Source organism: Antiquaquibacter oligotrophicus (genome assembly GCF_020535405.1).
Taxonomy (GTDB): domain Bacteria; phylum Actinomycetota; class Actinomycetes; order Actinomycetales; family Microbacteriaceae; genus Rhodoglobus; species Rhodoglobus oligotrophicus.
Map to the genome: position 1 here is coordinate 2,108,325 of NZ_CP085036.1, position 229,390 is coordinate 2,337,714.

A 229,390-nucleotide genomic window follows, 5' to 3' on the forward strand; every position below is an offset into this window, starting at 1 on the left:
GACCAATGTTGATCTCTCGGCCTCGAAGACGTTCACCACCCCGGCGCTCGCCGCGGGCCTGACGACCTACACCGTCACCAATACCGTCGACTGCCGCAGCGAGCTCACGCTCGTCAAGCACGTCACCAACAACGACGGCGGCACGGCGACCTCAGCGGCGTGGAGCCTCAGCTACGGCGGCACGTCCGTCGCGAGCGGCACCACCAGCACGGTGGCGGCGGGAAGTTACGCGCTCGCCGAGTCCTCCGTCGCCGGGTACGCACCGCGTGCCAGCAACCCCATCGTGTGCAGCGAAGGACTCTCGGGCAGCACGGTGACCGTGCCGATCGCGGCATCCGTCACGTGCACCTTCTACAACGACGACATCGCCCCGACCCTGAAGCTCGTGAAGGTCGTCGAGGGTGCGGCCGGAGTGGCGCCGACGAACTGGACGCTGTCGGCCAAGCAGGGACTCACCACGGTGGTCACCGGTAACGGTTCGACCGCAGTGACCCCCGTCAAGGCGAACACCGACTACGTGCTGTCGGAGTCGCCCAATAACTTCCCGTCGGCCGCGGACTTCGAAGCGAGCGACTGGAGCTGTGTCATCAACGGTGGCTCGCCCGTGACCCTCCAGGGCGGAGCGTTGCCGAGGCTCGCTCTCGACGATGACGCGGTGTGCACGATCGTGAACTCGCCGATCGCGGCCACGCCCGAGATCGTGAAGTCGGTTGCGCCGCTTCAGCAGAACGCCGACGGAACATGGACGATCACGTACACGGTCGCCGTGACCAACCCGAGCCTCTACGGCCCCATCACGTACGACCTCGCGGACACCCTCGCCTTCGGCGGCACCATCACGACAACAGCGAGCGCGACCGGTCCCTCGCCGCAGGCGGCGACCTGGAACGGCGTCGACAACGTCGTCCTCGGTGATGACGTGACCCTCGCTGCGAATTCCACTCACACGTACACGGTGGTGGCCCAGGCGTCCGTGCCGAACGGTGCACCGACCTCGGTCACCGCGTGCCCGACGGGTGAGGGCAACGGCGGCTTCCTCAACCGCGCAACGCTCACGGTGGATGGTGTCGACTACACCGACGACGCCTGTGCGACCCCGGTCACCCCCACCTTCTCGAAGAACGCGGGAACGGCAACCAGCAACGGTGACGGCACCTGGACGCTCACGTACACGCTCACAGCGACAAACGGTTCGAGCATCCCGCTGTACTACGACCTCGTTGATGACCCCGCCGCGACCCTCCCCGCTGGTGTCACCATTGTCAGCGGAAGCGCGTCGAACGGAAGCGAGTGGAACCCGCTCACCTCCACCACCGTCGCGGACGACGAGCCGCTTGCGGCAAACAGCTCGACCGCGTACACGATCACGCTCGTTGTCGACATCGCGCCCACGGTGACCTCGAGCGCCCTCGACTGCACGGTCGACGGGCAGGGACTGCTCAACAGCGCGTCGCTGACCTCGGGCAACCAGGTCCTGACGGATGACGCGTGCCTCACCATCCCCGTTCCGACGATCGTTCACGACAAGACCGTGACCTCCACGAGCCAGAACTCCGACGGCACCTGGACGATCGTCTACGACGTCCTCGTGAAAAACACGGGCACCGTACCCGGTCGGTACGACCTCGCAGACGAACTACATGTCGCGGTTCCCGACACGATCACCGTGGTGAGCGCATCGGCCGATGGTGTGCCGACCTGGAACGGCGACACCGAAACCACCCTCACGACCGGGCGCCTCATCGCGCCGGGCGAGAGCAATTGGCAGCACTACACGATCACGGTTGTCGCCTCGGTGGCCGCCGGGGCGACCGGAACGCCGGCAACGCTGTGCGAGTCGCAGGGCGGCAGCAACGGCTTCCTCAACACCGCGAGCCTCACCGTTGCGGGAGTCACCACCGACGACAGCGCGTGCTCCTCGCCGAGCGCTCCCGCCTTCACGAAGGTCATCGTCGGTTCGGAGTCCACGGGAGCCGGTACGTGGGATGTCACCTACCTGCTGACCGTCGACAACACGGCACCCGCGGCCAAGACGGCGTACTACACGCTCACCGACGTGCCCGGCTTCTCCAGCGAACTCGCGATCAACGGTTACACGGTGACCGAAACATCGGCAGACCCGACCGTCGATCACGCCTGGAACGGCGGCAACATCATCTCGACACCTCGCGCGATCGCTTCGGGGTCAACGGACACCTTCCGTGTTGTGATCTCGGTGACGGTGCCGGCAGGACTCGGTGACGACGTTCTCACGTGCGCCGAGGACGGCGCTCTGGGCCACGGTTTCCAGAACACCGCATCGATTGTGGTCGGAAACGACACGATCACCGCGGAAGACTGCGGAGACATCACCGAGAGCGCGGTGCCCTCGATCGCCAAGTCGATCGTCGACGGGTGGCCGAAGCAGCTCGCGAACGGCACGTGGGAGATCGCCTACGACGTGACGGTGAGCTCCGACAGCGACCTCGACGCGACGTACGACCTCACGGACGAACTCGGGTTCGGTTCCGGCATCACCGTGAACTCGGCGACGATCGAGAGCTCGGATGTGACGCCGTCGGCTTCGTGGAACGGCAGCACCGCGACATCCGTCGTGACGGGCCAGACCATCGAGGCGGGGGACACCCACGTCTATCGTGTGACGGTCAACGCGAGTGTGGCGGCCGCAGCGTACGCCGACCGCACCGAGGTGTGCGACCCGGCTCTCGTGGACGACGGCGGGTTCCTGAACACCGCAACGCTCACCTCGGGCAAGGCTGACCCGCGTACGGCCGCCGACTGCGACAGCCCGGCACTCCCGACCATCGACAAGACGGTGGACCCGCAAACGCCTCCGGCGCATCAGGCCGACGGCAGTTGGGTGGTCACCTACCTCGTGACGGTGACCAACGACTCGGCGCTGCAGCTCAGTTACGACCTGGACGACACTCTCGGCTTCCCGGAGACGCTCACAATCACGGATGCCACGGCCACGGGCCCATCGGGTGCGACGATCGACGGCTGGGACGGTCGTGTCGACACCGAACTCGCATCGGGTGTGTCGATCCCCGCCGGTGAGGACCACGTGTACACGATCGCGGTCACCGCCACCCCGTCGTCGACTTTCGACCTCGAGGATGCGACGTGCACGGGGGAGCCCGGCCGCGGATTCTTCAACGGCGCGGTACTCGTCTCCGGCGGCATCCCGCAGTCCGACGAGGACTGTGCGACTATTCCGCTCGCTCGTCTCACGCTCGTCAAGGAGGTCGACAACTCGGCGTTCGTCGAACTCGACGTGCCGACCGACGAACTCGGAACCACGTCGGACTGGGTGTTGTCCGCTGACGGCAACGTCGACATCGCCGGAGTATCGGGTGCCGACACCGTGACGAGTGTGCTCGTGCCGGCCGGCGGTTACCTGCTCGAGGAGGGGCGCGACCTCGCCTCCGACAACGAGCTGCTCACGTCGTACCTGCCGAGCGAGTGGACGTGTGATGACGGGACCATCACCGGTGCGACGGTCACCATCGCGGCGGGTGATGACGCGACGTGCACGATCGTCAACACCGCGACACCCGTCGATCTGGCGATCACAAAAACGCACGATGGAGCGGTCCCAACCGACGAGGATGCCACCTACGGTTACACGTTTGTTGTCACCAACCAGGGCGCGATCGCGGCAACCGGCGTGACGGTGAAGGACGAGATCCCCGCAACGCTGAGCGTCGACGTCGACTCGGTGGTGAAGCCCGCGGGCTGGACCGTTCAGCTCACGAGCGCCGTCGACGGCTTCGGTGGCGTACTGACCTTCAGCACGGATGACGCGTTCCCCGTCGACGCGATCGCGACGTTCCAGTTCGATGTCAGGACGGCAGCGCAACTGCCACGTGTCGGCGACGACCCCACGGCGGCCATCCTCGACATCGTGAACACGGCGATCGTCGGTAGCGACGGAGTCGAGGCGACACCGGAGGACAACACCTCGACCGAGGAAACCCCCGTCAAGTCGATTGTGGTCGCGCTCGAGGCGACGTGTGCGAAGGATGCACCGTACGCCACGTGGTCCGTCACGCCGACGAACACGGGGGAGAACACAGTGGGCCCCGTCGCCCTCATCTGGTGGACCGAGGCCGCGTACGCGGCGCGTGATGCGAGCATCCCGGCATCCGACACTGACGCCATCCTCGCCGACGGCGCATCGCAGGTCGACGTGCTCCCGGCGCCCGTAGACGGTTGGGTGAACGGCGTGACGGTATCGGGTACGCAGCTCTGGCCGGGCGCGGCCGTCGATCCGGACACGGGTGAGGGCATCGCGTGGCCGGGTTGGAAGAAGTCAGCGGACGGCACCTGGGTCGCCGACCCGACGGGCCCGTTTGCTGAAATCGCTGCCAAGGCCGTGCTCGAGGTTCGGATGAACCCGTCAACGGCGTCGGTCGAGGCCTACCCGGCGACAACCGCCGAGTGCAACCCTGGCCCGCCCTTCGAGCCTCCGACACTGCCGGAGCCGCCGGAGAAGCCGACCCCGCCCACGACCCCCTCGGTTCCGCCAGTGGCACCGCTGCTGGCGAGCACGGGAATGAACCTCCTGGGTGGCGTCGTCGTTGGTGCTGTTCTCCTCATCGGTGGAGCTGTGGCCCGCCGCGAGAGGAGCTGACGAAACTCACGCCAGAAGTCGCGTCATAGTCGAGACGAAACCACGTCTAGTGACATGAGGACGCGTCGGGTGTCCTCACCCCCACGAGGCCACTGAGGGGCCGGGGAACTTCGGGGATGGGGCGCTGCCTTCGGGGGCAGCGCCCCGTTTCGTTGTCCGGCGGACGTCATTCGCGCATGAAACCGGTCACATACGACAGTTTCACGCCAAAAGTTGACAGAACCATGATTTGTTGCCTTAATCGGCATATTAGGTCGACCATGGCGCCGAACCCATTGCTCCCGGTCGATCACCCGCGACACGACTCAAAGGAGAGCAATGTCCTCGTCCACCCCCGCCGCTGCGGGATCCCGGCGATTGGCCATCGGGGCCATCACGGGAGCTGCAGCGCTCGTCTTTTCGCTCATACCCATGGCCCCGGCCATGGCTGCAGACCCGCCCGTCCTCGACGTGGTCGCGGTGACGCCGAGCAACCCCGTTCTCGGGTACAACGGCGCGAACAACACCGCCTACACGCCAACCAACTCGACGGGTAACCAGGGATGGTGGCTCGAAAACACCATCACCCTGAACCTGTCGGCCACGGATGACGTGGGCGTCGCGTTCTTCCGTGTGCAGGTCGGCACGGGTCAGACCGCGGTCACCACCGACGTCCCGGCGACGTTCAACGCCGAGCTCGGCAAGTACGTGGCCACCTACGACCTCGTCGGCAACCGTACGGCTACAACCATCACGTACACGGCCTACGACACGGAGGAGCCAGCGCAGGCCTCCGCCGCGCGTACCATCTCGCTTCGTCAGGACAGCGTCGCGCCCGTCGCGACCTGGCCGACCGTCGAGGCGAACTCGTGGAAGGTGCCCCGCAGCTGGGCCGCCACCGCGCTCGCCCCGACCCGCACCGACCCGAGCCCCGGCTCGGGAGGCCCCGCGGTTCGCGCGCTCCGTGTCGACGGCGTTGACAAGTACCTCGTCCCCGTCGAGCCCGTCGCGCTCGAGCTCGGTGCTCACACTCTCGAGGTGGACCTCGGTGACTCGGCCGGTAACGGTGCAACGTACTCGCTGACCTTCGAGGTCACGACGTCGTACGCCGACCTGCTCAACATCATCGACGACTTCGGATTCCAGGGTGCCATCACCACCGAGGCCGACGACGCGCTCACCGCGCTCGTAGGCGAGGCCCAGACCGCGGAGGCGGCGAGCGACACCGAGGGTGCCGTTGCCGCGCTCGAGGAGTTCATCACCCTCGCAACCGAGGTCGCGCCCCAGGGCTACCGCCGCGACGCTCTTGTGCAGGACGGCGAGTTCCTGCGCAACGTGCTCCTCGGTGCGACCCCGCCGGCGGTCACCGGAGGCGTTGTGGTCACTCCCGGCACGGGATCCAACCGCTACCCGCTCACGCTCCCGACGGCGGCCCCCGTGTCCCACGCGAACCCGGACTTCAAGGTTCTCGTGTTCGCGAACCGCCCGGGCGCCTTCCGCCACGAGCACATCCCGTACACCGAGGCGCTCATCATGCAGCTCGCGCAGGAGAACAACTTCGACGCCGACCTGTACGACTACCTGAGCCCGGATGACTCGGTCGCGAACCCGTTCGAGACTCTCGAGAACATGCAGCAGTACGACGCCATCATCGGTGTTTCGTCGGTGGGCACGAGCACCTTCGTGACGAACCGTCCGAGTGTTGCCGACCCCGCAGTCCTCGTCAACGAGCAGGAGAACCTCCAGAACTACATCCGCGGTGGCGGTGGATTCTTCGCGATCCACGGTGCAACCGACTCGATGAGCAACTGGGCCTGGTACGGGCAGCTGACCGGTGGTTACTTCCACAACCACGGAACCAACCAGGGTGGCATCCAGAGCACGTGTGGTGGCTGTGTCGTCACCGAGCTCATCACCGAGGACCGCACCAACCCGGCGACCGACCAGTTCGAGCGCAGTGAGCGTCTCGTTGACGAGCTCTACAACTGGAACAGCGGCCTGATGCCGGTTCCGCGTGAGCTCGTTCACGTGCTCCAGACCCTCACCGAGTCGAGCTACGACACGACGGTCTACCAGAACCCGGAGACTCGCACGCCGTACCCCCAGAACCTGTGGGGTGTGAGCAACATCGGTAACTCGAAGGAAGGCGCGGATCACCCGATCGCATGGTGCCAGAACTTCGAGGGTGGCCGCTCGTTCACGCAGGCGCTCATGCACAACTGGGAGCACAACCAGAACCCGAAGTTCATCGACCACATCCGTGAGGGCATCCTCTGGACCTCTGGTCAGACCGAGGCGAACTGTGTCTCCCACAACGAGGTCACCAAGATCCTCGCGGCGGCCAGCGGCGAGCTCTCCGGCCCGGATGCTACGGCCCTCACCGAGGCGCTGACCGCATCGTTCACCACCTACAAGGCCAAGAACTACGCCGCTGCCCTTGAGGGCGCGGAGAACTTCGCGGCTGCCGTGGCGGCATCGGGCGCGACGGGCGAGCTGCGCTCGACCCTCGAGGCGAAGGCTGGCGAACTCGTCGAGTGGATGAGCATGCTCGCCGACGAGGCGGTTCCGTTCGGCTTCGTGAGCGAGCCCGAGGACATCGAGGTCTACAGCGGCCGATCGGTGACCTTCACGTCGGAGGCGACCGGTCTCGACCTGACCTACCAGTGGCAGTCGCGTGACTCGTCGCGCGGCACCTGGGCCGACATCAGCGGCGCCACGAGTGCCGAGCTTTCGGTGGTGGCAGGTTCCGACTACGCCGATGGAGCGCAGTTCCGTGTGCGTATCGCCATCACGGGTCAGTCGCTCAACTCCGACCCTGCGACCCTCTCGGTCATCGTGCCTGAGGTTGACCGCATCGCTGGTGCCAACCGTTACGAGGCGGCGGTGAACATCTCGAAGGAGGCGTTCCCCGAGTCCGCTCCCGTTGTTTACGTCGCCACGGGTATCACCTACCCCGACGCGCTCGCAGCGGGCCCCGCGGCCGCGCACGAGGGTGGACCGGTGCTCCTGGTTCCCGGCACGACGATCCCGCCGTCGGTTTCGGCTGAGATCGCACGCCTCGACCCCGACCGTATCGTCGTGGTCGGTGGACCGGTGTCCGTCTCGCAGAGCGTGTACAACGGTCTCGCGCAGATGGCGCCGAGCATCGAGCGAATCGCTGGCGCGAACCGCTACGAGGTGTCGATCAACATCGCCACCGAGGTCTTCGGTTCCGCTGAGCGCGCCTACCTGGCGACGGGGGCAAACTTCCCCGACGCCCTCGCGGCTGGCGCCGTGGCGGGCGCTCAGAGCGCCCCGGTGGTGCTCGTGCGTGGAACGCAGTCCTCGATGGGCGACGAGACAACGGAGCTCCTCGAGAGCCTCGGTGTGACGAGCCTGCGCATCGCCGGTGGCCCGGTTTCGGTGAGCTCCGGCATCTTCGAGGAGGCCCTCAGCATCGCGCCGACGGTCCGCCTCGGCGGTGCTAACCGGTATGCAGCGGCCCGCGCGATCAACGCGGACGCGTACACGGAGGCAGACCGGGTGTTCCTGGCAACGGGTCTGAAGTTCCCGGACGCGCTCGCAGGCTCCGTGCTGGCAGCGCTCAACGATGCCCCGCTGTACGTCGTCCGAACGGACTGCGTGGACGCCGAGACCCTTCAGGCGATCGGTGATCTGAAGGCGAACCAGATCACGCTGCTCGGAGGCGAGGCAAGCCTCAGCAGCGGCGTGGCCAATCTGACCGCCTGTTCGTAGTCTGCTGACATGACCGAGAAGAGGGGTGGCATGGTTCAGTCCATGTCACCCCTCTTCCCGTATCCGAGAGGTTCTTCCGTGATCCGTTTTGCCCTTCCCAGCGTCGCGCTGGCCCTGCTCCTCGCGGGCTGTACACCCGTACCCACCGAGGTGGAGGTGACACCGGAGCCGACGACGGCCGGCGCGATCACGTGCACGGATGCCGCGGCAGAAGAAGTGGACCTCTCGGGCGCCACGTGGCAGCACCCGCGTAACTCCTTCTATGAGGGCACCGAGGAGGACATCCCGACCGAAGCCGACCTCGAGCACCTCCTCCGCGCCGACAACGCCCTAGTTGTCATCTACGACCAGGAGAACCTCCCGGCGGCGGCGATCGAGCCGCTGCGGGACTGGATCTACATGGAGACGGCCGCCGTCGCGATCCCCTCCACCGACGATCCTCGGGCGGCGATCGAGGTGCGCTACGGAGGCACCGTGAAGTTGTGCGACGGTGTCGACACCATCCAATTGGCCGAGTTCTCTGCCACTCGTCCCTTCGGTTCCGTCGAGGAGCACGACGAGTCGGGGAGCGGGCTCGAGGGAATCGAACCCGAGGTCGGTCCGACCACCGGTCCTCGCTGAGAGTTTGCTCCGTCGCCGCTGCGCGAAAGCCCCCTGAATTAGCGCGCCACCCCGTCGTGGCTTAGCCTGGAAGACGGGCACCGTCGCCCTCCCGAGGAGAACATCACATGCTACGCAAGGCACTGCCTCTCGCCCTTTTCGCCGCTCTCGCGCTGTCCGGCTGCACATCGCTCGCCGACGTCGCCGACGGTACGGTGGTGCCCGGCGCCTCGACACCGGAGGCGCAGGTCGACCCCTCGGTCACGTGCACCGACGGTGAGCCCGTCGTCATCGACATGGATCAGGCTCTGTGGCGCCACCCCACGAACGCTTTCTTCGACGGCACGGAGGAGACCCTGCCAACCCCGCAGGACCTCGAGCACATCCTCCGCAACGATGCCGCGATCATCGTGATCTACGAGAAGGACACGTTCTCCGCAGCCGAGCTGTCCCCGCTTCGCACGTGGATCGATGACGAGCTCGCGGCGGTCGCGATGCCCTCCAGCGATGAGCAGCCGGCGCTCGCGCCCATCGAGGTGCGAGTCGGTGACACCGTGAAGCTGTGCGATGGCATCGACGTCGTGCGTTTCAAGGGGTGGGCGGCCGATCGCGACCTGTCCGACCAGATCGCCCACGACCCCGCGAGCCCCGAACTCCTCGAGGACACGGAGAAGCCGGGCGACGCCCCCGAGGGTGTCGTCGAGTAAAGCTACGGCTTTCCGCGCAGGATAGCCTGCTTCACCTCGGCGATCGCCTGCGTCACCTGGATGCCACGGGGGCACGCCTCCGAGCAGTTGAAGGTTGTGCGGCAGCGCCACACACCTTCCTTGTCGTTGAGGATGTCGAGGCGGACCTGCGACCCCTCGTCACGCGAGTCGAAGATGAAGCGGTGAGCGTTGACGATCGCGGCCGGGCCGAAGTACTGGCCGTCGGTCCAGAAGACGGGGCAGCTCGACGTGCACGCGGCGCACAGGATGCACTTCGTGGTGTCGTCGAAACGCTCGCGCTCCGCGACGGACTGCACACGCTCCTTGCCCTTCTCGGGGGCCGTCGACGCCATGAGGAACGGGTTCACCGAGCGGAAGGACTCGAAGAACGGCTCCATGTCGACGATGAGGTCCTTCTCGAGGGGCAGTCCCTTGATCGCCTCGATGTAGATCGGCTGCGTGATGTCCAGGTCCTTGATGAGGGTCTTGCACGCGAGACGGTTGCGACCGTTGATGCGCATCGCGTCCGAGCCGCAAATGCCGTGGGCGCACGAGCGACGGAAGGTGAGCGTGCCATCCTGCTCCCACTTGATCTTGTGCAGGGCATCGAGGATACGGTCGGTCGCGTACACCTCGACGTCGAAGTCCTGCCAGCGGGGCTCGGCATCCGTCTCCGGGTCGAACCGGCGGATGATGAGGGTTGCAGTGAACGACTTCACGGCGCCTACCTCGGCGGCGGGCTGCTCCATAACGGTGGTCATCAGTACTTTCTTTCCATCGGCTCGTAGCGGGTGATGGTGACCGGCTTCCAGTCGAGCCGGATGTGGTCGGCGGCGTCCGCTGAGTGGGGGTCACCCGTCAGGTACGCCATGGTGTGCTTCATGTAGTTCGCATCGTCACGGTTCGGGTAGTCGTCGCGCATGTGCCCGCCGCGGCTCTCCTTGCGGTTGCGCGCGGAGAACACGACGACCTCGGCGAGGTCCAGCAGGAAGCCGAGCTCGATGGCCTCGAGCAGGTCGGTGTTGAACCGCTTGCCCTTGTCCTGGATCGCGATGTTCTTGTAGCGCTCGCGAAGGTCGTGGATGATCTTCGTGACCTCGGTGAGCGACTCCTCCGTGCGGAACACCTGCGCGCTGCGGTCCATGTGGTCCTGCAGTTCTTTGCGGATCGCGGCGATGCGCTCGGTGCCCGTCGAGCCCCGGAGCTGTTCGATGAGCTGACGGATGCCCGCAGCCGGGTCATCCGGAAGCGGCGTGAAGTCCACGGTCGCCGCATACTCGACCGCGTTGTTGCCCGCCCGCTTACCGAAGACGTTGATGTCGAGCAGCGAGTTGGTGCCGAGACGGTTGGAGCCGTGGACGGACACACACGCGCATTCGCCGGCGGCATAGAGGCCAGGAACAACCGTGTCGTTGTCGCTCAGCACCTCCGCCTTGACGTTGGTGGGGATGCCGCCCATCGCGTAGTGCGCGGTCGGCATGACGGGCACGGGCTCGACGACGGGGTCGACGCCCAGGTAGGTGCGCGCGAACTCGGTGATGTCGGGGAGCTTCGTCTCGAGGATCTCGGCGCCAAGGTGCGTGCAGTCGAGCAGCACGTAGTCCTTGTGCGGGCCCGCGCCGCGCCCCTCCGCGACCTCCTGCACCATGCAGCGGGAGACGATGTCGCGCGGTGCGAGGTCCTTGATGGTGGGGGCGTAGCGTTCCATGAACCGCTCTCCCGAGGCGTTGCGCAGGATTGCGCCCTCACCTCGAGCGCCCTCGGTCAGCAGGATGCCGAGGCCCGCGAGTCCCGTCGGGTGGAACTGGAAGAACTCCATGTCCTCGAGCGGGAGACCCTTGCGCCAGATGATGCCGACGCCGTCGCCCGTGAGGGTGTGCGCGTTGGAAGTGGTTTTGTAGATCTTGCCGAAACCACCGGTGGCAAACACAATCGCCTTCGCCTGGAAGACGTGCAGCTCGCCCGTGGAGAGCTCGTACGCAACCACCCCGGACGGCTTACCGTCGGTCATGACGAGGTCGAGAACGTAGAACTCGTTGAAGAAGTTGATGCCGAGCTTGACGCAGTTCTGGTACAGCGTCTGCAGGATCATGTGGCCGGTGCGGTCGGCGGCGTAGCAGGCGCGGCGCACGGGAGCTTTTCCGTGGTCGCGAGTGTGACCACCGAAGCGCCTCTGGTCGATCTTGCCCTCCGGCGTGCGGTTGAACGGCAGACCCATGTTCTCGAGGTCGATGACCGCGTCGATGGCTTCCTTCGCGAGGATCTCGGCGGCATCCTGGTCGACCAGGTAGTCACCGCCCTTGACGGTGTCGAAGGTGTGCCACTCCCAGTTGTCCTCTTCGACGTTGGCGAGAGCAGCGGCCATGCCGCCCTGCGCGGCACCCGTGTGGGAACGCGTCGGGTAGAGCTTGGAGATCACGGCCGTGCGTGCCTTGGGGCCCGCTTCGATCGCGGCACGCATACCGGCACCACCGGCACCAACGATCACGACGTCGAACTGGTGGTAATGCACTCCGTCGACGGTGGTGCTCTCGTTCGCGTCCGTCACTGGTTCACCGGGCAGAAGCTCGGGAGAAGGTCGGCGGGGGAGCCTGCCGGGCACGGGTCGAATGTGTAGATCACGAGGGTTCCCAGGGTGAGGAGCACGATGGTCGACACGAGGATCGCGCCGAGCAGGATGCGCCGGATGGTCGGGTTGGTGGCGTAGTCGTTGACGAGGGTGCGCATGCCGTTGGCGCCGTGGATGAGGGCGAGCCACAGCAGGAGTGTGTCCCACACCACCCAGAACGGGTCGGCGAGCTTGCCGGCGACGAAGGCGAAGTCGATGGCCTTGACGCCCTCACCGGCGACGAGGTTGACGAAGAGGTGGCCGAAGATGAGCACCACGAGCACAACACCCGAGGCGCGCATGTAGATCCAGCCCCACTTCTCCCAGTTCACACCGGGGCGACGCTCCGGTCGCTCGTTCGGCATCGGAATGGCGGTCATCACTCACCCCCGAAGACGTGCATGAGCTGACGCGGGATGAAGCCGGCGAGAAGAACGAGCCACAGACCGATGACGATCCAGAACATCAGGCGCTGGTGTTTGGTGCCGACGCTCCAGAAGTCGATGAGGATGATGCGCAGGCCGTTGAGCGCGTGCAGGCCGATGGCGGCGACGAGGCCGATTTCGCCAAGACCCATGATGGGCGTCTTGTACGTGTTGATGACCGCGTTGTACGCCTCGGGGCTCAAGCGCACGAGAGCCGTGTCGAGGATGTGCACGAGCAGGAAGAAGTAAATGGCGACACCGGTGATGCGGTGAAGCACCCACGACCACATTCCTTCACGTCCGCGATACAGGGTGCCCGCGGGGCGCCGGGGCGGCTTGATGGTGGGTGTGGCGGCCGGGTCGGTCGCCAGGGTACCCGCCGACTTCTGTGGCACGAGCAACCCTCCTTGTGGGAGTCGAGGCCGCGGTCGCTGCGGCCGACGTCGAATCTGTGGGCCAGACGCTCCCAGTCTATTCCGCGTCTGGAAGGGATGCGGCTTAGGAGGCCCTAACCGTCTCGACGTCGAGATATCCGCCTCTACACTGGCGAGGTGAGGCCTCTTCTTCTTCCTGCGATAGCCGTGCTGGCCGCGGCTGGCGTGGTCGCCGTGCCAGCAGCACTCCACCTGACGGACAGGTTCGAGGCGGAGGCGCAGTTCGACGCGGCCGTCACCTCCGCGGCAACCGCAGGGACCGAAGCACAGGCGGCGTTGGCGGCGTGGGAGACGGCCGTGGATGCGGCGAACCTGCACCTCGAGGATGCCCGCGCCGTGGCATCCGCGGGCGTCGGCTATCTCGATGCCGCGGCCCTCGAGGCTCTCGTCGCGGCCAACAGCGATGTGGACGAGGCTCTCGCAGTCGATGTGCGCGGTGGCTCACCGATGCCGAGCACCGAGAGACCGACCTCGGCGGCCGAGCTTCGTGACAGCGCGAAATCGTTAGACCTCTGGTCGACCGACAGCTCCGAGCTGAGCGCGTCGGTGCTCGCCGACGCGGCGAGCGTCGACGACCTCACGGTGTCGAGTGCGGATGCCGTCGCCGCCGCTATCGACTCGGTTACCGCTCATGCGACCTCTGCCCTCGCCGTCGCGCCCATCGCGTCCGCGGAGACGCGCTCCGCGCTCGAGGCGGCGCGGGATGCCCTCCTCGCCGCAGCGAAGGGCGACGAGCCGCGAGCGAGCTACGTCTCCGCCTATGCGGCCGCCGTGGAGGCGGCATTCGCGTCGCAGCGTGCGGAAGAAGCGGCAGCGGCGGCGCGTGAGGCCGAGGCCAATGCTGAGGCGAGGGCTGACACGAGGGCGCGTCTTGATCTCTTTTTGCATGACCTTCCGCCGTTCGATATCTGCGACCACGTCTTCTGCGTCGACGGAATCGTTGTTGGCGTGTCCTGACGCCCGACGTGAGTACTACGCGTCGTGGTCCTCAAGGAGGAACGCCTCGAGCGAGTCAGCCACCGCCACGGCGTCGTCGCCATCGACGGAGAGCACGACCTCATCGCCTTTCTCGATGCCGAGCGAGAGCACCGAGAGGATGCTCGCCGCATTCGCGGGCTTCTTGTCGCCCTTGGTGATGGTGACCTTGTGACCGGAGCCGCTCGCGGCCTCGACGAAGAGCGCCGCGGGTCGCGCGTGGAGTCCCGAGCTCGAGGCGACGGTGACGGTGCGTTCTTCGGTGGCCATGTGTACTCCTTGTGTTGTGGGTGATTGTCAGAAGGCTTTGGGGCGACCGGGCCACAGCACCTGGGTGCCCGCGGCCTCGATGTCTTGCACGAGGTCGGCGTTGACCCCGGCATCCGTGATCACGGTGTCGACTGCCGCGAGTGGTGCGATTCGCCCGAACTCCTCGCGACCGAATTTGGTGTGATCGGCGAGCACAACGGTGCGGCGTGCGGCTTTGATGAGCGCCGTTTTGACTGCGGCTTCGGCCATATTGGTTGTCGTCAGTCCGCGTTCCGGGGTCAGTCCGTTCACGCTGATGAAGGCGACGTCGACGTTGACCATGCCGAGGAGCTGATGAGTCCACGTGCCGACCGAAGCGAGGGAGGTCGTGCGTACCGCGCCGCCGAGAAGGTAGAGCTCGATGTTGGGTCGCGGGGCGACGGTCGAGGCGACCGCGAGCGAGTGGGTAACGACCGTGAGGGGGCGGTCGGCGGGGAGAAGTTCCGCGAAGCGGATGGCGGTTGTCCCGGCGTCGATGATGATCGATCCGTTCTCGGGCAGTTCGTCGAGGGCAAGGGTCGCGATCGCGAGTTTTTCGGAGGCGTGGAGGCCCTCCCGGTCGGAGACGGGACTCATGAGGGCAGCGCGTTCAACGGGGATGGCCCCTCCGTGTGCGCGGCGCACGAGACCACGGCGCTCGAGGCTCGTGAGGTCGCGGCGAATGGTCTCCGGCGTTACGGCAAGAAGCTCGGCGAGTTCGCGCACGTCGACCCTGCCCTGGGCATGGGCCTGCTCCAGGATCTTCTGGTGTCGTTCGGGGGCGTACATCGAACTCCATTGTCCTTGGGGAGTAAACCAAACACAAACAAAAGTCTGTTTAGCTAGTTTTATCTTTGAAACTGTTTGTTTGTCAACGAGTTTCGTTGTACGGTGTTCGCACACGGGCACCCGCACAGGCGATGGGAACCCAACGAGGAGTTGAGCAATGACGCAGATCCAGGGCATCGGAGTTGGCCGTGGAATCGCTACCGGACCCGTCCTGACGATGCCGGAGCCGCTCAGCGAACCCGTGGTAGCTCCGCGCACGCGCGACGCCGCCGACGAGAAGCAACTCGTTCTCGACGCACTCCACGCGGTCGCAGCCGACCTCGCCGAGCGCGCGAAGCTCGCCGGGGGAGATGCCCAGGCGGTGCTCGAGGCTCAGGCGATGATGGCGCAGGACCCCGGACTCATCGAGGGCGTCGACGAGCGTATCGATGAGGGCAGCACCGGTGAGCGTGCCGTCTTCGACGCATTCGAGGCCTACCGAGAGATGCTCGTCGGGCTCGGCGGTTACATGGCGGAGCGCGCGGCTGATCTCTCGGATGTTTCGCAGCGCATCGTCGCCCATTTGCGTGGCGTACCGGCACCCGGCGTCCCCGAATCCGACACTCCGTTCATCCTCGTGGCGCGCGATCTCGCCCCGGCGGACACCGCGCTCCTCGACCTGGAACGGGTCCTCGCTCTCGTCACGGTCGAAGGCGGACCGACGTCCCACACCGCGATCCTCGCGCGCTCGCGGTCCATTCCCGCTGTTGTCGGCGTCGAGAGCGCAGGCTCGTTGAGCGACGGCACCGTCGTGATCGTGGATGCCGCGTCAGGAACGATCACCGTCGAGCCGACCGCGGCAGACCTCGACGCCGCAGAGACACGCACGGCCGAGCTTCAGAAGATCGCCAGCGCACCGATCACCGACGGTGCCCTCGCCGACGGTCACGCGGTTCCGCTGCTGGCCAACCTCGGTAAGCCGTCCGAGGCGAAGGCCGCGGTCGAGTTGGGTGCCGAGGGTGTCGGCCTCTTCCGCACCGAGTTCCTCTTCCTCGGTTCCACGAGTGCCCCGACGGTCGCTCAGCAGCGTGAGGCCTACACGGAGTTGCTCTCGGCCTTCCCCGGCAAAAAGGTTGTGGTGCGTGCACTCGATGCCGGTTCCGACAAGCCGCTGGCCTTCCTGAACGATGCGGAGGAGGAGAATCCGGCACTCGGACTCCGCGGACTCCGCGCGTTGCGAGCCAAGGAGGACATCCTGCGCGAGCAACTCACGGCGCTCGCCGAGGCTCAGGCCGCCACATCCGCCGACCTCTGGGTCATGGCCCCCATGGTGGCCGACGCCGAGGAAGCCGAGTATTTCGTCTCGCTCGCCAAGGAACTCGGCATCCGAGTCGCCGGCGTGATGGCGGAAGTGCCGTCGCTCGCGCTTATGGCGCCGGAGGTGACGGCGGTGAGCGACTTCGTGAGCATCGGTACCAATGATCTGACCCAGTACACCCTCGCTGCGGATCGTCTGCTCGGCTCGGTCGCGAATTACCAGGATCCGTGGCATCCCGCGGTCCTGCGTCTCATCAAACTTCTGGGCGACGCCGGCCGTGCCGCGGGCAAGCCCGTCGGCGTGTGTGGTGAGGCTGCTGCCGACCCGGCCCTCGCGGTTGTACTCGTCGGCCTCGGTGTCACAACGCTGTCCATGACCCCCGCCGCTTTGGCGGATGTCCGAGCCGAACTGGCGCGGACCACCCTCGAGCAGGCGACGGCACGAGCCGCCGCCGCGCTCCGAACCTCAACGGCCGCCGCTGCGAGATCCGCCGCGGCGTCCGTCGACTGATCACTCTTCGCCATCCACCCCCACCATCCAAGGAGACCCAGACAAGATGACAACGACGTCCGCAGAACCCGTCGCCCAGCGCGGCGGGGCCCGAGTCGCGGTTCAGCGATTCGGCACCTTCCTTTCGGGCATGATCATGCCCAACATCGCCGCCTTCATCGCGTGGGGCATCATCACTGCCCTGTTCATCCCCACGGGTTGGCTGCCGAATGAGACGCTCGCCGCCCTCGTCGGGCCGATGCTCGCCTACCTCATCCCTCTGCTCATCGCGTTCACCGGTGGGCGCATGGTTTACGGCAACCGAGGTGGTGTGATCGGTGCTATTGCCGCCATGGGTGTCATCGTCGGCGGTGACGGCAACATCATGATCCTCGGAGCCATGGTCGCCGGCCCCCTCGCGGCCCTCATCCTCAAGCAGATCGAGCGCCTCTGGACCGGCAAGGTCAGGCCAGGCTTCGAAATGCTCGTCGACAACTTCTCGGCGGGAATCATCGGATTCTTCCTCGCGCTCGCGGCCTTCTTCGGGCTCACCCCGATCATCAACTGGGTCACCAACCTGTTCGGTGGCGCCGTCGGCTTCCTCATCGACAACGGCCTCCTGCCGCTGGCCTCGATCATCGTCGAGCCGGCCAAGGTGCTGTTCCTGAACAACGCCATCAACCACGGTGTGTTCACCCCGCTCGGAGTCGAGCAGGTCGCGGAGACCGGTAAGAGCATCCTGTTCCTCATCGAGGCCAACCCCGGCCCCGGCGCAGGACTCCTCCTCGCGATCAGCATTTTTGGTGTCGGTGCGGCGCGCGCCACGGCACCGGGTGCCTTCATCATTCAGTTCTTCGGTGGCATCCACGAGGTGTACTTCCCCTACGTGCTCGCCAAGCCCATCCTCATCCTCGGCCTCATCGCCGGTGGTGCCTCGGGTGTTCTGACGAACGTCATCGGCAACGGCGGTCTCATCGCACCGGCCTCCCCGGGATCGATCATCGCGATCATGGGTGGTGCCCTCGCCGCTCAGACGGCGCTCACGGTCGCACTCTCGGTGATCATCTCGGCGGCAGTGACATTCGGTGTGACGATGCTCCTGCTGCTGGCCAGCCGCAAGCGCGACCTTGCTGCTTCGGACGCCGCGTTCCAGGACGCGATCACGAAGACCGAGGAGAACAAGGGCAAGAAGTCCGACCTGCTGGGCGCCATGGCCGGTCGTACCGCGAGTGGCGGAATCCACAACGTGGTCTTCGCGTGCGACGCGGGCATGGGTTCGAGCGCCATGGGCGCTTCGGTCTTGCGCAAGAAGCTCAGTAAGGCTGGAGTAGAGGGTGTGACGGTCACCAACAAGGCGATCGCGAACCTCGACGGCACAGAGGATCTCGTGATCACCCACCAGGACCTCACCGATCGCGCTCGACAGCAGACCCCGGGGTCCATCCACGTCTCGGTCGACAACTTCATGAACTCTCCGAAGTACGACGAGGTCGTCGAGCAGGTCGCGGCGCAGTCCGAGCAGCCCGCCAAGTAACCAGACAGGAACACTCATGGCTAGTCAGGTATTGACCCAGGACCAAATCCGCATCGAGGGCACGGCGACAACCAAGCTCGAGGCGATGCGGGAGGCCAACGACATCCTCGTCGCCGCGGGAGCCGTCACGGGCGCCTACCTTCCCGCGATGCTCGAGCGCGAGGAGTCGGTCTCGACCTACATGGGCAACTACCTGGCTATCCCTCACGGCACGAACGAGAGCAAGGACGCGATCCTTGCGTCCGCGCTCTCGTTCGTTCGGTATTCCACGCCGATCGACTGGGACGGCAACCCCGTGCGCTTTGTGGTCGGCATCGCCGGTATCGGCAACGAGCACCTCGACATCCTCTCGAAGATCGCCATCGTGTTCTCCGACGAGGACGAGGTGGAGGCCCTGCTCGCCGCCAAGACGGGCGAGGAGATCCTCGACATCCTGTCGGAGGTCAACGCCTGATGAAGGCGGTCCACTTCGGTGCCGGCAACATCGGTCGCGGCTTCGTCGGCCTGATCCTGCATCGCGCAGGGTACGAGGTGGTGTTCGCGGATGTTGCGGCCCCTCTCATCGACGCCCTCGACGCTGCCGAGAGTTACGTCGTGCACGAGGTGGGGGAGGGGGCCCGCGATCACGTTGTGACCGGCTTCCGCGCCATCAACAGTGCGACCAACGAGTCAGCTCTCATCGCGGAGATCGCGTCGGCCGACATCGTGACAACCGCGGTGGGGCCCGGCATCCTGAAGTTTGTCGCCCCGGTCATCGCGCGGGCACTCGAGCAGCGTGAAACGGATGCACCGCTCGCGGTCATGGCGTGCGAGAACGCCATCAATGCCACCGACATCCTGCGCGGGCATGTCGCCGAGGCGGTCTCCGACCGTGCCGTTCTGGAACGCGCGGTTTTCGCCAACACTGCCGTCGACCGCATTGTCCCCGCCCAACCCGAGGGGGCTGGCCTGGATGTCACGGTCGAGACCTACTTCGAGTGGGCGATCGAGTCGCCGCCGTTCGCGGGCGCTGCTCCGGTCATCCCCGACGCCCACTGGGTCGAGGACCTGGCTCCCTACATCGAGCGCAAACTCTTCACGGTCAACACCGGCCACGCCACCATCGCCTATGCGGGGCACCTGGCGGGGGTCGAACTCGTCTACGACGCCCTCGCGCTGCCCGAGGTGGACTCAGCGGTGCGCGCCGTCCTCGCGGAGACCAAGGCGCTCCTCGTGGCAAAACACGGACTCGACGCCGACGAGCAGCAGGCCTATATCGAGCGCATTCTGACCCGGTTCGCGAATACCGCGTTACCCGACCGGGTGGACAGGGTGGGTCGCCAGCCGCTCCGAAAGTTGAGTCGAGACGAGCGTTTCATCTCACCGGCAGCCGAGCTCGCCGAGTCGGGCACCGAACCGAGTGCGCTGCTTTCTGCTGTCGGCACCGCGCTGCGATTCGTTTCGCCCGATGACGAGCAGAGTCTCGAACTCCAGGTGTGGTTGGGCAGCATGGAGGCCGAGCAACTCGTGACGCGCGTCACGGGTATCGAGCCGTCGCATCCGCTCTTCGGCGGTCTCGTACGTGAGGTCAAGCTGGCGCAATCGCGCACAGCGTGACCGTGCACCCGCGGCGTCCGCCGTGCACTAGCGTGGGAAAACGTGACGGATGCTACGGACCCGACCACTCGCACCCGCGTGGCGGCTTTTCTCGACTCACGCGCGGGCTTCTGGGCAACGGTCGGACTCATCGCTCTGGCCATCGCGGCGAATGTGTGGACGGTCGACCGGCTCGGGTTTACCGATGACCTCACCTTCCTGACGGCGGTTCTCGGCACGACCACTGACGGACCCGGTGTCTATGACCTGTCAGCGTGGATCGGGTGGCGCTACGAATACTGGAGCGGCCGCGTCGTCCCGGAAACGTGGACGTGGATCTTCACACCCGCGCCGCTCATCGCCTGGAGGGTCGTCAGCATCGTCGTGTGGCTCGGCACCGTGCTCCTCGCCGTTCGCTTCTTCGTCATCGCCCGGCCCACCTCACGCTTCCTCGCTCGGTCGGCTGTCGCTATCGCAGCCTTCTCGGTCATCTTCCTCATGGACCGCGAATCGCTGCTGTGGGGTGCATTCTGGGTGACAGGCGCACTGTATTACTGGTGGGCGATTCCGCTGGTGCTCGTTGCGGTGCTGGGCACGGCCGAGGTGCTGGTCGCGCGGCGCGCCCCGCATCCCGCAATCATCGTGGTGTCCTCGATCGCGGCACTCATGGCGGGGGCGTACACCGAGCAGATCTCTGCCGTGGTGGTGGCACTCGGCCTGTTCGCGACCGGGTATCGCCTCGTTCAGCTCCGCCGCGGTACCGCACCCGGCGGCGCTCGAGCCACCGCCGCGGTCATCGTGCCGACCGTGCTGTCGATCCTCGGAGCGATCGTGCTGTTCGCGGCTCCCGGCAACGCCAATCGCGCGGCGGCGGATGAGCGAACCTGGTTGCCCGGCTTTTTCGACGCTCCCCTCAGCCAGCGACTCCAGGGTGGGCTCCAGTTCACCCTCGAGGGCATCGTGAACCAGTCGGGTCTGCTCATCGCGCTCGTATGGGTGGCGATCCTCGTGATCGCCTACCGACGCGAATCGCGTGATCGTGTCACGGTGGGAGCGGGTGTCGTCTCCGTTGTCGCTCTCACGCTCGTGGTCGGTTCAGCCTTCCTTGGGCTGCCTCGTCTCGCGCAGTTCAACCCTTATTGGGGTGCCGATCCGACGGGGCCGGAGGGTGTGCTTGTTGTCGTTGTGTGGACCGCGCTGCTCATCGGAACGGCTCTCGGCCCGCTCGCACTTCAGCGTGATCTCGGCGGGGTCATCGCCTCGCTCCTCATTGCCGCTGCCATCGCCGCGACTTTTGTCACGTCGTTCTCGGCGTCGATGTATGCCAGCGGCGCACGTGTGCACTTCATCCCCAACGTTGCGCTCGCCGCGGCCTTGCTGGTCATGCTGCCGACCGTCTTCCGAGGGCGGCGTGCGCGGTATGTCGTCGCGGCGGGAGCCCCGCTTGTTGTGCTCGCGGGTCTCGCGTGTATCGCGCTCGTCGTCGAGCGCTGGAGCCTCGGCTAGATCGTCGAGAGCGGGGTCGCCATGCGGCCGCGCACGGCCTTCTCGAGCGCGGAGTTCTCGAGTACCGCTTCGTAATGCCCGACAAGCTCGTCGCACACCTGCTCCCATGTGCGACCGAGCACCGCGCGGCGCCCCGCTTCGCCCATCCGTAGACGTAGTGCCTCGTCCTCCACGAGCGATCGGACGTGCCCACGCAAGTGGGCGTCGAACCGCGGGTCGAAGAGGTACCCGTTGGTGCCGTGGTCGATGAGATCGATCGGTCCGCCAGCGTGCGGTGCGATGACCGGCAGTCCGCTCGCGTGGGCCTCCTGGATCGTCTGGCCGAAGGTCTCCTCCGCCCCGGTGTGAGCGAAGACGTCGAACGACGCGTAGGCGAGGGCGAGGTCACGGCCCGACAGCGCGCCGAGATAGGTCGTCGGGATGCCCCGCAACTGTTTCTGCACGAGTGGCAGGGACGGCCCGTCCCCGACGATGGCCAAGCGCACCCCGCGCAGTCCGCGCAGGGACTCGAAGCGCTCGAGTTGTTTCTCCGGCGCGACCCGCCCGACGTAACCGACGATGGTCTCGCCCTCCGGCGCAATCCGGTCTCGTAGCAGCGTCACGAGCGGGTCGAGGCGATTGCGGGGATGGTAGGTCTCCAGATCGACACCCCGCCCCCAGCGCGCAAGCCGGGGGACCCCGGCGCTCTCCAGGTCGTGCATCGACGCCGAGGACGGCACGAGTGTGAGTTCCGCGCCGTCGTGAATCCAGCGCACCACCCGCCACGCGAAGCGTGTCGCGGCACCCAGGCGATTGCGTTTGGCGTAGCCAGCGACATCCGTCTGGAAGATCGCTACCGCCGGGATGCCGAGCCTTGTGCCCGCAGCGATCGCCTGCGCCCCGAGAAGGAAGGGCGAGGCAGCGTGGATCACATCGGGGCGGAACTCGGCGATGATGCCCTGCAACTGCGGACTCGGCAGACCGACAGGAAACTGGCGGTAGGCGATCGCGGGAACCTCGCGCACGGGGAAGCCCGCATAACGGGACGGCGCACCGGCTGCCGGAACAACAACAAGTGCTTCATGGCCCCGGAGCGCGAGATGCTCGAGCACCTTGCGCACACTCGTGGTGACGCCGTTGGTGGTGGGAAGGAAGCTCTCGCTGACGACGAGTACTCGCATGGCCCCAGGCTGCGCCGGGCGCGTGGACGGCGGGTGAACCCGGGGCATCGTGTCGATTGCGGGGTCATGTCCGTCACGCTTGCGAAACACCCCACCCCTAGAATCGACAGCCATGAGCGCTACCGGGGGACCGATCGACGATTTTTACAGTGTGATTCCGGCGGGAGGGATCGGCTCTCGGCTGTGGCCCCTCTCTCGTGCGGATGCACCGAAGTTCTTGCACGACCTCACGGGGTCGGGTCAGACGCTCCTTAAGGACACGTGGGATCGCCTCGAGCCGCTCTCGGGCAAGAACCGCATCATGGTCGTCACGGGGCGCGCCCACCGCGCGGCGGTCGAAAATCAGCTTCCCGACCTCACCGACCCAAATGTGGTGCTCGAGAGCGAACCGAGAGACTCCTCGGCCGCCATCGGACTGGCCGCTGCCGTGCTGGTGCGTCGTGAGCCGAACGTCATCATCGGGTCGTTCGCCGCCGACCACGTGATTCGGGATACCCGTGGATTCCGCCGCGCGGTGCAGGAGGGTGTCGCGGCCGCTCGCGCCGGCTACATCGCCACCATCGGCATCACCCCGACGGAGCCGGCCATCGGATTCGGCTACATCCATTGCGCAGGACCCATCGAGATCGAGGGCGCCCCGCATGCTGTTGCGGCGAGCTCCTTCGTCGAGAAGCCCGATCTCGCGACCGCCGAGCGTTACCTCGACGCGGGGGACTACCTCTGGAACGGTGGCATGTTCATCGCGCGCGCCGATGTGCTCCTCCAGCAGCTCGGAGAATCCGACCCGAAACTCCTCGCCGGTATCAACGAACTCGCCGACGCGTGGGACACCCCGAGCCGCGGTGCCGTCGTCGACCAGGTGTGGCCAAAACTCCGCAAGATCGCCATCGACTACACGGTCGCCGAGCCCGCGGCGGCAGCGGGCCGTCTCGTTGTGGTGCCGGGCGACTTCGATTGGGATGACGTTGGGGACTTCGCATCCATCGCCAAACTCCACTCTGGCGGGCGAAAGTCCGACCTCGCGATCCTCGGTGAGAACGCGCGTGTGCTCGCGGACGCCTCGACGGGCATCGTCGTCTCGCAGAGCAAACGGATGATCTCGCTCATCGGTGTTTCGGACATCGTGGTGGTCGACACACCTGACGCCCTGCTGGTGACAACAACGGCGAACGCCCAGCGGGTGAAATCCGTTGTCGATGCACTCAGGCTCTCCGGGAGCGACGACGTTCTCTGAGCTGTCGAAATGTGCCGGTCAGACGCCAAAATGTGTCGAGCGCGTTTCGGTGCGGTCGCCACTGTGTAACCTTTCGGCCACGGCCTGCTGAGAGCCCTTTCAGCCCGCGTAACTTTGGGTAACGTTTACTCCACTGAGTCCCAGTTCTTCCGCTGGGCTGCATCTTGGAGGACATCTTGAGAATCACTCGCGGCCGCGTTATCAGCGGCATCGCCTTGGTCGGAACGAGCGCCCTCGTGCTCGCCGGCTGCGCAGCAGCACCCGAAGAGGACGGCGGAACCGATGCCGCGGTCGACTTCCTTCCCTGCATGGTGTCGGATGCCGGTGGCTTCGACGACAAGTCGTTCAACCAGCTCGGCTACGAGGGCCTCGTCGAGGCCGCTGCCGAGGTCGGCGTCGAGCCGATCACCGTTGAGTCCGCATCCGAGACCGACTACGGCCCCAACATCGAGAGCCTCCTCGGCCAGGGCTGCGACCTCATCGTGACCGTCGGCTTCGCCCTCTCGGCGGCGACGCTCGAAGCGGCCGAGGCCAACCCCGATGTCGAGTTCGCTCTCATCGACGACGCGGCCGACGCCGACTTCGATGGCACCCCGGACTTCGACAACACGAAGCCGATCATCTTCAACACGGCCCAGGCGGCGTTCCTCGTCGGCTACGCGGCCGCGAGCTACAGCAAGACGGGAACGGTCGCGACCTGGGGTGGAATGAACTTCCCCACCGTCACGATCTTCATGGACGGCTTCGCTCAGGGTGTCGACTACTACAACGAGCAGAAGGGCACCTCGGTTCAGGTTCTCGGCTGGACGGGTGACGCGGAGACCTCCACGTTCACGGGTGGCTTCGAGGCCAACGATGTCGCGAAGACGACGGCGCAGAACTTCATCGACCAGGGCGCGGACATCCTGCTCCCCGTCGGTGGACCGATCTACCAGAGTGCCGTCGCGGCGATCGCCGACTCCGGCAAGGAGATCGCGCTCCTCGGTGTCGACGCCGACCTGTACGAGACCGACCCGGCGACGCAGGACATCATCCTGACCTCGATCCTCAAGGGCATCAAGAACGCGACGCACGACGTGGTCGCGGCTGCTGCCGGAGGTGAGTTCTCCAACGAGGCCTACATCGGAACTCTCGAGAACGAGGGAGTCGGCTACGCGCCGTTCCACAACTTCGAGAGCCTCGTCTCGCCCGACCTCGTCGACGAGCTCGACGCGATCCAGGGCCAGATCATCGACGGAACCATCCCCGTCACCTCCTACCTGGACTCGTAGTCCCGGAACGGAATCCGGTCGGGGGGACCAGCGTCGCTGGTCCCCCCGACCTTCGTTAAAGGCACCGGTGCGCTGGTCGCGCCCGCAGATTAGATTGGTCAGCATGAAACTGGAGCTTCGCGGTATCACCAAGAGGTTCGGATCGCTCGTCGCCAACGATCACATCGACCTCACCGTGCAGCCGGGAGAAATCCACTGCCTTCTCGGTGAGAACGGCGCGGGCAAATCGACACTCATGAACGTGCTCTACGGCCTGTACCAGGCCGATGAGGGCGAGATCCTGCTGGACGACGTGGTTCAGCATTTCGCAGGGCCCGGCGACGCCATGAACGCCGGCATCGGCATGGTGCACCAACACTTCATGCTCATCCCCGTCTTCACTGTCGCCGAGAACGTCATGCTCGGGCACGAACAGACGAAGGCAGGCGGCATCCTCGATCTCGAGAGTGCTCGCGCAAAGGTTCGGGAGATCTCGGCACGATTCGGCTTCGACGTCGATCCGGATGCTCTCGTCGACGACTTGCCCGTCGGCGTCCAGCAGCGCGTCGAGATCATCAAAGCCCTTTCGCGCGACGCCCGTGTGCTTGTCTTCGATGAGCCGACCGCGGTGCTCACCCCGCAAGAGACCGACGAGCTCATCGCCATCATGCGTCAGTTGAAGGCCGGCGGAACCTCCATCGTGTTCATCACCCATAAGCTGCGGGAGGTCCGTGAGGTCGCCGATCGCATCACCGTCATCCGCCTCGGCAAGGTTGTCGGCGAGGCTTCGCCCACCGATTGCAACGAAGAACTCGCGTCGCTCATGGTGGGACGCGCCGTCGATCTCATGATCGACAAGGCCCCTGCGCGGCCCGGGCCCGTGGCGCTGAGCGTCGAGAATCTCTCCGTCATCGACCCGCGCAACCAGCTCGTCGTCAACAACGTGAGCTTCGACGTGCACGAGGGCGAGATCCTCGCCATTGCGGGGGTCCAGGGCAACGGTCAGACCGAGCTCACGGAGGCGATTCTCGGTCTTCAGTCGCGTGTGACGGGCAACATTCGACTCGGCGGTCACTCCCTCCAGGGGCTCGGTGTCCGCAAGGTTCTCGACGCCGGTGTCGGTTTTGTGCCGGAGGATCGCAAAGAGGACGGACTCGTCGCGGAATTCACGATCGCCGAGAACCTCATGCTCGACCGCTCCGACAGCGAACCGTTTGTCAAGGCGGGAACACTCCAGTTGCGCTATCTGTCCGAATTCGCGGAGGAGAAGGTCCGCGAGTTCGACATCCGAGCTCAGGGAATCGAGACGCACGTCGGGCGCCTCTCCGGCGGTAACCAGCAGAAGGTTGTCCTCGCGCGCGAGCTCAGCCGTGAGCTGAAACTCTTCGTCGCCGCCCAACCGACCCGCGGCCTCGACGTCGGCTCGATCGAGTTTGTCCACACCCGCATCGTCGAGGCGAGGGATGCCGGGGTTCCCGTCATCGTCGTCTCCACCGAACTCGACGAAGTCGCCGCCCTCGCTGACCGTATCGCGGTGATGTATCGCGGCGGAATCGTCGGCATCGTCCCTGGTGACACTCCACGTGAAGTCCTCGGCCTCATGATGGCTGGCGAGCACCCCGACCACACCGGAAACCCGAACCCGGGGGAGGCAGCATGACCGACCCGAAAGTGACCAACTCGGAGCCGACACCCGGCTCGCTCGACACCACTCTCGAGCCCGGGCAAAAACCCAACGAGATCGCACCGCCGTCGCGGGCCCAGCAGGTGCTGCGCGACATCCTGGGCGGTAGCGCGATGATCTCGGTGCTCGCGGTCCTTCTCGCCTTTGTCGCGGGTGGTGTGCTCATCGCCTTCACCGACTCGGACGTGCAAGAGGCGGCTGGCTACTTCTTCGCGCGGCCGGGCGATACCTTCCAGGCGATCTGGAGCTCGGTCTCGGGTGCCTACATCGCGCTCTTCCAGGGGTCGATCTACAACTTCCGTGTCGATACGTTTGTCGGGGGCATCCGGCCCCTCACCGAGACACTCAAGTTCGCGACGCCCCTCATCACCGCGGGCCTCGGTGTGGCCCTCGCGTTCCGGGTTGGGCTGTTCAATATCGGTGGGCGCGGCCAGATGCTTGTTGCCGCCGGTGCTGCCGGGTACGTCGGATTCGCGTGGCCCCTGCCGTACGGCATCCATCTCATCGTCGCTGTGCTCGTTGGTGTGCTCGCCGGCGCCATCTGGGGCGGAATCGTGGGGCTCCTCAAGGCACGCACCGGGGCACACGAGGTGATCGTGACGATCATGCTCAACTACGTCGCGTTCTACCTCATCTCCTACCTGCTCACTCAGCAGTGGGCGTTGCAGGCGCCAGGTTCGACGAACCCGAAGTCAGCGGCGATGCTGCCGACCGCGGTGTTTCCCAAGATCCTCGGTGACCAGTTCAATTTGCACTTGGGCTTCATCGTCGCCATCGCCGCGACCGTGTGGTTCTGGTACTTCATCAACCGCTCGAGCATGGGTTTCCGCTTCCGCGCGGTCGGAGAGAACCCGCATGCGGCCCGCGTTGCCGGAATTAATGTCTCGGGTGTCTACGTGTGGGCCATGGTCTTCTCCGGTGCTCTTGTCGGCCTTGCAGGTGTGAGTCAGGTGCTCGGAACGGTCACGACGGGGTTCACCGCGGGGATCGACGCGGGAATCGGCTTCGACGCCATCACCGTCGCCCTCCTGGGGCGATCCAAACCGGTCGGTGTTTTTGTCGCCGGAATCCTGTTCGGCGCCCTTAAGGCCGGTGGCTACTCGATGCAGGCGGCGCAGGGTGTTCCCATCGACATCGTGCTCGTCGTCCAGTCGCTCATTGTGCTCTTCATCGCTGCACCCCCGCTCGTGCGGGCGATCTTCCGCCTCCCGGTCCCGGGCACGGCACCCAAGGCACGCACCAAGGTGGAGGTGGCCAAGTGAGCACCACGGCAGCAGCACCCGTACCCTCCTCAGCACCCGTTGTGCTCGAGAAGGCCGTCATCCGCAACTGGAAGCCAGCCATCGGACTCGGTATCTTCGCCATCCTCGGCATCGTGCTCTTTGTCATCTTCGCGCGAGCGGGTGAGACGGGCTTCCGTTTCTCGACGGATGCCGACGCCATCCAGTTGCCCGTCCTGACCGTCGATGCGCCCCTCGCGGGCGGAATCGTTGCCGTGCTCCTTGTGCTCATGGCCGCGGCATCCGCCTACCTCGCCTGGCGCGCCCGCAAGACCCCCGTCTGGCTCATCGCCATCTTCGCGGTGTTGTTCATGTTCGGCTTCCTCACGTGGGCGGCGGCGGGGGCATCCCTCGCCGTTCAGGTCGCGAGTCTCCTCGTCGGGGCCGTCGCCCTGAGTGTTCCGCTGATCTTCGGTGCGCTCGGTGGTGTTATCTCGGAGCGTGTCGGTGTCGTCAACGTCGCGATCGAGGGCCAGCTCCTCGCGGGTGCGTTCGTGTCCGCCGTTGTCGCCTCGGCAACCGGTCAGCCGTTGCTCGGGCTCGCCGCCGCGACCGTCGCCGGTGTGCTCGTCGCGTTTGTGCTCGCGGCTTTCTCCATCAAGTACTTCGTCGACCAGGTCATCGTCGGTGTTGTGCTCAACGTGCTTGTCGTCGGACTCACGAGCTTCCTGTTCTCGACGGTGCTCGCCCCGAATGCGGCGCAGCTGAACAGCCCACCGCGATTCGAGCGCATCAACATTCCGCTTCTCAGCGAGATCCCCATCATCGGACCGGTGCTCTTCCGCCAGACGATCATCGTGTACCTCGTCTACATCGCGGTCTTTGTCGTCTGGTTCGCGATGTTCAAGACGCGCTGGGGCCTGCGACTGCGCTCGGTGGGTGAGCACCCGCAGGCTGCGGACACCGTCGGTATCAACGTCACGGGCACCCGGTTCTGGAACGTGTCGCTCGCTGGCGCGATCGCGGGCCTCGGCGGTGCCTACTTCACGCTCGGATCGGTCGGTGCCTTCAATAAGGAGATGACGGCGGGCGCAGGATTTATCGCGCTCGCGGCCGTCATCTTCGGTCGGTGGGATCCCATCAGGGCGACCCTCGCGGCGCTCCTGTTCGGTTTCGCCACCAACCTGCAGTCCGCGCTGTCTATCATCGGCTCGCCCGTTCCGAGCGAGTTCATGCTCATGCTCCCGTACCTCGTGACGATCTTCGCCGTCGCGGGTCTCGTGGGCCGGGTACGCGGCCCCGCAGCCGCGGGAAAGCCGTACGTAAAGTCATGACCCCGTTCACTCCACAGTCCGACGCCGAGTGGGATGCCCTTCGTGAGGTCGCCAAGGAGGCACTCACACACGCCTACGTTCCCTACTCGAACTTCCCCGTGGGGGTGGCCGCCATCGTCGACGACGGTCGTGTCATCTCGGGCGCGAATGTCGAGAACGCGTCCTACGGCCTCACGCTGTGCGCGGAATGTGCGCTCGTTTCATCGCTGCACATGACGGGTGGTGGCAAGCTCGTCGCCTTCACGTGTGTCGACGGCAAAGGCAACGCCCTCATGCCGTGCGGCCGCTGCCGCCAGTTGCTGTTCGAGCACTCGGCGGAGGGGATGCTGCTCGAGACCGTCTCCGGAATCAAGACCATCGATGAGGTCATCCCCGACGCTTTCGGGCCGCGCACGCTCGAGGAGTACAGGTCATGAGTGTCGAACCCTTCGACGTCGTAGACCTCATCCACACCAAGCGTGACAGGGGAACACTGTCGACAGAGCAGATCTCGTGGCTCGTCGACGCCTACACTCGCGGCTACGTTGCAGACGAGCAGATGGCGGCGATGGCGATGGCGATCTTCCTCAACGGGATGGGCCGTGATGAGGTGCGGGATCTCACTCTCGCGATGATCGCGTCGGGGGAGACGCTGTCGTTCGACGGGTTGTCCAAGCCGACGACGGACAAGCACTCCACCGGCGGTGTCGGGGACAAGATCACACTTCCGCTGGCCCCGCTCGTGGCATCCTTCGGGGTTGCCGTTCCCCAACTGTCCGGTCGCGGTCTCGGCCACACGGGCGGCACGCTCGACAAACTGGAGAGCATCCCGGGCTGGCGCGCGAAACTCACCAACGACGAGTTCTATGCCCAACTGGAGTCGATCGGCGCTGTCGTCTGTGCGGCGGGCTCCGGCCTCGCACCGGCGGACGGCAAGCTCTACGCCCTGCGTGACATCACGGGCACCGTGGAGTCGATCCCGCTCATCGCGTCATCGATCATGTCGAAAAAGATAGCCGAAGGCACCGCATCGCTCGTGCTCGACGTGAAGTTCGGTTCCGGCGCGTTCATGAAGGACCCGGAACGCAGCCGCGAACTCGCGGAGACCATGGTGCGTCTCGGTACGGATGCCGGTGTGAACACGGTCGCACTCCTCACCAACATGAACGTGCCGCTGGGGCTGGCGATCGGTAACGCCAACGAGGTGCGCGAATCCGTCGAGGTGCTCGCGGGCGGAGGACCGGCGGATGTCGTCGAGCTCACGGTGGCTCTCGCACGCGAGATGCTCGCCCTCGCGGGGCAACCGGATGCCGACGTGGAGGCCGCGCTGAAGGACGGTCGCGCCATGGACACGTGGAACGCGATGATCCGAGCGCAGGACGGCGACCCGGATGCTGCGCTCGCCGAGCCGAAGGAGTCGCACACGGTCACGGCCGAGGCAGACGGCATCCTCTCGACCCAGGAGGCGCTGCCGTTCGGTATCGCTGCGTGGCGTCTGGGTGCCGGCCGTGCGCGCAAGGAGGACCCGGTGCACCACGCGGCGGGTATCGACCTTCACGCCAAGCCTGGCGACCCCGTGACGAAGGGCCAACCGCTGTTCACGCTGCACACCGACGAGCCGGCCCGTTTCGAGCGAGCCCTCGAGGCTCTCGAGGGTGCCTACAGCATCGCGGACACGCCCCCCACTCTCACCCCCCTCATAGCGGCACGTATCGCGTAACTCGTGCGCTGAGGTAACCGATTCTGCCCCTCCCGAGCATCAAAAACGGGCAGATCGCCTTACCTCGGCGGGCACCATCCTCGGGCCAGGAGGTTTCGGCGGGCGCGGGCGATGACGTCGCGGCTGTCGGTTAGATCATCGCCGGAGAGTCTCGTGTGGTGCCATCCCGCGTCCTGCAATCGCGGAACTCGAGCGAGGTCTTTCCTCCACTGCCGTCGGTCGGTCCGGTGGTGGTCGCCCTCGTAATCGAAAGCCATCCTGAACGCCCTGAACTGCAGGTCGGGCATCGCGATGAAAGCTCCGCTGCCCGAGTAGACGCGACGATTCGGCTCCGCCCTGGGGAGGCCGGCTCTGGCGAATCGGAGGCGGAAAGCCGACTCAGGAGGCGCGTCCGCGCGATCCGAAGCGAACGCCATCATCTCAACGAGGCGCGCGCGACCGCGGCGCCCTCGATAGCGACGAAGCGTCGCGTCCAACGAATCGACAGTCGCGCGTCGGGACAATGGCCGGCGCCACCAAAGCACGTTGTCGATTGCGGCGAGGAGGGCTTCATCGTCCAGTGACCTGGAGAGATCGCAGACGGTGCGTTCGAGTGTCGTCGCGGGGAGCCCGTCCACACGGGTCAGATCGGCGCGCCCAATATGGATATGGTGACCGATGACACCCGCGCCGGTCGGCCCGCGCCGTTCGGTGACCACCGACACGTGGAGGGGGCCATGATCAGCGCCGATCGGGAGCGGGATTCCGTGGAGCACCGCAGCGGTCTGGTGGGAGAAAAACGCGCCGTCCTGCATCCGGGCCGCGAACGCCTGCGCCACCTCCTTGACCGAGGAGACCATCGAAGATCGCACGCCCCAGAACGGTGTCGACAGGTCACGCCCGCGGAGCCTCTTCTCCGTGACGCCTAGCTGCACCGCTTCGCCGGTGCTGAACGGTCGGTCTCGCAACGGTTCGGGTAGTGGTTGAGGCATCGCCTCATGGTCCGCTCCGGTGGGAGTCGGCGCTCCTTTCTTTCCACAAGGCTGTCCGAGGTAAGTCGTTTCGCCCTGATTCAGTCGCTAAAAAGGGCGGAAAGGCTTACCTCAGGACAATATTCAGGAAGGGGACGGGTCACCGATGCGCGTGAGGGCATCGGTCACGAGGTTCCAGAACTTCGGGTGGTCAAGGCTGCGGGCGACCTGGGTGGTGCAGTCGTCGGGCGCTGGGGAGCGGAAGTCGGCCACCGTCATGCCGAGAGTGAGGGTGCCAGAGAGTTCGACGTCGAGTGGCACACGCACGGTGTCCATCACGGTGGGGTCGATGACGTACGCCACGGCGCACGGGTCGTGGACGGGCGGATGCTCGAACCCTTGCTCTCGGAGGTAGGTCTGCCCAAAGAACTCCAGGAGTTCCCCCACGAATCTCGCGGGTGCCGTATCGATCGCGGCGATCTGTTCGACGACCCACGGAGTCGCGAGGGCTTCGTGTGTCGCATCCAAACCCACCATGGTGAGCGGCCACGTTTCTCCGAACACGATGTGGGCGGACTCCGGGTCGATGACGATGTTGAACTCGCTTGTGGCAGACCAGTTGCCGACGTGCACTCCGCCACCCATGAGCACAACTTCGCGCACGCGTGAGGCGATGCGCGGCTCCTTGCGCACGGCGAGGGCGATGTTGGTAAGGGCACCGGTTGGCACGAGGGTGATCTCGCCGGGCTCGTGCGCCATGACGGTATCGATGATGAAGTCGACGGCGTGCCGCGGGTCGAGTTCGAGCTGCGGTTCGGGGAGTGCCGGCCCGTCGAGGCCGCTGTCGCCGTGGATGGTTTCGGCAACTTCGACGTCGCGGACGAGGGGTCGGTGGGCTCCGCGCGCGAACGGCACTCCCGTGATCCCCGCGACGGCGGCCACGGAGAGCGCGTTGCGCGTGACTTTGTCGATCGTCTGGTTTCCCATGACGGTGGTGACCCCGACGAGGTCGATCTCGGGGCTTCCCCACGCGAGGAGGAGGGCGATCGCGTCGTCGTGCCCTGGGTCGCAATCCAGGATGATCTTCCGTGCCATCACCCGAGCATATCCGCAACGTATATGAAATCAACATTCATATGTGTATGCTCGCGACATGACAGATCTCGCAGCCCGAGGCGCAGCGCGCGTCGAATGGATCCGATCCCGGATGCCCCTCCTCGCCGCCGCACGGGAGCAGTTCGCCACGTCGCGACCCTTCGCGGGGCACCTCATCGGCATGTCACTCCACCTCGAGCCGAAGACGGCGGTGCTGCTGGAAACCCTCGCGGCGGGAGGCGCGGAGGTTGTAGCCACGGGCAACCACGGGTCCACCCAAGACGACGTTGTGGCGTTCTTGCGCGGCCAGGGGATGACCGTGCACGGGGCACGCGACGACACCCTCGCGCAGCACCACGAGAACGTTGCAGCCGTCGCGGCGGCACGCCCGAGCATCCTGCTCGACAACGGCGCCGATCTCGCCGCGCTCGCAGCCGAGTCCGCCCTCGCGGCAGACGCCCTCGCAGTCGCCGACCCGTGGAACATCCTGGGTGGCACCGAGGAGACCACGTCGGGTGGCATTCGCCTGCGTGAGGAGCTCGCGGGGCGCATCCCGTTCCCGGTCATCGTCATCAACGACAGCAAGCTCAAAGCGATCGGCGAGAACCGTCACGCGGTGGGGCAGTCGGTGGTGGAGAGTTTTATGCGCATCACCAACCTCATGGTGCCGGGGCGGCGTTTTGTCGTTGTCGGCTACGGCTGGTGCGGCAGCGGTGTTGCCCACTACCTCCGGGCGCTCGGTGGCAAGGTCGCCGTCGTCGAGACCGACGAACTGAAAGCGTTCGAGGCCGCCATGGACGGTTACCGCGTCGGCTCGCTCGAGCAGCTCACCGAGTGGGGTGAGGTGTTCATCACCGCGACGGGGCATCCGGGCATCCTCACGCAGAGTTTCTTCGAGGCGGTGCCGAGCGGCGCTATCCTCGCCAATTGCGGCCACTTCCCGTGGGAGATCGACGTTCCGGCCCTGCGCGAGTACTCCACCGGTGAGACGCATCTCGACGATGCGATCGACCGCCTCGATCTGCCGGGCGGTCGCCACGTGATCCTCCTCGCCGACGGCCGCATGATGAATCTCGCCGGGCGCGAGCCGAAGGGCAACTCCCTCGAGTCGATGGACCTCGGCTTCCTCCTCCAGTCGCTGTCTCTCGAACGTGTCGCGACGGGCGCCGACACCCTGGTGGCCGGGGCTCAACCGGTGCCCGACGACCTCGATCGTGAAATTGCGCGCCGGATGCTCGCCGCGATGCACGCCGAACGCTGATGTCGACAGAACCGACCTACGCGGCTCCGGCACTCGACAAGGGCCTCGACATTCTCGAACTGCTCGCCGACCGGCCGGGTGGGCTGGCCCAGTCGGAGATCGCTGAGGCGGCGGGGCGTAGCGTCGGGCAGATCTTTCGTGTGCTCGCGACCCTCGAGCGCCGGGGGTACATCGTGCGGGACAAGCAGTCGGGTCTGTACGTGCTGTCGATGCGGCTGTTCGACCTCGCACACCGCCAGGAGCCGCTGCGGGGTCTCATCGCCGCGGCGTCGCCGGGGATGCGCGACCTCGCCGAGCGGGTTCGGCAGTCCTGCAACCTGAGTGTTCTGGACGCGGGTCGTGTTCGTGTCATCGCTCAAGTCGAGAGTCCAGCCGACTTCGGCTATCGGGTGAGGGTTGGCGCGCTGTTCGGCGTCGACACCACCGCTACCGGGTCTGCGCTGACCTCGGGGGAGCCCGTGGTGCGGCCCGACGCTGCACAGGAGGGCATCACCGATGTGGTCGCGCCGGTGCACGGCGCGTCCGGTGTTGTCGCAGCGCTGACCGTGCCCTACGTGGCGACCACGTTCAGCGCCGTCCCCGCCGAGGATGTCATCGCCGCCGCGATGGCGTGTGCCTCAGACATTTCTCGGAATCTGGGCTGGTCGACCCCGGTAGATTAGAGGGCATGAACGCCACCCGCGACTACCTCATGCCCGGGGGTGGCGCCGATATCACGACGCTCCCCAAGGTGTCCCTCCACGATCACCTCGACGGCGGGCTGCGTCCGCAGACCATCATCGATCTCGGTGCGGAGATCGGTCTCGATGTTCCCGCCACCGACGCAGGGGATTTGGGTGAGTGGTTCGCCGAGAAGAGCGACTCCGGCTCCCTCGTGGAGTACCTGAAGACTTTCGACCTCACGACGGCGGTCATGCAGACGCGGGAGGGTCTGACCCGTGTGGCCCGCGAGTTCGTGCAGGACCTCGCCGCCGATGGTGTGGTCTACGGGGAGATCCGGTGGGCCCCCGAGCAGCACGTGGCGCGCGGCCTCAGCCTCGACGAGACCGTGGAAGCGGTTCAGGAGGGCCTGGAGGCGGGGGTGGCGGATGCTGCGGCCGGCGGTCACAGCATCCGTGTCGGGCAGCTCGTCAGCGCCATGCGCCACACCGATCGTGGTCTCGAGATCGCGAAGCTCGCCCACCGGCACCTCGGAAACGGGGTTGTCGGTTTCGACATCGCGGGGCCTGAGGCTGGCTTCCCGCCCAGTAACCTCCGTGACGCCTTCGACTATCTCGCACAGAATTTTGTGCCGCGTACCGTGCACGCGGGTGAGGCTGACGGGCTGGAGAGCATCAAGGGTGCGCTCTTCGACGGCCGCGCCCTGCGTCTCGGCCACGGGGTGCGCCTGGCGGAGGACATCCGCGCCGAGCGCGAGGATGACGAGAACACCTACGTCACCCTCGGGCCTCTCGCCCAGTGGGTCAAGGATCGTGAGATCGCACTCGAGCTCTCGCCCTCGTCCAACTTGCAGACCGGGGCGATCGAACGCTGGGGCGAGGAGCTCATCGATCATCCCTTCGACCTGCTGTACCAGCTCGGCTTCCGCGTCACGGTCAACACCGACAACCGCCTGATGAGTGCGACGTCCCTCACTCGCGAGCTCTGGCTTCTCGCCCAGACGTTCGACTACGACCTGAGCGACCTCGCCGTGTTCCAGCTCAATGCGGCTGCCGCGAGCTTCTTGCCGCTCGAGGAGCGCGAAGCGCTCGCCGAGACGATCATCGCCGGGTTCGACGAGGCCTGATAACGGATGACTCTTCCTCCCCTTCCCGAATCGGCGATCATGATCGGCGCCGACGCCCCCGACTGGCGTGGTGCCGTCAAGCTCGCGGCCGAGGCCCTCGCGGCGTCGGGAGCCGCCACACCCGCCTACGCGCGCGAGATGGTGCGCATGATCGAGGAGCACGGACCGTACGTCGTTATCGCTCCCGGTCTCGCGCTCGCCCACGCCCGGCCGGGGCCCGAGGTGCTCTCCGATGGGATCGCGGTGGTGACCCTTCGCGAACCGGTGCGGTTCGGGCATCCGCACAACGATCCGGTTCGTGTTGTTCTGGGGCTCGCGAGCGCTCCCGAGACTCACCTGGGGGCGGTTGCGGCGCTCGCCAACGTCTTCAACGACAGCACCGCGATCGACGATCTCGCCGCCGCGACAACACCGGCCGAGGTGCAGGCCATCATGGGTGCCGTGTGAAGATCGTCGCGATTTGCGGCACCGGAATCGGTAGTTCCGGCATCCTTCGTGTGAATGCGGAACGGGTGCTGCGCAAACTGCGCATCGACGCCGTGGTGGTTGCCGCGGACGTCGCGTCGATCGCGGAGGCGGCAGCTGACGCGCAGGTCATCCTCACCTCACCCGAGTTCGTGGACGTCATCGGTCGCACGTCAGCGGAGATCATCGTGATCCAGAACTACTTCGACACCGCCGAACTGACCGACAAGCTCGAGGCAGCCCTCGGCTGAGGAGCTAGCGACTACACACCCAGCAGGGCACGGATGCCCGCGTCGAGCTCACTCACGACCGCCCGGGCCGCGGCGATCCGGCTCGCGCCGTCCCCCTCGGTTGATGACGCATCGAGGTAGACCTTGAGTTTTGGTTCGGTCCCGCTCGGGCGCACGATGACACGAGCGCCGTTCGCGAGGTGGAAGCGCAGGATGTCCCCGGGCGGGAACTCCGCGAATCCGTCGAGGAAGTCGTCGATCTGCGCGACGGGGAGCGACCCGATGTGCCCGGGCGGCTGCGTGCGGAGGGCTGTCATCATCCGCCCTATCTCATCGAGTTCGGTGACCCGGATCGAGATCTGACCCGACGCGAAACCTCCGAACGTTTCGGCGAAGTCGAGGAGGTGCCGCTCGAGGGTGGAGCCGCCGGCCTTCAGCTCCGACGCGAGCGAGAGTAGGTCGACCGCGGCCGAGATGCCGTCCTTGTCGAGCACCTTTGCGGGGTCGACGAGGTACCCGAGCGCCTCCTCGTAACCGAAGGTCAGGCCCGGGACCCGCGAGATCCACTTGAAGCCCGTGAGGGTCTCCACGTGGCGCAGGCGGTGCGCGGACGCGACCTCCCCCAAGGCGGGGGAGGACACGATGGATGCGGCAAGGACGCCATCGACGCTCGCACGTTTCGCGGCGCGCCAGCCGAGCAGCCAGCCCACCTCGTTGCCGCTCAGCCTCCGCCAGCCGGACGCCGTCGGGATGCCGATTGCGAGGCGATCGGCATCCGGGTCGTTGGCCACCACAAGATCGGCGCCGACGGACTCCCCGAGCGCAAGCACGAGGTCCATGGCCCCGGGTTCTTCCGGGTTAGGGAAGGCGACCGTGGGAAACGTGGGATCCGGTTCGGCCTGCTCCGCCACGACGTCGGGCTCGCCCAATCCTGCCGCAGCGAAAACGGCGCGAGCGGTCTCCCACCCCACGCCGTGCATCGCCGTGTAAGCAAACCTGACGGGAGCGGGAACGTTCGCGATCGCGGCGGTTTGTTCGACATACGCGGTGATGACGGACTCGTCCGCCGTCACAAAATCGGTCGACCGTGGCAGTTCCGAGATCGGTGCGTGCGCGACCCGCTCGATCGCGTGCGCGATTTCGGTGTCGGACGGCGAGACGATCTGCGAGCCGTGGTCGAGACCGCCGAGGTACACCTTGTAGCCGTTGTCGCGAGCCGGGTTGTGCGAGGCCGTCACCATGACCCCGGCGCTGACCCCCAGGTGGCGCACCGCGAACGCCAGCACGGGAGTGGGGAGGTTGCGGGGCATGAGTGTCGTGCGAACTCCAGCGCCCGCCATCACAACGGCCGTGTCGCGCGCGAACACCTCGGAGTTTGTCCGCGCGTCGAAGCCGATCACGACACTCGGGCTCGGCTCACGCGAGAGGAGGAACGCGGCGAGGCCCGCCGCGGCCTGCGTGACCAGCACACGGTTCATGCGGTTGGGGCCGGGGCCGAGTTCACCGCGGAGACCGGCGGTGCCGAAGTGCAGGCGGGAGCCGAACCAGTCACGGAGTGTGGCCTCGGCCGCCGGGTCGCCCGCCTCGGCGGCGGTCACCTGAGACTCGAGTTCGGTTCGGGTCGTGGCATCCGGGTCCTGGGCGGCCCAGTCTCGAGCCGCCGCGAGAAGCACCTCGGTGCTCTGCTCGCTGCTCACAGCCGGCCCACGATCTCGGCGAGGAGGGCGCCGATGCGACCCTCGGCCTCGCGACCGGCTTCGATGACCTCGTCGTGACTGAGAGGGGTTTTCTGGATGCCCGCCGCGAGGTTCGTGATGAGTGACATGCCGAGGATTTCCATGCCTGCCTGGCGGGCAGCGATCGCCTCGAGGGCGGTGGACATACCGACGATGTGCCCGCCGATTGCCTTCGCCATCTGCACCTCGGCCGGGGTCTCGTAGTGCGGACCGCGGAACTGGCAGTACACACCGTCGTCGAGGGTCGCATCGACCTCGCGCGCGATGGCTCGCAGGCGCGAGGAGTAGAGGTCGGTGAGGTCGATGAAGGTGGCGCCCTCGAGCGGCGAATCGGCCGTGAGATTGATGTGGTCGCTGATGAGCACGGGAGTCCCCGGCTTCCAGGATTCCTTGATGCCGCCGGCACCGTTGGTGAGGATCATCGTGGTGGCTCCGGTCGCGGCAGCCGTGCGGACCGAATGCACAACCCTGCGCACACCGTGGCCCTCGTAGTAGTGCGTGCGTGCGCCGATGACGAGGGCCCGCTTGTCGTTCGGCAGGAGCACCGACCGCAGCGTGCCGACGTGACCCTCGAGGGCGGGTTTCGAGAAGCCCGTGACATCCGATGCGGGGATCGTCGCCGTCGTCTCACCGATCAGGTCGGCCGCTTTCGCCCAACCGGAACCGAGCGTGAGAGCAATGTCGTGGCGTTCGACGCCGGTGGCTTCGGCGATGTCGGATGCCGCAATGCGAGCGACCTCGAAGGGGTCGGCGGTCGGGTCATCCAGGGGGTTGGTGAAGGCTTCGTGCGACATGCGGTCAACTCTAATCTCGTCGCCTGCGCGTGATGAGGGACAGCCCGTGCCGAATCGTTATCGCGCCGGCATCGCCGGCTCGCGTCGCGCTGGCAGACTGTGAGCATGAGCCTCACTCGTCTCCTTGCGGTGGCTGCGGCAGTTCTGCTCCTGGCCGGATGCACGGCCACGGAAGCGACCCCGACCCCGTCGACCTCGGCCACCGCGCAGTCGACACCGTCGCCCACTCCCATGGCAACGCCGGAAGCACCCACAGCATCGGCGATCGTTCTCTCGCTGGCGGGTCTCGCGGTCGTCGATTCGGCGGGCGAGGCCATTCGCGAGGCAGCATTCACCGACCCCGACGGTGTGTTGTCGCTGCTCGATGAGCTCAACGACACCGAGCCGGGTGTCACCGACTTCACACCCAAGGGCTTCACGAGTTACCAGTGGCCGGACGTTGCCGTCAACGTCTGGGCTGCGGATACTTCGGTCGTCGTGACGTCGGCCACGATCGCGGGGCTTCCCGTGCGCACCGCGGATGGTGTGCACGTGGGGTCGACTCGGGCAGACGTCACGCAACTCCTCGTCTTCGACGTCGGATACGACGAGGACGGCGATGGCACGTCCGACTGGTTCGGGCTGGAGCCGGTGACCGTCGACAAGGGCACCGAGTACATCGGAGTGGGTATCACGGGCGACACCGTCACCAAGCTGCGGGCTCCCGACAGCGATTTCCGCGACATCTAGCGCCAGGTGCTCTCGGGCCTCGTGACAGAATTTACCTATGGCCTATGAGTTCGAGCGCAAGCAACGCATCGCCGTCCTCGGGGGAGGGCCGGGTGGTTACGAAGCGGCGTTGACCGGCGCGCAGCTCGGCGCCGAGGTGACCGTCATTGAGCGCTCGGGTGTCGGCGGCTCCGCCGTGCTCACCGACGTCGTGCCATCCAAGACCCTCATCGCCACGGCCGAGGCCGTCGGCAACGTCGACGAGGCCACCGACCTCGGTGTGCAGTTCTTCAGTCGCACGGATGCCGGCCGCGCCGTCAAGCCGGAGATCACCGTCAACCTCGCCGCCGTCAATGCGCGGCTCCTGCGTTTGGCGCGCCAGCAATCCGAGGACATGAAGTCGCAGCTCATCAAGGCCGGGGTTCGAGTAATCCACGGCGACGGCCGGCTCGACGGCCCCAATCGGCTCATCGCCTCGACGGGGCGGGGCAAGTCACGTGTCGATTTCGACGAGATCGAGGCCGACACGATCGTCGTTTCCGTCGGTGCAACACCACGCGTTTTGCCGACCGCCAAACCCGACGGCGAGCGGATCTTCACGTGGACGCAGCTGTACGGCCTGCAGGAGATCCCCGAGCACCTCATCGTTGTCGGTTCGGGTGTGACCGGGGCGGAGTTCGCGTCCGCGTACCGCACGCTCGGCTCGGAGGTGACCCTCATCTCCTCGCGCGACCAAGTTCTCCCCGGCGAGGACGCCGACGCCGCCCGTGTCATCGAGGACGTCTTCAAGCGCAATGGCATGACAGTGCTCTCGAAGTCGCGAGCGGAGTCCGTCGTCCGCACCGATGAGGGGGTAGTCGCCACCCTCTCCGACGGTCGCACCGTGGAGGGGTCGCACTGCCTCATGGCGGTCGGTTCGATCCCCAACACCGCGGGCATCGGGCTCGCCGAGGCTGGGGTGCAACTCACCGAGTCCGGCCACATTCGCGTCAATCGTGTTGCCCGCACCTCCGTACCGTCGATTTACGCGGCGGGAGACTGCTCGGACTTCCTACCCCTGGCATCCGTCGCCTCGATGCAGGGTCGCACGGCCGTGTTCCATGCGATGGGGGATGCCGTGAACCCGACGGAACTGCGCAACGTAACGTCGAACATCTTCACCCAGCCCGAGATTGCCACCGTCGGTTGGTCGCAGAAGCAAATCGAGGACGGCATCGCCCAGGGCGAGATCTACAAGCTGCCGCTCGCCTCGAATCCGCGAGCGAAGATGATGGGCATCCGCGACGGGTTCGTGAAACTCTTCGCACGCACGGGCTCCGGAACCGTTATCGGTGGCGTGATCGTAGCGCCCAAGGCATCCGAGCTCATCATGTCGGTTGCGCTCGCGGTCGAGCACCGCCTCACCGTCGACCAGTTGGCCCGCGCCTTCTCGGTTTACCCCTCCCTCACGGGCAGCATCACCGACGCCGCGCGCGCCATGCACATCGTGCACTAGCCCGCGCTGCCATTTCGGACGTCGCTCAGCGACGCTTCGCGCGCTGAGGTTTGGTGGTCACGCGACCGTGTGTACCTACGCGTTCGCGGCGAAGCTCAGCGTGGCCTCCCCAACAGCACGCTGTGACCCGGGTTGTCCTCAGAAGTGCCGAAATGAACTCATCGGGCGCCGGGGAGAGCGGATGCTCGGGCCATGACTTACAACAATTGGCACAACCACTTCGTCCTCGCCGCCCGTGAGCGAGAGCTCGGCCGTACCGCCGAGCTCGCTGCGGAAGTCCGGTCCGGTGCCCTCGTACGCGTGACCCGTGGGGTCTACCGGCGAGCATCCACGATCACGTCGGATCCGCAGAGGCTCGCGGATGACGCGTACCTTGCCAAGGTGCGGGCAGCCCAACTCCTTGCACTCGAGCCGTTGGTGTTCTCCGGCCTCGCAGCAGCGCGCGTGTGGGATCTGCCCATCGTCGGGTCGTGGCCGGACAGGGTGTCCGTGTCGGTGGCTCGCGAGGCGGGAGGTCGGTCGAACTCACATCTCGCCCGGTCCTACATCGGGTATCCGCCACCGAGTGTCGAGCGCGATGGTCTCGTGATCACATCGCTGGCGAGGACGGTCGCGGATGTCGCGCGTACGGAGTCGTTCGTCCGTGCCGTGGCGATGGTCGACGCTGCGCTGCGTGGCTCGAAACACCGAAAGCCGGTGTCCAAGGACACGGTGTTTCGAGTGCTCGAAGGGTTTTCCAGTGCGCCGGGTGTTCTCAAGGCTGCGGGCGCTGTTCACTTTGGGGACGCAGCATCCGGGTCACCGGGCGAATCGTGCAGCAGGGCGGGCATCCGTCAGCTCGGATTCCCTGCGCCAGTCCTGCAGCAGCCGTTCTCGGACCGCGCGGGTCTCATCGGCATCGTGGACTTCTGGTGGCCGCACTGCAAGCTCGTTGGGGAGTTCGACGGTCGAGGCAAGTACCTTCGCGAGGAGTTCACTCAGGGCCGGCCGACGGCCGAGATCGTCGTCGACGAGAAGGTTCGCGAAGACCGTCTTCGTGCGCTGGGCTTTTCGGTGACCCGCTGGGATTGGCCTGTCGCACTCTCGTTGCCACTACTGGAGGCAAAGTTGCGAGACGCCGGGCTGCGCTGAGGTTTGCGAGTCGCGCGCCGGTCCCTGCATCCGCGCGCCCACCAAACCTCAGCGCGCGAAGCGTCGCTGAGCGACGTCCCCGGGGGCTAGGAGATACTCAGCAGCACGTGACCACTGGAGACCGTGGTACCGATGTCTGCGTTGACGCCCGTGATGGTGCCGTCCTTGTGGGCGGTGATCGGTTGCTCCATCTTCATCGCCTCGAGCACGAGGATGAGGTCGCCCTTGACGACGGTGTCACCCTCCGCGACGGCGAGCTTGACGATCGTCGCCTGCATGGGTGCCGTCACCGAGTCGCCCGAGACGGTGCTCACGGATGCCGCGGCCTTGCGCCGTGGTGGTGCGGCCAGCGCGGTCCCACCCCCAGCGGCGGGAACTAACTTCGTCGGAAGGGACACCTCGACGCGCTTGCCGTCCACCTCCACAACCACGTTGTGGCGTGCCGGCGCTTCGCTGGCTTCCGGCAGCGACCCGCTCCACGGCTCGATGTCGTTGTCGAAGTCGGTCTCGATCCACCGGGTGTAGACGCTGAACGGCTCCGAGGTAAAGGCGGGGTCGCGCACGATCTTGCGGTGGAAGGGGAGCACGGTGGGCAGGCCCGCAACCTCGAACTCGTCGAGGGCTCGACGTGAACGCTCGAGGGCGTCCTCACGCGAGGTGCCCGTGACGATGAGTTTGGCGAGCAGCGAGTCGAAGGCGCCGGAGATGACGTCGCCCGTGGTGACACCGCTGTCGACGCGCACTCCCGGCCCGCCGGGGAAGCGCAGTACCTGTACCGGTCCGGGGGAGGGCAGGAAGTTCATGCCGGGGTCTTCGCCGTTGATGCGGAACTCGAAGGAGTGCCCCTGCGGCTTCGGGTCGTCGTAGTCGATGACACCGCCCTCGGCAATACGGAACTGCTCGCGCACGAGGTCGATGCCCGTGACCTCCTCAGAGACGGGATGCTCGACCTGAAGTCGCGTGTTGACCTCCAGGAACGAGATCGTGCCGTCCTTGGCGACGAGGAACTCGCACGTGCCAGCTCCGACGTAGCCGACCTCCTTCAGGATGGCCTTCGATGACTCGTAGAGAGCGCGGTTCTGCTCCTCCGTGAGGAACGGCGCCGGTGCCTCCTCGACCAGTTTCTGGTGACGCCGCTGCAGCGAGCAGTCGCGTGTGGAGATGACAACGACGTTGCCGTGGCTGTCGGCGAGGCACTGGGTCTCAACGTGGCGCGGCTGGTCGAGGTATTTCTCGACGAAGCATTCGCCGCGGCCGAAGGCGGCGACAGCTTCCCGTGTCGCCGATTCGAAGAGCTCGGGAACCTCGTCACGTGTGCGGGCGACCTTGAGTCCGCGACCGCCGCCGCCGAACGCCGCCTTGATGGCGACGGGCAGCCCGTGCTGGTCGACAAACTCGAGCACCTCGTCGGCGCCGGAAACGGGGTTGAGGGTTCCCGGGGCGAGCGGGGCGCCGACCTTTTCGGCGATGTGTCGTGCGCTGACCTTGTCGCCGAGGGCGTCGATGGCAGCGGGTGACGGGCCGATCCAGGTGATCCCGGCATCCATCACCGCCTGCGCGAATTCGGAGTTCTCGGCGAGGAAGCCGTAACCGGGGTGGATGGCGTCGGCACCGGAGCGGCGAGCGACGGAGAGGATCTTGGGGATGACGAGATAGGTCTCGGCGCTCGTGGTGCCGTCGAGCGAGTACGCCTCGTCGGCGAGCCTGACGTGCCGGGCATCCCGATCCTGGTCCGCATATACGGCGACGGTGGCGATACCGCTGTCCTTGGCGGCGCGGATGACGCGTACGGCGATCTCTCCACGGTTGGCGATCAGGACCTTAGTGATGCGAGCCATAGTTTCTCCAGCTTAGGGCGAGGGTGTCGTGCGGCACTGTCGGCAACACACAAAGAAGAGCGGGGGTCGTTGTCGCGGTCAGCGATTCCAGAATGCGGTCCAGGGGATGCCGAGATCACGCAGCAGCGAGCGCGTGAGGGAGACCGAGAGCCCTACGACGGCGTGAGGGTCACCGTCGACGGAGGTGATGAACGCCGAGCCCAAACTGTCGATCGTGAAGGCGCCAGCGACAGACAGCGGTTCGCGGGTCGAGATGTAGGCCTCGAGCTCGTCGTCGTCGATGTCGTCGGCGAATGTCACCACGGCCGACGACACTCCGCCCGCAGCGGCGTGTGACTGCCCCCCACGATGGTCGATGACCCAGTGCCCGGAGTGGAGCGTTCCACTCCTGCCGCGCATCCGCTTCCACCGTTCGAGGGCGACCTCGGGCCGGTGCGGTTTGCCGTAGACCTCGCCGTCGAACTCGAACATCGAGTCACCGCCCAGGATGACGCCATCAACTGTTGCCCCGTCTCGCGACACCACCCCTTCGGCTTTGGCTCGCGCCAGCAGTTCGACGGTGTCACGGGGCGCCAAGTTCGTTGACGAAAGGATGGCATCCTCATCGACTTCCGACGGCACAACCACGGGTTCGACGCCCGCGTTGCGGAGCGTCATGAGCCGCGCGGGAGAGGTGGAGGCGAGGTAGAACCGCACGGCACTCCTAAGCTTGTGAGGATGGCAGGCCTACTCGGACAGACGATCGACCTCGACGTTACCAACATCGCGCACGGCGGGATCTCGATCGCTCGGCACGAGGGGCGTGTCGTGTTCGTCTCGGATGCGATCCCCGGCGAACGGGTTCGCGCTCGAGTGTCGAACGACTCGAAGAAGTCCTTCCTCCGAGCCGACACCGTCGAGGTGCTCGAGCCGAGCGAGTACCGCCGTGAGCACGTGTGGGACGCCGCGAGTGTCACACGCGATCCGGCGGATCGTGCGGGCGGCGCGGAGTTCGGTCACATCGAGCTGCAGCACCAGCGCGAGTTGAAGCGTCGTGTGATCGCCGATTCGCTGCAGCGAATGGCGAAGGTCGAGACCGACGTCGAGGTCGAGGCGGTTCCCGACGAGTCGACGGATGGCACGGGCTGGCGCACGCGCGTCCGTCTCCACGTCGACGATCGCGGTCGCCCCGGTCCCTACGCCGCGCGCAGCCACCGCGTGATCCCGGTGACGTCGCTGCCGCTGGCCACCGCGGAGCTGGCGGATGCGGCACCGCTCGGCGAGACGTTCACGAGCGGCGAGAGTGTGGACATCCTCGCGCCGTCGTCCGGGGGAGTACGTCTGGTTATCGGTGCGCAGAAGCCGTCGATCATCACCGAGGTTGTGGGCGATCGTGAGTTCCGCCTGTTCGATACCGGTTTTTGGCAGGTGCACCGCGGTGCGGCCGCTCTGCTCACCGATGTCGTCGCCGGAATGGTCGACGACTCCAGGTTCGACCCCACGGCGGCCAATCTCGACCTCTACGGCGGTGTCGGGCTGCTCGCGGCCGCGGTCGCCGATCGCTTCGGCAGCACAACACGGATCACCTCGGTCGAGAGTGATTCGGCCGCGACCGACTTCGCCTCGGACAACCTCAGCGAGTGGATCGGTGCGCGGGCCGAGACCGCCCGCGTCGAACGATGGATGCCACGGCTCGCCGCCGACGCGTCCGCTCCGGAACGCGCGCGCCTGTCCCGTTCCACCATCGTTCTGGACCCGCCCCGCGCCGGCGCTGGACGCGACGTGGTCGACGCGATCGCGGCCGTCTCGCCCGCGCAAGTGGTGTACGTGGCGTGCGACCCCGTCGCCTTCGCGCGCGACGTCGAGTACTTCTCCGGTCACGGCTACACACTCGAGGCGCTGCGAGCGCTCGACCTCTTCCCGAACACCCACCACGTCGAAGCGGTCGGTCGATTGGTTCGTACCTCCTCGCGGTGATGCCCGTCGATCCCACGGTGACTCCCCGCCGTCGGTACTATGGGTTCAGACTCGAGAGGACCCGACATGCCGCCTGAGGCCGCCACCGCACCGACTGCCCAGTCGACTGTGCGCGTCGCCGTGGTCGATGACCACGAGTCGGTGCGCCTCGGCCTCAAGGCCGCGTTCCTCGATGAGGGTTACGAGTTCGTTCTCGAGGCACCAACGGTTCCCGACCTCATCGCGGGTTTGAACGGTCAATCCGTCGATGTTGTTGTGCTCGATCTCTCTCTCGGCGACGGCTCCTCCGTCACCGAGAATGTCAAGAGTGTGCAGGCGACCGGCTCGGCTGTGCTCGTCCATTCGATCGCCGACCGCGTCGCCAGTGTGCGAGAGGCGCTCGCCGCGGGAGCGGCGGGTGTCATCCCGAAGTCGTCGGCGACCAAAACGGTGCTCGCGGCCGCAGCGACCGTGGCCCGTGGTGAGGTCCTCAACAACCTCGAATGGGCGACGGCGATCGACGCCGATCGCGACTTCGCCAAGGCACAGCTCGGTCGTCGGGAACGTGAGATCCTCCACCTCTACGCCTCCGGGCTCCCGCTCAAGCTCGCTGCACAGCAGTTGGGTATCGGCTATTCGACCGCGCGGGAATACCTCGATCGCATTCGGGTGAAGTACGTCGAGGTTGGGCGCCCCGCGCCTACGAAGGTCGACCTGCTTCGTCGCGCGGTCGAGGACGGCATCCTGCCGGGGCTCGACCCGGACGGCGGCGATGCCCGATAGGGCCTCTGCGCCGCCAGAGTTGAGGGGCAAACAGCCCAGGAACCCGATCAGCAGTAAGCAGATCGAGAAGGTCATCTCTCGTTCGGTCGCTGTATTCGGCCTTGTCTTCGCAGCCCAAACCGTGCCGTGGTTGCTAGGTCAGACCGATGAGGCCTACCCGATTTGGCTGTGGACGGTGGTGCCTCTCCTCGCGGGCCTCCTCATCGTTGTCAACGTGGCCTCGTTCGCCCAAAGGTGGGTGCGGCCGGCGCATGGCACCTTCGCGATCGTTTATCTCCTCGTACTCGCCTCGTGGCCTTTCGCGGTGCTGCCGGGAGCTGCCGTCTTCACGGGTATCCACTGGTTGAACTACCTCATCACCGTGGCGACGGCGATGGCGGCGATCGCCTTCACCTGGCCGGTCGCGACCGTGTACCTCTTTGTTGCGCCCCTGCTCTACTCCATCGTGCGCGCGACACCGGTCGGCGGCGGCGCGTCATGGCAGCTCGCGGTGCTGGAGGGCATGTACGCACTCATCCTGGGTGGTGCCGTGCTCATCATCGTGCAGATGCTGAGGTACGCGGCGGCGACCGTCGATCAGGCCCAGGCGACCGCTCTCGACCGTTACGGGCACGCCGTTCGACAGCACGCCACGGAGGTTGAGCGCGTTCACGTCGACGCGATCGTTCATGACAGCGTGCTCACGACTCTCCTGTCCGCGGCTCGGGCGTACACACCGGAGGCCAAGGCGCTTGCCGCGACGATGGCGGGCAACGCCATCGGACACCTCGAGGATGCCGCGCTCGCCTCACCCGAGGACGATGCGACGGTGCGAACGTCAGCACTCGCCGGTCGCATCGTCGAATCGGCGTCGACCTTCTCGGAGCGGTGGGAGATCCGCTCGGGCAGCCTCGGCACCGGCTCGTTGCCGGCCGCGGCCGCGGAGGCCCTCCATTCGGCCTCCGTGCAGGCGATGGTCAACAGCTCGCAGCACGCCGGCGACGGTGACGTGGTGCGCTGGGTCGCCGTTCGCGGCCTGCGGCCCTCGGGCATCGAGGTTGTGGTGGCCGACACCGGTGCGGGGTTCGACCTGTCGAGCATCCCGCGGGAGCGTCTGGGTGTGCGGGTGTCGATCATCGAGCGGGTCGCCAGCGCCGGCGGCCGCGCCGTAATCCAGTCGAGCCCCGGGGAGGGGACCATCATCACGATCCGGTGGCCAGCTCAGCCCGCCGTTACACCGGTTGTTCCCGATGCGAGCGACTTCCTCGTCGCTGATGAGCGGGAGAGTGGGGCGCGCGCATGAACATCGGGGTTCCCCGCTACATCATCGTGGGTGTCGCGGCTCTCTTCTCGGCGTACCACCTCGTGCTCGCCACCTACACGATCGACATTCCCCGCAACCCCGTGCCCGTGTTCGTGGCGATGGGGCTCTACGCGGTCGCCACGATCATCAGCCTGCTTCCCCTCGGGCCGACGAGAATGCCCATCTGGATGGCCGCGTTCAATTTCGCCATTGTTGTCGCGATCACCTTGCTGGTCTCGACCGAGATCGATTTCAACCGCCCGGGTGGCACGGGGTATGCGACGTGGTACGTCGCGGCGAGCGGTACGCTCCTGACCATCACGTCGACACGCCAGCGGCACACCTTTGCCTGGCTCGGCATCGGATTTTTGGTCGCCCAATCCGCGGTACTCGTCGGCCCCGGACTATTCGCTCTCGGAATTGTCGGTTCCGCCTCGTGGGTGGCCGTCTCCCACGTGCTCAGCAGGGGACTCGCCAAAGCGTCGAAGGATGCCCATCGCTTCGCTCTCGCCGAGCGCGAGGCCACGGACTGGCAGGCCGCTCAGGAGGCTCACGTCTACGAGCGCCAGTTCCGGCTGGGTCAGACGAGCGCGATGGCACTCGGGATGCTCCGCCAGATCCAGGAAAGCGGTGGAGAGCTCACCGATGCCCAACGACAGGAATGCCTGCACCTCGAGGGCGCGATCCGCGACGAGATCCGGGGGCGCAAGCTTCTCAACGATGCCGTACGGGAGGAAGTCATGGCTGCCCGACGCCGTGGGGCGACCGTGACCCTCCTCGACGAGGGTGGAATCGACGATCTGTCGGAGGAAGACCTCGAGCGTGTGCTCGATCGACTTGCCCTCGCGATCCACGACACCAACGCCGACAAAATCATCGCGCGAACCGTGCCGGAGGGCTCGGATGTCGCCGTCACCGTTGTTGGGCTGCACACGGTTGCCGACGGGGATGCGGTCGCACTCGGGCAGGATTCCCTCGAGGAGGACGAGGTGGATCTGTGGTTGGAGATTCCCCGCACGACCGAACGGGTCGCGGTTGCCTCTGCCAACTAGCGGCGGGGCGTGTCGTAGTTCGGGGGTTAAATGATTCGGGTCAGGGCGATAACCCGAATATCGCCCTGACCCGCCCCCAAGGCATTGGCCCGCTTACCCTAGTCGGCCACTGCCTGGCGGTGCCTCGATGAAGCACCTAGTACGACCAATAGTGCACCTCGCAGAACGAGGATTCTAGTCATCACTTTGGGGGACAAGGGGTACGTACCCCGATATACCCCTCAACATCGGCGCGAATTGTGACGGTGATCCGGGTGTCACACGGCCTCGATCGGGGTACAGGCGCGTGCACGCTGCAGATGAAATCATCTGCCGAGCATCGTGCAGACGGACGAAAACGTCCGATCACACAACGGAATCCGTCGTTCCGTCACCCGTGGCGCCAGGCACCGGGACCCGGGGCGAGGGTGCCACGCAGTGCCCGACGACCGAGCATCCACTGGCTGGGAATCTCCGGCGACGCGGTTTGTGCGTCCGCGAGTTCCTCGAGAGAGGCCGTGAGCACCGCAGTGACGGCGGCGATCTCCTCGGGGGTTGCGTTTTTGGAGACGATGCGGATGTCGCTGACCGTCGTTTCGCGATCGGTCATAGCGGGATGTTGCCGTGCTTCTTGGCGGGCAGCGATGCGCGCTTGGTGCGCAGGGCGCGAAGTGCCTTGACGACGGCGACACGCGTCGCAGCGGGCTCGATCACACCGTCGAGTTCGCCACGCTCGGCGGCGAGGAACGGGGATGCGACGTTGTAGGTGTACTCGTTGGCGAGCCTCGTGCGAACCGCCGCGACATCCTCACCGGCCTCCTCGGCCGCCTTGATCTCACCGCGATAGAGGATGTTGACGGCACCCTGGCCGCCCATGACGGCGATTTCCGCCGTCGGCCACGCGTAGTTGAGGTCTGCCCCCATCTGCTTCGACCCCATCACGATGTAGGCCCCGCCGTACGCCTTGCGTGTGATGACGGTGACGAGCGGCACCGTCGCCTCCGCGTAGGCGTACAGGAGTTTCGCGCCGCGACGGATCACACCCGTCCACTCCTGATCGGTGCCAGGAAGGTAACCGGGAACGTCGACGAGAGTCAGGATCGGGATCGAGAACGCGTCGCAGAACCGGAGGAAGCGCGCCGCCTTCTCGCCGGCGTCGATGTTGAGGGTGCCCGCCATGGCTTGCGGTTGATTGGCGATGACACCCACCGTGCGTCCCTCGACGCGGCCGAAACCCACAACGATGTTGGGCGCGAAAAGCGGCTGCGTCTCGAGGAAGTCACCGTTGTCGACGATGTGCTCAATGATCGACGTCACGTCGTACGGCTGGTTCGGCGAGTCCGGAACGATCGCGTTGAGCTTGCGGTCCTCGTCGGTGATCTCGAGTTCGACATCGCTGTCGTACACGGGAGGGTCGGAGAGGTTGTTGTCGGGCAGGAAGCTGATGAGGGTGCGCGCGTACTCGAGCGCGTCATCCTCGTCGCTCGCGAGATAGTGAGCGACACCCGAGACCGTGTTGTGGGTGAGGGCACCCCCCAGCTCCTCCATGCCGACGTCCTCGCCCGTCACGGTTTTGATGACATCGGGGCCGGTCACAAACATCTGGCTGGTCTTGTCGACCATAATCACAAAATCGGTGAGGGCCGGCGAATACACGGCACCGCCCGCGGCAGGACCCATGATGATCGAGATCTGCGGGATGACACCGGAGGCCTGGGTATTACGGCGGAAGATTTCACCGTACTTACCGAGGGCGACAACACCCTCCTGGATTCGAGCGCCACCGGAATCGAGCATCCCGATGATGGGGACACCCGTCTTGATCGCGTGATCCATGACCTTGATGATCTTCTCGCCAGCAACCTCGCCGAGGGAGCCGCCGAAGATCGTGAAGTCCTGTGAGTAGACGGCGACCTGACGGCCGTGGATGGTTCCGAGACCGGTGACGACGGCGTCGCCGTACGGCCTCTTGTTCTCCATACCGAAGGCGTGGGTGCGGTGCCTGACGAACTCGTCGAGTTCGACAAACGAACCGTGATCGAGGAGCTCCTCGATGCGCTCCCTCGCGGTCTTTTTGCCTTTCGCGTGCTGCTTCTCGATGGCTGCCTCGCCACTCGCGGTGACCGCCTCGTGGTAGCGCACCTTGAGATCGGCGATGCGGCCTGCGGTCGTGGAGAGGTCGGGCGTCGGAGTCTGCTCGGTCACGCAGCCACTCTACCGACGACGCGCCGGGAGGCCTTGGTGGGCACCTACATCAGTTGGTGCCGAATATTGGTGACTACCCTGGGCGGATGCACGTGGAGTGGGTCACCTCAACGGAGTCGACCAATGCCGATCTCGTGCGCCGTGCCTCCGAGCGACCACTGGCGCCGCTCGAGGCTCTCGCGACCACGGACCAGACGGCGGGGCGAGGGCGCCAAGGCCGCAGCTGGACGGCCCCGGAGGGCACGGCGCTTGCGATCTCCCTCTTCGTTCCGCACGTATCGAGCTGGCTGCCCCTCCTCACCGGGCTCGCCATGACACGCGCCGTGCAACGCCTCGTACCCGCGCCAGCCACGGTGAGCCTCAAATGGCCGAACGACGTGCTCATCGCGGAGCGCAAGGTATCCGGCATCCTCGGCGAGGTCGTACCGGGCGGTGCCGTGATGGGGGCCGGCCTGAACTTGAGTATGTCCGAGGCGCAGCTGCCCGTTCCCACGGCGACGTCGCTCGCGCTCGAAGGCGCAGCCGGTGTGACCGCGGAGACCGCCGCGCAGGGGTACCTGGCGGAGTTCGAGGCGCTCTGGCAGGTGTTCTCGGCGAGCGGGTACAACGCTGCGCACGGCCTTCGGGATGCGGTGTCCTCAGCCTGCGGAACCCTGGGGCGACGGGTTCGAGTCGAGTTACCGGATGATGCGGTGCTTGTCGGGGTCGCGGCATCCCTCGACGCCGACGGCCGACTGGTGGTGGAGCGCGACGGCCAGAAGATCACCGTCGCTGCCGGCGATGTCACCCACGTGAGGACAACGTGACCGACAGCCCCGACTATGGGGACACCGGGGCAACCGAGGAGTGGGTGATCGCGCGGTTGCGTCCACACGCGAGGAGGCTGGTCTGGCCGGTGCTCCTGCTGCTGGCAGTGGCAGGCGGCACGGGTTTCGGATATGGGCGTCTCCCGGAGGAATGGCAGAACCTCGCCATCCTCGCGCTCGCGGCCGTTCTGGTGCTCGCGGGGTGTCTTGCACCGTTTCTGCGTTGGCTCGCGTCGACGTATGTGATCACGAGCGAGCGCACCATCATCCGCCACGGGGCACTCGTTCGCTCCAGGCAGGAGGTACCCCATTCGCGGGTTCGTGACATCGTGCTGCGGCGCGGTGCGCTCCAGGCCGCGTTTCGCAGCGGCGATGTGATCCTCGTGGTCGGCCGCGGACACGAGATCGAGTTGCGCGATGTGCCGCGGGCGAGGCTCGTTGTGGCGGTGCTCGACGATCTCATCGACGAAGACGACCCAGATGATCTGTACGAAACATCCATCGGATAGGGTTCAGCCGTGAAAATCTCAGTAATCGGATGTGGCTACCTGGGGGCAGTCCACGCCGCGTGTATGGCAGAACTGGGGCATGACGTCGTGGGGATCGACGTCGACGCCGCCAAAATTGCCAGTCTTGCGGCGGGCGCAGCCCCATTCTTCGAGCCGGGACTTCCCGAGCTCCTCTCCAGCGGTGTCGCGAGCGGCCGGCTACGGTTCTCGACCGACATCGCGGAAGCACGCGGCGCGACAGTGCACTTCGTCGCCGTTGGCACCCCTCAGAAACCCGGAAGCGATGCGGCCGACCTGAGATTCGTCGATGCATCGTTCGAGGCGCTCCTCGAGCACGTCGGCCCGGGTGACCTCGTCGTCGGCAAGTCGACGGTGCCCGTCGGTACTGCTTCTCGGCTCGCCGAAACCGTGGAGGCGGCCGGGGCCACCCTCGCGTGGAACCCCGAGTTCCTGCGAGAAGGCTTCGCCGTGCAGGACACCATCAGCCCGGATCGCCTCGTGTACGGCGTCCGTGATGGGGATGACACGTCCGTGGCGACACTCGACGCCGTGTACGCCTCGGCGATCGCCGCCGAAACACCGCGCCTGGTCACCGACTACGCGACCGCCGAACTCGTGAAGGTCGCCGCGAACGCGTTCCTCGCCACCAAGATCTCCTTCATCAACGCCATGTCCGTCGTCGCGGATGCGACGGGGGCCAACATCACCCAGCTCGCGGATGCCATCGGGCACGACGCGAGGATCGGACGCCGCTTCCTCAACGCGGGAGTGGGATTCGGTGGCGGATGCCTGCCGAAGGACATCCGCGGCTTCATGGCCCGTGCCGACGAGCTCGGGGTGGGGGAGTCCCTCGCATTCCTCAAGAACGTCGACGCCATCAACCTCGCCCAGCGCGAGCGTGTTGTCCAGCTCGCCGTCGAGGCCGCCGGGGGAGACCTCACGGGCACACGCGTCGCCATCCTCGGCCTCGCGTTCAAGCCGGACTCGGACGACGTGCGCGACTCGCCAGCGCTTGACGTTGCCGCACGCCTCGTCTCGCTCGGAGCCATCGTGAAGGCCACCGATCCGGAAGCCATCGAAACCTCTCGGCGCGTGCATCCCGACCTCGACTACGTCGCGACCGTCGACGAGGCGGCAGCGGAAGCAGACATCGTGGTGCTACTGACCGAGTGGAAGCAGTACCGCGAACTCGACCCGGCAGAACTGGCCTCGATCACGTCCGGTCGCACGATCATCGACGGGCGCAACGTGCTCGACTCGAGCCGCTGGCGCGGGGCGGGCTGGGAGTATCGCGGTCTCGGTCGCCCGTAGTACGTGGGGTCCCGAGGGGCGTTGTCGAAGCCACCGAACGAGGTGTCGCGGGGTCGCAGGTTTCGAGACGCGCACCTGCGGTGCGCTCCTCAACCAGCGGGGTGAGTGTTACCTGGTGGTTGAGTAGCCGCGGCGCAGCCCGGCGTTATCGAAACCACCACACGGCGTTCCCGAGGCGCTGGGCGGGATAATGGGGCGTTAGCTCGGCGAAAGGATCACTGTGCGCGTTGGAGTCATCGGCGGAGGTCAGCTGGCACGGATGATGGTGCCCCCGGCCATCGAGCTCGGGCTGAAGATCTCGGTGCTCGCCGAGTCCGAAGGAAGTTCGGCGGGGATCGCCGCTACCGCCGTTGGCGACTACCGTGACGCGCAGACCGTCCTCGATTTCGCCGAGACCGTCGACGTCGTCACCTTCGATCACGAACACGTGCCGCAGGAGGTGCTGCGCGCGCTCGTCGACGCGGGTGTCGCCGTGCATCCCGGCCCGGATGCCCTCCTCTACGCCCAGGACAAGCTCCGCATGCGCGAGCGGCTCAGCCAGTTGGGGCTCCCCGTTCCCGGGTGGGCCGCGGTGGAGACGCCGTCCGCGCTCGACGCGTTCCTCGCGGAGTACGGCGGCCGCGCAGTCGTGAAGACGCCGCGCGGCGGCTACGACGGTAAGGGTGTGCGGGTCGTGTCATCCGCCACCGAGGTCGCCGACTGGTTCGGCGACGGCCCGCTGCTCGTCGAGGAGCTCGTTAGCTTCCGGCGCGAACTCTCTCAGGTGCTCGCGCGCAGGCCGTCCGGCGAGATCGCGCTGTGGCCGGTCGTCGAGTCGATCCAACGCGACGGTGTGTGCGCCGAGGTTATCGCCCCGGCGCCCGCCTCGGCCGGTCGTGTCGCAGACATGGCGGCCGATATTGCCACCGCCGTGGCGGAAAACCTCGGGGTGACCGGTGTGCTTGCCGTTGAGCTCTTCGAGACCACCGACGACCGGATCCTCGTCAACGAACTCGCGATGCGCCCGCACAACAGTGGGCACTGGACCATCGACGGGTCGACGACCAGTCAGTTTGAGCAGCACCTGCGCGCGGTGCTCGACCTGCCGCTGGGAGCGACCGGATGCCGTGACCCCTGGAGTGTCATGGTCAACATCTTCGGCGGCCTCGCGCCCGAACGAATGCCGCTCGCTCTTGCCGACCCAACGGCGAAGGTGCACGGTTACGGAAAAGAGCCGCGTCCCGGCCGCAAAGCCGGGCACGTGACGGCCGGTGGCGAGGACCTCGACGACGTCGTTTTCCGGGCGCGTGCCGCAGCAGCAATCTTTGAGGATTGACCCATACCCTTGTCGGGTGACTGAACCCGCAACCGTCGCCATCGTGATGGGCTCCGACTCCGATTGGTCGGTCATGTCCGCCGCGGCGGACGCCCTCACGGAATTCGGAATCAGCCATGACGTTCAGGTCGTCTCGGCACACCGCAGCCCGGAGAAGATGATCGAGTTCGGCAAACTCGCCGCCGGTCGTGGGTTCCGCGTCATCATCGCGGGGGCCGGTGGCGCAGCCCACCTCCCCGGAATGCTCGCCTCCGTCACAACGCTTCCCGTCATCGGTGTTCCCGTGCCCCTGGCCAAGCTCGACGGTCTCGATTCGTTGCTGTCGATCGTGCAGATGCCCGCAGGCATCCCGGTCGCGACCGTCTCGATCGGGGGTGCGCGCAATGCGGGCATCCTGGCCGCTCGTATCCTCGCCTCCGGCGACCCTGAGCTCACCGCAACGCTCGACGCCTACGCCGAATCGCTCGCAGCTCTCGTCGAGGAGAAGAACGCGGCATTGGGCCGCGACCGGTGACCACGGCATCTCCCACGGTCCGGTTTCCGGATACTAATCATCCGGAGGGTATGACCCGCCGGGCCTGGTGGTTGGTCGGCCTCAACATCCTGGTGCCGGGGTCCGCGCAAATGCTCGCCGGTAACCGCAAACTGGGTCGGTTTGGCGTCGGCGCGACGTTCACCCTGTGGGCGGTCATCGTGCTTGGTGTTGTGCTCTATTTTGTGTGGCCGACCGGTGTCTACACGATTGCGACAACCTCCATCACGTTGTGGGTTGTCGCCGCTGTGCTGCTCTTTTACGCGGTGCTCTGGGTCATCCTCACCCTCGACACGCTGCGTCTCACCCGCATCGTGAAGACGCTCCCGTCCGCGCGTGCAGCGATCGCCGGGTTGGCGACCGTTGCCATGGTGCTTTTCGCGGGCGGTGCGGGGTACGCCGCGTACCTCGCGACAACCGCGGGTAGCTTCGTCGGCGACGTCTTCTCGGCGGCACCCCCCGAGCCACCCGTCGACGGTCGGTACAACATCATGCTTCTCGGTGCCGATGCCGGCCCCGATCGGGAGGGTCTGCGCCCCGACTCCATCACCGTGGTGAGCATCGATGCCGCGACGGGCGAGGCGACGATGATCGGGCTCCCGCGCAACTTGGAGTACGTGCCGTTCGCACCCGGTCCCCTTGCCGATAAGTACCCGAACGGCTACGGCGCCGATGACGGGTGTGAGGTTGACGTCTGTTACCTCAACTCCGTGTACACCGAAGTCGAGCTCATGAGTCCCGACATGTACCCGAACGCGATCGCCGACGGAAGCCAGCCCGGCATCGAGGCGATGCGGGATGCCGTGTCCGGTGTCACGGGCCTGACGATCCAGTACTACGTCCTCATCGAGATGCAGGGCTTCATCGACCTCGTGGATTCGCTGGGTGGTGTGGATGTGACCGTCGAGAACGCGGTACCGATTCACACCGACGAGACCTTTACGGAGGTCTCGGAGTGGATCGGACCTGGTGTTGTACATCTCGATGGATGGCACGCCCTCTGGTACGCACGATCCCGACACGACACGACGGACTACGACCGCATGGAGCGCCAGCATCAGCTCCAGGAGGCGATTCTCGAGCAGTCGAACCCCGCGAACGTCCTGAGTAAGTTCCAGGCCGTGGCCGCGGCGGGCGCGCGGCTCGTGGAGACCGACATCCCGCAGTCGACCCTCGGTTTGTTTGTTGAGCTCGCCACGAAGACCAAGGAACTGCCGATCACCCGCATCGAGTTGACTCCCGCAATGGACGTCGACCCCGAGTACCCCGACTACGACTACATCCACCAGCTCGTCGCCGATGCCACGGTGGTCGCGACGCCCGAGGAGTAGCCCTAGCCGCTACAGGTCGGCGTGGAGCTGCCAGACCTTCTCGGCGGCGCCGCGCCACGTGTACGCCTTAGCGCGGTCAATGCCGGCGTACCGCAGCCGCTGTGCGGTGGACTCATCGCTGAACACGGTATTGATTCCGTCGGCCAGTCGGCGGTCGAAGTCGTTGCCGTCGCGCTCCACTGTGATTCCGGCATCGACGGCGAGTTCGAGTGCCTCGGGGTCATCGGTGTGCACAACGGGAGTGCCGAGCGCGAACGCGTTCAGGATGGGCAGTCCGAATCCCACGGCAGGAGTCGTGTGCGCGAGCACGTCGGCTCGAGCGATCGCGGCAAGGGTGTCCGCGGGATCATCGGAACCCAGGGCCCGCACTCGACCGCTACGCAACCCCGCAGCATCCGCGGCACTCGCGAGCTCCTCGTCGCTCATTCCGGCTTCGGCGATCACGAGGTCGATGGCGTCGTGGACGTGGGACATGGCGCGCACGATCGACGTGATGTGGCTCGGCGACTCCGACTCGCCAACGGTCATCACGAACTTCTCCGGCAGCGACAGGCGCTCCGCGCGCTCGGCGACGTCGGCGGGAGTCGGGAGTTCCTCGGTGGGCGCCCCCGCAATGACACGAAGGCGATCGCCGATGTTCGCGATCTCCGCGAGTTCCTGGGCAACCACGTGATTGGGCACAACGATGGCGTCCGCGTAGCGCTCGGCGCGTTTGAGCATGGCCTTGTGCCACGCGACACTGCGAGCGGCAAGCTCATCGGGACGGGTCCAGGCGAGTGTGTCTCGCACCGTCACCGAGATCTGATCCCCGTCGTTGACCCGATCGTGCCGCCCTAGGGGCGCCAGGAGACTCGCGGCGTGGACGAGTCCGCTTCCCGGGAGGCGTGTGAATCCGTGTTGCCACGCCGCGGTGAGTTCGCGACGGGCCAGCGCGCTCTTGTGTAGGTGGCGTAACCCCGGCAGGCGATCGGCGATGGCGTCGTAGTCGGGTTCGGGGGATGCCGCGACGAACCCTTCGACGATGCATCCGCGCGGTGCTGCCTCGATGAGCGCGGCAGTGAGCTCCGACGCGTAACTCTTGGCGCTTCCGTCCTTGCCGGAGACCATGTCATCGAGGATGACTCGTAGCGTCGTCATGGGGTACACCTGCTCACCTGAGAAAGGTACAGGAATGAACCTCGCGTCACGATCCTCCGATGCCGTCGCCGACTCCCTGCCCGCGCTGCATAGCGATCGTCCCATATCGACCTGGGAGACCCCGTCGGGCGCGGGGGCACGGGAATGTTACGGTACATCGCAGAAAGGTGAGTCCGCGAAGCGATATGAAGACGATCTCCTACATCTTCCCCATCTACAACGAGGCGAAGAACATCCCGCTTCTCTACGAGACCGTCTCAGCTGTCACCCAGCCGCTGCGCGACCGGTACAACCTGCAGTTCGTTTTCGTCAACGACGGGTCGCGGGATGAATCGATCGACATGCTTCGCGGCATCCAGGCGACCGATCCCTCCGTGGTGGTCGTGGATTTTGCCCGAAACTACGGGCATCAGATTGCCGTCACGGCAGGCATCGATTACGCCGACGGTGACGCGATCATCATCATGGACAGCGACCTGCAAGACCCGCCCAGGGTGAGCCTCGAACTCATCGAGAAGTGGGAGGAGGGCTTCGACGTCGTCTACGCGGTGCGGGCCAGCCGCAAGGATTCGTTTTTCAAACGCACGACGGCGCACGCGTTCTACTGGCTTCTGCACACCGTCGCCGACATCGACATTCCTCGAAACACGGGGGATTTCCGCCTCATCGATCGTCGTGTTGCCGAGGAGCTCAAGCGCTACACCGAGCGCAACCGCTTCCTCCGGGGAATGGTCAGCAACATCGGCTTCAAACAGACCGGGGTGCTCTTCGACCGCGACGAGCGCAATGCGGGCGAGACGGGGTACCCGTTCAAGAAGATGTGGTCGTTCGCGCTCGACGGGTTCTTCAGCTTCTCGAGTGCTCCGCTGAAGGCGATCAGCAGGCTGGGTTACGGCATGGCGGTGCTGAGCCTCCTGGGTGCGCTCTACGCGTTTACCGTGCGCGTGTTTTTCCCCGAAACCGTGATCGAGGGCTGGACGTTCATCGTCATCTCGGTGTTCCTTGTTGGGGGCATCCAGCTCATCATGCTGGGTGTGCTGGGCGGGTACATCGGCCGCATCTACACCGAGGTGCAGAACCGGCCGCTCTACAGCGTGCAGAGCGTCTACGCGAGCGCTGGGCGGCGAGCGAACGGATGACACCGGCCGATGCTCCCCGTGAGCGCTCCGCCATCGGCAGGCTCCTTCACGACCATCGTGTGCGGTTTCTCGCCGTCGGCGGGACCAACACGCTCGTCGGGTACCTCGTGTTCACCGCGCTCACCCTGTGGGTGTTCGGGCAGGTCCCGTTTGGCTACCTGATCTCGCTCGTTCTCTCCTACGCCGTCTCCATCACTCTCGCGTTCTGGCTCTATCGCACCTTCGTGTTTGTCGTGAAGGGGCGGGTGCTCACCGACTTCGTGAAGTTTGTGGGGGTCAACCTCGTGGCCATCGGGGTCAACGCGGTGCTGCTGCCGTTTTTTGTCGAGGTGGTCGGCCTGCATCCGCTCGTCGCTCAGGCCATCAGTCTCGTGATCACGACACTCGTGAGCTATTTCGGGCACAAGCACGTGTCGTTCAGGAGGCCGTCGGCGCCGCCGCAGGGGGATGAGGGCCCGGTCAGTCGGTGATGCGGTAGACCTCGAGTGTGCAGCCGCCGAGCTCACCGCGCGCAAACGCGGCGGTTTCGGAGATAGCCGACACGATGTTCCACGGTTCGATCCCGGTCCGCTCGCGCGGGGGTACAACGTCAACCTGCAGAACGAGTGGGTAGTCCGCGCGGATCGCGTCGTACATCGCTCGCTCGTCCGCGTACTTCTCCGCCGTCCAGAAGCGATCGTGTACGCAGCTCGACAGAGCGAAAAACTCCCGCTCGTCGTCGATGGGCACGACGCGATCGCCTTCCCAGCGAACGAAGTCGTCGAGGAACATGGGGCCGTTGGGCACGAGCGGCGAGAACCCTTCGTCGACCGCCGTCGTCCGGGTCACGCCGAAGTCGGCGTATGCCTGCGCTGATTCGATGCGGGAGTCGGGCGCGAGAAGCCTGGCAACCACCGCGATCGACCCGGTGCCGAGGTTGAGGAGTACGAGCACCGCGACGGCGGCGGCGACGGGTGTGCGCCATCTCCGGGCATCCCACCGCTGACCGACAAAACGGTAGACGTACCAGCCGCCAATCGCGGCGAAGAGCAGCGGCGACAGGAACATGGGGATCGCCCAGCGCTCCCAGTGCAGCGCCACAACACTCAGGATGATCCACGTGACGAATCCGAGGGCCAGCGGGAGGGCGATGAGGCGGCGCATCCGGATCGCCAACACCACCCCGAGGATCGAGGCGAGAGTCAGGAGCACACCGGCGACAACGACATAACTCTCGGCGTAGAACAGCATGTTGCCACCCCAGCCGAGGCCGTCTGCCCCGCTGTGCTCCGTGCGCGCCTCCTTCTGGATCGCCGTGACCACACCCGTGATGTTGGTGAACAGCACGGGCGAGATCACGAAAAGGAAAACGACGACACCCGCAATCGCGGCGGCGCCGTGGCCGAGGATACGCAGCGGTCGTCGATCTCGCAGGGCGACAACGACAACAACGATGGCGATCATGACCGCCGAGATCGCACCGGGATATTTGATGGCGATGGAGATGGATACTCCTGCGCTCGCCACGAGAAGACTCACCAGACCGGGTCGTGAGACGTAGTACATGAGCGCGAGCATGACGACCATCGACGCGAGCGCGAGCGGGATGTCCGGTGTCGCGTAGTGCGAATGCTGCACGAACGGCGGGAAGAGCGCGAAGAGCACGGCGGCGATCGCTCCGACCGAGCGCGAGAAGCGTCGACCGATGGCGGCCGCGACGGCGATCATCGCCGTTCCGAGGATCGCCGTGATCAGTCGGGAGATCAGGAGGAACGTGCCGGGGTCGCTCGCATAGGCGACCGGAACGGGCATCCCGTGGAGGCCGACCGAGTACAGGGTGTAGGCGAGGTAGCTGAGCTTGATCTCAACGTGGTCGGGACGCAGGAACAGGGACGGCTCGAACGAGTTGCGGGCGGCCATGTCGACGGCACCCTGGACGATCGTCCACTCATCGGGGTGCAGCCCGTACGGGAGACCCCAGCGTGTGCCGAGAATACGCAGGATGCCGCCAACGAGCACCGCGGCGAGCACCACGATGGTGCTGCCGCGGAGCCACGTTCTCGGTGTGCTGCGCGAGGTCACGTCAGAGCGCGGCGCGGGCCTTGAGGGGCTCCCACCACGCGCGGTTGTCGCGGTACCACTGCACGACGTCGGCGAGGCCCTGCTCGAACGGCACCTGCGGCTCGTAGCCGAGCTCGGCCTGGATCTTGGAGATGTCTACCGAGTAGCGCAGGTCGTGACCGAGACGGTCGGCCACGCGGTCGACGTACGACCAGTCCTTCCCCGTTGCCTCGAGAAGCATCTCGGTGAGCTCCTTGTTGGTGAGCTCGGTGCCACCGCCGATGTTGTAGATCTCGCCGGCGCGACCGCGAGTGAGCACCATGGCGATGCCGCGGGTGTGGTCGTCGACGTGCAGCCAGTCGCGGATGTTGTTGCCCTCGCCGTAGAGCGGAACGTGCTTGTCGTCGATGAGGTTCGTGACGAACAGCGGGATGACCTTCTCCGGGAAGTGGTAGGGGCCGTAGTTGTTCGAGCAGCGGGTGATCGAGAGGTTCAGTCCGTGCGTGCGGAAGTAGCTGCGGGCGAGGAGGTCGCTACCGGCCTTCGACGCCGAGTAGGGGGAGTTCGGTTCGAGCGGGCGGGTCTCGTCCCACGAGCCCTCGGCGATCGAGCCGTAGACCTCGTCGGTCGAGACGTGGACAAAACGCGGGGTGCCGTTGCGCAGCGCAGCATCGAGGAGGCGCTGGGTGCCGAGCACGTTGGTCTCGACGAAGATGCCGGAGTCGCGCACGGAGCGGTCGACGTGGGATTCCGCGGCGAAGTGCACGATCGCGTCGACGCCGGGGAGCGTGGCATCCAGCAGCTCTGCGTCGCGGATGTCGCCCTGCACAAACGAGTAACGGGGGGAGTCGGCGACGGGCGCGAGGTTCTCCAGGTTGCCGGAGTAGGTGAGTGCGTCGTAGACGACGACGTCGGCTCCCTCGAGGCCGGGGTAGGCGTCCTGAAGGGTACGGCGGACGAAGTTGGAGCCGATGAAACCGGCGCCGCCGGTGACGAGAATTTTCATGGGGTTACCAGATACCAATCGTTATGAGCAGTCCAATTATCCGCTGATCGCGCGGTCGGCGGCGCAATCGCGGGGTGAGACGGGCCAGGGCGCGGCGGTTTCGCCACCCGGAGCCCTCCAACAAAGACAGGATGTGGAGCAGCTGGGGCCGCCCGGATTCGGGAGCGACGTGGGCCGCGACCCGGGTGAGAAGGGTCGCGTGGTGACGCAGCCAGTGCTCACGGATGAGGCGCAGGCGCTCCATCGCGGCGCCCACACCCTGGTTCGAGCCGAGCACGTTGCTGTCGTGCTGCCGGTAGTCGACACTCGGGTACCCGTCGATGTGCCAGAGCCACCCCTTCGCCCTCGCGATGGCGTAGATGAGGGAGTCGTGGTACTCGACCTCGCGGGCATCCTGGTTCGAGCGCAGTGTCTCGCGTACGAGGTTGATGAGTCGGGGCGTGAGGAGGAAGCTGCATCCGGGGCCTGGGCTCTCGAGCAGGTAGTCGAACTCACGCTGCGGATAGTCCTTGCGTACGAGTTGTGTTTTCCCGTCGCTCCAGAACGAAAGCACGCTCGACGAGACGCCGTCGAGACCGTTCGCGAGAATGCCTGCGTGACGAGCCAGTTTGTCGGGCCGCCAGCGATCGTCCTGGTCGGAGAACGCGACCAGTTCACCGTCACGAATCTCGGCCTGGTCGATCAGGCGGTAGAAGTTGCGTGCGGAACTCCCGCCCGTTCCGTCATCGGCGAGCACGGTCAGTCGCGGCTCGGTGGCGGCGCGGTCGGCGAGCCACCGCTGCGTCCCATCGCTCGAGCCGTCGTCGAGGGCGACGATACGAACATCCACGCCCTCCTGCGACAGGATGCTGTCGACCTGCTCGTCGAGCCACCGAACCCCGTTGTGGGTGGCCAGAAGCACGACGATGGTGGGGGTGGTGGATGCATTTCCACCGGTGTCGCGCATGGTCAACCATGGTACCGGCGAGACCCTAGGATCATCGTGAGCGTGAATTCATGACAACCGCTCATAGGGGAATCTCATGCTCGCTCGTCATCGTGTCGTCGCGGTCGCCGCCGCATCCATCCTCCTCGGAGCACTCGTGCAGCCGCTCGCCGCAGCGGCCGACGAGGCACCGCCGTTGGAGCAGATGACCGAGTTTCCGGCCGCGGAGTTCGCTGCCGAAGCATCCGAGGTCCCGGCAGAGCTTGCTGAGGCACTGGCGCGCGATGTTGACCTGACCCCCGAGGAGTACCTCGCTCAGGCCGCGGCCTCCCAGCTCGCCGTCGAGGTCGTCGACGGTCTCGAAGCGGCGGGTGTTGGTGTCGTCGCGTCGCGGCTCGAGGGAACCGAGCTCGTCGTCAACGTGGAGACCGAGGCGGATGCCGCGCTCGTCGAGTCCACGGGTGCGACCGCCAAACTCGGCCAGCCAGAGCCGCTGTGGGACCCGTCGGGCCTGACCCCCGAGTTCGCGGCTGACGTGTACGGCGGACAGGGATGGATCTTCCCGGGTGCCGCCGGTTGGTACCAGTGCTCCCTCGGCTTCGGCGGAAAGGCGCTTCCGAGCGGTCAGGGTCAGATCGCCACGGCTGGCCACTGCACCGAGGACATGATCAGCAATGGCTACATCCTCAACCAGCAGTACCCCAACGACGTGGGAACGCAGGGTGTCGCGCTCGGCTCGCGCATCGCAGGGACAACAACTGTGGGCACGGGTCTCGACGTCGGTCGTATCGGCGGTGGGTCCCACGTACTTAAGCCGTACCTCGCCCAGTGGGGTGGTGCAGCGGGGGCTCCACTGTCGTCGCTGCGCTCGGTCACAGGTGATGCGCAGCCCGTCACGGGAACGGCGATCTGCAAGTCGGGAAGCAAAACCGGCTGGTCGTGCGGAACCGTCGTGGAGACGGACTACCTCGCCGAGATCTGTGTGCAGAACTGCGGTGGATCGACCTCCGACGACGTCATTCAGACCGTGCGCTCGGTTGTCGCCCAGATCTGCGTACGCTCGGGAGATAGCGGCGGTGCTGCGGTTCTCGGGAACAAGGCGATTGGGATCACGTCGTGGGCAACGGGCGGGTCGAGCCCGTGCTCGACCGAAACCTACGCCGGCTTCTTCCAGATGGTCTCGCCCGGCGGCCTCGAGAGTGTCGCCTCCGCCTACGGATCGACGTGGGAGCTGAATGCGACGGTCACCTCGCCGACCGTCACCGCGTCGCCCTCCGGCAGCAACAACACGACACTCAGCGGAACGGTGCCGCACGCGGGCATCCGCTACACCGTCGACGTGCACATCGACGGCTCCCCGACACCCTTCGCCACCGCCAACGTCAACGCGGGAACCGGCGGGTGGTCGGTCAACGTGTCCTCCCTGCCCGCTGGCTTGCACTCCTACTCGGCGATCGCGCGCTACGGAACCCAGTCGGTGTCGGCGCCGACGACGGGTTACCTCAAGCGCGGCATGAACATCGATCGCATCCAGGCCGCCAACCGCTACCTCATGGCGGTGGAGATCTCGAAGAAGGCGTATCCGTCGGGCGGTGCTCCCGTCGTCTACGTCACCAACGGGGCCACCTATCCGGATGCCCTGTCCGCAGGACCTGCCGCGGCGCTGCAGGGCGGCGTGATGCTGCTCTCGACGCCCACCACGTTGCCCGTTGAGGTGCGCGACGAGATCATCCGCCTTGGCCCCGCTCGAATTGTGGTTGTCGGTGGTACCGCCACCGTCCCGGCGGACGTCTACAACGCGCTTGCCGCCCTGCAGCCCAACATCGAGCGCATCGGTGGCGCCAACCGCTACGAGGCGTCACGCAACATCGTCGCCGATGCGTTCTCCGGCGAGAACCCGACAACCGCTTACATCGCCACCGGCAAAAACTTCCCGGACGCACTCGGCGCCAGCGCCGCCGGAGCGGCGTTCGGCTGGCCTGTCATCCTCGTGGATGGAACCGCGACCACACTCGACTCTGCGACGATCACCCTGCTGAACAACCTCGGCGTCGACGAGATCAAGGTCGCGGGTGGACCCGCATCGGTGTCGAACGGCATCTTCAACGCGCTGAAGGCGGTCGACCCGACGCCGACGCGGCTGTCCGGAGCGAACCGCTACGAAGCATCCGCAAATATTGCGATCGATGCGTTCGGTGCCGGCGCGCCGGAGCGCGCCTACCTCGCGACGGGACTGAACTTCCCCGACGCGCTCGCTGGCGGGCCGCTCGCGGCCCAGACGGCGTCCCCGATCCTCGCCGTGCGCGACACGTGTGTGCCCGCGGAGAGCCTGTCCGCCCTCCAGCTGATGGAGTCGACGCACGTCACACTCCTCGGAGGTACGGCATCCCTCGGCACGGGGGTTGCCTCTCTCACTCGGTGCGCGTAAGCGGCCCCCGGTAGACTCACCCGGTGCAGATTCGAGAGTTGTCCATCCCGGACTCGTATGAAATCACCCCGATCCTCCGCGGCGACGACCGTGGTGTGTTCCTCGAGTGGTACCGCTTCGACAAACTCTCGGAGGTGATCGGGCACCCGCTCACGCTTCGTCAGGCCAACACGTCGGTCTCGAAGAAGGGTGTCGTTCGCGGCATCCACTTCGCCGACGTGCCGCTGGGACAGGCGAAGTACGTGACGTGTATGCACGGAGCCGTGCTCGACTACGTCATCGACATCCGGGTCGGGTCGCCCACCTTCGGGCAGTGGGATTCGGTGCTCCTCGACGATGTCGACCGGCGCGCGATCTACCTGTCGGAGGGCCTCGGTCACGCATTTGTCGCCCTCACCGAGGGTGCCGTTGTGAGCTATCTCGTCTCCGACACCTACAACCCGACCGGCGAGCACGGCATTGACCCGCTCGACACCGAGATCGGACTCGTCTTCCCGCCAGAGGCGGGGGAGCCCCTCCTGTCGCCGAAGGACACGGATGCCCCCACCCTCGCCGAGGCGGCGGAGCAGGGTCTCCTGCCGACGTGGGACGACATGAAGGCGTACTACGCAAGCCTGGGAGGCACGAACTGATGCGCGGAATCATCCTCGCCGGCGGATCCGGCACACGTCTGTGGCCCATCACCAAGGGCATCTCGAAGCAGCTCATGCCCATCTACGACAAGCCGATGATCTACTACCCGCTGTCGACCCTCATGATGGCCGACATCCGCGAGATCCTGATCATCACGACTCCCGAGTACAACGATCAGTTCCGCGCTCTGCTCGGCGATGGCTCTGACCTCGGTCTGCGCATCGAGTATGCCGTTCAGCCGAGTCCGGATGGCCTCGCCCAGGCGTTCATCATCGGTGAGGAGTTCATCGGCGACGAGTCGGTGGCGCTCGTACTCGGGGACAACATCTTCCACGGCACGGGCCTCGGCAGTTCTCTCCGCAAAAACGGCGACATCGACGGCGGCCTCATCTTCGCCTACCAGGTGGCCAATCCGACCGCCTACGGTGTTGTGGAGTTCGACGAGAACAACGTCGCGGTCTCCATCGAGGAGAAGCCGACGAAGCCCAAGAGCAACTACGCCGTGCCCGGCCTCTACTTCTATGACAACGACGTTGTCGAGATTGCCAAGACCATCGAGCCGAGTGCGCGCGGTGAGCTCGAGATCTCGACCATCAACGAGCGTTACCTCGAGGCCGGTCGCCTGCAGGTGCAGGTGCTCGATCGCGGAACGGCCTGGCTCGACACGGGCACGTTCGAGTCGATGATGCAGGCCTCAGAGTACGTGCGTGTGATCGAGGACCGTCAGGGCTTCAAGATCGGGTGCATCGAGGAGATCGCGTGGCGCGCCGGCTGGATCGACGACGCGCAGCTTGCCGTGCTCGCCGCCCCGCTGCAAAAGAGCGGCTACGGGAGCTACCTGCAGCGGCTGCTCGCGGCAGACGACTGACCACGAAAACTGACGGGCGCGTCAGACCGCGCGGAACGCCGCCCACGTGGAGGCGATCATGTCGTCGAGACCGCGCCCCGCAGTCCAGCCCAGTCGGTGAAGTCGCGAGCTGTCGGCGACCACGGTCGCGGGGTCGCCCGCGCGGCGCGGTAGCACCACGGGTTCAACGTCGGCGCCGGTGATGGCGATGGCTCGATCGACCACCTCGCGCACACTGATGCCAACACCCGTTCCCACGTTGAACGTGCTGTAGCTCCCGGGGTTGCCGGGTAGGTGCTCCGAGACGTAGAGGTGCGCCGAGGCGAGATCGACGACATCGATGTAGTCGCGCACGCACGTGCCATCCGGTGTGTCGTAGTCGTCGCCGTTGATCTCGGGGGCGTCTCCCTTGGCGATGCAGTGCAGCACTCGAGGAACGAGGTTGCTCGAGCCACGATCGGCCAACTGCGGGGTGGCGGCGCCGGCGACGTTGAAGTAGCGCAGGCTCGCCGCCGTCATACCGGATGCCGCGACAACATCCCGCACGATGGATTCCCCCATGAGCTTCGAGCGGCCGTAGGGGGAGAGTGGTGTCGTCGCATCGTCTTCGGTGACCGGCTCGGATCCGGTGTCGCCGTAGACGGCGGCGGAGGACGACAGCACGAAGCGCTCGACGCCAGCCGCGGTTGACGCCGCAAGCACCGTGAGGAGGCCGTGGACGTTGACGTCGTAGTAGCGAAGCGGGTGGGAGACCGACTCTTCGACACTCTTGAGGGCGGCGAACTGGAACACCGTGTCGAGCCCGTGATCGGCCATGAGGTGCGTCAGCGTGCGTTCGGCATCCGGTGCCGTGATGTCGAGGCCAACAAACTGCGCGCCATCGATGCGATCGCGGATGCCCGTCGAGAGGTCGTCCACGATCCACACGTCGTCGCCGCGTTCGCGCAGGAGGTGCACGAGATGGGAACCGATGTAGCCGGCTCCGCCGACAACGAGCGATCCCATGACTGCCACTGTACCGGGGTACACCTCGGCCTCGCGCCGAGCCCTCTCGTGAGCGGGTTAGCATGGAACCCATGGCTCCACCCGAGAACGCGGACGCTCTCGCCTTCGACAAGGCCCGCTCCGACTACCTCGCCGGCGACTTCGCTCCGACTCTCTCCCTCGGCACCCCGAAGCGTCGTCGTGTCGCCGTGATCATGTGCCTCTGGAACCGGCCCCAGCGTATGGGCGAGGTGCTCGCCATGCTCGCCGGTCAGGTGTTGTCGGGCGGCATCGACCTCTACCTCTGGAACAACTGCCCGGAGGATCACGAGATCTATGAGAAGGCCATCCGTGATCACGGCCTGCGTGGGGCCCTGCGTTCGGTCCAGCTGGTCAAGAGCGACGTGAACCTCGGCTCGATCGCCCGTTTCTACATCGCGCGCAAGCTCGCCGCGGAGGGGATGGCCGGGCCCATCATCATCCTCGACGACGATGAGAACGTGAAGCGCACGTTTGTGCGCCAGGCCCTGTGGCGGTACAACCCGAAAGAGATCACCGCGTGGTGGGCGTTCCAGGTCAATGGTGCCTACTGGGACAAAACGCCGGCAGAACGCGGTGATCGGGTCGACCACATCGGCCCGGGCGGCATGATCTGCGACTCCCGCATCTTCCTCGACGACCGCTTCTTCACGGAGCTACCCGACAAGTACTGGTTCCTCGACGACCTGTGGCTCACCTACTGGGCGCACGACAAGGGCATCCCGTTGCGCAAGCTCGATGTCACGATCGACTTCGTTCTGAAAGAGAAAAACCAGTGGTACTCGCTCGTTGATCTCAAAGAGGAGTTCTACACCGAGCTCTACGGCCAGGCGGCGGGCGAGCACACGGTCGCGGGCGAGTCGAGCTAGCGATCCCGCAACTCTCGACCTAGGCTTCAAGGTGCTGCAGCTGCTAAGGGGGCAGCGGGGGGCGAGAACAATGCAACATCACCGTGGCCGCACACGCATCGTAGGGGCGCTGAGCGTCGTTGTCGCGACTCTCGCCGCGACGCTGGTTCCGACCGTCGCCGCGAATGCCATTACGGGCGCCGACTTCGACCCCGGTCACATCATCAGTGACCTCCAGTTCTACGACAACGCCGCGATGTCTGAGGCGGAGATCCAGTCGTTCCTGGAGGCGCGTGTCGCGCCGACGGGATGTGTCACCTCGAACTGTCTCGCGGCGTTCAAGATGGACACCTTCACGCGAGCGGCCGATCGCAACATCTGCACCGAGTACACCGGTGGATCGCAGGAGAGCGCCGCGCGCATCATCTACAAGGTGCAGCGCGCGTGCGGCATCAGCGCCCGTGTGCTCCTCGTCACGCTCCAGAAGGAGCAGAGCCTCCTCACGGCAACGGCGCCGACGTCGTGGCAGATGACGGCGTCCATGGGATACGGATGCCCGGACACCGCCCCGTGTGACGCGCAGTTCTACGGCTTCTACAACCAGGTGTACAAGGCCGCGTGGCAGTTCAAGCGCTACAGCACGCCCGACCCGTGGGGCACCTACCAGCCGGGCAATCGCTACATCCAGTACAACCCGAATCCCGATTGCGGCGGCTCGTGGGTCAACATCCGCAACAACGCGACGGCGGCCCTCTACAACTACACGCCCTACCAGCCCAATGCCGCGTCGCTCGCGAACCTCTACGGCAGTGGCGGCTCGTGCGGCGCGCACGGCAACCGCAACTTCTGGACGTACTACCACGGCTGGTTCGGTGACCCAGAGTACGGCGGTCTGCCCGGTGTGACCGTCACACGGTTCGACGTCGCCAACCGCTACGAGTCCTCGACACGTATCTCGCAGGAAGCGTTCCCGTCGGCTCCGGTTCCCGTGGTGTACCTGGCCACCGGCCACAACTACCCGGATGCTCTCACGGCGGGGGCGGCTGCCGCGCGGCAGGGTGGCCCGCTGTTGCTCATCGACGGGGCATCCATTCGGCCGGTTGTCGACGCCGAACTCAAGCGGCTTCGGCCTCAGCGCATCGTGGTGGTCGGCGGTCCAGAATCCGTGCCGGAGTCCGTTGTGCAGGCGCTGTCGGCCTACAGCCCGTCGGTCACGCGAGTCGGCGGGGCCGACCGGTACGAGGTGTCCCGATCGCTCGCCCTGACGATGAACCCGCAGGGGCCCGTCAACGAGGTCTTCGTTGCGACCGGATCCAACTACCCCGACGCGCTCGGGGCCGGTATGGCGGCGGGCTATCGCAAGGTGCCCATCGTGCTCGTGCCGGGGACCGACACGGCACTGGATGCCGCGACCGCCGACTTCATCCGGAGGCTCGCGCCGCAGAAGATCACGATCGTCGGGGGACCGGTCTCGGTCTCACCCGGAGTCGAGGCCCAGTTGAAGACCTTCGCGGCCACGACGCGGGTGAACGGAGCAAACCGCTACGAGGTTTCCACGAACCTCGCGCGAAACCTCTATGCGACCCAGCGGCCGACAACCGTGTATCTGGCGACGGGTCTCACCTACCCCGACGCGCTCGCGGGATCGGTGCTCGCGGCACGCAAGTCGGCAGCACTCCTCGTGTCGCACCCGTACTGCATCCACCCGTCGACGCTCTCGGCGATCACGGACTTCAAGGTGAACTCGGTCACACTCCTCGGTGGGCCGGTGTCACTCGCCGCGAACGTCAAGTACATGGTGCGCTGCTGGTAGCAGCGCGACCGGTCAGTCGAGAATTTCGAGGACAGGCTCGGCGCTGATCGTGCCGTAGTGGGTCTTCGGGTCGAACCCGTTGAAGGACGCCGCCTGCAGCCAGTCCTGAACGTGGGTGCCCACGGAGTCCATGATCGACAGGTTCACGAAGTACTTGCCGGGGCCGAAGCGCGCATCGCGCACCGTAAAGCGCAGCGTGTGATCGCCGATGAGGTCGGGGAGGGTGACGCCGAGGCGGCTTGTTGTCGTTCCCCACACCTCCTGGCCCTTGGTGTTGTTGAGCTGGAGTGCGATCACATGATCGGCGAGGCTCACCGATGAGCGGATGGTCACGTCGACCGTGAGATCCGACCCCGGCATGATCTCGCCCTTGGGCCCCGTGATCGTCGGTGTCGCGGTCACGGACAGGAAGCCAGACAGACGCTCGGGCTCCTGTGTCTCCCCGATCTCGGCGAGCCTGCGCTGTTCGAGGATGTCGCGGAAGGCGGCGACCGCCTCCGACGGGTCCCCGTCGACCACGATCTGGCCCTGATTGAGCAGCACGGCCCGGTCGCACAACTCCGTGACCTGGCCGAGGGAGTGGGTGACGAGGATGATCGTGCACCCCTGCTGCTGGAACTCGCGGATCTTGTCGAGGCACTTGCGCTGGAAGGCCTCGTCGCCGACCGCGAGGACCTCGTCGACGAGGAGGATGTCTGGCTCCGTGTGAACGGCGACCGCAAACGCGAGACGCACGAACATGCCGGACGAGTAGAACTTCACCTGGGTGTCGATGAACTCGCCGATGCCCGAGAAGGCGAGGATGTCGTTGAATCGCGCATCGGTGTCGGTCTTCGAGAGCCCCAAGATCGAGGCGTTGAGGTAGACGTTTTCGCGACCGGTGAGGTCGGGGTGGAAGCCCGCGCCGAGTTCGAGAAGAGCGGCGATACGGCCGCGATTGCGGACGCTGCCGGTGCTCGCGTCGAGGATTCCGCCGATCACCTTGAGGAGTGTGGACTTACCGGAGCCGTTGTGGCCGATGAGACCGATGGTCGTGCCGGCGCGAATGGAGAGCGAGACATCCGAGAGGGCCCAGAAGTCCTCGCGGTGGCGTTTGCCGAGACGGCCGAGGGTGACGAGGCGCTCCTTGAGCGAGTTGTCCTTGCGCACGACAAAACGCTTCGACACGTTCTCGAGTCGGACGACCTCGGGGGCCTCGATCGTGGGGGCGGGCATCCGGTGCTCCTACAGTTCCTGGGCGAAGTTGCCCTGCAGGCGTGTGAAAACGCGCTGGCTGATGACGAGGAAAACGAGGCTGATGCCGATCGCGATGAGCATACGCAGCAGCAACTGGTCCGGGTACTCGGCCGGCGGGAACTCGGCAGACCCGTTGCCGCCCACCCAGAACGCCTTCTGGAACCCGAGGACGGCGAGGGTGAGCGGGTTGTTGGTGTAGATCTCCAGCAGGATGCTCGGGCCGAGCACCGACTTGACCATCGAGAACGCGTACACGATCGGGGAGGCCCACAGCATGACCATGAGCACAACCTCGAGGAGGTAGCCGATGTCGCGGAGGTAGACGTTCCACGCGGAAAGCAGGAGGGCGAGCGCGGTGCCGACCGTCACGAGCAGCACAAGGCTCGGAATGGCGTAGAGGAGATCCCAGTGCGCCGGGAAAACACCCAGGATGAGGGCAGCGACGAGCAGGATGCCGAGCTGGATCGCGAAGTTGAAGAGGGCAGACCCGACACTCGCGAGCGGGAAGACCTCGCGGGGAAGCTGGACCTTTTTGATGAGACCGGCGTTCGAGACGATCGACGACGTACCCGTCGAGACGATCTCGGCAAACAGTGTGTAGGCCGTGAGGCCGGTGAAGACATAGATCGCGAAGTCCGGGATACCGCGAGCGGCACCGAGGAAGTGGCCGATGACGACGTAATAGATCGCGAGTTGCGTGAGTGGGCGCACGAGAGTCCACAGGAAGCCGAGCGCGCTGTCCTTGTAGCGCGACTTGAGGTCGCGACGTACGAGAAGGCCGAGCATCTCGCGGTGGCGGAAGACGTCGGCGATGGAGTCGAAGCTGCCCTTGACGGTCTGACTGCGACCACCGACCTGGCGGAAGGGCTCCCGCTCGAGCATCGCGTAGCGTTCGTGCGCGTTCATTAGACCGTGTCTCTCATGGGGCAACGCCCCAGTATAGCCAGCCGGGTGCCCTGAATCCGCGCGGAACCGGCTTGGTAGACTGCCTCGGCGGCAACGCCAGTGCATCGAGAGGACAGCAATGCCCACCGTGAAACCCGGCGTCGTGTCCGTCGTGCTCGTCAACTTCCGTGGGACGGATGACACCCTCGAGGCCATCACGCGGCTCGGGGAGCTCGACTGGCCGTCCGACCGGCTCGAGATCGTTGTTGTCGAAAACGGTTCGGGTGATGACAGCGCCGAGCGCATCGCCGCCGCAGCCCCACACGTCACTCTGCTCGTTTCGACGGAGAACAACGGCTTCGCAGGCGGCTGCAACCAGGGTGTCGCGGCATCCTCCGGCGAGTACATCGCTCTGCTCAACAATGACGCGAAGCCGGACCCGCGGTGGATCGCGGCGGCAGTCGCACGCTTCGAGGAATCCGAAAAGGTCGGGGCTGTCGCCAGCCGTGTCCTCGATTGGGACGGCGAGCTCGTCGACTACATCGGCTCCGCCATGACCTGGTACGGCATGGGTTACAAGCCCTACACGGCAGAGCCCGTTCCCAGCACTCCGGATCACACTCGCGACGTTCTCTTCGGTACCGGGTCAGCCATGTTCGTTCGCCGCTCGGTTTTCGAGGAACTCGGGGGATTTGACGAGCGCTACTTCATGTTCTTCGAGGACGTCGACCTCGGCTGGCGACTGAACCTCGCTGGCTACCGCTTTGTGTACGAGCCGGAGTCCCTCGCGTTCCATAAACACCACGCATCGATGAGCAAGTTCGGCTCGCACAAGGAGACCTACCTGCTCGAGCGCAACGCGCTCTTCACGCTCTACAAAAATGCGGGCAAGGCAGCGCTCGACGACCTGCTGCCCGCCGCCATGGGCCTCTCGATTCGCCGTGGGGTCACGAGGGGCGAGCTCGATTCCACGTCGTTCGACCTGCGCAAGGGCGGCAGCGACGAGCCAACCATGGAGTTCCCAACCCAAACGGTGGCCGCCGTGTACGCCATCGACCAGTTTGTCGCGGAACTACCCGGGCTCACGGTCTCGCGCGACGAGATCCAGCGCACTCGCGTTGTCTCGGAACGTGCGATCTGGAGCCTCTTCGGCCAGTTCGATGCGCCGATCATTCACGAGCCCGACTACCTCGCGGGTTACGACGCCCTGAGTATCGCGTTCGATGTCGCCTCGCCGAAGCTCACCACCAAGGTCGTTGTTGTTACGGGCGACCCCATCGGGGCGAAGATCGCCGGACCCGCCATCCGCGCGTGGAACATGGCGGCGGCACTCTCGCGGGTCGGAGACGTTGTGCTCGTGAGCCTCTCGGGGGTTGACGGGGCACCGGATGCCCCCTTCCGGCTGCAGCACGTGGCATCCGGCAACGATCGCGACTTCTCCAAACTCGAGGCCTGGGCCGACGTCATCGTCTTCCAGGGCTCGGCCATGTCGGTGTTCGAGTCGCTCCGTCGCTCCCAGAAGGTCATCGTCGTCGACATCTACGACCCCATGCACCTCGAGCAGCTCGAGCAGGGGCGGGAGCTCGGTTCCGCGACGTGGCACGCGAACGTGGAGGGCGCCACCGAGGTGCTCAACGAGCAACTGGCCCGCGGCGACTTCTTCATGGCCGCCTCGGAGCGTCAGAAGCACTTCTACCTCGGTCAGCTCGCGGCGCTCGGTCGCATCACACCGACCACGTACGACGGCGACCCCGACTTCGACGGGTTCCTCTCGGTGGTGCCTTTCGGTATACCCGCCGAAGAACCCGTCCACGAACGCGACGTCCTTAAAGGGGTTCGACCCGGGTTCGGGCGCGACGACAAGGTGCTCCTGTGGAGCGGCGGGCTCTACAACTGGTTCGACCCCGCGACCCTCATCCGTGCCGTCGCCACCGTTGATGCCCGACGCGGGGGAGTGCGACTGTTCTTCCAGGGCACAAAACACCCCCACCCGGATGTGCCCGAAATGCGGGTCGTCTCGGAGTCGCGCGCGCTCGCCGCGGAACTCGGTGTCGCCGACACCGCCGTCTTCTTCAACGATTCGTGGGTGGACTACGCCGATCGGCAGAACTACCTTCTCGAGGCCGATGCGGGCGTCAGCACCCACTTCTCGCACGTCGAGACCACGTTCTCGTTCCGCACGCGAATCCTCGACTACCTGTGGGCGGGGCTCCCCATGGTTGTTACCGACGGCGACCACTTCGCCGACCTCATTCGTGCTGAGGGCCTCGGCATCGTGGTGCCGGCGGAAGACCCGGATGCCCTCGCCGACGCACTCGAAACCGTGCTCTTCGACGGTGCCTTCGCGGCGGCCGCCCGCGAGAACATCGCGCGTGTCCGCGAGCGGTACCGCTGGGATGTCGTGCTGAAGCCGCTCGTCGACTTCGTCGCCGACCCGCATCATGCCGCCGACTGGACGGGAGACCCGCGCGCAAGCAGGCCCCGCTCGACCACACGTCGCAGGTCGGGGCTTGCCCACAACGTGCGGCAGACGCTTTTCCACCTCCGTCACGGAGGTGTGAAGGTGGCGTTGCGCAAGGTGCGATCGAGGCTCGGGCTCGGGTCGTGAGCGCGGCACCCGTCGTGAGTGTTGCACTCGCGACCTACAACGGCGGCCGGTTCGTCGACGAGCAGGTGCGCAGCATCCTCGAGCAGGATCCACCGCCAGCCGAGATCGTTGTCGCCGACGACGGGTCGACGGATGACACAGTCGCGATCGTGCGCAGGGTCGCGGCCGAGCATCCGGGGGTGCGCCTGAAGGTGCTCGAGTCCGTTGGGGCGTCGCTCGGTGTTGCCGGCAACTTCGCGCGGGCCATCGCCGCGGCATCCGGTGATCTCGTCGCCCTCTCCGATCAGGACGACCGCTGGCACGAGGGTCGCCTCGCCGCCCTGATCGGGCGATTCGTCTCGGACGAGACGCTGACGTTGGTGCACCACGACGCGGTGCTTGTCGACGGCGCGGGTGCGCCGCTCGGTCAGCGTCTGCTGGACTGGTTGCGCGCGTCAGCCTCCGAGCGATCGTCGCTCGTGGCGGGCAACGCGCTGCCCGTGTATCTCCGTCGCAATCTCGCCACGGGGGCGACCGTCGTTTTCCGCCGTGAGCTCGCCGAGCGTGCGCTGCCCGTGGGCGCCGGGTGGATTCACGACGAATGGCTCGCGATGATCGCGGCGGCCTTCGGCGGTGCCCGCCTCGACGAGCGCGCCCTCATCGACTATCGCCAGCACGGCGGCAATCAGATCGGGGTCGCCAAGCCGACACCGGCACACCTCGTGCGCCGGATGCTCGAGCCCCGCGGCGATCGCTACGAGTGGCTTGCCGCCCGTACGGAAGCGCTCCTGGAAAAACTGCAGGCGCTGGATGCCCCCGCCGACGCGCTCACTCTCGTGCGGGCCAAGCTCGAGTTCGAGCAGAGCCGTGCTCGGTACCCCCGGCGGCGTCTCGCGCGACTGGGCCCGGTGCTCGCGCAGCGGAAGTCGTACCGTGAGCTATCGAGCCAGGGTGGGCTCGACATCCTCCGGGACCTGCTCCACGGCGCCTAGCTCGCCGTTACCGGCGAGGGACAGCCGTGCCCCGAGCACAGCCGCCACGGCTGTGACAGCGGTGAAGGCCGCGAGCGTCAGAACGATGCCACCGGGCGGCTGCCACTGCGGCTCGGCGAACATGGCGAACCAGGAGCCGCTGGCCCCCACGCTGTAGCGCTGGATGCCCGCCGTGTAGGCGAGCACGTGGCACACGCCCCAGAGCGCCGCGACGAGTGTCACGAGAATCGTCATCGATCGTGAGCTCAGGCGGAGCCGGTCAGCGAGAACGATTCCCAGCCCGACGGCGGCGATAACAAACACGGGGAGGGCGTAGCGTCCCTGCCAGATCCAGCCGCCAGACGTGATGAACGCTGCCTGGATGAGGGCCGGAACGACCGGCACGAGCACCACAACCGTGAGGGCGAAGACCAGCGCACGACCGCGCAGCAGCACAACGGCCCACACGACGAGGCTGCCGATGAGCAGGCCCCACAGCGCGTACACCTCGCTGGGGGCCGCCGTATCCAACCAGCCGAAAACGCCGATCATCTCGCGCAAGTGCTGTGCGAAGCGCACAATCATGAGTCCGAAACCCACAACGGGCGACTCACCGGCGTACGGCACCTCCTGCGCCTCACCGCCCGCCTCCGATGCGGTGGAGACCGTGTTGGTGAGGCGGAGCCAGAGGAGCGCGGCAATCGCGCCGACCGCGACGACCGCAGCCGACACGATGACGGCGCGAGTCCTGACGAGGCGAGCGAACTGTTCTCGCGAGACGAAGATGAACGGCACGAGCACCGCAATCGCCACCCAGATCGGGGAAATCGCTCGCGTGTTTGCGGCGACAACACCCGCGATAGCGATGATGGTTGCCCTCCCCGCCAGCAGCCCAGGGTCCGGCTTCAGGATGACGGCGGCCACGGCGGCGAACGCAGCGAGAGTCGCCGCGACTTCGAGCGAGTTCGGATTGACCGAGCCCGACAGGAAAAAGACCATCGGGGTCAGTGCCGTCGCGAACCCGATCATGGGCACAACACGCGATCGCCAGCTCGTGAGCACAACCAGGGTCAGCGCGAGAAAGACGCTCGTGATCATCCCGCTCAGGATGCGCATCGCGTAGATCCCACCGCCGTCCTGGGCCACGAGGCTCGGTACCCCGACGGCGAGGTAGTAGGTGGGGTTATAGCGGCCAGCCGTTGTGGTCGCCTCCACGGTGGCGAAATCGTCACCGGGGGGCTCGAGCACACACGCGGCGGTGACTTCGGCGTTGAACGCCGTACACGTCTGTGCGTGTGTCCACGCCAGGTACTGGGGGACTTCGACGAAGCTCCCGGCGCCAGCATCCGCGTTGTTGAAGGCGCCACGCACCGTCGATGCCGCCTTGATGAGGTGAGCGGGTTCGTCGGGGGACGCCCCGAAAGGAGTGGCGAGCGACCACAGCGCCGACAGCGACGAGAAGAGCAGCCATCCGACCAGGAAGACAACCCACGCGCGCGGGGTGGAACGGCGTGCGGGCATGGCTTCGATAGTACGCGGCGAGTGCTGTCAGTCGCTCTAGGGTGGTCACTATGCCCAAGTCCGGACTCACGGTCATCCTCGTGGCCACGGCGATCGCGGGTGTCGTCTCCTACTTCGTGACCTGGCTTGTGCCCCGCGTCATCGGGTTTGCCGAGTACACGACGTTCGCCGTCTTCTGGGCAGCGCTTTACCTCCTCGTCGGCACCCTCTTCGGGGTGCAGCAGGAGGTCACTCGCGGCACTCGGCGTGTGGACACTGATGCCCCGAATCCTGCGCGCACGTTCGGGCTTCTCGTCGCGGTCGTCACCTTCGCGGCGGTGCTCGCCACCTCACCGCTCTGGGTCGGTGCCGTGTTCGCCGACTACGGTTGGGGCCTCGTGCTCCCGCTCGCCGCCGGCGCGGCGAGTTACGCCGTCGTTGCTGTACTCGGCGGCACCCTTTTTGGACTCAGCGAGTGGAGATCGGCCGCAGGTCTCCTCCTGCTCGACGCGCTCCTGAGGGTCATCGCCGTCGCGATCGCGCTCGCCGTCACCCACGACATCGTCGCCATCGCGTGGGCGGTCGTTGTGCCGTTCCCCCTGTCGATCCTCCTCGTGTGGCCGTTCGTGCGGTCGCGTGTGGCGGGGAAGGCGACACTGGATGTCGGCTACCGGCAGCTCACGTGGAACGTCGGTCGCACGGTCACGGCGGCCGCCGCAACGGGGGCCATGGTCAGCGGGTTTCCGTTGCTGTTCGGCCTCGCCTCGGACGGAGAGCCAGCGTCCCTCGTCGGCATGATCATCCTCGCGGCCACCCTCGTGCGTGCGCCGCTCATCGTGGTAGTGCAGGCCCTCCAGGGGTACCTGCTCGTGCAGTTCCGGGATGCCCCGGAGCGGGCATCCCGCCGTCTGCTGCTCATCCTCGCGGGGCTCGCGGGCGCTGGTCTCGTCCTCGCCGCACTGGGGTGGCTGCTCGGGCCGCTCGTGTTCGGGTGGCTCTTCCCCGGTGAACCCGTGCCCGGGGCCGGTTTTATCGCCGTGCTTGTTGCCTCGTCCGCCCTCGTCGGGTCGCTCAGTGTGACCGGCGCGGCCGTGCTAGCCAGAAACCGCCATCACCTGTACACGGCGGGCTGGGTCACTGGCGCTCTCGTGACCATCGTCGCGCTGTTGCTTCCGCTCGACCTCGAACCCCTCGCGATCACCGCACTCATCGCCGGGCCCGCCGCTGGCCTCGCCGTGCACCTCAGCGGGCTCGCCCTGCGCCGCTGACGCTACTTCGGTGCCGCCACCCCCACGGCCCAAATGAAGTCCGGGACGGCACCCGTCACCGCGCGATCGCCCAGCTGACGCGCCTTGAAGATCCACGGATTGTGTGAGGCGACGGCACGTGCGTTGCGCCAGTGCCGGTCGAGCGACTTAGACCCGCTGATGGCGGAAGCCCCCAGTGTGTCGAAGAGGCGGGTCGCGGCGCGTGGCACAAGATCGGTCAGCACAACCTGCGACTGGGCGGAGGCGAACTCGGCCTCGACGACGGCGTCGATCGCGTCGGCGGAGTCGCGATCGTCGGCGAGTGCCGCTGCTCGCTCCACCGCTCTGGCGACCTCGAGCACGGATGCCCGCGCCACGGCCGCGACGGCAGAGAGTTCACCGACGATCTGCAGGATCTGCGGGTCCTCGTGGGTGCGAGCCGCCGTTCCGTGGCTGTACACGCGGGTGCGAGCCCTGATCTGCTCCGCGACATCACGCTCGACGGCGGCCGCGATTCCCGCGAGCACACTCACGAGCACCAGCTGGTAAACAGCGGTTTGGTAGCGGAATCGGTCGGCGAAGGGCGCGACATCCTCGGCCGACACTTCGGCACTCTCGAAGATCGCGGTGCCCGTTCCGGTCAGCGGCTGACCGAAGCCGTCCCAGTCGTCGAGCACGGTCACCCCCTCCTGGTGGCGCGGGATGAGAACGGTGACATCCGTGCCGTCCTTCGTCGCGGTCGCGTCGATCCAGTCCGCGAAGATGCTGCCGGTGGTGTAGAACTTGCGGCCGTCCACTCGCAGGGAGCCATCGCCGGCCTCACTGACCACCGTTCCGCTCGCGCCGATCGCGCCAGAGCCCACTTCGCTCCACGCGTTTCCCACGAGGTCGCCTGCCGCGAGGCGACGGAGCCACCGCTCGCGTCGCGGGCCTGGAGCGGCGGCGATGAGGTCCTCGACGTAGGCGATGTGCCCGCGGAAGATCTGCGGAAGGTTGGAGTCGAGCGCGGCGAGCTCGATGAGAAGTTCGGCGAAGTCAGGCCAGGACAGCCCGTCGCCGCCGAACTCGACGGGGATGCGAAGGCGCCCGAACCCGGCGTCGCGTAGGTCACGCACCGCCTCCGTCGGCAGAGTTCTCGACTGTTCGCGCTCGAGCGACGTCGCCCCGATGCGTTCGAACACGGGCTGCAGGCGCTCGCGGGCGCTCTCGAGGGCACTCATCAGGTGTAGAGGGAGATCGGCTGAAGCTGCCCGTTGAGTTCCCAGGCGCCCACTTCGAGCTTTTTGTAGTCGACGGGGTCGTGCAGCGAATGGGTACGGATGTTGCGCCAGAACAGGTCGAGTCCGATCTCGCTCTTCGCCGAGCTCGAGCCGGTGATCTCGAAGATGCGATTCGCGACCTCGATGCCGACCTCCGTGGAGACGACCTTGAGTTTCGCCACCGCGATTTCTATCGCACCACGATCGGCGGCCGTGGTCGCAGAACCGAGCGCGACGACCTCGTCGAACCCGCGGTTCGTCTTGTCCGCGAGCGCTTCGACCGCAGCGAGCTGCGACGAGAACTCGCCAACAACCCGCTGAATGAACGGGTCGTCCCGGTAGGTCTCGGCGGGGGAGAGGAACCACGCGTTCTTGCGCGCACGGGTCAGTTCGAGACCTCGTGCTAGTGCTCCCTCGGCGACGCCTAGGTAGATGTTGCCGAAGGCCAGCTGAATGCCCGGCGTGATGAGATTCGCGAACGGGTCGTCGCTGAGGGTGCCGAGGATGTCCGCCTCGGCGACCGGGACACCCGAGAAGCGAACCGATCCACTCGCCGACAGGCGCTGCCCGAGCGCGTCCCAATCGCCCAGATAGGTGATACCCGAGCGATCGTGGTCGAGAACGGCGAACACCACCTGCCCGTCGCGCTCGCCGCCCTGGACGAGCGCCGCCGCGAGCACAACGTCCCCCGCGGATGCCCCGGTCGAGAAACGTTTGAGGCCGTTCAGCCGGTAGCCGTCCCCGTCCGCCGTGAGCACGAGGTCGGGGTCGACGGGGTTGACCGAATCCCCCCACACCCAGTGGCCCTCGACGGTTCTGCGGTACCAGTCGGCTTGCACGTCCGGGTCGGCCGCGAAGCCGATGTTGGAGGAGTTGATGTAGTGGTAGGCGAGAACCTGAGCGACAGAGGCATCCGCCCTCGACAGAATCCGTACGGCCACGAGGGCCGATTCCCAATGGCCGCCGCCGCCACCGAACTCGGCGGGGTGGAGGAGATCGACAAGCCCGCTCTGCCGGAGCAGGTCGAGTTCGGCGCTCGGATCCTCGTTGCGACGGTCGCGCTCGAGAGCATCGACCGCGAGGTTTGCGGCGACATCCTCAGCGACCGCACGCCAGTGCTGGAGTTCGCTCGCGGACGCCGTGCCGCTCCAGTAGCTTCGCCGGGTCATGATGCCGTGTTCTCCTTCTCGTCGATCGTGGACGGACGCTGGCCGTCGAGGGCGCTCGGGCCGTCCGCGAAAGCGCCGCGGTAGGCGTGCGCGGGGTGCCATTCGGGGATGACCGGCGACCCGTCACCACGAAGTCGACCGCGGAGTGTGCCATCCGGGTACTCCTCGGCCATACGTCCGCGGCGGCGCAGTTCGGGAACCGCGAGTTCCACGAAGTCTTCGAACGTGCCGGGTGTGACCACGTATGCGAGGTTGAATCCGTCGATTCCGCCGACGTCGATCCAGCGTTCGAGTTCATCTGCGACGGTTGTGGGGCTACCGACGATGACCGCACCGATGCCGCCGATGCCGACGTAGTGCGCGATGTCGCGCGGGGTCCATTCCCGTTCGGGGTCGGCGGTGGTGAAGATCGAGAGCGCCGAGCGCGCGGCATCCGTGTCCACGTACTTGAGCGGCACGTCGGGGTCGAACTCCGAGAGGTCGAGGCCGGACCATCCGCCGTAGAGGGCGAGCGCACCCTCAAGGCTTACGTGTTCGCGGTATTCGGCGTACTTGGCCTCGGCCTCCTCGTCGGTGGGGGCGACGATGACGGTCGCGAGTGTGAGGATCTTGACCGAATCGCGCGGGCGTCCGAGCGCCTCCGCTCGGTTGCGGATGTCGTCGGTGACCTTGCGTGTGATCTCCGGCCGCAGTCCGTTGATGAAGATCGCCTCGCCGTGCCGCGCCGCGAATTCGCGACCGCGGGGGGAGGCGCCCGCCTGGAAGATCACGGGTGTGCGCTGAGGGCTGGGTTCGGCGAGGTGGATGCCCGGCACACGGTAGAACGCGCCCTCGTGGCCGATGGGGTGAACCTTCGCAGGGTCCGTGAACACCCCGCGTTCGCGGTCGCGGATGACCGCGCCGTCTTCCCATGACCCCTCCCACAGCTTGTAGCTCGCGTCAAGGAAGTCCTCGGCGACCTCGTAACGGTCATCGTGGCCCAGCTGCTTGTCGAAGCCGAGGTTGCGCGCGGCGGAGTCGAGGTAGGAGGTCACAACGTTCCAGCCGATGCGACCCTGCGTGAGGTGGTCGAGGGTCGAGAAGCGCCGGGCGAGCTGGTAGGGCTGCTCGTAGGTCGAGGCGACGGTCACGCCGAAGCCGAGATGTTCCGTCGCTGCGGCCATGGCCGAGATCGGGATGACGGGGTCGCCGAGTGGCACCTGCGCCGCGTCGACGAGTGCCGGCGCAACCGAGTCGCGGTAGACGTCGTAGACACCCAGCACGTCCGCGATGAAGATGGCGTCGAAGGTTCCGCGCTCGAGAAGTCGGGCAAGCTCCGTCCAGTACGACAAATCCGTGTAGCGGTGGGCATGGTTGTCCGGGTGGCGCCACAGGCCGGGTGCCTGATGGGTCACGCAGCTCATGTCGAAAGCGTTGACGATGATTCGCCGGGTCATGGCGCGGGCTCCTCGGGGTTGCGAAACAGTACTCGCGGCACGCTAGCCTCGCGCGAACGATCACCCGTGACGTGTCGTAACGCGATGACGCGGTGCGTAACACAACGGCCACAACACGTAACACCGAGTCGCGCGACGACACGCGATGTGAGCCGTGGGGCACTCCACTCCTACTGTGACGGAATCCCGACCACAGCACTCAGCCCAAGGAGCACCCCATGAGTACCACGTCACACGTGCGTCCCCGCCGACGAATCGTCGCGGGCGTCGCATCCCTCGCGGCAGCAGCCCTCGCGCTGAGCGCGTGCGCCGCCCCCGCGTCCACCGACGGCGCATCCGACGGAGATTTCTCGGGCCAGACCCTGAGCGCCCTCCTCATCACCTCGCATGAGGGCGCCGCGAACTGGCTCAAGGAGAACTTCGAGGCCGAAACCGGCGCCACGGTCGACCTCACGATCGTTCCCTACGACGAGATCGGTTCCACCCTCGCGCTCGACCAGCAGTCCGGCGCCAACACGATCGACGTCGCGGCCCCCTGGTACGTCTCGATCGGCGACCTCGCAGCTGGCGGTTCGATCCAGGACCTTACCGAGTGGATCGAGTCCACCCCGTCGCTGGAGGAGGACGACTTCATCCAGTCGATCTACGACCCCTACACACTCGTTGACGGCAAGCGCTACGGCCTCCCCTTCGATGGCGACACCCACGTGCTCTTCTACAACACGGAGATCCTCGAGCGGAACGGCATCACCGAACCTCCCGCGACGTGGGACGAGTACCTCGAGGACGTCAAGATCATCACCGAGAACGAGGGTGCGAACGGCGTCTACGGTTCCGCGATCTTCGGTCAGAAGTCGCCGCTCATCCTCGGTGCCGCCTATGCCAACCGCCTCGCCGGTTTCGGCGGTTCCTTCGTCGACGAGGACGGCAAGCCCACAATCAACAGCCCAGAGGCCGTGGCCGCGGCCCAGGCGCTCGTCGACGCTGTGCCCTACGCCTTCCCGACGCCGGCCGAGACCGACTTCGGTGTGGGAAACGGCGCGTGGTACGACGGCAAGGTCGGTTTCATCGAGAACTGGACCGACCTCGGTGTCGGTTCGGAGACCAACCCCGACTCGACCGTCGCGGGCAAGTGGGGGGTCACCACCCTCCCCGTCGGTGGCGACAACACGGAGTCCCGGGCATCCCTCGTCGCGGGCTTCACGTGGGTGATCTCCGCGAACACGGAGAAGACCGACCTCGCGAAGGCCTTCATCGAGTTCGCCGCATCGAGTGAGGTCAACTCCGAACTCATCGTCGCCGACCCGCAGACGGGCATCGACCCCAACCGTGTCTCCTCGCTCGAGAGCGCCGCCTACGGCGAGACCTACTCCGAACTCCAGGAGGTCAACCGTGCGACACTCGCCGGCAGCCTCGCCTGGCCGACGGGGGAGAACGCGTCCCAGGCGGCCCAGATCCTCACGGATGAACTGGCCAAGCTCATCGCGGGTGAGGGTGGCACCGCCCAGGAGACCCTCGACCGAGTCCAGGCCGAGTGGGAAGAGATCCTTGGCTAACACCGCCACCCGGGTGCGCCCGCGCTCGTCGACCGGCCAGGAGCCGCGTCGACAGGCGCGGGCGCATCGCCTGTTCGTCGCGCCAACGATCCTCGCGATCGTGGTGCTCGGCGCGTACCCGCTGCTCTTCATCCTCGCCGGAGCGTTCAGCGACTCAACGCTCGGCAAGCCGTTCCGTAACTGGGTGGGCACGGAGAACCTCGAGGTTGTGCTCGCCGACGGCGACGTTGTGGCGTCGATCGTGCGAACGGTTTTGTACGCTCTCGGTGTCTCCGTCGTGAGTGTCGGCCTCGGTGTCGTCATCGCCCTCGCGCTCGAACGCGCCACCCGCTCGGGAGCCGTCGTTCGCACGCTCCTGCTGCTGCCCCTCATCACGCCGCCGGTTGTCGTCGGCACACTGTGGAAGCTCGTCTTCAACCCCGGCGGCGGGCTGCTCGACACCCTCCTTCGCGGTGTCGGTGTCGAGGGGGCATCCATTGCCCCGCTCTCGTCGACCTTCTGGGCTCTCCCCGCCATCGGACTGGCGGATGTCTGGCAGTGGACGCCCCTCGTCACCCTCCTCGTGTACGCGGCTCTCCTGACCCAGGACCCGGCCGTGCGCGAAGCCGCGTCACTGGACGGGGCCCATGGGTTCTCACTGTTCCGCGAGATCACCTGGCCCGCCGTCGCAGGAACGGTTGCCGCCGTGTTCTTCATCCGGCTCGTGATCGCACTGAAGGTCTTCGATCTTGTGTTCATCATGACCTCCGGCGGCCCCGGGGTCGCCTCGACCACTACCTCCTACGTCATCTACCAGGTGGCCCTCAAGGAGTTCGACATCGGCCGGGCATCCGCCATCACCCTCGTCTTCGCGGTAGTCGTCACTCTCGTCACGATTCCATTCGCCGTCCTCACCAGGAGGCTCACGCATGATTGATCGCTCCGCGGCGCGACACCGCTCCGCACTGTCGTACACGGTGCTGGCGATCGCCCTCGTCGTCACCCTCGTCCCGCTGCTCTACCTGTTTTCGCTCTCCCTCATGGGACGCGACGAGACGGTCTCGGGCATCCTGTGGACCTCGTCGCCGAAATGGTCGAACTGGGCAGAGGTCATCGGCACGGTCATCCCACTCTCGATCGGCAATTCACTGCTCGCCGCCCTCGGCGGCGCGGCGCTCACCCTCGTGTTCGCGCTCCCGGGAGCGTGGGCCATCGCGCGTTTCCGCGCCGGCGGTCGCACCCTCGGTGCGACCCTCATGAGCCCGTGGCTGTTGCCGCCCATCGTCGCGGTTGTTCCGCTCCTGACCCTCCTGCGTATCGTGGGCCTCAACAACACCCTTCCGGGGCTCGCTATCGTCTACGCGCTCGCCAACGTGCCGGTTGCCGTGTGGTTGCTCGAGGGATTTGTCCGTCGTCTGCCGAAGGAGCTCGAGGAGGCCGCGACAATCGACGGTGCAGGCTCGTGGCGCACTCTCGTCTCGGTGATCGCGCCACTGCTCGCCCCGAGCCTCGTCGCCGTCGGGATCATCGTCGCGATCCTCAACTACAACGAGTTTTTGCTTGCGACCTTCCTGACCCAGAGCGCCGATACACAGACCTTCCCGGTCGCGCTCTCGCTCTTCTACGGGGATCGCACTCCGCATTTCGGCAAGATCGCCGCCGCATCCTTCATCGGAGTGATCCCGGTCTTCGCGGCAGCGGTCTTCTTCCAGCGGTGGCTCGTGAGCGGCCTCACGGCGGGCGCCGTGCGCTGAGCCGCGCGAACCAGCTCGTGAGGTGCCCAGTTCGGTGGGTGCTGGAGCAAAATAACCCACCGAACTGGGCACCTCACGGGGGCTTTTAGTCGAAGCGCGGGTCTCGCACCGAGCTGCGGCGGCGTGACAGCCGCCAGCCGGCGCTCGTGCGGACGAAGACGTCGCGATAGTCGCCCGAAATAGGCGGGCCCTCGTTGGAGAACCCGATGAACTTGCTGCGCACGCGGGCCGTACCGTCGGGAGCTTCCTGGATGACGATGTTCGTCGAGTGGTGGGAGTACACCTTGCGATTGCGAAGCGCCGTGCGGAGTTCAGCGACCCCGTTGAGGTTGGGGCGCCCGAACTCGCTGAAGTCAAAAACAAAGTCGTCGGCGAACACGAGATGCGCACGGTCCCACGCGTCATCGTCGACGACGTGGCCGTAAATCGCGATGACGTCAGCGATCTCCGCACGGTCAGAATCGCTCAGCATGATCTCCTCCACGACGACGCTAAGCGCCCGACCGGACGGACGAAAGCACGAGCGTAATACCGCGCAACGGGGCGAAACACGGCGGAACAAACGTGTCGCGTTAGCGTCCCATGACGACCGTGGCAGCTCCAGGACAGACGGCGTCGAGGTCGGCCTCCGCGTTCGGGTCGTCGGTGTGCACCGTGACATCCGTGCCGAGAAGGTCGATGACCGCACACACGTCGCCGGCCGAGAGGGACGGCAGATACGCGTAGGCCTTCACCGGGTTGGTGTGGAACTCATCGACGTCGAGTTGCAGGAGCCAACGATTGCCCCACGAATCGTAGGGGGTTCGCCACAGCACGTCCTGACCGTTCTCGCGGCCGCTCAACGACAGCACCGTGTCGGCCTGCTCGTTGGTGAGCCCGAACGCGTTTCCACCCACGATCTCGACGAGCGGAAGTTGTGAGATCGGGTCCTGCGGTTCGCCGGGTGACCACACGAGGCCGGCGAGAAGCACGGTGCCGAAAACACTCGCAATGATCTCGGTGCGACGGGCCGCGAGGTGTTCCAGGAGAGAGGCGGCCGCCCCGAGTGCGATCACGAGGAAGACGATGCTCACCGTCCAGCCGAATTTCGCCGGGTAGTAGCCCCACGTGGTCTCGAACCCGACGCGCTGAGCAAGCAGGAACCCGAGACCGAGCGCGAAACCGATGACCATCGCGAGAACGCCGGAGAGCACCCGGCGTTCGCCCGCGAACCTCGCGGAGAGGGCGGCGAGTACACCGACGAGACCGACCGCGCTCACGATCGTCGCAGGGCCGATCGTCGGGAATCCGCCGTCTGCGGCGAGGAAGGCCGACGCGGCGAGGTATTGCGGGATGCTCACCGCGGCGAGGTAACCGACGGCCAGGGCGATCGCGGCGATCGGTGCGAGCATCCGTCGCCACCCGGCGCGGAGGATCTCGCGGCGCGAGCGCACCGCAATGAGCACACCGAGGGGCGCGACGACAACAACGAGCGGACTCCAGACCGCGAGAAGCGCAGCCGCGGCAACGATGAGAGCTGCAAGCGACGCAACGGGGTGCCGGGGGGAGTCCAGGTAGACGAGCCACACCGACAGGAGCAGCGCGAGCGCGAAGGATGTCGTGACGAACCCGTACTGGAACTGGACGCCGAGCACAAACCACGTGGTGCCGAGGAGTGACGCGATGACGGTGACGATGGCTGCGACGGGGGTCCGAAGGCGAGTCGCCGATCGCGCAACGATTGCTCCGGCGAGGAGGCAGCAGACCGCGAGCATAAAAACCCAGAGGCCGGCGAGGGCGGCCACATCGTGACCGGCGAGGCCAGCATCCGACACATCGTTCCGGCCGGGTGCCATGGCCGACGCGACCATGCCGAACGGCAACGGGGTGGGAGACCCGGTACCCGACGGCACGATTCCGCCGGCTTCCAGGATCTCGCGTGAGAACACGATGACGTTGACCGAATCCGAGTTCATGGCCCACGCGATGTGCAGGGCGCCCGGCAACACCTGAGCCAGCACGGCCGTAGCGATGACGAGCAGGCCCCCGGATGCCGCGGCCAAGGTCAGCGCGAGTGCGCGTCTCGACGGCGCCGTCACCCCGGCACGCGCCGCCGTGACGATCGCGACGAGCACAACGGCGGCCCACACCGCAGCCTCGAGCCACGGGAGGGGAACCCCGAGGTGGGGGGAGACGAGGAGGATGACGAGTTCGACTCCGAGGAGCCCGATGACCGCGAATCCTGCTGCCGCGGGCGCGCTCGTGCGGCGGATCGCGAGCGACCAGAGCGCGAGCAGCCCGACAGTCCAGACGGCCACCATCATGCGTGACAGCCTATCCGCGCCCCGACCACGCCGCCGCGGGCGGCGATACCCCTCCCGATAGCATGGGGGCGTGAGTTCGGCCGGCACCTCCTCCCTCGAACGCGGTGCCACCCCCGTTGTTCCCCCGGGCTCCGGGGCGATCGTGTCGCTTTCTCAGGCGCTGAACGGCAACAACAATTCCCTCGGTCTCATCCGTCTTGTTCTTGCCGCTGCGGTCATCTTCGACCACGCCTTCCCGCTCGGCGGATTCGGTCTCGACCCGGTCAAAGAGCTCACGCGCGACCAGGCTTCCCTCGGTTCGCTCGCCGTCGGCGGGTTTTTCGCGATCAGCGGTTACCTCATCGCCAAGAGCGGTATGTCCGGCGATGTCGTGCAGTTCATGTGGCGCAGAACGCTGCGCATTTTCCCCGCGTACTGGGCGGTGCTGCTCGTCACCGGTTTTGTGATCGCCCCGCTCATCTGGTGGCTCGGTTACGGGCGCGAACTGGCCGGGTACTTCACGCCAGGGGGAGGGGTGACTTACTTCGTCGCCAACTTCACCCTCAACATCGGCGCCTACGGTATTCACGATCTGCTCGCGACGACCACCCCGTACGGGGAGATCGCCGGGCAGAGCGTCTTCAACGGTTCGATCTGGACGCTCATTTACGAGTGGACCTGCTACCTCATCATCGCCGTCATGGTGCTGTTCGGCATCCTGCGTAATGCACGTATCCTCGTGCCGATTCTCACCGCGTTCTACCTGGTGCTGCAGATCCTCGCGATCATCGACCTCGAGTGGGTTGGTCTCGTGGTGCCGCAGCTCGCCGACCCCTTCGCGATCTCGCTCACCTTCACCTTCCTCCTCGGCTCGACACTCGCCGTGTATTCACGAACGGTGCCGTTCGACGACCGCCTGGGCATCCTCTCGGCGATCGTGCTCCTCGTGAGCCTGCGGTATGGCGGGTTCCTCGTTGTCGGCACCATCGCGGGTGCCTACCTGGTGATGTACCTCGCGGCGAGACTCCCCGCTCGTGTGCAGTGGATCGGCAAAAAGAACGACTACTCGTACGGCGTCTACATCTACGGATTTCTCGTTCAGCAGGTGTTGGCATACCTGGGCGCCTACCGCCTCGGGTATGTTCCTTTCGTCGCACTCTCGCTGCTGATCACCTTCGGTTTCGCCTGGCTCAGCTGGCATGGCGTCGAGAAATGGGCCATGCGATTGAAGTCGTGGGGCCCCGGCAAGGGTGTGCGGCATTGGTTCGACAAGGCACGGCAGTACAGCAAGGCGCGGCGTAGGCCCGCCGGTGAGGCAGGACAGTGACTCTGGGGACAGTGCTCGTGACGGGCGGCGCGGGATTCATCGGCTGCGCGCTCGCCGATCGGCTGGTCAGTAGCGCTGACCGCTGGATCGCGTTCGACTCGCTTCACTCGCAGGTGCACCCAGGCTCAGAGCGACCGGCCGCTTTGCATGAGTCCGCCGAACTCGTGGTGGCGGATGTCACCGACCCTGGGGCCTGGGATGCCCTGCTGGCCGACACACGACCCGACACGATCATCCACCTCGCCGCCGAAACGGGAACCGCGCAGTCCCTCGACGAGGCGAGCCGCCACAGCCGCGTGAACGTCGTCGGAACTACCGAGCTCACCGATGCCCTCGGGCGCTCCGGCCACCTTCCGTCGCACGTCGTTCTGGCATCGAGTCGTGCCGTGTACGGCGAGGGCACGTGGCAGCGGGCGGATGGCACGGTGTTCCAGCCCGGCATGCGCTCCCACGCACAACTCGAGGCCGGCCAGTGGGACTTCCCGGATGCGGTCGCCGTACCGGAGTCGTCGCTGACCACGCCGCCCGCTCCGACGAGTGTGTACGGCGCGACCAAGCTCGCTCAGGAGAACCTCCTCACGGCGTGGGGCGGCGCTCGTGGAGTCCCGGTGAGCATCCTCCGGCTGCAGAACGTGTACGGCCCCGGTCAGTCCCTCATCAACTCCTACACGGGTATCGTGTCGCTCTTCTCGCAGTGGGCGCGCGAGGGCAAGCAGATCCCGCTGTACGAGGACGGCAAGATCATCCGCGACTTCGTGTTCATCGACGACGTGGCGTGGGCTATCGCCGCGACCCTCGCGGCGGGTCCGGATGACGCGCGCCCCGTGCTCGACGTCGGCACCGGGGTGGCGACAACCATCCACGACATGGCGTCGGCGATCGCCGACTACTACGGGGCGCCCGAGCCGACTGTGGTCGGTAAGTTCCGCGACGGGGACGTGCGCGCAGCGTCGGCCGACATCTCGGCGACAACGACGTGGCTGGATTGGCAGCCGACCGTCTCCCTCACGCAGGGTGTTGCAGCACTCCAGGACTGGATCGGCGCGACGCGGCCCCTGTAGCCCGTCAGTCCTTGGGTGGGGTTTCGAGTTCGCGGATGCGCAGCTCGAGGAGTGCGACCTGTTCGGCGAGCGTGCGTGTTTTGGATTCGAGTTTCGTCAGTTCGGCGCTCGATTGGAGCGCCACGAGGAAGAGGATCGCGATCCCCACGAAGAACACGAGGTTGGTGGGCACCTGGATCCCCAGCACTCCCGCAGCCCAATCGAGCGTCGAGGGGAAAATTCCGATGACGAGCGCGAGCACGCCGGCCACCACCCACCAGATCGCGTGACGCTCGCGAAGGCGGTGACGTCGCAGCATTTCGATAACGACGATGAGGATGAGGGCCGCCGAGACGATCCCGAGAACGTAACTGGCCACGCTCATACTTGTGCTCCCGTCGCCGTCACGGCACCGGTCACCCGGTACGCGGACTTGGGTCGAATGTAGGCGAACACGAGGGCCACTCCCGCCCTCGCCAGGTAGATTGCCGACCGCACGAAGTTCTGGGATGGCACACCGGCAGACCTCGGTCGCATCGCGACGGGCACCTGTGTGATCGAGAGCCCCGCGCGAGCGGCGATGACGAGCGCCTCGATGGTGTCGCCGAGGTACTCGGCGGGGTAGTGCTCCGCGAAAAGGGCTACCGCACGGGGGCCGGATGCCTTGAAGCCCGAGGTTGTGTCGGTGAGCTTCGTGTGTGCCGTCCTGCTGAGGATGGATGCGAGTACCTTCATGGCCCAGGCCCGTGGGCCTCGGGTTGTGTAGTCGCCCTCGCCGGCAAAGCGCGCACCCAGCACAACGTCGTGAGAGTCCAACTGGGCGAGAAGGGCCGGCACACCGGACGGATCGTGCTGACCATCTGAGTCGACCTGCACGACGGTCGTGTAGCCGTTCGCGAGCGCGTACTTGAAGCCGAGGCGCATCGCCCCGCCGACACCGAGATTGAAGGGGAGTGTGGCAACACGGGCACCGGCCGCGCGTGCCACAGCGGTCGTGGCATCCGTCGATCCGTCGTCGACAACGAGGACCCCGACACCCGGGAGTTTCTCGAGTACCTCGTGCACCACGGCCGCGACCGACGCCTCCTCGTGGAAGGCGGGCATCACGATGAGGGTGCTCGCGTACGGGGACGGTACGGGGGCGGAAGTCACCCGCCGATCCTACTCGGCGCTGCGGTAGGGCAGGCCGAGAACGTGGCGGGTGAGGGTCGAGCGTCCCACCCTGTTGCCGTGCCGGATCGCGCCGGGCAGTTCACTGAGCGCATTCAACCGGGAGGTGGCGTGGATGCGCGCCGCCCGCGCCGCCCGATGCCATCCGCGTGCGGCACATTCGGCCGCCGCCTGCTCGAACAACGAACGCTCCTGACGGAACTTCGATCCGTCGGGACCCGTCACCGACGACAGACTCGTCGAGTGTCGGCGGTACTCGAAGACGATCTCGTCGTCGAGTACGAGGTTTCCACCGTCGAAGGTGATCGTCAGGAGCATCGCGAGGTCTTGAACGACATCGAGGTCGGTGCGGAAACCGCCGGAAAGGCGAGACGTGCGCCAGGCGAGGGAGGGGAAGTAGGTCCAGTTTCCGCGCAGCAGACTCGTGGCGAGGCGCTCGCCGCTGAAGCGCCGCGCGCCGGTGCCGCCGAAGCGGTAGAGCGCTTTGACGCGATCGGCGAGCGGTGTGGTCACCGCTCCGTTCTCGTCGATGACACGAACGCCGGGTTGAATGATGTCGGCGTCGGGAAACTCCGCCATGAGTTCCCGCACCCGCCGCACGTATCCCGGCAGCATGACATCGTCGCAGCCCATGATCGTCACGAACTCCGAGGTGGCGAGCGAGACTGCCTTGTTGTAGTTACGGCTCGGCTTCAAGTTCTCGTCATTGCGGAGATAGGTGACCCGCTCATCGCCGAGCGTCTGTGCCCAGCGACCGGGCTCCGGGTCGGGGTACTGGTCATCCAAGATGGTCAAACGCCAGTCCCCGTCGGTCTGCGCGAGCACGCTCTCGACGGCAATCCTGAAGTGGTCGAAGCGGCCCCAGAACGGCATCATGATGTCCAGAGTCACTCGGCTAGGCTAACCGCCATGTCTGCTCCCGCGGTGCCCGTGCCGCGGGTCGCCATCCCCATGCTCACCCTCGTGCGCGGTGGCATGGGCGGCAGCGAGACCTACGCTCGGGAACTCGTTTCGCGGTTGGCGGCAAACGATCGAGTGGATGCAGTCGCCGTCGTTCCGGACGCGGCCGCGGGTTTCAGCGCGCCACTGCCGGAGGTTGCGGTCCCCGGTCTCGACGGCGGAGGCTCCACGGCTCAGAGGCTGTCGACGCTCGCGTCCGCGATGCTCAAGGGGCGTGGCATCCGTCGCTCGTGGGGCGATCGCACCGTTGTGCACTACCCGTTCACGGTCCCCGCCCCGCGGCCGCCCAAGGGCACACCGTGGATCGTGACCCTCCACGACGTGCAGCACCTCGACCTGCCGCACCTCTTTTCGCGGTCGGAACTCGCGTTCCGGCGCCGTTTCTACGACACACCAGCGCGCGAGGCGGACCTCGTGATCACGGTGAGCGAGTTCTGTCGGTCACGGATCGTCGAGCAACTCCGCATCGACCCCGATCGTGTTGTTGTCGCACACCTCGGTGTGGACGTGAGCGAGTTTGTGCCCTTCGCGGGGGAGCGCGAGCCGTTTGTGTTGTTTCCCGCACGCGGCTGGCCTCACAAAAACCACGCGCGACTCGTCGAGGCGATGCAGATCGTGCGCGAGCGGCACCCTGACCTCACGCTTGTGCTGACGGGTGGCGCCCTCGACCAGCTTGGCGAGCTTCCGGAGTGGGTGGATCGTCGCGGGCTCGTGAGCCTCGACGAACTCCGTGAGCTGTACCGAACCGCGTCGCTCGTCGCCTTCCCGAGTCTTTACGAAGGATTTGGTCTCCCGCCGCTGGAGGCCATGGCGTCGGGATGCCCGGTCGCGGTCGCGCACTCCGGCTCCCTGCCCGAGGTCGTCGGTGACGCGGCAGTGTTGTTCGACCCGCACAGTGTCGATGCCATCGCCGAGGGCATCCTCGAGGCGCTGAATCGCGGCAACGCGGGATTCGAGGCGGGACTGGCTCGCGCCGCATCCTTCACGTGGGATCGCTGCGTCGAGCGCCACGTCGAGGCGTACGAACGAGCCATCGAAACGCGTTCGTAACGGCTCGACAACGAGTGGCGGGAACGCACGTCGAGGGCGGTTCGTTCTGACGTATCCTCGCGATATGAACGCTCTTCGTTTCGGGGTTGTCGCCGTCGGCGTGGCCCTCGTTCTCTCCGGTTGTGCGGCCTCAAGCCCGAGCGACTCGACCGCGACCCCGACGGTCACGCCGACTCCGACACCTTCTGCTCCGGCGGAGCCCAGCCCGACCCTGGCCCTCTCCTGCGCCGACCTGATCTCCACGGACGATGCCGTCGCACTGCTCGGTTACCCGGTCGAACTCGCGCCCGCCGCATGGCAGCTCACGAGCATCTCGACCGTCGCGGCCGTGCAGGGGGGAGCCCTCACGTGTCAGTGGACTCCGCCGGGCGTGAAGCCAGACCGTTCCGCAGATCTCTCCCTCTCGGTCAGCACTCACGGCCCGTTCAGTGACCCGGCAATCGGATCCACGTGCGACACGGGATCGTGCGAGGTTGCACTCGACAGGCGATGGCTGTTCGTCCGGGCATGGCCCACACAGGGGCCCAACGCGAACACCACCGTGGACGCGGGGGCGTGGGATGCCCTCGTGGCGTCGGTGACCTCGGCGGTTTCCGCGGCAACACAAACGAACCCTCCGTGGACTCCGCCCGCAGACACCGCGCAATTCGAGGGATGCCCGAGCGGTTTTGCCCCGGATCCCGCCACCCTGTCTGCCGACGCTGCCGCGGCGGGACTCCGACTGTGCGCCGCCGAAGGTCGATACTTCAGTGTGCTCCCTGGCGGAGCCTGGGCGATGCCCACTCTGACCGCCGAACTCCCCGAGCAGTACCACAAGTCGCCGTGGGTGCCCGTGGACGTCGCCGGCGCGGGGAGCGCGCTGACACGATATGGCGACGGCTCGTTCGACGTGCTCGCGACCGTCGACGGCACCATGATCCAGGTGACGCGCGCCGGGGACGCGTCCCCCGATCAGGGGTCAACGGTTGAGGAGCTCACTGCCGAGGTGGTTTCAGAACTCGAGTCGATCATCGCGCACTACTGACGGGTGACCGCGAAACATCCTGGTTTCTTTCATCTAGTACGGTGTGTGCTTGGGGGGGCGTTCTGCCTACCCACGCGACGACGAACGGAATGGTAGATGACACGCGCTCTCATCACAGGTATCACGGGTCAAGACGGTCTGTACCTCGCAGAACTGCTCCTCTCGAAGGGGTACGAGGTCTACGGCCTCATGCGCGGTCAGAACAACCCCAAGCGCCCTCTCCTCGAGGAGCTGATCCCGGATGTGACGATCCTCACCGGTGATCTCACCGACCTGTCGAGCCTCATCCGCGCCCTCGACACGGCACAGCCCGACGAGTTCTACAACCTCGGTGCCATCTCCTTCGTCGCGTACTCGTGGGAGAACGCACACCTCACGAGCGAAGTCACCGGCATGGGTGTGCTCAATGCCCTCGAGGCCGTGCGTCTCTACGAAGGCTCCACCGGCAAGCAGGTCCGCTTCTACCAGGCGTCGAGCTCGGAGATGTTCGGCAAGGTGCAGCAGGTACCGCAGACCGAGGACACGCTGCTCTGGCCGCGCTCGCCCTACGGTGTCGCGAAGGTCTACGGCCACTACATGACCATCAACTACCGCGAGTCCTACGGTATGCACGCCTCCTCCGGAGTGCTCTTCAACCACGAGTCGCCGCGCCGCGGCCCCGAGTTTGTCACCCGCAAGGTCAGCCAGGCGGTCGCTCGAATCCACCTGGGCCTCCAGGACGAGATTGTGCTCGGAAACCTCGACGCCCGTCGCGACTGGGGCTTCGCCGGCGACTACGTCGAGGCGATGTGGCTCATGCTGCAGCAGGATGAAGCGGACGACTACGTCATCTCGACCGGTGAGACCCACACCATCCGTACCCTCCTCGACGCGGCCTTCGGTGCGGTCGGGGTCACCGACTGGTCCTCGCTCGTGCGCCAGGACCCGCAGTTCATGCGACCGGCGGAGGTCGACCTTCTCATTGGTGACTCGACCAAGGCCCGCGAGAAGCTCGGATGGCAGCCCAAGGTGAGCTTCACGGAGCTCGTCACGATGATGGTGAACTCCGACGTCGAGGAACAGAAGAAGCTCGCCGGACTGTCATGAGCCGAATCCTGATCACGGGGATCACGGGCCAAGACGGGTCGTACCTCGCCGAGCAACTGCTCGCCGAGGGTCACGAAGTCCACGGCACCGCCCTGCGGTCGGATGAGGCGGTGCCCGGCGCCACGCTGCACTCGATCGATCTCTCGACCCCCGGTATCGCCGAGCTCATCCGCGCGGTCGAGCCGCACGAGGTGTACAATCTCGCGGCGATCTCGAGTGTGTTCGGGTCCTGGCAGCAACCTGCCGTCACCGCGGCGATCAACGGCGTCGCGGTGGCGGAGATGCTCGCGGCGCTGCGCGAACTTGCGGACTCCGGGCATCCCGTGCGATTTGTTCAGGCCTCGTCTGCCGAGATCTTCGGTATCCCCGCGGAAGTTCCGCAGAACGAGCGCACCGCGATCCGACCGACGTCGCCCTACGGTGCGTCGAAGGCGTACGCGCATTCGCTCGTGAACGTCTACCGCACTGCTGGAGTGTGGGCGTCGGCGTGCATCCTCTACAACCACGAATCGCCGCGCCGCCCCGAGCAGTTCGTGACTCGCAAGATCACGGCGAGTGCCGCGCGTATCGCACTCGGCCTCCAGGACCGTCTCGAACTCGGCAACCTCGCCGCTCGGCGCGACTGGGGCTGGGCCCCCGACTACGCGGATGCCCTCCGTCGGGCCGCGCGAGCCGAGACGCCCGACGACTACGTCATCGCGACCGGTGTTGCTCATTCGGTCGAGGAGTTCGTGGCTGCCGCGTTCTCGCGTGTCGGCATCGACGATTGGCGCAGTGTGGTGAGTGTGAGCGACGAGTTCCTCCGTTCTGGGGACGCGCCGCAGCAACTGGGTGATTCCTCCCATGCACGCGAGGTGCTCGGATGGCGCCCCACCGTCGACTTCGAGGGCATCGTCGCGGCCATGGTGGATGCCGACCTCGAAGCACTGCGCTAGAGAAGGCCTACCCGTCGCGGTTCGGTTCTGAGTTATCGAGTCGGGCGAAGGCCTGGCGCCAGCTCAGCTGGTTGGCGGCCTTGACGATACACACGACGAAGGCGAGCCAGCCGAACTCCACGAGGATCGAACTCTCGGCGAGGGCGTTGACGAGCAGGGCGATCAGAACCAGGGCCGGCCACACGTAGACGACGCTGCGACGGGCCGACGCCAGGAGCCACGACCGGGTGACGGCCAGTCCCGCGAGCGCGAGAAAGATGACGAGACCGACGAGGCCGAGTTGAAGCCAGAGGTCGACGAGCGCGCCGGAGGCGGTCGTCTCGAACCGCGGCGAGATATCGGCGAAGAGATTAAACGGCGGCAGGTCGATCCGCCAGGCCCCGATCCATCCCCATCCCTCGAGTGGATGTAGCGAGATGAGTTCGAATGCCCGGTACCAGACGTCGAGGCGGTACGTGAGCTCCTCGGTCGCTCCGAGCACGGTGATGATCGCGGAACGGAATACCCAGGCCAGGACGAGACCGATCGCGAGCACACCGAGCAGGGCGAACTGCCAGTAGCGGCGGTTCTCCGCTGGCGCTCGCCGAAGGGCGTAGAGAAGCCCCGTCGCGATGGCCACCACAATGACGACACCGATGGTGATCGGCGATCGGGTGAGCAGTACACACAACGCCGCCCCGATGAGGGAACCGATGGCGAGCCCGCGCGGCACTGACTTGGTGGCGAGTTCCGCGCCGAATGTGATGAGTGCGATGACGGCGACGATGCCGAGATCGTTCCGATTGCCGAGGATGCCCTGGATCGGGCCGAGGTCGGCGAGGTTACCCTGCACGGAGAGAAAGCGGATGGGCGCGTCGATGAGCACACCCGACAGGATCTCGATGCCGATCGAAATCCCGAGTACCAGCCGGAGCACGTCGCCGAAGGCTCGGACGATCTGGATGGTGTCCCGCAACAGTGCGACGTAAAAGGCGAGGACGGTGAAGGCCAGCAGATAGATGAGGGCGGCGAGACTCACCCACTGGTACTGGCTCCACACGAGCGTGATCGCCGTCCACCCCAAAAACACCAGCAGAGAGAGCGGCAGCAGACCCCTCCACTCGAGGGTGCCCCAGCGGGCGATGAGGGATGCCGCGGCCAGGAGTACGAGCACGGAGAGCGCCCCGATGAGGCCCGCCCAGCCGCTCAGCTGGCGAATCGGGAAGGCGAGGACGGCGACTCCGACAATCGCGGTGGTGAGTGCCGTAACGAATCTCGGCGCGCCGAGGAAGTCGAGCGCTGCTCCCAGGAGTTTCTCGCGCTGACCCGTCATTCGCGCGCGTCCCGCGGTTGCTCGATGAGCGGCTCATTTCGCTTCGTGGAGACCGCGATGAGCGTGAGAAACATGATGCCGAACTCCACGAGGAGCCTGCTCTCGGCCACACTCTGGATGATGAGGGCGACCATGATGGCGAACGGGAGAAGCGTCAGTGCGGTGTGTTTGAGCGGCTGCCCCGGTACCACCTGTTGGCGGTCGACGGCGAATGCCCACGTTCGGGCGAGGGTGGAGATCACGAGGGCCGCGAAGACGATGAGCCCGACGATTCCCAGCTGGAACCACACATCCAGCCACGCATTGTGGGCCTGCAACATACGCACCTTGTTGCTGAACGCGAGGTCGTGGAACGGATCGGCCCACGGAACCCAATAGCTCACCCAGCCCCAACCAAACGCAGGACGTTGCTGCGCGAGGGCGATGACGCTGTCCCAGATGTCCAACCGGCCGGTGAGGTCGGTGTCGCGACCTAGCGCTCGAATGATCGCCGCCGGGAAGGCGATGACCGCGGTCGTCACCAGGGCGCCGGCCGCCGCGAGGCTCGCGTAGGTGATGGTGCGCGCTCGCGGAGAATCCCGCCTGCGCAGGAGAAGGACTACGCCGATGATCGCAAGAGTGCCGACGAGGGCTACGGTCACCGTCGCCGATCGGGAGAGAGCGAGCATAACCACCGCGAGTGCGATCCAGGCTATCGACGCGGCACGGCGCCGCCGTCGGTCGGCGAGTTCGATCGCGAAGACCAGTAGGGCGAGAAGGGCCAGGAATCCGAGGTGGTTGGAGTTGCCGACGATGCCCTGGATTCTCCCGTCGTCGAACACCTCGAACAGTTCGTTGCGCGACCAGTACAGCAGCGGAGGGATCCGGCCGTCGTAGTCCTCCGGATTGGCGTTGACTTGCTGGGTCAGCGGAAGCAGCGGGGCGCGGATGACGAGCGAGACGAAGAGTTCGAAAAGGAGCGACGTGGCGAGCACAAAACGCAGCACCCTGCTGAGCCCGCGGAGGAGTTCGGGCCACGAGTAGGTGACGGCGAGAGTGACACCCGCGACCACGAGCATCCACGTCGTCAGGAGCCCGAGGGCGGTCGCTGATGGGTAGTGCGACCACAGGATCGACAGCGTCGCAAGCACGAGGAACGCGAGCAGCGGGTAGGGGAGCTCGCTGATGCGCCACCGACCGCGCTGCGCGATGAGGATGACGATGCACGCGAGGAACACGAGCACTGAAACAACCCCAAACACCCACCATCCGACCGACAGTCGCCACGCGTCGGGTGCCATGGCCAGAAGGAGAACCAGGACGAGAAAACCGGATCTCCACCGGGGGTCGCTGAGGAACCGCATTCCGTAAGGCTAGACGACCGGCACCTATGATCATGGAGGACAACTCGTGACTTTGACCGACCCCAGGAATTGAGTCTCGCAATGGTGCATCCCCGAGCCACTGAGCGCCCCGCGCGCGCTCAGTGGGTGCGCATGTACACGCGTCAGTTGTTTCTGACCGACGCGCTCGCGGTGCTCGTCGCCGTGGGCGGGTCGCACCTGCTCTGGTTCGGTACACGTTCCGTGGAGCTCGCCAGCGGCGACCTGCTGCCCCTCGGTATCTCCTACCTCGTGGTGAGTGTCGTTCTCGCGGCGAGCTGGCTCATCTTCCTCCACGTCTTCGGGACCAGGGATGCCCGCATCGTCGGTTCCGGACTGCAGGAGTACGCGCGCACGGCCGACGCCACGGTGCGGTTGTTCGGTCTCGTGGCGATCGTGAGCCTCCTGCTCATGATCGATATCGCTCGCGGCTTCATCATCACGGCGTTTCCGGTTGGCCTTTTCCTGATCCTTCTGGGTCGCTGGTTGTGGCGGCAGTGGTTGCGCGAGAAGCGCTTCACGGGGCTCTACAGGGTCCGCCTCATCGTTGTGGGGTCCACCGGATCCATCACGGAACTCGCCGACGAACTCCGCCGTCACGCCTACGCGGGATTCGAGGTCGTCGGGGTGTGTCTCACGGTTCCGACCGAGTCACCCGACGATGTGGCAAAGCTGGGGGTTCCCGTCTTCCGTTCCATCTCCGACCTGACCGCGATCATTCGGCAGACCGACGCCCACGTTGTCGCCCTCGCCGGCTCGCACGGACTGACCCCGTCGGCGGTGCGCTCGATCAGTTGGCAGCTCGAGCGAACCGGCATCGATCTGATGGTCGCGCCCTCGATCACCGACATCGCCGGAACGAGGATCCACACCCGACTCGTTGCGGGTCTTCCGCTCATTTACGTCGAGTCGCCGAGCTACGAGGGTGGCGCGAAGGTCATCAAGGCCCTCTTCGACTTCACGGCGGCCATCATCCTCACCATCCTCCTGTCACCGGTTCTCATCGCCATCGCGATCGCTGTGAAGGTCACCAGTCGCGGGCCGGTGTTCTTCACGCAGGAGCGGGTCGGTCTCGGTGGCTCCCTCTTCCGCATCATCAAGTTCCGCTCGATGACGGTCGGTGCCGACGAGGAGCTCATGTCGCTCCTGGCAGAAAAGGATCTCGATACCCAGCCACTCTTCAAGATCCGCGACGATCCGCGGGTGACGAGACTCGGCAAGTTTCTGCGCAGCACGTCACTCGACGAACTGCCCCAACTCTTCAACGTCATCAAGGGCGACATGAGTCTCGTGGGGCCGCGACCGCAAATAGCTGCCGAGGTGGCGCTCTACACGGATGACGCGGCGCGGCGCCTGCTCGTCAAACCCGGTATCACGGGCCTATGGCAGATCAGCGGACGATCCGATCTCGGGTGGGAGGAGGCGGTCAAACTCGACCTGTACTACGTCGAGAACTGGTCGCTCACCGACGATCTCGTGATCCTCTTCCGAACGGCGCGTGCCGTGCTACTGCGGGTGGGGGCCCACTAGGCGTTCGCGGCGACCCACTCGCGAAGTTCGGCCGAGAATCGTTCACGCGAGAACCGTCTGCTCCACTCGACGATGGGTTCTCTCGGCAGGTCGCTCGCACGGCGAACGGCATCGGCGACCGATGCGGGGTCGTCGGCATCGAAGTGCACACCCGAGATGCCCTCCGCGACGGTCTCGGCCGAACCGCCGATGCGATTGGCGGCCACCGGGGTGCCGAGCGCCATTGCTTCGATGGGCATGATCCCGAAGTCCTCCACGGGAGGAAATACGAGCACGGTCGCCGCGGCGTAGAGCGCGTACAGGAGTTCATTGGGTGGTTCGATGACAAACGTCACCGGCACGCGGGCCGCCTCCGCGAGGGTGCGAAGACGCGGTTCCTCCGGTCCCGCCCCCGCAAGCACCACCGGCAGGCCGGCGGACTCTCCCGCCGCGATGACGAGATCGAGTCTCTTGTAGGGGATGAAACGGGATGCACCCAGCACAAACGTCTCGGGAAGTGAATCCATCACACGCAAGCCGTCGTCGCCGAGGCGCGAGCGCCAATCCGCCACCGACTGAATGCGCGAGATCTCGACGGGTGGGTAGATAACGCTCGCGGGCTGCTCCCACGTCGCGGCGATACGTTCGGCGACGTAATTGCTGATGCCCGCGATGGCCGTGGCCTCGGATGCCCGCGCCCTGTCGATGGGGCGCAGTGCACGCGCAGCGGCACGGGCGAGAGGGCCAGACCCGCGGTCATCGAGTTCTGGTGTCCACAGGTATCGCGCCGGTGTGTACGTGTAGACGAGTTTGGCCGCGTCGCGGGAACGCCCGCGCGGGTGCAGGTGGTGTGCAAACGAGTGGGAGCTCGCGATCACCCAGTCGAGTTCTTCGGTCGGATCGATGGCGGTGCGCCACGCGCCAGCTAGAACGGGCATCGCGAGTGCCTTGCGTCCGCGCAGCGGCGACCGTGCCAACCAGAGTTCGCGCACCTCTCGGCCGGGGAAGCGCTCTGGGGCATTCAGCCACGGCGTGAGGATCGGGGCATCCGGAAACTCCGCGGCGATGGCCTCGAGCACGTTCTCGGAGCCACCGAACGGTTCGATCCACTCGTGGGCGATCAGGCCGGGCACGCGGACGAGTCTAGAGGGGTGGCTAGACGAAAGCCGCCTTGCCCGTGATCGCCCGGCCAACGATGAGGGTATTCATCTCCCGCGTTCCCTCGTACGAGTAGAGCGCCTCGGCATCCGCGAACGCGCGCATCGCGCCGTAGTCGAGCACGATCCCGTTGCCGCCGAGAGCCTCGCGGCACCACGCGACCGTCTCGCGCATCCTGCTGGTCGTGAACTCCTTGGCCAGCGCCGAGTGCTGGTCGCCCTGGGTGCCCTCGTCGAGCATCTCCGACACCCTCGTGACGAGGGCAATCGATGAGGTGATGTTGCCGAGGCTCTTGGCGAGCAATTCCTGCACAAGTTGGTGTGAGGCGATGGGCTTGCCGAACTGGATCCGCTCCTTCGTGTACGCGACGGCCGCCTCGTAGGCCTGGATCGAGTTGCCGACCGCAGCCCAGGCGACCTCGGCGCGCGTCAGGCGCAACACTGCGGCCGTATCGCGGAAAGAGTTCGCGTTCTGCAGCCGATTTGCCTCCGGAACCACAACGTCGGTGAGGGTGATGTCAGCATTCTGGATGATGCGGAGCGAACCCTTGCCCGGGATCGCGGTCGCGTTGTAACCGGGGGCATCCTGCGGCACGATGAACCCCTTGACCTGACCGTCCTCGGCGTCCTTCGCCCAGATGACCGTGATGTCACCGATCGACCCGTTACCGATCCAGCGCTTGGAGCCGTTCAACACCCACGAGTCGCCGTCACGTCGCGCTACCGTGCGCAGGCCCTGAGCCGAATCCGACCCGGAGAGCGGTTCGGTGAGACCGAAGGCACCCATGAGTTCGGCCGAGGCCAACCGCGGCAGCCACTCGGCACGCTGCTCAGCGCTGCCGCACTGGGCGATGGCACCCATGGCGAGACCGTTCTGCACCCCGACGAGTGTCGCCGCGCTCGCGTCGACGCGAGCGAGCTCGAGAGCCACCCATCCGCGGAACACGGCCGAGTTTTCGAAGGGTCGTGTCTCCTCCCACGCGAGTCCGTAGATGCCGAGGTCCGCGAGCCCCCGATGAACTTCGGGGCCAAACATCTCGCCGCGCTCCCACAGCGCGTTCGCGACAGGGCGCACCGTCGACTCGAGAAACTCGCGCAAGGCAACGAGCTTGTCGAGCTCCTCGGGTCGAAGGCGGCTCTCGAAGCCGTAGAAGTCACTATCGAGGGTGGGGAACGTCATCGTCGGCTCCGGTGGTCTGGGTGAAAGGGCGTTGCGCCAGCGTTACTCAATCAGGCCGAAACCCGGCGTTTCCACACCGTTGTTAGGGTGATCCAATGCGCACAGGGGAAGGTGGCGGATGTTTGTAGGCATCACCAACGAGCCGCGAGACTACGCGTGGGGGAGCGACGGTCTCATTTCGGAGCTGCTCGGTCGTGAGCCCTCCGGCGCGCCAGAGGCCGAACTGTGGTTGGGGGCTCATCACGGCTCCCCGAGTGTTCTCCTGGATCCTGGCCACGGTGAGGGCGCCCACGATCTCGCACAGTGGATCGCGGGCAACCCCACACGCGCCGTGGGGAACGAGGATGCTCGGCTTCCGTTCCTGCTCAAAGTGCTTGCCGCGGCCTCCCCGCTGTCACTGCAGGCTCATCCGACGACGGCTCAGGCGCAGGAGGGCTTTACGCGAGAGAACGCGGCGGGCATCCCGCTGTCCGCCGCCGAGCGGAACTATCGCGACCCGCACGCGAAGCCCGAACTCATTCTCGCGGTGAGCGATCGCTTCGAGGCTTTGTGCGGCTTCCGACCGATAGCGGAGGTCAGGGAGGACCTCGAACCGATCGTCGCGTCGGCACCGGGGGAGGACCGCGCCGTGCTCGCCGACCTGGTTGAACGCCTGGACGACGGCGCACTGCGCTCCGTCGTGGAGTGGCTCATCACCCGCGGCGACGGGTCTACCGAGGCGATCGCGGCCGTCAGCCGACTGGCAGAGACGGATGCCCGCCTCGAGCTTCAACGGCGGCTCGCCGAGCTCTATCCTGGCGACCCCGGCATCGTCATCAGCCTCCTCCTGCATCACGTTGTTCTCGCGCGGGGTGAGGCGCTCTTTCTGCCTGCAGGCAACATTCACGCCTACGTCGACGGTGTCGGCATCGAACTCATGGAGGCGTCGGACAACGTCTTGCGTGGGGGTCTCACCCCGAAGCACGTGGATGTCGCGGAGTTGCTCTCCGTGCTCGATTTCACGCCACGTTCGGCTCCGCTGCTGATTCCCGAGGTGCCGGTCCCCGATGTCCGGGTATTCCGTCCGGAGGGTGCGGGATTCGCTCTCATCGAGTTCGAGGGTTCCGGCCCGTGTCCGCTCGACGGTCCGGCGATCGCGCTGTGCCTTTCGGGGTCCTTCGTTCTTTCGGGTGCGACATCAACGACAGTCAGTCGGGGTGATGCCGTATTTATCACCCCCGACGAGGGCGATTTGATCGTTGACGGCTCCGGCCAGCTCGTCGTCGCGACCGTTGCCTGACCTGACCCCTATGATCGTCGGGGTACATCCGTCGATCGAGGAGCTTCTATCTCTGTGAGTGAGTCACCGGTGTCCGCTGCCGAACGCTTCTCCATCGTTGTCGTCTGCACGGCGAACATCTGTCGTTCTCCGATTGCCGAGCGTCTCCTGCGTCGACTCCTCGAGCGTGACGCGCCGCAGCTGTGGTCGATTCAGGTGTCAAGTGCCGGAACACGTGCGACCGCGGGCAGGGCGCTTCCGGATGACACGCTCGTCGAGCTCGAGCGATTGGGTCTGCCCGCTCAGCAGCACGCTGCCGTGCCGCTCGACGCGGCGACTCTCGCAACGGCCGACCTCGTGCTCGGCCTCACCCGCGACCACCGAAAAGCCGCGGTTCGACTGGCGCCGCGGGTCGCCACCCGCGCGTTCACGCTGGCCGAATACGCTCGCATCCTGCAGTTCATCCGCGCCGAACGCGCCGATGTGGCTCCGCGTCTCGACGGTGACGTGACCGCCTACCTCCGTGAGCTCACTGCTCTTGCCGCGCGATTGCGCGGGTCGATGGCTCCCCAGCTGAGCCCCGACGATCTCGACATCGAGGACCCGTACAACCGTGGCACGGCGGTCTACCGCCGCGTTGCCGACAGCATCTCCGCATCGAGCACATCAATCGTGGACACGCTCCGTTCATTTGCGTGACGCGAGACCCCGTCTATACACTCTCGTCTAGGGACTCTCCTCGCTTCGGCGGGGTACATGAATAACAGCATTACAGCTACGCAAAGGGCATCTTCTGGGCGGGATTTTTCTCCCGCCGGCCAGGCTTGCGTACCGGGAGATGCTGTTTGGAGTTCAGGGACTACGTCGACACCCTCCGTCGTCGATGGATCGGGATCACGGTCTTCCTCGTTGTCGGGTTGGCCATCTCGGGCGCGCTCGCGTTCCTCGCGGTGCCGACCTACCAGGCGGCGTCGCGCGTTTTTGTCGCCACCCAGTCGGCAGGTAGCGCGATCGAGGCGTTCCAGGGCGGTAGCTACACGCAGCAGCGCATGCAGTCATACGTCGAGGTCGCTAGCGGCCCCATCGTGCTCGACGAGGTCATCGCCGAGCTCGATCTCGACACCACCGCCGAGGAGTTGTCTTCGTCGATCTCAGCTCGCGTGGTGCCCGATACCGTCCTCATCGAGATTGTCGTCACCGACGAATCACCCGAAGAGGCAGCGGACCTCGCCAACGCCGTAGCGCGTTCGCTGCGCGACGTTGTCGTCGACGAACTCGAGGAGGCCGTCGGCGGTGAGGGCTCGCTCGTGAACCTCACACTCGTCAAGCGAGCGTCGGTTCCGAGCGAGCCGAGCTCTCCCGTCATCCCGCTCTACCTCGGAATCGGGGCGATCTTCGGTCTCGCACTCGGTCTCGCGTTCGCCTTCATTCGTCAGGCACTCGACACGCGTCTGCACAGCGAGCGCGACGTTCGCGCGGTGACGGATGAGCCGATCGTCGGCGGTTTCGTTTTCGACCCCACCGCGGCTCAGGCCCCACTCATCATCCACAGTGGTCCGCAGAGCTCCCGCGCCGAAGCCTTCCGCACACTCCGCACCAACCTGCAGTTCATCGATTTCGAGTCAGACCACCGTGCCTACGTTGTGACCTCGTCTCTCCCGTCCGAGGGAAAAACGACAACGGCGGTAAACCTCGCGATCGCGCTCGCCGAATCGGGCAAGCGCACGCTCCTCATCGACGCCGACCTCCGGCGCCCTCGTGTTGCCGACTACATGGCCATCGAGGGTGGCGCGGGCCTCAGCGATGTCCTTATCAACTCCGCAACACTCGAAGACGTCGTCCAGCCGTGGGGGGAGAGCGGCAACCTTTGGGTGCTCCCGGCGGGCGCGCATCCGCCGAACCCGAGCGAACTCCTCGGTTCCCGCTCGATGATGGCGCTTCTCGACCTCATCCGCGCGAACTTCGACCAGGTGATCATCGACGCACCACCCCTGCTGCCCGTCACCGACGGTGCGATCCTCAGCAAGATCACCGACGGTGCACTCCTCGTCTGCGCGGTGGGGCTCGTGCGCGCACCCCAACTGCGTCAAGCGCTCGAACAACTCCAGAACATTCACGCCAACGTTCTCGGACTCGTCATCAACATGCTGCCAACGCGGGGTCCCGACTCCTACGGCACGTATGGCTACGAGTACGTCGACAAGGCGTGAGACGAACCCGGATCGATGAGGAGACAACGATGACACGGTCGAAGCCGCGGATTGCCATTGCCCACGACTACATCACCCAGCGGGGCGGGGCGGAGCGCGTGGTGCTCGCGATGGCGCGGGCATTTCCGGATGCCCCGATCTACACCACGCTGTACCAGCCCGAGACCTCGTTCCCCGAGTTCACGGAGCTCGACATTCGCCCCTCGGCGCTCAACAGGGTGGGGCCGCTCCGACGCCACCACCGGGGTGCGCTGCCGTTCCTCCCCGCTGCCATCGACTCGATCCACATCGACGCGGATGTGGTGATTTCGAGCAGCAGCGGTTGGGCGCACGGCGTGCACACCAACGGCCAGAAGCTCGTCTACTGCTACTCGCCGGCCCGATGGCTCTACCAGTCGGACGTGTACCTCGGTGAGCGTCCAGCCCTGCCGAAGGCGCTCGCACTTGGCGCCTTTTCACCGTGGCTGAGGGCGTGGGACCGGAGGGCCGCCTCGAGTGCCACGCGGTACCTCGCGATCTCGACGGCCGTGCAGGGTCGCATCCGCGACGCCTACGGCCTTGACTCGACGATCGTGCCGGCGCCGCATTCGGTGTCGGAGACGATGCCCGTCGAGTCGGTTCCCGGTATCGGCGAGGACTTCTACCTCTGCATCTCGCGATTGTTGCCCTACAAGAACGTCGACAAGGTCATCGAGGCGGTCCGATCGACACCGGAACGTCGCCTTGTAGTCGTGGGCGCGGGCCCGGAGGAGGAGAACCTCAGGAGCACCCTGCCGCCCAACGTCACGATGCTGAAGAACCTCACCGATGCCCAGATTCGCTGGCTGTACACCCGAAGCCGTGCGATCGTCGCCGCCAGCTACGAGGACTACGGCCTGACCCCCATCGAGGCGGCCGTCTTCGGCAAACCGAGTGCCGTGCTGCGCTGGGGTGGGTTCCTCGACACGGTGGTCGAGAACAGCACCGGAGTGTTCTTCGACACCCCGACCTCGACCCAGATCCGCGGGGCGCTTGATCGCCTCGAGGCCCGTCCGTGGGATGCCTGCACGATCCAATCGTCCGCTGCACGCTTCACCGAGGCAACCTTCGCTGGCGAACTGCACGGTCAGGTCGAGGATCTCGTCGCGCTCGCCGGAGCCGCCCGGTGACCCTTGCTGATCGTCTCCGGGTTGTGCAGAGAGGGTGGGCCATCTTTGCCCTCTTTGCGCTCCTGGGTGGGTTGGGCGGACTCGCCACCGCGCTGCTGTCCACCCCCCGATTCGATGCGACGGCTCGCGTCTTTTTGAGTGTCGGGGAGACCCCGACAGCGCTCGACACCCTTGCAGCAACCATTTACGCGCAGACGCGCATCCTCTCCTACGCCACCGTGGCAACCGACCCCGTTGTGCTGCGGCCCGTCGCCGCGGACCTCGGTATCGACCAGAACCCCGACGACCTGGCCGCTCGGGTGACCGCCACCCCGGTCGCCGACAGTCTCGTTGTCGAGATCGTCGCCTCCAGCCGGTTCAACACCGAAGCGGCCGCGCTCGCGAATGCGGTCGCGGATCAACTCGTCGACGTCATCGAGCTGCAGCTCGAGGCCGAGATGACGGACGAGGGGAGTTCCCTCACAGCGCAGGTCCTCGAACGGGCACCAGTGCCGACCTCATCGGCGTATCCCCAGATCCTCCCGTCGCTCGGGGCAGGGCTACTCGTGGGATCCATCATCGGCGTCGGCATGATGCTCTCGCGCCACAGCTTCGACTCACGCATTCGATCGGTGCGCGATATCGCGGATGCCACCGAGGTGCGTGTCCTCGCGACGATCGCGCGTACCGACAATCCGGAGACAGTTGTAGCGACCGTTGAGAGTTCGCAGGCTTCGCACGACTTCCGCACGCTCGAGGCGATGATGCGATTCATCGGCTTCGAGGCGCGCAGCACCCTCATCACGGGGGCGCGACCCGATCAGGGCGCAACAACGGTTGCTCTTGGTCTCGCCATGGCTTCAGCGCAACAGGGACGTCGGGTTCTCCTCGTCGATGCGAACGTGCGGAACCCCCACGTGCTCGAGCATCTCGGGCTCGAGTCTGACCTCGGCCTCACCGACTTGCTTGTCGGCGCGCCGCTCGCGGATGCCGTCCAATCATGGCCGGTTGTGCCAGAGCTCTCCGTCATCGCCGCGGGAAGTGTGGCCCCCAACACCCACGACCTCTTCGCCTCCGAGCGCGCACGGCGACTGGTGCAAGGTCTCGAGGAACGGTACGACCACGTCATCATCGATGCCCCACCACTGTCGGCGGGATCGGATGCCGTGACCCTCGCCCCGCTCGCTGGTTCCGTGCTGCTCGCGGTGACTCCCGGAACCCTCCCGCGTGAGGACCTGCTTCGGGGGATTGCGAGCCTCGGTCACAGCGAACTCCGCGGGATCGTGCTCACGGATGTCCGGCGCAGCAGATCACGCTCCACGCACGACGAATACGAGCCACTCGACACGGAGCTTGTGGGTTCGGGGGAGAGGACACCATGAAACGACGTTTGCTGTGGCTCGTGGAGCACCTCGGTGCCGTGCTCTTCAATCACTTCGTCACCTTTCTGCCGTCGCACACGATCCGGCAGGGTTTCCTGCGCGCCTGGGGTGCCGAGATCGGTAAGGATTCGTCGATCTTTCGAGGTACGACGGTGCTCGGCATCCAGGGTCTGCGTGTTGGTGAGGCGACGACGATCGGGTTCCGGTGCCTCCTCGACTCGCGTGGCGGTCTCACGATCGGCGACAACGTCGTCATCGCGAGCGACGTGCACTTCATCGCCGGCCACCACCTGCCCAACTCCGACGACTTCAGTTACATCATCGAGCCGACGGTCGTCGAGGACTACGTGTGGATCGCGAGCCGCTCGACCGTATTGGAAGGGCTCACGGTCGGTCGCGGTGCCGTGATCGGAGCGTGCTCCCTCGTGCGTAAGCCCGTCGAGGCGATGTCCATCGTGGCGGGCATCCCCGCCAAGCCTGTCGGCGAACGCCACTCACGCCTCACCTACCGACCCATGTTCAAACCGATGTTGTTCTGATGAGCGATTCGACGACCACACAGCAGAAGGGATGCGAATGAAACGCATCTGGGACCGACTCGGAGTCGTCCACTACAACTTCTTCATCACCCACATGCCCTTCCATTGGCTTCGCCTGTGGACGCTGCGCATCTGGGGGGCGAAGATCGGCAAAGACACGTCGGTGTTCCGCGGCACAACGGTGTTGGGGATCGACAAGCTCAGCATCGGCGAGTCGACCGTCATCAGCTTCCGCTGCCTCCTGGACGCGCGCGGTGGACTCACGATCGGCAGCAACGTCGTCATCGCGAGTGACGTGCACTTCATCACGGGAACGCACCTGCCGGATTCGGACACCTTCGAGTACGAGCTGCTCCCGATCGCGGTGGGCGACTACGCGTGGATCGCAAGCCGAGCCACGGTGCTGCCGGATGTCACGATCGGCCGGGGTGCGGTGGTCGGGGCCACCTCGCTCGTGCGCTCCGATGTCGCCGACATGGAGATCGTCGCCGGTGTCCCCGCTCTCGTGCGCGGCATTCGCGAGTCCGCGCTCACCTACCGGCCGAAGTACAAGCCGCCGTTCTTCTAAACCGCAGCAAGCGCCAGTTCAGGAAGGAACCGATGAGCGACTGCTCCACGATGCGCCTCGTCTACATCGCTCCCCGTGCGGGGGAGAGCGGTGTGGGTGACTACGCCGAGGATTTCATCGCCGCCGTGCGTGGTCGGGTGGGGTCTGTCGTCGAGTACCGCCACGACGGGCCCGGCAAGGATTCGCTCGTTTCGATCCTCCGGCAACGGCGGGAAGTGCTGCGTCTGATCGCCGAGGATCCCGCGAACACCGTTGTCCACGCGGAACAGAGCGGCGGCGCGCTGCTCCCGTTCTGGGCGACGGTAGGTGTGCGTGACGTGCCCGTTGCGGCGACCGTCCACGACCCGCCGCTGAGTGTGTGGTGGCCCTTCCGCACTCGGCTCGCCGCCAACATCCGGCTTCTCAATCACGGACTGCACTATCTGACCCAGCCCTTCACCACCTGGTTGGAGGCGCGTGTGAACCGCGGTCGGACGCTCGTCACGCTCAGCCACACGGGCGCCACCGAGCTCCGCAAGGTCATGACCGGCTCGCACGTTGTCGCGTCGTCGCTGTTTGTTCCCGACAGGCCCGAGATCACACCCGTCGTCGACCGACCGCTCGCGATCGGACTCTTTGGCTACGTCTATCGCGGCAAGGGCTTCGAGGTCGTGCAACGACTCCGCGAGCAGCTCGATGACGACATCCTCATTCGGGTCGCCGGTCGCGGAACGGAGAAGCTCGACCCCATCCCGGGTGTCGAGATCCTCGGTGAGGTGGATGGCGAAGCCGAGGACGCCTTCTTCGCGTCGATCAGGATGCTCCTCGTGCCGTACGACTCTCGACACGTGTACGGGCGCGAGGCCTTTCCCGCCGCCAGTGTCGTCAGCCGCGCCATGGCCTATGCGACACCCGTGCTGTGTCGTGCGCACGGGGCGCTCACCGAACTGGCCGAGGGCGGAGGCGCCGTTGTTGTTGACGGCGGTGCCGTTGAGTTGGCTGCCACTGCCAATCTCACGCTGCGCGACGAGACCCGACTCGAGGAGCTCGAGCGAGGAGCGCGCGACGTGCGCTGGCGGCACTCCGCCGAGCGGATCGTCGACGACTTTCTTGCCGTGTGGGGCACGCGTTCGGTCGCACCACTGCGCAACGGGGGGCGATCGTGATCGCCAAACTCCTCGGGCAGAACCTCATGAGGGCGGGGATCGCCTCGACCTGGGTTCTCGCCGCACGTCTTCTCGGTCTCGCCTGGACCGCGCTCATCATCTTCCGCCTGGGACTCGCCGATTACGGCGTCTACGCCATCGCGTTCGCGGTTGCCGCGATCATCGCCGCGCCGATCGACAACATCTTCCTCGTGCGTTCGCTCCGCATCGACGACGAGAGCTACGGGCGCGAAGCCGCGACACGTGTTCTCGTGGGAGGGGCCTTGCTGCTCCTCGGCGTTGTGTTCTTCGTCCCCGTGTTCGTTGTGGGGTTCGCGCTCGTCGTCGCCGGAGGCGAGATCCTCTTCAATGCGGTCAAGGGAGACGCCCTCCGGGCAGGTCTCCCCAACATCGTCACGCGTCTCGATGCGCTACGGCAGCTCTCCTCCATCGTGTTGGCTTCGGTGTACCTGTTCACCGTGAACAACCCGAGCCTCGAACTCGCGGTGGGTCTCTACAGCGCCCCCTACCTCGTCATTGCGATCGCGGCGGCCATCAAGGTTCGCGGTCGGCGGCCGAAAATGCCCGGATCGTTCCACGAGATCCGGCTGCTCTGGTTCGACGCACTCGCACTCGCCCTCTACCTCCAGGCCGATGTGATCCTCCTCGGTGTGCTCACCACGGAGGAGATCGCCGGTGTCTATTCGCTCGCGTCCGTCGTGGCACTCGCCCTCTCATCCTTCGCCCAAATGTTCGCGCAGACCTTCCACGAGCGTCTGCGGGCAGGGCTGGGTGACCCGGATGCCGGCCCCCGACGGGTGGCGTCGCTCGCGGTCGCGATTCTGCTCGCCATCGCCATGCTCGTTGTCGGGCTCGTACTCATGGCGTTCTTCTCGGAGCCGGGAGTCGGGCTGCTCTTTGTGGTGATGAGCACGGTTGTGCTCCTGCGCTCGCTCACTCTCATCCTCACGACCATGCTCTACGTGCAGGGGCGTGATGGGCATCGCGTCGCGGCGGGATGGACGGCCGCGGCGGTGAAGCTCGGCATCCTCGCGCTTCTGGCCCCGCTCGGCGCTCTGGGGGCGGCCGTCGGTGCCATCGCAGGCGAGCTCATCTTGCTCATCTGGTACTACCGCGTCGTTTACTCGTGGTCACCCCAGGTGCGACCCGAGAAGCGTGCGGATGACGCCCCGATCGTGCCAGACGGGGGTGGCCTGCTGTGAGCGAGACGAGAACCGCGACCTTCCTCCTCGCGAAGGATCCGACAATCGACCACGGCGGCGACATCGCGCTCTCCCGACTCGTGATGCGCTTGGCCGCGGAGTCCGTTTCCGTACGCGGTATCGCCCTCTCCCGGGCGGCCGACCCGTCACCGGATGCATCGATCCGTCGTATCCCGAAACCTCCCGTGTCCGTCCCGAAGCTTGCCGCCACGAGCCTTCTCACCGGTCGCAGCATCGTGCACACGCGGTTCGACGTTCCGGCGCTGCGCCACGCCATCGACGAAACCGCAACAGACCTCTTCGTCGCTGAGCACAACTACATGGCGGAGTCCTACCTGCGCTCGCGCCATCGGGGGAGCACCCCCATCGTGCTCAACACCATCAACTCGGAGTCACTCGTTTTTGCCGCGACGCGAGGTCGCGCCGGCAGGCTCGAATCGCGGAGGATCCTCCGCGACGAGGTGCGCACTGCTAAGGCCATGCGGGCGGTGGGCACGTACGACAGCGATGAGGCGCAGTTCTACCGCGACCGTGGAGTCGATCCGGTCTTCTGGCTGGACATCACACTCCCACCCGGCACGCGCACCCCGGTCGAGACGACGGGCCGTCGCCTTATCTTCCTCGGCGATCGCACGTGGCCGCCGAACCATGAGGCATTTGTGCTGCTCGCGTCATGGTGGCCCGAGATCGCGCGCGGGATCGAGGGCGCAGAACTTGTTGTCGTCGGAAAACGTGACCCCGCAGCCCCCTATCCCGCCATCCCCGACGGCCTCAAGGACATCGGATTCGCCGATGACCTCGACGAGATGCTCGGCTCGGGCCGTGCGCTGGTCGCTCCCGTTCAGACCGGAGGCGGGGTGCGTGTGAAGCTCCTGGATTCCGCGTCGCGTGGGCTGCCCGTCATCGGTACGACGGCGGCTATCGGAGCGCACGCGTCGGTCCTGGGGGTCACACCGTTCGACGACAAAAAGGCCTTCATCGAGCAGGCCCGCCGATACCTCCTCGACCGGGATGCGGCAACCGCCGAGGGTCAGCGGCTCTACGAGGCGAATGCCGATCGCTGGAATGCGGGCATCCCGCACTCGCGCATTGCGGAATGGATCTCCGCGTGAAAATCCTCATCGTTCTCGCCGCGATCATGACGCCGATTCTGGGTGCCGTGCTCGCCAGCGACGCGTCGATCGCCGTGAGGCTCATCGCAATACTCGCAACCCTCGTTCCCGTCGGCGCCTGGATCGCGCTGCGTCGACCGCTCTACCTCTACTCTGCGTTCGCCTTTGTGCTCGCCGCGATTCCCTTCGGTGTGCTGCCGGGATCACCACTGCCGCTCGTGCTGTTGCTCTCCGTCGCGATCGGCATCACCACGATCATTCACTTGCCCCGCGGTGGAAGAAGACCGGGCGCAGTCGAGTGGGGTGTGCTCGCGCTCATCATCGCTTCGGCCGTATCGATGGTTGTGACGGCAACAACGAGCTACGACTACACGGAGTTCGCCAAGTGGTTCCTCGCGACATCGTCGGTGCTCTCGCTATCGCAACTGTCCCGACCCGACCTGCGCACAGTCGGGCGCTGGTATGTCGTTGGCGCCGCGACCGGGTCGGTCTTTGGCCTCATCACTCTCTTCTTCGATAGCTCCGGTCGGCTGCTGTCGCTCCTCTCCTTCCTCGGCTACGGCGTAGGGGACGGAACAAACCTCCGCTACGTCGTGAGTGCCGAGGGCATGACCGTTCGACTGACGGGAACCTACGTCGATCCCAATGCGGGCGGGCTGTTCCTCTACCTCGGAGTTCTCTTGGCGCTCGCACTATTCCGGGGCATCCCGCGAGTTGCCCTGGTCTCGGTTGTCGCCCTCGCCATGGCGCTCACACTCAGTCGCGCCGCCATCCTCTCGCTCGGGGTCGCGTTCCTCGTCTACATCGCCCTCCAGCGCCTCCGCTTCACCGGCAAGGTGCGCATCGTCAGTGTCGCCGCGGTCGCGGGCGCCGTTCTGCTCATGATTCCCGCGATCCAACGCAGACTCTTCGACTCCTTCGGATCTTTCGACACCGGGTCCAGTGCGCGCGCCGACGCCCTCCGCGACTACCCGAAACACATGGACGGCAGTTGGTTGTTCGGCCTCGGGTGGGGGCGCATCGAGTTCCGCGACGGCCGGGTGGGAATGGCCGTCAACCACGTGGCGAATGCGCCGCTGCTCTCCGTATACCGAGGTGGCCTCGTTGTGGGCATCCTGTTCTGTTTTGTGCTCATCGTCGGCATCGTCCTGTCGTTCCGAGCGCTGCGCAGTAAAAACCCGGAGCTCGGCTACATCGCTGCCGGCTACATCGGATTTGTGGGAGTCGCTCTCCAGCTGGACTTCCCGGTCATCACGATCCCGCCCGTCGCGGCGCTCTTCGCCTTTTTCCTCGCCGTGCTCCCACGCGAAGAGGATTTTCACGATCCGCCGGCGCAGCCCGGCGCCACCGGTAGGCAGCTTCAGATTGTTGAGGAACGGCGATGACCCCACCACCGGATGCCCGAGCGGCGGCGACCGCGAAGGCGCCTAAACAGCGTCTCATCGGACTCGACGGAATGCGCGGACTCCTCGCGCTCTCCGTCATCCTCGTCCACACCATGGGGGCTCTCGCTCCGCTTGTGCTCACCGCCACACACCTGGACCTCCTCGGCCAGGTGATCGTGGTGTTCTTCGCGCTGTCGGGGTTCCTCATCTACTGGCCGTTCGCGTCGCGCATCATCAGTAATCGCCCGCTCGGGTCGATCTCCGACTACTTGCGCAATCGTGCGCTCCGCGTCTACCCCGCGTACATCGTGATCTTCCTCTTCGCCAACTTTGTGCTGGCCGGCTCCTTCCTCAGCAACGCGATGGAGACGATGGTGCCCTACACGGATGCCGGCACCGGGGTCATCACGAATCCGCTCGACCTGCTCCTCCACCTCACGCTCCTGCAGAACTTTTTCCCCTCCGGCCTGCAGACGGGGATCAACTCGTCGTGGACCCTCACGGTTGAGCTCACCTTCTACGTCGTCCTGCCGTTGCTCGCGATCGCCGTGCACCGCGTGGGGGCCACCTGGAAGCGGAGCCGCTACCTGTTGGCGGCGCTGCCGGCCCTCGCGCTCATTGCGCTCGGCGTTGTCTTCCGAGGCATCGCCTGGGCGATCCAGCTCATCGGGGGCGTCTCGGTTCTCGACGCCGAGTGGGGCGCAAACTGGCTGGGAGTGCTCTCGCGCAGCTTCCTTGTCTGGTCGGACAATTTCGGTTTCGGAATGCTTGCGATCGTTGCCTACATCGCGGCCAAAAACGGTGCCCTTGTATCCCTTGGTCGTGTCTCACTGCGAGCGGTGGCAACTCTGTCGCTCATCGGCGGGCTGCTTTTTGCCGCTGTATGCCTCGTGCTGCGACTTCCCTGGTTGAGCACGGGGGTGGCCCTCGCCTCCGGTGCCTTTTTTCTGCTGCTCCTCCTACCCGTCCGCACACGCGAGCATCCGCGGTACGCGGCGGTGCTGGATTGGGCACCCTTCCACTACATCGGCCTCATCTCGCTGAGTGTCTACCTCTGGCACTACCCGGTACTGCTGACGATCATCCGCCTCGGATGGGCTGGGCCAGACACGCCGCTCGGTGCCGCGTACAACGTCGCGCTTGTTGCCGTTTTCAGCATTGCCGCGGGATCCGTCACGTACTGGCTCATCGAGCGTCCAGCACAACGGTGGCGCCCGCGGCCCCGATTCACCGCGCTGGACAAGAACCCGGAGAAGTCCGCTAGTGAGGTGTGACGGCGTCAGCGAAAAGGCTCGCGACGAGTTCGTGCCCGGCAAGCGAGAGATGCGATCCGTCCGAGGTGAGCTCCGGTCGCAGCACGAGCGGATCGCCCGGATCGGCCAGCGGTGTCGCAACGTCGACCACCGCGAAGAGACCGACCTCGTTCGAGAGCAGCCACTCATTCCACTCCACGCGCACGGCATCGAGTTCCGAAGTATTGCCGCGCGGCGGTTCGGTAAACGCGACGATCTTCGCCTCCGGCCACAGCGCGCGTGCTCGGTCAAGCATGGTGAGGAACGCGACACGCACGGCCTCGATCGGTTGGGCGCTCGCGATGTCGTTGGAGGCGGCCCACAGGGTGACGAAGTCGGGAGTCATCCCCTCGAACGTCGTCCACTTCGGCGATTCGACGGGGTAGCTCAACAACCAGGATCCGCTCGCCGAGAGAGTGCTCGCCGCGCCACCGTTCGCCTGCGCCCACAGCTGGGGCCACGAATCCTTCTCGCCCTCGTGGGGGTGTGCCGCCGGATCGATGTTGCCGGGGGAGTTCAGAGAGTGCCCGAGAACAACCAGCCGTGGGGTGTCCTCGTCGACGGTGTACTCGACCCACACGTCGAGGAGCGAGAAAGAACCGGTGAACTGTCCGATGGCATCGGTTCGACCGCCGAGACCGGACGAACCGAAAAAGTCGACCCAGGCGACACCCCCCGTGACAGCGAGAGCGGTACCGGCATCGCTACGCAGGCCGATCGAGAGGAGTTGCGGAACTCCCGCCTCGAGATCGAGTTCGTCAGCGCTCACCCACGGGGTCGTGTAGGTCGCGCCATCGACGATCGTTCCTCCTGCGGCGAGGTGCGCCGGTGCGGTTGCATAACCGGGCCCGTCCGCCGCCTGCTGGCCGAGCCACACGTCCGTCACCGTGAGGCTCCCCTGCACGGGCTCGTCGGAGAGGTAGTTCCAATTGCGAATGTGGACCCGGAGGCTCGTTGGCGTTGCGGCCAACTCGAGCGGAAGCCGCTGGAGTGCATCGATGGGGGCATCCGCGAACTGCTCGGCAACGCCAATCGTGTGTCCGAAGCTGTAATCGACGATGGCGCCGTCTGCGGGCGCGCCCGACGTGTCCACAACGTCGGACACGGAGGGAAAACAGCCGGCGAGCAGCGTCACGGCGCACAGCGCAATGACCACGCGCAGAGCGCGCCGCGTTCGATGTCCCCCCGACATGCCTCCATCGTATGTGCCCCGAGAGGGGGTCATTGATGCGCCGACCTCCCCGGGGTCGAACCCGAGCCATTCGCCGTCTGGCGTTGGCGGCCCTGCTGGTGCCCGCCCTTGCTCTCGCCGCGCTGGCGGCGATCGTTGTCGGGTGCGCCCTGACCGCGCGGGCCCACCTCGAAAGCGCGCTCCCGCTTGCGGCGTCTATCCAGTCGGCGCTCCTCGTTGGCGACGCCGATCAGGTTGAGGAGGATGCCGAAGCCTTCGTCGAAGCGACCGGTGATGCCGTCCACGCCCTCGACAATCCGGTGTGGCGTCTCGCGTCGCGGGTTCCCCTGCTCGGTGAGAACCTCCGCGCCATCACCACGACGGTCGCGGTCGCCCACGGAATCGGCGAGGGAGCAGTGTTGCCGGCCGGGGACATCGATCTCGAGGCGTTCAAGCCGAGTGGAGGTCGCCTCGACGTCGCCGCGGTTGCCGAGACGGCTCCCGTCATCGAGGTCGCCGACGCGACGCTCCACAAGGCGGCGGACATCATGGCGGACATCGATACGGATGCCCTCCTCGGTCCCATAGCCGCCTCCGTGGATCAACTCCGATCCGAACTGGAGCGGGTCAGCGAGATCACGTCGGCACTCACCATCGCTGCCGAGATCCTTCCGGATGCGATGGGGCAGGACGAGCCTCGCACCTACCTGCTGATGTTCCCGAACAATGCGGAGTTGCGCACGCAGGGGGGCAATCCGACGGCGTTCGCGATCATGGAGATCGATGACGGGCGGATTGCCATCCGCGCCGAAGTGGGTGCCATCGGCGGCATCCCCGTGTTCCCTGAGCGTGTTGGCGAGTTCGATGACGACGAGCTCGGGGTTTTCCCCGACCTCGGCCTCTCGATGGCCTCGATCACGCGCACCCCCGACTTCCCCACGACGGCGCGGGCAGCGCAGGAGATGTGGGAGCGCACGTTCGGTCTGAGGGTGGATGGTGTGCTGTCGGTCGATCCCGTCGCTCTCAGCTACGTTCTCGGAGCCACGGGACCGCTGGCTCTCGACGGCGGGGGCCAGCTCTCCGCCGACAATGTCGTCGACCGCGTGCTGTCGGACGTCTACGTCGAGTACCCGGATGGAGCCAGCCAGGATGCGTACTTCACGGCGATCAGTTCGCTGGTCTTCGTAGCGGTGTCCTCGGGTCAGGGATCCTTCGTGGATCTCGTCGCGGCGTTCGGGCGGGCCGCCGAGGAGCATCGACTGATGTTCTGGGCTTCCCGCCCCGACGAACAGGGCGTCATCGAACTGACACCTCTCACCGGTGCGGACGACGGCACTGAATCGGAGGCCACCGCCTTCGACTTCTACCTGAATGACTACACCGCGACGAAACTCGGGTACTACTTGGACGCCACGCTCGACGTGGGCGCCAGCCGCTGTCAGGCCGTGGACACGGTGTTCGAGCTGTCCGGAGAACTGGTGTCGTCCGTTGATCCGGATGCCGTGCTCCCGGGCGCTCTCTCGAGCCCCGTTGCTCCGCCCGGCGTGATTCTGACTCGGGCCATGATCGTGGGGCCGCCGGGCGCGGAGTTTGTGGAAGCCCGCATCGACGGCAAGCGTGTCCCCACCGAATCCGTTGTCGAGTGGGAGGGCAGAGCGGCCGTGGTGCTCGATCTTCCGCTCAACCCGGGGGAGTCGGTGGAGTTCTCGTCTCGATTCGAGGGCGACGGGTTGGACTATCCGGACCTCGACGTTCGCACCACACCCATGGTGCGCGAGACACCCATGAGGGTCTATGACGCGTACTGCTGATCGGCGCGGTGCGGTCGAGCCAACTCCGCAGGCGCCTGCGGAGCGGCCATCTCGGCAGGGCTCACCGCCGTGGGCGAGCGCGATCATCCTTGTGACGTACGTCGCGATCGTTGCCGTCATCGTCTTTTGGCCGACTCCGGTCGATCGCTCCTTTGAACTGCCGCTCCTGCGTGTCGCCTCGTTCTTGCGCGAGACCGGCCTGGTGTGGCTCGCCTACGATCACGTCGAGTTCGTCGGCAACATCATTCTTTTTGTTCCGATCGGGGTTTTGCTTACGCTCGTTCTTCCGCGGGCCGTGCACTGGATCGTGCCCTTGGCAGCGCTCAGCGCCTCGGCGATGGTCGAGGTTGTTCAACTGCTTGCGCTCCCCGACAGGTTCGGTGGTCCGGTCGACGTGATCGCCAACACCGCGGGTGCGACCCTCGGGTGGTTGGTCGCTCTCGTCGCGCGGGCGTCGGCCAAGCGCAGACTGTCCCGTCTGTCCTCGTATGGGGTACGCTAACTGAGCGCATGTCGCATCGCTGGGGAGCGAGTTGCCGGCGCAGGGCTGGCAACCGGTTTCGGGGGTCAGTGATATGTCATCTACCGCTCAGTCGCTGGGGGCTACCGGCGTCCGCCCGATATCCCGTCCGGAGCGCTCGGAATGGCAGCGGTCATACGTGCGTCGCCTCATCGTCTCGGACTTCGCGGTTGTACTCGGCGTTGTCTTCCTCTCTCAGGCCATCTGGTCGGGCTACGCCCCCGGCAGCTCTGGTGACGACCCGCCCGCGTGGCTCAGCTACAACACGATCTCCGTGCTGCTCGTCGCAGCCTGGACGGCACTTCTCGCCTTCGCCTCGACACGTGAGCTTCGACATGTGGGCGCGGGTGCAGCGGAATATCGGGCGGTCGTCAACGCGAGTCTCCTGCTCCTCGCGGGTGTGGTGTTCACTCTGTTTGTGCTCGACCTGAGCCTCGACCGCGGTCCGCTGCTCACCGCCTTCGCCCTCGGCATCGTGTTACTGCTCCTCGAGCGCTGGTTGTGGCGGCGTTGGCTTGTGCGCCAGCGGCGGCAGGGACGGATGGGGTATCGCGTTGTGCTCGCCGGGTCGCCGGCATCCGTCGCCCATCTCGCGACTGAACTGCGTCGTGCGCCCGAGTCCGGCTACCAGGTGGTTGGCGCGTGCGTCCACGAGACGGGACGAGCCGACGCCGGCCTCGCCGCCCTGCAGATCCCCATCATCGGCAGCCTCGACACGATCGCCGAGGCCATGGCGGAGCACGATGCCGACACGGTCGCCATCACCGGAACCGGGTGGCTGCCCCCGCAGCGCGTTCGCGAACTCAGCTGGCAGCTGGAGCCGGGTCGCCAGCATCTCGTGGTGGCACCGAGCCTTACCGACATCGGCGGTCCACGCATCCGGATGCGTCCGGTCGCCGGCCTTCCGCTCGTGCACGTCGAGACGCCGAAGTTCGACCGCGGTCAGAAGGCGCTCAAACGAACGGTGGATGTGACGGCGAGCCTGCTGCTGCTCATCCTGCTCTCGCCGCTCATGATCACGCTCGCCGCCGTCATCAGGCTCAGCAGCCCAGGTCCGATCCTCTTCCGTCAGAAGCGTGTTGGGCTCGATGGCCAGCTCTTCACGATGCTGAAGTTCCGTTCGATGGTGGTCGACGCGGAGGCCCGGCTCGCCGACCTCGCCACCGTGGAGCGGTCCGAGGGAAACGTTGTGCTCTTCAAGATGCGCAACGACCCCCGTGTGACGCCCATCGGTCGCACCCTGCGTCGATTCAGCCTCGACGAGTTGCCGCAGCTGCTGAACGTGCTGCGCGGCGACATGTCCATCGTCGGGCCGCGTCCTCCGCTTGCCGGTGAGGTCGCCCTGTACGAAGACCACGTCCATCGCCGATTCCTCATGAAGCCGGGAATCACCGGTCTGTGGCAGGTGAGCGGGCGCTCAACGCTGTCGTGGGAGGATTCCGTGCGGCTGGATCTCTACTACGTCGAGAACTGGTCGCTCACGGGCGACCTGTTGATCCTCGTCAAAACGGTGCGCGCCGTTGTTCGCCGTGAAGGCGCGTATTAGGCCGCGCTAGCTCGCGCGCGCTTCTCCGAAGGCGCGACGGTAGGCCAGTGGAGACGTCTGCAACACACGCACGAAGTGGTGCCTCATGACGGCCGCCGACCCGAATCCGGTCTGCCCAGCTATCGCCTCGAGGGGGAGGTCGGTCTGCTCGAGCAACTGCTGCGCGCGAAGGAGACGCTGTCGGTTGAGCCACGCAGCGGGGGTCGTGCCCATGTCGGCTCTGAACCGGCGCGCAAAGGTCCGGCTCGACATGAGCGCCTTGCGTGCGAGCTGATCGACGGTGAGGTCCTCGTGCAGGTTCTCGAGCATCCACTCGGCCACGAGGGCGAACGAGTCACTGCGCACGTCGGAGACGGGGGCGTCGATGTATTGGGACTGACCCCCCTCTCGCTGAGGCGGGACAACCATCCTGCGCGCGATGACGTTGGTGGCGGCCGCGCCGTATTCCTTGCGCACGATGTGCAGCGCAGCGTCGATTCCGGCCGCCGTTCCGGCGGACGTGACGACCGTGCCGTCCTCGACGAATAGGACGTCAGGATCGACAGTGGTCCTCGGGTACTCCCTGGCAAGCCTGCCGGCGTGCATCCAGTGAGTGGTGGCGCGGCGGCCATCGAGGATGCCGGCCTGCGCGAGAGTGAAGGCGCCGCTGCACACACTCAGAACCCATGCGCCCCGACGCTCCGCGTCGCGGATCGCGTCGAGGAAACGTTCATCGACGCGCTCGATGACGTGTGCAGGAACGGCCACGAGGTCGGCGTCGGCGGCGATACTCAGGTCGTTGACGATGTGCATGTCGTACCCGAGACTCGTGCTCACCGGGCCGGGCTCCGCCGTGGCGATCGAAAAGTCAAATGCCGGCCCGCCGGAGTCGCTGCGGTCAACACCGAACACCTCACACACGACGCCGAATTCGAAGGGCGCGACGCCGGGGATGGCCAGCAGAACGACTTTCTTGAGCATGGAGCTCCCCTCCTCAACGCGGATGGCTGAATATTGCGTAGCAGGCAAAGTCTGCCATGGTCGGGGAGTGGGCGGCCACACGCTAGCGTGAGAGGCATGACGTGGCTCGTAACTGGTGGTGCTGGCTATATCGGATCGCACGTGGTGCGGGCCCTCACGGAGGCGGGACTCCGCGCGGTCGTACTCGACGACCTCTCCAGCGGCCATGAGTCCTTCATTCCCGTCGACGTGCCCTTTGTGCACGGTTCGATCCTCAATGGCGAGCTCCTCATGAGCACCATGAGCGAGCACGGGGTGGTCGGCGTCATCCACGTAGCGGGGTTCAAATACGCGGGAGTCTCCGTGCAGCGACCCCTCCACACCTACGAGCAGAACGTCACGGGCACGGCGAGGGTGCTCGGTGCCATGGAGGCCTGCGGCGTCGACAAGATCGTTTTTTCGTCGAGCGCTGCCGTCTACGGAACACCGGACACCGATCTCGTAACCGAGGACACCCCGAAGAACCCGCAGTCTCCGTACGGCGAATCGAAACTCATCGGTGAGTGGCTTCTGCGCGATCAGGGAGTCGCGACGGGCCTTCGGCACACGTCCCTGCGTTATTTCAACGTGGTGGGGTCGTCGGATGCCGCGCTGTACGACTCTAGTCCGCACAACCTCCTCCCACTCGTCTTCACGGCGCTCCTCGAGGGGCGGACCCCGCGGATCAACGGCGACGACTACCCGACACCCGACGGCACGGCCGTTCGTGATTACATCCACGTCGGTGATCTCGCGCGTTCCCACGTTGCCGCGGCGACGGCCCTGTCGGCGGGTCGAGAACTCGAGCCCGCGTACAACCTCGGTTCGGGCACGGGCTCGTCGGTGGGCGACATCATGCGTACAGTGCGAGAGGTGACGGGCATCGATTTCGAGCCCGAGGTGGGCCCCAGGAGGGCGGGCGATCCCGCGCGCATCGTTGCAGCCGGCGACCTCGCGGCTCGCGACGTTGAATGGGAGATGCGCCACTCGCTCCGGGAGATGGTCGAAACCCAATGGATATCCACGCGCGGCGCGTCACGAGGGTCCGAATAAGCCCCTGCGACTTATGATCCGCGACTTGACGCGGACTAACTACACCGGTGTAATTATCCCTAACGGATCGCACGCACCGCGCGATCCGGAGGGGAGACGAAAGATGGCGGCGAACGAGTATCGCAGCGCGCCACGCGGGCCGGGGGTGCCCGACAATTGGTTCGTCGATCCGATCCAGCTGGGGGTGCCGGGTGTTCGGCAGGTTGCGGACGAGGAGGAGAACCCGCTCGCATGGCAGAGCGACTCCTTGTGCGCCCAGACCGATCCGGAGGCTTTTTTCCCTGAGAAGGGCGGTTCGACGCGCGACGCGAAAAAGATCTGCACATCCTGCGAAGTGCGTGCGCAGTGCCTCGAGTATGCGCTCGAGAACGATGAGCGTTTCGGTATCTGGGGTGGGCTCTCCGAGCGCGAGCGTCGCAAGCTTCGTAAGCGCGCCTGATCCGCTTCGCGTGATACCGGCCTTGCTCCGGATGCGCTGCAGCACCGTGTCACGACAGGCTCCTCGCATCCTGTCCGCTTAGTCTCATTGCGATGCAGCCGAGAGTCACCGCAGTTCTCGTCGCCCGCAACGGGGCCGAGTATCTGCCGAGAACCCTGGCCTCGATCGAGGCGCAACTTCGCCGACCCGACGAGGTCCTCGTTGTCGATTCCGGATCCACGGATGCCTCGGCCTCGCTTCTCGCGGGCACGGGTTCCGTCATCACCACGCCGGGCCGTGCTTCCTTCGGCGGCGCGGTCGACCACGCACTCCGCATGGGCGAGCCCCAGCAGCGCGAGGACGAATGGGTCTGGTTGCTCGGCCATGACAACGCCCCCGAACCCGGCGCCCTGTCCGCTCTACTCGGGGCGGTCGAGGTGGCGCCGTCCGTGGCGATCGCTGGCCCCAAACTCATGCGCTGGGACGATCCGACGATCATCGCGGCGTTCGGGGAGACCGTCACGACCCTCGGTCGCTCGGTGCAGCTCGTCACCGATGAACTCGATCAGGCCCAGTACGACGTTCAGAGCGACTACCTCGCCGTTGCCGCGGGGGGCATGCTCGTGCGTCGCTCCGTCTGGACTGCCCTCGGTGGGTTCGATCCCGGGCTGAGTTCTGCCGATGCCGCGCTCGATTTTTCCGTGCGCGCACGGCTCGCGGGATACCGCGTTGTTGGTGTCCCCGCCGCCCGTGTTGCCAGCGCCGGGCCGCCTGAGGTCTTCGGCCGTCGCTCGTTGTCCGCAGGAGCGCAGAATCGCATCCGTCGCTTCGCTCAGCTCCATCGCCGACTCGTGTGGGCTCCGCTCGCGGCGGTACCTCTCCACTGGCTCTCGCTCCTGCCCCTCGCGATTGCGCGTTCGATCGGCCACATCGTGGCTAAGCGGCCCGGGTCAGTCCCCGGAGAACTCGCTGCCGCGATCGCGGCGGCATTCGACGGGGGAGTGGCACCCGCCCGTCGTCGCATCCGCCACACCCGTTCGCTGTGGCCGGCGATCGCCCCCCTGCGCATGTCCGGCGCCGAGGTGCGCGAGCGGCGCGCCCAGGAGCGTGCGGCAGCCGTCATCGCCGTGTCGGGCCTTCGCGAGCGCCCCGGATTTTTTGCCAGTGGTGGTGGCTGGATGGTGCTCATCGCCGCCGTCCTCGGCATGATCGCCTTCGGCAGGTTTGTCGGAGTCGCCTCCCTCGCCGGCGGCGGTCTCGCCCCACTGTCGTCGACGGTTGAAGGCCTGTGGTCGACGATCGGGTACGGATGGCACGACATCGGCGGTGGCTTCGTCGGAGCATCCGACCCCTTCGCCGCCGTACTCGCCGTGCTCGGCAGCCTCACCTTCTGGGCGCCATCACAATCCATCGTCCTCCTCTACCTCGCGGCCCTGCCTCTCGCGGCCCTCGCCGCGTGGTGGTGTGCGGCCGCTTTCTCACGTCGCGGCTGGGCGCCCACCTTCGCGGCCATTGCGTGGGCGATCGCGCCCCCGTTCCTGACCTCGCTCGCGGGTGGGCACCTGGGTGCCGTCATCGCGCACATCCTTCTGCCGACCCTCGTTCTTGCGCTGTTCCGTGCCTCGCGAAGTTGGGCCATGGCCGGGGTGGCAGCCCTGCTGTTCGCTGCGGTCTGCGCGAGCGCACCCATCCTGGCGGCGCCCGTCGTGCTCCTGTGGTTCGCGTGGATGGTCGCAAGGCCTCGCGCGATACCGCGACTCCTCGGCGTCCCGCTCCTCACGGTCGCTCTCGCGCTCCCGCTCGTGATCGATCAGGTGCAGCGCGGTACCGTCCTCGCTCTCCTTGCCGAGCCCGGTGTGCCGGTTCTGCGCGAGGCTCCGTCCGGGTGGCAGCTCGCCCTCGGCTCGGCCGGTGACCAGCTCGCGGGCTGGGAGCAGCTGCTGGCCTCGTTGGGCCTCGCTCCCGCGATGGCCCCGATCGTGCTCATCGTGCTGCTTGCACCCCTCGCGGTCCTCGCGCTGTTGGCGTTGTTCCTTCCCGGTACGGTTCGCTCCGTCCCTGCGCTCGCGATTGCTTTCCTGGGTTTTGTAACGGCCGTCGCCGCCACGCACATCGAAGTGACGCTCGTCGGCTCACAAGCGACGCCGGTATGGCCGGGGGCGGCACTGAGCCTCTATTGGCTGGGGCTTATCGGTGGAGCGGTTGTTGCCCTTGAGACGCTCGCGACCCGCGCGGCCATACCCGCGTGGATCGCCGGTGCTGCCCTGCTCGCGGTCGCCGCGCCCCTCGTTGTCGCGTCTGCCTCTGGATCGATCGCGGTACGGGAGAGCAGCGGACGACTCCTACCCGCATTCGTCACCGCCGAAGCGTCGACCCGGCCCGATCTCGGCACCCTCGCGCTCTCGGCACAGGGCGATGGCGGTCTCGCCGTTGATCTGCATCGCGGCGAGGGAACCACCCTGAACGAACAGTCGACACTCGCCGCGACGGATGCCACGGCCGACGAATCGGAGCTGCGTCTCGCGACTCTCGCGGGCAATCTGGCCTCCAGGAGCGGTTTCGACATCGCGGCCGAACTCGATGACCTCCAGATCGGGTTTGTCATCTTGACGCCCGCCGCCGATTCGATCGAGGCGTCCGCCACGGCGCAGCGTGCCGCGGAGTCTCTCGACGGCAACCGACTTCTCACCCCCGTTGGCGACACTGCCCAGGGGTTCCTGTGGGCCTACGAGGGCCTTGCGGACGGACAGGCGCCCACAGGCCCTGGTCCCCTCGAAACCCAGTGGGGAACAACCGTGCTCATCGGACAGGGTGTTGTGCTGCTCGTGACGATCCTGCTGGCCATTCCGACGGAGCGGCGTCGCCGAGTTCGGACTGCGTCGACGGCGAAGAGGCGAGACAGCGAAGCATCCGTGGCTCCCGCCGATGACGGCCCACCCGACGACGCGGCGGGTGATGCAATCCCTTCCATCGAAAGCGGAGAGCGGACGGAGGTGACGCGCGATGAGTGACATCGAACCGACCGGCGAAACCGTCGAAACCGATAGCTTCTTCCCCGAGCAGGAGGAGGACATCGTCCGCGCCCGCGAGCGCGAGCCGATGACCACACGGGGCAAAATCATCGTCGGCGCCCGTGTCGCCACTGGCACCATCGGCATCGCTATCGCGGTCGCAACGGTGGCCGCTGCCGCCCTCGTGCCCTTCCCGAGGACTGTCGCTGTTGCTCCCAGTGAACTCATCGTTCCCGTGCCAACAGCGCAACAGCTCGTCTGCCCCGGTGCCGTGCTTCGCCTCGCGGATGATTCCGGCCAGGGTGCAACACAGGCGTCTGCTGTGGGTGTCCCTGACGTGGTGAGTGCTTCCAGCACCGGGTCGGTCACACGCACCGACCTGCTGACCGCAGATTCCGAGGGCGGGGCGAGCCTCACCGCACCGCAGCTGATCAGCACCCCTCCGGATGAGGCGGACCCGAGCACCCGCATCCTCGTGAGCGGCGCCCAAGCACAGACGGTGAGTGACGGGGACATCGTGGGTCTTGCCGCGGGAGCGTGCCGCGCTGCATCCGCCGACAGCTGGCTCGTCGGTGGCGCCACCACGGTGGGCCGCACGACACTGCTCACTTTGAGCAACCCCACCGAGGTTCCGGCGACCGTCGACCTCGAGTTCTTCGGTGAGTCCGGTCCCATCACTGCTCCCGGTACGAGCGGCATCGTGGTGCCGGCAAGCGCACAACGTGTCCTGTCGGTCGCGGGTTTCGCCCCGGAAACCGAGGCTCCCGTTGTGCATGTCACGAGTGCCGGCGGCCAGGTGGTCGCGGAACTGCAAGAAACCATCGTGCGCGGGCTCGTGCCCGGCGGTGTGGACCTCACGGGCCCGGCACTGCCGCCATCGCTCACCACGGTCATCCCGGGTCTCACGGTCTCCGGAGCTGCCGACATCGAGAACAACCTCGGGATCGGTCCGGGGTTCGAGGACCTCCAGACGATTCTGCGGGTGTTCGTTCCCGGTGAGCAGGACGCATCTGCGAGCATCCGCGTCATTCCGGAGGACGGCCGGAGCACGGGAACGTCTTTCGACTTCACGTTCGACGCCGGTCGGGTAATGGACGTGCCCATCCCGGAACTCGCCGACGGGCGCTACACGGTTCGCGTCGACTCCGATATTCCGCTGCTCGCGGCTGGCCGCGTCTCGGCTGCGGCCGGTGAGCGCACCGACTTCGCGTGGCTCGCACCAGCACCACCGCTCACGGATGCCGCGCAGATCACCATCGCGCCGGGACCGTCACCGCTCCTGCACGTGGCCAACCCGACGGAGGAGCCCGCGACCGTGACCCTCACACCCACCGAGGGTGACGTCATCACGGTGGAGATTCCCGCCGGGGCGTCGTCGCGTGTTCAGGTGAGCGCCGGTGAGACGTATGTCGCGGATGGCGCAGCCGATCTCGCGATGGCGGTGAGTGTTCTCTCTGCCCAGACCGGAGCGATCGCCCACTACACGATTGCCCCGCCCGGGGTCGGTTCCAGCCCGATTCTCATCTACCCCTGAGATCGGCCGTCGCTACGACGGTCAGAGGTGACGAAAGCGTTCCGGAGCGAGATCCCACGGATCCTTGCCCAGGAGTTCCGCCACCGCCCGGAAAACGCAGCTCTCGATCATCATGCGCTTGTGGACCTCGTCGTAACGGTGCAGTCGGGAGAGCCGCTCGATGGGCACCCGGTACAACGTGACGCGTCGTGCGAGCGGGTCGACGCGCCACCGATCGACGGCAGGCCCGTCACCGAGCCGCGAGGGGAGTGCCGCGATCTCGAAGCTCGCCGATGCCAGCTCCTCCGGCCACAGATCCCTCAGGTATTCGGCCGTCGATGCGACGGTCTGATCGAACACATCGACGCGACTCTGGAGGAGGGGAAGGTGTGGCCCCGTCACGGGGGAGCGCATTCCGCGGCCGTGGCGATCCCGCCACCCCGGGCGTGCAGAACCTCCCCGTCGCGCGCTCGCCATGCCCTCATCCTAGGCGCGCAGCCGCGGCCATCGATGAGCCGTCGGCGTTTCGGCGTTGCTTCCGCGCCGGGTTCCGGCGAACCCGTAGAGTAGCGCTCACGATGAGCGAGAATCCGGGTCGTCCATGCAGCAAGGTCGCTTGCAATGATGACGCCGTCGCCACTCTCACCTACGTCTACGCCGACTCGATGGTTGTTGTCGGGCCGCTCAGCTACTCGGCCGAGCCGCACTCCTACGACCTGTGCGAGCGCCACGCCGAGCGCCTCTCGGCGCCGCAGGGCTGGCAGGTCGTACGGCATGTAGTTTTGGGTGCGTGATTTCTTCTCGCAGCGACATCCGCGCCGTAGTCTTCGACCTGGACGACACCCTTGCTGAGTCGAAATCGACGATGCATCCCGACATGAGTGCGGCCCTCGCGGCACTTCTCGAACGTGTCGAGGTGTGCATCATCTCGGGTGGTCGCTTCGAGCAGTTCCAAGCGCAGGCCCTGAACGGCTTCGAGGCGAGTGAGGATGCCCTCTCCCGACTGCACCTCATGCCGACCTGCGGAACGCGCTACTACCGCTGGGACGGCGGCGACTGGGCTCTCCAGTACGCCGAGGACCTCACGGAGGACGAGAAGTCCCGCTCGATCGCCGCGCTCGAGGAGGGCGCGCGCGAGCTGGGGCTGTGGCATCCGGAGCCCTGGGGCCCGATCATCGAGGACCGCGGCAGCCAGATCACGTTCTCCGCGCTGGGGCAGCAGGCACCCGTGGCCGAGAAGGTCGCGTGGGACCCCGACGGCGCTAAGAAGCGCGCTCTGTGGGAGTACGTGGCGCCGCGACTGCCCGACCTCGAGGTGCGCGGCGGCGGTTCGACGTCCATCGACATCACCCGCAAGGGCATCGACAAGGCCTACGGAATCGCCAAACTCCAGGAGGCCCGCGGTCACTCGCTCGACGAACTGCTGTTCATCGGCGACCGTCTCGACGAGACGGGCAACGACTACCCCGTGTACGCGCTCGGTGTCGCATCCGTGCCCGTCCACGGTTGGCAAGACACCCTCGTGGCGGTCACGGCACTCGTCGACTGGCTCGATTCCCCGTCGAGCGAACTCCCCGTAACGACGCTTCCACCTCTGGGACAATAGGAACCATGACCTCCACCACGCTCCCGACCGCGCTCCCCTTCAAGGTCGCTGACCTTTCTCTCGCCGAGGCCGGGCGTCACCAGATCCGCCTCGCCGAGAACGAGATGCCGGGCCTCATGGCCCTGCGCGAGGAGTTCGGGCCGTCGCAACCACTGGCCGGTGCCCGCATCATGGGTTCGCTGCACATGACCGTGCAGACGGCCGTCCTCATCGAGACCCTCGTGGCTCTCGGCGCGAAGGTGCGCTGGGTCAGCTGCAACATTTTCTCGACACAGGATGACGCGGCAGCCGCCGTCGCCGTCGGGCCCACCGGCACCGTCGACGCGCCCGCCGGTGTTCCCGTGTTCGCGTGGAAGGGCGAGACGCTCGAGGAGTACTGGTGGTGCACCGATCGCGCCTTCGACTGGACGGCCGAGGCCGCAGCGGAGGGCGAGGCCTATATCGGTCCCAACATGATCCTCGACGACGGTGGGGATGCAACTCTCCTCGTACATAAGGGTCGCGAGTTTGAGCTCGCTGGCGCCGTGCCGCAGAAGCAGCCGGGTGACAGCCAGGAGTGGGGTGTCATCCTCGACCTTCTCCGCGGCTCGCTGGCTCAGAGCTCGGATCGCTGGACGACGATCGCCGCCGAGATCCAGGGTGTCACCGAGGAGACGACAACGGGCGTTCACCGCCTGTACGAGCTCGCCAAGACGGGCGATCTCCTGTTCCCGGCCATCAACGTCAATGACTCCGTTACCAAGTCGAAGTTCGACAACAAGTACGGCATCCGCCACTCGCTTCCCGATGGTCTCAATCGCGCGACCGACGTGCTCATCGGCGGCAAGGTCGCCTTCGTCGCTGGCTACGGCGACGTCGGTAAGGGTTCCGCTGAGGCTCTCCGCGGTCAGGGAGCTCGCGTTATCGTCAGCGAGATCGACCCGATCTGCGCGTTGCAGGCAGCTATGGACGGCTACCAGGTCACGACCATCGAGAACGTGCTCGACCAGGTCGACATCTTTGTCACCGGAACGGGCAACGAGAACGTCATCACGGTCGATCACCTGCTCGGCATGAAGCACCAGGCCATCGTCGCCAACGTCGGTCACTTCGACAACGAGATCGACATGGCGGGCCTCGAGGCACTGCCGGGGGCTGAGAAGGTTGAGATCAAGCCGCAGGTGCACGAGTGGCGTCTGCCTAACGGGCGCAGCATCCTCGTACTCTCGGAGGGTCGTCTCATGAACCTCGGCAATGCGACGGGGCACCCCTCGTTTGTGATGAGCAACTCGTTCACCAATCAGGTACTCGCCCAACTGGAGTTGTTCGCGAACAACGCCGACGGCCGCTACGCCAAGAGTGTGTACGTTCTCCCGAAGCATCTCGATGAGAAGGTCGCTCGTCTGCACCTCGACGCGCTCGGTGTTGTGCTCACCGAACTCACCCCGCGGCAGGCCGCCTACATCGGCGTGGATGTGAACGGACCGTTCAAGGTCGACCACTACCGGTACTGATCGGAGCCCCGGTCGGGTCAGCCCCGATCGGGGAATCCGCGCGGGATGCCCGAGAGTGCGGGTGCGAGACGCTCCAGGCCGCGCTTCTCGAGCTCCAGGGCACCCAGTTCGCGATCCCTCCGCACGGCCGCAACGGCGGCGAGGAATAGCTCGGGGTCGGTCGGCGGAATGGGCGAGACGTAACGCGAGACTTCATTCGCGAGCTCCGCGGCGACACGAACACGAGTCTGCGGCGTCAGGGCGCCCGCCTGGGACAGGAACTGGGATGTCCGGCGTGCCAGCGCATCGGGCATCCGGGCCACATCGGCGGTTCGTGACCAGTCGAGCAACTGGACCGGTACCCCGTAGACCGGCCGGACCTCAGCGGCGACGCGCTCGTTTTGGCTGTAGGTTCCTGCCACGAGGTCGCCGAGGCGACGCGAACGCGAGTTCAGCAACGCGATGACGGCGGCCCCTCCGCCGAGTGTCATGTAGATCTCGAACATCCCCGTGAGGGCGCGCATGAACGCGTGGCGGAAGCCGATGGCGCCGCCGTCGTCACGCACGATGCGTGCACCCACGGCGAGCTTGCCGAGTGACTTGCCGCGCGTGAGTGTTTCCACGACGGTCGGTACGAGAACAAATGCGGCGACGAGCCCCACGATGGAGAGGGCGCGCGCCATGGCGCCGTCCAGCCGCAGGGCGTCGGCGAGATTGAAGATCAGGATGACGAGCAGGATGTACCCGGCCGTGTACAGCAGAAAGTCGATGGCGGCACCCGCACCGCGCAACACAAAACTCGTGGGGCGGAGACTGAGCGCCACCGCTTCGCCGATGATGACCTCGTCGCGTTTCTCCTCGTGGATGATCGCGTCGCGATACTTCGGCATCGGGCTGCTCATGCCATCATTAAATCAGCATGGATCTCGACGCCTACTCCGCCGCGCACCGGGACGAGTGGGCCCGCCTCGATGAGCTGGGTCGGCAGCGCGACTTCACGGGCGCCGAGGCCGATGAGCTCATCGAGCACTACCAAGCGGGTGCCAGCCAGCTCTCCGCCATCCAGACCACGGTTGGGGAGTCGGTGCCGGGCGATCGTCTGTCGCTCGGACTCTCGCGCGCGCGCCTCCGGTTTACGAGCGCGTCGGCGAGTGTGCTCAGCCGCCTGCCGAGGTTTTTCCTGGCCGACCTGCCGGCAGCTCTCTACCGTGTGCGGTGGCTGACGTTGGCGGTCGCGGTTGCCTTTATCGTGCTGGCGACACTCCAGGCGTGGTGGGTTGCCACCACTCCGGAGGCTCTCGCGATGATGGGAAGTCGCGCGGAACTCGAGGCCTATCGCGAGCAGTTCATCAACTACTACTCCGAGTACTCCGGCACATCGTTCACGAGTTTCGTGTGGACAAACAACGCCTGGCTCGCGGCCCAGGCCATCGGATTCGGCATCACGGGTGTGTTTCCCGCTTACCTCCTCCTGCAGAACGCCATCGGCATCGGCGGTTCCGCTGGGGCACTCGCGTCAATCGACTCGCTCGACGTTTTCCTTCTCTACATCGCGCCGCACGGACAGCTGGAGCTGTACTCCGTTTTTCTCGCGGCGGCTGCCGGCTTCCGCGTGTTCTGGGCGTGGATCGCACCGGGTGCCCGCACGCGCGCCCAGGCGCTCTCGGAGGATGGTCGCGCGATGTTCACGATTGTGGTCGGGCTCACCCTGGCGCTGCTGCTGTCGGGGCTCGTGGAGGGTCTCGTGACACGGCAGGAGTGGCCGTGGCCGATCAAGATCGGTATCGGAACGATCGCGCTCGCCGTCTTCCTGTTCTACCAGTGGGTTATCGGCGGACGCGCTGCTCGCGCGGGCCAGACCGGGGATCTCGCCGAGTTCGAGGCCGGTGCTCGCCAGTTGGTTGCCGGCTAGCGCTGATCGACTTCGGGTAGGTAGGTGCGAATCCAGCGCTCCTGGGTGACCCAGTGGTGTTCGCCGCCGCCTTCGTGCTCGTTGTACGGGTACACCTCCATCGTCATCGGCCCTTGCCACGCATTGGCCGCGGCGAAGACCGTCGAGGGCAGGCATACCGGGTCCATGAGTGCCGACGCGAAAAGTGCGGGAACCGTCGCGCGCCGAGCGAAGTTGACGGCGTCGAAGTAGGACAGTGTCTCGAACACCCGCTCTTCCTGACCGCGATGAACCGACAGATATCGAACGATCTCCGAGTACGGATCGCTCATGGCCATACTCACGGAACGTTCGAAGTGGGAGAGGAACGGCACACTCGGCATACTCGCGACAACATCGCCGACGAGCGCGGACACGGCGATGGCAAGGCCACCGCCCTGACTGCTCCCGACCAGCGCCACGAGTGACGGGTCAACGATGTCGAGAGAGCGCACGGCATCCACCGCGCGCACCGCGTCCGTGTAGAGGCGGCGGAAGTAGTACGTATCCCGGTCCAGAACGCCGCGCGTCATGACACCGGGAACCGACGCCGACACCACGCCGCGGTCCGGGGTTTCGCCGCCGCTACCCCACGAACTGCCCTGGCCGCGGTTGTCCATGAAGAAGTGGGCGAATCCCGCGGCGGCCCAACGCAGGCGCTCGTGCGGTAGCCCCCTCCCGCCGCCGTAACCGTTGTACTCGATGATCGCGCCGCGCAGGGGCCCGGCCGGAACGTTGAGCCAACCTTTGATTGCTTCCCCGTCGAAGCCCGGGAAGGTGACGTCGAACGTGTCGACGAGGCTCATTCCCGCCTCAACCCGGCGCGCATCGACGGGGGCTGAGAACGTCCTGGCTTCGGCGATGGTCGTCGACCAGAACTCGTCGAAATCGTCAGGTTCGCGTACCTCGGGCGAATACTCCCTCAACTGCTCGAGAGGCAGATCAAGCAGTGGCATGGTGCTCCTTTTCCGAAGCGGTGAGGTCGAGGGTGTCCACGATCGCACGGGATGCCCGTACGGCCGTGATCACCCCAGTGAGGGTCGCGTTACACACGACGGGGGTCGGGACAACTCCGTTGCCGGCCAGGAAGAGGTTGCGGAAATTCCACACCCGTCCGTCCGGATCGCACACGGACGTGCTGTCGTCGACCGGGCCTGAACGCACGGTTCCGGTCTGGTGCAACGACGAACCGGGAGGCAGGAGTGCTCGTTCGGTGTGCGGATCGAAGTCGCCGAGGCGCCGGGCAATCTTCTCGGCCAGGTCGAGGGCATCATCGATACGGGCGCGGTCGCTCTCCGAGTACTCGAACTCCACGTCGATGAGCGGCATCCCTGTGGCATCCAGCTCGGTTTCCGAGAAGACGAGTCGATTGCTCTCACGGGACTCAACGGGCGAGTACAGGGAGATTCCCGTCGAATAGGCCAGTGCAGTGTCATCGTCGTCGACGTAGACGACCCCGGTGACCTGGCCGTGGAACGGCTGTGCATCATCGTTGTGGGGGAGCCAGAGTGCGTCGGTCGCAAACTCGCCAGGCTTCGGGCGGGGCAGCTCGTCGATCGTCAGGCCGAGCCGATCGAGGTCGAGGAGCACACGGCTGGTGATGAAGGCGTGTTCGTTGAGGTAGGCGCCGAGTGCCCGCGGGCGGATCCCCGACGCAAAAAGGAGCTGAGGTGTGCGGATCGCATCCGCGCACACGACGGTCGCCGCAGCTGAGATCACACGCTCGGACCCCGTACGTGGATCCCGGATCCGGGCACCGCTCACGATCGATCCATCGTGCACGAGCTCGACCGCGAGGGAGTTGTCGAGAAGGGTGAATCGATCGTCGTCGCCCAGCATTCCGGGCCAGATTCGACTCGGGCCGGACCGTATGAGGGTTCCATTCGGGCCTTCCGCGACGGCCATCGGCATGAGGCGCGCGCGACGAGGCAGAGGGAAAAGCTCCTCGAAGACCTCCAGCACCCGTGCACCGGCCGCCGTGGCGCCGAGTGGGCCCGGGTCGACATACAGTATTCGACGTGCCGTCTCGAGGTCCCTTTCCCACTGCTCGGGGTCTCCGTCGTCGAAACGTTCCTCGCCCAGGGGGAACGGTGTCGCGGCGGTCCAGTGCACACCCATCCCGCCGAGGTTCCACGACATGGCCGCCGCGGGCATCGAGCCCGCCTGCTCGCCGAAGGCTCCGAGCCGATAGATGCCGGGATCCGCAGTGGTGATTCCGCCCTCGAGGTGGGTAGCCAGATCGGCACCCGCGTACATCGCCTGAATGCCCGACGATACCTTCGTGTTGTATCGCGCCCAGACCTCGGGGTCGGCGCTGTCGTGGAGATGGAGGCCAGGCACGGATCCGATGGATGGTGCGCCGTCGACCATCACGATGTGCGCGTGCGGAAGTGACTCGCGAACGAGGCGAGCCACACTCGCCCCCATGATTCCGCTCCCGATGATGAGGAGGTCGGGCTGGTCGCCGTGCGCTGTCATCGTTCCTTCTCCTCATGGGCGGGCCCGCTCCCGTAAACCCGGGGTTCGTCCTCAGCCGACCGTGCGGCCGACCACGGCAACCCTTCGGCGTGGACAAAACGAAGCAGGTCCCCGTTCATCGTCGACACCAGATCCCGCGGGTAATCGGGGCCGAGAGCGTCTTCGGCGTTGGGTGCCGTCCCGAGGAAAAAGGGAACATCGAGGCAGTGCGACGCGGTGGCTGTCACCGGGGATCTCCAGTCAAACCGATAGACCCAGGTCGGCGCGGTCGACCGACGCCGCGCGTCGACCGTTCGGCGAACGGTCCCGTGGAAGAGCTCGGACGACAATTTGTGGCGCGTGGTGGAGCCGTCAACGAGGTCAGGCGGGGAGAGCTCGTGGGCGGTTGCTCCGATCAGGAGCGGCTTGTCGAGGCCGTGACGGCCGAGGGCATCCATAATCGGCTCGGGCACCAGGTCGTCGCCGTAGACCGGCGCGAAGGGACGCAGCGATGCGGTGCTGCCCGTTTCCGCGAGATCGACCGAGGCTCCTTGTAGTTGCAATGAGGACATCCGCTCGAGCTCTGACGTGTCGACTCCCGCGCGCTCGGCGAGGGTGGTGGTGACGCGCGTCGCATCGTCGAGGGAGAGGCAGACGTCGACGGGGGAGAAGGCCGCTGCTTGCTGGAACAGCCCGACAGCTCGGGGGCTCGACAGTAGGGTAAGGACCGCGCCTCCCCCCGCCGATTGACCCGCAATGGTCACGCGTGAAGGATCCCCTCCGAAGTCCGCGATGTTGTCCTGAACCCACTCGAGGGCCGCAATCCAGTCGGAAACGCCACGATTGATCCCGCTGGTCGCCTTGCCGAACCCTTCCCAGCCGAGCCGATAGCCGATGGTGACGACGAGCGCACCACGCGAAGCACTCGGCGAGCCGTCGTACCACGGCCCTATCGCAGAACCCGAGACGTAGCCGCCGCCGTGCACCCAGACGAGCACCGGGAGACGACTGTCTGCGCCACCCGCGTGTGCCGGTGAGAACACGTTGAGATTCAGGGTCTCCTCCCCATCGACAGACGGTTCGGGGATGAAGGTCGACTCGTAGGGTTGTCCCCGTTGTGCAGTGGCTCCCCAGGATGTCGCGGCAAACGCATCGGTAAACGGCGGCCGGCGCTGAGCTCCCCGCCATCGGCTCGGGCCAATCGGCGCCTCGGCATACGGGATACCCAGAAAACGATCGACAACCCCGTCCGACAGGCCGACAATCCGGCCAGCCGGGCACTCCACGATCACCTCGGTCATCACGGGCCGAAGAGGTTCGACTCGATGCGATCCAACGAGGTTCTCAACGCACCCAGAAGAACGGCTTTGTTCCCGAGTTCGGTGAGCGTCAGTCGCGTGTCCGGGCTCGTGCGCGAATCGAACTCGCGCCCCAACGCGTCAACAAGCGGTGCACCGATGTCGCTGAAGGCTCCGCCGAGCACAAGCACCTCGGGGGAGAGGAGACACGCGATCGCATGCAGACCGGGCGCGAGCGCACCGGCGAGCGCGTTGACGTCCCGAAGTGCATCGCTGTCGCCACTGCGCGCCCGGCGGGCCAGATCTAGGGCGACCTCGCCGGCTTCCGTTCTCGGAGCGTCGAGGGCGAGAAGAGGATTGGGGGCCATCGGCTCACCAAGCCCGAACACGGGCTGCGCCCAGTAAATCTCTCCGGCTTGCCCGTGTAGTCCGCGATAGAGCTTGCCGCCGATGACAACACCGATGCCGACCCGACGGCCCTCGGCGAGCACGTAAACGTAATCGGATGCCGACTGTGCGCCGCCGCGCCATCCCTCACCGACTGCTGCGAGCTTCGCGTCGTTCTCCACGACCACCTCGCACGGGAAGAGATCCGAGAGTGCTTCTGAGAGGGAAAATCCAGACCAGTCCGCGACCGACGGACCGACTGCGCCGACCGCTCCCTTCAGCTCGACGATCCCGTCATCGCCGACGACACCCATTGTCGAGACCGTGACAGCCGCCACCTTCGCGACCGAGACATCGAGGGTGCGGAAGAGCGCGGTGACCGCACCACGTACCTTGTCGAGCCGTTCCTCTCGTGGTGTGCTCGCACTGACCGGCTCCGACCACGAACCGAGGGGAGCGCCATAGAGATCGGAGAGCATGACCTCGATGCTGTCCTGCCCTATCTGTAGGGCGAGAGCGAAGGCGTGCTGCGCCTCGAAGGTGAACTGTCGCGCGGGTCGGCCAGCGCCCTTGGATTTGTGATTGAAGCTTTCCGCGGCCTGCCCGAGCGAAACGAAGTCACCCAGGATGAGTTCGAGAGTTCGCCGCGAAAGGCCCGTCTCATCGGTGAGCTGGGTGAGGGTGGCCGACCTCCGACGATGGAGCTCGCGCAGAGTCGTTGCAGCATTGAGCCGACGCATGGCGGCCGGGTCGATGGGCCCAACAGTGGTCATGACTTACTTTCTCTCACTATCGACGTATCCATCACTTCATTCCCACTGTGGCGATGCCGCGGATGAAGTACTTCTGCAGGGCGAGGAAGAGGATCAGCACGGGAAGCAGCACAACAATGGCCCCGGCGAGGAGTATCCCGTAGTCGACCGTTTCCGTTCCCTGGCTCATCGCCGAGAGCGCCACGGGCAGCGTGTAGCGATCCGTCGTCTGGGCGACGATGAGCGGCCAGAGGAATCCGTTCCACGAGGCGAGGAACGCGAGGAGGGCTTGAGTGGCGATCGCGGGGCCGGCGAGGGGCAGGAAGATCACGCGAAACATCCGGAACTCGCCCGCGCCGTCCAGCCGAGCCGCCTCGAAGAGCTCATCGGGAATGGACTCCGCGTACTGGCGCATGATGAACACCTGGAGCGGCAGCACCAGCATGGGAAGGGCGATCCCGGCGAGAGTGTCGATGAGCCCGAGCCGTGCCACCACAACAAACTGGGGCACAAAGATCGCGGTGAAGGGGATCATCATCGAGGCGAGGATCGCGCCGAATACGACGCGTCGGCCGCTGAAGTGCAGTTTGGCCAGTGCGTAGCCCACCATCGAGGCGAAAATGACGTTGCCGACCACAATGATCGTCGCCACCACCACGGAGTTGACGCCGTACCCGAGGAAATTGCCGTCGACGACGAGGGTAACGAAGTTGTCGAGAGTGGGATTGACCGGAAACCAGGCCCCCGGGTTAGCGAGGATTTCGCCCGTGCTCCGGAAAGCGCCGGCGAAAACCCAGAGGAAGGGAGCGAGGACCACCACGAGCGAGCCGACGAGGATGGCGTAGAGCACCCCAGTACTGACACGCGTCCGCCATCCCGCAGTCGCTCGCGACCGAGTCATGACTTGCTCCTCAGGAGTCGGAACTGCACGATGCCGAGCACGGCGACGATGAGCACCATGACGTAGGAGGAGGCCGCAGCCTTGCCGAGGTCACCGAAGCCGAACTGGTTGAAGGTGAAAAGGCCCAGCGTGATCGTGGAGTCGAGCGGTCCACCGTCCGTGAGCACGTAGGGGACCTCAAAGACTTGAAGGAAGAAGATGGTGAGCAGAACGGAGACGAGCAGGGTCGTCGGACGCAGCAGTGGCCAGGTGATGGAGAACAGGATGCGCCATCGACCGGCGCCATCGAGAGCCGCTGCTTCGTAGACGTCCTCCGGCACCGATTGCAGTCCCGCTAGATACAGCACCATCGCTGTACCGAAGTTCAGCCACACACCCAGCGCGATAATCACGGCGAGGGCGAACGCGGGATCCCCCAACCAGTTGGGGCCGTCGATCCCGAACCACGCCAACGCGGAGTTGACCGGGCCGCGGGCGTTGAACGCGTACTGCCAGATTGTCGCGACCGCGACGATATTGGTAACGACGGGAACGTAAAAGGCTGCACGAAAGAACGTGCGGAAGCGGGGGATGCCCGTGTTGAGAGCCACGGCGAGCAAGAACCCCACGGCAAGAGTGATGGGTACCCCCACCACAACGTAGATGCCGGTATTGAGAAGAGACCTGAGGAACTGAGGGTTAGCGAAGAGGTCGGTGAAGTGGGACAACCCGACGAAACTCACGGCGAGTGGGTTGCGCAGGTCCGAGGATCGCATGTCCGTGAAACCGATGACGAGAGAGATGACGATCGGGAGTGCCGTGAACGTGAGGAAGATCACGATGAACGGGAGGCTGAGAAGCCAACCCGCCCGGTTCTGACCCGTCGTGACAGCCGATCGGCGCGCCGGGGACCGCCGGGGGGCGGGGCGCTCCTCGAGCACCCCGCCCCGCGTTCGTGACCGTACGCGCATCGACTAGCGTCCCGTTCCGATGCTGTCGGCGAGCGACTGGCCTTCGGCGAGGACGTCGTCGATCGAGACGCCGCCGCGGATCATCTTCTCGGCCTGACCGCCCAGCATCTTGGTGAACTGATCCCACGTGGCGATCGCAGGTGACGCGCTCGCCGTCTCCATCTGCTCGAAGAACGGCTCGAGGTAGGCGTCGTCGGTCAGGTCGGCCTCTTCCCATGCGGTGGTGCGAGGCGGGAGGCTGCCGAAGCCCTCGTACTGCTGGAGCTCAGTGTCGACCTGCCCGAGGTAACGGATGACCTTCCAGGCTGCATCGGGATTGTCGGAGGAGTCCGACACCGTCCAGCCGCCTCCTACGAGCATGCCTACGCTTCCGGCAGGACCGGCGGGCAGCATGGCGACGCCGAGGTTGTCCTGCATCCATTCCTCGCCGACCGCTTCGTTGAATTGAGCGAGAACCCAGGGGCCGGTGACGAGCGACCCGATCTGACCGGACGTGAACGACGACACCTGGTCGAGGAAGGTGGGCCCGTCGGGCGAGGTGAGCCCATCGGCGAAGAGGGCCTGGTACTGCTCGAACGCCGCGTGCATCTCAGGGGTGTCGACCTGCCACTCCGTGCCATCCTCGGAGACGAGTTCCGCGCCCGCACTCTTGGCAAGCGTCGAGACGAAGAGACCGGTGTCGGTGCCCCAGGAGACGTCGCTTCCGAACGGTTGCGCGGCTCCACCCTCGCGCAGGCCCTCGAGGAAGGGAACCCATTCGTCCCACGTGGTCGGCGCCTCGACTCCCGCCTTTTCGGCGAAGTCGGAACGGTAGAGGAGCACTCGAACGTTGTTGTACCACGGCACGAGGTACTGGACGCCGTCGATCTGCCCGAGGGCGAGGGTGCCGGGGAAGAAGTCCTCCAACTCCACGAGCCCGTCCGGCACCGCCGACCATGTGCCGCTCAGGAGGGTTCCGTCGGCTTTCACGAGGGCGACGTCGGGGAGAGTGTCGGAGGCGATGGCGGCCTGGATCTTCTGCACGTACTCGTTGACCGGGATGACCGTCACATTGACCGTTGCATCCGGATTGTCGTCGCGGAAGCCTTCGAGAAGGGTGTCGAGGTAGTTCGCGTCGCCGCTCGGTGCCCAGACGTCCACAACGCCGGTGGCCGGTTCGTCATCGACGGCTGCTCGGGTTGCCTCGGGCGTCGAGTCTGCGCGACCGCACGCCGCGAGTACCGCCGACGTGGCGATGAGAAGGCCGATGGCAGCGACCGTTCGGGATCGGGAACGAGTTGAGACAAACACTATCTAGGCTCCTTGGTCGAGTGGGAAATGCGATGCTCGAACATTATGAGAGAGTCACCCATATTTACAAGGCTCGAATCATGCTTGTCTCACGCTATTTACGCCGCTGAAACATTGGGCAGTGGCTCGGGTTTTGGGTATCCAGTCAAGGGGATGAGTTCTAATCTGCGATTTAGTTAGATAATTCGCGGGCGTCGAGCAGTTGCGTATTGAGCTGAGCCATCTCCTCTGTCCCCACCGCGGGGCCGAGGCTCGCCGCCTCGATGAGTGTCATGGGAGCAGCGAGGACGCTGACAAACGGATTCGCGAGGAACGGCAGGGCGGCCATCACGAGCTCCGACGTGGCCGGATCGGCGAGCCACGATCGGACCGCGCCGGAGACCACGGGCGAGTCTGGGTCAAAGTCCTCGGCTCGCGGCGGGGCGAGTGCACCTCGCTCGCGCTGAGCGCGTTGCGCACGAACGAGCAGATGGTGCTCACCGACCGGTCCGGTAGCGGGGAGTCCCAGCCGCGTGTACTGCTCGAGTGGGGCATCCGCTTCACGCATGGCCTCGACGAGGAGGGTGGCCATGCGGAGTTCGACAGCGTCGTCTTCGAGGGGTGCCAGTTGATCAGGATCGGTCGCCAGATCAAACAGCATCGTGCCGAAGAGCCAGGGGCTTCCGGTCGAGACGGTGGGGACCTTGAGCACGGGAATGCCCTTGGTGAAGTCGAATCCCGGAACGAGGGCAGCTTCCCGCAATTCGGGGAGGGGAAAAGCTCCCTGCAAGCGCGTGGGCATGAGGGTGTACTCGAACAACGGTTGGTTGTCGGGTGAAACGGATGCCCGCATGTAGACGTACCGACCGTCGGTGACGTTCACGTGCCCGCCGTGATTGCCGAACAAGGCAACGTTGCTCTCGCGATCGGTTCCCGAAAGAAGCGGGCCTATCGGTTCTCCCTCCATGTCGTCTGGCACGGGCGCGCCGAAGAACTCCAGCAGGGTGGGAGCGAAATCGATGGTTCTCACAACATCCGTGTTGCGTGCCCCGCGCCGCTCGGAGCGCGGATCCCACACGAACAGTGGCACGTGGATGTTCTCCTCGTACCAGGGTTGGACCATCTTTCCCCACCACTCGTGCTCACCGAGAAGTAGTCCGTGGTCGGTGCAGACGATGAGCATCGTGTTGTCCCATAACGACAGGCGATCGAACTCATCGAGCACTCGACCCAACGAGTGGTCGCACTGACGCAGGAGTGCCCGGTAGGAGTCGATGTAGTCCGATGTCGGATCCGACTCAGCGGTGCGCTTGTAGGAGGGCCAGTCGTGCTGTGGAGTTTCTCCGCTCTGGTACTGCTCGGAGGCGGTGAACGGTTCGTGCGGGTCGAACGCTTCGATCTGGAGAAACCAGCGATCCTCGCGATGGTTTTCCTGGATGAACTCGATGCCCGCATCAAACGTCAGCGTTTGCGGATGCCGCTCCTCTGACTCGGTGTAACGCCGATTGATCTGATCCTGGCGCCAGAGCTCGCCACCACGTGACCCCGGGATGTCGGCCGGATCACGAACGACACCTTTCCACGCGTCCCCTTCTTGGCCGCGAATGAACTCGAAGGTGCGGAATCGACCGTGGTACGTCGCCCCGCCGTCGCCCCAATAGTGCTTGTGGTCGGTGACGAGGTGGGTGTAGACACCGGCGTCACCCAGGAGCGCGGCCGCGGAGTCATCGAACGGTTCCAACGGGCCCCACGAGCGGTGCAGAAAGTTGTAGCGACCGGTGTGCATCTCCCGGCGGGCGGGCATGCAGGGCATCGACCCGGCATAACACGTGTCGAACGTGACCGATCGTGCTGCAAGGCGATCGAAGTTCGGGAGGACGTCCGCGCCGCCGTACGGTGGGAGGTAGCGCCGATTGAGTGTGTCGAACATCACGACAACAGCACGCATCTCTCCGGACCTTCCGTCTGGCAATTTAGGGCGGTTGTATTATATTCCGAGTGAAAGCATAGGGCGCGGCGAGAATCGAGGATCCCGTGGCTGAGACCGAACCAACCGGATCCTGCTGTATGCCGCCGGGGCCAGTCGATCGGGTCGACTCCTCTCCCATACGTGCCACCGGGTCGCATCGAATCGAACAATCGAGCCTTCCGGGCGCGACCTTCGTCATGGGCGACTCGTCGGGGGACGCCAATCCGATGGACGGCGAGCTCCCGCGTCATCCCGTGGTCCTCGACGCCTTCGAGATCGACATCACACCCGTGACGAACGAGCAGTTCGCCGAGTTCATCGAGGCCACGGGCTACATCACAGAAGCCCAAGCACTCGGCGCGTCCGCCGTAGCCGAGGTTCTCCTGAGAAGTCACGCGCCGATCCCCGGGGCCGAACGCAGTGATCCGCCGTGGTGGGTGACGGTGCCGGGCGCCGATTGGTCGCACCCGATCGGGCCACACAGCTCGCTCGAGGGACTCCACGACCACCCGGTTGTCCACGTGAGCTGGAACGACGCCAACGCCTATTGCCAGTGGGCTGGCCGACGGCTCCCAACGGAGGGGGAGTGGGAGTACGCGGCCAGGGCCGGGCACAGCGAGTGGACGTACCCCTGGGGCAACGACGGTGTCGAAGAAGGGGGGTGGCGCGCCAACATCTGGCAGGGCGAGTTCCCCACCCACAACACCGGGGCCGACGGATGGGTCGGCACCGCACCCGTCAAGTCCTTCGAACCCAACGACTTCGGTCTGTGGCAAATGGTCGGCAACGTGTGGGAGTGGTGTTCCGACCGGTTCAGCCCTCGGTACTACTCCGCGTCGGTGATCCAGGATCCACGCGGTCCCGAACGCGGCAGTACTCGCGTGCTTCGAGGCGGCAGCTACCTGTGCCACGACTCCTACTGCAACCGATATCGCAACTCGGCACGAAGCTCTAACACACCGTCGTCCTCCATGGGCAACGCGGGGTTTCGAACGGTGTCCCTCCGCGCGGAACCGTGACCGCGCATCCGGCTGGCCGTAATACGACGGATGCCCGAGGCCGAAGCCCCGGGCATCCTGTGCTGCGCTGAGAGCTAGCCGCGCTTCTTGCTATCGAAGAGCGCGTTGTAGGTGAACCCCGCGATGAGCGCACCGACGATGGGTGCGACGATGAACACCCACAGCTGGATGAGCGCGTCGCCGCCACCGTAGATGGCCGTTGCGATGGAGCGGGCGGGGTTGAACGAGGCGTTGCTCACCGGGATCGCCACGAGGTGCAGAAGCGTAAGGGTGAGGCCGATCGCGAGCGGCGCGAATCCGGTCGCCGCCCGACGGTCCGTGACACCGAGGATGACGTAGAGGAACACACCCGTCAGCACCACCTCGGTGATGATGACGGCCACGAGGCCGAACCCGGCGGGGGAGTGGTCTCCGAACCCGTTGGAGGCGAAGCCACCGGCGATGAAGTCGCTCAGGGCACCCGCTGGCCCGTTGGAGGCGATGAGGAAGAGCACGGTCGTGGCGAGGGCTCCACCGATGATCTGCGCGACAACGTAGAAGGGAACATCGCGCCAGGCGAAGCGACCGGATGCCGCGGCACCGAGTGTGACGGCCGGGTTGAAGTGTCCACCCGAGATGTGGCCAACGGCGTAGGCGCCGGCGATGACGGCGAGACCGACCGCGAGGGCGACACCGAGCCAGCCGGTGTTGGGCGACGAGAACAGCGCTGTTCCGATCACTCCACCGACGAGCAGGAAGGTGCCGAAGATCTCGGCGGCGACCCGCTGGGGGAGTGAAGCAGAGGTGTCGACGTCGACGTCGGAATCCGCAAGTGGCTTGTCCATGACGGGACCTTTCCGTGGGAGGTGCGCGAACGCCCCGAGCCTAGCGGAGGCGTTGTCACTTCTAGAGGCGCCCCGCTGCTTTGAGCGCTATGTACCGATCGGCGAGTGCCGGCGGCAGATCTTGGGGGGATCCCGTCACCACGTCGCCGCCCAACTGCCGAATCGCGGTCGCGACCCTCGCCTGATCCAGGAGTGCGCGTTCTGCCGCGGCGGCGTCGTACACCTCGTCTCGGGTTCCGCGCTGCAGTGTGGCCTCGAGCACGGCGGGATCGGTGACCGACGAGACGACGACGGTGTGCTTGCGCGTCAGTTGGGGCAAAACAGAGAGGAGGCCGCGGGAGGCGCCGGGCGCATCGATGGCGGTGGCGAGCACAACGAGGGCAGAATGCGACGTCACGGACCGCACGATGCCCGGCACCGACGACCAGTCCATGTCGATGAGTTCGGGCTCGACGGGGGCCATCGAGGTGACCATTCGGGAGAGCAACTCGGCACCGGTGGCTCCCTGAACACGACCGCGCACTCGTCGATCGAAGATCACGAGATCGACTCGGTCGCCGGCACCCGAAGCGAGAGCGGCCAGCAGGAGGGCAGACTCGAATGCCGTGTCGATTCTGGGTTCGTTGTCGATACGCGCGGCCGACGTGCGGCCCGAGTCGATGAGGATGACAACACGCCTGTCCCGCTCGGGGCGCCAGGTGCGAACCACCAGTCGGCGGCCGTCAGCCGAGGTCGGATCGTTGCGTCGTGCGGTGGCGCGCCAGTCGATGGACCGCACGTCGTCGCCACGGACGTAGTCGCGGAGGCTGTCGAACTCGGTGCCCTGACCGCGCACCATCACACTCGTCGCGCCGTCCAGTTCGCGGAGCCTCGCGAGGCGCGACGGTAGGTGTTTGCGCGAGTTGAATGGCGGCAGCACGAGCAGTGCGCCAGGGGCTGAAAGGGTAGCTTGCCGAGCCCACAGCCTGAGCGGCCCAAAGGAGCGGATAGTGACGTGGCGTGTTCCGCGTTCGCCCCGGCGGAACGGCTGGAGCGTGAAGGTGCGAGAACGTCGCTCACCCGGGGGAACGGTCATCCGTACTCGCGTCGGACGCGCGCCAGCCGAGGGTGACCACCCGTCGCGAACGATGCCGCGCACCGTGCGGCGACCCGTGTTGGCAATCGTGAGGATCGACGGTGCCGAATCTCCCAGACGCAATCGCCCCGGGAGGTCTCGACTGATCGAGACCTGCCGGGGAGAGCCAGCGATGACGAGGTCGATGATGCCGAGAATGACCGCGCCCCCACACCACAGCGCAGCAACGACGGGGTCGCCGAGGATGGCCGTCGGCAGCACACCGACGACGAGGAGGAGCACAAACCAGCCGCTGATCGCCATGGTTTAGATCGGTACCTGCACCTGCTGAAGGATGGACCGCAGGATCGTGTCAGGTGTGACGCCCTCGAGCTCTGCCTCCGGCCGGAGCTGGATGCGGTGGCGCAGCACGGGCAGTGCCATCGCCTGAACGTGATCGGGGGTGATCGCCTCGAAGCCATTGAGCCACGCCCACGCGCGAGACGCGGCGAGGAGCGCCGTGGAGCCGCGGGGGCTGACGCCGAGCTTGACGGAGGGGCTCTGCCGCGTTGCTCGCGCCAGGTCGACGGCGTAGGCGAGGACATCCGCGGATGCACCGACTCGAGCCACGGCGGCCTGCGCCTGAGCGAGTTCCTCAGCCCCGAGCACGGGTGTCACCCCGGCGGCGACGAGGTCGCGTGGGTTGAACCCTGCCGCATGGCGCTGTAGCACTTCGACCTCGTGCTCGCGGGCGGGGAGATCGAGGGTCAGCTTCATGAGAAAGCGGTCGAGTTGGGCTTCGGGGAGCGTGTAGGTGCCCTCGTATTCGATGGGGTTCATGGTCGCCGCGACAAGGAAGGGCACGGGGAGCTTGCGCGTGACGCCGTCGGCGGATACCTGGCGCTCTTCCATCGCCTCGAGCAGGGCAGACTGTGTCTTCGGCGGCGTGCGGTTGATCTCGTCGGCCAGAAGGATGTTCGTGAACACGGGTCCTTCGCGGAATTCGAACTCACCCGCCTTGGAGTCGTAGACGAGGGAACCGGTGAGGTCTCCCGGCATGAGGTCCGGTGTGAACTGGACACGCTTCGTTCCGAGGGACAGCGCGTGGCTGAGCGTGCGGACGAGGAGTGTCTTGGCAACTCCCGGCACACCTTCCAGCAGCACGTGGCCGCCCGCGAGGAGGGTGATCGTGAGGCCCGTGACGGCGGCATCCTGGCCAACAACGGCCTTGCCGACCTCGGTGCGAAGTCTCGCGAAGGACTCGCGAAGCTGGGTATCTGTCATGGGTCGATTCTCTCCGGTTATGGCGTGAGGGCGGTCAGGGTGAAAGTCGTCGAGCGACATCGCGCTCGAGGGTGAGAAGGGCATCGGAGTAAGCGATGAGGTCTCGATCGTTCCGAGGCTGAGCACCGACGAGAAGGTTCCGGAGATCCTGGATGTCTCCTCCTGTCACTGCAGCGACGGCGGCGATGACCTCCTCGACGGTCGCGTGACGTGACAAGCCGCACATGGTTGCCAGGCGATCGATCGTGCCGATCCTCAGCGCGTCGAGGGCGCGCAGGCGCGAGGACGAGCGTGCGTAAAGGCGGGAACGACCGAGCATGGTTTCGCTCGCCTTGACCGTGACGGGCAGGTTTTCGATCACGAGCGGTCCAAAGCGACGCCCCCGCCACACTGCAGCGGCGATGCCGACGATGACGAGCAGAATCATGACCGCGATCACCCACGCGGGGCTGAGATCGGCGTCGGATTCACCCACGTCGATGTCGGAGAAGCTCGGCACGTACCAGACCAACCGCTCACGTTCTCCGAGAAGCCCCAGTGCAAATGCGGCATTGCCGTGATTCACGATGGCCTCGTTGGTCATCGCGGTTGTCGCGCCGACGACCGTGACATCCCCGTCCGCCTTCTCGACCCGGATGACCGAGAACACGTCGTCGTCGCTCTCGAAGCAGCGTTCGGCTTCCACCGTGTCGTCGATGACGCGGAAACCAACTCCGTCTCCCGTGATCGTGCCCGCTCGTTCGACTGCGCCGAGGTCGCAATCCGCGTCGAGGATTCCTGTCACCGACCCGGCGTGCGCGACCTCGGGGGCGATCGCGCGCAGCTCGGAGAAGTACGGGTCGAGGATGACGAGTGACGAGGTGAGCGAGGCTGCATTGATGAGCTGGTCGCCATCGAGGATGCCGGAGACATCGTGGAGCACGAGGGTTGTGTCATCGGCGCTGCGCACGGCGTCGATCGTGTCATCGAGGGAACGTGTCACGGTCACGTCGACGCCCTGATCGCGAAGCACTTCGACGAGGGCCATCGTTCCGGTCGGTGCAGGGCTTTCCGGGTCCAGAGGCGGGCCGCCGGAACCCGATCCGACGGCGGCGAAGGAGACGAGCGCGACTGCGATCGCGACGATTCCGATGGCGATCCAGGACACCCAGCGTCGCGCGGTCACCCGCAACGTCGGGGTGACCTCCGTGGTCTCGTCGAGCACAGCCGTCACGCCACCACCACCGCGCTCGCCGCTCGTCGCTCGCGCGCGTGGGCTTCGAGGTCTGCCACGAGCTCGTACTCCTCCCGGGTGCCCGAGGCCCCGAGGTAGCGCACGTTGTCGAACACCTTCGCGGCACCCTGGAACGACTCGGCCAGATCGGGCAATCGCTCGGAGGCACCGAGCGCAAACGCTCTGGCCGTTGTGCCGGGTGTCGTTGTCAGGATGCCCCGCTCAGCCAACCCCTTCGCGGTGGCACGGAACATCTCGGCGATAGCGGTGTTCCAGTCGCCTCGAGCGGCTGCGGTCTGGGCATCCTTCCGCAGTGCAGCGGAGTCACGTTCGTCGTCCTCACCGAAGAGGGCACCGGCCACGGCACTGCGTCGATTCAGGCGCGGGACCCCGAACACGAGGATCGCCACGATCACCGCGGCGGCCACAAGCACAAGCACGATGGCGATGCCGAACGCTGGCGGGCCCTGCACGGTGCCGACCTGGAGCGACATCAGCCAGTCCCAGATCGCCTGAGCGACCTGATCGATGAGGGTCGGGCGGGCGGCCTGGTACTGGGGGCCGGACAACTCGGTGACGAGCCACTCCCTGGCCTCGTCGGCATCCGGATCAACGGGCACCGTCGTGGGGGCGATGATCATGTGTAGGCGGGGGGAGCGGGGGCGGGCGCCGAAGGTCGAACGAGATAGGGATCCGGCACGGAGTCGTCTCCCGCTTGGCGCGCCTCGACAAATCGCGCGAGCTCCAGATCCAGACCCTCTTTGCGCATGCGGATGTCGATGTAAATAAGCGCGGTCGTGGCCGACTGGATGACCGCGCTGATCGCGCTGATCACGACCGACAGCAGCAACGTGAGTGCGTAAATGACGACGATCACGCCGATCGAGGCATCGACGTCGCCCTGCGGATTGATGAGCACCGAGACGAACGACATAACGATGGACAGCGGTATCGACACCACTTGCGAGACGACGGAAATGATGACGGCGACAAGCAACTGGATACCGAGGGTCTTCCAGAAGTAACCGATGGTGAGCGACCACGACCTGCTCACCGCCTGCCGGATGGGCAGGCGTTCGATCACGATCGCGGTCGGGACGAGGCATAGGCGCGTCCAGAGCCACGCCCCGAGCACGGCGAATCCGAGGCCGGCCAAGAGCCCCAGCCCTACGCTGACGCCGATTCCTGCCGGTCCGCCGAAGGTGACGAGGAGCACGATCGCGACAACCACGATGGTCACAGCGAGTGAGACCACGAGGGTTGCAAGCAGGGCCCACCCGATGAGAGCCCAGATGCGGCCCCGGGCCGCGCGAAGCAGTCCAGCCAACGTGTGCTTTTCGCCGAGCGTGCCGCGCGCCACCTCGAGCACGATCACACCTTGGAGAACCGCGACAGCGGCGATGGACAAGACGATCGGGATGAGGGAACCCAACAGGATCGTCGCGATGCTGCCCGCCACAATCGCCTCGGAATCCGCTCCCGACGCAGACGAGATTCGGGAGACACCCCAGAAGGCGAAAAGCCCGACGATGAGAACGGAGATGATCGACACCGCTCCGGTGACGAGCAGAGAGAAGCCGAACATGGGCCGAGGATTGCGTCGGAGCACCTGGAACGACGCGCCCAGGATTGTTCCGAGGGTCAGAGGCCTGAGCGGAATGAGCCCTGGCTTCGGCGGGGGCGCCCATCCCGGGGGCGGAGTCGGCGAGCCGCTTGGTACGCCGCCCATCGGTGCTACGGGCGGAGGGGCTACGGGTGTGGGTGCGGCGGGAGGGGTGAACGGGCTCGGGGGAGGTGTGACCTCGGGTCCTTGGGGGGAGCCGCCGGGCGCCTGCCAGGACGTGTTATCGGTCACAGGTTCACTCCCACGATGAGCTGGAGCCTCTCAGGCTTCTTGTGGACTTCATGCTTTCACACTCGACTACTCTTATGCGAAAGCATCCGAGGGACGCTCAAGCTCTGAATACATCCCCTTGCGAGGTCTAGTGAACGCGCGAATCCTGGTGGTCGATGACGACACCGCGCTCAGTGAGATGATCGGAATCGTGCTGAGGTCGGAAGGCTTCGAGCCCTCATTCTGCGAGGACGGAGCACGCGCGCTCGAGGAGTTCCGCACAACCAAACCCGATCTGGTGCTCCTGGATCTCATGCTGCCGGGGATGAATGGCATCGAGGTGTGCTCGAAGATTCGCGAGGAATCCGGCACCCCGATCATCATGCTCACCGCTCGTAGCGACACCTCCGACGTCGTCAAGGGGCTCGAAAGCGGAGCTGATGACTACGTCGTCAAACCGTTCAATCCGAAGGAACTCGTCGCGCGTATTCGTACCCGCCTTCGCCCGACTCCGGAATCCACCTCGGAGCAACTCACGATCGGCGATCTCGTCGTCGATGTGGCAGGGCACGAGGTCAAGCGCGGCGATACCGCGATCAACCTCACTCCGCTCGAGTTCGAACTGCTGCTCGCCCTCGCCCTCAAACCTCAACAGGTCTTCACACGGGAAATGCTTCTCGAGCAGGTGTGGGGCTACCACTACAAGGCAGACACGAGGCTCGTGAACGTGCACGTCCAGCGTTTGCGGTCCAAGGTCGAGGAAGATCCGGACAACCCCAAGATCGTCATGACCGTGCGCGGGGTCGGCTATCGCGCTGGCAGTTCCGCGTAGCGATGCGCTACCTCGACTGGCGCGGCTGGTTCGCCTGGCTCGCGCGCCTGTGGCGATCATCGCTGCAGGTGCGGACCGTCGCGATCACCGTCATCCTGTCGGCCGTCGCGGTGTTCATCATCGGTACAACGATGTCGTTGAGTGTCGGCAATAACCTCTTCGACGCTCGTCGAGCCGAGCTCGAAGCGACGAGTGCCAACGCGACCCTCACCGGGCAGCGTGTGTTCGATGAAGCCGCCGAACAGGTTCAGTCGGAAGATCTCGAAGTCACCGTCATCGAGGCGTCCAAGGCGATCGCGAGTGCCGCCTCGACGCCGGGAGGCACACAGTTCGCGATCCTCCGTACCCCCGGGCAGGACGGCGCGCGCGCACCGGCCGACGTCCAATCGCGGGGCCTCGTCGATCCCGCGGCGGTGATCTCGCCCGAGTTGCGTGCAGCGGTCCAGTCGTCGGCGGAGGCCAGGACACAATCTCAATCCGTAGCGCTCGCCGCTGGCGACGCGGTTCACCCGGGTCTCGTTGTGGGCAGCGTTCTCGACATCCGAGGGGTCCAGTACGAGCTCTACCTCGTCTACGACATCGCGGATGCCGCGACCACACTCGGTTTCGTCCAGCAGACCCTCGTCGTGGGTGGCCTCTCCCTCATCGTTCTCATCGCCGCGGTCACGGTCATCGTTGTCCGTCTGGTCGTGGGGCCCGTGCAGCTGGCAGCGCAAACCAGTGAGCGGCTCGCCGCGGGTGACCTCGAGGTGCGTATCCCCGAGAAGGGTGAGGACGTCATCGCGACGCTCGCCCGATCGTTCAACGGAATGGCGGACAGCCTGCAACAACAGATCGAGCGGTTAGCCGCCCTGTCGCAAGTGCAGCAGCGCTTCGTCTCCGACGTCTCGCACGAGCTTCGTACCCCGCTCACGACCATCCGCCTCGCCGGCGATGTGCTCTACGACCAGCGGGAGACCTTCCCTCCCACGACGGCGCGCACCGCCGAACTCCTCCACACCCAGGTGGAGCGATTCGAATTGCTTCTGGCGGATCTCCTCGAAATGAGTCGGTACGACGCCGGAGCTGTCGAGATGGAGGCCGAACCGACCAATCTGGTCCGCCTCGCCGAGGACGCCATCGATTCGGTATCCGCCCTCGCGGTGACCAAGGGGAGCGACCTGAGGCTCGTCGCCCCCGGCGGCTATTTCGAGGCCGAGGTTGACGCTCGTCGCATCCGTCGAATCCTCGGCAATCTGCTCGGCAATGCGATTGACCACGGCGAGGGTAAACCCATCGTCATCTGGGTCGACAGCAACGCCGAAGCTGTCGCGATCGCGGTGCGCGATTACGGTATCGGGATGACCCCGGCGGCGATGGATCGAGTCTTCGACAGGTTCTGGCGCGCCGACCCGTCGCGCCAACGCAGCACAGGAGGAACCGGCCTCGGACTCGCGATCTCGCTCGAGGATGCCGCTCTCCACGGCGGATGGCTCGAGGTCTGGTCAGCACCGGGAGAGGGATCCTGCTTCCGGCTCACTCTGCCCCGGGAGCGGGGCGGCATCATCACGATGTCCCCGCTCGATCTCCCGCCCGCCGACGACGTTCCCGTGGCGGTGGACGATGCGTAGGGCACTCGGCGGCGTCGTCATCGGGGTGCTGCTCATCAGCGGATGCGCCGGCATACCCACCTCGGGTGGAGTTGTGCCCGGGGCCATCATCGACGAGCAGTTCGACCCGGAACTTGTTGTCCTCCCCTCGGAGCCGCGACCTGGCTCGACACAGGAGGACATCCTCATCGACTTCATGCTTGCGCTCCGCGGTCCCCAATCCGGTTACGCGATCGCGCGCCAGTATCTCGCCGAGAACATCGCGGACGACTGGAATCCCGACGAGAGCACGATCATCAGGACGGGCGGTTACTCAATAGCCCCCGGTTCGACCGAGAACACACTCCAGTACACCTTCACCAGCCGCGCAATCGTCGACTCGAACGGCATCTATCGCGAAGATCCGCCGGCAACACAGACCCTCGGGTTCGGGTTCGTTCAGGAAGAGGGCGAGTGGCGCATTTCCGCCGTGCCGGACGGCACCGTGCTCTCCCAATCGAGTTTTGACGTGGTCTTCGCCGAGTTGGCGCTGTACTTCTTCGACCCCAGCTATCAGTACCTCGTTCCGGATGTGCGCTGGTTCCCCTCCCGTGCCACGGTCACCTCACGAATCGTCCGCGAACTCCTGAAAGGTCCGGCGCCGTGGCTTCAGCAGGGCGCTGTCGTCAATTCCTTCCCCATCGCGACAACGGTCGTGGACGCCGAAAGTGTGTCGGGTGCTGCCACCGTCGACCTCAGTCCGGAAGCGCTCACCGCGTCCGCACTCGATCGTGACCGCATGCGCCAGCAGCTTGCGGCGAGCCTCGACGTTGCCACGGTCGACATGACCGTGGGCGGAATCGACTTGCAGACCCCGCCAGGTCTCCCCGTGGCGATCCGTAACCCGCGAGTCGAGAGCGCCGACCTGGTGGGGGACGGGGAGCGCTTCGGTTTCGCGACCGGAGATGTGCTCGCATCCATTCCCGGCATCAGCGACCGGGTGGTCTCGTCCGGGGCGACGGCTGTCACCCTCGCAGCAGACAAGCAGACCGCAGCGATGCTCACACCCGGCGGTGTCGCCGTCGCCCAGGCGGGCTCGTCTCAGAGCCCCGTTATTGATGACAGGCAGGGGCTCGTGGCGCCGGGGCTCGACCCGTTCCGCTACGTCTGGTCGGCGGAGCGCAGCAGCGCGGGGTCCCTAGCGGTCTTCGAAGCCGACGGCACACCCGTGAACGTCGCGAATCCCCTTCCCGCTGACGCGCAAGTGGTGTCGCTGGATGTTTCTCGCGATGGAACCCGATTGCTCGTGTACCTCTCGACGGCGTTCGGGCCGAAGCTTCTTGTTGCCGGCATCGTGCGCCAGCAGGGAACAAACGCCCCGACGGCGTTGGGCGAACCCCTGGAGTTGCCCATCCCCTCCGGTGAACCCGTCGATGCAACGTGGGTGAGCGATCGCTCCGTCGCCACGATTGCGAGATCCGGGGAGAGTTCGCCGGTCACCGTGATCGAGATCGGTGGACCGAGCGCCGCGCTGAGCGCTGCCGGGCAGGGTGTCGGCATCACGGGCGGCAACGATGGGACGGCTGGTTTGCGTGTGCTCGAGGCCGACGGGAGCGTGCTGAGCCCCCGAGGTAGCGGAGGATGGGTCGACACGGGGTTGCGGGCATCCTTCCTCGGCACCAAGCAGTAGCGAGTTCTCCACAGATCACGTTTATGTCGCTCGGTGCTGAATCACCGGTGCGAGTCTCGGGTGATGGCCCCAGCGTTCCTCGATGCGGTGCGTGACGCACTCGCTCTTCTCCTCCCCATCGACTGCGCGGGGTGTGGGAGTGCCGATCGACCCCTGTGCGATACGTGTCGATCCGTGCTTGCCGTCGCGGTGACGCCCCGCACCGTCGCGGGGGTGCCGACATTCACGTCGCTGCGCTACGAGTCGGAGGTGCGTCGGATCGTCCTCGCGCTCAAGGAGGAGGGCCGAACGGATGTCGCGCGCGAGCTCGCACCTGCGTTCTCCGCGGCGCTCATCGCCGCGCACGACGTCGAGCCGGAGGCGCTTGTGGTTCGCGTGCCCCGCTCGCCTTCGTCCTACCGTCGGCGCGGCTACGACCCACTCGGGCTCTTGCTCCGGCGAGCTGGCTGGCCGCGCGGGACAGGGCTGCGGCAAGCCCGTCACACGGTGTCCCAGAAGACGCTCGGGCTGGAGGAGCGCGCCGTCAACCTGTCCAACACGATGATCGCGAGCGACCGACTGGCCTCGCGCAAGATCATCATCGTGGACGACATCATCACCACGGGAGGCACCGTCGCGGAGGCCGCGCGAGCCATCACGGCGGTCGGAGGGGCACCCGTCGCCGTCGCCGCTCTCGCCTTCACTCCGAGGTTGCGGGGAATCCGTGACATCGGCAGCGTCGGAGACTACGGTGGGGCTAAAGGCGCGGGAACCGCCTGACCTACCAGGCGGCGAACGCAGTGATACGGCTGGAGGTCGCCATGGAAATCACCATCAACGGACGCAACCTGGGAGTCACGGACCGGTTCCGGGAGTACGCGACGGAGAAGTCGGAAAAAGTCGCCCACCTCGCCGACAAGGCAATCGCCTTCGAGATCAAGGTCTCTCGTCACGCGGAGACCCGCGGTTCCAGCGGCGATGACCGCGTCGAACTGACTCTCATCGGTCCCGGCCCGCTGGTGCGCGCCGAGGCATCCGGATCCGACAAGTACGTGGCATTCGACCTCGCCATGGCCAAACTTGTCGAACGAATCCGCCAATCGAAGGATCGGCGTAAGGTTCATCGCGGCAAGCACCGTCCGGTCTCGCTGCGCGAAGCATCCGCAGACGGGTTCAGTGTCGTCGACATCACCCCGGCGCGGCCCGAGGTCATCGACGCGGTCGCCACGGGCGAAATCCCCGTTCAGGACGACGGTGACTCCGAGCAGGACTACTCGCCGGTTGTCATCCGCCAGAAGGTCTTCCCGACGAGCCTCATGACGGTGTCGGATGCCGTCGACCACATGGAACTCGTCGGCCACGACTTCTTCCTCTTCATCGATGCGGAGACTGATCGCCCGAGCGTCGTCTATCGCAGGAAGGGATGGGACTACGGTGTCATCTCCCTCGAGGAGGCCGCGGAGGAACCCCGCAAGCTCGCCGGTCGCCGGCGTTAGGGGGCATTGCGCAGCCCACAGAGTTTCCCAGCCGCGTATTGCTACCATTACAAACCGGTAACACTGGCCTCTCAGTGTGCCCTCGTGTCGGAATCATCCCGACGACATAAGGAGTTTTGGTGGCGAACGTACTCGAACGTGTGCTGCGAGTCGGCGAAGGGCGGCTGCTTCGCCGACTCTCCAACTACGCGCAGGCGGTGAACCAGCTCGAGGAAGACTTCACAACCCTCACCGATGAGGAACTGAAGAACGAGACCGTCGAGCTGCGCGAGCGCTACGAGAAGGGCGAGTCGCTCGACGACCTGCTGCCCGAGGCCTTCGCGGCCGTCCGTGAGGCAGCAGTTCGCACACTAGGAATGCGTCACTTCGACGTTCAGCTCATGGGTGGGGCAGCGCTTCACCTCGGCAACATCGCGGAGATGAAGACCGGTGAGGGTAAGACCCTCGTCGCCACCCTCGCGGCCTACCTCAACGCGATTCCCGGCAAGGGTGTTCACGTCATTACGGTGAACGACTACCTCGCGAGCTACCAGTCCGAACTCATGGGCCGCATCTTCCGCGCTCTCGGCATGACAACCGGATGTATCGTCTCCGGGCAGACTCCCGCCGAGCGCCGCGAGCAGTACGCGGCCGACATCACGTACGGAACGAACAACGAGTTCGGTTTCGACTACCTGCGCGACAACATGGCGTGGCAATCGGCCGACATGGTGCAGCGCGGTCACGCGTTCGCGATTGTCGACGAGGTGGACTCGATCCTCATCGACGAGGCTCGCACGCCGCTCATCATCTCCGGCCCGTCCTCGGGTGAGGCCAACCGTTGGTTCACCGAGTTCGCGGCGCTCGCGAAGCGCCTCGAGCCGGGAGTGGACTACGAAGTCGACGAGAAGAAGCGCACCGTCGGTGTACTGGAACCCGGCATCGAGAAGGTCGAGGACTACCTCGGCATCGACAACCTCTACGAGTCGGCCAACACCCCCCTTATCTCCTTCCTCAACAACTCGATCAAGGCGTCGGCGCTCTTCAAGAAGGACAAGGACTACGTCGTCATGAACGGCGAAGTCCTCATCGTCGACGAGCACACCGGTCGTATCCTCATGGGTCGCCGTTACAACGAGGGCATCCACCAGGCGATCGAGGCGAAGGAGGGTGTTGCGGTCAAGGCCGAGAACCAGACACTGGCCACCGTGACCCTGCAGAACTACTTCCGTCTCTACGACAAGCTCTCCGGTATGACCGGTACGGCCGAGACCGAGGCAGCCGAGTTCATGAGCACCTACAAGCTGGGTGTCGTGCCGATCCCGACGAACAAGCCCATGCTCCGCAAGGACCAGGTCGATCTCGTGTACAAGAGCGAGCAGGCCAAGTTCGAGCAGGTCGTCGAGGACATCGTCGCGCGTCACGCCGAGGGCCAGCCGGTCCTCGTCGGAACGACGAGTGTCGAGAAGAGCGAGCTGCTCTCCAAGATGCTGGCCAAGCGAGGTGTTCGTCACGAGGTTCTCAACGCGAAGAACCACGCGCGCGAGGCCGCGATCATCGCCCAGGCGGGTCGCCTCGGCGCCGTTACCGTCGCCACCAACATGGCCGGTCGTGGAACCGACGTCATGCTCGGCGGTAACGCCGAGTTCCTCGCCGTCGCGCAGATGAACGCCCGCGGCCTCAGCCCGGTCGAGACTCCCGAGGAGTACGAGGCCGAGTGGGATGCCGTGTATGAGCAGGTGAAGGCGGAGGTCGAAGAAGAGGCAGCCAAGGTCATCGAGACGGGCGGCCTCTACGTTCTCGGTACCGAGCGTCACGAATCGCGCCGCATCGACAACCAGCTCCGCGGTCGCTCCGGCCGTCAGGGTGACCCGGGCGAGAGCCGCTTCTACCTGTCGCTGCAGGACGACCTCATGCGCCTGTTCAACTCGGGCGCTGCCGAGGCGCTCATGGGGCGCAGCAACGTTCCGGACGATCTGGCCATCGACTCGAAGATCGTGAGCCGAGCCATCCGTTCCGCTCAGTCGCAGGTGGAGTCGCGGAACGCGGAGATCCGCAAGAACGTTCTCAAGTACGACGACGTGCTGAACCGCCAGCGCGAGGCGATCTACTCCGACCGCCGTCACATCCTGGAGGGCGATGACCTCCAGGAGCGTGTGCAGAAGTTCCTCGAGGATGTCATCACCGAGGTTGTCGACGTCCACACTGCCGAGGGCACCTCGGACGACTGGGACTTCGACGCGATGTTCGCCGAACTCAAGACCCTGTATCCCGTGTCGATCACGCCCGACGAGATCCTCGCCGAGGCGCGCGGTCGCGCGAGTGCCGCGTTCGTGTCGCGCGAAGTGCTCTCCGATGCCAAGGTTGCGTACGCGCGCCGCGAGGAGTCGCTCGGCACGGAAGCGATGCGCGAGCTCGAGCGTCGTGTTGTGCTCTCCGTGATCGACCGCCGCTGGCGCGACCACCTCTACGAGATGGACTACCTCAAGGACGGCATCGGGCTCCGCGCGATGGCTCAGCGTGATCCACTCATCGAGTACCAGCGCGAGGGTTTTGCGCTGTACCAGTCGATGATGGCGCAGATCCGCGAGGAGGCCGTCGGGTTCCTGTTCAACCTCGAGGTCGAGATCTCGTCCGGCGACGGCGCTCCCGTCGTTCAGGCCCGTGGCCTGACGGCGAACACCGCGCCAGAGTCGCAGCTGAGCTACTCGGCTCCGAGCGACGACGCGTCGGGTGATGTCGAGGTGCGCAACCAGCGCGGCCAGGTCGAGCGCGCGGCAACGGCGAAGGCGCAGCAGGCTCAGCGTGCCGCAGGCGGCGGACGTATTCAGCCCGCGGCGCCGCAAAAGCCCGCTGCCCGTGGCGCGTTCGGTCAGCGCACCGAGGATGGCGAGCAGGCCGCGCCGTTGAACCGGGCACAGCGCCGGGCACAGGAGCGTCGCGGCTAGAGCACGGTGATGGCGCTCGCGCGCCACCGCCGGTCGAGTCCCTCGAGTCGGATCGCAACTGCTCGCACCCGCGAGCGACCTCGAACGATGACGACTGCCTCGACGACCCCGTCGCGCGGTTCGCACGTGCGAGTCGACCCCACTGTGAAGGTTGGTCGAACGGCGCGCTGACCTTTTGCGGAGCGCGCTCGCGCCGAAAGCACCACGCGCCGCACCAGATGGCGGTGAACGTCGTCCGTCACCCACCGCGCGATCTGATCGAGCTCACGCGCGCCGGCGAGGATCTCGATGACGCAGCGCGCCAGATTCTCGATGAGCGGTACTGGGTCGGGCAACTCTGATGTCGACGAGGGCTGGTGGCCGAAAAAGTCGTCGGTATCGATCCGCGCCCGGATGACGCGGGACGGGAGCACATGCTGCTCGGGTACGCCCTCGGGAGTCTGAACGGGAGCATCGACTGCGAGTAGTGCTGAGGGCATCCGCCGCCTCGTTTCTGTAGACGAGTCTGTCTAGTGAACGTTGCGGTACACACACCTAAGCAGGTCACGCGGGCCGAACTCAAACCGGTTACGCCGCTGTGGACAAGCCCGGTCTGTGGACGGCGGCCTCAGTCGGACCGGTTGCGGTTCTGGAAGGAGGAGGTTTCGGAGAGGCTCGCGACCTCGGATTGTTCCCACAGGCTCCGGCGCCGGGACTCTTCATACAGATCGTCGATGTAGCGCTCCAGCACCTCACGCTCGATACGCCAACGGGCTCCGCCCACCTTGATGGCGCGAAGCTCGCCCGATCGGATGAGCGTGTAGGCGAGGGCCCGGCTGATTCGAAGGATTCGCGCGGCCTCGCTCACGGTGATGAAACGACTGCGAGTAGCCTCCACCGTGTTCATGCCTCGATTATCTATGCCTTGAATCTCTCTCCCGCCTCGTGTGGATAAGTCACCGCGCGTGACCCAGCAGGAGGCGAGCATGTGCGCATGCGAACACCTGCCCGCGCCGTCCGACGTTCCACCGCAACCCGACTTACCTCGATCATCTTCGACCCCCGGTTCGTCATCGGTTTCGTTCTGATCGTCGGATCGGTGGCGGGCGTGACGGTACTGGTGACCGCAGCCGAATCGGCTACGGCGGTCTACGTCTCCGGGCGCCAATACCTCCCCGGCGACGTGATCGCGCCGGAGGACCTCATCGAGAGCGAGATGCGGCTGACCATTGTCGAGGACGCATATCTGCTCCCCGGGGAGATTCCCGAAGACGAGCTGGTCGTCATGAAACCCATTGGAGCGGGAGAACTTGTGCCGCGGAGTGCGTTGGGGCGCGGCACAGCGGATGCCGCGGCCATCGTCGTCGATGTGACGGGCCGACTCCCCGGCGCCGTCGCACCCGGGGTCACCGTCGACGTGTGGGCGACCGGGGCGGACGCGGACGACTCGAGCGCGCCCGTGGTTATCGCGCCGCGGGCGATCGTGGTCCAGCGTGTGCAGGATGAATCGTTTGTCGTCGGATCCGACGTGGTCGCCGTCGAGCTTCTCGTACCGCGCGATCGCATCGCACGCATCGCCCAGGCACAGGCCCGGCGTGACCTCATCTCGATTGTGCCGTCCGCGGCGGAGCTCGAACGGTGAGCATGAGGATCGCGGTGCACGTGGGCGGCGAGCGGGGGAGTGAGGTAGCCGCCGAGGCGCAACGACACGGTCACATCGTGACGCGGGTCTCCGGTCATCCGGAACTTGTCGCAGCTTTCGCCGAGCGTCTCGTCGACGTCGCCATCGTCGCAGGGGATGCCGCACTGTCGGTTGATCTTCTGGCTCCCGCCGACGCCACCGGGGTTCGAATGGTTGTCTTGGCGTCCACGGTTGCGCAGCGACGTCGGCTGACTCGGCTCGGACTCCACGAGGTGGTCGATGCTCGAGCATCCTGGTCGGTCATCGAGGCGGCTCTCGGGCGGGCACCCGGCAACTCGGCCGAACCGCGATCGTTCTCGGCCGTGACGATCGCGGTGTGGGGCCCGCACGGTGCGCCGGGCCGCACGTCGGTGGCGATCTCGCTCGCCGCAGAACTTGCCATGCTCGACCGCACGGTTGTTCTCATCGACGCCGACACCCATGCGGCCTCGGTCGCACCGGCCCTCGGTCTCGCCGATGGCGCTCCGGGCTTCGCGGTCGCATGTCGACTTGCGCGCAGCGGGGAGCTGACGTCGGCTGAGGTGACACGAGTGTCGGAGTTGGCCGGTGCCGGTGATGCGGAGTTCCGCGTGTTGACCGGAATCCCGCACTCATCACGCTGGACCGAGGTCCACCCGGAGAACGTCGAGGCTGTGCTCGCCGAGTGTCGAGGAGAGGCCGACGTGGTTGTGGTCGATGTCGGCGCGAGCCTCGAACGCAACGAGGGAGGCGCCGCTCGTGACGCCGCGGCGATCGCGGTGCTCGCGGCCGCCGATGTCGTCGTCGCGGTGGCCGCGGCCGACCCCCTCGGACTCGCCCGATTCGTGCGCATCGTGCCGCACGTGCGCGACCTCATCGGTGGGAGCCTCATCACGGTCGTCAATCGTGTTCGGGCGAGCGCCCTGGGGGCTCGGCCACGAGAACAGGCGGCCTCCGCTTTGGCTCGGTTTGCGGGCATCCATGGTGCCGTCATGATTCCGGATGATCGTCCGGCGTTCGACGTGGCGATGCTCGAGGCCGCGCCGCTCGCGACGGTCGCCCCGAGGTCTGCGGCGAGACTCGCACTCCGAGACCTCGCCCTGTCGCTGCTCCCGCCGCGGGCCGATCACGCGCCGAGACGCCGAGACCGACGCCGGGTTCTCACACCGGGCAGGCGCTAGCCTTGTCGAGTGTCGACGCTCAGTGATCTCGTCCAGGCGCAAGGGCGCTCCAGTGATGCCGATATCGAATGGCTCCACCTGCTCGTCGGGGACTGGCAGTTGCTCGCCGACCTCGCCTTCGCCGACATCGTGCTGTGGGTTCCGAGTGCCGGCGGCAGTTTTGTTGCCGTAGCCCATGCCCGCCCCTCCAGTGCGGCGACTCTGTTCTACCGGGACTTTGTCGGTCAGGAGATCAAACCCGAGTGGACCGCGCAGGTGACGGAAGCCTTTGAGACGGCCCGCATCGTCGATACGGCGGCTCCCGCCTGGTACGAGGAGACCCCAACGCGCGTTCGCGCGGTGCCGGTGATGCGCCGCCTGAGCCCGAGCGGGAGCGCGACAACCGAGCATCCCATCGGTGTTGTCACGCGGCACACCAACCTGAGCGAGGCGCGAACCCCCAGTCGCCAGGAGCTCACCTTCAATGAGTGCGCCAATGACCTCTTCGCGATGATCGCGTCGGGGGACTTCCCGGACCTCGGGGCTCCGAGCGGCCCGCGCCGCGGCGCGCCCCGTGCATCCGACGGCCTCATTCGACTCGACGTCGACGGTCTCGTGACCTTCGCGAGCCCCAACGCTCTCTCCGCCTTCAACCGCATGGGTTTCGCGGGCGAGCTCGAGGGGGAGTCCCTCGCCGAGGTGACCACCGAGCTTCTCCACGGCAGGCTCACGGTCGACGAGTCGCTCCCGCTCGTGGTGACCGGTCGTGCACCCTGGCGCACCGACATCGAATCGCGCGGCGTCACCGTCTCCTTGCGCACCATTCCTATCCGCGATCGCGGTGAGCGTGTCGGCGCGATTGTGCTGTGCCGCGATGTGACCGAGGTGCGTCACCAGGAGCGCGAGCTCATCACCAAGGATGCGACGATCCGCGAGATTCACCACCGTGTGAAGAACAACCTCCAAACGGTCGCCTCGCTCCTGCGCATTCAGGCGCGGCGCACACACTCGGACGTGGCGCGGGATGCCCTCGGCCAGGCGATGCGGCGCGTGGCATCCATCGCGGTTGTCCACGACACGCTCTCCGAGGGGCTCACCCAGAACGTCGATTTTGATGTCGTCTTCGATCGCGTTCTCAAACTCATCGCCGAGGTGGCATCCAGCCACAACACGACGGTGCACCCGCGGTCAACGGGAAGCTTCGGGCATCTCCCGAGTGAGTACGCGACGCCGCTCGCCCTCGCGCTCACCGAATTGGTCACCAACGCAGTGGAGCACGGACTCGCTGGCCGTGACGGCGAAGTCGAGATCGCGGCGACCCGCACCGAGGACCACCTCAGTGTGAAGGTGCGCGACAACGGTGTTGGACTCCCGGAGGGTCAGGTCGGTTCCGGTCTCGGAACCCAGATCGTGCGCACCCTCATCCAGGGCGAGCTCGGCGGCACCATCGATTGGCACACTCTCATGGGCCGTGGCACCGAGGTGACAATCGACGTGCCGCTCACCTGGCTGCGCGGCACGTCGATCGGCTAAGTCCCGAGGGGCTCCCACTCGGTCGCGGCGATGACGCCGACGAAGATTAGTGACACGGCCGCGATGGCGAGCATGCAGGCCGCCATGATCGCAAGCCGCCTGCGCCCGACGGGCACAACGAATCGTGTGACCACAATGGCGGCGTACAGTGCGACCACAATGGCGACGCCGATGAGTGCCGCGCCCTCAAGGCTGGTGAGCAGCGAGAGCACCACGATTGAGACGACGCTGAGGAGACCGCCGACGATCAACCAGATCGTGCCCGTCGAGCTCGTCAGGGACGGCTGTTCGCGGATGCGGGTGGGGTCGTTGCTCGTTTCGCTCATGCCCACAACCCTAGGCAGCGGGCATCCGGCACAGTAGGGCTGTGCAGGAGAACAACTCGCGGCTACACTGCCGCGGGTGTGGCGCTAGGAAGCGCGACGGGCGCGAGCGGCGCGACGCTTGAGGGCGCGGCGCTCGTCTTCGCTGAGGCCACCCCAGACGCCGGAGTCCTGGGAGGTGTCGAGTGCGTACTGGAGGCACATCTCGGTCACGGTGCAGCGCGCGCAAACAGCCTTGGCCTTGTCGATCTGGTCGACGGCCGGACCGGTGTTGCCGACGGGGAAGAACAGCTCCGGGTCAGCGGTCAAGCAGGCAGCTTTGTCGCGCCAGTCCATGGTGGTACTCCTTAGGTGCTCGCGGTGGGTGTCCGCGGACAGGCGATCGACACGTCGATACGCCTGTTGGATGGGGGTGGAAAAATCCGTGGGACCCGCTCGCGACACTGGGAGCGTGAAATCAACCTCAACTAGAATCGCATACCGGTATATACAAATCAATGGTTTTTTGATGAGGGGTGCTGTGGTAGAGGGTCGCCGTCATCCGCTTCTCACCACTCTGGCGGTCATCGTTTTCGCGGAATGCGCGCTCATGGTGGCCGCCGCGTTGTGGCTGATTCTGGAGCTCATCATCGACGTACCGTCGTCGGTCGCGAGCGCTCTCGCTCTCACCGTGCTCGTGGTGATCGCCGCGATCTGGCTTGCCGTTGTGGGGGTCAACACCCTGCGTGGTGCACCGTGGGTGCGCGGCGCGATCGTGGTGTGGCAGATCCTTCAGATCGCGGTTGCCGTCGGCAGTTTTCAGGGGCTGTTCGCGCGACCGGATGTCGGGTGGGCGCTGCTCATCCCCGCCATCGTTGCTCTCGTGCTGCTCTTCACGAAGCCCGTGATGGCAGCGACGGCCCGGGAATCCTAGGCGGCGAGCCCCAGCTTCTTGCGCAGCATGGCGACGTGGCCGGTCGCCTTGACGCTGTACAGCGCGAGCGTGATCACACCGTTCTCGTCGATGACGAAGGTCGAGCGGATGACCCCCACCACCTGCTTGCCGTAGAGGTTCTTCTCACCCCACGTACCGTAGGCCTCGTGTACCGTGCGATCGGGATCGCTGAGGAGCGCGAAGTTCAGGCCGTCCTTCTCGCGGAACTTCGCGAGCTTGGCCGGCTCGTCGCGGGAGACGCCGAGCACCGTGTAGCCCTCCGACTTCAGCGAGGAGAGGTTGTCACGGAAGTCACAGGCCTGCTTCGTGCATCCTTCGGTCATCGCCTCGGGGTAGAAGTAGAGAATCACTTTCTGCCCGCGGAAGTCGTGCAATGACACCTCCGCACCGCTCTCGTCGGTGAGTGTGAAATCGGGTGCCGTGTCGCCGGGCTCGAGTCGTGCGGTCATCTGTCTCCTCAGGTCTCCAGTCATGCTAACCTTGTTCCTCGGCCCGCCAAGCGGGCTACGCACCTCTAGCTCAATTGGCAGAGCAACTGACTCTTAATCAGTGGGTTCCGGGTTCAAGTCCCGGGGGGTGTACCAAAGGCTCGGAGCAGCTCTCGCCAGCGATTCCGGGCCTTTTTCGCTCCTACGAGGGCGAATCCGCTCACTTGGTGTGCTCGACCCTAGGTGCCGATCCCCTCCTGCGAGTTCAGCAAGTTCCTCCCGAGCGTCCTGGAGGGCCATCGCGACTGATGAAATCCAAAGCTCGTTGAGCACGCGGTCGAACGTCTCCCGAGACCGCGAAGCTCAGCGCGTCCACCGTCGAACCGTCCACGTCCTTCAAATAGTCGAGCAGTACGGAGTGCAGCGCCGGTTGAAGGTCGACGTCGTAGAAGTTGTAGTCGAGGTCGCCCTCAGAGCTTCGTCGCGTCTGCATGATATTTGCCTTCCCAGCGGCTGCCTGCCGCTCGCCTTCCAGCCTGAGCCGCAATGGGGTTGCATTGATATAGCCCCCCTGTGACCGGGCAGCGATGCGGATAGTCCTCGCTGGCCGCGAGCGCCGTCACCCCCTTCGGCCAGAATGTGTATATGGCTCAATGGACACCGCGTGGCGCTGACCCAGCCTCGCACCACGCGCTCGTAGACGGCATTCCCGATTGGATGGAGCGTTCACTCCGCAACTGGTTCGGCACCGAGTTCACTCTTGGGTCGGACTACACCGCGCGTGCATGGACTGAACGGATGGAGGAGTACGACCTCGCTGCTCGGACCTCGCTCGCAGCAGACTTGGAGCGTTATGGGCCCGACAGCGTCTTCGACGCTTTGGGTTCAAGTGCGCTGGACGTCATCGACTGGCTCATTCACGACAACTCGACGTGGGACGGGCGCGAAAGTCGCAACGATGAGTTGGAGGGAATATTGCTAGCGGGCGGCTCGCTCTGGAAGGTTGGGCAGCGCGGCGGATTCGCGGGATTAGAGCGACGTGTACCTGAAGGGGTGCAGGTCGCAGCCGAAGCAGCGATTGCGGTCCCCGGCAATGCGGGTTCCTTGCTGTCGGAAGCGTGGCATGCGGCATTCGGCCTCAATCCCGACTACGAGAAGGCCTACGCGAAGTCAATAAAGGCAGTTGAAGCAGCTGCGATCCCGGTGGTGAGTCCCAATCACACCGGAGCTACCCTCGGCACCGTAATCGGACAAATGCGTGCGGACGGCGACTGGGCTCTCGCTATGACTCGCGAGCATCCCACTCACACAACCGCGCAGGTTGTGATCGGCAATATGCAAGCACTCTGGACAGGTCAGAATGACCGGCATGCGGGCCAGCCGGGCTACGCTGCGAGCACGCAGGCCGAAGCCGAAGCTGCAGTGATGCTCGCCGTGCCTCTGGTCCAGTTGTTCTCCTCGGGTGCGGTCGCTCGACGCTAACCGACCCGCGGAATTGCTGCCGCGGCCGGTCGCGCGGCGAGGTTGTCGAGGCGGTCCATGTCCGCGGTCGCCGAGCCGTTGAATAGGTGCGAGTAGATGGAGTCGGTGGTGTTGATGTTGGCGTGGCCCATCCATCGCGAGACCTTGCGAATGTCGATACCTTGCGCGGCACAGGCGCTCGCTTAGAAGTGCCGCGGGTCGTGCGACCGCGCCGGGCGGACGCCGAGCTTCGCGCGTCGAACTGAAGTAGTACCTGTAGACGGAGGACACGTCTAACGGGCGTGACCAGTCCACACGGTTGCGCGAGTCGCCATGCCGACCCTTGGAGCGCCCGGGCCAGAGCGCCGCGCTCGGGTCGGCTCGGCGAGGGTGTGCGGCGAGGTACTCGGTCAGCCCAAAATCGCGTTGACTGCACCTGAATACGAACGGGCAATTTTCGCGCACCAGCGCCGTCTTCTTCTTACCGTGACGGGGACGCCGGTCCGGCGAGGGCGTTGGGTGATGGAAGGCTCGATGTGCGTTGATACGCACTTCCGTGAGATCGTGAAGCGCGACGAAGACTCTTCAGGTCGATCCGGCGCTGATTCGACTGACGTAGTCGACCCCTCCTCATAACCCCTCCGAGTTCCGGGTAGACACCGATATGCCTCGCTGTCCCTCAGCCGCCGAGCGTCGCCCGGGATTACGCCTGGAATGGTCGAGTTGGATCGAGAGCCGCGCGCGCGTTTTGGATGTACGAGTTCAGAGTCTCTTCCCTGCGAACTCCCCTCAGAGTGTCCCAGGAGATCAAACCGCCGTATCCAACGACAGAAACGATCGACGGCCCGCTCTCTCGATCGTCTTTTCGCCATCGAGTTGAATCCCATAGGTCGCCGAGATGGGGGACCTCGATTCGAAGAGTCTCGCCCGCTCGCATGCGCTTAGCTTCCGAAGCGCATCGACGATGTTCTGTTGTGATTTCGACGTACACGTTCTTCGCCTGGTCTGGGCCTTCGTTGGTGAGGATGAACGCGCTCCGTTCGGGCCACTCGACTTTCCAATGCACCACGTTGCGCTCGACTGCAGCAAGGCGGCTCTGCCGTGCCCTACGTTCTCCGAGGACGAGGGCGATCAGCGCGAGTGCGAGTGCGGCGAACGAGATGGCGTCGCTCCATTGCAAGTTTGCCAAGGTCACTCCCGAATCGAGGTTCGTGTCCACGTGCCGCAAGACGGACTCACCAGTAGACCGCCACGATCGCGACCTCTAAGTACTGCGCTGCGGATCCGTCGGAGCCTCCACTCGATTCGACCACTGGACTCCGTTGGGACCACGGCCAGAGTCTATTGCGCTCTCGAACCGCCTCGCGAAGTTCGGCCCTCTGCAGCTGGGTCACTTCTTCATCTGTGACGCCGGCGAGGCCGTCAACAAGCATGAAGGCTGTCGTCTGCGCATCAATCGCGAGGGCCTTCAGGTCCCTGCCGCCAAAGAGCTCGCTCAGTCCGCTCGGGAGTGTTTCGTTCTCTCGACCCGCGAGTCTTTGAATGCTCGTCGCGTAGTCGATGATGGCCGGGTCAATTGGACCGTCCGGCATCAGAGCGGAGGCCCCCTTGTTGTGCCCGCTCCTTAGCGCTCCCAAAAACATCGTGCCGAGCCCGTCAACGGTCTCAGCCAAATCATCGTTGATGGTGCGCAGGATGGAGCCCACGTACGAACCCGACTCGAACTCGGTGAGCACCGGATTGACCACTCGGCAGAGCATCGTAAAGCGCGTTTGACGGAACAGAATGCGACCCACGTCCCCCCAGAACCACTTGGGGTTGGTCACGCTTTCGAACTCGACGTCGGTCGGGGCAGCCGAGTCCGAAACCGCTGTTGCATTCACAAGCCATGGTTCGCCTTGAATCTCGACGATGGAAACGCCTGGATTTTGGCCTACGACCGGAATCGCGTTGCCGGTAAGGCTGTCGATGAGTTCGGTAAGCGGCTTGGCGTTCTTTAGCGCGTCCCTCAACTCAATTGTGAGGAAGGTCGGGAATGATTCAACAACGCTCGTCACGGCCGACATAGCAGTCCGAGCTTTGTAGATGTCAGAGGCGACGAGGTCCGTTTCAATCTCGAGCAGGTCGCCGCGCTTGAGGTTTTTCAGAGCGATGCCCTGGCCGAGTCGTCGCATCGTGGACGGGTCCGTCCGCCGGAGAAGGAGTTTGTCGATCGGACCGGTTCGCACCGAAGCAAGCGGCAGAAGGGCGAATTTCGCGATGTTTTTCGCCCTGAAGCGTGCGAACGCCGACTGAGCCACCGACTTGCGCAGTACCTGAACTTCGGTACCTCGCACAGACTTCAGGGTGGGCGCAAAATTGGCTTGTCCGAACTGTGTCGTCTTTGACACCCCTGCAGAGATGCTGGCCTCGCGCGACCGGGACTGCGTCTCTGTCCTCTGCACAAGGATCTCGCCGTCGACGGAAGCGAGCAGGCTCTCAACGCTGGTCTCGTCTAGATAGACGAATTCCCTAATTGCTGAGCCGAAAGAACGTCGGCGCTTTCGGAAAATACTCACGCTCGTTGTGCCTCCTCTAGTGCCCATGCATCGCGAGTTCGCTCTATCGCTGAATGCTGAGCGCGAGCTTTCTCATACCCGAGCGCGATGTGCTCTTTGGTGATGGACGGAGCTCCGGCAGCGCGTTGTCCGGCCTCGGCCTCCGTCCAGATGAGACCAAGTTCGGCTGGAGTCCAAGCGTTTGACGCGCTGGCGAGCCAGGCGATTACCGCAGGAGTTGCGGCGGCGATACTCCTCGATTGAGCTCGAATGATGTCCAGCCGTTCTGCCTGCTTGGGAACCGTGAATTCCATTGTGTAATCGAATCTTCCAGGTCGGAGGAACGCCTCATCGACGTCCTCAAGACGGTTGGTGGACGCAATCACAAACGGACGCTTAGTCCGGTTTGCCCCGTCCATCGTTGCCAGGAGTTGGCCCACTTGTCGGTTGACGAAATCATGCGACTCGGGACTTCGACGTGCGCCAATGGTGTCGAATTCGTCAAAGAAGATGATCGACCGAGGGTACTTGTCCGCGTGAGCGAACAGATCCCGGAGAACTCGCTCAGTGGCCCCGACCCACTTGCTCACAAGCTCGGGACCATTGACCGTGATGAGTTGCGCATTTGTCTCTTGTGCAACCGAGCGCGCAAGGTGCGTCTTTCCGGTTCCTGCGGGACCGAAGAACATGGCTCCAGAGATCGGCTTTAGGCCTGAGGCCGTCGATCCAGTCGCGCGGGCGTCAAAACTGGCTAGTACCAAACGCGTGAGCTCGGTGATTCTCTCTGTTAGACCTCCGACCGCTGCCGCACCCCCGTCCTCGGGTTTGAGCGACTCGACGGCGAATGGCATTGAGTCTTCGGCATCGAAGCCTGCCACGACATTGGATTCAGCCTGAGTCAGCGGTCGCCACATACGGGCCGACTCGTCGAACCAGTAGGACTCGCCAACGTTAGGTGACTCGATGCTCTCTGCCTCAACCGCCTTCAGCTGCGAAGCGATCTCCAGCAGTGATCGCTCGCCCTCGGTGTGCCTCAAAGTCCCAATAATTCTGAATTGGCGAGGCCACGCGGCTCCCGCCGGAGCAGCGAGCACCACGGACAAGTCATTGGAGACGTGAACGAAGCTGCCCGGCTCCGAAGAGGGTAAATCTGAGGCCTCCAGGACAGCCATGGAACCGTTGGGAAACTCGACCCACACGTAGTCGGCGTCGATCGCTACCGAGTGCACTCGCGCGAGGTTGAAGTAGTTGGACATTAGCTGAAATTTTATCTCGCTATGGCGACACATCTCGACGCGACTAGCACGCTCGACGACCTGCCACCGAGCTGTGGGGCGAAGTTTTCAGCGGGTGACGGACAGAGCTAGCGCCGTTCAAGTCCCGGGGGGTGTACCACGATCGGCATCTCGGAATAGCTTCGCTGGCCATGCTGTTGGCCCATGCCATGACTACTTTCGGCATCATCGGTTCAGGCAACATCGGCAGCAACGTCGCTCGCGCGCTCATCGCGCACGGACACGACGTGGTCATCTCCAACTCGCGCGGACCGGAGACGCTCACGGCCCTCATCGATGAGCTCGGCCCGAAGGCGCGCGCCGCCACAGTGGAGGAGGCGGCCGAGGCCGCGGAGGTTGCTCTCGTCGCGGTGCCCCTCAAGGCCTACCCGCATGTTCCCGTTGAGCCACTCGCGGGCAAGATCGTGCTCGACGCCAACAACTACTACTTCGAACGGGACGGGCACATCGAGTCGCTCGACCGTGGAGAGGAAACCACGTCGGGGCTTCTGCAGAAGCACCTCCCAACGTCGCGTGTTGTGAAGGCGTTCAACCACATCGGTGCGCACGAGATCCCCACGGCGGGGATGCCCGCGGGCAGCACCGACCGTCGAGCCCTTGTCGCGGCATCCGATAGTCCAGAGGCTCTCACCTTTGTGACCGCGCTCTACGACGAGCTCGGGTACGACACGGTGGCGATCGACAGTCTCGACGAGTCGTGGCGCATCGAGCGGGACCGCCCTGGGTACGGCATCCCCAACACCCGCGATCAGCTCGTCGAGCGACTCGGGGCAGCTCAGCGCGTGCTCTAATGCTTGCGCCTTGCACATTTCTGCGCGAATGGAAAGGCCCCGCTAGTCCGCCGCTCGCTCAGTTACCGTGAAGGTCAATTCGGGAGTATGGATTGTCGACGCCCCTCGGACGGGGGTAGAGAAAAGGGGCTTGTGGCTGATCTCGTCGTGACCTCCAGCAAGCGGAGGCTGGACATTCAGGCGTTGCGCGCGCTCGCCGTGGTCGCCGTTGTTCTGTATCACTCGTGGCCCGGCCTCGTACCCGCCGGCTATCTCGGCGTCGACATATTTTTTGTGATCTCCGGCTATCTGATCACCCGCCACCTCGTGGGGGAGCGAGTACGTGACGGCCGCATCAGGCTCGGGCGGTTCTACGTGCGCCGCGCCCGACGGCTCCTGCCAGCGGCAACGCTCGTCCTCATCGTCACGGCGGTCATGACCCTTCTCGTGGTGCCGATGCAGTTCTGGACCGACTACTTCCGGCAGATCGCGGGCAGCGCGCTCTACGTGCAGAACTGGGTGTTGCTCTCCCCGATGGAGGGCCCGCGGATCGACACGGCCGTGCTGCACTTCTGGTCGCTCTCAGTGGAGGAGCAGTTCTACCTGGTGTGGCCGCTCCTCGTGATCGCCGGGGCCGCCATCGCGGCGCGACTGTCGCGAGCACCTCGACCTGTTCTCGCGGTGGGGGCATCCGTCATCATCGCTGCGTCGTTGGTGCTCTGGATCGCGACGAGCGCGCAGAACTACGAACTCGCCTACTTCAGCACGTTCACCCGTGCTTGGGAGTTCGCCGCGGGTGGCCTTCTCGCCGTACTCCCCGCGCTCAGCGTGACGGGCCGGCGGGCGGATGCCCTGTTCTGGGTTTCGGCGGTCGCGCTGGTCGCATCGATCCTGCTCCTCGGCACCAACCCCGGAGCATGGACGATCATCCCTGTCGTCGCGACGGGCGCGATGATCGTGGCCGGCAACGCCGAGCTTCCTCGATCGGCTCGCGCGATCGTGGGGTGGCGTCCCGTTCAGTTCACCGGCGACATCTCGTACGCGCTGTACCTGTGGCACTGGCCGGTGCTCATCTTCGCGCCGTTCATCACCGGGTCGCCGAGCCCGTCGTGGTTTATGGTGCTGCTTCTTGCCTTCGCGGTGCTTCTCTCGTGGGGCACAACAAAGTTCGTCGAGAATCCGATCCGCAGAACGCCTCTCGAGGGCGACCACTTCCGTCGGCGTCGACGGGTTTCGGTTGCGACGGTCACCGCCGGTCTTGTCGTGACGTTGGCGCTCTCGGGCGCGAGCATCTGGACGAGCAAGAACAACCCCGAGGTGACCCAGGCCTGCCTCGATCGCAACAACAGTCGCACGGGCATAGAGCCCTCGAACTGAAAGGTGCGTCGGGGCGGCCTCATCCTGACGGGGCCGCCCCGAAGCTGGAGAGCGACTACTTTTCGGGAGCCCTCGCACCCCCGTCGAAGATGTCCTTCTCCATGGCGTCATACCCCTCAACCTGCGGGTCCCCGTGGAGTCCACCACTGATGGCGTACTCCTCCTCGGGGGACAGGACGAGTCGGTGGCGTCCCCACACCCCGAACCCGATGAGGATGACGACGTACACGATGACGATCGCGATGATCGCGGGCTGGAAAGTCGGGTTCAGCAGGAACCCGAAGAACACGAGCGCCGCGATCGCGGCCGCGACGTAGGCACCCGGCAGTCCCCACGGGCTCTTGTAGGGGCGCTTCGCGTTCGGGAACTTCCGGCGCAGGATGATGTACGACACCATCTGCAGGAAGTAGGCGAGCACGGCGCCCCACACGGCGATGTTCAGGATGATGGCTCCCGCCACCGCTCCGGCACCCTCCGGGTCGGCCTTGGCGAGGAGGTCGAGCACCACAAGCGCGACGAACCCGATGACGGCGCCGACGAGCAGGGCGACCCACGGGGTCTGCCGCTTGCCGGTGAGCGACAGGAACTTCGGGTAGTAGCCCGCGCGCGAGAGCGAGTACATGTTGCGTCCGTAGGCGAACATGATGCCCTGCAGCGAGGCGAGCAGTCCGATGAGCGCGAACAGCGCGAGTACGGCCGCGAGTTCGTCACCGACGATCGCGCGGAAGCCGTCCAGGAGCGGCTCGAGGGAGACGCCGGTTGCCTCGGCACCAAGGATGCCCGTGTTGAGGAACAGCACGAGGAGTCCGGTCACGATGAGGGTGCCACGTGCCCACAGTCCAGCGCGCGGGATGTCGCGGCTCGGGTTGTGCGATTCTTCCGCAGCGAGCGGCAGCTCCTCGATGCCGAGGAAGAACCACATCGCGAAGGGAAGCGCGAAGAGGATCGGCAGCACGCCGTGGGGGAGGAATTCGGTCTGCCCGGGGTCGGGTGCGATGTTCCACAGCGAATCCCAGCTGAACAGGCCACTGAAGAGGGCCATGGCAGAGAAGACGAGGATGATGCCGATCGAGATGATGGAGACGACGATGGCGAACGTGAACGAGATCTTCGCCCCGGCCGAGTTGAGCGCGATGAAGACGGCGTAGAGGATGACCCACCAAATCCACATGTTGGCCGACAGGTCGAGCCCCAACAACTCGGTCGTGATGCCGTTCGCGTACTGGGCCGAGAAGAAAACGATCACGCCGGTTGTTGCGACGTACTCGATCGTCTCGGCGAGACCGGTGACGAGACCGCCCCACGGGCCCATCGCCGACCGCGCGAATGAGTATGCACCTCCCGTGTGGGGCTGCGCCGCGGCCATTTCTCCGATGGAGAAGATGAGCCCGTAGTACATGGCGACAAGAATGACGAAGGCGATGAGCATCCCGCCGAAGCCCGCGAAGTCGATGCCGAAGTTCCAGCCGGAGAAGTCACCGGAGATGACGGCGGCTACGGCGAGACCCCACAGTCCCCACACGCCAGCGGATCGTTTAAGGGAGCGCTTTTCGAAGTATTCCTGTCCGGCTTTCGTGTATGTCACGCCGGACACGCTCGTCGTGTCCTTCTCCGCCATGGGTCCTCCAGTTGCCTCGGTCGGGCGCAGGCTCCATTGCCTGCCGAATTCCCATGAGTTTGTCGGCTATTGGTACCTGATGTCTACCTTTGGATGTAAATTGCGCGTTACGGTAGCCGGGATTGGCGAGGAAGCCCTGTGATGTAATGGTCGGCAGGCACTCGAAGAGGAGCTACACGTGACACATCACCGCACGGGAAATCTGAGTGTCGAGGAGTTGTCGGCCGCTCACGCGTCGGGCGACATCGACACCGTCATCATCGCGTTCACCGACATGCAGGGCCGCCTCATCGGCAAACGGGCCTCCGCGCGTCTTTTCCTCGACGAACTCGCCGAGCACGGTGCTGAGTGCTGCAACTACCTCCTGGCCGTCGATGTCGAAAACAACACCGTCGACGGCTACGCGATCTCGTCATGGGAGCGCGGCTACGGCGACATGGCGATGATGCCCGATCTGGACACACTCCGGCGTGCGCCGTGGTTGCCGGGAACAGCGATCGTCACCGCCGACCTCACGTGGCTGGACGGCACCCCTGTGAACCCCGACCCGAGGCAGGTTCTCAAACGGCAGCTCCAGCGACTCGCTGAACGCGGGCTCGAGGCGTTCGTTGGCACGGAACTCGAGTTCATCGTCTTCGAGGACGGCTACCGGGATGCGTGGCGCAAGGGGTACCGCGACCTCACACCCGCGAGCGACTACAACATCGACTACGCGCTCATGGCCTCGACGCGTATGGAGCCACTGCTGCGCGACATCCGCAACGCCATGGATGGCGCCGGCATGTACTGCGAGGGGGTCAAGGGCGAGTGCAACCTCGGTCAGCAGGAGATCGCCTTCAAGTTCCGCGATGCGCTCGGCACGTGCGATAACCATTCGATCTACAAAAACGGGGCAAAAGAGATCGCCGATCAGCACGGCAAGTCCCTCACCTTCATGGCCAAGTTCAACGAGCGCGAGGGCAACTCGTGCCACATCCACCTCTCCGTGCGCGGCACCGACGGTGCTGCCGTGATGGCCGACCCCGATCGCCCTTACGGTTTCTCGAAACTCATGGAGCACTGGCTCGCCGGTCAGCTCGCAACCATGCGTGAGTTGACCCTGTTCTTCGCGCCGAACATCAACTCCTATAAGCGCTACGTCGAGGGGAGTTTCGCGCCAACGGCGGTCGCCTGGGGTTTGGACAACCGCACGTGCGCCCTGAGGGTGGTGGGTCGCGGTCACTCCCTTCGAGCCGAGAACCGCGTTCCCGGCGGCGACGTCAACCAGTACCTCGCCGTCGCGGCCCTCATCGCGGGCGGCCTGTACGGCATTGAGCACGAACTCGAGCTCGAGCCCATCTTCGAGGGGAACGCCTACACGTCGGATGCCCCTCGTGTGCCGTCGACCCTGCGCGAGGCCGCGCAGCTCTTCGAGGCCTCCGAGATCGCGGTGGACGCATTCGGGGAGGATGTCGTCGCGCACTACCTGAACATGGCCAAGGTCGAGCAGGCGGCATTCGATGCAGCGATCACCGATTGGGAGAGGGTGCGCGGTTTTGAGCGGCTCTGAGTTGGCTGGCGGGCAGAGTTTCGGTGCGCCGATCATCGGCCTCACGACCTACCTGGAACAGGCGCAGACCGGGGTGTGGGATGTTCCGGCATCCTTCCTGCCGAAGGTGTACTTCGACGCCGTGAACCGGGCTGGGGGGATTGCGGTGCTTCTGCCGCCGCAACCCGTGGACGAGACGATTGCCGCGCGCATCATGGACGGGCTCGACGGCATCATCATCACGGGGGGTAAGGATGTGGACCCCGCGCGGTACGGTCAACAACCGCATCCCACGACCGACGCCCCTCGACGGGATCGAGACGCGTGGGAGGATGCCCTCCTCACGGCCGCGCTCGAGCGTGACATCCCGTTCCTCGGCATCTGTCGCGGCGCTCAAGTGCTCAACGTCGCGCGCGGGGGGACACTCATTCAGCACCTGCCCGACGTCATCGGCAGTGACCGCTACAACCTCGGGGGTGGCAACTTCAACACCAACGAGGTCCACGTCGACGCAGGGTCGGCCATCGGAACCCTCCTCGGAGAGCGGGCAACCGTCAAGAGTTATCACCACCAGGCCATCGATGAGCTCGGGAATGGCCTCGTGGTCACGGCGCGCTCCGACGACGGAATCGTGCAGGCCGTCGAGCTGCCCGACCATCCGTTCGCGGTGGCCGTCCAGTGGCATCCCGAGGAGGACGCCGCCGAGGATGCCCGGCTCTTCGCGGGACTTGTCGACGCCGCACGGGCCTACCGAAAGCAGAAAGCATGAGCACCACCACCCTCGTCAACCCGGCAACGGCCGAGCCCTTCCGCGAGGTTGAGCACGCCACCGTCGAGCACGTCGATGAGGCGGTTGCTCTAGCGCTCGTCGCACAGCGCGAGTGGCGCGCGCTGACGCCGGCTCAGCGCGCGGGGTCGCTGCGCGAGTTCGCGCGCGTCGTCGAGGAGCACGGCGAGGAGCTTGCGACCCTCGAGGTGCTCAACTCCGGGCATCCGATCGCTCAGGCGCGGTGGGAAGCCGGGCACGTTCGCGATGTGCTGACCTACTACTCGGCCGCCCCCGAACGGATGATCGGCAAGCAGATCCCCGTCGCCGGTGGTCTCGACGTGACGTTCCTCGAACCGATCGGCGTCGTCGGTGTGATCGTGCCGTGGAACTTCCCCATGACGATCGCCAGCTGGGGGTTCGCGCCCGCGCTCGCCGCAGGGAATGCCGTGGTGCTCAAACCGGCCGAATGGACGCCGTTGACGGCCATCCGCCTCGGTGAGTTGGCTCTTGAAGCAGGGCTCCCCGCCGGGCTCTTTCAGGTGCTGCCGGGCAAGGGCTCTGTCGTGGGCAACCGGTTCGTCACCCATCCCGACGTTCGCAAAGTCGTCTTCACGGGTTCGACCGAGGTGGGCAAGCAGGTCATGGCCGGATGCGCCGACCAGGTCAAACCCGTGACCCTCGAGCTCGGCGGCAAGAGCGCCAACATCGTTTTCGCCGACTCGGACCTCGAGAAAGCGGCGGCGACGGCGCCGTACTCGGTCTTCGAGAATGCCGGGCAGGACTGTTGCGCGCGCAGTCGCATCCTCGTCGAGCGTTCCGTCTACGACCGCTTCATGGAACTCCTCGAACCCGCCGTGCAGGGGGTGAAGGTGGGGGATCCGGGCGACGAGTCGACCGAGATGGGGCCGCTGGTCTCCCGTGCCCACTTCGATTCCGTTCGCTCCTTCGTTCCGGATGACGCTCCTGTCGCCTTCCGCGGGACAGCGCCCGATGGCCCGGGCTTCTGGTTCGCCCCGACCGTTCTCACGCCGACCTCTCGTACCGATCGTGTTGTCACGGACGAGATCTTCGGTCCCGTCGTCGCCGTTCTTCCCTTCGAGGACGAAGGCGATGCGATCGCCTTGGCCAATGACAGCATCTACGGGCTGAGCGGTTCGATCTGGACTCGCGACGTCGGCCGTGCGATCCGGGTGGCGCGCGGAGTGGAAAGCGGCAACCTTTCCGTCAACTCGCACTCGAGTGTGCGGTACTCGACCCCCTTCGGCGGTTTCAAGCAAAGCGGCCTCGGCCGTGAGCTCGGCCCGGACGCGCTGGACGCGTTCACCGAGACCAAAAACGTCTTCATCAGCACCGACTAGAGATCCACGAGCGAGGAAACATGACCATCGACAAGATCGACCTCACCCAGCGACTGGCGGGCAAAGTTGCCGTCATCACGGGCGGAGCGAGCGGGATCGGCTTGGCCACCGCGAAGCGGTTCGCAGCAGAGGGTGCGACCGTGGTGATCGGCGATTTCAACGCGGAAACAGGTCAGGCCGCGGCGGCCGAGGTGGACGGTCTGTTCGTTCAGGTCGACGTCACCGACGAGGCACAGGTCAACAACTTCTTCGACACGGCGGCGGCAACCTACGGGTCCGTCGACATCGCCTTCAACAATGCCGGCATCTCGCCCCCCGACGACGATTCGATCGAGACCACAGAGTTGCCCGCCTGGGACAAGGTGCAGGAAGTCAACCTGAAGAGTGTGTACCTGTGTTCGCGCGCGGCGCTGCGTCACATGACGAAGCAGGGCAGTGGCTCGATCATCAACACCGCATCCTTCGTCGCGGTGCTCGGCTCCGCGACGTCGCAGATCAGCTACACGGCATCCAAGGGTGGAGTCCTGGCGATGACGCGGGAGCTGGGTGTGCAGTTCGCGAGGCAGGGCATCCGCGTCAACGCTCTCTGTCCCGGGCCGGTCAACACGCCCCTCCTGCAGGAGCTCTTCGCGAAGGATCCCGAGCGCGCACAGCGACGACTTGTTCACATCCCCACCGGTCGGTTCGCCGAACCGGAGGAGTTGGCAGCTGCCGTCGCCTTCCTCGCAAGCGACGATGCGAGCTTCATCACCGCGTCGACCTTCCTCGTCGACGGTGGCATCAGCTCGGCCTACGTGACGCCGCTGTAGGCTCGCAGGCATGGCCGAGGGTGACGGCGGGCTTGCCGATGAGGTGCTCTTTCGACCCGTTCGTAGTGGCAACGCGTTCGAAGACACGGTGTCCCGACTACTGCAGACGATCCGACTCGGCATCGTGCAACCGGGGGAGGCGCTGCCGCCCGAGCGCGATCTGGCGACACGCTTCTCGGTGAGCCGCGACACCGTTCGCGACGCCATTCGCTCGCTCGCCGAAGCCGGATACCTCGTCGCCCGCCGCGGTCGGTACGGCGGCACGTTCGTGAGCGACCCGCTCCCGACGGCGCCGGAGACGGATGCCCCCGCCCCGAGTGCGGCGGACCTCGAGGATGTCCTCGGGCTCCGCAGCATCCTGGAGGTCGGCGCCGCGCGTGCGGCCGCTGCGCGGGACCTTTCGGCGGCGGAACGCGAACTGTTGTGGTCCCAGTCGCGCGAGACGGCCGCGGCCTCCGTGGAGGATTACCGGCGGTTGGACTCGCGCCTGCACCTCGCCATCGCCGAGGTGGTCGGCATCCCGTCGCTCGTCTCCCTCATCGCGGACAACCGCACGAGGGTCAATCACCTGCTCGACACGATCCCTTTGCTCTCGCGAAACATCGAGCACTCCAACCAACAGCACGAAGCGATCGTCGTGGCGATCCTCACGGGTAACCCGGAACGCGCGGCCGGCGAGATGGCGGAGCATCTCGCCGGCTCGGCGACTCTTCTTCGTGGCTTTTTGAGTTAGCGCGGCACCTCGCGACTAGTCGCTCGTGCGGCGGCGCAGTCGCCCGATCACCACTACTCCGGCCGTCACCGCGGCTGCGGCGAGTCCGCCCAGGAGCGCGGGCGACAGGGGCCCTCCGCCGGTGAACGCCAGAATCGAAGTGTTGGTAGTGGCGTCGGGCGTGCCGTGGGTGCCTGTTTCGCCCTCATCGGTCCCGCCGTGTCCGGTATTGCTCTCCTGGGTTCCGGACACAGTGATAGTCACGGTCGCAGGCCAGCTCCCGTACTCGCCGTCGCTGTTCGTGTACCTGAATTCGTCGGTCCCCTCGAAACCGGGCTCCGGTTGGTAGCTGAACCCGCCGTCATCCCCGAGGACCAGCGTTCCATGCTGGACGTCGGCAACGAGGTCCGCTCGCACGATGGGGAGCGCGGAGCCGGCGATGTCATTAGCCAGCACTCCCGGGGCGTCAACGACCAGAAGGGTCTCGAACGCCGCCTCGAACGAGTCGTCGATGGCGTCGGGTGCCAACGTGTCGTCCTCCCACACGGTGATGGTCACCGTTGCAATGTCGCTCTCCACGCCGGAGTCACTCACGGCGCGGTAGGTGAAGGTATCGTCGCCGACGAAGCCGTCCTCCGGGCCGTAGACGAATGTGCCGTCGGAGAGCAGCTCGAAGTCGGCGGCATGGGTTGGTCCCCCCTCGAGAGTCGCTTCGAGGGTCGGTTGCCCGAAGTCGTTTCGCAAGACGCCCAAGTCCTTGTCGAGGAAACTCAAGAGCCCCCCGGCCTCCACGAAGTAGTGGTCGTCGCCGGCAGTGGTGGTTTCGTAGTTGAGGCGCATCCCGACGACTGTTTCGACGTACGAGTTCAGGGCAACCCACTGCGCGTGGCCTCGCTCGCTCGCGTTCTGACTCCACTCGCCGATGAGGTAACCATCGACGAGGGGCTCAGCCCACACCTTGTAGGCGTTGCTCGGGTTGAGGCCGATGAACACAGCTTCGCCTCGGACCGTGTCCAGTGTCGCGACGGGCGTGTCATCGTCGTACTCGTAGAGAACAACTCGGGCTGCCAGCGGGAATCCGTGGGGGTCGTAGACCGTCACTCGCAGCACACTCTGCGATTGTGCGAGGGAGATGGGGGCCGATGCCTGCGGGTCGGATGCATCGACCAAGATCAGACTGGCGGTGGCCTGGGTGCTGCCACCCCACCACCCGTCGAGGTATGCACTTCCTGCAGCGGCGTGGACCTGGTAGTAACCCTCGCTGAGACCGGAGAACGAATAGCGGCCATTCTCATCTGAGATTACGGCCAGCATCGCCTGAGACTCCCCGAACCGGTACAGCTCGACCTCGGCGAACGGAAGCGGCTGACCGTAGTAGTTGGTGATGGTCCCGTCGATGATGTGGACGCCGATGCCGGGCACGGAGCTCAACACAACTTCGAAGGATGGTGACGAGGTTGAAGTAACGTGCGCCGTGCGAGCTCCGGCTTGTGTGGCGCTATCCCCCCACCACATCGCCGCGAGGTCGAGCCGCCCGCTGGGCGCAGCCACGTGAAAGCGGTAATTGCCCAGCGGTACATCCGCGAGGTGTGCGACACCCGATGAGTCGCTTACGGCCGCACGGTGCGGCTGAGCGCCCGATTGGTCGTGCGAGGGTGTAACTGTAGCTCCGGTGACTGGCGCGCCAGATTGGTCGACGACGGAGAATCTGAGATCCCGCGTTCCCGCGGAGAGTTCGGCGTTCGGTGCCGTCTCGGACGGAGAGACCGACGCGGTCGCGTCCGCCGCAATGACCGCGTCGGCGTTGTCGACGACCGTGGCCTCCGCTGTATTGGGCTCCGGCTCGACGGATGCGGCGGTCTCGGTCGGGGGAGTGTCAGCGGGATCGTCCGCGGGTGTGACGTGCGCGGTCGACTCTGTTTGCGGCGACGACTCGTCAGGGGCGCGGTCGGTCGACGACTCCGTCGGCGCGCCTTCGGTGGGCTCGACGGGGGCGATGTCGATCGACGAGACGACATCAGACGCTGACGTCGGAACGTCTTCGGCTGTTGCGGTCACGCCGGGGAGGAACAGGGATGCGGCCACGGCTACGACGACGACGCCGGTGGCAAGACGAAATTTGTACATGGTGAGGTCCTAATGGTTAAAGGGCGCTCAGCGGTGGGTCACACCAGCGAGCACGTGTTCGAGGGGAAGGGGTGGCGCTCACGGGGAGCGCCACCCCGGGTCGGTCCGCATGCGCCCGAGCCGGGCCAGGACAGGTCCCGGCGGGGGCTCGACACGCGGGCCGACGCTGTGCGGCTACGCGCGTCGGCGACGCACCCGCAGGCCGATGGCGGTGAGAAGCCCACCCAGTCCGACAAGGATGAGAGCGGCTGTCGTGATTTCGGCCCCGGTGCTCGAACCGGTCAAAGCGAGACCGTCACGGCGCGGGGACGCGAGCTGCTCGTGATTCCCGGTGTCACCGCTCGGCACGTGGCTGGGCCTGGAGTCACCGTCAGATGACTCAGTGGCGTTGGGGTCGACGATCTCGAGGATGATTGCCGCCGAGTCATCGTTCAGGTATCCGTCCTGCATGACGTACCGCAGTTCGTAGACACCCGGTTGATCGGTGATCGCGGTCATCGTGAACGACCCGTCCTCGTCGATGTCGTACTTGACTATGGTCTCCCAGAAGACGGAGTCCGCGTCCTCCACGTCCTCGAACGACAGCGGGGGAGCACCCTGATCGTTGGCCAGGAGCCCGTGGGCAGCGTCGACCTCGATGGTCTCGCCGAGTTCGAGCGTGTACTGGTCGTCGGCCGCGGCGACGGGCGTCGCCGGTACGTCGCCCACGACGATCGTCACCCGCCCACGGTTTGATGAGTGGGTGTAGTCACCATCCCAGATGCCGTAGGAGAGGATGTCGACGCCGACGAATCCGGGGTCCGGAATGTACGTGAAGGTGCCGTCCGGATACCAGGTGAGCGTGCCGTGCGCGGGGCCGCCAGGTGAGCCGGCCACCGTGAGCGGTGGTTTGCCGGTGTCGTTGGCGAGAAGACCGCCGGAGGGTTCAGGCACCACGAGGGCCACACCCTCGTCGACGGCGTAGAAGTCGTTCTGTGCCACCGGCGGGAGATGCTTCAGCCTGATGTCGAGCACATGCGTACCGGGTTCCGTGAAACTGTATGGCTCGGCCGAGGAGGGGTTGGCAACACCCGGCCACCACATCGTCTGAACGTCGGAGTTCTCGGGAGCAACGAAGCGCACGTAGTATTCGCCGAGGTCCGGGTAGTGGTCGATGGTGTCGGAGAACGCCATCCACCACGAACCTATGTCGGAGTAAGCGGTTTTGACGAGGTCTCCGTCTGGAGCGGTCCAGAACTCGACCCGGGCCCCAGGAACGAGACGATTAGCGTAATCGCGAACGTTTCCGACGAAGATCGGGTACGCGTCGTCGGCGAGGTCCAATGAATGGTTGAGAACGGCGCCAGAAGCGTCGACCGTGACAGGTAGGTAATTGGCCGTTCTGTATCCCGTCGCATAGAAGGTGATGTCGTACTCACCCGGCTCCAGCCCGCGGACGTCGTAACGTCCGTCATCGTCCACGCTCACTCGTGTGATTTCGTTGAGGTGATCGGTTGGTCGATAGACGGTGACCGAAGCCGTGGGGATGCCCAGTCCTGTGTTCGACGCCGTCACGGTTCCGCGGAGCTGACCCAGCTCGGCTCCGGCGAGGTAGTCGAGTTCCACGTGAAGCGTCAACTGGGTCTCTGACACCGTGATCAGGGACGCAGTCGCAAGTGTGTTTGCGTCCTGCCACCATTCCGACGCGAGGTCCGGTCGGGCATAGTGACTGGGGCGCACATGCACGGCGTACTCGCCGTGGGGGACGTACATGAGGTGAGCTTGGCCGTCGGCGTCGGTCACCGTCGAACGGTACGCGCTGCCATCGGGTTTCATAAGGGAGGCGCTGGCGCTCACGGGTTCGCCCGTCGGATCTGTCACGATCACATCAACTGAAACCGCGGTGTTCGGCGGCAGAAGACCGGCGATCGGAGTCTCAGAGGGGGAGTCTGCGACACTCTCGATCGGCACCGTTGCGCTCTCCGTCGCGGGTTCGCTTATCGGGTTCACGTCGGTCGGCTCGGTTTCGATCTGCGGGATCTCCTCGGTGACGGGCTGTTCCTGTGCCGAAGTATCGATGACCGGCTCTTCAGCGTCAGGAGTTTCTTCCACTGTCGGGATAACATCCTCGGCCGGCTCGATGACCGTTGGCGACTCCGAGATGGGCGCTTCTTCCGCTGGCGCGGGTTCCGGTGCCGAAGCAGCGGGCTGGTCACGGGGTGCCGCGACATCCTCGGCCATGGCGACGGCTGGGCTGAGCAGGAGGCTCAGTGTGAGTATCGGCGCGAGCGCACTCGCGACCGGGTGTGGTCGTTTCATGATGTTGTCCTGTTTCTCGATCTGGTAACTACGAGTAGTAGTTATTGCAGATCAAAGTTATGGACGATTGACCTCAGGAGAAAGAGGCAGGCACTGCCAAGGCAGCAAGTGGCCAACTACGACCAGTAGCTATTGAGCGCGATCCATGCGCGCTGCCCCACTCAGTCCTCGAGCTCGCCGAACTCGGGCTCCTGGTTCTCCTTGACGACGGTGCCAACCGCGATCGCCACCGTGAGGCCCCAACTGAGCCACATTGCCGCCAGGCGCCAGTCACGAGGGCCGCGTCGAGTGGTCTGGACAAGGCCCCAGATACCGAAGAGGGAACTCAGGATGCTCGTGTTGAACAGGAACTTGCGCATGTGACCTCCGAACGTCAGGTCCCACGCTATCGCCCGGTGCGCAATCGCCGCAGTGGTTGACAGAGGGCTCCCCGCTGGGCATTCGCTGGGAAACTGACCGATCGGACAGTTTCTGACCGATCGGTCAGGTAGCGTGTCAGCGTGTCATCCAGCCAAGAGGATCTGCGCCGTATCGCGCTCGCTGAATTCGCGAGCGCCGGATACTCAGCGACCTCCCTCCAACACATCGCCGAGCTCGCCGGCCTCTCCAAAGCGAGTGTTCTGTACCACTACGGCTCGAAGGAAGCACTGCTCGACGCAGCGATCGGGCCGGCCATCGATCGCATGGCCGCTGTTCTCGAACCGCTGCACCTCAACGGGCTCCGAGGCGAGGAGCGCCAGGCCTTCCTCGAGGAGTTCGTCGACTTTCTGCTCGAGTACCGGCTCGAGGTGCATATTTTTATCAACCAGGGACCATCACTCGTTGACGTCCCTGTGATCGATCGTGCCAACGCGCTCGTGCGTCAGCTCGCAGACTTTTTCGCCACCCACACCTCCTCGGTCGAGGAGAAGATGCGCTTCGGCGTCGCCCTCGGAGGCGCCGCGTACATGCTCGGCACATTCCACGGACTCGGAATCGATGCCCCACCCATCAGCGAGACCAGGGCTGCTCTCGTGACGATTCTGAGCGAACTGCTCACCCCCGTCCGAACAAACCCCTAGCCCCGGAGCCGACATGGCAACCCTCCTGTACCGACTCGGTCGTTTCTCTTACCGCCACGCCTGGCGCGTCATCCTTGTCTGGGCGGTGCTGCTGCTCGGCATCCTCGGCGGCGGCTTCGCACTGGGCGGGCAGACGCAGGAGTCCTTCGCCATCCCCGGCACCGAGTCCCAGAACGCTCTCGATCGACTCGAGGCGGTCTTCCCGTCCGTCGCGGGGGCGAGCGCCCAAGTTGTACTCGTGGCTCCCGAGGGTGACACGGTCACGAGCGCTGCCTCCGAGGAGGGCATAGCCGACCTGGTGTCTGAGCTCGAAACCATCAACGGTGTCGACTCGGTCATCTCGCCGTTCAGCGAATACGCGGGCGAGGCGGTAACCGACGACGAGTCCATGGCCATCGTGAGAGTGCAGTTCGATGGTGCGTCGACGGAGGTGACCGACGCCACCCTTGATGAGGTGAAGGCCACGGCATCCATTGCGGAGGATGCAGGACTTCGCGCCGAGTTTGGTGGTCAGGTCTTCCAGGACAACACGTTCGGAATCACCATCACCGAAGCCTTTGGCGTCATCTTCGCGGGTGTTGTGCTCTTCATCACGTTCGGATCACTCCTTGCCGCCGGGATGCCGCTCCTCAGCGCCCTCGTCGGCGTCGGCATCGCGATCGGCGGCATCACCGCCTACACCGCGTTCGCCACGGTCTCCAGCACCGCACCCCTGCTTGCCCTCATGATCGGCCTCGCGGTCGGAATCGACTACGCGCTCTTTGTTCTCTCGCGGCATCGGAACCAACTGGCGAACGGCGAGGATCCCGAGGAGTCGGCGGCCATGGCCGTCGGTACCGCGGGCAGCGCCGTCGTCTTTGCGGGCGTCACGGTCATCATTGCGCTGCTCGGTCTGCTCGTCGTCGGTATCCCCTTCCTCTCGGTTATGGGTGTTGGTGCAGCATTCGCCGTGCTCATCGCCATCGGTGTAGCCGTGACCCTCCTTCCGGCGCTCATGGGGCTCGCCAAGGGGCGACTGGCCCCCAAGGAAGGTTCGCGTGCATGGCGTCGCGCCCAGGCCGTCAGCGACAGCGGCGGACCCGCCCGGTCGATGGGGCAACGCTGGGTTCGTGGAGTCATGAAGCATCCGCTGCTCGTCTCACTCGGAGTGGTCGCGCTCCTCGGTACGCTGGCGATTCCCGCGCTGAGCCTCGACCTGAACGTGCCGGACGGCGGTTCAGAGCCGGCGGGATCCACGCAGCGCGAGGCGTACGACCTCATCACCGAAGGCTTCGGGCCCGGCTACAACGGACCGCTCATCGTCGCCGTCGACATCACGCAGACCACGGACATCCTCGACGACCTCGATGCGATCCGTGATCGACTGTCGGGGCTGGATGACGTCGCCTACGTGCAGCAGGGCTTCCCCGACGAGACCCTCGACACTGCCATCATCCAGGTCACACCGGAGAGCGCACCGGACTCCACCGAGACGAAACAACTCGTCGAGTCGATCCGAGCACTCGCACCCGAGATCGAGGACGAGTTCGACACCCCGATCTCGGTGACGGGAACAACCGCGGTCGCGATCGACATCTCCAACCGGTTGAGCGCGGCGCTCCTGCCCTTCGCCCTCGTTGTTGTGGGCCTCTCGATCGTCTTGCTCATGATCGTCTTCCGTTCCGTCCTGGTGCCACTGAAGGCAGCACTCGGCTTCCTGCTCTCCGTCGCCGCATCCTTCGGTGTCGTCGTGGCGATCTTCCAGTGGGGTTGGGGAGCCGAACTCCTGCACGTCGACAATCCCGGGCCGATCCTGAGCTTCCTGCCCATCCTCCTCATGGCCGTGCTCTTCGGCCTCGCGATGGACTACGAGGTGTTCCTTGTCTCGGGCATGCGTGAAGAGTTCGTGCACACGGGCGATGCGAAGCGCGCGGTCGAAAAGGGCTTCGCGGGTGCCGCTCGGGTTGTCACCGCGGCCGCTCTCATCATGTTTTTCGTCTTCTTCGCCTTCGTCCCCGAGGGGTCCGGGATGATCAAGCCGATCGCGCTCGGACTTGCCGCGGGTATCGCCTTCGACGCCTTCCTTGTGCGCATGACACTCGTGCCGGCACTCATGACGCTCTTCGGAAAGGCCGCGTGGTGGATGCCGCGCTGGCTCGGCAAGGCCCTGCCGCACGCCGACATCGAGGGCGAGCAACTGCGCGACCACCGCGCCGCCACCGAGTGGGCGAACAACCAGCAGGGAATGGCGATCAGCGCCGACTACCTTGTGGTCGGCACACCGTCGGAGCCGCTCGGGCCGCTGTCCATCGAGATTCCGGAAGGCGCACTCGTGATCGCCAGCGGTGATGCATCCGCCCGCCGTGTACTCGCGGCAACCCTCTCAGGCCGGCTCGACCCGGTCTCCGGGCGAGCCCAAGTGCTCGGGGTTCCTCTGCCGTCGGATGCGGCGCGTGTGCGTTCGCTCGTCGCGCTCGCCAACGTGGGAGGCTCCGAGCGTTCGGAGACCACGGTGACCGTCGGCCGACTCCTCGCAGAGCGACTCGAAACAACTCAGCCCTGGTACCGATTCCTCGAAACCAAGCGCAACGCCGAGGCTTGGGTCGAACGGATCAACCAGGTGTTGCGGCGCGTTGCCACTCGCGAGGTCGTGAGAGTGCGGGCATCCCACACCCTCATGGAGCTGCCGCAGCTCGAACGCGCCGTCGCCCTCGCGGCTGTCGCGCTCGCCGAGCGGACACCGGTGATCATGCTCGACCAACTGGACTCGTTCGCGAGTTCCGACGACGAACAGGACTTCATCGCCGCGCTCGAAGCCCTCGCCCCAGCCTCGACGACCATCGTCCTCGGCACACCGTTGCCCGCCCGCGCACTCGACGAATCATCGACGGATGCCCGGCTGAAGCTCTCCATCGACCTCTACTCGCTCACCACGGAAGGATCCCTTCGATGAGCACCCCCACCTCTCTCCAGAAGCGCGGAACCGTGCTGCGTCGCCTCGGTGTCGCCGCCGTCGTGCTCATTCCTCTCGCCTTTGCCGGGCTCTTCGTCGGGGCGCTCGCCCAGTCCGATTCTGCTCTCGAGCGCATCCCGGCCGCGGTGGTGAACGAGGACACGATGATCACCACGACCGACGCGAATGGCGACGATCAGATCGTTTTCGCCGGCCGTCAGCTTGTCACCGAGTTGACCGGGGCCGACGGCTTCGAATGGACGATCACCAACGCCGAGGACGCGCAAGCGCTGCTCGACTCGGGGGCCGTTTACGCCGTGCTCACCGTGCCGAGCGACTTCTCCGAGTCGGTGCTCTCGCTGTCGTCCGATTCGCCGGAACGCGCCGACATCACCATCCAGACGGATGACTCGCACAGCTACCTCACGGGTTCGGTTGCCCAAGTGGTCGGCCAGACCCTCACGGACACCTTCGGCCGCGAAATCACCAAGCAGTACCTCGCGGGCCTCTACGACGGTATGGGTCAGCTCGGCGAAGCTCTCGGCGAGGCAGCCGACGGTGCCGACTCACTTGCTAGCGGAGCCTCGCAGTTGCAGTCGGGCCTCACCCAATACACCGGGGGAGTGGACTCGCTCGCGGGCGGACTCTCACAGCTGAATGCAGGGGCGAGCGGACTCACGGAGCTGAGTAATGGCATTGCTGGTTATGCCAACGGAGTTTCCGAGCTCTCGGCTGGAATCGCACAGCTCAACGCGGAGGTTCAGCCGAACGGGACGAGCCCCGGCCTCGGTGCCCTTGGCGATGGAATCGTCGCCTACACCGGCGGTGTTTCCGGGGTTTATACAGGGCTCGACGGTTTCGCTCAGTCCATTGCTCCAAAACTCACCGAAGAAGAGGCGACTGCGCTCAACGGAATCGTCGCCGGTCTGGGTCAGCTGAGCACTCAGGGCCAGGGCATCGCGCAAGGCGCGGGTGGACTGCGTGACCTTCAGGACGGCATTGGCGAAATCGCCAGCGGCGCGCAGGGCGCGAGCGATGGTGGTCAGGTGCTGGCAAGCCAGGCGGCCTCGGCGATCTCGGGTGTGCAGTCGGGCATCTCGCAGAGCGCCTCGGGAGCGTCGCAGTTGGCAGCAGGTTCCGCTGGTGTTGTCTCCGGGGCATCCGGTCTCGCCGACGGAGCGAGCCAACTAGCCACCGGCCTCCAGGAGGGCGCCGACCAGGTCCCCGCGACGGACCCCGATACCGCTGCCGCGACCGCGGACGTTGTGGTGGAACCGGTCGGTGTCGAGGTGTCGACCGCGAACGCCGTGACGGATGTCGGTCAGGGTGTCGCCACGTTTTTTGTGCCCTTGGGGCTCTGGATCGGGGCGCTCGCCGTCTTCCTCGTGCTGCGCCCCGTGTCCCGGCGGGCACTCGCCTCCACGGCCAGCAACGGACGTCTCGCCGCTGCCGCACTGGGACGCGCAGGCGCTGTCACCGCGGCGCAGGCCGCGCTCCTCGTGGCACTCCTTCACGGTGCGCTGGGGGTCTCGTGGGCCTTACTCCCGGCGACGGTCGCATTCTCGCTCGTGATGGCGCTCGCCTTCACCGCGTTCCACTACCTGCTCACGATCGGACTCGGTCGCGGCGGACTCGTGGTCTCCCTGTTCCTCCTGGCAGTGCAGGTCACCTCGACTGGCGGCATCTACCCTGTCGAGCTGCTCTCCACGCCGTTCCAGGTGATCAGCCCCTTCCTGCCCCTCACGTGGGCCGTCAGCGGAATGCAGGGGATCATCGCCGGGGGAGCGGCGGGCTCAGTTGCCTCGGCCGCGGTCATCCTGCTCGCATTCGGTGTCGGCAGCGTCATCCTGTCGCTCTTCGTCATCCGACGCACCCGACGAGCGGACCTCTTGGGTCTCGTGCCCGCACTCGCCTAGGAGCTCAGTCGGCTCTATCCGGACGCGACCGCAGACATGTGCGGGGAATCGTGGGCGAGGCGGATGGCGCGCTGCCTCAGTTCCTCCATCATGGCGAGGGTTGCCGCTGAGCGGTGTCGACCACGTTTGGTCGCGATCGCCGCAGACCACCTCAGGTCGAGCCCCCGGACGGGGAGCGTCACGAGACCGGGGACCAGTGCGGCGTCGTGCTGAGCGACAAATCCAGCGCCGAGCCCCGCACGGATGTATTCGGTTACGAGCGCCTGGTCGGCGATCTCGATTGTCGTGCGATATCGGATGCCGAGTTTCGCGAGCTCGGACTCGATGCTCATCCGCAAGGAGAATCCTGGGGGCAGCATCACGAGGTCGAGCCCGTCGAGATCCTGCGTTGTGATGTTCTCTCGTGTCGCCAAGGGGTGTCCTTCGCCCACGGCCAGCATGAGTTGACCGGCGACGAGTTCGTCGAACTCGATGTCGGGGTGTGGCGGCAACGGGAGCACCACGAGCGACACATCGAGCGTCTCTGCCAGAAGCGCTTCCATGATGCCGAGTCCGCCCGTTGGGCTCGTTCGAGCGGTGACGACAACATCCGGATGCTTGTGCCGAAACGCGACCAGGGCGTCGGGAATCCCCAGGAAGTCACGCGTCGCCAGTAGTCCCACCGCCACCGTGCCCCGAACAGTTCCGCGTAGGGATGCAACGGCGTCCAGCGTCTCCTCGGCGGCGGCGATAACCTTCCGCGCCAGGGGGAGAAGAGTCTTGCCCTCTGTCGTGAGCATCACGGTTCGCGAATTACGCGCGAACAGGATCGCGCCAAACTCGCGCTCGAGCGCCTTGACGGATGCCGAAACCGCCGACTGGACGACGTGCAGGCGCGCCGCGGCCTTCGTGAAGTTCGCTTCTTCGGCGACGGCGACAAAACACTCGAGGTGGCGAATCTCCATAGTGAAGCATCGTAGTTGGTGATAGTTGGCATCATCAACAATCGTTGGACTTGATGAAGAGCGTCGCTCACGATGGTTCCTGCGCTTCTCGCGCCATTCTCACACCAACTTTCAGAGGAACAATCATGACCACCACGCCGACCGTCGGCCTTGCGCACGGCACCGCCCTGCCGCGGCTGTCGTCCACCCCTCACCCTGCGGCCATCGTGTTCGCAGTCGCGGCTCTCGCAGTGACGACTTCCCTCTTTGTTGCTGTCGCGTCTCCGATCGCGATCCTTGCGGCCGCGCCAGCTCTCTTCGTCTCGCGAACTCTTGGCGACTACCGGGGCGGCATTCGTGTCGCCACCGCGGGTCTCGCCATTGCGGCCGTCGGAGGAGCGCTCCTCGTCGTCGCGCCAGCAGTTTCCGTACTGGCGGGTACCCTCGTCGGAATCGGAGGTGGCGTCACGGCGCCTGCGGCTGTTGCTCTCGTGGGCGCTCCGAACCCGAGGGCAGGCGGAGCAACTCCGACTCCCCGGATTACCTTGCCACGCCGATTCGAGGTGCCGAACGCCGGTCGTGCCCGCTATCGGGCGGCGCGGCTCGTCGCGATTATCGCGGGAGGCATCCTTGCCGTCGGTCTCTCGGTTTCAGCCCACTGGACCATTCACCTTGGCGCAGGGATGCTCGCCACCGTCCTGGTCGGGATCGGACTGCACCTCGCGCTCACGGTGACACCGTTCACGCTCGCATCCGAGGCATCCGGGGCGATCTTGCTTGTGTTCTCGAGTGTGCTCGGCACAGCGCTGATTGCGGCAGCTCTCGCGGAACCGGCGTCCACGGGCATGGGAGGCTGGGCGGCCGCCGGAGTTGCTGTGCTCTCCGTCGTCGTGCACCTCGCCGCAGCGCGACGGCAGGGAAGCGCATCTCTCTCCGGATCGGGACGGAGCTACAAGGCGGCAGTCTCGGCTTTTGATGCCACAGTCCCGCTGCGTCCCTCGCGCGCCGCGACGGTGACGAACCCCGCTGAGATTCGCGAGGCCGTCGGTCGCGCGAGTGCCGAAGGACTCAGCGTGAGAGCGCACAGCACCGGTCACGCGGCGGGTGTCGTGAACTCGGTCGAGGGCTCTGCGCTGCTCAAGGTGCTCATCGATGAGCCCGTTACGGTCGATGCGGAGCGTCGAACGGTGCGTATCCCGGCCGGCACGTCGTGGCGTGACGTCGTCGCCGCGATCACGCCCTACGGACTCGGTGCTCCTCACGGTTCCTCGTCGCACGTCGGCGCTGTCGGTTACCTTCTTCGGGGAGGCCTCAGCGCATACGGCCGAACGGTGGGAATCGCCGCGAACAGCATCGAGTCGATCGAGCTTGTTGTCGCGAGCGGAGACCTGATCGTCGCGGACCGCTCGAACCATTCCGAGCTGTTCTGGGCGCTTCGCGGTGGTGGCGGCGGTTTCGGCGTCGTCACGGCGGTGACGGTGCGTTTGTTCGACCTGTACCGAGTCGTCACCGGGACAGCCATCTGGTCGATGGAGCACGCTGACGACCTTGCACTCTTCTGGGATTCCTGGCGGAGAACCGCGCCTCGCGGAATCACCACGACCCTTCGGGTTCTCGACTTTCCGGCTTTTCCCGGCCTTCCTCGCAGCATCGTTGGCAAGCCGCTGCTCGTGATTGACGGCTCTGCGGTCGCGCGGTCCGCAGCCGACGTTCACGAGGCGGAGGGTCTCGCTCTCGACATGCTCACCGGCCTCCGCCAGATCGCCGCGCCCATCCTCGACACCTGGAAGGTTGCGAGCCCGCTCGAGACCGCGAACACTCACATGGATCCGCCCATCGGTCCGCCCCACACGTCGGATCATCTCCTGCTCGAATCCGATGGGCCGGAGACGATCTCGGCATTTCTCGACGCTGCCCGCTCGGAGGAGACCCGAGTCTCGTCCATGGAACTCCGCCAGTTGGGTGGCGCGCTCTCCGAAGCGCCCTCCGACGGTGGTGCGGTGTCGTATTACCGGGGAGACCTCGCCTTGTGGGGTCTGGGCATCCACTCGAAGGCACTCCCGCACGACACGATCGTGAAGCGTCTTGACGCCGTGCGCCACGAGTTGGGCGACTGGAACTCGGGCTACAGCGTTCCCACCTTCGCACCGGACCCGTCTCGTCCCCAGCGAACCCTCGACACGAGTGACGCCGAACGCGCCGCTTCCGTGCGTGCGCAGTACGACCCGGATGGAGTATTCGCGGGAGACGTATCCGTCGCCGTGCGCGGGTCCTAGGCCGCGTGAACCGAGCGGATGCCCGCCGCCGCGATCTCCCGCTCGACCTCGACATCGATCGACTGGGGGCCCGTGCGCCGCAGCAGGAGTTCGCGCTCGATGTGGCGCCACAGCTCTTCGTGCGCCGCCTGAGCGGTGACGGGGTCGGCGGCGTGCGAGCCTTCTCCGTGCGATGAAGTGAGGGATGCCGTGACATCCCACGCGATCGTGTCGGCGACAGTTTCAACAAAAACGGTGTCGTCGGCGGTCGCGCGTCCGAGGGTGATGCGGAAGCTGCCGCCCGGCCCGAACATGCGGAAGAGCTGTTCGCGAAGCAATTCGAACACGGCCTGTTGATCCGCTTCGCTTGCCTGCACCGCTGCGCTGTGTCGCTCCACCATGCACCTAGTGTCGGCGCAGCCAGCGACCTCGGTGAGCTGACACGCCGAAGCAGCTTCACTGCCTTCTCTCCGATCGAGGCGCTACGATCCGGCCGTCACCGTCGGGCGTCATCGAATGAGTCGAGGCAACGTGTCCAAGAAGTGGGTCATCACCATCATCGCCGGGGTGGCCGCCGTCGGTCTCGTCGTGGCTGCCGCCCTCTTCCAGCCGTGGCTGCTCTTCGTCGATGTCGAGGTGGATGAGGCGCTGCCGGCCGTCGAGACGGCGGAGCCGTCGGCCGCACCCATGCCGACGGTCACACCGTCGCCCGAACCAGCGGCGCCCGTGCAACTGTCGGTCGGCGAGCTCATCAGCCACGAGCACGAGACCACGGGCACCGTGCGCATCATCGAGAACCCCGACGGCTCCAGAGTGCTCACACTCGAGAACCTCTCCACCTCGAACGGTCCCGACGTGCACGTGTGGCTGGCCGAGACTCCCGTGGTTCCGGGCTTCGACGGGTGGTTCCTGGCAGACGACGCCGGGTACGTCGACCTCGGCACCATCAAGGGAAACCTGGGCAACCAGGTCTACGAGATTCCCGCGGATGTTGATCTCGGCGCGTATCCGAGCGTCTACCTGTGGTGCGCGCAGTTCGCCGTCTCGTTCGGGGCGGCATCCGTGGCGTGAGCGGCTACAGCCAACCCCGTTTCTTGAAAACGACGTAAAGGGCGACTCCCGACGCGGCCATTACGGTCAGGGCGAGGGGATACCCGAATGGCCAATCCAGTTCGGGCATGAACCGGAAGTTCATGCCGTAGATGCTGCCAACGAGACCCGGCACAAACAGGATGGCCGCCCATGATGAGATCTTTTTGACCTGCTCGCCCTGCTCGATGCTCGCTCGCGAGAGTGTGCGCATCTCTTCGTTCTGCGCCTGGGTGACGAGGGTCGCCTGCACCGTCAGAGCGTTCTGGAGCACAGCCCTGAAGGAGTCGGCACGATCGACGGTTTTGAGGGCGTGGTCGGCCACGTCCCTAAAGTCGCGGCGGAGTTCGAGGTCGACGTCGTACTTATCGAAGCCGTGCTCGAGGGACTCGAGCATCCCCACGAGCGGATGGGTCGCACGCTGAAAGGCCATCGCTTCCCTCGCGAGGTCGTAAATGCGACGGGACACGGCGGGGTCTCCGTGAAAGATCTGGTCCTCGATCTCGTCGATGTCGTTCTCGAGTCCGGCGATGACGGGGGCGAACCCGTCGACAACCTGGTCGAACACGGCGTACAGCACGGCCTGAGGGCCGAGGCTCAAGAGCGTCGGGGTTGTCTCGACGCGCCGGCGGACCCGCCCGAGGTCCGGCGATTCTGCGTGACGCACGGTGATCACGAAGTTCGGGCCAACAAAAAGGTGGACCTCGCCGAACTCCACCTCTTCGGGCGCATCGAGGTATCTCGCAGAGCGGAGCACAACAAAGAGCACGGTTCCGTACCGTTCGAGTTTCGGCCTCTGATGGCCCTTGAGAGCATCCTCGACGGCGAGCGGATGCAGTGAGAACTCGGTGGCAACGGTGCGCAACTCATCCTCGGTGGGGCGGTACAGCCCGATCCAGGCGAACCCGCCATGGTCCCGGAGCTCCTCGAAGGTCAGATCAAGGCTGACAGGCTCAGCGATACGGGCCCCGTCACGGTAGATCGCGTTGTCGACGATGGGCACGGTTGACCCTCCTTCTGCTGCACCGAGGCGCTCCACACTACGCCGCCCAGCCGCCCAAAAAACGTCGCTGGTAGCGTAGGAGGAGGATGTCCTCCACAGAACCAGCACGTGAATACGATTTTGTCGTTGTCTCTAATCGGCTGCCCGTCGACCGCGTCGTCGCTCCGGACGGGACCGAGAGCTGGGCGGCGTCGCCCGGCGGATTGGTTGCCGCCCTCGAGCCGGTCATGCGCGCAGCGGACGGCGCCTGGGTGGGGTGGGGTGGCCAGCCCGACCTTGGGTTGACGCCGTTCGAGGCGGACGGCATCCGGATGATTCCGGTCGACCTGACGGCGGTGGACGTCGAGTACTACTACGAGGGTTTCAGTAACGACACCCTGTGGCCGCTCTACCACGACGTCATTTCGCCGCCGAGTTTTCACCGCGAATGGTGGGAGAGCTACGTCGACGTAAACCGTCGTTTCGCCCGCGCCGCGGCGAGCGTCGCCGCAGAGGGTGCGACGGTCTGGGTGCACGATTACCAACTCCAGCTCGTGCCCAAGATGCTGCGCGAGTCGCGCCCGGACCTGAGTATCGGGTTCTTCAACCACATCCCATTCCCGCCGTACGGGATCTTCTCCCAGTTACCGTGGCGCACCCAGGTCGTCGAGGGACTGCTCGGTGCCGACGTCATCGGATTCCAGCGAGTGGCGGATGCCGGCAACTTCTCCCGCGCGGTGCGCCGGCTCACGGGCCACGCCACCAAGAGCCCCGTGATCGAGGTGGCGGAGGATGACGGCCGCACGCGTAGCGTCATCGTGCGCCCTTTCCCGATCTCCATCGACACCGCCAACTTCGAGGCACTCGCCCGCAAGGCGAGTGTGCAGGCTCGCGCGAAGGAGATTCGTGAGGGGCTCGGCAACCCGCGCACGATCATGTTGGGTGTGGATCGACTGGATTACACGAAGGGCATCGGTCACCGGCTTAAGGCGTACGGTGAGCTTCTCGCGGAGGGGGCGCTCAAGGTCGAGGATGTCACTCTCGTTCAGGTTGCAAGCCCCAGCCGGGAACGTGTGGCTGCCTATATGGCTCTTCGTGATGAGATCGAGCTGACGGTCGGCCGCATTAACGGTGACCTCAGCACGATTAGTCATCAGGCCATCAGCTACCACCATCACGGGTACCCCCGCGAGGAGATGGCGGCGCTCTACGTCGCCGCCGACGTGCTCCTGGTTACCGCTCTTCGGGATGGCATGAACCTCGTGGCCAAGGAGTATGTGGCATCCCGCTTCAACGAGGATGGCGTCCTCGTCCTCAGCGAGTTCGCCGGGGCGTCGGACGAGCTCAAGAAGGCACTGCGCATCAACCCGCACGACATCGACGGCCTCAAGGCTCGCATCCTTGACGCGGTGAACATGCCCTATCGAGAGCAGCAGTCGCGCATGCGGTCCCTGCGCAAACGCGTCGCCGAGTTCGACGTGCAGCGTTGGTCACGCGAATTCCTCGAAGCGCTCGCCGAGGCCACCCGCACCCGTCGCGGAACAGGGGCGGATGTGCTCGACGAGCTCGGCCTCTCGACCGAGACCAGGAAGGCCGACTAGTTCCCCATGGTCGACATTGATACACCGCCCCGTTTTTCGCGCCTTCCGGAGCCCCTTGTTGGCGCCCTTCGCGAACTCGCTCGCACTCGACGGCTTCTCGTCGCCCTCGACTTCGACGGGACGCTTGCACCCGAGGTCGACGACCCCGAGAAGGCCCGCGCGCTTCCGGAAGCCCATGCCGCCGTCATCCGACTGTCGAAACTTCGCAACACACGTGTCGCGCTCGTATCCGGTCGTGCGCTCGACAGCCTCGAGCGGGTCGCCGAAGCGCCCGATGACGTGTTGCTGGTGGGATCGCACGGCATCGAGATCAGGCTCGACAACCCCGGCGACGAGGTGCCCCTCGACACGGGCGAGATTCGACGTGTTGAAGTGCTCGGTACCGTTCTCGGCGGTGTCGCGGACTCCCTTGACGACGTGTGGCTCGAACCGAAGCCGGCCGGGTTTGCTCTTCACACGCGTCTGGCCACCGAGGAGAACAGCCGCATCGCGCACGTCGTAGCGCGCACGGAAGCGGCATCCGCACTCGAGGACCTCACCGTGCGCGAGGGCAAAAACGTGCTCGAGTTCTCGGTGCGTTCCACGACCAAGGGTGAAGCTATCGAGCATCTTCGCCGTTACGTCGATGCGGACGCCGTGTTCTACGCGGGCGATGACGTCACGGATGAGGATGCCTTCGCCGCACTCGGCGCCGACGACTTCGGCCTGAAGTCCGGCCCCGGAACAACACTCGCAGCGTTCAGGGTGCCGGGCCCCACTGATGTCGCTGCGGTGCTCTCGCTGCTCGCCGACTTACGCGACGGAGATGTGCACGAACAGTAGGCGAGCTCGGGATGTCGCTCTGAGACCCTAGTAATATAGGAGTAGCCGCCGCGACGGTTGTTCCCCCGGAATCACCGTTGCTCCGACCCGGGGAGGACCCATGATCAGCATCCTCCTCGCGTTCGCGCTCGGAGCGCTGCTCATCCCGGTTCTTGCCCGGCTCCTCGGCACCAAGGTCTTTCTCATCGCAGCAGTCGTTCCGACTGCTGCTTTTGTTTACACGCTTCTGCAGTCGACACAAGCACAAGCGGATGCCGTCATCCAGACGGTGCCGTGGATTCCCGAACTCGGGCTCGCGCTGGCCTTCCGCATGGACACGATCTCGTGGGTGATGGGATTGATCGTCTCGGGCGTTGGCGCCCTCGTGATGATCTACTGCGTCTGGTACTTCGATGATGACGAGCCGGCGCTCGGCCGATTTGCCGGCATCTTCCTCGCCTTCGCGGGAGCGATGTACGGCTTGGTGATCTCCGACGACGTCTTCCTGCTCTTCATCTTCTGGGAGGCCACGAGTGTTCTGTCGTACCTGCTGATCGGGCACAAGACGGCGAACAAGGCCAGCCGAGGGGCAGCACTCGAGGCGCTCCTGGTTACAACCTTCGGTGGCCTCGTCATGCTCGTGGGTCTCGTGATGCTCTCGGTCTCGACCGGTACGACAAGCCTCGCGCGTATCGTCGAGTTGGCCCCCGGAGGCGGATTCACGATCGTTGCGGTCATCCTCGTGCTCGTGGGCGCGCTCTCGAAGTCGGCCATCTTCCCCTTCCACTTCTGGCTCCCCGCCGCCATGGCCGCACCGACCCCGGTCAGTGCCTACCTTCACGCGGCGGCGATGGTGAAGGCGGGCGTGTTCCTCATCGCCGTCATGGCCCCGGGCTTCGCGTCGCTCCCAGGGTGGCGAGAGACGATCATCGTGCTCGGCGTCGTGACGATGCTTCTCGGCGGCTGGCTCTCGACTCGACAGAACGACCTCAAGCTCCTTCTCGCCTACGGCACGGTGAGTCAACTCGGCTTCCTCGTGGTTGTCATGGGCGTCGGTACCCGCGACACGGCGCTCGCAGGCCTCGCGCTCCTCACCGCCCACGCTCTCTTCAAGGCAACGCTCTTTCTGGTCGTCGGCATCATCGACCACCGGGCCGGCACTCGCGACCTGCGTAGGCTTTCCGGCCTCGGACGCGAGATGCCCGTTGTCACTACGGTCACCGTGCTCGCGCTCGCGTCGATGATCGGCCTCCCTCCGTTGCTCGGATTTGTGGCGAAAGAAGCGGCGCTCACCGGTCTCATCGAGGCGGCGCTCGAATTCGGTGCGATCGGCTGGATCGCCCTCGTCGGTGTCGCCGTCGGTTCCGTGCTCACAACTGCCTATGGGTTGCGCTTCCTCTGGGGAGGCTTTGCGACGAAGACCGGAGTCCAGGCGATGCGACGTGCGCCCGAGCATCCGGCATTCCTCGTCTCGCCTGTGGCGCTCGCAGCGAGTGGACTTGTGCTCGGCCTCGTTTCGCCGCTTGTCGACGGATGGATCCGGGGTTACGCCAACCTGTTCCCCTCCGAGAGCGACCACGAGTATCACCTGGCGTTGTGGCACGGCTTCGAACCGGCACTCGGAATCTCGATCGCGTCGATTGCGCTCGGTGTGACGCTTTTCCTCGTTCAGCGCCGCCGCGCCGCAGTTCCAGCGGCTCCCGTCACTCGTTTCTCTGCGGCGGCCGGGTACTCGGCGACTGTGCGCTTCATCGATCGCCTTGCGGCGAAGACGACGAGTCTCACGCAGCGCGGTTCGCTCCCGTATTACCTCGGAGTCACCTACCTCGTTTTTGTGCTTACGGTCGCTGCCGCGTTGGCGCTCAACACGTCATGGCCAACGAACTTCCGCTACTGGGACTACCCCGCACAGATCGCGATCGCGGCGATCATGATCATCGCGGCGCAGGCGGCGCTCCGCGCAAGCAAGAGGTTCCAAGCCGTTGTTCTCGTCGGCGTCACGGGCTTCGGGATGTCCGCGCTTTTCGCCCTTCAGGGCGCACCAGATCTCGCCCTCACGCAGATTCTGGTTGAGATTGTCACCCTCGTGGCTTTCGTGCTGGTGCTCCGCAGACTCCCGGCGAGGCTGGGGGAGCGCCACGGTAGCCGCCACCGTGGCATCCGCGCGGTCATCGGAGTGAGCGTCGGGCTTCTCATGGCCGTCGTTGCCGTCGTGGCCGCCGGCGCCCGCACCGACCTCCCGATTTCCCTGGAATGGCCGCAGCTCGCCTACGAGCAGGGTCACGGGCGCAACGTCGTCAACGTGGCGCTCGTCGACCTGCGCGGGTGGGACACGATGGGTGAGCTTTCGGTCGTGATTGCTGCCGCGACCGGTGTGGCGAGTCTCATCTTTATCTCCACCCGCTCCGACAATCTGCCGCGACTGCCGCGCAAGAAGGCCCGTCTCACGATCAGAGAGCGCATCCAACGGCGCGCGGCGAGCCCCGCGACGGGGGAGCGGACCTCTTGGCTCCTCGCGGGCCGCACCCTTGCGGCCCACAACCGCTCCATCCTTCTCGAGGTTGTGGTGCGTCTGATCTTCCACGCCGTGATCGTCGTATCGCTCTACATCCTCTTTGTCGGTCACAACGCTCCCGGCGGCGGGTTCGCCGGAGGACTCGTCGCCGGTATGGCGCTCGTCGCCCGCTATCTCGCGGGCGGCCGCGTGGAGTTGGGTGCGGCTGCACCCGTTGACGCTGGCAAGCTCCTGGGGACGGGCCTCCTCCTCGCCGTCGGCACCGCGCTCGTGCCCCTCTTCGTCGGCGCGGAAGCGCTCACCTCCGCGTGGATCCCACTCGTCCCACCAGAGTTCGGTTCGCTCGACTTCGTCACCTCCACGATCTTCGACATCGGCGTTTACCTCGTCGTCGTCGGGCTCGTGCTGGATGTGCTCCGCAGTCTGGGTGCGGAAGTCGACCGTCAGCAGGAAAGCGAGGTGGCGGAATCATGACGATCTCCCTCGTGCTGCTTGCCGCCATGGCCGTCATGTATGCGTGTGGCGTCTACTTCCTCCTCGAGCGGAGCATGACAAAAGTGCTCCTCGGCTTCCTCCTCGTCGGCAACGCAACCAACCTGTTGATCATCACGATGGCGGGACAGGCTGGTATCGCCCCAATCGTTCAGGACGGGGTGACGGCCGAGGAAATGACGGACCCACTCCCGGAGGCACTCATCCTCACTGCCATCGTCATCACCTTCGCTGTGTCCGCTTTCCTCATGGCGCTCATCTACCGCTCGTGGCGCCTCGGCACGCAGGATCGAGTCGAGGATGACGCCGACGATGTCGCCATGCGTGAAGGGCTCCCGATGCAGGCCGAAGAGAACGAGGCCGCTCAGAGCGACACCGAGTTCGAGGAGCGATCGTCGTGACCGCTCTCGTACCTCTCATCGTGCTGGTCCCGCTCATCGGAGCGGGGTCCGCGCTCGCGCTCGGTAAACGTCCGCGGGCTCAGCGTTTGGTCGCGATCGTCGCGCTCAGCGCCATGGTCGCCATCGGCAGCGTGCTGCTCTTCGTCGCCGACACCCAGGGTGCGCTCGTCGTGGAGGTCGGTGGGTGGGCTGCGCCATTTGGCATAGTGCTTGTCGTCGACCGGTTGTCGGCCCTGATGATCGTCGTCTCGGCGATTGTGCTTCTCGCGGTTCTCGTATTCTCGATCGGTCAGGGTCTCGCCGACGGCGACGACGAGACTCCCGTCTCCATCTACTACCCGACGTACATGATCCTGGCGGCCGGAGTGATGACGGCCTTTGTCGCCGGCGACCTCTTCAACCTCTATGTCGGGTTCGAAATCCTGCTCGTGTCGAGTTACGTGCTCATCACTCTCGGGGGGACTGAAGCTCGAATCCGAGCGGGCGTCACCTACATCGTCGTGAGCCTCGTATCGTCGATGATCTTCCTCGCCTCGATCGCCATGATCTACGCGGCCGTCGGCACGGTCAACATTGCTCAAATCTCGATTCGAATGGCGGACATCCCCGTCGATGTGCAGATTGTGCTTCACGTCATGCTGCTGATCGGATTCGGCATCAAAGCCGCGGTGTTCCCGCTCTCGTTCTGGTTGCCGGACTCCTACCCAACCGCGCCTGCCCCCGTCACGGCTGTGTTCGCCGGTTTGCTCACCAAGGTTGGTGTTTACGCGATCATCCGCACGGAGACAGTGATCTTCCCGGGTTCCGAACTCAATCCGGCTCTCCTCGTTGTCGCCCTACTCACGATGGTCATCGGCGTTCTCGGTGCAGTGGCGCAAGCAGACATCAAGAGGATGCTGTCCTTCACGCTCGTGAGCCACATCGGGTACATGATCCTCGGTGTTGCCCTCGGCAGTGCGATCGGAACGGCGGCGGCGATCTACTACATCGTCCACCACATCATCGTGCAGGCGACTCTCTTCCTCGCGGCCGGACTCATCGAACGTCAGGGCGGAACGACATCGATCACCAAACTCGGCGGACTGTTGAAGGCGTCGCCCGTCATCGCGCTCCTGTTCTTCATCCCTGCCCTCAACCTCGGCGGAATCCCGCCGTTCTCCGGATTCCTTGGCAAGCTCGCGCTGTTCCAGGCGAGCGCCGAACTCGGCACACCCCTCGCGTGGACGCTCATCGGTGCCGGCGCGCTTGTATCGCTGCTCACGCTCTACGCCCTCATGCGGGTGTGGAACCTCGCCTTCTGGCGGCCGGCCGCGGATGTCGAAGGCTACGAGTCACCGATGCTCGACAACGTTCGCGAGGCGCCGGGTGACACCGCCGTCAAGACGACCCGCAGCATTCCTCGACTGATGACGGGGGCAACCGCGGGAATGGTCATCGTTTCTGTCGCGCTCACGGTCTTTGCCGGGCCGCTCTACGGCATCAGCACACGTGCAGGCGAGAACCTCGAAGGCCCCTCCCAGTACGTCCGCCTCGTGTTCCCGACGGGCGAGGACCCGGTGGGAGGTGTCGATGACTGATCACCAGGAAACCGCGAAGCAGGTTCGGTGGCGGGTATGGCAGCAATTGCCGTTGCTTGTCGCACTGGTCGTGCTGTGGATGCTGCTGTGGGGCACGGTGAGTTGGATCAGCGTGGTGAGCGGGATCATTGTCGCCGTCGCGGTGACCCGATTCTTCTACCTGCCGCCGGTCGAACTCTCCGGTCGGTTCAATCCTTTCTGGTTCGGGGTGTTCTTGCTGCGTTTTCTCTGGGATGTCGTGCGCGCGTCCTTCCAGGTGGCGTGGCTGGCCTTCCGGCCACGCAGCGTGAGGAGCAACGCGGTCATCGCGGTCGATCTGGTGACGGCATCCGACTTCATCACAACTCTCACGGCCATCACGATCTCTCTCATCCCCGGCTCTCTCGTGCTCGAGGTCGATCGCGATCGGTCGATTCTGTATCTTCACCTGATCGGAGTTGACGACGCCGAGGGGATCGACAAGATGCGCCGCAAGGTTCTCTCCGTTGAGCGCGGAATCGTCCGCGCCATCGGTTCGCGTGCCGACGTGGAAAGGACGGGCGCATGATCGATGGCATCCTCTACGTCGTGGCCGGTGTGCTCTTTGGCGCCGGTGCGCTGCTCGCGCTCTACCGAGTGGTGAGGGGGCCGTCGATCCTCGACCGCATGATCGCGTCCGATGTGCTGCTCACGACCCTCATGCTTGTGGTCGGAGCCGAGATGGTCGTCAACGGGCACACGCGCAACGTGCCACTCATGCTCGTGCTTTCCGCGGTCGCAATCTTCGCGACGGTCGCCGTTGCGCGCTACGTCTCCAAACAGGACCGGGCGAAGGATGCTCCGCTCGATCCCGCGCGGAAGGACGCCGACTCATGACCCTCGACGACGTGCTGGACGCGATCTCCGCCGCCTTCCTCGTGCTGGGTGGGGTGCTTTCGGTGGCCGCAGGTGTCGGACTCGTGCGCTTCAACGACGCGCTCACGCGCCTTCACGCAGCAACCAAACCGCAGATCCTGGGTCTCATGTTCATCCTCGCGGCAATCGCGCTCGAAGATCGCAACTGGTCGACCCTGCTTGTGCTCGCTCCGGTTCTCGTGTTCCAGGCGCTCACCGCTCCCATCTCTGCTCACATGGTCGGTCGTGCTGGCTATCGAACGGGCAACTTTCGAGGAGATCAGTTGGTCACCGATGAGTTGGACGACGCAATCGAGCGAGCATCGAAGGAGACCGGGCCATAACGCGCCTGGTGCCCCTGGCACACGCGCTAATCTCGTAACATGCAGGAAACCCACGACCTCAAGCCGCGCTCGCGCACGGTCACCGACGGAATCGAAGCGACCACCTCCCGCGGAATGCTCCGCGCGGTAGGTATGGGTGACGCCGACTGGGACAAGCCCCAGATCGGTATTGCGAGCTCGTGGAACGAGATCACTCCGTGCAACCTTTCACTCGACCGGCTTGCCCAGGCGGCCAAGGAGGGTGTGCACTCCGGCGGGGGATACCCGCTGCAGTTCGGCACCGTCTCCGTCTCCGACGGCATCTCGATGGGACACGAGGGGATGCACTTCTCGCTCGTCTCGCGCGAGGTCATCGCCGACTCGGTCGAGGTCGTCATGCAGGCCGAGCGCCTCGACGGCTCCGTGCTCCTGGCCGGTTGTGACAAGTCGATCCCGGGCATGCTCATGGCTGCTGCTCGCCTCGACCTCGCCTCCGTCTTCCTCTACGCAGGGTCCATCGCACCCGGCTGGGTGAAGCTCTCGGACGGCACCGAGAAGGACATCACCATCATCGACTCGTTCGAGGCAGTCGGCGCCGTCAAAGCCGGCAAGATGAGCCTCGAGGACGCCAAGCGCATCGAGTGCGCTTTTGCTCCCGGCGAGGGTGCCTGCGGTGGTATGTACACCGCCAACACGATGGCCTCGGTGGCCGAGGCGCTCGGGCTTTCGCTTCCGGGTTCGGCGAGTCCGGCATCCGCCGACCGCCGCCGCGACTACTACGCGCACCGCTCTGGCGAGGCCGTTGTCGGGATGCTCGAGCGCGGCCACACCGTGCGTGACATCCTCACCAAGGAGGCGTTCGAGAACGCCATCGCGGTCGGCATGGCCCTGGGCGGCTCGACGAACATCGTGCTCCACCTCTTGGCCATCGCCCACGAGGCCGAGGTGGAACTGACTCTCGACGACTTCAACCGCATCGGCTCGAAGGTTCCGCACATCGGCGACCTCAAGCCGTTCGGTAAGTACGTCATGAACGACGTTGACCGTCACGGCGGTATCCCCGTGCTCATGAAGGCGCTGCTCGACGCCGGCCTCATTCACGGCGACTGCCTCACCGTCACCGGCAAGACGGTCGCCGAGAACCTCGCCGAGCTGAACCCGGACCCGCTCGACGGCGAGGTGCTGCGCACGCTCGACAACCCCATTCACGAGACCGGCGGCCTCACGATCCTGCACGGCTCGCTCGCTCCCGAGGGTGCGGTCGTCAAGACGGCGGGCTTCGACGCCGAGGTCTTCGAGGGCACGGCGCGCGTCTTCGAGCGCGAGCGCGCCGCACTGGATGCACTCACCGAGGGCAGCATCAACCCGGGTGAGGTTGTCGTTATCCGCTACGAGGGCCCCAAGGGCGGCCCCGGAATGCGGGAGATGCTCGCCATCACCGCGGCCATCAAGGGCGCGGGTCTCGGAAAAGATGTATTACTCTTGACGGACGGTAGATTCTCAGGCGGCACAACCGGCCTGTGCATCGGCCACATAGCTCCCGAAGCGGTGGACGCAGGTCCCATCGCCTTCGTGCGCGATGGTGATCTGATACGGGTCGATATCGCAGCTCGCTCGCTCGACCTACTGGTTGACCCGGCAGAGCTGGAAGCCCGCCGCGACGGCTGGGCACCGCTTCCTCCGCGCTATACCCGTGGCGTTCTCGCGAAGTACTCCCGTCTCGTGCACTCGGCTGCTGTCGGTGCCGTGACGGGCTGACAAGCTGATCACTCTCGACGCTTCTAAAGGAATAATTCATGTCAACCGACCAGGCCCCTCGGCCTAAGTCGACCACGCCCGAAATCCTCACCGGATCGGGCGCGATCCTCAAATCTCTCGAGCACCTCGGCATCACCGACGTTTTCGGTCTGCCGGGCGGTGCGATCATGCCGTTCTACGACGAGCTCATGGCCTCCACGGCCGTGCGTCACATCCTCGTTCGCCACGAGCAGGGAGCTGGCCACGCCGCGGAGGGCTATGCCTCATCCTCGGGCAAGGTGGGTGTCGCCATCGCGACCTCCGGCCCCGGTGCGACGAACCTCGTCACCGCGATCGCCGACGCCTACATGGACTCCGTGCCGCTCCTGGCGATCACCGGCCAGGTCTTCTCGACCTCCATGGGCACGGATGCTTTCCAGGAGGTCGACATCGTGGGCATCACGATGCCGATCACCAAGCACTCGTTCCTCGTCACCAAGCCGGAGGACGTGCCGGCCACGCTCGCCGCGGCGTACCACATCGCCACGACCGGCCGCCCAGGCCCCGTGCTCGTGGATGTGACCAAGGATGCCCAGCAGCTGAGCGCGCCGTTCATCTGGCCGCCGAAGGTTGACCTGCCGGGTTACCGCCCGGTGATCAAGGCCCACGGTAAGCAGGTCATTGCCGCCGCGCAGATGCTGCTCGAGGCGGAGAAGCCGGTGTTCTACGTCGGTGGTGGTGTGATCAGGGCGGGGGCATCCGCCGAGCTCCTCGAGCTGGCGACCCTCGTCGGTGCACCCGTTGTCACGACCCTGATGGCTCGCGGTGCCTTCCCCGACTCGAACCCGCAGCACCTCGGCATGCCGGGCATGCACGGCTCGGTGCCCGCGGTGCTCTCGCTGCAGGAATCCGACCTCATCATCTCGCTCGGTGCGCGGTTCGATGATCGCGTCACGGGCAAGCCGAGCGAGTTCGCTCCCCACGCCAAGATCGTCCACGTCGACATCGACCCGGCCGAGATCGGCAAGATCCGGGCGGCGGACGTGCCCATCGTCGGCGACGCCAAGGACGTGATCGTCGACCTCACCGCGGCGTTCACCGATGCATCCGCAGGCCAGAGTGCCAAAGGGACCGATCGTTACGCCTCGTGGTGGAAGCGACTCGACACCCTCCGTACCCAGTACCCGCTCGGCTACACGATGCCGGACGACGGTCTCCTCTCGCCGCAGCAGATCATCCAGCGCATCGGCGAGCTCAGCGGGCCGGAAGCCATCTACGCTGCCGGCGTCGGACAGCACCAGATGTGGGCAGCGCAGTTCATCAAGTACGAGCGCCCGGGCGCCTGGCTCAACTCCGGTGGAGCAGGGACCATGGGCTACGGCGTTCCCGCCGCGATGGGCGCGAAGGTCGCCAACCCGGACCGCGTGGTGTGGGCCATCGATGGTGACGGTTGTTTCCAGATGACCAACCAAGAGCTCGCGACCTGCATGATCAACAACATCCCGATCAAGGTTGCGATCATCAACAACTCGTCGCTCGGAATGGTGCGTCAGTGGCAGACCCTCTTCTATGACGGTCGCCACTCGTTCACCGACCTCAATACCGGTCATGACACCGCGATGATTCCCGACTTCGTGAAGCTCGGCGAGGCCTACGGCGCCCTGTCGATTCGCGTCACCAAGCCGGAGGAGGTCGACCCGGCCATTCAGCTCGCCCTCGAGACCAACGATCGCCCCGTGCTCATCGACTTCATCGTGAGCCGGGATGCCATGGTGTGGCCGATGGTTCCGCAGGGTGTCGGAAACTCGAGCGTGCAGTACGCACGCGACCATGCCCCCGAGTGGGAAGAGGAGTAAGCGCATGAGCCACGTCCTGTCCCTTCTCGTTGAGGACAAGCCCGGTCTGCTGACACGCGTCGCGGGCCTGTTCGCCCGCCGCGGGTTCAACATCGAATCGCTCGCCGTCGGTAAGAGCGAGATCCAAGGCCTCTCTCGCATCACTGTTGTGGTCGACGTCGAGCAGTTGCCGCTCGAGCAGGTCACCAAGCAGCTCAACAAGCTCGTCAACGTGATCAAGATCGTGGAGCTCGATCCCGCGACCGCCGTGCAGCGCGAGCACTTGCTGATCAAGGTCAAGGTCGACAACACGACTCGGTCGCAGATTCTCGAGGCGGTGAACCTCTTCCGTGCTCGCGTGGTGGATGTCTCCACCGACGCCCTCGTGATCGAGACGACCGGCGACTCCGGCAAGATCCAGGCGCTCTTGCGTGTACTCGAACCGTACGGCATCAAGGAGATCGCGCAGTCCGGCCTCCTCGCCATCGGTCGCGGTTCCAAGTCGATCACCGAGCGCGTTTTTAAGAATTAGCCCGCCTGGGCTCCACCGAGTAGATCTCACACACCACAACAAGGAGAAGCATCCACATGACCGAACTCTTCTACGACAAGGACGCCGACCTGTCGATCATCCAGGGCAAGAAGGTGGCCATCGTCGGCTACGGCTCGCAGGGCCACGCCCACGCGCAGAACCTCCGCGACTCCGGTGTCGAGGTAGCGATCGCACTCAAGGCCGGCTCGAAGTCGGCACCGAAGGCCGAGGAGCAGGGCTTCCCGGTCAAGTCGGTCGCCGACGCGGCCGAGTGGGCCGACCTCATCATGATCCTGGCACCGGACCAGTTCCAGCGCGGCATCTACGCCGAGTCGATCAAGGACAAGCTGACCCCCGGCAAGACGCTCGCCTTCGCGCACGGCTTCAACATCCGCTTCGGGTACATCGAGGCTCCCGAGGGTGTCGACGTCATCCTCGTGGCCCCCAAGGCGCCGGGCCACACGGTGCGCCGCGAGTTCGTCGCTGGCCGTGGCATCCCGGACATCATCGCCGTCGAGAAGGATGCAACGGGTTCCGCTTGGGACACCGCGCTCTCCTACGCGAAGGCCATCGGTGGTACGCGCGCCGGCGTCATCAAGACGACCTTCACCGAGGAGACCGAGACCGACCTGTTCGGTGAGCAGGCCGTTCTCTGTGGTGGTACCTCGCAGCTCGTGCAGTACGGCTTCGAGACCCTCGTCGAGGCTGGCTACCAGCCGGAGATCGCCTACTTCGAGGTGCTCCACGAGCTCAAGCTCATCGTCGACCTCATGTGGGAGGGTGGCATCGCCAAGCAGCGTTGGAGCGTCTCCGACACCGCTGAGTACGGTGACTACGTCTCCGGCCCGCGTGTGATCGACCCCCGCGTCAAGGAGAACATGAAGGCCGTGCTCGGTGACATCCAGTCGGGTGCCTTCGCCAAGCGCTTCATCGACGACCAGGATGCCGGTGCCCCCGAGTTCCGCGAGCTGCGCGCCAAGGGTGAGCAGCACCCGATCGAGTCGACGGGCCGCGAGCTGCGCGCCCTCTTCGCGTGGAAGCAGCAGGACGAGGACTACGTCGATGGTTCGGCAGCGCGCTAGTTTTCGCTGAAAGGGGCCGGGAAGTCTGACTTCCTGGCCCCTTTTTGTTGCTCGCGACTCCTCGTTGCCGTCCCCCGTTCGAGGGTAGAGCGAGTGGACCGATCTGTACCCCCACGTCTGGGGGTAGGGGGAGAGGTCAAAACCTGAATTTAACCTGTGAGCGCGGGATAACGTTGAGGTGCGCGCATCTGGGGGCGCGTTTCACGCAGTTTTCCGCAGCTATTCAAGGGGTAATTCACTATGAAGTCCATTGCCGCCATCGCGACCGCCATCGGCGTCGCCGGCATCATGACGGTCGCCGTCGCCGCACCAGCCAACGCAGAGCCGTGGGACGGTAGCGGCGTTGAGTTTGGTCTCGGTTACTGGGATTACGAGAGCTACGACGTCTCCATCAACGATGTCGACCTCATCACGGGACCTGACTCGGAGGAGTACACGGACATCTGGGACGGCATGGGTTACACCTACATCGATTCCGCTAGCCTCGGCCTCGATTTCGAGAGCGTGTACTGCGACCCGGAGGACACCGTGGATGTCAGCACCGACGCCGCGACGGGGGACCTTCTCTTCGTGTGCGCGTCCTCCAACGAAGACTTCGCTGACGCGGGCCTCGTTGTTGTCTCCGAGGTGCGAATCTACGCTGCGAGTGACCTCGTGCGTGTGACGACTTTCCTGTACAACGACACCGACGCCGAGGTCACCATCGACGAGGTCGAGTTCTACACCGACTTCGGCAGCTCGGGCCAGCTGTGGGGCTACCAGGGCCAGGATGACAGCATCCTCCCGGTGCCGGCCGCTGAGGACACCACCAGCAGCGACGCGCTTGCCGCGGCAGGTGCTCGCTGGGCCGTTCACTACAACAACTACGACGCCCCCGGCGGCGTTGCCTGGGGAAGCTCGGATGCCGCCGCTCCCGCGACCCTGAACTACATCGACGGTGACGAGTACGACGCAAGCGTGTCGTCGTTCACGATCCCCGCTGGCGACGTGCGCGCGGTCTCCTACTTCGCGCTGTGGAACCCGGCACTCCTCATCGAACTGGGCTACACCAACGAGGAGTCCGGCGTTCAGGAGCAGGCAGCGGACGCCCTCGTTCCCGCCATGGCGGAGTTCGACACCTTCTCCGGTCGCCTCACCGCTGGCCTCGAGGGTGTCAGCGTCGTCAACTGGGGTCAGGTCCAGCCGAACCCGGCGCCGGTTCCCGTTCCGCAGCCTGAGGCGCCGAAGCTCGCCGCGACCGGTTCCGAGGGTGCCATGGGCATCGCCGGAATCGCGGGTGTGCTCGTGCTTCTCGGTGCGGGTGCGGTTGCCGTGGGCATCCGTCGCCGCACTGCAGCGAACTAGTTCTCATCACACCGTAGGGGCCCTCGATGTCGGGGGCCCCTACGTTCGTTAAGGAGCCTCGGTGGGGCGCTCGAGCACAACCAGGGGGATGGTGCGCGTCGTCTTGCGCTGATACCCCGCATAGTGCGGGTGACGTTCGACGATGAGTTCCCACGCGTTCTCGCGTTCCGCTCCCTCGAGCACGCGGGCAGTGCGGGGCAGGGGCTCACCACCTTCGACCGCGACGAGAACGTTCGGATTCGCTTCGAGGTTGAGCAACCACGCGGGATGTGCATCGTCCCCGCCGCGCGAGGCCACAACAACCTCGTCACCGTGGAGGCGAAGTGGGCTCGTGAGCATGCTCGTGCGGGGTTCCCCGCTGCGGCGGCCTGTTGTCGTGAGTTCGAGCACGGGCATCCCGCGAAGGTTCCACCCGGCTCGACCCCCAGTGACCGCGATCATGGCTCGGTGGATGGCGTTCATGGTTTTCATGGAGAACGTGCTGGGCATGATGTCGAGGCTAGTGCGCGTGGCTGGCATGTCAGAGCGCGGTGCGCTCAAGACGCATACGCGACTACTATGAGCACATATCGACGCGAAAGCGGGAATTATGGACCAGTTCACCGTTCGCCAGGCTTCCGCGCTTCTGGGCGTCAGCGATGACACCGTCCGCCGATGGGCGGATGCCGGCCGACTCACTCTCACGAGTTCGGACCGGGGTCCAGCCACCATTGCCGGAACTCAGCTCGCCGCGCTTGCGCAGGAGCTCGCCGCCGCCTCGGCCATCGATGTGGCGTTCCCGCACTCGCGGGCATCCGCCCGGAATCGGATCACGGGCATCGTGACCGCGGTGACCATGGACGGTGTGATGGCGCAGGTCGAACTACAGGCGGGACCGTTCCGAGTCGTCTCGCTCATGAGTCGTGAGGCGGCGGAGGAACTGGGCCTCGAACCGGGTGTTCTCGCGACCGCCAGCGCGAAGGCCACGGTTGTTGTGGTGGAGGTGCCGTGAGGCTCAGTGCTGCCGCTGCGGGCCTTGCCACGGCACTGGTACTCACCGGTTGTGCGATGTCCGATGACGCAGCGCAGTCCGAGGAGCTCTCGGGCACACTGACGGTATTTGCGGCGGCATCCCTCACCGAGGTCTTCGATGAGATCGCCGACCGGTTCGAGGAGGAGCACCCGGATGTCACGGTGGTGCTCGGCTACGGGGGCAGCTCCGGGCTCGCCGCACAGATCGTCGAAGGCGCCCCCGTTGACGTGTTCGCCGCCGCCAGCGACGAGACCATGGACACCGTCGTTGATGGCGGCATGATCGACGTTGAGGGGGTGTTTGCCACCAACACACTCGAGATCGCAGTTCCGTCGGGCAACCCGGGGGCCGTAACCGGCCTCGCTGATTTTGCACGCCCGGAGCTGGCCATCGCCGTGTGCGCGGTCGAGGTGCCGTGTGGTGCAGCGGCAGACACGGCTTTTGACAGCGCCGGGGTGTCACCGTCGGTCGACACCTACGAGCAGGACGTCAAGGCCGTACTGACCAAGGTGAGATTGGGTGAAGTGGACGCAGGCCTCGTCTACCGCACGGACATCCTCTCGGCAGGCGACGCGGTCGACGGGATCTCGTTCGCGGAGGCGGCCGGGGCTGTCGGTTCCTATCCGATCGGCGTGCTGCGGGATGCACCTAACCTGCGCGCCGCGCTCGCCTTCGTCGAGTTCGTCGACGGCGACGTCGGAAAGGAGATTCTGAGCGATGCAGGCTTCGGACCGGCGTCGTAGGAGCCTCCTGGCGCCCGTGCTGTGGGTGCCGGCTGCGCTCGCGCTCGCCCTGCTCGGCCTCCCGCTTCTTGCGCTTGTGCTACGGGCGCCGTGGGGTCGCCTTCCCGAGTTGCTGGCCCAGACCGACGTGCTGCAGGCGCTCGCCCTCTCGCTCGGGACGGGGCTCATGTCAACGGCGATCGCGCTGGTTCTCGGCATCCCGCTCGCGCTCGTCCTTGCCCGCAGCGCGACATGGCCAGCCGTGCCGCGTCGGCTCTTGCGTGCGCTCGTGACGGTGCCGCTCGTGCTCCCACCCGTGGTCGGGGGAGTTGCCCTGCTCCTGCTGCTCGGGCGGAGAGGTCTCGCCGGGGAGTGGCTTTACGCGTGGTTCGGGATCACCGTTCCGTTCACGACCGCCGCCGTGGTGATCGCCCAAGTTTTTGTCGCGATGCCCTTCCTCGTGCTCGCCGTCGAAGGGGCGCTTCGGGCATCCGATCGTCGGTTCGAGGTTGTCGCCGCGACCCTCGGGGCATCCCGTTGGACGGTCTTCCGGCGTGTGACCCTGCCGCTGGTGGCGCCGGGGGTGAGCGCCGGGGCCCTCCTCTGCTTCACCCGAGCGTTGGGGGAGTTCGGCGCGACCATCACCTTCGCGGGAAGTTTCCCCGGGGTCACCCAGACTCTCCCGATCGCCACCTACCTCCAGTTGCAGACCGACCCTGACGCCGCGATCGCCCTCTCCCTCGTGCTCATGGCGGTGAGTGTCGCCGTGCTGGTGAGCCTGCGCGACCGGTGGGTGCCGGGGGTGACCGGATGACGCAGCGTGCCCGCGCTCTCGAGGCAACGATCTCGGTGCCCCGTGACGCCTTCACCGTTGAGGTCGAGCTCCACGTGGAGCCAGGCGAGCCGCTGTGCATCGTCGGTCCGAACGGAGCGGGTAAGTCGACGATCCTCGGAGCGCTCGCCGGTACGGTGCACGCCCACGGGTCGATTCGTGTCGGCGCGCGAGACGTCATCACCGCACCCATCGAGGCTCGGCGAATGGGCTACGTGTTCCAGGACTACCTGCTCTTTCCGCACCTGACCGTTATCGAGAACGTGGCCTTCGGGCCCCGTTCTCGAGGGGTTGCTCGCGATGAAGCCCGCGAACGTGCATCCTCGTGGTTGCAGCGATTCGGGGTTCACGATCTCGCGCAGCGTCGCCCGTCCGAACTGTCGGGAGGTCAAGCGCAACGTGTGGCACTCGCCCGCGCTCTCGCCGCTGAACCCGACGTGCTGCTCCTCGATGAACCCCTCGCGGCGCTCGACGTGGAAGTCCGCGACGAGGTGCGCTCCGAGCTGCGTCGTCACCTCCGCGAGTGGGGTGGGATCGCGGTGCTCGTCACCCACGATGCGGCCGACGTGCGCTCGCTCGCGCACGACGTCATGGTGCTCGAACGCGGCAGGGTGACGCAGCGCGGGACGCTCGACGGGCTGCGGCGGCATCCGGCGACCGACTACGTGCGTCGCCTGACGGGCGCCCAGTCCGAATAGGGTGAACGGATGGATGCCCTGCAACCCGGTCTCGGACCGATCCGCTCCGCGACCTATCTCCCCGCAGAGCCCACCGACGTTCTGTGGGGGAGTCTTCCGTGTGAGCAGGACACTCCGGTGCTCTCGATCGACCCCGGTACCGAGGTCACGATCGACACGATCAGCCACGAGGGGATCCTCGAGGATCAGGGCCGTGACCCCGTCGCGTTTTTCGGTCGCTACGGTGTGCCGCGCGAGCTGGTGCTCGATGACGCGGTGGCGCTCGCCGCATCCGACCGCTCGCGAGGTGATCGGGGGCCGCACGTTGTCACGGGGCCGATCCGGGTTGCTGGCGCGCGCCGCGGCGACCTCCTGCGTATGACGGTTGTCGAGACCCTGCAGCGGGTGCCCTACGGCGTCGTCTCCAACCGTCACGGACGAGGCGCGCTGCACGGTGAGTACCCCGTGCGGCAGGAGACGGTGAGTGTTTTCGCCGGGGTGGATGGCGAGCACGGCACACTCCCGCGCACGCTCGGTGACGATCACACCGTGCGATTCCCGCTGGCACCGTTCCTCGGCATCATGGGTGTCGCGGTCGCCGGCGATGAACGGCCGCACTCCGTGCCGCCGGGGCCGCACGGGGGCAACATCGACATCAACCTCATCACCGAGGGTGCTTCGCTCTACCTTCCCGTGCAGGTCGACGGAGCGCTCGCGTACATCGGCGACCCGCACTTCGCGCAGGGTGACGGCGAGGTGGCGCTTACCGCCATGGAAGCTTCACTGCGCGCGACCATCCGGTTCGAGGTTGTCGCGCACGAGGATGCGATTCGGGAGTTCGGCGAGCTCGTCGGGCCGCTCGCCGAGACCAGCGAATACCTCATTCCGACGGGAATGAACGAGGACCTCGATATCGCCGTTCAGGATTGTGTGCGCGCGGCAATCGCGCTCCTCCGTGCTCGATTCGGGATGGATGCCGAGCACGCGTACGCGTACCTGAGCGCCGCGACGGACTTCAACATCAGCCAGGTCGTCGACCTCGTCAAGGGTGTGCACGCCCGGATCAGGGTGGCCGACTTTGGGTGACGTACTGCAGGCATTCTGGCGCTATGAGCGCGCGCTCATGGCCAACGACCTGGTGGAACTGGACGCGCTGTTCGCACCCGGCCCTGACACACTTCGCGGCGACGCGGCGGGCATCCTTGTCGGCCACGATGCGATCAGCGACTTCCGTCGAGGCCGGGGCGGTGCCCCGCTGCGGGAGATCCTCCATGTGGAGGTCCGGGAGGTCTCGGATGATGCGGCGCTCGTCATCGCGGTAACGGCTCCGCGCACGGGCGGGCGCGGTCAGCAAACGCAACTGTGGCGCCGCATCGACGGTGACTGGAAGGTCACCGCGGCGCATGTGTCCCTGCCGGTACCCGCGATCGATTCGCGGATCTGGAGGGCAGCCGGGGCACCCCTCGTGCCTCCAAGCGGTGAGGGACCCTTGGCGGGGGAGTCCGTCGCGGTGAAGGACCTGTTCGCCGTTGGGGGTTATGCGGTCGGCGCGGGCAATCCGGTGTGGCTGGCCGAGGCATCCGTCGAGTCCGCAAACGCGACGGCAGTGCAGCAGTTGCTCGACCACGGAGCGAGCGTTGCCGGCATCGCCCAGACGGATGAGTTCGCGTATTCGATCGCGGGGCAGAACTCGCACTACGGCACGCCACCCAGCCCTGCCGTTGTGGGCGGACTGCCAGGAGGGTCGACAAGCGGCCCGGCCTCGGCGGTTGCGCTCGGACAAGCGAGCATCGGCCTCGGAACTGACACGGGAGGGTCGATTCGTGTTCCCGCCTCGTACCAGGGGTTGTGGGGCCTCCGCACGACTCACGGAGCAGTCTCCGCAGAGGGGCTGCTGCCGCTCGCACCCACGTTCGACACGGTCGGATGGCTCACACGCAACGCCGCGTCCCTCAAGGGCGCCGCCGGTGCGAGCCTGCGCGAGCACGCGGCGGCGGGAGACTTCGTTGTCGCGCCAGACCTGCTCGAGCACGCGACTCCGGACGTGCGCGCCGCGTTCACGGCCGCAGTCGGTGAGCACGAACGAATCGACATCGGAGACGCCAGCGAGCTACTCTACATCTTCCGCAGCGTGCAGGCGGCGGAGGCGTGGGCCACGCACGGTGCCTGGGTGTCGGCGCACCCGGGAGCTCTGGGACCGGATGTCGCGGGGCGCTTCGCCGCGGCAGCACTCGTCACCGCCGAGCAGGAGTCGTCGGCGCGCTTGCGACTCGCGGAGGCGCGTGCACGTCTGGACGAGGTGCTCGGCGATCGCGTGCTGCTTCTGCCATCGGCATCCTCGATCGCCCCCAGCGCTGTGACCGACGCCGCGACCGTTGAGGCAACCCGTCAGGGAACGATGCGTCTCACCTCCGTTGCCGGCATCACGGGGAGGCCCGCGCTCAGCGTGCCGCTGCTCTCGGTGCCGCAGTCGGGTGCACTGCTTCCCGCACCCGTCGGGTTGTGTCTCGTGGGGCCACGGCACAGCGAGATCGCCCTCATCGCCCTGGGCGAGCAACTGCTCGAGTCGTCGAGCCGCTCCTGACCGACCGCCCGCCGCGCCCCGCCCGCGCTGCCTTCCCCGCTCCGACACGCCTGCGCTGCCTGCCCGCCCGACCCGCATTTCACTCTTCTCCGGAGGGTTGCGCGCGGGCACCCTGATGGGGCGCGAATGTGCGCGTTACAGGTGTGACTTCAGCCCGAAAGCTCCGGAAAAGTGCGCGAAAAACGCACGAGGGGCACGCTGGTGCTTCCGCGTGGCATCCAAAATGTTGATCTCAGTAACATTCCCGTAGCACGCGCCGCATACGATGGGGCCATGTCAGCCGAGCCCATCAATCCTCCGCCGCGACTGCTGATGGGCCCTGGCCCGATCAACGCCGATCCTCGTGTTCTGCGGGCCATGTCCGCACAACTCGTCGGTCAGTACGACCCCGCGATGACGGCATACATGAACGAGACCATGGAGCTCTATCGCGGAGTGTTTCGCACGCAGAACGAGGCGACTCTCCTCGTGGACGGCACGAGCCGGGCGGGCATCGAGGCGGCGCTGATCTCGCTTCTCGAGCCGGGCGATGTTGTGCTCGTTCCCATCTTCGGTCGGTTCGGTCACCTGTTGCGTGAGATCGCCGAACGCGCCCAGGCCGACGTGCGAGTGATCGAGCGTGAGTGGGGCACCGTTTTCACGCCGTCCGAAATCGAGGCCGCGATCATCGAGCACAAACCGAAGCTCCTCGCGGTTGTCCACGGCGACACGTCGACGACCGTCGCCCAGCCGCTCGATGAGCTGGGGGAACTCTGCCGAAAACACGGCGTGCTTCTCTACACGGATGCCACGGCCTCCCTCGGCGGCAACACATTCGAGACCGACCAGTGGGGCATCGACGTCGTGACAGCCGGCCTGCAGAAATGTCTCGGCGGCCCGTCGGGAAGCGCGCCGATCACCCTGTCGGCAGCGGCCGTGGATGTTGTGAACTCTCGCAAATCGGTGGAGGCGGGCATCCGGGCCGAGGGTGACGCCGTCAGCGCCCACCCGGTGCGCAGCAACTACTTCGACCTCGGTCAGATCCTCGACTACTGGGGCCCGCGGCGGCTCAACCACCACACCGAGGCGACGAGCATGCTCTACGGCGCCCGAGAGTGCGCGCGACTGCTCGTCGAGGAGGGTCTCCCCAACGCCGTCGAACGTCATCGGCTTCACGGCGCAGCGATGGTCGAGGGGCTCAGAGCCCTGGGCTTCGAGATCTTCGGCGACCAATCGGTGCGCATGAACAACGTCGTCGGCGTATATATCCCGGACGGCATAGACGGCGACGCAGGGCGAGCAACCATGCTCGAGGACTTCGGTATCGAGATCGGTACTTCGTTCGGACCCCTCCACGGCAAGGTGTGGCGTGTGGGCGTCATGGGCTACAACACGCGACGGGATGCCGTGCTCACGACTCTCGCAGCGCTCGAGAACGTCCTCAGCCGTGGTGGAGTCACGGTGACGTCGGGCGCGGGTGTCGGAGCGGCGGTCGACTTCTATGGGTGACGCCCAGCGTGTGATGGATCGCAGCAACGAGCTCGCTGCGATCTCGGCCGACCCCGACCATCTCGTTCGAGTGCACCTCACACCCGAACACAAAGCAGCCAACGAACTCGTCGCGTCGTGGATGGAGGAGGCGGGACTGTCCACGTGGCAGGATGCCGCGGGCAACCAGTGCGGGCGACTCGAGGGCCGTGAGCCGGACCTGCCAGCGCTCCTCCTCGGCTCGCACATCGACACGGTCCCCGATGCCGGACGCTACGACGGGATGCTCGGTGTGCTGCTCGCGATCGAGGTTGTCGCGCGGCTGCGTGATCGGGCATCCGAACTTCCATTCGCCATCGAGGTTGTCGCCTTCAGTGATGAGGAGGGCACACGCTTCGGCAACGCACTCATGGGCAGTAGGGCACTGTCCGGCCAGTGGGACGACGAGTGGTGGGATCTGCGGGACGAGGACGGCATCTCCCTCGCGGAAGCCTTCGTCGACTTCGGCCTCGACCCCGCGCGACTGCCGGGCGCCTTCCGTCGGCCCGAACAGTTCGTCGGGTACCTCGAAGCGCACATCGAGCAGGGTCCGTGGTTGGAGGATGCCGATCGAGCGCTCGGTGTTGTCACCTCCATCGCGGGCGCTCGCCGGTTCGAGTTCACGATGATCGGCAAGGCTGGCCACGCTGGCGGCTCGCCCTATGACCGCCGCCGCGACGCCCTCGTCGGGGCGAGCGAACTCGTGGTCGAGATCGAACGCATCTCCAAGGAACGCCACGTCATCGGCACCGTCGGCAAACTCGAGGTGCTCCCGGGCGGCGTCAACGTCATCCCGGGACGGGTCGACTTCAGCCTCGATCTGCGCGCGGAGTTCGACGACGATCGGGACGAGGCGCTCCGAGCTATCCGTGAGGCGGCGAAGGAGATCGCCGCGCGACGGCGGCTCGAGTTCCATGCGGAGGAGATGTACCGCGCTGACGCCGTGATGTGCGACCTGGATCTCCGGAGTGCGGTTGAGGCGGGCATCCGGGCGACGGGTGATGCGGAGCCGATGGCGATGTGGAGCCGAGCCGGACACGACGGGATGGCCGTGGTGGCGGTTGCACCGATCGCAATGCTGTTCATCCGGTGCAAAGGTGGTGTGAGCCACCACCCCGACGAGTCGGTCACGAAGGCCGATGTTGCGGTGGCGCTCGACGCCTACGAGGCCGCCGTTCTGGAACTCGCAAAGCAGCGCTGATCTCCGCACCCCGCATTCCACTGCACCCCAACTCCCGACTCCCGACTCCCGGGTCCCGGTTCCCGGCCCCGACTCCACTCGGCCTCATTTCCCTCTTCTCCGGAGGGTTCATTTTCACAGCCCCGGGTTTCAGCCGACGTAGCTGTGGCTGGAGTGATCCAGGGTCGAAAGCTCCGGAGAAGTGCACGATAACGAGCGGTGAGGCCGCGGGTGGGAGAGAGCGTGACCCTAGGCAGTGTCCACGTCGGTACCGTCCCAGAGGTCGGCGCACTCGATCTCCTCGACCCCGTTGTCGACGAGGTAGGCGCGGGCACCGCGGTCGCCGTCCAGCCTTTCGGCCGCCCGGCGAACATGGTCGCGTCCGAGGAGCACCGGATGCCCGGGCCGGCCGTCGTACGTCGCTTGTCGCAGCACGCCCGGCCACGACTGGTGCACCACCCGCTCGACGACGGACCGAGGTAATCCGGGCAGGTCAACGAGGGTCACGAGCGCGGCATCCGTGCTCGGCACCGCGGCAAGGCCCGCGCGAAGCGACGCCGACAGTCCGCGCTGCCAGTCCTCGGCGATGACGGTGTGCACGAAGCCCGGCACGGGTGCCTCCGGTGCCGCGCCGAGCACAACAACGATGTCCTCGGTGGCTGCCCGGAGCGCGTCCACCGCGAGCTCGATCCATGGTGTGCCGTCGTCCGCGCGTCGCAGAGCCTTCGGGCCGCCCGCGCGTGTGCCCGCACCGGCGGCGAGCACGATTCCGGTGATTCCCGCCATGCGTACAGTTATACCCATGAGCCTGAACGTCTCCGACACCGCACTACGGGAGGGGCTCGCCGCGAGCCTTGCCGTGCCGAGATGGGTGGAGGATGTCGCATCCGCTGCCCCCTTCGACGACCTCGCCGCGCTGCTAGCCGCGGCCCATGCGGCGGCCACTCCGCTGTCGCCCGCCGAGATCGACGAGGCGATAGCCCACCACCCCCGCATCGGCGAGAAGCCGAAGGGGGAGGGCACCTCGCAGTCCTTCAGCCGCGCGGAGCAGGGCAGCGACACCGAGTTCGCCGAGGAGATCGCTGCGGGCAATCGCGCCTACGAGGAGCGCTTCGGTCGCGTGTTCATCATCCGCGCGGCTGGCCGCGGTCGGGCCGAGATTCTTGCCGAGCTCACCCGCCGACTCGAGCTCGACAACGATACGGAACTCGCGATTGTTGGCGAGCAATTGCGCGACATCGCGTTGCTGCGGTTGGAGAAGCTTTTCGGAGAGGATGCCGCATGAGCCACGTCACCACTCACGTGCTGGATGCCGCACTGGGCCGCCCTGCTGAGGGCATCCCGGTTGTGCTGTCCGGACCCGACGGTGAGATCGCCCGCGCCGTCACCAACCCGGACGGGCGCGTGCCCGACCTCGGCCCCGAGTTGCTCGCGGTGGGGGACTACCGTCTCGAGTTCGAGACGGGACTGTACTTCGCGGCATCCGGAACCGAGACGTTCTACCCGCGAGTGACGGTCGACTTCGTCATCGCCGATGCGGAATCGCACTACCACGTGCCCCTGCTGCTGAGCCCGTTCGGCTACAGCACCTACCGCGGCAGCTGACCTCCGTCCCCTCCGTGAGGTGCCCAGTTCGGTGGGTATTTTCGCAACCGAACCCACCGAAGTGGGCACCTCACGGGCGGAACGGGGTTCCTAGAGCACCGTGAACCGGAGCGCGTGAGCGTCGAGCACCCCGCGCTCGACCAGCCGCGATCGCACCGCCTCGTACTGCTCGATGAGGCGATCGGATGCCCCGCCCTCCACAACGACGAGGGCCCGCACGGGCGCGTCCCGAATCGGCACTAGCGCAGCACGGAGTCCGAGGTGGCGGCGGGCCGCGGCAATCTGCTCCGCCCCCTCGAGTGCGAAGAGTTCGACGTCGACGTGCGCCTGGGCCGCCGCGAACCGCAACTCTGGAGCGCGTGCGCCGTACACCCGCACAAGCTGGAGCCTCCCGTCGTCGACGGTGACGGCATCCGGGGCCGACGAGAAGAACGGGGCACCACCGGCGACGGGGGCCGGGAGCAGGGCATCCTGCACCGCCACAACCGGGGTGGTTTCGGTGAGTGGGCCGGTCAGGAGCGGAGCGTACTCCTGCGTGATCATGGCGCTGTCGGCGAGGGCGGCCACGGAGAACCGTGCGCGGGCCGCGGTCTCGTCGAGCGCGCGGGTGAGGAAGCCGAGCGCACGGGTGACCGGTACCGCGGCGGCCGAGTTCGGGTGCCACGCTGAGTCGAGGGTGGAGGTCGCGAGTTTGTTGAGTGGCCGCCGCGCGCTGATCTGAAAACGCACGGGAGACCAGTCGATGTCGACGAGTCCGACCGTGCCACTGACGATGCGGGCGCGATGCATTTGCGCCTTCGGGTCCGACCACAGGTGCAGGTCTGCGCGGGGGCCCTGCTCGAGCACCCACGCAGTGAGCGGATTCAACGGTCCGCCCGTGCTGAACGCCGCCACGAAGTCATCCGAAGGCACACGCGCCCACACTCTGGTGCCCTCGATGACGTTCACCCATCCAGCATGAGCGACGGCGGCCCGGCGTGACGCGATCGGAGTCAACCTTTACGACCGAGTAACCACGAAGTAACAGGGCCGAAACAGCCCGGGCGGACAGTAGTACCTGTCACTTGGTGTTCTGGGAGCCTCGACTAGCTCGAGCCATGACCGGAAGACGGGAAGTGCGCGATCGATTTCGATCGCTCATGACCGACTTGCGTTCAAAGGAATCCCCATCATGGTTTTCTCCGTTCCCGCCATCGACATTTCTCCCTACATCTCCGGTTCCCCCGATGATGCGGCCGCTCGGGCCGCCGTCGCCGAGCAGTTCGCCGCAGCCTGCCGCGAGGTGGGTTTTGTGCAAGTGCACGGGCACGGTATCCCGTCGGAGATCATGGACGGTCTCGCCGCGGCATCCGACTCATTCTTTGTCGGCCTCGAGCCCGAGGAGAAAAAGCAGTATCAGACACCCCCGGGCATCAATCGCGGATACTCGCCGCCCAAGTCGGAGGCGACGAGCCTCAGTCTCGGGGTGGAGCCAGCGAACAAGATGAACGACTTCTTCGAGGCGTTCAACGTTGGCCTCACGATCGACGACTACGACTCGAGTGATCTTCTGGAAGAGCAGTATCAGCAGAATGTGTGGCCGGAGCTCCCGCTGTTCCGTGAGCGCGTCGAGGCTTACATGCAGCACGCACGGGCCGTGTCACGCACGCTCATGACGTTGAGCGCCGATGCTCTCGGTCTGCCGAGCGATTTCTTCGACGCGGCCTTCGACCGGGCGACCGGCACGATGCGCATGAACAACTACGCGCTCACACCCGGCATGAATGTGACCCTCGACGGCGAATTGCGCGGCATGGGTGAGCACACCGACTTCGGGGTGATCACGCTCCTGTGGGCCGATCGGGTCAAGGGACTCCAGGTGCTCGGCTCGGATGGCGGATGGCACGACGTGCAGCCCGACGAGGGTGCGTTGCTCATCAACCTCGGTGACATCACCGCACGGTGGACCAACGAGCACTGGATGTCGACGCTGCACCGCGTCAAGCCTCCCGTGATCGACGGCACGATCATCCGGCGTCGCAGTGTCGCCTACTTCCACGGCTGCAACTGGGACGCCATCGTCGCCCCGCTACCCGAACTGCTCGAGGAGGGCGAAGCACCGCTCTACGCGCCCGTCACGGCCACCGAACACATGCGTGCGAAGCTCGCAGGCTCCCGGGCTGGCGTGCTCAACACGAACGCCGAACGTGAGAGCGCACGCGTCAAGTCGGCTCACTAGTCACCGAACGAAGGGCACACACCATGAGTGCAGCAGCATCGCAGGGCCCTCGCGTCGATATCGGCGCCGTTGGCAAGAAGTACGGCACGGGGGATCGCGCGGTGGAGGCGATCGGTTCGATCGACCTGCAGCTTCGACCGGGAACCACCACGGCACTGGTCGGGCCGTCGGGTTGCGGTAAGTCGACGCTCTTGCGTATCGTCGCGGGACTCGATCACCCGACGTCAGGAACGGTGACGATCGACGGTGAAACCCCGGACGCGTACCGCAAACGCGGCGACATCGCTGTGGCATTTCAGGACCCCGCCCTCCTGCCGTGGCGCAGTATCGAGTCAAACCTTGCGCTCGCGCTGCGTCTGACCGGACGCCCCGCGAACCCCGCTCGCATTGCCCACCTGCTCGACCTCGTCGGACTCGGCGGCTTCGAGCGCTCGCGACCAGCGCAGCTCTCGGGAGGGATGAGGCAGCGTGCTGCGATCGCACGCTGCCTCGTCACCGAACCCCGGTTGCTGCTCCTCGATGAGCCATTCGGCGCAGTGGATGAACTCACCCGACGTCGCCTCAACCTTGAGTTGCCCACGATCTGGCAGAGCCAGCCGACCACCACCCTGCTCGTGACCCACTCGATCACCGAAGCGGTGCTCTTGAGTGACGAGATCGTGGTGCTGAGTCCCCGGCCCGCCGGCATCATCGCGCGTGTGGAGGTCGACATCGAGAAACCTCGGCGGGCCGACCACCTCACGAGTCCCGAATTCGTCGACCTCGTCGCTCGAGTCGAGCACCACCTCGGCATCGACACGGCGACGGCCGCGATCCCCGCCGCATGACCGCATCACCCGAGTTCCACCGCACTGCCCCGCACCATCGCACCGCCCCGCACCACGACCTGTCACCCACGAAAGGCGCACCCATGGATGCCACCGCAGCAACAACCCCGCACCAACCAGCACCCCGTTCCCGACGCCGCATGGCGTTCGCCGCACTCGCCATGACGGCGAGCGCGGCTCTGCTCGCCGCGTGCGCGGCACCGGCGGAGACATCCGAGTCCACCGTCGATGACAGCCCCGTGCGCTTCGCCGTGAACTGGGTTCCCGACGTCGAGTGGGCCTCGCTGTATGTCGGTGAGAGCGAAGGTTACTTCGAGGACGAGGGTGTATCGATCGAGATCGTTCACGGAGGACCGAACACCCCGGCCGTCGCCCAGGTGCTCGCCGCAGGCCAGGCCGACATCGGTATCGCCTCCGACGAGCTCCAGCTCATCAAAGCCAACGAGGAGGGTGCCGACTACGTCGTGATCGGTGCGATGTACCAGCAGTCGCCCTCGTCCTACACGTGGCTGAGCTCCACCGACATCTCGACCGCCGAGGATCTCGTCGGCAAGCGCATCGGCGGAATTCAGGGAGACCAGATCCGCATCGACGCCCTGTTCAAGATCAACGATCTGCCCGTCGACTACACCTTCGTTCCGATGGGGTACGACCCGCAGCCCCTCGTCGACGGCGAGGTGGACGTGATCACGTCCTACGCCACCAACCAGCCCATCCAGTTGCGACAGGCGGGCACGGAGGTTACCGACCAGACCTTCTCCGAGTTCGGTCTGAAGGCTTACGGCGACGTCATCTTCGCCTCGCGCGCCTACCTCGAGGAAAACGAGGACAAGGTCATCGCGGCCCTCCGCGCCCTCATCAAGGCCACCGAGGCGAACATGGCCGACCCGTCGGTTGCCGTCGACCTCACGGTCAACGAGTACGCCGTCGACGGAGGCCTCGACGAGACCTTCGCGACGGAGGCGAACGACGGCTACATCTCCTTCATCGAGAACGACTTCACGGCCGCCAACGGCATCCTCATGGTCGACCCGGAGTACATGGAGAACGAGGTCTTCGCCGGCTACCTCGCCGCCGGTGAGACCGACCTGCCGGATGTCGCGGACTTCGTCGACACCTCCTACATGGAAGCCGCGCACGCGCAGTAGACCATGAAGATCACCGCCGTCACCCCCGTCATTCTCGGATACCGCAAATCGGATCCGCCGATGTCGCGCAGCTTCGCGCTCGTGCGCATCGACACCGATGCCGGAATCACCGGGTGGGGCGAGGCGAGCACCAACTGGGGTCACAGTTACCCCACGGTGTTCGCGGCAGCGGTGAGCGACGTGTGCGCGTCCGCACTGATCGGGCAGGAGCCCCGGTCGGTGCGGGCGCGCCTCGCCGACCTGCACACGAGGATGGACGGGTACCTCGGGTGGGAGGGTCTCACCTCGCAGACCATCGGCGCCATCGAGATGGCCCTGTGGGACATCCTCGGTCGGTCGGTGAACGCGCCCGTGTGGCAGCTTTTGGGCGGCGGCGGGGGAGCGATTGACCTGTACGGCACAGGAACGACCATGTTCGAGGCATCCGCCGGCTGGCATGCTGCCTACTTCGATCAGGCGATCACGGCGGGATTCGGTGCCGTCAAGGTGCGTCTCGGCCGTACGCGTGAGGCAGACGTCGATGTTGTGCGTGAGGTTCGGCGCCACGTTGGCGACGGGGTGCGGATCGGCGTGGACTCCTACTGGTTCCACGACGCGCGCTCCGCTCTCGCGCTCGCGGAGGACCTCGCCGAGCTGGGGGTTTTCTTCTTCGAGGAGCCGCTACCGCAGTACCGCACGGCAGAGCTCGCCTGGCTCGCCGAACGCAGTCCCGTGCCGATCGCCGTGGGAGAGCGGGTCTTCTCCGCTCGTCAGTATGCGGAGTTGGCGCGCACGCGGGCCGCCGGGGTGTTTCAACCGGATGCCTCGATCTGCGGTGGACTCCTCGAGTGCCTCGACATCGCGGCGCTCGCCGCCCGCGAGGGAATTCCCGTCTACCCGCACGTTGGCGGCCCGACGGCCATCGGCCTGTCCGCGAACCTGCAGTGGGCGAGCGCGGCGGGGGTGCCCCTCCTCGAGTACGACATCGACCCGCACCAACCCCTCGTTGACGACCTCGCGCCGTCACTCTCCCTGGCCGCAATTAGCGGTGGGATGCTCGCACCACCGACCGGGCCTGGTCTCGGCGTCGAGGTGCCCGATGACATCGCCGAGCGATACCCGTACCAACCCGGCGAGACCTACACCGACGTCTTTCCGCAGCACGAACGCGGAACAGGAGCACCAGCATGAACGAGATCGCCAGCACGGTTTCTCCCGTGTTCGTCAGAAGCCGAGAACCGCGAGCGCGAGTGCCATGGCGCAGCGTGCGGATGGTGGGTGCATACCTTGCGGGAGTGCTCGTGCTGCTTCTCGCGTGGGAGGTCGCCGGGCGCGCGGGACTCGCGAGCGGGTTTGTGTTGACCCCCGGCCAGGCGATCGGTACCGTGCTCGACCCCGAGTACAGCGGTCTCTACCTGCGGTCCGCCGGTGCAACGTTCTCCGCCGCGGCCACCGGGCTCGCGATCGGGGGTGTGCTGGCCGCGATCTCCGCACTCGTCGCCCACCAGATCCGCGGTCTGCGGCGCATCGTCGACCAGGTCGCGGCGCTCGCGAACTCCGCGCCCTGGGTCGCGGTCGGGCCCGTCGTGCTTGTTGTCGCCGGTCGCGAGAGTGGGCCCATCGCCATCGCGGCGCTCGCCGTGTACTTCTACTTCTTCGTCTCCATCTCCGTCGGACTTTCCGCGAGTGAAGGCTCGCTGCGGGACCTGTTCAGCTCGCTCGGCGCGTCCGGGTGGGCAACGGCGACCCTTCTGACCATTCCCCGCGCCCTGCCGTCGCTCGCCGAGGGGTTCAAGCTCGCGGCACCCGCCGCGCTCGCCGGCGCCGTGTACGGCGAGTGGTACGGGTCATCCACGGGCCTCGGTGTGTTGTTGATCTCCGGGATGCAGGGCGGTGACGTGGCACGGCTGTGGGCGGCATCCGTCATCGCCGCTGGCGGAGGCATGCTCGCGTTCGCGGTTGCGGCCATCGCCCAGTGGTTCCTGCGGCGGCGCTACGGCTACGGGATCGTCTCAAAGAGCGAACCCGACACGCGCAGCACACGCAGGCGCGTGATCACCACCGTGATCGAGGCGGCAGCCATCGCTGCAGCTCTCATCGGGATCTGGCAGTTGTGGATCACCCTGGGCAACGTGTCGCCCCTGGTCGCCCCGGGGCCGGCTCGCGTATTCGAGGACCTCGCCTCGCGGCCGGGGGAGTATGCGAACCTCGTCGGTCAAACCCTGTCGACGGCCTCCCTCGCGCTCCTGCTCGGGGTTGGCGTCGGGGTGGTGCTCGCGGTGGTCGCGCGGCTCTCCACCTTCACCTCGGGCCTGGTTGTGCCAGCCATGGTTGTGCTCACCGCCACCCCGCTCGTTGCCATGTTCCCGCTCCTCGCGCGGCTGTTCGGCTACCGCGATTCGACGGTTGTGGTGATCGCCGCGGTGCTCGTTGTGCTGCCGGCGTTCGTCTACACGAGGTCCGGACTGGATGCTGCGCTACCCCAGCACCGCGATGTGGCCAGGTCACTCGGGGCATCTGGTGCGGCCACCTTCCGGTTCATCGGACTGCCGAGCGCCCTCCCACACATGTCGACCGGATTGCGCATCGCCGCGAGCTCGGCGATCATCGCCACCGTGATCGGGGAGTCCCTCATCGGCTCGACAGGTCTCGGGGTCGAATTCACCTACCAGTACCGACTGCTCAGCATGGCGCCGGCCTTCGGTTCGGCGATCCTCATCGTTGTTTTGTCGCTGCTCGTATTCACTGTGTTCGGCTGGATCGACCGGCTGATCCACCGACGTTGGGGAGCTTGATGCCGTCAAACGCTGACATCGTCCGCGATTACCACGAGCGTGTGTGGGTGCGGGACGATCTGACCGCCATCGACGAATACTGGTCGCCCGAGGCATCTGTCGCCGTCACCGGTTTTGAGAGTTCGACCCTCGACGCGATCCGAGCGGATGTCGCCCGCTACCGTGGCGCGTTCACCGACGTCGAGGCGCACATCCTCAACCTCATCGCGGAAGGTGACAAGGTCGCCCTGCACTGGCGAACCTCTGGGCGGCACGTCGGGCCCTACGGCTCGGTCGCTGCCACCGGGCGTGTGATCACGATGGAGGGGATGGACATCTTCCGGGTGGAGGGCGGCCTCATCGTCGACTGCCAGAGCCTCTGGGATGGCCTCAGCGTCTACGAGCAACTCGGGGTGCTGCAGTACCCGGAGTAGCGGGGGTCTGCCTCGCGCCGCTCGTGAGGTGCCCACTTCGGTGGGTCCTGTTGCGAAAACACCCACAGAACTGGGCACCTCAGGGCGACCGCTCTGTCCACAGGGTGGTCGCCACGCCCCCGACTCGTGGAAGGATGCTCCAGAGGCGTCCGCCTCGTTGGGCATGGCCGCACACGCCCCATTTTCCCTAACCGAAGAATGGGTCTCCATGAAAACCTCGGCCACTTCACTGCTTCTCGCAACCATCGCGATAGTCGCTTCCCCGACGGTTGCCGCCAACGCGAGCGACACCGACCCCGTCCCGCCGGTGGTCGCCGAGGTGCTTGCTGACGCCTCGACTGAAGCGGTGCTCGACGGCACCTCGGTGCAAGTCGACACGGCAGGTGTCGCGATCGAACTTCCCGCCGACCCTTCGGAGCCAGTCGTCCTCGCAACGGATGTCGGGACCGAGGTGACCGTCGGGCTACCCGTCTCCGGGGAAGGTACCTCGCAGCTCAA

At 65.8% G+C, this 229,390-nt stretch carries 204 protein-coding genes and 1 tRNA gene (2 of these 205 only partly in view); 133 read left to right on the forward strand and 72 right to left on the reverse strand.

The window, feature by feature from the left end; translation table 11 throughout:
• From LH407_RS10275 to LH407_RS10290, 4 genes are all read left to right on the forward strand, one after another.
• Positions 1–4,633, forward strand: partial view of a prealbumin-like fold domain-containing protein gene (locus tag LH407_RS10275; RefSeq protein WP_322134085.1) — the 3' portion only. The gene continues 1,871 nt to the left of window position 1, outside the view; only the last 4,633 of its 6,504 coding nucleotides appear in the window; the start codon falls outside the window, past its left edge; its stop codon occupies positions 4,631–4,633.
• Positions 4,634–4,951: 318 nt separating this feature from the next.
• A complete protein-coding gene (locus tag LH407_RS10280) occupies positions 4,952–8,347 on the forward strand; it encodes a cell wall-binding repeat-containing protein (RefSeq protein WP_322134084.1) in 3,396 nt (1,131 codons plus the stop codon).
• 9 nt (positions 8,348–8,356) lie between these two features.
• Entirely contained in the window at positions 8,357–8,968 is a 612-nt protein-coding gene (locus LH407_RS10285; RefSeq protein ID WP_322134083.1) for a hypothetical protein, read from the forward strand.
• Between the two features lie 107 nt (positions 8,969–9,075).
• Complete coding sequence (locus LH407_RS10290; protein WP_322134082.1) at positions 9,076–9,654, forward strand: hypothetical protein; 579 nt, start codon at positions 9,076–9,078, stop codon at positions 9,652–9,654.
• 2 nt (positions 9,655–9,656) lie between these two features.
• On the opposite strand, the gene LH407_RS10295 is transcribed toward LH407_RS10290, so the two are convergent.
• From LH407_RS10295 to sdhC, 4 genes are read right to left on the reverse strand one after another with little or no spacing between them, the layout of a single operon-like run.
• Complete coding sequence (locus tag LH407_RS10295) at positions 9,657–10,415, reverse strand: succinate dehydrogenase iron-sulfur subunit (protein WP_322134081.1); 759 nt, start codon at positions 10,413–10,415, stop codon at positions 9,657–9,659.
• Positions 10,415–12,202: a succinate dehydrogenase flavoprotein subunit gene (gene sdhA / locus LH407_RS10300; protein ID WP_322134942.1), complete on the reverse strand. Its 1,788-nt coding sequence runs from the start codon at positions 12,200–12,202 to the stop codon at positions 10,415–10,417. Before sdhA ends, LH407_RS10295 begins: the two co-directional genes overlap by 1 nt.
• Positions 12,199–12,642 (reverse strand): succinate dehydrogenase hydrophobic membrane anchor subunit, encoded by a 444-nt coding sequence (locus LH407_RS10305; RefSeq protein WP_322134080.1) that lies wholly within the window; start codon positions 12,640–12,642, stop codon positions 12,199–12,201. The genes sdhA and LH407_RS10305 overlap by 4 nt, the downstream gene beginning before the upstream one ends.
• Positions 12,642–13,082, reverse strand: a complete 441-nt coding sequence (gene sdhC / locus LH407_RS10310) for a succinate dehydrogenase, cytochrome b556 subunit (protein WP_322134079.1) — start codon at positions 13,080–13,082, stop codon at positions 12,642–12,644. Before sdhC ends, LH407_RS10305 begins: the two co-directional genes overlap by 1 nt.
• A gap of 156 nt (positions 13,083–13,238) precedes the next feature.
• Between sdhC and LH407_RS10315 the strand changes: the two genes are divergently transcribed.
• Entirely contained in the window at positions 13,239–14,078 is an 840-nt protein-coding gene (locus tag LH407_RS10315; RefSeq protein ID WP_322134078.1) for a hypothetical protein, read from the forward strand.
• Positions 14,079–14,093: 15 nt separating this feature from the next.
• Here the strand turns inward: LH407_RS10315 and LH407_RS10320 are convergent, their stop codons facing one another.
• Both LH407_RS10320 and LH407_RS10325 read right to left on the reverse strand, forming a co-directional pair.
• Positions 14,094–14,366 carry an HPr family phosphocarrier protein gene (locus tag LH407_RS10320; protein ID WP_322134077.1) on the reverse strand — a complete coding sequence of 91 codons (273 nt, stop codon included), beginning with the start codon at positions 14,364–14,366 and terminating at the stop codon, positions 14,094–14,096.
• Between the two features lie 27 nt (positions 14,367–14,393).
• Entirely contained in the window at positions 14,394–15,173 is a 780-nt protein-coding gene (locus LH407_RS10325; protein WP_322134076.1) for a DeoR/GlpR family DNA-binding transcription regulator, read from the reverse strand.
• A 157-nt stretch (positions 15,174–15,330) separates the two neighbouring features.
• On the opposite strand from LH407_RS10325, the gene ptsP reads away from it, so the two are divergent.
• The 5 genes from ptsP to LH407_RS10350 are packed head-to-tail and all read left to right on the forward strand — an operon-like array spanning position 15,331 to position 21,574.
• Positions 15,331–16,980, forward strand: a complete 1,650-nt coding sequence (ptsP, locus tag LH407_RS10330; protein ID WP_322134075.1) for a phosphoenolpyruvate--protein phosphotransferase — start codon at positions 15,331–15,333, stop codon at positions 16,978–16,980.
• Positions 16,981–17,026: 46 nt separating this feature from the next.
• A complete protein-coding gene (locus tag LH407_RS10335) occupies positions 17,027–18,493 on the forward strand; it encodes a PTS mannitol transporter subunit IICB (RefSeq protein ID WP_322134074.1) in 1,467 nt (488 codons plus the stop codon).
• A gap of 16 nt (positions 18,494–18,509) precedes the next feature.
• Positions 18,510–18,947, forward strand: coding sequence for a PTS sugar transporter subunit IIA (locus LH407_RS10340; protein WP_322134073.1), 438 nt, complete (start codon positions 18,510–18,512; stop codon positions 18,945–18,947).
• Positions 18,947–20,089 (forward strand): mannitol-1-phosphate 5-dehydrogenase, encoded by a 1,143-nt coding sequence (locus LH407_RS10345; protein WP_322134072.1) that lies wholly within the window; start codon positions 18,947–18,949, stop codon positions 20,087–20,089. Before LH407_RS10340 ends, LH407_RS10345 begins: the two co-directional genes overlap by 1 nt.
• 42 nt (positions 20,090–20,131) lie before the next feature.
• Positions 20,132–21,574: a DUF6056 family protein gene (locus tag LH407_RS10350; RefSeq protein WP_322134071.1), complete on the forward strand. Its 1,443-nt coding sequence runs from the start codon at positions 20,132–20,134 to the stop codon at positions 21,572–21,574.
• Here LH407_RS10350 and LH407_RS10355 read toward each other — a convergent pair.
• Complete coding sequence (locus LH407_RS10355; RefSeq protein WP_322134070.1) at positions 21,571–22,734, reverse strand: glycosyltransferase family 4 protein; 1,164 nt, start codon at positions 22,732–22,734, stop codon at positions 21,571–21,573. The genes LH407_RS10350 and LH407_RS10355 overlap by 4 nt on opposite strands.
• Positions 22,735–22,846: 112 nt before the next feature.
• On the opposite strand from LH407_RS10355, the gene LH407_RS10360 reads away from it, so the two are divergent.
• The 7 genes from LH407_RS10360 (at position 22,847) to LH407_RS10390 (ending at position 31,155) form a co-directional block, all read left to right on the forward strand.
• Positions 22,847–23,968 (forward strand): mannose-1-phosphate guanylyltransferase, encoded by a 1,122-nt coding sequence (locus tag LH407_RS10360; RefSeq protein ID WP_322134069.1) that lies wholly within the window; start codon positions 22,847–22,849, stop codon positions 23,966–23,968.
• Positions 23,969–24,144: 176 nt separating this feature from the next.
• The gene (locus LH407_RS10365) at positions 24,145–25,239 is read left to right on the forward strand and encodes a BMP family lipoprotein (RefSeq protein ID WP_322134068.1); all 1,095 of its coding nucleotides are present in this window, start codon (positions 24,145–24,147) and stop codon (positions 25,237–25,239) included.
• Positions 25,240–25,342: 103 nt separating this feature from the next.
• Positions 25,343–26,878: an ABC transporter ATP-binding protein gene (locus tag LH407_RS10370; RefSeq protein WP_322134067.1), complete on the forward strand. Its 1,536-nt coding sequence runs from the start codon at positions 25,343–25,345 to the stop codon at positions 26,876–26,878.
• Positions 26,875–28,164 carry an ABC transporter permease gene (locus LH407_RS10375; protein WP_322134066.1) on the forward strand — a complete coding sequence of 430 codons (1,290 nt, stop codon included), beginning with the start codon at positions 26,875–26,877 and terminating at the stop codon, positions 28,162–28,164. The genes LH407_RS10370 and LH407_RS10375 overlap by 4 nt, the downstream gene beginning before the upstream one ends.
• Positions 28,161–29,456, forward strand: coding sequence for an ABC transporter permease (locus LH407_RS10380; RefSeq protein WP_322134065.1), 1,296 nt, complete (start codon positions 28,161–28,163; stop codon positions 29,454–29,456). The genes LH407_RS10375 and LH407_RS10380 overlap by 4 nt, the downstream gene beginning before the upstream one ends.
• Positions 29,453–29,872 carry a cytidine deaminase gene (locus tag LH407_RS10385; RefSeq protein WP_322134064.1) on the forward strand — a complete coding sequence of 140 codons (420 nt, stop codon included), beginning with the start codon at positions 29,453–29,455 and terminating at the stop codon, positions 29,870–29,872. Before LH407_RS10380 ends, LH407_RS10385 begins: the two co-directional genes overlap by 4 nt.
• Positions 29,869–31,155, forward strand: a complete 1,287-nt coding sequence (locus LH407_RS10390; RefSeq protein WP_322134063.1) for a thymidine phosphorylase — start codon at positions 29,869–29,871, stop codon at positions 31,153–31,155. Before LH407_RS10385 ends, LH407_RS10390 begins: the two co-directional genes overlap by 4 nt.
• A gap of 59 nt (positions 31,156–31,214) precedes the next feature.
• Here the strand turns inward: LH407_RS10390 and LH407_RS10395 are convergent, their stop codons facing one another.
• Together LH407_RS10395 and uriH are read right to left on the reverse strand one after the other, a co-directional pair.
• Positions 31,215–32,126: a hypothetical protein gene (locus tag LH407_RS10395; protein ID WP_322134062.1), complete on the reverse strand. Its 912-nt coding sequence runs from the start codon at positions 32,124–32,126 to the stop codon at positions 31,215–31,217.
• 123 nt (positions 32,127–32,249) lie between these two features.
• Positions 32,250–33,200, reverse strand: coding sequence for a uridine-preferring nucleoside hydrolase UriH (gene uriH / locus LH407_RS10400; RefSeq protein WP_322134061.1), 951 nt, complete (start codon positions 33,198–33,200; stop codon positions 32,250–32,252).
• 58 nt (positions 33,201–33,258) lie between these two features.
• Between uriH and LH407_RS10405 the strand changes: the two genes are divergently transcribed.
• From LH407_RS10405 to LH407_RS10425, 5 genes are read left to right on the forward strand one after another with little or no spacing between them, the layout of a single operon-like run.
• On the forward strand, positions 33,259–34,461 hold the full coding sequence (locus LH407_RS10405; protein ID WP_322134060.1) for an adenosylhomocysteinase: 1,203 nt from the start codon (positions 33,259–33,261) through the stop codon (positions 34,459–34,461).
• Positions 34,461–35,123 (forward strand): IclR family transcriptional regulator, encoded by a 663-nt coding sequence (locus LH407_RS10410; protein ID WP_322134059.1) that lies wholly within the window; start codon positions 34,461–34,463, stop codon positions 35,121–35,123. Before LH407_RS10405 ends, LH407_RS10410 begins: the two co-directional genes overlap by 1 nt.
• 5 nt (positions 35,124–35,128) lie before the next feature.
• A complete protein-coding gene (locus LH407_RS10415; RefSeq protein WP_322134058.1) occupies positions 35,129–36,247 on the forward strand; it encodes an adenosine deaminase in 1,119 nt (372 codons plus the stop codon).
• Positions 36,248–36,253: 6 nt separating this feature from the next.
• A complete protein-coding gene (locus LH407_RS10420) occupies positions 36,254–36,694 on the forward strand; it encodes a PTS sugar transporter subunit IIA (protein ID WP_322134057.1) in 441 nt (146 codons plus the stop codon).
• The gene (locus tag LH407_RS10425) at positions 36,691–36,963 is read left to right on the forward strand and encodes a PTS sugar transporter subunit IIB (RefSeq protein ID WP_322134056.1); all 273 of its coding nucleotides are present in this window, start codon (positions 36,691–36,693) and stop codon (positions 36,961–36,963) included. Before LH407_RS10420 ends, LH407_RS10425 begins: the two co-directional genes overlap by 4 nt.
• Before the next feature lie 11 nt (positions 36,964–36,974).
• Here the strand turns inward: LH407_RS10425 and LH407_RS10430 are convergent, their stop codons facing one another.
• Positions 36,975–38,639, reverse strand: coding sequence for a phospho-sugar mutase (locus LH407_RS10430; protein ID WP_322134055.1), 1,665 nt, complete (start codon positions 38,637–38,639; stop codon positions 36,975–36,977).
• Complete coding sequence (locus LH407_RS10435; RefSeq protein WP_322134054.1) at positions 38,636–39,472, reverse strand: purine-nucleoside phosphorylase; 837 nt, start codon at positions 39,470–39,472, stop codon at positions 38,636–38,638. The genes LH407_RS10430 and LH407_RS10435 overlap by 4 nt, the downstream gene beginning before the upstream one ends.
• 105 nt (positions 39,473–39,577) lie before the next feature.
• On the opposite strand from LH407_RS10435, the gene LH407_RS10440 reads away from it, so the two are divergent.
• From LH407_RS10440 to LH407_RS10450, 3 genes are all read left to right on the forward strand, one after another.
• Positions 39,578–40,201, forward strand: a complete 624-nt coding sequence (locus LH407_RS10440) for a hypothetical protein (protein WP_322134053.1) — start codon at positions 39,578–39,580, stop codon at positions 40,199–40,201.
• 37 nt (positions 40,202–40,238) lie between these two features.
• Positions 40,239–41,675, forward strand: coding sequence for an NAD(P)H-quinone dehydrogenase (locus tag LH407_RS10445; protein WP_322134052.1), 1,437 nt, complete (start codon positions 40,239–40,241; stop codon positions 41,673–41,675).
• A 192-nt stretch (positions 41,676–41,867) separates the two neighbouring features.
• Positions 41,868–42,806, forward strand: a complete 939-nt coding sequence (locus tag LH407_RS10450; RefSeq protein WP_322134051.1) for a hypothetical protein — start codon at positions 41,868–41,870, stop codon at positions 42,804–42,806.
• Positions 42,807–42,892: 86 nt separating this feature from the next.
• Here LH407_RS10450 and LH407_RS10455 read toward each other — a convergent pair whose 3' ends face one another.
• Positions 42,893–44,644, reverse strand: a complete 1,752-nt coding sequence (locus tag LH407_RS10455; RefSeq protein ID WP_322134050.1) for an acetyl/propionyl/methylcrotonyl-CoA carboxylase subunit alpha — start codon at positions 44,642–44,644, stop codon at positions 42,893–42,895.
• Between the two features lie 78 nt (positions 44,645–44,722).
• A complete protein-coding gene (locus LH407_RS10460) occupies positions 44,723–45,340 on the reverse strand; it encodes a Maf family protein (RefSeq protein ID WP_322134049.1) in 618 nt (205 codons plus the stop codon).
• Between the two features lie 21 nt (positions 45,341–45,361).
• Between LH407_RS10460 and LH407_RS10465 the strand changes: the two genes are divergently transcribed.
• The 4 genes from LH407_RS10465 to LH407_RS10480 all read left to right on the forward strand — a co-directional run bounded on the left by LH407_RS10465 (position 45,362) and on the right by LH407_RS10480 (position 49,696).
• The gene (locus LH407_RS10465) at positions 45,362–46,600 is read left to right on the forward strand and encodes a class I SAM-dependent RNA methyltransferase (protein ID WP_322134048.1); all 1,239 of its coding nucleotides are present in this window, start codon (positions 45,362–45,364) and stop codon (positions 46,598–46,600) included.
• A 66-nt stretch (positions 46,601–46,666) separates the two neighbouring features.
• The gene (locus LH407_RS10470; protein ID WP_322134047.1) at positions 46,667–47,362 is read left to right on the forward strand and encodes a response regulator transcription factor; all 696 of its coding nucleotides are present in this window, start codon (positions 46,667–46,669) and stop codon (positions 47,360–47,362) included.
• Positions 47,352–48,644 carry a sensor histidine kinase gene (locus tag LH407_RS10475; protein ID WP_322134046.1) on the forward strand — a complete coding sequence of 431 codons (1,293 nt, stop codon included), beginning with the start codon at positions 47,352–47,354 and terminating at the stop codon, positions 48,642–48,644. The genes LH407_RS10470 and LH407_RS10475 overlap by 11 nt, the downstream gene beginning before the upstream one ends.
• Positions 48,641–49,696: a hypothetical protein gene (locus tag LH407_RS10480; protein ID WP_322134045.1), complete on the forward strand. Its 1,056-nt coding sequence runs from the start codon at positions 48,641–48,643 to the stop codon at positions 49,694–49,696. Before LH407_RS10475 ends, LH407_RS10480 begins: the two co-directional genes overlap by 4 nt.
• A gap of 370 nt (positions 49,697–50,066) precedes the next feature.
• On the opposite strand, the gene LH407_RS10485 is transcribed toward LH407_RS10480, so the two are convergent.
• Entirely contained in the window at positions 50,067–50,285 is a 219-nt protein-coding gene (locus tag LH407_RS10485; RefSeq protein ID WP_322134044.1) for an acyl-CoA carboxylase subunit epsilon, read from the reverse strand.
• The gene (locus LH407_RS10490) at positions 50,282–51,880 is read right to left on the reverse strand and encodes an acyl-CoA carboxylase subunit beta (protein WP_322134043.1); all 1,599 of its coding nucleotides are present in this window, start codon (positions 51,878–51,880) and stop codon (positions 50,282–50,284) included. Before LH407_RS10490 ends, LH407_RS10485 begins: the two co-directional genes overlap by 4 nt.
• An 86-nt stretch (positions 51,881–51,966) precedes the next feature.
• Between LH407_RS10490 and LH407_RS10495 the strand changes: the two genes are divergently transcribed.
• The 6 genes from LH407_RS10495 to LH407_RS10520 all read left to right on the forward strand — a co-directional run bounded on the left by LH407_RS10495 (position 51,967) and on the right by LH407_RS10520 (position 57,684).
• The gene (locus LH407_RS10495) at positions 51,967–52,686 is read left to right on the forward strand and encodes a biotin--[acetyl-CoA-carboxylase] ligase (protein ID WP_322134042.1); all 720 of its coding nucleotides are present in this window, start codon (positions 51,967–51,969) and stop codon (positions 52,684–52,686) included.
• Entirely contained in the window at positions 52,683–53,195 is a 513-nt protein-coding gene (locus LH407_RS10500) for a PH domain-containing protein (RefSeq protein ID WP_322134041.1), read from the forward strand. The genes LH407_RS10495 and LH407_RS10500 overlap by 4 nt, the downstream gene beginning before the upstream one ends.
• 9 nt (positions 53,196–53,204) lie before the next feature.
• Positions 53,205–54,506, forward strand: a complete 1,302-nt coding sequence (locus LH407_RS10505; protein ID WP_322134040.1) for a UDP-glucose dehydrogenase family protein — start codon at positions 53,205–53,207, stop codon at positions 54,504–54,506.
• 214 nt (positions 54,507–54,720) lie between these two features.
• Entirely contained in the window at positions 54,721–55,821 is a 1,101-nt protein-coding gene (locus tag LH407_RS10510; RefSeq protein ID WP_322134941.1) for a 5-(carboxyamino)imidazole ribonucleotide synthase, read from the forward strand.
• A gap of 46 nt (positions 55,822–55,867) precedes the next feature.
• Positions 55,868–56,335, forward strand: a complete 468-nt coding sequence (purE, locus tag LH407_RS10515; protein ID WP_322134940.1) for a 5-(carboxyamino)imidazole ribonucleotide mutase — start codon at positions 55,868–55,870, stop codon at positions 56,333–56,335.
• A gap of 50 nt (positions 56,336–56,385) precedes the next feature.
• The gene (locus LH407_RS10520) at positions 56,386–57,684 is read left to right on the forward strand and encodes an LCP family protein (RefSeq protein WP_322134039.1); all 1,299 of its coding nucleotides are present in this window, start codon (positions 56,386–56,388) and stop codon (positions 57,682–57,684) included.
• Positions 57,685–57,693: 9 nt separating this feature from the next.
• Here the strand turns inward: LH407_RS10520 and LH407_RS10525 are convergent, their stop codons facing one another.
• Positions 57,694–58,821 carry a glycosyltransferase gene (locus LH407_RS10525; protein WP_322134038.1) on the reverse strand — a complete coding sequence of 376 codons (1,128 nt, stop codon included), beginning with the start codon at positions 58,819–58,821 and terminating at the stop codon, positions 57,694–57,696.
• A gap of 185 nt (positions 58,822–59,006) precedes the next feature.
• On the opposite strand from LH407_RS10525, the gene LH407_RS10530 reads away from it, so the two are divergent.
• Positions 59,007–59,960, forward strand: a complete 954-nt coding sequence (locus LH407_RS10530; RefSeq protein WP_322134037.1) for a glycosyltransferase family 2 protein — start codon at positions 59,007–59,009, stop codon at positions 59,958–59,960.
• The gene (locus LH407_RS10535; protein WP_322134036.1) at positions 59,957–60,430 is read left to right on the forward strand and encodes a GtrA family protein; all 474 of its coding nucleotides are present in this window, start codon (positions 59,957–59,959) and stop codon (positions 60,428–60,430) included. The genes LH407_RS10530 and LH407_RS10535 overlap by 4 nt, the downstream gene beginning before the upstream one ends.
• Here LH407_RS10535 and LH407_RS10540 read toward each other — a convergent pair.
• Genes LH407_RS10540 through LH407_RS10550 form a run of 3 tightly spaced genes read right to left on the reverse strand, consistent with a single transcriptional unit; the run spans position 60,420 to position 63,952 of the window.
• On the reverse strand, positions 60,420–62,021 hold the full coding sequence (locus LH407_RS10540; protein WP_322134035.1) for a glycosyltransferase family 39 protein: 1,602 nt from the start codon (positions 62,019–62,021) through the stop codon (positions 60,420–60,422). The genes LH407_RS10535 and LH407_RS10540 overlap by 11 nt on opposite strands.
• A gap of 1 nt (position 62,022) precedes the next feature.
• The gene (gene rfbB, locus LH407_RS10545; protein ID WP_322134034.1) at positions 62,023–63,006 is read right to left on the reverse strand and encodes a dTDP-glucose 4,6-dehydratase; all 984 of its coding nucleotides are present in this window, start codon (positions 63,004–63,006) and stop codon (positions 62,023–62,025) included.
• Positions 63,007–63,010: 4 nt separating this feature from the next.
• Positions 63,011–63,952 carry a glycosyltransferase gene (locus LH407_RS10550; protein ID WP_322134033.1) on the reverse strand — a complete coding sequence of 314 codons (942 nt, stop codon included), beginning with the start codon at positions 63,950–63,952 and terminating at the stop codon, positions 63,011–63,013.
• A gap of 76 nt (positions 63,953–64,028) precedes the next feature.
• Here LH407_RS10550 and LH407_RS10555 point away from each other — a divergent pair, with 76 nt between their 5' ends.
• From LH407_RS10555 to rfbA, 3 genes are read left to right on the forward strand one after another with little or no spacing between them, the layout of a single operon-like run.
• Positions 64,029–66,359, forward strand: coding sequence for a cell wall-binding repeat-containing protein (locus LH407_RS10555; protein WP_322134032.1), 2,331 nt, complete (start codon positions 64,029–64,031; stop codon positions 66,357–66,359).
• A gap of 23 nt (positions 66,360–66,382) precedes the next feature.
• Positions 66,383–66,991, forward strand: a complete 609-nt coding sequence (locus LH407_RS10560; RefSeq protein WP_322134031.1) for a dTDP-4-dehydrorhamnose 3,5-epimerase family protein — start codon at positions 66,383–66,385, stop codon at positions 66,989–66,991.
• Positions 66,991–67,860 (forward strand): glucose-1-phosphate thymidylyltransferase RfbA, encoded by an 870-nt coding sequence (gene rfbA / locus LH407_RS10565; protein WP_322134030.1) that lies wholly within the window; start codon positions 66,991–66,993, stop codon positions 67,858–67,860. Before LH407_RS10560 ends, rfbA begins: the two co-directional genes overlap by 1 nt.
• Before the next feature lie 21 nt (positions 67,861–67,881).
• Here rfbA and galE (LH407_RS10570) read toward each other — a convergent pair whose 3' ends face one another.
• Positions 67,882–68,844, reverse strand: coding sequence for a UDP-glucose 4-epimerase GalE (galE, locus tag LH407_RS10570; protein ID WP_322134029.1), 963 nt, complete (start codon positions 68,842–68,844; stop codon positions 67,882–67,884).
• A gap of 71 nt (positions 68,845–68,915) precedes the next feature.
• Here galE (LH407_RS10570) and LH407_RS10575 point away from each other — a divergent pair, with 71 nt between their 5' ends.
• Positions 68,916–69,731 (forward strand): hypothetical protein, encoded by an 816-nt coding sequence (locus tag LH407_RS10575; protein ID WP_322134028.1) that lies wholly within the window; start codon positions 68,916–68,918, stop codon positions 69,729–69,731.
• A 70-nt stretch (positions 69,732–69,801) separates the two neighbouring features.
• Positions 69,802–71,523: a cell wall-binding repeat-containing protein gene (locus tag LH407_RS10580; protein WP_322134027.1), complete on the forward strand. Its 1,722-nt coding sequence runs from the start codon at positions 69,802–69,804 to the stop codon at positions 71,521–71,523.
• A gap of 12 nt (positions 71,524–71,535) precedes the next feature.
• Here the strand turns inward: LH407_RS10580 and LH407_RS10585 are convergent, their stop codons facing one another.
• Together LH407_RS10585 and LH407_RS10590 are read right to left on the reverse strand one after the other, a co-directional pair.
• Complete coding sequence (locus LH407_RS10585; protein WP_322134026.1) at positions 71,536–72,738, reverse strand: ABC transporter ATP-binding protein; 1,203 nt, start codon at positions 72,736–72,738, stop codon at positions 71,536–71,538.
• A 9-nt stretch (positions 72,739–72,747) separates the two neighbouring features.
• Positions 72,748–73,665, reverse strand: a complete 918-nt coding sequence (locus tag LH407_RS10590) for an ABC transporter permease (RefSeq protein ID WP_322134025.1) — start codon at positions 73,663–73,665, stop codon at positions 72,748–72,750.
• A gap of 118 nt (positions 73,666–73,783) precedes the next feature.
• Between LH407_RS10590 and LH407_RS10595 the strand changes: the two genes are divergently transcribed.
• Positions 73,784–76,252: a glycosyltransferase gene (locus LH407_RS10595; RefSeq protein WP_322134024.1), complete on the forward strand. Its 2,469-nt coding sequence runs from the start codon at positions 73,784–73,786 to the stop codon at positions 76,250–76,252.
• Positions 76,249–77,223, forward strand: a complete 975-nt coding sequence (locus tag LH407_RS10600; protein WP_322134023.1) for a glycosyltransferase family 2 protein — start codon at positions 76,249–76,251, stop codon at positions 77,221–77,223. Before LH407_RS10595 ends, LH407_RS10600 begins: the two co-directional genes overlap by 4 nt.
• On the opposite strand, the gene LH407_RS10605 is transcribed toward LH407_RS10600, so the two are convergent.
• Positions 77,170–78,723, reverse strand: coding sequence for a DUF2142 domain-containing protein (locus LH407_RS10605; protein ID WP_322134022.1), 1,554 nt, complete (start codon positions 78,721–78,723; stop codon positions 77,170–77,172). The genes LH407_RS10600 and LH407_RS10605 overlap by 54 nt on opposite strands.
• A gap of 50 nt (positions 78,724–78,773) precedes the next feature.
• Here LH407_RS10605 and LH407_RS10610 point away from each other — a divergent pair, with 50 nt between their 5' ends.
• On the forward strand, positions 78,774–79,970 hold the full coding sequence (locus LH407_RS10610) for a hypothetical protein (RefSeq protein ID WP_322134021.1): 1,197 nt from the start codon (positions 78,774–78,776) through the stop codon (positions 79,968–79,970).
• Between the two features lie 2 nt (positions 79,971–79,972).
• Here LH407_RS10610 and LH407_RS10615 read toward each other — a convergent pair whose 3' ends face one another.
• Genes LH407_RS10615 through LH407_RS10625 form a run of 3 tightly spaced genes read right to left on the reverse strand, consistent with a single transcriptional unit; the run spans position 79,973 to position 83,813 of the window.
• Positions 79,973–81,169, reverse strand: coding sequence for an acyl-CoA dehydrogenase family protein (locus LH407_RS10615; protein ID WP_322134020.1), 1,197 nt, complete (start codon positions 81,167–81,169; stop codon positions 79,973–79,975).
• Complete coding sequence (locus LH407_RS10620; RefSeq protein ID WP_322134019.1) at positions 81,169–82,377, reverse strand: acyl-CoA dehydrogenase family protein; 1,209 nt, start codon at positions 82,375–82,377, stop codon at positions 81,169–81,171. Before LH407_RS10620 ends, LH407_RS10615 begins: the two co-directional genes overlap by 1 nt.
• Positions 82,374–83,813 carry an LLM class flavin-dependent oxidoreductase gene (locus tag LH407_RS10625; RefSeq protein WP_322134018.1) on the reverse strand — a complete coding sequence of 480 codons (1,440 nt, stop codon included), beginning with the start codon at positions 83,811–83,813 and terminating at the stop codon, positions 82,374–82,376. Before LH407_RS10625 ends, LH407_RS10620 begins: the two co-directional genes overlap by 4 nt.
• Positions 83,814–84,031: 218 nt before the next feature.
• Here LH407_RS10625 and LH407_RS10630 point away from each other — a divergent pair, with 218 nt between their 5' ends.
• The 3 genes from LH407_RS10630 to LH407_RS10640 are packed head-to-tail and all read left to right on the forward strand — an operon-like array spanning position 84,032 to position 87,102.
• A complete protein-coding gene (locus LH407_RS10630; protein WP_322134017.1) occupies positions 84,032–85,369 on the forward strand; it encodes an ABC transporter substrate-binding protein in 1,338 nt (445 codons plus the stop codon).
• A complete protein-coding gene (locus tag LH407_RS10635) occupies positions 85,362–86,285 on the forward strand; it encodes a carbohydrate ABC transporter permease (RefSeq protein ID WP_322134016.1) in 924 nt (307 codons plus the stop codon). The genes LH407_RS10630 and LH407_RS10635 overlap by 8 nt, the downstream gene beginning before the upstream one ends.
• Positions 86,278–87,102, forward strand: a complete 825-nt coding sequence (locus tag LH407_RS10640) for a carbohydrate ABC transporter permease (RefSeq protein ID WP_322134015.1) — start codon at positions 86,278–86,280, stop codon at positions 87,100–87,102. Before LH407_RS10635 ends, LH407_RS10640 begins: the two co-directional genes overlap by 8 nt.
• Before the next feature lie 85 nt (positions 87,103–87,187).
• On the opposite strand, the gene LH407_RS10645 is transcribed toward LH407_RS10640, so the two are convergent.
• Positions 87,188–87,574 (reverse strand): nuclear transport factor 2 family protein, encoded by a 387-nt coding sequence (locus tag LH407_RS10645; RefSeq protein WP_322134014.1) that lies wholly within the window; start codon positions 87,572–87,574, stop codon positions 87,188–87,190.
• A 100-nt stretch (positions 87,575–87,674) separates the two neighbouring features.
• Positions 87,675–89,405 (reverse strand): hypothetical protein, encoded by a 1,731-nt coding sequence (locus LH407_RS10650; RefSeq protein ID WP_322134013.1) that lies wholly within the window; start codon positions 89,403–89,405, stop codon positions 87,675–87,677.
• 70 nt (positions 89,406–89,475) lie between these two features.
• On the opposite strand from LH407_RS10650, the gene LH407_RS10655 reads away from it, so the two are divergent.
• The gene (locus LH407_RS10655) at positions 89,476–90,711 is read left to right on the forward strand and encodes an acyltransferase family protein (protein WP_322134012.1); all 1,236 of its coding nucleotides are present in this window, start codon (positions 89,476–89,478) and stop codon (positions 90,709–90,711) included.
• A complete protein-coding gene (locus LH407_RS10660) occupies positions 90,708–91,772 on the forward strand; it encodes an NAD-dependent epimerase/dehydratase family protein (RefSeq protein ID WP_322134011.1) in 1,065 nt (354 codons plus the stop codon). The genes LH407_RS10655 and LH407_RS10660 overlap by 4 nt, the downstream gene beginning before the upstream one ends.
• Before the next feature lie 4 nt (positions 91,773–91,776).
• Here the strand turns inward: LH407_RS10660 and LH407_RS10665 are convergent, their stop codons facing one another.
• Genes LH407_RS10665 through LH407_RS10675 form a run of 3 tightly spaced genes read right to left on the reverse strand, consistent with a single transcriptional unit; the run spans position 91,777 to position 93,812 of the window.
• On the reverse strand, positions 91,777–92,136 hold the full coding sequence (locus LH407_RS10665; protein WP_322134010.1) for a DUF2304 domain-containing protein: 360 nt from the start codon (positions 92,134–92,136) through the stop codon (positions 91,777–91,779).
• Positions 92,133–92,855 (reverse strand): glycosyltransferase family 2 protein, encoded by a 723-nt coding sequence (locus LH407_RS10670; protein ID WP_322134939.1) that lies wholly within the window; start codon positions 92,853–92,855, stop codon positions 92,133–92,135. Before LH407_RS10670 ends, LH407_RS10665 begins: the two co-directional genes overlap by 4 nt.
• Before the next feature lie 57 nt (positions 92,856–92,912).
• Positions 92,913–93,812, reverse strand: a complete 900-nt coding sequence (locus LH407_RS10675; protein ID WP_322134009.1) for a glycosyltransferase — start codon at positions 93,810–93,812, stop codon at positions 92,913–92,915.
• Between the two features lie 18 nt (positions 93,813–93,830).
• Here LH407_RS10675 and LH407_RS10680 point away from each other — a divergent pair, with 18 nt between their 5' ends.
• From LH407_RS10680 to LH407_RS10695, 4 genes are all read left to right on the forward strand, one after another.
• A complete protein-coding gene (locus LH407_RS10680; protein WP_322134008.1) occupies positions 93,831–94,931 on the forward strand; it encodes a glycosyltransferase family 4 protein in 1,101 nt (366 codons plus the stop codon).
• 64 nt (positions 94,932–94,995) lie between these two features.
• Complete coding sequence (locus LH407_RS10685; RefSeq protein ID WP_322134007.1) at positions 94,996–95,955, forward strand: hypothetical protein; 960 nt, start codon at positions 94,996–94,998, stop codon at positions 95,953–95,955.
• A 96-nt stretch (positions 95,956–96,051) separates the two neighbouring features.
• Positions 96,052–97,041 (forward strand): GDP-mannose 4,6-dehydratase, encoded by a 990-nt coding sequence (locus LH407_RS10690; protein ID WP_322134006.1) that lies wholly within the window; start codon positions 96,052–96,054, stop codon positions 97,039–97,041.
• A complete protein-coding gene (locus LH407_RS10695; protein ID WP_322134005.1) occupies positions 97,038–97,976 on the forward strand; it encodes a GDP-mannose 4,6-dehydratase in 939 nt (312 codons plus the stop codon). The genes LH407_RS10690 and LH407_RS10695 overlap by 4 nt, the downstream gene beginning before the upstream one ends.
• A gap of 7 nt (positions 97,977–97,983) precedes the next feature.
• Here the strand turns inward: LH407_RS10695 and LH407_RS10700 are convergent, their stop codons facing one another.
• Both LH407_RS10700 and LH407_RS10705 read right to left on the reverse strand, forming a co-directional pair.
• On the reverse strand, positions 97,984–99,288 hold the full coding sequence (locus LH407_RS10700) for an O-antigen ligase family protein (RefSeq protein ID WP_322134004.1): 1,305 nt from the start codon (positions 99,286–99,288) through the stop codon (positions 97,984–97,986).
• Entirely contained in the window at positions 99,285–100,631 is a 1,347-nt protein-coding gene (locus LH407_RS10705; RefSeq protein WP_322134003.1) for an O-antigen ligase family protein, read from the reverse strand. The genes LH407_RS10700 and LH407_RS10705 overlap by 4 nt, the downstream gene beginning before the upstream one ends.
• A gap of 81 nt (positions 100,632–100,712) precedes the next feature.
• Here LH407_RS10705 and LH407_RS10710 point away from each other — a divergent pair, with 81 nt between their 5' ends.
• The gene (locus LH407_RS10710; protein WP_322134002.1) at positions 100,713–102,179 is read left to right on the forward strand and encodes a sugar transferase; all 1,467 of its coding nucleotides are present in this window, start codon (positions 100,713–100,715) and stop codon (positions 102,177–102,179) included.
• On the opposite strand, the gene LH407_RS10715 is transcribed toward LH407_RS10710, so the two are convergent.
• A complete protein-coding gene (locus LH407_RS10715) occupies positions 102,176–103,291 on the reverse strand; it encodes a glycosyltransferase (protein WP_322134001.1) in 1,116 nt (371 codons plus the stop codon). The two genes, LH407_RS10710 and LH407_RS10715, sit on opposite strands and share 4 nt — an antisense overlap.
• A gap of 22 nt (positions 103,292–103,313) precedes the next feature.
• A complete protein-coding gene (locus LH407_RS10720; protein WP_322134000.1) occupies positions 103,314–104,495 on the reverse strand; it encodes an acyl-CoA dehydrogenase family protein in 1,182 nt (393 codons plus the stop codon).
• Between the two features lie 118 nt (positions 104,496–104,613).
• Here LH407_RS10720 and manA point away from each other — a divergent pair, with 118 nt between their 5' ends.
• The 12 genes from manA (at position 104,614) to LH407_RS10780 (ending at position 117,697) form a co-directional block, all read left to right on the forward strand.
• The gene (manA, locus tag LH407_RS10725; protein ID WP_322133999.1) at positions 104,614–105,774 is read left to right on the forward strand and encodes a mannose-6-phosphate isomerase, class I; all 1,161 of its coding nucleotides are present in this window, start codon (positions 104,614–104,616) and stop codon (positions 105,772–105,774) included.
• Positions 105,775–105,828: 54 nt separating this feature from the next.
• Positions 105,829–106,452, forward strand: a complete 624-nt coding sequence (locus LH407_RS10730) for an arsenate reductase/protein-tyrosine-phosphatase family protein (RefSeq protein WP_322133998.1) — start codon at positions 105,829–105,831, stop codon at positions 106,450–106,452.
• Between the two features lie 146 nt (positions 106,453–106,598).
• A complete protein-coding gene (locus LH407_RS10735; protein WP_322133997.1) occupies positions 106,599–107,963 on the forward strand; it encodes a polysaccharide biosynthesis tyrosine autokinase in 1,365 nt (454 codons plus the stop codon).
• A 29-nt stretch (positions 107,964–107,992) separates the two neighbouring features.
• On the forward strand, positions 107,993–109,111 hold the full coding sequence (locus LH407_RS10740) for a glycosyltransferase (RefSeq protein ID WP_322133996.1): 1,119 nt from the start codon (positions 107,993–107,995) through the stop codon (positions 109,109–109,111).
• The gene (locus LH407_RS10745; protein WP_322133995.1) at positions 109,108–110,472 is read left to right on the forward strand and encodes a polysaccharide biosynthesis tyrosine autokinase; all 1,365 of its coding nucleotides are present in this window, start codon (positions 109,108–109,110) and stop codon (positions 110,470–110,472) included. Before LH407_RS10740 ends, LH407_RS10745 begins: the two co-directional genes overlap by 4 nt.
• A complete protein-coding gene (locus LH407_RS10750; RefSeq protein ID WP_322133994.1) occupies positions 110,469–111,011 on the forward strand; it encodes an acyltransferase in 543 nt (180 codons plus the stop codon). Before LH407_RS10745 ends, LH407_RS10750 begins: the two co-directional genes overlap by 4 nt.
• A gap of 37 nt (positions 111,012–111,048) precedes the next feature.
• Positions 111,049–111,579, forward strand: coding sequence for an acyltransferase (locus LH407_RS10755; RefSeq protein WP_322133993.1), 531 nt, complete (start codon positions 111,049–111,051; stop codon positions 111,577–111,579).
• Between the two features lie 32 nt (positions 111,580–111,611).
• Positions 111,612–112,724 (forward strand): glycosyltransferase family protein, encoded by a 1,113-nt coding sequence (locus tag LH407_RS10760; protein ID WP_322133992.1) that lies wholly within the window; start codon positions 111,612–111,614, stop codon positions 112,722–112,724.
• On the forward strand, positions 112,721–113,926 hold the full coding sequence (locus LH407_RS10765) for a polysaccharide biosynthesis protein (protein ID WP_322133991.1): 1,206 nt from the start codon (positions 112,721–112,723) through the stop codon (positions 113,924–113,926). The genes LH407_RS10760 and LH407_RS10765 overlap by 4 nt, the downstream gene beginning before the upstream one ends.
• The gene (locus LH407_RS10770) at positions 113,923–115,038 is read left to right on the forward strand and encodes a glycosyltransferase (RefSeq protein WP_322133990.1); all 1,116 of its coding nucleotides are present in this window, start codon (positions 113,923–113,925) and stop codon (positions 115,036–115,038) included. Before LH407_RS10765 ends, LH407_RS10770 begins: the two co-directional genes overlap by 4 nt.
• A complete protein-coding gene (locus LH407_RS10775; RefSeq protein ID WP_322133989.1) occupies positions 115,035–116,423 on the forward strand; it encodes an O-antigen ligase family protein in 1,389 nt (462 codons plus the stop codon). The genes LH407_RS10770 and LH407_RS10775 overlap by 4 nt, the downstream gene beginning before the upstream one ends.
• Positions 116,420–117,697, forward strand: a complete 1,278-nt coding sequence (locus tag LH407_RS10780) for an acyltransferase family protein (protein WP_322133988.1) — start codon at positions 116,420–116,422, stop codon at positions 117,695–117,697. The genes LH407_RS10775 and LH407_RS10780 overlap by 4 nt, the downstream gene beginning before the upstream one ends.
• Here the strand turns inward: LH407_RS10780 and LH407_RS10785 are convergent.
• On the reverse strand, positions 117,684–118,907 hold the full coding sequence (locus LH407_RS10785; RefSeq protein WP_322133987.1) for an SGNH/GDSL hydrolase family protein: 1,224 nt from the start codon (positions 118,905–118,907) through the stop codon (positions 117,684–117,686). The genes LH407_RS10780 and LH407_RS10785 overlap by 14 nt on opposite strands.
• A 659-nt stretch (positions 118,908–119,566) precedes the next feature.
• Here LH407_RS10785 and LH407_RS14215 point away from each other — a divergent pair.
• The 3 genes from LH407_RS14215 (at position 119,567) to LH407_RS10800 (ending at position 122,763) form a co-directional block, all read left to right on the forward strand.
• Positions 119,567–120,697: a DUF4012 domain-containing protein gene (locus LH407_RS14215; RefSeq protein ID WP_407650661.1), complete on the forward strand. Its 1,131-nt coding sequence runs from the start codon at positions 119,567–119,569 to the stop codon at positions 120,695–120,697.
• A complete protein-coding gene (locus LH407_RS10795) occupies positions 120,681–121,199 on the forward strand; it encodes a VanZ family protein (protein WP_322133985.1) in 519 nt (172 codons plus the stop codon). The genes LH407_RS14215 and LH407_RS10795 overlap by 17 nt, the downstream gene beginning before the upstream one ends.
• Before the next feature lie 157 nt (positions 121,200–121,356).
• Positions 121,357–122,763, forward strand: a complete 1,407-nt coding sequence (locus LH407_RS10800) for a sugar transferase (RefSeq protein ID WP_322135016.1) — start codon at positions 121,357–121,359, stop codon at positions 122,761–122,763.
• 6 nt (positions 122,764–122,769) lie between these two features.
• On the opposite strand, the gene LH407_RS10805 is transcribed toward LH407_RS10800, so the two are convergent.
• A complete protein-coding gene (locus tag LH407_RS10805) occupies positions 122,770–123,723 on the reverse strand; it encodes a GlxA family transcriptional regulator (RefSeq protein ID WP_322133983.1) in 954 nt (317 codons plus the stop codon).
• A 96-nt stretch (positions 123,724–123,819) separates the two neighbouring features.
• On the opposite strand from LH407_RS10805, the gene galE (LH407_RS10810) reads away from it, so the two are divergent.
• The 4 genes from galE (LH407_RS10810) to LH407_RS10825 all read left to right on the forward strand — a co-directional run bounded on the left by galE (LH407_RS10810) (position 123,820) and on the right by LH407_RS10825 (position 129,757).
• A complete protein-coding gene (gene galE, locus LH407_RS10810) occupies positions 123,820–124,794 on the forward strand; it encodes a UDP-glucose 4-epimerase GalE (protein WP_322133982.1) in 975 nt (324 codons plus the stop codon).
• A gap of 103 nt (positions 124,795–124,897) precedes the next feature.
• Complete coding sequence (locus LH407_RS10815) at positions 124,898–125,233, forward strand: WhiB family transcriptional regulator (protein WP_322133981.1); 336 nt, start codon at positions 124,898–124,900, stop codon at positions 125,231–125,233.
• Positions 125,234–125,325: 92 nt separating this feature from the next.
• Positions 125,326–128,223 carry a glycosyltransferase family 2 protein gene (locus tag LH407_RS10820; protein ID WP_322133980.1) on the forward strand — a complete coding sequence of 966 codons (2,898 nt, stop codon included), beginning with the start codon at positions 125,326–125,328 and terminating at the stop codon, positions 128,221–128,223.
• Positions 128,216–129,757 (forward strand): DUF5719 family protein, encoded by a 1,542-nt coding sequence (locus LH407_RS10825; protein WP_322133979.1) that lies wholly within the window; start codon positions 128,216–128,218, stop codon positions 129,755–129,757. The genes LH407_RS10820 and LH407_RS10825 overlap by 8 nt, the downstream gene beginning before the upstream one ends.
• A 21-nt stretch (positions 129,758–129,778) precedes the next feature.
• Here LH407_RS10825 and LH407_RS10830 read toward each other — a convergent pair whose 3' ends face one another.
• Positions 129,779–130,213: a metallopeptidase family protein gene (locus tag LH407_RS10830; RefSeq protein ID WP_322133978.1), complete on the reverse strand. Its 435-nt coding sequence runs from the start codon at positions 130,211–130,213 to the stop codon at positions 129,779–129,781.
• Between the two features lie 101 nt (positions 130,214–130,314).
• Here LH407_RS10830 and LH407_RS10835 point away from each other — a divergent pair, with 101 nt between their 5' ends.
• Genes LH407_RS10835 through ahcY form a run of 3 tightly spaced genes read left to right on the forward strand, consistent with a single transcriptional unit; the run spans position 130,315 to position 132,835 of the window.
• On the forward strand, positions 130,315–130,530 hold the full coding sequence (locus tag LH407_RS10835; RefSeq protein ID WP_322133977.1) for a DUF3499 family protein: 216 nt from the start codon (positions 130,315–130,317) through the stop codon (positions 130,528–130,530).
• Complete coding sequence (locus LH407_RS10840; RefSeq protein ID WP_322133976.1) at positions 130,527–131,342, forward strand: HAD-IIB family hydrolase; 816 nt, start codon at positions 130,527–130,529, stop codon at positions 131,340–131,342. The genes LH407_RS10835 and LH407_RS10840 overlap by 4 nt, the downstream gene beginning before the upstream one ends.
• 5 nt (positions 131,343–131,347) lie before the next feature.
• Positions 131,348–132,835 carry an adenosylhomocysteinase gene (ahcY, locus tag LH407_RS10845; RefSeq protein ID WP_322133975.1) on the forward strand — a complete coding sequence of 496 codons (1,488 nt, stop codon included), beginning with the start codon at positions 131,348–131,350 and terminating at the stop codon, positions 132,833–132,835.
• Between the two features lie 17 nt (positions 132,836–132,852).
• Here ahcY and LH407_RS10850 read toward each other — a convergent pair whose 3' ends face one another.
• Positions 132,853–133,716 carry an RDD family protein gene (locus LH407_RS10850; RefSeq protein WP_322133974.1) on the reverse strand — a complete coding sequence of 288 codons (864 nt, stop codon included), beginning with the start codon at positions 133,714–133,716 and terminating at the stop codon, positions 132,853–132,855.
• Positions 133,717–133,733: 17 nt separating this feature from the next.
• Between LH407_RS10850 and LH407_RS10855 the strand changes: the two genes are divergently transcribed.
• Positions 133,734–134,726: a stage II sporulation protein M gene (locus LH407_RS10855; protein WP_322133973.1), complete on the forward strand. Its 993-nt coding sequence runs from the start codon at positions 133,734–133,736 to the stop codon at positions 134,724–134,726.
• Here the strand turns inward: LH407_RS10855 and LH407_RS10860 are convergent.
• The 8 genes from LH407_RS10860 to LH407_RS10895 form a co-directional block, all read right to left on the reverse strand.
• Positions 134,723–135,700, reverse strand: coding sequence for an acetylxylan esterase (locus tag LH407_RS10860; RefSeq protein ID WP_322133972.1), 978 nt, complete (start codon positions 135,698–135,700; stop codon positions 134,723–134,725). The genes LH407_RS10855 and LH407_RS10860 overlap by 4 nt on opposite strands.
• On the reverse strand, positions 135,687–137,222 hold the full coding sequence (locus LH407_RS10865) for a GMC family oxidoreductase (protein WP_322133971.1): 1,536 nt from the start codon (positions 137,220–137,222) through the stop codon (positions 135,687–135,689). The genes LH407_RS10860 and LH407_RS10865 overlap by 14 nt, the downstream gene beginning before the upstream one ends.
• Positions 137,219–138,502 (reverse strand): carboxylesterase family protein, encoded by a 1,284-nt coding sequence (locus LH407_RS10870; protein WP_322134938.1) that lies wholly within the window; start codon positions 138,500–138,502, stop codon positions 137,219–137,221. Before LH407_RS10870 ends, LH407_RS10865 begins: the two co-directional genes overlap by 4 nt.
• Positions 138,502–139,659 (reverse strand): ROK family protein, encoded by a 1,158-nt coding sequence (locus LH407_RS10875; RefSeq protein ID WP_322133970.1) that lies wholly within the window; start codon positions 139,657–139,659, stop codon positions 138,502–138,504. The genes LH407_RS10870 and LH407_RS10875 overlap by 1 nt, the downstream gene beginning before the upstream one ends.
• 31 nt (positions 139,660–139,690) lie before the next feature.
• Positions 139,691–140,539: a carbohydrate ABC transporter permease gene (locus LH407_RS10880; RefSeq protein ID WP_322133969.1), complete on the reverse strand. Its 849-nt coding sequence runs from the start codon at positions 140,537–140,539 to the stop codon at positions 139,691–139,693.
• Positions 140,536–141,459 carry a carbohydrate ABC transporter permease gene (locus LH407_RS10885; protein ID WP_322135017.1) on the reverse strand — a complete coding sequence of 308 codons (924 nt, stop codon included), beginning with the start codon at positions 141,457–141,459 and terminating at the stop codon, positions 140,536–140,538. Before LH407_RS10885 ends, LH407_RS10880 begins: the two co-directional genes overlap by 4 nt.
• Before the next feature lie 33 nt (positions 141,460–141,492).
• The gene (locus LH407_RS10890) at positions 141,493–142,779 is read right to left on the reverse strand and encodes a sugar ABC transporter substrate-binding protein (RefSeq protein WP_322133967.1); all 1,287 of its coding nucleotides are present in this window, start codon (positions 142,777–142,779) and stop codon (positions 141,493–141,495) included.
• A gap of 172 nt (positions 142,780–142,951) precedes the next feature.
• Positions 142,952–144,706, reverse strand: a complete 1,755-nt coding sequence (locus LH407_RS10895; protein ID WP_322133966.1) for a sulfatase-like hydrolase/transferase — start codon at positions 144,704–144,706, stop codon at positions 142,952–142,954.
• A gap of 119 nt (positions 144,707–144,825) precedes the next feature.
• On the opposite strand from LH407_RS10895, the gene LH407_RS10900 reads away from it, so the two are divergent.
• Positions 144,826–145,746 (forward strand): formylglycine-generating enzyme family protein, encoded by a 921-nt coding sequence (locus LH407_RS10900; protein ID WP_456061979.1) that lies wholly within the window; start codon positions 144,826–144,828, stop codon positions 145,744–145,746.
• Between the two features lie 74 nt (positions 145,747–145,820).
• On the opposite strand, the gene aqpZ is transcribed toward LH407_RS10900, so the two are convergent.
• From aqpZ to LH407_RS10930, 6 genes are all read right to left on the reverse strand, one after another.
• Positions 145,821–146,570: an aquaporin Z gene (gene aqpZ, locus LH407_RS10905; protein WP_322133964.1), complete on the reverse strand. Its 750-nt coding sequence runs from the start codon at positions 146,568–146,570 to the stop codon at positions 145,821–145,823.
• 61 nt (positions 146,571–146,631) lie between these two features.
• Positions 146,632–147,948, reverse strand: a complete 1,317-nt coding sequence (locus LH407_RS10910) for a DUF58 domain-containing protein (protein WP_322133963.1) — start codon at positions 147,946–147,948, stop codon at positions 146,632–146,634.
• A 3-nt stretch (positions 147,949–147,951) separates the two neighbouring features.
• Positions 147,952–148,908 carry an AAA family ATPase gene (locus LH407_RS10915; RefSeq protein WP_322133962.1) on the reverse strand — a complete coding sequence of 319 codons (957 nt, stop codon included), beginning with the start codon at positions 148,906–148,908 and terminating at the stop codon, positions 147,952–147,954.
• Positions 148,909–148,942: 34 nt separating this feature from the next.
• Positions 148,943–150,121, reverse strand: coding sequence for a DUF4350 domain-containing protein (locus LH407_RS10920; protein ID WP_322133961.1), 1,179 nt, complete (start codon positions 150,119–150,121; stop codon positions 148,943–148,945).
• The gene (locus LH407_RS10925; RefSeq protein ID WP_322133960.1) at positions 150,118–150,762 is read right to left on the reverse strand and encodes a DUF4129 domain-containing protein; all 645 of its coding nucleotides are present in this window, start codon (positions 150,760–150,762) and stop codon (positions 150,118–150,120) included. The genes LH407_RS10920 and LH407_RS10925 overlap by 4 nt, the downstream gene beginning before the upstream one ends.
• Positions 150,759–151,706: a hypothetical protein gene (locus LH407_RS10930; protein ID WP_322133959.1), complete on the reverse strand. Its 948-nt coding sequence runs from the start codon at positions 151,704–151,706 to the stop codon at positions 150,759–150,761. The genes LH407_RS10925 and LH407_RS10930 overlap by 4 nt, the downstream gene beginning before the upstream one ends.
• A gap of 400 nt (positions 151,707–152,106) precedes the next feature.
• Between LH407_RS10930 and mtrA the strand changes: the two genes are divergently transcribed.
• From mtrA to secA, 6 genes are all read left to right on the forward strand, one after another.
• Positions 152,107–152,787: an MtrAB system response regulator MtrA gene (gene mtrA / locus LH407_RS10935; protein ID WP_322133958.1), complete on the forward strand. Its 681-nt coding sequence runs from the start codon at positions 152,107–152,109 to the stop codon at positions 152,785–152,787.
• Between the two features lie 2 nt (positions 152,788–152,789).
• Positions 152,790–154,397 (forward strand): MtrAB system histidine kinase MtrB, encoded by a 1,608-nt coding sequence (gene mtrB / locus LH407_RS10940; protein ID WP_322133957.1) that lies wholly within the window; start codon positions 152,790–152,792, stop codon positions 154,395–154,397.
• Complete coding sequence (locus LH407_RS10945) at positions 154,390–156,045, forward strand: LpqB family beta-propeller domain-containing protein (protein WP_322133956.1); 1,656 nt, start codon at positions 154,390–154,392, stop codon at positions 156,043–156,045. The genes mtrB and LH407_RS10945 overlap by 8 nt, the downstream gene beginning before the upstream one ends.
• A 63-nt stretch (positions 156,046–156,108) precedes the next feature.
• Positions 156,109–156,804, forward strand: a complete 696-nt coding sequence (locus tag LH407_RS10950) for a ComF family protein (RefSeq protein ID WP_322133955.1) — start codon at positions 156,109–156,111, stop codon at positions 156,802–156,804.
• Positions 156,805–156,845: 41 nt separating this feature from the next.
• Positions 156,846–157,520, forward strand: a complete 675-nt coding sequence (hpf, locus tag LH407_RS10955; protein ID WP_322133954.1) for a ribosome hibernation-promoting factor, HPF/YfiA family — start codon at positions 156,846–156,848, stop codon at positions 157,518–157,520.
• Positions 157,521–157,639: 119 nt separating this feature from the next.
• A complete protein-coding gene (secA, locus tag LH407_RS10960; protein WP_322133953.1) occupies positions 157,640–160,447 on the forward strand; it encodes a preprotein translocase subunit SecA in 2,808 nt (935 codons plus the stop codon).
• On the opposite strand, the gene LH407_RS10965 is transcribed toward secA, so the two are convergent.
• A complete protein-coding gene (locus tag LH407_RS10965) occupies positions 160,444–160,926 on the reverse strand; it encodes an Rv3235 family protein (protein ID WP_322133952.1) in 483 nt (160 codons plus the stop codon). The genes secA and LH407_RS10965 overlap by 4 nt on opposite strands.
• A 128-nt stretch (positions 160,927–161,054) precedes the next feature.
• On the reverse strand, positions 161,055–161,333 hold the full coding sequence (locus LH407_RS10970; RefSeq protein WP_322133951.1) for a helix-turn-helix domain-containing protein: 279 nt from the start codon (positions 161,331–161,333) through the stop codon (positions 161,055–161,057).
• Positions 161,334–161,420: 87 nt separating this feature from the next.
• On the opposite strand from LH407_RS10970, the gene LH407_RS10975 reads away from it, so the two are divergent.
• The 3 genes from LH407_RS10975 to LH407_RS10985 are packed head-to-tail and all read left to right on the forward strand — an operon-like array spanning position 161,421 to position 164,779.
• A complete protein-coding gene (locus tag LH407_RS10975; protein WP_322133950.1) occupies positions 161,421–162,068 on the forward strand; it encodes a hypothetical protein in 648 nt (215 codons plus the stop codon).
• 2 nt (positions 162,069–162,070) lie between these two features.
• A complete protein-coding gene (locus tag LH407_RS10980; protein WP_322133949.1) occupies positions 162,071–163,267 on the forward strand; it encodes a P-loop NTPase family protein in 1,197 nt (398 codons plus the stop codon).
• A gap of 9 nt (positions 163,268–163,276) precedes the next feature.
• A complete protein-coding gene (locus tag LH407_RS10985; RefSeq protein WP_322133948.1) occupies positions 163,277–164,779 on the forward strand; it encodes a sensor histidine kinase in 1,503 nt (500 codons plus the stop codon).
• Here LH407_RS10985 and LH407_RS10990 read toward each other — a convergent pair.
• Positions 164,776–165,105, reverse strand: a complete 330-nt coding sequence (locus LH407_RS10990) for a hypothetical protein (protein WP_322133947.1) — start codon at positions 165,103–165,105, stop codon at positions 164,776–164,778. The two genes, LH407_RS10985 and LH407_RS10990, sit on opposite strands and share 4 nt — an antisense overlap.
• Before the next feature lie 84 nt (positions 165,106–165,189).
• Complete coding sequence (locus LH407_RS10995; protein ID WP_322133946.1) at positions 165,190–165,438, reverse strand: WhiB family transcriptional regulator; 249 nt, start codon at positions 165,436–165,438, stop codon at positions 165,190–165,192.
• Between the two features lie 172 nt (positions 165,439–165,610).
• On the opposite strand from LH407_RS10995, the gene LH407_RS11000 reads away from it, so the two are divergent.
• The gene (locus LH407_RS11000; protein WP_322133945.1) at positions 165,611–166,015 is read left to right on the forward strand and encodes a hypothetical protein; all 405 of its coding nucleotides are present in this window, start codon (positions 165,611–165,613) and stop codon (positions 166,013–166,015) included.
• Here LH407_RS11000 and bcp read toward each other — a convergent pair.
• A complete protein-coding gene (gene bcp / locus LH407_RS11005) occupies positions 166,012–166,485 on the reverse strand; it encodes a thioredoxin-dependent thiol peroxidase (RefSeq protein ID WP_322133944.1) in 474 nt (157 codons plus the stop codon). The genes LH407_RS11000 and bcp overlap by 4 nt on opposite strands.
• 59 nt (positions 166,486–166,544) lie before the next feature.
• Between bcp and LH407_RS11010 the strand changes: the two genes are divergently transcribed.
• Positions 166,545–166,620, forward strand: a tRNA-Lys gene (locus LH407_RS11010).
• Positions 166,621–166,729: 109 nt separating this feature from the next.
• Here the strand turns inward: LH407_RS11010 and LH407_RS11015 are convergent.
• Entirely contained in the window at positions 166,730–166,957 is a 228-nt protein-coding gene (locus LH407_RS11015) for a hypothetical protein (protein WP_322133943.1), read from the reverse strand.
• Between the two features lie 152 nt (positions 166,958–167,109).
• Between LH407_RS11015 and LH407_RS11020 the strand changes: the two genes are divergently transcribed.
• Complete coding sequence (locus LH407_RS11020) at positions 167,110–167,946, forward strand: hypothetical protein (RefSeq protein WP_322133942.1); 837 nt, start codon at positions 167,110–167,112, stop codon at positions 167,944–167,946.
• Here LH407_RS11020 and LH407_RS11025 read toward each other — a convergent pair.
• From LH407_RS11025 to LH407_RS11035, 3 genes are all read right to left on the reverse strand, one after another.
• Complete coding sequence (locus tag LH407_RS11025; protein ID WP_322133941.1) at positions 167,943–168,077, reverse strand: hypothetical protein; 135 nt, start codon at positions 168,075–168,077, stop codon at positions 167,943–167,945. The genes LH407_RS11020 and LH407_RS11025 overlap by 4 nt on opposite strands.
• A gap of 1,083 nt (positions 168,078–169,160) precedes the next feature.
• Positions 169,161–170,483 (reverse strand): DUF6414 family protein, encoded by a 1,323-nt coding sequence (locus LH407_RS11030; RefSeq protein ID WP_322133940.1) that lies wholly within the window; start codon positions 170,481–170,483, stop codon positions 169,161–169,163.
• On the reverse strand, positions 170,480–171,718 hold the full coding sequence (locus tag LH407_RS11035; RefSeq protein WP_322133939.1) for an ATP-binding protein: 1,239 nt from the start codon (positions 171,716–171,718) through the stop codon (positions 170,480–170,482). Before LH407_RS11035 ends, LH407_RS11030 begins: the two co-directional genes overlap by 4 nt.
• A 188-nt stretch (positions 171,719–171,906) precedes the next feature.
• Here LH407_RS11035 and LH407_RS11040 point away from each other — a divergent pair, with 188 nt between their 5' ends.
• The gene (locus LH407_RS11040; protein WP_322133938.1) at positions 171,907–172,548 is read left to right on the forward strand and encodes an NADPH-dependent F420 reductase; all 642 of its coding nucleotides are present in this window, start codon (positions 171,907–171,909) and stop codon (positions 172,546–172,548) included.
• Positions 172,549–172,680: 132 nt separating this feature from the next.
• Entirely contained in the window at positions 172,681–173,904 is a 1,224-nt protein-coding gene (locus LH407_RS11045; protein WP_322133937.1) for an acyltransferase family protein, read from the forward strand.
• 55 nt (positions 173,905–173,959) lie between these two features.
• Here the strand turns inward: LH407_RS11045 and LH407_RS11050 are convergent, their stop codons facing one another.
• The gene (locus tag LH407_RS11050) at positions 173,960–175,522 is read right to left on the reverse strand and encodes an amino acid permease (RefSeq protein ID WP_322133936.1); all 1,563 of its coding nucleotides are present in this window, start codon (positions 175,520–175,522) and stop codon (positions 173,960–173,962) included.
• 178 nt (positions 175,523–175,700) lie between these two features.
• On the opposite strand from LH407_RS11050, the gene LH407_RS11055 reads away from it, so the two are divergent.
• Genes LH407_RS11055 through LH407_RS11075 form a run of 5 tightly spaced genes read left to right on the forward strand, consistent with a single transcriptional unit; the run spans position 175,701 to position 180,719 of the window.
• Positions 175,701–177,071, forward strand: coding sequence for a glutamine synthetase family protein (locus LH407_RS11055; RefSeq protein WP_322133935.1), 1,371 nt, complete (start codon positions 175,701–175,703; stop codon positions 177,069–177,071).
• On the forward strand, positions 177,058–177,819 hold the full coding sequence (locus LH407_RS11060) for a gamma-glutamyl-gamma-aminobutyrate hydrolase family protein (protein ID WP_322133934.1): 762 nt from the start codon (positions 177,058–177,060) through the stop codon (positions 177,817–177,819). The genes LH407_RS11055 and LH407_RS11060 overlap by 14 nt, the downstream gene beginning before the upstream one ends.
• The gene (locus tag LH407_RS11065; RefSeq protein WP_322133933.1) at positions 177,816–179,177 is read left to right on the forward strand and encodes an aldehyde dehydrogenase family protein; all 1,362 of its coding nucleotides are present in this window, start codon (positions 177,816–177,818) and stop codon (positions 179,175–179,177) included. Before LH407_RS11060 ends, LH407_RS11065 begins: the two co-directional genes overlap by 4 nt.
• Positions 179,178–179,197: 20 nt before the next feature.
• Positions 179,198–179,986, forward strand: a complete 789-nt coding sequence (locus LH407_RS11070) for a 3-oxoacyl-ACP reductase (protein ID WP_322133932.1) — start codon at positions 179,198–179,200, stop codon at positions 179,984–179,986.
• Between the two features lie 10 nt (positions 179,987–179,996).
• Positions 179,997–180,719, forward strand: a complete 723-nt coding sequence (locus tag LH407_RS11075) for a FadR/GntR family transcriptional regulator (protein WP_322133931.1) — start codon at positions 179,997–179,999, stop codon at positions 180,717–180,719.
• A 15-nt stretch (positions 180,720–180,734) separates the two neighbouring features.
• On the opposite strand, the gene LH407_RS11080 is transcribed toward LH407_RS11075, so the two are convergent.
• From LH407_RS11080 to LH407_RS11090, 3 genes are all read right to left on the reverse strand, one after another.
• Positions 180,735–182,825: an Ig-like domain-containing protein gene (locus tag LH407_RS11080; protein WP_322133930.1), complete on the reverse strand. Its 2,091-nt coding sequence runs from the start codon at positions 182,823–182,825 to the stop codon at positions 180,735–180,737.
• 174 nt (positions 182,826–182,999) lie between these two features.
• Positions 183,000–185,123, reverse strand: coding sequence for a carboxypeptidase regulatory-like domain-containing protein (locus LH407_RS11085; RefSeq protein WP_322133929.1), 2,124 nt, complete (start codon positions 185,121–185,123; stop codon positions 183,000–183,002).
• A 161-nt stretch (positions 185,124–185,284) separates the two neighbouring features.
• The gene (locus LH407_RS11090; RefSeq protein WP_322133928.1) at positions 185,285–185,482 is read right to left on the reverse strand and encodes a hypothetical protein; all 198 of its coding nucleotides are present in this window, start codon (positions 185,480–185,482) and stop codon (positions 185,285–185,287) included.
• A 141-nt stretch (positions 185,483–185,623) separates the two neighbouring features.
• Between LH407_RS11090 and LH407_RS11095 the strand changes: the two genes are divergently transcribed.
• From LH407_RS11095 to LH407_RS11105, 3 genes are read left to right on the forward strand one after another with little or no spacing between them, the layout of a single operon-like run.
• Positions 185,624–186,184: a TetR/AcrR family transcriptional regulator gene (locus tag LH407_RS11095; RefSeq protein WP_322133927.1), complete on the forward strand. Its 561-nt coding sequence runs from the start codon at positions 185,624–185,626 to the stop codon at positions 186,182–186,184.
• Between the two features lie 13 nt (positions 186,185–186,197).
• Positions 186,198–189,116 (forward strand): MMPL family transporter, encoded by a 2,919-nt coding sequence (locus LH407_RS11100; protein WP_322133926.1) that lies wholly within the window; start codon positions 186,198–186,200, stop codon positions 189,114–189,116.
• Positions 189,113–191,032, forward strand: a complete 1,920-nt coding sequence (locus tag LH407_RS11105) for a YhgE/Pip family protein (protein WP_322133925.1) — start codon at positions 189,113–189,115, stop codon at positions 191,030–191,032. The genes LH407_RS11100 and LH407_RS11105 overlap by 4 nt, the downstream gene beginning before the upstream one ends.
• 14 nt (positions 191,033–191,046) lie before the next feature.
• Here LH407_RS11105 and LH407_RS11110 read toward each other — a convergent pair whose 3' ends face one another.
• Complete coding sequence (locus LH407_RS11110) at positions 191,047–191,976, reverse strand: LysR family transcriptional regulator (RefSeq protein ID WP_322133924.1); 930 nt, start codon at positions 191,974–191,976, stop codon at positions 191,047–191,049.
• 125 nt (positions 191,977–192,101) lie between these two features.
• Here LH407_RS11110 and LH407_RS11115 point away from each other — a divergent pair, with 125 nt between their 5' ends.
• The gene (locus LH407_RS11115) at positions 192,102–194,231 is read left to right on the forward strand and encodes an FAD-binding protein (protein WP_322133923.1); all 2,130 of its coding nucleotides are present in this window, start codon (positions 192,102–192,104) and stop codon (positions 194,229–194,231) included.
• On the opposite strand, the gene LH407_RS11120 is transcribed toward LH407_RS11115, so the two are convergent.
• Entirely contained in the window at positions 194,228–194,611 is a 384-nt protein-coding gene (locus LH407_RS11120; protein ID WP_322133922.1) for a hypothetical protein, read from the reverse strand. The two genes, LH407_RS11115 and LH407_RS11120, sit on opposite strands and share 4 nt — an antisense overlap.
• 130 nt (positions 194,612–194,741) lie before the next feature.
• On the opposite strand from LH407_RS11120, the gene LH407_RS11125 reads away from it, so the two are divergent.
• Positions 194,742–195,281 carry a DM13 domain-containing protein gene (locus LH407_RS11125; RefSeq protein WP_322133921.1) on the forward strand — a complete coding sequence of 180 codons (540 nt, stop codon included), beginning with the start codon at positions 194,742–194,744 and terminating at the stop codon, positions 195,279–195,281.
• 4 nt (positions 195,282–195,285) lie between these two features.
• Here LH407_RS11125 and LH407_RS11130 read toward each other — a convergent pair whose 3' ends face one another.
• Positions 195,286–196,302: a magnesium and cobalt transport protein CorA gene (locus LH407_RS11130; RefSeq protein WP_322133920.1), complete on the reverse strand. Its 1,017-nt coding sequence runs from the start codon at positions 196,300–196,302 to the stop codon at positions 195,286–195,288.
• Between the two features lie 86 nt (positions 196,303–196,388).
• On the opposite strand from LH407_RS11130, the gene LH407_RS11135 reads away from it, so the two are divergent.
• The 13 genes from LH407_RS11135 to LH407_RS11195 all read left to right on the forward strand — a co-directional run bounded on the left by LH407_RS11135 (position 196,389) and on the right by LH407_RS11195 (position 211,394).
• The gene (locus tag LH407_RS11135) at positions 196,389–197,882 is read left to right on the forward strand and encodes an alpha,alpha-trehalose-phosphate synthase (UDP-forming) (protein ID WP_322133919.1); all 1,494 of its coding nucleotides are present in this window, start codon (positions 196,389–196,391) and stop codon (positions 197,880–197,882) included.
• A 6-nt stretch (positions 197,883–197,888) separates the two neighbouring features.
• Entirely contained in the window at positions 197,889–198,704 is an 816-nt protein-coding gene (otsB, locus tag LH407_RS11140; RefSeq protein ID WP_322133918.1) for a trehalose-phosphatase, read from the forward strand.
• A gap of 100 nt (positions 198,705–198,804) precedes the next feature.
• Positions 198,805–201,672 (forward strand): Na+/H+ antiporter subunit A, encoded by a 2,868-nt coding sequence (locus LH407_RS11145; RefSeq protein ID WP_322133917.1) that lies wholly within the window; start codon positions 198,805–198,807, stop codon positions 201,670–201,672.
• Positions 201,669–202,091, forward strand: coding sequence for a Na(+)/H(+) antiporter subunit C (locus tag LH407_RS11150; protein WP_322133916.1), 423 nt, complete (start codon positions 201,669–201,671; stop codon positions 202,089–202,091). Before LH407_RS11145 ends, LH407_RS11150 begins: the two co-directional genes overlap by 4 nt.
• A complete protein-coding gene (locus LH407_RS11155; RefSeq protein ID WP_322133915.1) occupies positions 202,088–203,668 on the forward strand; it encodes a Na+/H+ antiporter subunit D in 1,581 nt (526 codons plus the stop codon). Before LH407_RS11150 ends, LH407_RS11155 begins: the two co-directional genes overlap by 4 nt.
• Positions 203,661–204,215 carry a Na+/H+ antiporter subunit E gene (locus tag LH407_RS11160; protein ID WP_322133914.1) on the forward strand — a complete coding sequence of 185 codons (555 nt, stop codon included), beginning with the start codon at positions 203,661–203,663 and terminating at the stop codon, positions 204,213–204,215. The genes LH407_RS11155 and LH407_RS11160 overlap by 8 nt, the downstream gene beginning before the upstream one ends.
• Positions 204,212–204,523, forward strand: coding sequence for a monovalent cation/H+ antiporter complex subunit F (locus tag LH407_RS11165; protein WP_322133913.1), 312 nt, complete (start codon positions 204,212–204,214; stop codon positions 204,521–204,523). The genes LH407_RS11160 and LH407_RS11165 overlap by 4 nt, the downstream gene beginning before the upstream one ends.
• Positions 204,520–204,885 carry a monovalent cation/H(+) antiporter subunit G gene (mnhG, locus tag LH407_RS11170; RefSeq protein WP_322133912.1) on the forward strand — a complete coding sequence of 122 codons (366 nt, stop codon included), beginning with the start codon at positions 204,520–204,522 and terminating at the stop codon, positions 204,883–204,885. Before LH407_RS11165 ends, mnhG begins: the two co-directional genes overlap by 4 nt.
• Before the next feature lie 39 nt (positions 204,886–204,924).
• Positions 204,925–206,622, forward strand: coding sequence for a dihydroxy-acid dehydratase (gene ilvD / locus LH407_RS11175; protein ID WP_322133911.1), 1,698 nt, complete (start codon positions 204,925–204,927; stop codon positions 206,620–206,622).
• Between the two features lie 38 nt (positions 206,623–206,660).
• A complete protein-coding gene (locus LH407_RS11180; protein WP_322133910.1) occupies positions 206,661–208,457 on the forward strand; it encodes an acetolactate synthase large subunit in 1,797 nt (598 codons plus the stop codon).
• 4 nt (positions 208,458–208,461) lie between these two features.
• Positions 208,462–208,968 carry an acetolactate synthase small subunit gene (ilvN, locus tag LH407_RS11185; RefSeq protein ID WP_322133909.1) on the forward strand — a complete coding sequence of 169 codons (507 nt, stop codon included), beginning with the start codon at positions 208,462–208,464 and terminating at the stop codon, positions 208,966–208,968.
• 56 nt (positions 208,969–209,024) lie between these two features.
• Positions 209,025–210,050, forward strand: a complete 1,026-nt coding sequence (gene ilvC / locus LH407_RS11190; protein ID WP_322133908.1) for a ketol-acid reductoisomerase — start codon at positions 209,025–209,027, stop codon at positions 210,048–210,050.
• Positions 210,051–210,290: 240 nt separating this feature from the next.
• Positions 210,291–211,394: a hypothetical protein gene (locus LH407_RS11195; protein ID WP_322133907.1), complete on the forward strand. Its 1,104-nt coding sequence runs from the start codon at positions 210,291–210,293 to the stop codon at positions 211,392–211,394.
• Between the two features lie 48 nt (positions 211,395–211,442).
• Here the strand turns inward: LH407_RS11195 and LH407_RS11200 are convergent, their stop codons facing one another.
• The gene (locus LH407_RS11200) at positions 211,443–211,883 is read right to left on the reverse strand and encodes a nitroreductase/quinone reductase family protein (RefSeq protein WP_322133906.1); all 441 of its coding nucleotides are present in this window, start codon (positions 211,881–211,883) and stop codon (positions 211,443–211,445) included.
• A gap of 100 nt (positions 211,884–211,983) precedes the next feature.
• Between LH407_RS11200 and LH407_RS11205 the strand changes: the two genes are divergently transcribed.
• The 8 genes from LH407_RS11205 (at position 211,984) to LH407_RS11240 (ending at position 219,928) form a co-directional block, all read left to right on the forward strand.
• Positions 211,984–212,385, forward strand: coding sequence for a TOBE domain-containing protein (locus LH407_RS11205; protein ID WP_322133905.1), 402 nt, complete (start codon positions 211,984–211,986; stop codon positions 212,383–212,385).
• On the forward strand, positions 212,382–213,149 hold the full coding sequence (gene modA, locus LH407_RS11210; protein WP_322133904.1) for a molybdate ABC transporter substrate-binding protein: 768 nt from the start codon (positions 212,382–212,384) through the stop codon (positions 213,147–213,149). The genes LH407_RS11205 and modA overlap by 4 nt, the downstream gene beginning before the upstream one ends.
• Complete coding sequence (locus tag LH407_RS11215; RefSeq protein ID WP_322133903.1) at positions 213,124–213,942, forward strand: ABC transporter permease; 819 nt, start codon at positions 213,124–213,126, stop codon at positions 213,940–213,942. Before modA ends, LH407_RS11215 begins: the two co-directional genes overlap by 26 nt.
• A complete protein-coding gene (locus LH407_RS11220; protein ID WP_322133902.1) occupies positions 213,939–214,658 on the forward strand; it encodes a sulfate/molybdate ABC transporter ATP-binding protein in 720 nt (239 codons plus the stop codon). The genes LH407_RS11215 and LH407_RS11220 overlap by 4 nt, the downstream gene beginning before the upstream one ends.
• 9 nt (positions 214,659–214,667) lie before the next feature.
• Complete coding sequence (locus tag LH407_RS11225) at positions 214,668–215,723, forward strand: acetamidase/formamidase family protein (RefSeq protein WP_322133901.1); 1,056 nt, start codon at positions 214,668–214,670, stop codon at positions 215,721–215,723.
• Positions 215,716–217,221, forward strand: coding sequence for an AtzH-like domain-containing protein (locus tag LH407_RS11230; RefSeq protein WP_322133900.1), 1,506 nt, complete (start codon positions 215,716–215,718; stop codon positions 217,219–217,221). The genes LH407_RS11225 and LH407_RS11230 overlap by 8 nt, the downstream gene beginning before the upstream one ends.
• A 273-nt stretch (positions 217,222–217,494) precedes the next feature.
• Positions 217,495–218,709, forward strand: coding sequence for a pyridoxal-phosphate-dependent aminotransferase family protein (locus LH407_RS11235; RefSeq protein WP_322133899.1), 1,215 nt, complete (start codon positions 217,495–217,497; stop codon positions 218,707–218,709).
• The gene (locus tag LH407_RS11240; RefSeq protein ID WP_322133898.1) at positions 218,702–219,928 is read left to right on the forward strand and encodes an allantoate amidohydrolase; all 1,227 of its coding nucleotides are present in this window, start codon (positions 218,702–218,704) and stop codon (positions 219,926–219,928) included. Before LH407_RS11235 ends, LH407_RS11240 begins: the two co-directional genes overlap by 8 nt.
• 228 nt (positions 219,929–220,156) lie before the next feature.
• On the opposite strand, the gene LH407_RS11245 is transcribed toward LH407_RS11240, so the two are convergent.
• Positions 220,157–220,693 carry a nucleotidyltransferase family protein gene (locus LH407_RS11245; protein WP_322133897.1) on the reverse strand — a complete coding sequence of 179 codons (537 nt, stop codon included), beginning with the start codon at positions 220,691–220,693 and terminating at the stop codon, positions 220,157–220,159.
• A 16-nt stretch (positions 220,694–220,709) separates the two neighbouring features.
• On the opposite strand from LH407_RS11245, the gene uraD reads away from it, so the two are divergent.
• Both uraD and uraH read left to right on the forward strand, forming a co-directional pair.
• Complete coding sequence (gene uraD / locus LH407_RS11250; protein WP_322133896.1) at positions 220,710–221,192, forward strand: 2-oxo-4-hydroxy-4-carboxy-5-ureidoimidazoline decarboxylase; 483 nt, start codon at positions 220,710–220,712, stop codon at positions 221,190–221,192.
• A complete protein-coding gene (gene uraH, locus LH407_RS11255) occupies positions 221,189–221,512 on the forward strand; it encodes a hydroxyisourate hydrolase (protein WP_322133895.1) in 324 nt (107 codons plus the stop codon). Before uraD ends, uraH begins: the two co-directional genes overlap by 4 nt.
• A 90-nt stretch (positions 221,513–221,602) precedes the next feature.
• Here the strand turns inward: uraH and LH407_RS11260 are convergent, their stop codons facing one another.
• Complete coding sequence (locus tag LH407_RS11260; RefSeq protein ID WP_322133894.1) at positions 221,603–222,460, reverse strand: hypothetical protein; 858 nt, start codon at positions 222,458–222,460, stop codon at positions 221,603–221,605.
• Between the two features lie 223 nt (positions 222,461–222,683).
• On the opposite strand from LH407_RS11260, the gene LH407_RS11265 reads away from it, so the two are divergent.
• From LH407_RS11265 to LH407_RS11295, 7 genes are all read left to right on the forward strand, one after another.
• A complete protein-coding gene (locus tag LH407_RS11265; RefSeq protein ID WP_322133893.1) occupies positions 222,684–223,730 on the forward strand; it encodes an isopenicillin N synthase family dioxygenase in 1,047 nt (348 codons plus the stop codon).
• Positions 223,731–223,753: 23 nt separating this feature from the next.
• Entirely contained in the window at positions 223,754–224,557 is an 804-nt protein-coding gene (locus LH407_RS11270) for an ABC transporter ATP-binding protein (protein ID WP_322133892.1), read from the forward strand.
• Between the two features lie 83 nt (positions 224,558–224,640).
• Complete coding sequence (locus tag LH407_RS11275) at positions 224,641–225,705, forward strand: ABC transporter substrate-binding protein (protein ID WP_322133891.1); 1,065 nt, start codon at positions 224,641–224,643, stop codon at positions 225,703–225,705.
• Between the two features lie 3 nt (positions 225,706–225,708).
• A complete protein-coding gene (locus tag LH407_RS11280) occupies positions 225,709–226,875 on the forward strand; it encodes a mandelate racemase/muconate lactonizing enzyme family protein (protein WP_322133890.1) in 1,167 nt (388 codons plus the stop codon).
• On the forward strand, positions 226,872–228,479 hold the full coding sequence (locus LH407_RS11285; RefSeq protein WP_322133889.1) for an ABC transporter permease: 1,608 nt from the start codon (positions 226,872–226,874) through the stop codon (positions 228,477–228,479). Before LH407_RS11280 ends, LH407_RS11285 begins: the two co-directional genes overlap by 4 nt.
• Complete coding sequence (locus LH407_RS11290; protein WP_322133888.1) at positions 228,479–228,892, forward strand: ester cyclase; 414 nt, start codon at positions 228,479–228,481, stop codon at positions 228,890–228,892. The genes LH407_RS11285 and LH407_RS11290 overlap by 1 nt, the downstream gene beginning before the upstream one ends.
• 208 nt (positions 228,893–229,100) lie before the next feature.
• Positions 229,101–229,390, forward strand: partial view of a hypothetical protein gene (locus LH407_RS11295; protein ID WP_322133887.1) — the beginning only. The gene runs 784 nt beyond the window's last position; only the first 290 of its 1,074 coding nucleotides appear in the window; the start codon lies at positions 229,101–229,103; its stop codon lies beyond the right edge, outside the window.

What these genes read in the sequence shown, in the direction of transcription:
- LH407_RS10280 (WP_322134084.1), top strand. Translation starts at nt 4,952, where the DNA reads ATGTCCTCGTCCACCCCCGCCGCTGCGGGATCCCGGCGATTGGCCATC.
- LH407_RS10285 (WP_322134083.1), top strand. Translation starts at nt 8,357, where the DNA reads ATGACCGAGAAGAGGGGTGGCATGGTTCAGTCCATGTCACCCCTCTTC.
- LH407_RS10290 (WP_322134082.1), top strand. Translation starts at nt 9,076, where the DNA reads ATGCTACGCAAGGCACTGCCTCTCGCCCTTTTCGCCGCTCTCGCGCTG.
- LH407_RS10295 (WP_322134081.1), bottom strand. Translation starts at nt 10,415, where the DNA reads ATGACCACCGTTATGGAGCAGCCCGCCGCCGAGGTAGGCGCCGTGAAG.
- LH407_RS10305 (WP_322134080.1), bottom strand. Translation starts at nt 12,642, where the DNA reads ATGACCGCCATTCCGATGCCGAACGAGCGACCGGAGCGTCGCCCCGGT.
- LH407_RS10320 (WP_322134077.1), bottom strand. Translation starts at nt 14,366, where the DNA reads ATGGCCACCGAAGAACGCACCGTCACCGTCGCCTCGAGCTCGGGACTC.
- LH407_RS10325 (WP_322134076.1), bottom strand. Translation starts at nt 15,173, where the DNA reads ATGTACGCCCCCGAACGACACCAGAAGATCCTGGAGCAGGCCCATGCC.
- ptsP (WP_322134075.1), top strand. Translation starts at nt 15,331, where the DNA reads ATGACGCAGATCCAGGGCATCGGAGTTGGCCGTGGAATCGCTACCGGA.
- LH407_RS10335 (WP_322134074.1), top strand. Translation starts at nt 17,027, where the DNA reads ATGACAACGACGTCCGCAGAACCCGTCGCCCAGCGCGGCGGGGCCCGA.
- LH407_RS10340 (WP_322134073.1), top strand. Translation starts at nt 18,510, where the DNA reads ATGGCTAGTCAGGTATTGACCCAGGACCAAATCCGCATCGAGGGCACG.
- LH407_RS10345 (WP_322134072.1), top strand. Translation starts at nt 18,947, where the DNA reads ATGAAGGCGGTCCACTTCGGTGCCGGCAACATCGGTCGCGGCTTCGTC.
- LH407_RS10355 (WP_322134070.1), bottom strand. Translation starts at nt 22,734, where the DNA reads ATGCGAGTACTCGTCGTCAGCGAGAGCTTCCTTCCCACCACCAACGGC.
- LH407_RS10360 (WP_322134069.1), top strand. Translation starts at nt 22,847, where the DNA reads ATGAGCGCTACCGGGGGACCGATCGACGATTTTTACAGTGTGATTCCG.
- LH407_RS10370 (WP_322134067.1), top strand. Translation starts at nt 25,343, where the DNA reads ATGAAACTGGAGCTTCGCGGTATCACCAAGAGGTTCGGATCGCTCGTC.
- LH407_RS10375 (WP_322134066.1), top strand. Translation starts at nt 26,875, where the DNA reads ATGACCGACCCGAAAGTGACCAACTCGGAGCCGACACCCGGCTCGCTC.
- LH407_RS10385 (WP_322134064.1), top strand. Translation starts at nt 29,453, where the DNA reads ATGACCCCGTTCACTCCACAGTCCGACGCCGAGTGGGATGCCCTTCGT.
- LH407_RS10390 (WP_322134063.1), top strand. Translation starts at nt 29,869, where the DNA reads ATGAGTGTCGAACCCTTCGACGTCGTAGACCTCATCCACACCAAGCGT.
- LH407_RS10395 (WP_322134062.1), bottom strand. Translation starts at nt 32,126, where the DNA reads ATGCCTCAACCACTACCCGAACCGTTGCGAGACCGACCGTTCAGCACC.
- uriH (WP_322134061.1), bottom strand. Translation starts at nt 33,200, where the DNA reads ATGGCACGGAAGATCATCCTGGATTGCGACCCAGGGCACGACGACGCG.
- LH407_RS10405 (WP_322134060.1), top strand. Translation starts at nt 33,259, where the DNA reads ATGACAGATCTCGCAGCCCGAGGCGCAGCGCGCGTCGAATGGATCCGA.
- LH407_RS10410 (WP_322134059.1), top strand. Translation starts at nt 34,461, where the DNA reads ATGTCGACAGAACCGACCTACGCGGCTCCGGCACTCGACAAGGGCCTC.
- LH407_RS10415 (WP_322134058.1), top strand. Translation starts at nt 35,129, where the DNA reads ATGAACGCCACCCGCGACTACCTCATGCCCGGGGGTGGCGCCGATATC.
- LH407_RS10420 (WP_322134057.1), top strand. Translation starts at nt 36,254, where the DNA reads ATGACTCTTCCTCCCCTTCCCGAATCGGCGATCATGATCGGCGCCGAC.
- LH407_RS10435 (WP_322134054.1), bottom strand. Translation starts at nt 39,472, where the DNA reads ATGTCGCACGAAGCCTTCACCAACCCCCTGGATGACCCGACCGCCGAC.
- LH407_RS10440 (WP_322134053.1), top strand. Translation starts at nt 39,578, where the DNA reads ATGAGCCTCACTCGTCTCCTTGCGGTGGCTGCGGCAGTTCTGCTCCTG.
- LH407_RS10445 (WP_322134052.1), top strand. Translation starts at nt 40,239, where the DNA reads ATGGCCTATGAGTTCGAGCGCAAGCAACGCATCGCCGTCCTCGGGGGA.
- LH407_RS10450 (WP_322134051.1), top strand. Translation starts at nt 41,868, where the DNA reads ATGACTTACAACAATTGGCACAACCACTTCGTCCTCGCCGCCCGTGAG.
- LH407_RS10455 (WP_322134050.1), bottom strand. Translation starts at nt 44,644, where the DNA reads ATGGCTCGCATCACTAAGGTCCTGATCGCCAACCGTGGAGAGATCGCC.
- LH407_RS10465 (WP_322134048.1), top strand. Translation starts at nt 45,362, where the DNA reads ATGGCAGGCCTACTCGGACAGACGATCGACCTCGACGTTACCAACATC.
- LH407_RS10470 (WP_322134047.1), top strand. Translation starts at nt 46,667, where the DNA reads ATGCCGCCTGAGGCCGCCACCGCACCGACTGCCCAGTCGACTGTGCGC.
- LH407_RS10475 (WP_322134046.1), top strand. Translation starts at nt 47,352, where the DNA reads ATGCCCGATAGGGCCTCTGCGCCGCCAGAGTTGAGGGGCAAACAGCCC.
- LH407_RS10480 (WP_322134045.1), top strand. Translation starts at nt 48,641, where the DNA reads ATGAACATCGGGGTTCCCCGCTACATCATCGTGGGTGTCGCGGCTCTC.
- LH407_RS10485 (WP_322134044.1), bottom strand. Translation starts at nt 50,285, where the DNA reads ATGACCGATCGCGAAACGACGGTCAGCGACATCCGCATCGTCTCCAAA.
- LH407_RS10495 (WP_322134042.1), top strand. Translation starts at nt 51,967, where the DNA reads ATGCACGTGGAGTGGGTCACCTCAACGGAGTCGACCAATGCCGATCTC.
- purE (WP_322134940.1), top strand. Translation starts at nt 55,868, where the DNA reads ATGGGCTCCGACTCCGATTGGTCGGTCATGTCCGCCGCGGCGGACGCC.
- LH407_RS10520 (WP_322134039.1), top strand. Translation starts at nt 56,386, where the DNA reads ATGACCCGCCGGGCCTGGTGGTTGGTCGGCCTCAACATCCTGGTGCCG.
- LH407_RS10525 (WP_322134038.1), bottom strand. Translation starts at nt 58,821, where the DNA reads ATGACGACGCTACGAGTCATCCTCGATGACATGGTCTCCGGCAAGGAC.
- LH407_RS10530 (WP_322134037.1), top strand. Translation starts at nt 59,007, where the DNA reads ATGAAGACGATCTCCTACATCTTCCCCATCTACAACGAGGCGAAGAAC.
- LH407_RS10535 (WP_322134036.1), top strand. Translation starts at nt 59,957, where the DNA reads ATGACACCGGCCGATGCTCCCCGTGAGCGCTCCGCCATCGGCAGGCTC.
- rfbB (WP_322134034.1), bottom strand. Translation starts at nt 63,006, where the DNA reads ATGAAAATTCTCGTCACCGGCGGCGCCGGTTTCATCGGCTCCAACTTC.
- LH407_RS10550 (WP_322134033.1), bottom strand. Translation starts at nt 63,952, where the DNA reads ATGCGCGACACCGGTGGAAATGCATCCACCACCCCCACCATCGTCGTG.
- LH407_RS10555 (WP_322134032.1), top strand. Translation starts at nt 64,029, where the DNA reads ATGCTCGCTCGTCATCGTGTCGTCGCGGTCGCCGCCGCATCCATCCTC.
- rfbA (WP_322134030.1), top strand. Translation starts at nt 66,991, where the DNA reads ATGCGCGGAATCATCCTCGCCGGCGGATCCGGCACACGTCTGTGGCCC.
- galE (WP_322134029.1), bottom strand. Translation starts at nt 68,844, where the DNA reads ATGGGATCGCTCGTTGTCGGCGGAGCCGGCTACATCGGTTCCCATCTC.
- LH407_RS10575 (WP_322134028.1), top strand. Translation starts at nt 68,916, where the DNA reads ATGGCTCCACCCGAGAACGCGGACGCTCTCGCCTTCGACAAGGCCCGC.
- LH407_RS10580 (WP_322134027.1), top strand. Translation starts at nt 69,802, where the DNA reads ATGCAACATCACCGTGGCCGCACACGCATCGTAGGGGCGCTGAGCGTC.
- LH407_RS10585 (WP_322134026.1), bottom strand. Translation starts at nt 72,738, where the DNA reads ATGCCCGCCCCCACGATCGAGGCCCCCGAGGTCGTCCGACTCGAGAAC.
- LH407_RS10590 (WP_322134025.1), bottom strand. Translation starts at nt 73,665, where the DNA reads ATGAACGCGCACGAACGCTACGCGATGCTCGAGCGGGAGCCCTTCCGC.
- LH407_RS10595 (WP_322134024.1), top strand. Translation starts at nt 73,784, where the DNA reads ATGCCCACCGTGAAACCCGGCGTCGTGTCCGTCGTGCTCGTCAACTTC.
- LH407_RS10605 (WP_322134022.1), bottom strand. Translation starts at nt 78,723, where the DNA reads ATGCCCGCACGCCGTTCCACCCCGCGCGCGTGGGTTGTCTTCCTGGTC.
- LH407_RS10610 (WP_322134021.1), top strand. Translation starts at nt 78,774, where the DNA reads ATGCCCAAGTCCGGACTCACGGTCATCCTCGTGGCCACGGCGATCGCG.
- LH407_RS10615 (WP_322134020.1), bottom strand. Translation starts at nt 81,169, where the DNA reads ATGAGTGCCCTCGAGAGCGCCCGCGAGCGCCTGCAGCCCGTGTTCGAA.
- LH407_RS10620 (WP_322134019.1), bottom strand. Translation starts at nt 82,377, where the DNA reads ATGACCCGGCGAAGCTACTGGAGCGGCACGGCGTCCGCGAGCGAACTC.
- LH407_RS10625 (WP_322134018.1), bottom strand. Translation starts at nt 83,813, where the DNA reads ATGACCCGGCGAATCATCGTCAACGCTTTCGACATGAGCTGCGTGACC.
- LH407_RS10630 (WP_322134017.1), top strand. Translation starts at nt 84,032, where the DNA reads ATGAGTACCACGTCACACGTGCGTCCCCGCCGACGAATCGTCGCGGGC.
- LH407_RS10640 (WP_322134015.1), top strand. Translation starts at nt 86,278, where the DNA reads ATGATTGATCGCTCCGCGGCGCGACACCGCTCCGCACTGTCGTACACG.
- LH407_RS10645 (WP_322134014.1), bottom strand. Translation starts at nt 87,574, where the DNA reads ATGCTGAGCGATTCTGACCGTGCGGAGATCGCTGACGTCATCGCGATT.
- LH407_RS10650 (WP_322134013.1), bottom strand. Translation starts at nt 89,405, where the DNA reads ATGATGGTGGCCGTCTGGACTGTCGGGCTGCTCGCGCTCTGGTCGCTC.
- LH407_RS10665 (WP_322134010.1), bottom strand. Translation starts at nt 92,136, where the DNA reads ATGAGCGTGGCCAGTTACGTTCTCGGGATCGTCTCGGCGGCCCTCATC.
- LH407_RS10670 (WP_322134939.1), bottom strand. Translation starts at nt 92,855, where the DNA reads ATGCCCGCCTTCCACGAGGAGGCGTCGGTCGCGGCCGTGGTGCACGAG.
- LH407_RS10680 (WP_322134008.1), top strand. Translation starts at nt 93,831, where the DNA reads ATGTCTGCTCCCGCGGTGCCCGTGCCGCGGGTCGCCATCCCCATGCTC.
- LH407_RS10685 (WP_322134007.1), top strand. Translation starts at nt 94,996, where the DNA reads ATGAACGCTCTTCGTTTCGGGGTTGTCGCCGTCGGCGTGGCCCTCGTT.
- LH407_RS10690 (WP_322134006.1), top strand. Translation starts at nt 96,052, where the DNA reads ATGACACGCGCTCTCATCACAGGTATCACGGGTCAAGACGGTCTGTAC.
- LH407_RS10695 (WP_322134005.1), top strand. Translation starts at nt 97,038, where the DNA reads ATGAGCCGAATCCTGATCACGGGGATCACGGGCCAAGACGGGTCGTAC.
- LH407_RS10700 (WP_322134004.1), bottom strand. Translation starts at nt 99,288, where the DNA reads ATGACGGGTCAGCGCGAGAAACTCCTGGGAGCAGCGCTCGACTTCCTC.
- LH407_RS10705 (WP_322134003.1), bottom strand. Translation starts at nt 100,631, where the DNA reads ATGCGGTTCCTCAGCGACCCCCGGTGGAGATCCGGTTTTCTCGTCCTG.
- LH407_RS10710 (WP_322134002.1), top strand. Translation starts at nt 100,713, where the DNA reads ATGGTGCATCCCCGAGCCACTGAGCGCCCCGCGCGCGCTCAGTGGGTG.
- LH407_RS10720 (WP_322134000.1), bottom strand. Translation starts at nt 104,495, where the DNA reads ATGACGTTCCCCACCCTCGATAGTGACTTCTACGGCTTCGAGAGCCGC.
- manA (WP_322133999.1), top strand. Translation starts at nt 104,614, where the DNA reads ATGTTTGTAGGCATCACCAACGAGCCGCGAGACTACGCGTGGGGGAGC.
- LH407_RS10740 (WP_322133996.1), top strand. Translation starts at nt 107,993, where the DNA reads ATGACACGGTCGAAGCCGCGGATTGCCATTGCCCACGACTACATCACC.
- LH407_RS10750 (WP_322133994.1), top strand. Translation starts at nt 110,469, where the DNA reads ATGAAACGACGTTTGCTGTGGCTCGTGGAGCACCTCGGTGCCGTGCTC.
- LH407_RS10755 (WP_322133993.1), top strand. Translation starts at nt 111,049, where the DNA reads ATGAAACGCATCTGGGACCGACTCGGAGTCGTCCACTACAACTTCTTC.
- LH407_RS10760 (WP_322133992.1), top strand. Translation starts at nt 111,612, where the DNA reads ATGAGCGACTGCTCCACGATGCGCCTCGTCTACATCGCTCCCCGTGCG.
- LH407_RS10780 (WP_322133988.1), top strand. Translation starts at nt 116,420, where the DNA reads ATGACCCCACCACCGGATGCCCGAGCGGCGGCGACCGCGAAGGCGCCT.
- LH407_RS10785 (WP_322133987.1), bottom strand. Translation starts at nt 118,907, where the DNA reads ATGTCGGGGGGACATCGAACGCGGCGCGCTCTGCGCGTGGTCATTGCG.
- LH407_RS14215 (WP_407650661.1), top strand. Translation starts at nt 119,567, where the DNA reads ATGGGGCAGGACGAGCCTCGCACCTACCTGCTGATGTTCCCGAACAAT.
- LH407_RS10795 (WP_322133985.1), top strand. Translation starts at nt 120,681, where the DNA reads ATGACGCGTACTGCTGATCGGCGCGGTGCGGTCGAGCCAACTCCGCAG.
- LH407_RS10805 (WP_322133983.1), bottom strand. Translation starts at nt 123,723, where the DNA reads ATGCTCAAGAAAGTCGTTCTGCTGGCCATCCCCGGCGTCGCGCCCTTC.
- galE (WP_322133982.1), top strand. Translation starts at nt 123,820, where the DNA reads ATGACGTGGCTCGTAACTGGTGGTGCTGGCTATATCGGATCGCACGTG.
- LH407_RS10815 (WP_322133981.1), top strand. Translation starts at nt 124,898, where the DNA reads ATGGCGGCGAACGAGTATCGCAGCGCGCCACGCGGGCCGGGGGTGCCC.
- LH407_RS10820 (WP_322133980.1), top strand. Translation starts at nt 125,326, where the DNA reads ATGCAGCCGAGAGTCACCGCAGTTCTCGTCGCCCGCAACGGGGCCGAG.
- LH407_RS10825 (WP_322133979.1), top strand. Translation starts at nt 128,216, where the DNA reads ATGAGTGACATCGAACCGACCGGCGAAACCGTCGAAACCGATAGCTTC.
- LH407_RS10830 (WP_322133978.1), bottom strand. Translation starts at nt 130,213, where the DNA reads ATGGCGAGCGCGCGACGGGGAGGTTCTGCACGCCCGGGGTGGCGGGAT.
- LH407_RS10835 (WP_322133977.1), top strand. Translation starts at nt 130,315, where the DNA reads ATGAGCGAGAATCCGGGTCGTCCATGCAGCAAGGTCGCTTGCAATGAT.
- ahcY (WP_322133975.1), top strand. Translation starts at nt 131,348, where the DNA reads ATGACCTCCACCACGCTCCCGACCGCGCTCCCCTTCAAGGTCGCTGAC.
- LH407_RS10850 (WP_322133974.1), bottom strand. Translation starts at nt 133,716, where the DNA reads ATGAGCAGCCCGATGCCGAAGTATCGCGACGCGATCATCCACGAGGAG.
- LH407_RS10855 (WP_322133973.1), top strand. Translation starts at nt 133,734, where the DNA reads ATGGATCTCGACGCCTACTCCGCCGCGCACCGGGACGAGTGGGCCCGC.
- LH407_RS10860 (WP_322133972.1), bottom strand. Translation starts at nt 135,700, where the DNA reads ATGCCACTGCTTGATCTGCCTCTCGAGCAGTTGAGGGAGTATTCGCCC.
- LH407_RS10865 (WP_322133971.1), bottom strand. Translation starts at nt 137,222, where the DNA reads ATGACAGCGCACGGCGACCAGCCCGACCTCCTCATCATCGGGAGCGGA.
- LH407_RS10870 (WP_322134938.1), bottom strand. Translation starts at nt 138,502, where the DNA reads ATGACCGAGGTGATCGTGGAGTGCCCGGCTGGCCGGATTGTCGGCCTG.
- LH407_RS10875 (WP_322133970.1), bottom strand. Translation starts at nt 139,659, where the DNA reads ATGACCACTGTTGGGCCCATCGACCCGGCCGCCATGCGTCGGCTCAAT.
- LH407_RS10880 (WP_322133969.1), bottom strand. Translation starts at nt 140,539, where the DNA reads ATGACTCGGTCGCGAGCGACTGCGGGATGGCGGACGCGTGTCAGTACT.
- LH407_RS10895 (WP_322133966.1), bottom strand. Translation starts at nt 144,706, where the DNA reads ATGCGTGCTGTTGTCGTGATGTTCGACACACTCAATCGGCGCTACCTC.
- LH407_RS10900 (WP_456061979.1), top strand. Translation starts at nt 144,826, where the DNA reads ATGCCGCCGGGGCCAGTCGATCGGGTCGACTCCTCTCCCATACGTGCC.
- aqpZ (WP_322133964.1), bottom strand. Translation starts at nt 146,570, where the DNA reads ATGGACAAGCCACTTGCGGATTCCGACGTCGACGTCGACACCTCTGCT.
- LH407_RS10910 (WP_322133963.1), bottom strand. Translation starts at nt 147,948, where the DNA reads ATGGCGATCAGCGGCTGGTTTGTGCTCCTCCTCGTCGTCGGTGTGCTG.
- LH407_RS10915 (WP_322133962.1), bottom strand. Translation starts at nt 148,908, where the DNA reads ATGACAGATACCCAGCTTCGCGAGTCCTTCGCGAGACTTCGCACCGAG.
- LH407_RS10925 (WP_322133960.1), bottom strand. Translation starts at nt 150,762, where the DNA reads ATGATCATCGCCCCCACGACGGTGCCCGTTGATCCGGATGCCGACGAG.
- LH407_RS10930 (WP_322133959.1), bottom strand. Translation starts at nt 151,706, where the DNA reads ATGTTCGGCTTCTCTCTGCTCGTCACCGGAGCGGTGTCGATCATCTCC.
- mtrB (WP_322133957.1), top strand. Translation starts at nt 152,790, where the DNA reads ATGCGCTACCTCGACTGGCGCGGCTGGTTCGCCTGGCTCGCGCGCCTG.
- LH407_RS10945 (WP_322133956.1), top strand. Translation starts at nt 154,390, where the DNA reads ATGCGTAGGGCACTCGGCGGCGTCGTCATCGGGGTGCTGCTCATCAGC.
- LH407_RS10950 (WP_322133955.1), top strand. Translation starts at nt 156,109, where the DNA reads ATGGCCCCAGCGTTCCTCGATGCGGTGCGTGACGCACTCGCTCTTCTC.
- hpf (WP_322133954.1), top strand. Translation starts at nt 156,846, where the DNA reads ATGGAAATCACCATCAACGGACGCAACCTGGGAGTCACGGACCGGTTC.
- LH407_RS10965 (WP_322133952.1), bottom strand. Translation starts at nt 160,926, where the DNA reads ATGCCCTCAGCACTACTCGCAGTCGATGCTCCCGTTCAGACTCCCGAG.
- LH407_RS10970 (WP_322133951.1), bottom strand. Translation starts at nt 161,333, where the DNA reads ATGAACACGGTGGAGGCTACTCGCAGTCGTTTCATCACCGTGAGCGAG.
- LH407_RS10975 (WP_322133950.1), top strand. Translation starts at nt 161,421, where the DNA reads ATGCGAACACCTGCCCGCGCCGTCCGACGTTCCACCGCAACCCGACTT.
- LH407_RS10980 (WP_322133949.1), top strand. Translation starts at nt 162,071, where the DNA reads ATGAGGATCGCGGTGCACGTGGGCGGCGAGCGGGGGAGTGAGGTAGCC.
- LH407_RS10990 (WP_322133947.1), bottom strand. Translation starts at nt 165,105, where the DNA reads ATGAGCGAAACGAGCAACGACCCCACCCGCATCCGCGAACAGCCGTCC.
- LH407_RS10995 (WP_322133946.1), bottom strand. Translation starts at nt 165,438, where the DNA reads ATGGACTGGCGCGACAAAGCTGCCTGCTTGACCGCTGACCCGGAGCTG.
- LH407_RS11000 (WP_322133945.1), top strand. Translation starts at nt 165,611, where the DNA reads ATGAGGGGTGCTGTGGTAGAGGGTCGCCGTCATCCGCTTCTCACCACT.
- bcp (WP_322133944.1), bottom strand. Translation starts at nt 166,485, where the DNA reads ATGACCGCACGACTCGAGCCCGGCGACACGGCACCCGATTTCACACTC.
- LH407_RS11015 (WP_322133943.1), bottom strand. Translation starts at nt 166,957, where the DNA reads ATGCAGACGCGACGAAGCTCTGAGGGCGACCTCGACTACAACTTCTAC.
- LH407_RS11020 (WP_322133942.1), top strand. Translation starts at nt 167,110, where the DNA reads ATGGCTCAATGGACACCGCGTGGCGCTGACCCAGCCTCGCACCACGCG.
- LH407_RS11025 (WP_322133941.1), bottom strand. Translation starts at nt 168,077, where the DNA reads ATGGGCCACGCCAACATCAACACCACCGACTCCATCTACTCGCACCTA.
- LH407_RS11035 (WP_322133939.1), bottom strand. Translation starts at nt 171,718, where the DNA reads ATGTCCAACTACTTCAACCTCGCGCGAGTGCACTCGGTAGCGATCGAC.
- LH407_RS11040 (WP_322133938.1), top strand. Translation starts at nt 171,907, where the DNA reads ATGACTACTTTCGGCATCATCGGTTCAGGCAACATCGGCAGCAACGTC.
- LH407_RS11050 (WP_322133936.1), bottom strand. Translation starts at nt 175,522, where the DNA reads ATGGCGGAGAAGGACACGACGAGCGTGTCCGGCGTGACATACACGAAA.
- LH407_RS11065 (WP_322133933.1), top strand. Translation starts at nt 177,816, where the DNA reads ATGAGCACCACCACCCTCGTCAACCCGGCAACGGCCGAGCCCTTCCGC.
- LH407_RS11070 (WP_322133932.1), top strand. Translation starts at nt 179,198, where the DNA reads ATGACCATCGACAAGATCGACCTCACCCAGCGACTGGCGGGCAAAGTT.
- LH407_RS11075 (WP_322133931.1), top strand. Translation starts at nt 179,997, where the DNA reads ATGGCCGAGGGTGACGGCGGGCTTGCCGATGAGGTGCTCTTTCGACCC.
- LH407_RS11080 (WP_322133930.1), bottom strand. Translation starts at nt 182,825, where the DNA reads ATGTACAAATTTCGTCTTGCCACCGGCGTCGTCGTCGTAGCCGTGGCC.
- LH407_RS11085 (WP_322133929.1), bottom strand. Translation starts at nt 185,123, where the DNA reads ATGAAACGACCACACCCGGTCGCGAGTGCGCTCGCGCCGATACTCACA.
- LH407_RS11090 (WP_322133928.1), bottom strand. Translation starts at nt 185,482, where the DNA reads ATGCGCAAGTTCCTGTTCAACACGAGCATCCTGAGTTCCCTCTTCGGT.
- LH407_RS11100 (WP_322133926.1), top strand. Translation starts at nt 186,198, where the DNA reads ATGGCAACCCTCCTGTACCGACTCGGTCGTTTCTCTTACCGCCACGCC.
- LH407_RS11105 (WP_322133925.1), top strand. Translation starts at nt 189,113, where the DNA reads ATGAGCACCCCCACCTCTCTCCAGAAGCGCGGAACCGTGCTGCGTCGC.
- LH407_RS11110 (WP_322133924.1), bottom strand. Translation starts at nt 191,976, where the DNA reads ATGGAGATTCGCCACCTCGAGTGTTTTGTCGCCGTCGCCGAAGAAGCG.
- LH407_RS11115 (WP_322133923.1), top strand. Translation starts at nt 192,102, where the DNA reads ATGACCACCACGCCGACCGTCGGCCTTGCGCACGGCACCGCCCTGCCG.
- LH407_RS11120 (WP_322133922.1), bottom strand. Translation starts at nt 194,611, where the DNA reads ATGGTGGAGCGACACAGCGCAGCGGTGCAGGCAAGCGAAGCGGATCAA.
- LH407_RS11135 (WP_322133919.1), top strand. Translation starts at nt 196,389, where the DNA reads ATGTCCTCCACAGAACCAGCACGTGAATACGATTTTGTCGTTGTCTCT.
- otsB (WP_322133918.1), top strand. Translation starts at nt 197,889, where the DNA reads ATGGTCGACATTGATACACCGCCCCGTTTTTCGCGCCTTCCGGAGCCC.
- LH407_RS11145 (WP_322133917.1), top strand. Translation starts at nt 198,805, where the DNA reads ATGATCAGCATCCTCCTCGCGTTCGCGCTCGGAGCGCTGCTCATCCCG.
- LH407_RS11150 (WP_322133916.1), top strand. Translation starts at nt 201,669, where the DNA reads ATGACGATCTCCCTCGTGCTGCTTGCCGCCATGGCCGTCATGTATGCG.
- LH407_RS11160 (WP_322133914.1), top strand. Translation starts at nt 203,661, where the DNA reads ATGACTGATCACCAGGAAACCGCGAAGCAGGTTCGGTGGCGGGTATGG.
- LH407_RS11165 (WP_322133913.1), top strand. Translation starts at nt 204,212, where the DNA reads ATGATCGATGGCATCCTCTACGTCGTGGCCGGTGTGCTCTTTGGCGCC.
- mnhG (WP_322133912.1), top strand. Translation starts at nt 204,520, where the DNA reads ATGACCCTCGACGACGTGCTGGACGCGATCTCCGCCGCCTTCCTCGTG.
- ilvD (WP_322133911.1), top strand. Translation starts at nt 204,925, where the DNA reads ATGCAGGAAACCCACGACCTCAAGCCGCGCTCGCGCACGGTCACCGAC.
- LH407_RS11180 (WP_322133910.1), top strand. Translation starts at nt 206,661, where the DNA reads ATGTCAACCGACCAGGCCCCTCGGCCTAAGTCGACCACGCCCGAAATC.
- ilvN (WP_322133909.1), top strand. Translation starts at nt 208,462, where the DNA reads ATGAGCCACGTCCTGTCCCTTCTCGTTGAGGACAAGCCCGGTCTGCTG.
- ilvC (WP_322133908.1), top strand. Translation starts at nt 209,025, where the DNA reads ATGACCGAACTCTTCTACGACAAGGACGCCGACCTGTCGATCATCCAG.
- LH407_RS11195 (WP_322133907.1), top strand. Translation starts at nt 210,291, where the DNA reads ATGAAGTCCATTGCCGCCATCGCGACCGCCATCGGCGTCGCCGGCATC.
- LH407_RS11200 (WP_322133906.1), bottom strand. Translation starts at nt 211,883, where the DNA reads ATGCCCAGCACGTTCTCCATGAAAACCATGAACGCCATCCACCGAGCC.
- LH407_RS11205 (WP_322133905.1), top strand. Translation starts at nt 211,984, where the DNA reads ATGGACCAGTTCACCGTTCGCCAGGCTTCCGCGCTTCTGGGCGTCAGC.
- LH407_RS11215 (WP_322133903.1), top strand. Translation starts at nt 213,124, where the DNA reads ATGCAGGCTTCGGACCGGCGTCGTAGGAGCCTCCTGGCGCCCGTGCTG.
- LH407_RS11220 (WP_322133902.1), top strand. Translation starts at nt 213,939, where the DNA reads ATGACGCAGCGTGCCCGCGCTCTCGAGGCAACGATCTCGGTGCCCCGT.
- LH407_RS11225 (WP_322133901.1), top strand. Translation starts at nt 214,668, where the DNA reads ATGGATGCCCTGCAACCCGGTCTCGGACCGATCCGCTCCGCGACCTAT.
- LH407_RS11235 (WP_322133899.1), top strand. Translation starts at nt 217,495, where the DNA reads ATGTCAGCCGAGCCCATCAATCCTCCGCCGCGACTGCTGATGGGCCCT.
- LH407_RS11240 (WP_322133898.1), top strand. Translation starts at nt 218,702, where the DNA reads ATGGGTGACGCCCAGCGTGTGATGGATCGCAGCAACGAGCTCGCTGCG.
- LH407_RS11245 (WP_322133897.1), bottom strand. Translation starts at nt 220,693, where the DNA reads ATGGCGGGAATCACCGGAATCGTGCTCGCCGCCGGTGCGGGCACACGC.
- uraD (WP_322133896.1), top strand. Translation starts at nt 220,710, where the DNA reads ATGAGCCTGAACGTCTCCGACACCGCACTACGGGAGGGGCTCGCCGCG.
- uraH (WP_322133895.1), top strand. Translation starts at nt 221,189, where the DNA reads ATGAGCCACGTCACCACTCACGTGCTGGATGCCGCACTGGGCCGCCCT.
- LH407_RS11265 (WP_322133893.1), top strand. Translation starts at nt 222,684, where the DNA reads ATGGTTTTCTCCGTTCCCGCCATCGACATTTCTCCCTACATCTCCGGT.
- LH407_RS11270 (WP_322133892.1), top strand. Translation starts at nt 223,754, where the DNA reads ATGAGTGCAGCAGCATCGCAGGGCCCTCGCGTCGATATCGGCGCCGTT.
- LH407_RS11275 (WP_322133891.1), top strand. Translation starts at nt 224,641, where the DNA reads ATGGATGCCACCGCAGCAACAACCCCGCACCAACCAGCACCCCGTTCC.
- LH407_RS11280 (WP_322133890.1), top strand. Translation starts at nt 225,709, where the DNA reads ATGAAGATCACCGCCGTCACCCCCGTCATTCTCGGATACCGCAAATCG.
- LH407_RS11285 (WP_322133889.1), top strand. Translation starts at nt 226,872, where the DNA reads ATGAACGAGATCGCCAGCACGGTTTCTCCCGTGTTCGTCAGAAGCCGA.
- LH407_RS11290 (WP_322133888.1), top strand. Translation starts at nt 228,479, where the DNA reads ATGCCGTCAAACGCTGACATCGTCCGCGATTACCACGAGCGTGTGTGG.